This window comes from Halobacillus sp. Marseille-Q1614 (genome assembly GCF_902809865.1).
GTDB lineage: Bacteria > Bacillota > Bacilli > Bacillales > Halobacillaceae > Halobacillus_A.
This window is the reverse complement of sequence record NZ_CADDWH010000001.1, coordinates 115344-346029: the sequence shown is the minus strand read 5'-3', so window position 1 is coordinate 346029 and position 230686 is coordinate 115344. Positions and strand designations below refer to the sequence as shown.

Genomic DNA, 230686 nt, shown 5'->3' with positions numbered 1-230686 from the left:
CTATTTAGGTCTCGCCCTGAAAGACAAAAAAATGCTTCACCAGTCTCATCAGCGTTTCATTCAGGAAAATGGTGATCATTTCTTTGCCCTATTGCCTAAATATTACTTGAAACATCTCATATAAAAATTTTTTCTAGGAGGCTTTATATGAAAAAGCTGTTAGCCAGTATCCTGATCACATTGATAATGATGGCCTCTGCAATTAGTAGTTCTTCATCTATTCAAACATTGGACGACCCCGGCGACCCAGGGATGGGATTAATTGAACTTGCCGCGGATCCCGGCGATCCGGAAATGGGTGATGTTAAAAGGTTAGCAGATGACCCGGGTGACCCAGGGATGGGCTGAGAGTTATTGGAAAAGGAAAAGTTTTTTATTCAAACATGCAGGGTATATAAAGGAGTGTTAAGTCAATTAATACTAAGGAGTGAAAGGAATGCCTTTTACACGCGAATATACCAATGATGAAAACCTCATGGAAGCTGTCAAAAAGCTTCAGAATGAAGGGGTAAACAGTAAAGACATTTATGTACTAGCGCACGATGACGACCGCACAAATCGAATTGCAGAAAACGTAAACGCAAATACAATCGGATTCTCTGAACAGGATACAAAGAACTTTATCAGCAACATATTCAGTAAGAAAGGTGACGAGCTACGCACAAAGATTGAGGCAATGGGTTATTCAGAAGAAGAAGCGGCCGAATATGAAGAAGATTTAGATGAAGGAAAAGTACTTCTCATGGTCACAAACCATGGGCATGTCGAAAGTCTATTACCATAACAAAAAGCCTCCAAGTGGGAGGCTTTTTGTTATGCTTGTTCCAATTATGCTAAAGTACATTTGAAAAATACGAGTGATTCGTGTGTTCGTTTCAAAAAAGACAATAAAAAACCTTATCCAATAAATAGATAAGGTTTTTAAAGCTAATTTGGCTGAAACAGCACTTTCACGTAATTTTCTTTCCGGTTTATAATTCTGTCAAAAATCTCCGGTCCCTGCTCCAAATTGAGCTGATGAGATATCATCGGCTTTACGTTTAACTGCCCTGTATTCATATAGTGAACCGTTGATTCCCACTCTTTCCCGGGAAATGGAGAGGAGATCGCGTTCCAGGAACCTAAGATTCTTAATTCATTTCGAACGATTTTTTCAAAATAGTAGCGTTCAATCTGAATATCTGCGTAAGGTATCCCCATAAATACGACCTCGCCCCCTTTTTTAGGCAAGGCAAAAACCTGGGCTGATGTTATAGGAGAACCAGCAGATTCAACGGCTACATCAACACCTCGGCCCCCTGTAAGCTTCTTAATCTGCTCATCAGCTGATTGATCTTTTGAATTAATCAACTCGTCTGCACCTACTTCTTTAGCAACGGCCAGCTTTCTATCATGAATGTCAATCGCATATACGGTTTTGGCGCCAAATATCTTTGCCCATTGAATGGCCAGGAGGCCAATACTTCCACATCCGATAACCGCGACTTCATCTCCCGGATTCATATGGGTCCGATAAAATCCATGTGCGACGACGGACGAAGGCTCGATCAAGGCGGCAGTTTCATAATCAACATGATCAGGAAGCGGAATAATATTTTCTGCCGGAAGTTTGACAAGTTGTGCGTATGCTCCCGGATGGCGGGCCCCAATTACCGTAAGCTTTTCGCATCTGGCCAGTTCTCCTTTCTGGCAGCTTTCACATCTTCCACAATAATAAGCAGGGCAGCCAGCCACCCGATCCCCCACTTTTACATGTGTAACCTTAGACCCCACTTCTGCCACTTCTCCTGCAAATTCGTGACCAAAGGTCATTCCTTCTACATATGGTCCGAGTTTTTTATAACGTGAAAGATCGGATCCGCAGATACCGGCAGCCCTCACTTTTACAATAACGTCATTCTCATTCTCGATAACCGGCTCTGCCGTTTCTTCATAGCGGAGGTCTTGAGCAGCATATAAGTTCAATGCTTTCATAAGCCATCTCCTTTATCGGCTAGTTCGCTGATGTCCGCTTTTTACCGGATAATTTATAAATAGCTATTCCTACAATCAGCGTATTAAATATCATTTGGTGCTCGAAATAAAAGGTACCTATGCCGCGCATGGGTCCGAGCATAAAGTCCAGCATTGCGTCTACCATAGAATCCTCCTTTTCGCTTAATCCACGGGAGTGAGCAGCACCTTAATGGCTTTGCCGCTCTTTATTGCTTCATATGCTTCATCCCATTGATCAATCTTGTATTCATGTGTGACGAGAGCCTGGGCATCTACAAGTCCGTCATTCATTAGTTCCAGGGAAGGCTCCCAGTCTGCTGATTTTTGACTGCGGCTGCCCACCACTTGAATTTCTTTTTGTATAATTTTCTCTAGGTCAAACGCTACCTCCGGGGAAGCAAAAATTCCGACTTGGGTGTATTGGCCTTTCTTTCTTAATAGATCAAGCCCCTGCTTTGCTGCAGGCGGTGCTCCTGAACACTCAAAAACTAAATCTACTCCGTACCCGTCGGTTAAGCTCTGCACAAGCTCTTTTAGATCCTGTTCCTGCACATTAACGGCGTAGTCTATTCCGAGTTCTTCGGCCTTTTCTAAACGGATGCGGTCATTGGAAAGGCCGGTAATCACCACAGTAGCTCCTTTACTTTTAGCTACTTGTGCAGTGAAAAGTCCGATTGGTCCCGGGCCGATCACAACAACGATGTCTCCTTCTTTAATCGTTGTTTTGGCCACTGCGTGATAGGTACATGCCAACGGCTCTGTCATAGCAGCCGAGCGATAGTCGACATGGTCCGGAAGGTGATGGACGCTTTCTTTGCGGGCAATTAAATATTTCGCAAAACCGCCGTCTTGTTGGGTGCCTAACCCTTTTCGATAATTACATAGGTTATAGTCACCGGACTGACAATATTCACATTCTCCACAAACATAGTACGTCGTTTCTGAAGTGACTCGATCTCCGGGCTTAAATTCGGTGACCCCTTCTCCTGTTTCCACAATTTCACCGGCAAATTCATGGCCTAAGGTAACAGGAGCTGCTACTTTATAATGACCTTCGTACGTATGAATATCAGATCCGCATATCCCGGCATATTTGACTTCAATTTTCACCTGATCGGGGCCGGGCTGAGGTATTGGCTTCTCCTGAATTTCCAAGTTCCCAAATCCGAGCTCTTTCTTAACAAGCGCTTTCATAATTGGCAGCTCCTTTACTAGTTAAATAATGCAAAAACTTTGTAGATCACCCAGTTGACTAAATTACCGCCCTGGTCGATACTCGAAATTCTTGCCGAGCCTTCCGGCATGTTGAAGTCCGCGTTTACAGCCATTTCTGTAAATATCGGGGCAACATCTGTAGCCAGGTATAAAGAGAGAGCAATCATGATGGTTCCTACAATGACTGAATGGACAATGTTTCCTTTTGCGCCGCCTACAATAAAGGCAACAATGAAAGGAATCGTCGCCAAATCACCGAAAGGTAGCAGTGCGTTTCCTGGCAGGATGACAGCCAGCACTACGGTAATCGGAACGAGGATGAGTGCGGTAGAGATAACGGCGGGGTGCCCCAGGGCTACAGCAGCATCAAGTCCGATATAGATCTCCCGGTCACCGAATTTCTTCGATAACCATTCACGAGCAGACTCTGAAACCGGCATTAGTCCCTCCATCAGGATTTTTACCATTCTCGGCATTAACACCATAACTGCCGCCATCGCCATTCCAATCTCGATGACATCGCCAGTACTGTATCCTGCCAGAATACCGATCGCTGCTCCTAAAAATAGCCCGATGAAGATGGATTCCCCAAAAATCCCGAATCGTTTTTGAATAGTGTCTGGATCAGCATTCCATTTATTAATAACAGGTACCTTCTGTAAAAGGTTGACTAAAAATATTCCCGGTGCATATGAGATTGTACTTCCAGTCGCAATTGAAACCCCTGGCAGTTCATAAAACTCACTGACCATTGGCGCTGTCCAGTCAGCTACCTTCAGACAGACAATCTGGAAAAGAACAGCAGCTATTAACCCTTGCACAATACTTCCTGAAACGGCATATACCATCGCTGCCATAAATGTGTAGTGCCAGTAGTTCCAGATATCCACATTCATTGTTTTCGTTGTTTTCGTAACGAGCATAATTACGTTTACGACAAGACCTAACGGAATAATGAAAGCAGCCACTACAGAGGCCCAGGCAATAGATGAAGTCGCCGGCCAGCCTACATCAATAACATTTAATTCTACTCCTAAGCGGTCCACCATTCCCTGGGCAGCAGGTCCTAAGTTATTTACAAGCAAATCTACTACTAAAAAGATCCCTACAAAAGCTACTCCGATCGTAAGGCCAGAGCGGAAGGCTTTTCCCGGCTTCTGCCCAAACAACAGTCCTAATAGGAAAATCGCTACAGGCAGGATTACCGTTGCCCCGAGGTCAAGGAATCCCTGGATAAAATCGACAAAACCTTGCATACTATTCGTCCTCCCCACTTAAAAGTTAATCAGCTTTATTTATTTTTTCAGCTCTTCCAGAATCTGCTGCTTCGTCTGGTCCGTTCCGATTCCTGTTAGAAAAGATCGGGCATTGATCACTGGGAAAGGATATTCCTTTTTCGTCATGGCTGTAGTTACAAGCAAATCAGCGGTATCTTCATAGCCGCCAACTTCAGAAATCTTAATTTGGACGAGATCCACTTTCAGATTATTTTCTTTAGCCATATCTTCAATAGCTCCATTTACGACTGTAGATGTAGCAATTCCTGCTCCACATGCAACTAATACTTGTTTCTTTTTCATTTAAAATTCCTCCTTAATATTTGAAAAGCTTAATTTTTCTTCTACCAGTTTTTTTATTTCCTGTTTGTCGTTTGCAGATGCCAGACTGTTCAGCGTTTCCTCATTTTGAAACAGCTGCATCAGTTTTTGCAGTAAAGACAATTGAGAATGGGCTTCATCCATTGCCAATAAGAAAATTACTTTAACTGCTGTCGTTTCACTTTCATCCCCCATGACTCCGAAATGAACAGGGTGCCGTAATACCGCGATACTTATCGTTTTCTGATTTACGTGCTCCACATCTGTATGCGGAATAGCCACAGATACACCCGCGGTCGGCAGGCCAGTCGCAAATTCTTTCTCGCGCTGCAGGATAGCCTCTGTAAATGTTTCTTTTACAAGCTTTTTCTCTACTAAATTTTGCCCCATTGCTGTCAGAGCTTCTTCTTTTGTCTTAACGTTTAAATCTAATAGAATCATAGATTCATTAAAATATAATTCACTCATTTTCTGTTCACCCCGTTTGTGTCTGTGACTATTGCTCATCCTTTGGAATAATCTGATAGAATATCGTGCATTTCAGAAACAGATCCAGTCTGGATTAAACGTTCTTGATCTCTTTCTGAACCTGCTAATTTCATAAGCTGCATCAATGCATGAATGTGCTGCTGCTTATCTACTGCAGCAATTACAAAAATTAAGTTTATAGTGTAATCTTCATTGAATGAAACACCCTTTTTTAACCGGAGAAGACTCATACCGACTTCATTTACCCCTTCATCAGGAGAGGCATGAGGGATGGCCATGTTTTTGCCGATAATGATATAAGGATCCCTTTCTTCCTGATGGACCATAGCTTCTACATATCTTTGTTCAATTTGTCCTTTATCCAGCAGCGGTCGGGCACTTTCTTGAACAGCCTTTTCCCATGAAGTCATGGAATGACGGATCGTAATATGGTTTGGGGTTATTAGTTCATTCAAATTAGCTTCCTGTCTGTTTACTTGTTGAGTTACTGAGGAATCTTCCTCTCGATGGATATATTTTTCAAGCTCCTTCGTTAACGCTCGTTCATCCTTAATAACAGAATGATTTTTTATAATCTCGATTAATTGAGGAACATGGATATCATCCACCATATAACCGTGCAGCTTCAGCATCACTTTCTTCCGTAAACGATACTTTTCTTCCTTATTTAAATAAGGTTTAGTTACAAATAAACTTTTTTCAGTCTCTAAGGTTGTTGAAGAGAATACGAGATTATAATCCAGCTTATAGTTCAGAAAATCCCGTACGGATAACGAATCGAGGAAGATAAATTCTGGAAACAACTCCCTCAATTCATTAAACATCAGTCTAGATACAGACACTCCTTGAGGACAGACAACGATCGCTTTTACCTTTTCGTCAATGCTGTCTCCCTGTCTAGTCATCCATCCGCCAATTAGAAAAGTAATAAATGTTAATTCACTTTCAGGGATTTTCTGACCAATTAATTCCTCAAGCGGTCCTGAAGACCTTTTGAGCAAGTGATGCAGTTCCTTAAATTTCTTACTCAACGAATCCTGCATGCCAATCACTTCTGTAAGCTGATATTTAATTCGATAATAGGCCGGCTTTAAATGCTGCAGAAGCTTACTCAAAAGCTGTTCTCTATCCTGCAGGTAGATACAGGCGCTTTTCTCAAATTGGCGGACCATTTGATCGACAGCCGGCAGCAAATTAGGAACAGCATCATTGTTCTCTAAATACTCTGACCAGTAAACGTTGGCTGTTAACAGGTGAAGCGTCATAAACAGCCGTTCCTGCTCGGGAATCTCTTTAGTTTCCTGAAAAAGTTCTTCTGTGGCCAAATATTCTTTCGTATCAGAAAGTTCTTCGTATTTAATGGAAGAGAATTCGACGAGACAGCCTCTATGAATCCTTCTTAAAACCAGCAGAAAAACGTAAGGCATGGTGCTTATCTTTTCATCTGTAAACTTAAGGTTCAGATTCTTTTCTACGTTTTCTATTTTTCCTACATACTGATTAATCTGCTCCTGCTTTAAATTCCCCAGCTTCTTTATCCAGTAGCTGCCGCCTGTCATCTGCGACAAATGATAGGTAACGTTGATCAGCAGCTTGCGAATTTGAAATTCCTGGCCTTCAAGAACATAGCCGGCTTTTCTTGTATAGCGAAAGGAAATGCCGTAATCGTTTAAGAAGGACTGAACTTTTTTAAGATCGCTGAGAACCGTATTTTTACTGACCTTAAGCTCACTCGTAAAATGATGAAGGGAAATCTCTTCTTCACTGCTCATAAGCATCATTAAAATAAAATAGATGCGCTGTTCTTCTGTCAGAAACTCAGCTTCTCGAATAAGCTCTGTTGCCTGATCCGTATTTAGAGCAGTAAAGACAGATTGGTCAATAATGAAATGGCCTTGTCTCGTACGTTCAATAACGGGAAGGTTTTTCTCCATGAGCCATTGGTTGATTTTATTGAAACTATAGCCAAGCTGCCGTCGGGTCAAAGAGTGCTTCTTCTCTAAGTCCATACTTGTAACTCTCGGATTAATGACCAATTCATCGAGAATAATTCTGCTCCGTTCGCTAAGCGTCAACTTGATCCCTCCTTCGTTTTTAATATTATCAATGAAATAAAATTTATGAATCCGCTTTCATCACAATCAGACGGACATTTAGTGTACATTATCGTGATTTACACTCCATTTCCCAATTCTCCATTCAATTGATTTCATTATCATATCAAATAAAAAAACCCTTACCTGCCTGTGGCAAGTAAGGGAATAGCTCTTAATCTTCATATGCGTTTAAAGCGTTCACGGAATGAGCTACTGCAGAACCAGCTTTTAAAGCAGTAGCTACAAAAATACTTTCCGCTATTTCTTCTTTAGATGCTCCCTGGCTTTTAGCCCCTTTTGTATGAATATCGATACAGTACGGGCAGCCGGTGGTGTGGGCAACAGCAACAGCGATCAGTTCTTTTTCTTTTGCTGCTAACACTCCTGATTTCATCGCTTTTTGATCGAAATCTATAAAACCTTGAAAAGAATCACCTGCTAAATCGGCAAATTCTTTGATTCGGTTAAAGTATTGCTTTTTATAAAGAACAGGATCCGTGTTCTCGTCATATGTATTAAGAGCGTTTCCCGCATGAGCGATAGCGGACCCTGCTTTTAATGCGGTAGCTACTAGAATGCTTTCCGACATTTCTTCTTTAGAAACCTCTTGTTTTTTTGCATTCTTTACGTGAACCTCTATACAGTATGGGCAGCCAGTTGTATGGGCTATGGCAATAGCCATGATTTCTTTTAACTTTGCAGTAAGTTTGCCCGAAGCAAGAGCTTTTTGATCAAATTCCACAAATGCTTTAAAGGCTTCCGGAGCTAAATCTCCTAATTCAGGGAGACGCTCAAAGTAAGATTTTTGGTAGAGAACTTCTTTACTCATTTACAAATCAATCCTTTCCTTATGTTATCTACCATTTTACATAATGTTCTATTAAGTACCAAGAATTGAATTTCAACCTGTTGGTACCTGGTACCAGCGAACTAGAAAAGTGTACCTGGTACCAAAATCAGTCTTTCCGGTACCAGGTACACTTCTATAATTTCTGAACGAGCTCCTCAGCGGAAGCTTTAATGTCTTCAAAGTCGTCTTTATACAAGCTGCCGCCTACACTTACAGCAACTGCTCCTTTCTCAAGCCATTCATTTAAGTTATCAGCACTGACTCCTCCGGATGGCATAATATTCGCTTGCGGCAATGGACCTTTAATTGCTTTAATTCCCGAAGGAGAGATGGTATTGCCAGGGAAAATTTTAATAACATCGGCTCCGGCTTCCATTGCTTCAACTACTTCATTTACCGTGTAGCAGCCAGGAATATAAGGGATTTGATAGCGATTGCAAAGTTTGGCTACATTTAAATTAAAGTTTGGTGCTACGATGAATCGGGCTCCCGCTAGTATTGCCATTCTAGCAGTAACCTCGTCTAACACGGTTCCAGCGCCAATGACCCAGTCACGTTCTTTGTCACCTGCAAGTTTTTCAATGAGCTGCGAAGCGTTTGGGACAGTATAAGTTATCTCCATAATTTTAATACCGCCGGCATAGGCTCCTTCAGTTATTTTTTCTGCTTCTTCGCTTGTTTCCCCACGAATTACAGCCACCAGCTTTTCGTCTTGCAAGGTTTGTAAAGTATGAAGTTTGTTCACGGAATTCGTCCTTTCTATCTCTCTATTAATTCTTTTTCACCTAGTAAAACCTGTACTTCTTCGTAGTATGGCAGCCCTTCGTTATCACCTTTGACTCCGACCACCATTGATCCGATCGTATTTGCGAAGTGAAGGATTTTTTCTAGCGGCCATTTTTGTAAAAATCCATAAAGGAAGCCTGCATTAAAGCCGTCTCCTGCTCCTACGGTGTCCACTACCTTTTTAGGAGGAACAGGGGGAGCTTTTAACTTTTCACCTTCATAATAACCAACGGATCCTTCACTTCCAAGCTTAATTGCTGTATAGGGAATACCCAGATTTTTGGTTTCCTCAATAATTTTATCCGGATCACTTTCTCCAATTAAAATATCCATTTCCTCTGCTCCCGCCAAAAGAATGTCAATATCAGGAAGGATTTTGGCCAGCGTTTCTCTTGCTTGTTCTTTGCTCCATAGTTTGAGGCGGATATTTGGATCAAAAGATACTTTAACGTCATGTTTTTTCGCCAGGGCAATAGCTTGTTCAATGATTGCTACGTTGCTTTCATCAATTGCCGGGAATATACCAGTGACATGGAGAATTTTTGCCTGTTTAATATAGTCTTCATTAAGGTCCTCTGGCCCCATAGGTAATGTGGGAGATTTCTCCCGATAGTAGAAGGTGCGCACACTTCCGTCTTCCATCATTTCTTTAAAGTAGACAGAAGTTGGATGCCCTTCTACAAATTCTACCTCGGAAACATCGACTCCTTCCCCCCGGGCGTAATTTCGAATCGTTTTTCCAAATTCGTCTTGTCCCAAACGGCTGATCCATCCGGTATTTAATCCTAAGCGTGAACAGCCGACCATCACGTTTAATTCCGCGCCGCCGACTTTCTTTTGAAACTGATTGGCAAATCTCATAGGGCCCGTTGAATTAGGTTCAAATGCGATCATTGCATCGCCTATCGTTATGATATCTTTCACTGTTACCTCTCCTTTACCTGATGATAAAAAATTAAGCCCCAAGAAGAGGCTTAATCATTACTTCATATCTTCCATATCCACATGATCCATATCGGTGAATGTATAATTCTCTCCAGCCATTGCCCAGATAAATGTGTAGTTGCTTGTCCCTACTCCGGAATGAATGGACCAAGGAGGGGATAGAACGACTTGCTGGTTTCTTACTACGATGTTTCTGGTGTTATTTGGTTCACCCATAAAGTGAAAGACCTTTGAGCTTTCGTCCATATCAAAATATAAGTAAGCTTCCATTCGACGATCGTGAACGTGAGGCGGCATTGTATTCCACATATTGTTTGGTGCCAGGAAGGTCATTCCCAGCATAAGCTGACAGCTTTTAAGTCCATCCTCATGAATATATTTACAAATCACACGATTATTGGATTCAGCATCAGACCCTAAATGAGTTTCCACTGTTTCTTCGCGCGTCAGCTTCTGAACTGGATACTCTTTGTGAGCGGTTGCAGAAACGAGGTAAAAAGAAGCAGGTGCTGAAGCATCTGCACTTTCTATTGTAACATTTTCTTTTCCTTTTCCTACATATAAACAATCCCTCTTATTCAGCTCGTAAGTTTCTCCATCAACAGTTACTTTGCCAGTCTGATCAGAAATATTAATAATTCCAATCTCTCTTCTTTCTAGAAAAAATTCTGTTTTTAAAGTTTCCGGATCATCCAATTTAAGCGGCGTTGAGGTAGGAATAGCTCCGCCGACAATTAAGCGGTCATAGTGAGAATAAACCATGTTCAGTTCCCCTCTGACAAAAAGGTTCTCAATCAGGAAATCTTCGCGGATTCTTTCATTATCATACTGATTAAAGTCTCTAGGATTCGTTGCATATCTTACTTGCATAAATACCACCCTTTATCGTTTTTTTAATTCATGCCTTTTAACCACTAAAATAATAACGTTGGTTATTAAACGGAATGACGTTCCATATTTTCATTGTATCAATAATTAAAAATATTTCAACATCTTTTATTGAGTTATTTAAAAAGCGGTTTATGTGGGAAAAGGAATTGACGTACAGCTAAAATGGAACTAACATTAAAATAAAGGAACAGCGTTCCATTATTTTAATGCAGTGTATAAGGAGTTGAAAAAGTGAAAAATAAAGATAATTCATCTCAATCCAACTCAGCCGTAGAACGAGCGTTAACAATCCTAGAGCTGATTGCTGCAAAAAGAAACCCGGTGAGCCTGGCGGAAATATCACAAGAGCTTGGTATAGCAAAAAGTACGTCCCATCGAATTATGGAGGCTCTTAAAAATAAAGGGTTTATTGAGCAAGTAGAAGATACAGAAAAGTACCAGGTCGGTTTAAAAGCCATTGAGGTTGGAGTGTCGAGTCTGACAAAGTGGAACCTGGTGGATATAGTGACTCCTTATTTAAGGCAGCTAGCTTTAGACTTAAACGAAACGGCCTTCTTAGCGGTTTATGACAAAGGAGAAGTTGTGTACTTATATAAAGCAGAAGCCAATCAATCTGTGAGAACGACAGCCGATCTCGGTACTCGCAAACCGATACATTCCACTGGGCTTGGAAAGGCCATCGTTTCCACTTTTCATTTGGAAGAAGTGGATCATGTTCTCACGGAAAAAGGAATGCCTAAATTTACGGAGAAAACAATAATTGATCCAAAGCAGTATATAGAGGAGCTAAGCAAAGTGAGGAAAAACGGCTATTCTATGGATGATGAGGAAGCTGAAGTTGGACTTACGTGTATCGCCGTTCCCATTTTCAACTATACGGGCAGGGCCATTGCAGCCATAAGTGTCGCCGGCCCCACAGAACGCATGATTAAAAATAAAGAAACGATTATAGAGTCCCTTAAAAAGGTTAATGGTTACGTTTCTAATCGGCTCGGGTTTGTGCCATCGATGAGACAGAATATGTAAAAAATCTCCCTGTTTTTATAACAGGGAGATTACTTGTAAAAGCTTTAAGCTCGATGGATGTCGCTGATGAACTTGTAACGGTCGGCACGATAAGAGGACTTCACTACTTCAAACGGTGTTCCATCTGCAAGATAGCTGTTACGTTCAATATGCAATATCGCTGAATCAGGCGTCATCTCTAATAGAACGGATTGGCTTTTATCTGCAATGGTTGCTTCTATTATTTGACTCGCTTTCCCAATGGGCTGTTTCAGAGTTTCTTCAACATATTCATAGATCGAGCCCTGGACGATTTGTTCATCTAACCCTGGAAGCAATGACTCAGGCAGAAATGAATTTTCGATCGCCATTGGCTTTCCATCCGCGTAGCGAATCCTCTGAATCTGAAAAATTGAATCATCTTGATTAATACCGAGCTTCCGTGCGATTTCTGGAGATGCACTTATTTTTTCGAATACCAGCAGCTTACTGCTTGCCGTCATGCCTCGTGCTTTCATATCTTCAGTAAAACTTGTTAAGCCTTGAAGCGGCTGCTCAATTTTTTTGTCCGCAACGAAGGTTCCTCTCCCCTTCTCTCTGTATAAAACCCCTTCATTAACCATGTTTGTGACAGCCTGCCTTACCGTCATTCGACTAACTTGGTAAGTTTCAGAAAGTTCACGTTCAGATGGAATCATATCAGAAGGGCTGTACTCTTCAGTTGATATCCTTCTCTTTATATCTTCTTCAATTTGGTAATACATTGGGAGTGGTGACTTCTTATCAATCATACATCATTTGCTCCTCTCAATAGCCTGCTCACGTTCAAAAGCAACCACGCCATTACATAAAGTCATAACCACCTGAAAATCCTCGTCAAGCACTACTAGGTCTGCATCTTTCCCAACCGCTATAGAACCTTTACGGTCATTAACTTTGAACTGTGCAGCTGCGTTACCTGATGTGATTTTCGCCAAGTCTTCGAGCGGTACATTTATATTGTTTTTCATATTACGGGCTGCTTCATCCATCGTCAGAATGCTTCCAGCCAGTGCGCCATCATTTAAGCGCGCTTCTTTCCCCTTAACTTTTACAGGCTGACCTCCTAATTCATACTCCCCTTCAGGCAGATGTTTTGCTCTCATCGAATCGGTAATAAGAATCGTTCGATCAGCTTTGATTTGCTGATAAGCCAGCTTAACGGCTTCAGGCCGTATATGGATGTGATCTACAATCATTTCTGTCATCAGCTGATCATTTAATAGGGCTGCTCCAACAATTCCCGGTTCTCGGTGATGGAACACGCTCATTTGGTTAAAAAGGTGGGTTATATGGCGAGCTCCATTATGTACTGCTTCTGAAACTTGATGAAAGGTCGCTTGACTGTGTCCGATTGACACAGTAACCCCTTGATTCGTTAGGTGCTGAATGAGGTCAAGGCCCCCTTCTTCCTCCGGAGCTAATGTAATCAGTTGAATAGTATTCCTACTTTCCTCCTGCCACTTATCAAACAGAGAAACAGACGGCTTACTGATATGCTCTTTCGGCTGCGCACCAGCTTTACTTCTGGAAATGAAAGGTCCCTCCAGATGAATCCCGAGAACTTGGGCTTGGCCATCAAAGGTTTGCTGCTTTATATACTCCCCTGCATTTTTTACTGCCTTCGTAATGTTCTCTTCAGACTGAGTCATCGTTGTTGCAAAAAAGCTTGTGGTCCCCTCCGAGGGCAGAGACTTTGCCATTCCTTCTATTGCTTCAAAGCTAGCGTCCATAACGTCCCAGCCAGCTGCCCCATGAATATGAACATCAATGAATCCGGGCATTAGCGTCCATTTTCCCCCTTTACCATTAATAGTTGTATCCGCTCCACCAATAAAATTAGGAGAAATCGCAGCTATCTTTCCGTTTTTCACAAGCAAAGATCCAGAAGAAAGAGTTCCAGACTCTGTAACAATAGTAAGATCCGTTAATTCAATTGTATCCGACATAATATCCTCCTTCAGCACTTTGAAAACACTTAACTTATTAGCACTTTATCATTACGGCATATAGTTGTCTATACCGATAATTTTACTATTTTACAATTGAACTTTGTTGATATTAATTGATAAATGGGCAGCCAGCTCGTTTTAAGAACGGCCTTGTTTTGCTCGTGACCTTACCCTTCATTATTGTTATTAGTGTTTTGCTGTCCTTCTTTCAACATTTTATAGAGATTAATGTGGCCTTGTATTAAACATATCTCCCACTATAATTCCTGTCTTATCTTTTAGGATATTTATATTGAATTAAGGCTTTTTTTATATAATAAATCTGGTCATTTCTTTAAAAAATAAGAAATGGTAATTTATAGACAATTTTAACGGTTTATGATTTTTTGTGTTAAAATTAGATACATCTATTGTTTTATTTAAATAATGATCGAAAGGAGGAACAGTGTGGCGAACCAATATAATTTAGCAATTTCTGAGTTTCGTTCATTAAAAAAAGCCTCTAAGAAGATGTTCGCATCGATAAGTAAGAGATTAAATGTACAAACGGCTTATGTAGTCAAACGAGGCAATAATGAAATGACTGTTTTGAGCTCTTATAATAAGAAAGAAGAAATCATTCCAGAAGGGTATTCTGTAGAATACGGGAAAACATACTGCCGGCTTATTATTTCCAGTGAAGACAGTGTTTTGAACTCGGTAAATTTATCGAAGGATGAGATAGCGAGAGAACTGGAAGTTACTGCCCAGCTGCAGGTAAAAGGATTTCTTGGAGTGACGCTTCGGGATATGAACGGCGAAGTGTTTGGCACTCTCTGCGTCATGGATAGAGAAGAGAAAGCATTCAAAAACGACGATATTGAATACTTACAATCTATGGCTGAAGTCTTATCTCATATCATTGAACTCGATCAAACTAAGTATAATATGGCATTTTTAAACGTTCCCATTATTCCCATAAGAAAAGGGGTATCCATTCTTTCAATACAAGGAATTATTGATGAATTCCGCGCAGAAAAGTTGTTAAAAACAGTCCTTCAATATGGAACAGATAATAAAATTTCCTTCTTTATTATTGACCTCTCCGGCTTAATTATTCTGGATGGTGACTTTCCGCCTTCTTTAATTAGTATTGTGCAATCCCTTCAACTTATGGGCATTGAAACCATTATGACAGGAATCACTCCTTCGATAGCCCAATATGAAGTAAATAACCATGCGTTAATTTCTTTAAAGGTGAAAACCGTGCATGATATACAAACGGCTTTAGAATATATCGGTTTTAATTTAGTGGAGAAATAAACATCCGCTTTTACATACCGAAACAGCCCATTCTTAAGAAAGGGCTGTTTTTTATGAGGATTTTACCCAGTAGGCCGCTTCACCTTCTGAGGGAGACGGCGGGAACTGATCTCCTTCATTTAAATTGATTTCTGTATTATCATCGGTGTTTTTTCCATTTTGGAGCTTGTCCACTTTATACTTTCCACTCTCTGGTGCTTTTTCACCTGTTTTATATTGCTTATTTGCCATTGAGAAACACCTCCGTTATACTGGTATCAGAAATTGTTTACAAAAGCACTCAATTTCTATCATTTTCTGTTTAGCGGTCGTAAATTAGGAACTGCGGTTAGAGTTAGAACCGATTCCTGAGTTGCGGCCGCCTTTTTGACCGATTTCTTCGAAGTGTTTTTGACTATATTCGTCACTAGTCGTCTCTCCGCCTTTTTGACCGATCTCTTCAAAGTGTTCCTCGTCGTATTTGCGTGCTGTTTTATTACCACCCTTACGTCCAGCTTCTTCCCTGCTCATGTTTCCTTGTTTGCTGTTGTTTTGATTACTATTAGCCATTTTCTACGCCTCCTTATAAGTAGTTGGTAATTGTCTGCTCCATAAAACACATTCCACGTATAACAGATCTAAAACCCTTTTTTTCCTGTAAAATAAATGTAATGTCTCCTTTACTTTACTCGACTTTTTAAGAGTGCGGATTGCTTCTTTAGCCACACTAACTTTGAACACAATATAGGAGGGTAAAAAGTATGGGCATTTTATCAGGAAATCAAGAAAAACAACCTCTTCATTATGGGGAAATATTCGGCATGTGGTCTTACATTAGTGTAGCTAAAGGCGACTATGCCGCTTATCAAACCTTTATTAACCATACAGGTGATAAAGAACTTAGACAGTTATTAGAAGAATTAACTCAAGGCATCAAACAAGAAACAGCAGAAATTGAAGATATATTAAAAGCAAATGGCATTGCTCTTCCTCCATCACCACCTGAGCGTCCAGTTGCAGAATTGGAAGAAATTCCAGTAGGTGCGCGATTTAACGACCCGGAAATCAGTGCTATGATTTCAGCTAATATCTCAGCTGGTCTTGTTGCATGTAGTCAGATAATTGGCCAATGTACTCGAGAAGATATTGCTATGCTTTTTGGCCAATATCATATGAATAAAGCACAGGTCGGTGCTAAATCTCTTCGATTAAATAAAGAAAAAGGCTGGTTAATTCCCCCTCCTCTTCACACGAAAGTTCCAGTACAAACAACCTAAACCTAAAAGAAGTCCTTCAATAACTAGAAGGGCTTCTTTATTTAGGAATACATGTCTCTTTTCCAATCGGACACAATAAGGATATGTCTCATATAAACTATATGGAGTGGATCCAAGTGGTTAAAAAAAATCAAAAATATACAGACTTTGCTAATGTGGAAACACAGCGCAGCTTTTTAGCTTCCGAAGAATTTCCGGAAGGTCCTTTTGGCGCTGCCAAAGGAAAAGAGGTTCCTGTTGAGAATAAAGATACGCCTTGGAAAGAAGGACAGCAGTATTACAGCAGCTCCGCGTTTGAAAACCGTAATCTGCACGAAGATTTGCCACGACAATTTCCAGGGGCGCATGTTCCGCATGATGATAAAAACCAAGAAAGCGAAGCCCCTTATGAGACGTCTCCAAATGAGAAAAACAGTCAGATGGAGTAAAAAAGTCGCTTCCTGTGTGGAAGCGACTGATTTTATAAGGGATTGATTGTGGAAATAAGCTGTAATTAATTATTTAAATGATTTTTTTTATTTTCCAATAAATATTGTTCAACCATCCAATGAATTAATTGTTCTTCTTCTTCTTTAAGCTCACGCCCCATCTTTATTTCGAAATCCTTCTTTAGATCTTCATAAAGTTTGCAGGCCTCCACAATCAATCCTCCTTCATTTTTCCATCATATGACAATTGTATCATTTTCTGCTTAGCGGGATAAGAGATATTATACACATTCGACAGATTGTCTCTTTTTATGCCTCAGCTTTTTTACCTATTATAAACGAAACCCTTTGCTATATCAATATAACTACTAACTTTTAACCTGCTTGGCTGTCCGGTTTAATGTTTCGAGTGGTTCAACTGCCGGGCCTTCTATGACTTCCCCTTCAGTCGTAAACCTTGAACCATGACAAGGGCAGTCCCATGAGTTTTCTGCTTCGTTCCATGCGACATCACACCCCATGTGAGTACAACTCGTATCGACAATAGTCACATGGCCAGAGTGGTCTTTATAGGCACCGGCTTTTTTTCCATTATAACTGACAACTGCCGCATCTCCCCTTTTAATACTTTCTAATTCGATGTCTTTTCTATTTAGTTTTCCTTTTAAAAACTCTTTGGCTACGTCTAAATTTTCTATAGTGAAGTTAGGAATGTCTTTAGCTGCATTAAATCTTGATGGTCTAAACAAATCCTCATATTTGTTAGGGACATGAGAGATCTGGTCGCTAATGACTTTGGCGGCTATTGTTCCATTTGTCATCCCCCATTTCGAGAATCCAGTAGCTACATATATATTTGAGTTTGTTTCCGTAACCGGGCCGATATAGGGGACCTGGTCTAACGTAGTGAGATCCTGGGAAGACCAGCGATAAGGAACATCAGTTACATCCCAGTGTTTTCTTGCAAAGGACAGGAGGTTCTCATAACAGCGTTCCGTTTCTTCCACCTGTCCGCTCGTGTGTCCTTCTCCCCCAATAAGCAGAAGCTGCTCTCCGTTTTCATCCACAGCGCTTCTTAACGATCGTTTAGGGCTGCCCGTACTCAGGTGCATTCCTTCTGGTATTGGATCATTCGTTTTTACGGCAATCGAATAGGAACGTTCAACGTGAAGACGGCCGAAGTATAGACCTTCTACATCATTAAACGGATAGTGGGAAGCCATAACCACGTGATTCGATTCTATCTTATGACCATCTCTTGTAGTAACAATTGGAATATCGCCTTTGTCGATATTTTCTACTCTCGTATTTTCATATATAGGAGTATTCTTCTCTTTTAGAAATTGGATAAGTCCCCGTAAATATTTTACTGGGTGAAACTGAGCCTGCCGGGTAATTACAGCTGCTGAGCTGACTGGGTAAGGTAAATGATTGTCATTAGTCCATCCTCCATTGACCCCCAGCTTTTGATAAGCTCCGGCTTCTTTCTTAATAAGTTTCTTATCCTTTATGGAATTAGCATAGAGAAAAGCATCTTGAAAAGAAAAATCACAGTCAATATTATGACTATTTCTAATTTGGTCGATCAACGCAAGCCCTTCTTCATTAGCTTCATAGTAGAGCTTCGCCTTTTCTTCTCCATGTGTCTTGATAAGTTCAGAGTAAATAAGATCATGCTGGGACGAAATTTTAGCTGTCGTATAGCCCGTAGTTCCTTCCACCAGCCTCCCTGCCTCCAGCAGCACGACATTATAGCCCTGTTTTACGAGCATATAAGCCGTTGTTATACCGGTTATGCCTCCCCCTACTACAGTTACGTCCGTTTTTATATCCTCATTTAACTTCGGAAAAGCATCTATCGTAAAATCTCTCCACATGGATCGTGGTTGTCTTGGCAGATTATTCATAAAGCTCGTTCCCTCCTTTTAAAGTAGTACTATCCTGTACCCCTATTAACCTTTCTTGAAAAGGATTCAGCCTATTATTCATCCCGTTACATTTCATTTTTTTAAAATAATGTTTAACCCGGCTGAAATACAGGAAAAACTTATTAAGATTACCTATTTTAAGAAGGTTTATAATAACTTCGATTCTTAAGACTAATGGCTGAATTCGATTCAGTCCTTTTCATACCAGAGTTTTTTATAACTAGACAAAAGGAGATAAACTTTAATGAGTAATATTAACTTTTATTTTAAAGCCACTTATGAAGAATCACGTGAAATTTTTCGCTCTCATTTACAAAAGATCCAGAAGAAATGGCCGCAGGCTGAGCTTTCAACTGAATCAATCGGCCAGGAGCAGGATAATACAATTGATATGATTTATGCGGATGCCCAGTCCACGAATCAACAGGTTCTCTTTTTTACATCCGGTGAACATGGAATTGAAGGTTACGCCGGAGCGGCTATGATTCATTTATTTGTGGAAGAGTATCTTGATCAGGTCGATCCGGAAACTACGGGTATCTGCTTTATTCACGCTTTAAACCCATGGGGGATGAGAAACTTCAGAAGGGTGAATGAGAATAACGTAGACCTCAACCGAAATTATCTTTATGACGCAGACTCCGTCCCAACTGACGTCAATATTAATTACGCCAAAGAAAGTGAGCTCTTCCTGCCAAAAGGAAAAATAAAGGATCTGGATAAGGAAAGAAAGAAACTTTATACAGAGTTAGGAAAAGCACTTGCCAAAGAAGGATATGGCGGATTAAAAGAAGCGAAAGGAATGGGACAGTTCCAGTTTCCACGAGGTGTTTATTTCGGAGGTAGTCGGGAAGAAGAAACCACTTCTTTCTTAAAGAGTGTCCAAAGGAAGTTACTGGAGAATTTCCAGCGTGTCATTCATATGGACTGGCACACGGCTCTTGGACCGACCAATGAAATAACTATGGTCGTTTCAGAAAACAATCCAAAGGACGTAAAGGAATTAGAATCTGAATATCACTTGAAAAATGTAAATAAATTCACTCCTAAAAAAGTAAAAGGAGATTCAACGAACCACTTTTACAAGCTTAAAAAAGAAGAATATCCAGATTCTTATCTTTTCACAGCTCTTTTTGAATTCGGTACATTCGGAACAACTAAAAAAGCCGAGCTGCGGGAATTCATGACGATTATTTTAGAGAACCATTTATATTGGGAGGGTACTGAAAAAGAAGAAGATAGACAGTGGATTCTAAATGAGTTCAAAGCGATGTTCTACCCCGATGAGAAAGAATGGAGACAATCCGTATTAAAAGAAGGACGTTTAGGTATTGAATCCGTATTAAAGACAGAGCGTATCCTGCCTCAGACTTCTACAAAATAATGATCAAAAAGAATCCTCGGGCTTTCAGCTAAAGGTCCGAGGATTTACTTATGCTTATGTCCAAGTTCTTCAGTACTTGTATCCATAATTAAATCTTTATACTTTTCATCTCCGCGGGCATTCCAGCCTTGGAAAAGATACTGCATGGCCACAGAGATTTCACCGAACTGGCCGCCAAGAATTTCCTGCAAGTGTTTGGCGAATAACGGATCTGGACGTTCAGGTTTAGCATGAAACTGAAGCTCTTTATTGTAGAAAACATTGAATTATTGTTATAAACGTTTAAAAATTTTAAAATTTACTAAACAAAGCCCTCTTGACCTTCATCAAGAGGGCTTTATATTCTTATGAGGAAGCTTTTACCCAATAGGCTGCTTCATTCTCAGATGGTGATGGTGGAAACTGATCGCCTTCATTTAGATTAATTTCCGTATTGTCACCGCTGGTGTTACCGTTCACCAGCTTGTCTACCTTATATGTTCCACTCTCAGGAGCTTTTTCGCCTGTTTTAAACTGTTTGTTAGCCATGATAGGCACCTCCGTTATATTAAATTAGAAATTTGTTTACAAAAATATTCAAGCTTTATCATTTTCTGTTGGTTCTATCTTTTTCTATTTATCGGCTGTTCTTAGGAATTACGATTATTTGAGTTAGAGTTAGAACCGTTTCCTGAAGAGTTGCGGCCGCCTTTTTGGCCGATCTTTTCATAATGTTCTTCGCCATACTTCTCACTTGTAGCTTCTCCGCCTTTTTGCCCAATTTCTTCAAAGTGTTTTTGATCATACTCTTTAGCGGTAGTTTCGCCGCCTTTTTGGCCGATGTTTTCAAAGTGTTCCTGGCTGTACTCCTGGCTGGTCGTTTCGCCGCCTTTTTGACCGATGTTTTCGAAGTGATCCTGGTCGTATTTCCGAGATGTTTCTTCTCCACCCTTTTGACCGATGTTTTCGAAGTGCTCTTGATCGTATTTACGGCTTGTTTTTTCTCCGCCTTTACGACCGGCTTCTTCTCTGCTCATTGTTCCTTGGTTACTATTATTGTTTTTGTTGTTGTTTTTAGCCATTTCGACTAACCTCCTCTGAATTTTTATTACATAAAGACAATTCACCAATCCACACAAAGATAAACCTGAATTTTGGTAATTTTCTACATGTAATACTATTTTAATAAAATAAATACTTCATTTACACTGCCATTACCTTCAGGCTTCCACTAAGACATAGATGTTATTGGATTCGATCCTTAAACCCTCGATGTGAAAGGATCATACAATTAAAATCCTTAAATAATCACTACATATCAGTATCTTCCAGAAGCCAAATATTGCTCTTAGATTAAGTCATAGTTCTATTTCATTATTTTTCTAATATTTAAAGGAATTTGACTGCCTTAAGTTGAAAGGGAAGTATATATACAAATTTTGGAGGAGGATGAAGAATAATGAAGAAAAAAGTACTATCAGTTGCATTAGCCACTACTTTACTGGCTTCAGGAGGTTCTTATTCCGCAATCAGTACCGTTCACGCAGGAGAAAATGGACCGAACGGCCCTAACTATGGGGGCAACGAAACGGTTAAAAATGAAAGACTGCATTCCTATGAAGAAATGGTAAAAGCCTTAGAAAAGGCTGATCAGCAATCCGAACGTCTGACGGTAGAAACGTTTGGAGAATCTGTAAAAGGCAGAGATTTATACTTAGCGAAATTTGGGACTAATGAAGACAATCCTACCGTTCTTTTCCTCACCCAGCAGCATGGAAATGAGACCCTAACGACAGAAGGAGCCCTAAAATTAATTCAGAAGCTTACGTCTAACGGAAAGAATATTAATGAAATTTTAGATAACGTGAACGTCTTAATCGTTCCACGCTTAAACGTTGATGGCGCAGAAGGAGACGTAAACTTTTCGTTAGAAGATTATGCCGCAGGAACACACACTAGGTACAATGCTAATGGTGTTGACCTTAACCGTGACCACGTAGATCGTCTGGAACCAGAAACGAAAGCCCTTCATGAAAATGTCCTGCAGGAATACCAGCCGGATTATATGATTGACCTTCACCACCAAGGAACTCAAACAACACTGGGGGATTCCGATGAATTAGTATCAGGTTCTATCCTTTATCCTACTAATGAAAATGTTGATGAAGAGGTTGTAGAGCGTTCGAAACAATTAGGGTCCATTGTATACAATGCCATTAGCGACAAAGGCTATGGGCTATTGTCCAAGTACGTGGGAGGCACAGCTGAAACCATCAGCCGAAACGGATTAGCTGTGGAATATGGAATCGCCACCCTTTTACTAGAGATGCGCGGAATGGCTGACCACGAACGTGATGATTATGTACTAGGACAAAAGAGTAACGGTTACTTAATTAACCAAGCTGTGACGGCTATGGAAGCCACACTTCAGTCTATTGCTGATGATTCCATTTCTTCCGCAGACACATCATTCTGGGATTCTTTGCCTGAAAGCGGTTATGCATCAGAATAAAAGATTAGAAGGGAGATTAGTGGAATGAAAAAGAAAGTATTCACATTACTGACTGCTCTAGCTCTCTCTACATCACTCGCCGCTCCGGCTGGTGCAGCAGGAAACCATCCAGGCACCCCTGATCAGCAAATCTACAACAGTTCAGGTTTTACAAACTACGAACAGTTAAGGATGAAACTTCAACAGCTTGAAAATTCAAGCCAGGGTCGTGTTGAAATAGAAGTCGTCGGCCAGTCCAACAACGGCAGAGATATCCATCAGGCACGTGTAGGAAACGGGGATAAAGTCATTCTAATTGAAAGTGAAATTCACGGGAATGAAAAAACAGGGACAGAAGCGATTCTTAATATCTTGTCTTACTTAGGTTCAAGCAACTCACCTGAAGCACAGAAGATTCGTGATGAAGTTACGTTAGTCACACTGCCTAAGATGAATCCGGATGCTTCTGAGCTTGATCGAAGAGGAAATGATATGACATGGCAGGAGGTTCTTGAGGATTTCCCTCAATTAGAAGAAGCGGCTGGTCCAACATGGAACTATTATTATGAGGGTAACAGACCTAACACCCAAGGAGACGATTATGCTTCACAGCCAGGATTTGATGTGAACAGAGACTTTAACCCTGACCTTAATTATGTCCCAGCATCTGAAGATATTCCTGGGAATTCTTCAGATCCAGGCTGGTACATCACTCCTGAAGCCCAGACAGTTCGAGATGTTTATAAAGACTTACAGGAGGAATTTGGTGAAGTAGACGTATTTGTCGACCTTCACCATCAGGGACTTTACTATGTCGAGGGAACGGCTGATCCTGTTACCCTTTCTTTATCCGCACAATTCGTTCCTGATCCGTCCAGCGAGGAAGGAGCTGAATACGCAGAGTACGCTGAAAACTATGACTACGACTTTTCTCGTCAGCTGAACGTTGCCGCTTATGAAGCTTTACAATCGATGGGCAGCTCTCCATTTGATAACATTACTTTATACAGCCAAGGTCTGGATTTACCTGGAACAGCTCTTGGTTCCTTTGCGCTAAACGGCAGTGGAACTGTATTATTTGAAGTTACCGGCCAAACTCAAAGCATGGGGCAAAAGAAAAAAGGGATGCTTGTAAAAGCAGTAGAAACGGGGTTAAATGCTATTATTGAAAGTGTAGCAGATGATTCTGTTAATCAGCTGGATGCAGATAAATACGAAGAAATACCTGAAACATCATATTCTCCAAGTTTATAAAGAAAGCGGCCGCATAAACGGCCGCTTTTTTACTTATTATAGTCCCACAGAAGCTTCCATTCACCTTTTTCCCGCACCGCAAACACTTCCTGTTGAATGTGAAAGGTGCCATACTTTCCTTTGAACGTCTGGCTCACTGTCGTCGAATAGGCAAGTTTAAAAGTGTGGCTGCCCTCTTCCATTGACCACTTTTTGACTTTATCCGTGCCTTCAAGAGAAAACGTAAAGGTCGTTACACCAAAGTGATTCATGAAAACGTGCGCACGATCTTGTAAATAATGACCCTTATCAAACTTTTCTTTCATTAATGGATGAAAAAGCTCCCATGACTCCGAAAACTCTCCCTCTTGCTCGTATTCATAAAAGTTTCCTACCGCCCGTCTTGCACTTTGAGAAGGCAGCATATATAGGGAAGCCAGTATAACCACTAAGGAGATAATAATGAGAATTATTATGAGAAATCCTTTTGTTTTGAACATAAGATCTCCCCTTAAGAAGCAAGCATTTTTATATCTGTATGCTTTTCCTAAATACATTAGGTATACCAGCTGAAACTTTTCATAAAAAAAGCCTTGTAGAGGGGTGCTCTACAAGGCTACATTTTTACTTAAGCTGTAACTTTCTTTTTCCGAAAAAGGAAGACAGCTCCTGTTCCCAGTAATAATCCTCCTATAAGAAGTCCGACTGGATAAGAGGTACTTGTATCTGCCAGCTCACCTCCATCTTCTCCCTGGGAAACTCCTAAGATCTTAAAGATATTTTTCGCTTGATCCGTATTGTCTATCATCCCTGCAAACATTTCAGATCCAGGTCCATAAGCATAAACAGGGACATCATCTCCCGTATGACCATCTGTCGTCCACCCCGTGAGGGAGCGTTGATCGAAAATTGATTCGATCGCATCGTCTACTGCCAGCACAAGGTCTTCTTCCTCCGTACCATCTGCCTGACCTTCTTCATAAGCTTCAGTTACTGACTGCAATTCTTCTGCTTCGATCTCGAAATCGATGTTATCATTTAGAGTACTCTCAATATCCTGGCCTTCTACTACTATCTGGTTCGCCATATAGTCAGGGGTTTTCTTTGCAGCTTTTATGACATCAGTGTTCCAGTTATACTCGCCATCTGCTCCAATCGATAATCCCCCCGTGCTGTGGTCAGCTGTGGCTACAACGAGTGTATGTTCATCTTGTTTGGCAAACTCAATCGCCGCTTCAAAGGCTCTTTCAAAGTCTTCCATCTCACTCATGGCCGCTACTACATCGTTATCGTGGCCTGCCCAGTCAATCTGGCTACCTTCCACCATTAGGAAAAAGCCTTCTTCATCCTTTTGCAGTACATCTAAAGCCGATGTAGTCATTTGCTTTAAGCTCGGCTGTTCTTCTGGACGATCAATGTATTTATCCATTCCTACCGGAGCAAACAAGCCTAAAAGCTGGTCATTTGTATTGCTCAACAGTTCGTCAGTTGTTTTCACATAATTGTACCCGTCTTTTTCAAATAACTCGGCAAGATTTCTATCTTCTCCTTCGAAGAAATCTGTTCCACCGCCAAGCAGAACATCGACTTTATGTTCTCCATCAATTAAATCGTCATAGTAATCGTCCGCGATCTCTTGATAGTTTTGTCTGGACACATCATGTGTTCCATAAGAAGCAGGTGTCGCATGGTTAACCTCTGACGTTGAAACTAACCCTGTTGCCATTCCTTTTCCCTTCGCTGCTTCAAGTACTGTTTTTGTATCTTCTTCCTCTAAGTCCTTAGCGATCGCTCCATTATAAGTCTTCACACCAGAAGACATAGCGGTAGCAGTGGCTGCAGAATCAGGAACATTTTCCTTTACATCGTCTTCTCCGCCATCGTAATACGGATCAGCTGAATATGTTGACTGCATGCCTACTAAGTATTTGTCAAACACGGTCTTTTCCATTTCCTGTGTATCGGGATTATCTTTCATGTAGCGGTGTGCCGTCGTATATGTAGCTCCCATCCCATCTCCAATCAGCATAATAACATTTTTAATTTCAGGTTTTTCTTCTTCTGCCTGAACGGAAGGTGCGGCTGCTCCTGCAGCTGTTCCAAATAATAGAGTTGCTAACAGTCCCATGGAACATACTTTCTTAACTCTTTTCTTTTTCATTTAATCCCTCCATTAATATATTTTTACATTTTCAGCCTATCACTGTTTGAATATTCAGCAAATAACATTAGTGCATAATTCTGGAAATGAATATATTATAGTGGTTCATTTGAACGAATTATGTTGGATATTGGATATTTTTATAAGTTAATGGAACTATTAGAGAAAACTCTTCTATTTAAAGAGCCCTGCAGACCTTTTCTCTACAGGGCTCATTTTTTGTTTCATCTTTAGAGGGATTAAACGTTTACCAGTCCCGGTTGAACCCGTGACACAATTTCCTTTCCGATTTCTATGGATGCCGTAGCTGCTGGTGATGGTGCGTTACATACATGGATCACCCGACGATTTTGGATGATTAGAAAGTCATCGATCAAATTGCCATCTGAATCTAAGGCCTGGGCGCGCACCCCTGATTTTCCGGGTGTAATATCCTCTTCCTTAATATCAGGGAAAAAACGCTGAGCATCTTTGACTAAGGCTTTCTTGCTGTATGAGCGGTACATTTCCTTTAAGCCCTCTGCTAAATTCCTTCTGGCCAGCTTTAAAAGCCCGCGGTGTGTTGGCGTTTCAAGAAAATCTTTCAGGAGGAAATCTGTTTTCCGATAACCTTCTCTTTTAAAACTAAGTACTGCGTTAGGACCGATGATTACCGACCCATCGATCATTCTCGTAAAATGAACGCCTAAAAACGGAAAATCCGGATTAGGTACTGGGTAGACGAGATTTTTTACGAGATGGCTCTTTTCAGCACTAAGTGTAAAGTAATTCCCCGCGAAAAGGAATGATCCGCATATCTGGTTTTATATTTGTCATCTCAGCCAGACGATCACTGTATAAACCTCCACAATTTATCAATTGACGGGTTTGGAGGACTCCTTGGGTGGTTAGTATCTCTACTTCATCTTCTTTTATGCGGATATCAAGCACTTCCGAATTTAACTTAAAAGTTCCTCCGGATGGACGAATTTTCGACGCAAAAACTTTGGCTGTCTGTTTATAATTTACGATTCCCGTACTTGGGACGCGGATCGCTTCCGTTCCTTGAACGTGAGGCTCTATTTCTCTTAGTTCTTCCCCAGAAATCTTTTCAACATCCAGTCCATTGGTTATCCCGCGATTGTACAAATTTTGAAGTAAGGGCCGTTCCTCATTACGAGTTGCCACTATGACTTTCCCGCAAACTTCATATTCGATCTCATGAGATTCACAAAACGGACCATCTGCTCATTTCCTTCCTTAGCCAACTTTGCTTTTAAACTGCCAGGTTTATAATAGACGCCCGAATGTATAACTCCGCTGTTTCTCGCTGTCTGATGAGTGGACAGTTCAGCTTCTTTTTCTATAATAACGATCTTTGCTTTCGGATACCGCCGGCTTAATTCCATGCCGACGGAAAGTCCGATGATGCCCCCTCCTATAATTGAATAATCATAAATCATGAAACATGACTCCCTTTAAAACAGATTGATCAGCTCTATCGTTCCTAAATAAGTAAATAGAAGAATACTTCCAATTAACACTGCATTCGTAATCCATCCGTTTCTAAATCCTTTGTCTACTCGTTTTGAATTAAGCAATGTCAGCAGTGTTATGGATAAAAACGGCATAAAAATGGCCCCAAGCGCCCCATAAGCTATAACAATTCCAACCGGCTTGTCTACAAATAGAAGAAGCATTGGCGGAAAGGTAAGCCATAATAGATACAGACGGTAAGCCGGGTCTTTCTCCGAAACAGGTGTTTCCATATTCTTTTTCCGAACCATGCGTATGAAATCAGCAAATAAATAAGGCACGCCATTCCATACACCAAGCAGAGAGGAGAACGCCGCAGCCCAGGCACCAATTAAAAATAACCAGCGAGCCGCTTCTCCAAATTCAGAACTGAACATGCTTCCAAGAGTGACTAAACCTTCTTCCCCATTAATTTCAATACCTGTTCCGTATAAAAATTCCGCTCCAATGACAAGCAGGGCAAGACAGAAAATAGAAGTTATGATATATCCCACAGATGTATCGAGCTTCATCATTGGGATCCATCCTTTTCCTCTCCAGTTCTTCTCACGAATCCAATAACCGTAAGAAGCCATAGTAATAGTGCCTCCTACCCCGCCCAGAAGACCAAGGACAAGAAGCATTGAGCCGCCACCTATTTGAGGTATTGTTCCTCCAAGAATATTTCCGATATCAGGTGTTAAAAGCAAAGCTGATCCGACAACGGTAATAAACATAACTCCAACTAATACAGTCATTATTTTTTCAAAAATTTCATAGCGTCCGATTAATACTAGGCACAGACCGGCAATTCCATGAATAATTGCCCATACCCACAGCGGCATAATGGGAAACATTGTGACCATCATAAGGGCAGAAGTGGTCATGGCCGCAGCTCCATAACTGAATCCCCATAAAACTGAATAAATTCCAAAATAACCAGTTGCCCATTTACCCATGGAATGCCATCCTTGAAGGATCGTTTTACCTGTGGCTAATTGCCAGCGGCCCATCCCTTCCGTTAAAAAGAACTTTAATATTGATCCTATAATGATAGCCCATATAAGTGTAAATCCAAAAGACACACCCGCCACAAGGGCGGCTACTAAATCTCCTGTACCAATCCCTGTAGCTGCGGTGACGAATCCTGGCCCGACGGTTTTTATTTTTTCTTTAAAGGTAATGGGCGGTGCCGGTGTTTCCGAGTTCTTTGTTAGAACCGGATTGTGCTGTTCGACTTCAATACTCATTTCGTAACCCTCCTATGAAAGCGTTTTAGATAAAGGACATAAAATATGTATAACTGCTATCCTACTCAAAAGTTTAGTATGAACTCCTTTCAGTAAATTTTTATAAAGAATAAAGTCCAATTAAGATTACTATAAGGATTAAATGCCATTCAACGAATTTTCTAAAAATTACAATATTTGAATTTATTGGTCTACTACTAATTAACTATTTAAAATCCCCTCACTGTTTATAACTACAATTAAATAAATAAATATTGTTATTTTTTCGTGTAGATAAACATACCAATAGGAGTCCTGATCACTTATGATAAAAGTAACTATACTTCTTTTAATGGAGGATTATTATGCTCGAGAAAAGTTTTATCAATCAATTGATACATATAGTCGGCGTAAAAGATGTACAAACCTCTAACGCCAGCAAGCTCGCTTATTCCTATGACGCCACACCTCAATTTCAAAGCATGCCGGACGCCATAGTTGCTCCTCATAATACAGAGGAAGTTTCCCAAATCGTACGGCTGTGCAATGAATATAAAGTTCCGATTGTGCCGAGAGGATCAGGAACGAACTTAAGTGCAGGGACGACTCCTTTAAATGGAGGCATTGTCCTTCTTTTTAAACACATGGATAAAATACTGGAAATTGATGAGGACAATCTGACAGTTACGACGCAGCCAGGGGTAAATACCCTAAAGCTGATTCAGACGGTGGAAGCGAAAGGACTATTTTATCCACCCGACCCAAGCTCCATGAAAATCTCTCAAATTGGAGGAAATATTAATGAGAATTCAGGCGGTTTACGCGGGCTTAAGTACGGAGTAACGAGAGATTATGTTATGGGTCTTGAGATCGTCCTCCCTAATGGAGAAATTATACGGACAGGCGGCAAGCTGGCAAAGGACGTAGCCGGCTATGACTTGACGCGGCTATTCGTAGGGTCTGAAGGCACTCTTGGAATCGTAACTGAGGCTACGCTAAAACTCGTACCTCTCCCAGACTCAAAGAAAACAATGCTCGCTCTCTATGAGGACTTAAACGCAGCAGCTGAGAGTGTCTCAAAAATTATCTCAAGCCGTATTATTCCTACCACCCTGGAGTTCCTGGATCAGCCGACCTTAGAGGTAGTAGAGGACTTTTCGAAAATCGGCCTTCCCACCCACGTTCAAGCGGTGCTGTTAATTGAACAAGATGGAGCTCATGATACGGTTGTAAGAGACATGGAAAAGATGCAGAAAATCTGCCAGGAAAACGGAGCCATTCAAGTCGATATTGCCGAAACGGAAATTGAAGCTGAAGCTCTGCGTACTGCACGACGGTCGGCCTTATCAGCATTGGCCCGGCTGCGACCGACGACGATTCTTGAGGATGCTACCGTTCCCCGGTCGGAAATCGCCAAAATGGTCCAGTCCATTAATGAAATTGCTGCAAAATTTGAAGTAGATATCTGCACCTTTGGCCACGCAGGAGATGGCAACCTCCACCCGACCTGCTTGACTGATGAAAGAAATAAAGAGGAAATCGAACGTGTGGAAGCTGCTTTTGAAGAAATTTTCAAGAAAGCGATTGAATTAGGAGGGACGATTACCGGCGAACATGGAGTTGGAGCTATGAAGTCAAATTATTTACACTTAAAAGTCGGTGAAGCTGGAATTGACGTAATGCAGAACATGAAGAAAGCATTTGACCCTAATAACATTATGAATCCTGGAAAAATCTTCGCTAAATCAAACCCTAATCGAGTGGTGGTGAGCAACTGATGAAGACAAAAGAGAAGCAAAACATTCAGAAAGAATTTAAAGAGAAAATGGACTATGATGAGCTGTTGAATTGTATGCGCTGCGGCTTCTGCCTTCCGAGCTGCCCAACTTATATAGAGTCAGGCTACGATGAAGTTCAGTCACCTAGAGGGAGAATTGCTCTTATGAAAGGTGTTGTTGATGGGGTTATCGAGCCTGATGAGGAAGTAAAGCGTTCTTTGGATTTATGTCTAGGCTGCCGTGCATGTGAACCTGTTTGCCCATCAGGAGTAAATTATGGTCATCTCCTTGAACAAGCCAGGGATATTATATATCAAAACCAGGACGTTTCGCTTCCTGCTAAAGTTCTTCGAAAAACTGCCTTTGAAGGTTTATTCCCCCACCAGAACCGGATGAGGACAATGACAGGCTTACTTAGTTTTTATCAACGATCCGGTATTCAAAAGGCTGTACGAAAATCAGGACTTTATAAAGTGCTTCCCGACTCATTAAGCTCGATGGAAATGATTCTGCCACAGGCACCAAAGAAAAAAGACATGAAAAACCGTCCGAGACACCTTAAGCCATTAACAAATCAAAAGAAAAAAGTAGCTTTCTTCTCTGGTTGTCTCATGGATACTCTCTTTCTATCAACAAATGACGCTACAACAAAGCTGCTTCAATATGCAGGGTGTGAAATCGTCGTCCCAGAAAGCCAGAATTGCTGCGGAGCCCTTCATGGTCACAGCGGCGAAAAAGATCAGGCCAAGCAGCTGGCGAAGAAAAACATTCAAGCTTTTGAAGAGGCAGAAGTCGACTATATCATTACAAATGCCGGCGGATGCGGAGCTTTTCTCGTAGACTATAAACATTTGCTCAAAGATGAAGACGAATGGAAAGAACGCGCGGAAAATCTATCAAATAAAGTTAAGGATATCACCAGCGTTTTGGTAGAGTTAGAATTTCATAAGCAGCCTTTAAAACTAGACACGCAAATTATTACCTATCAAGACTCCTGCCATTTAAAAAATGGCCAGCGGACATTTATGGAGCCTCGCTTACTTTTAGAATCGATTGAGGATGCTTCTTACGTCGAAATGGAAGATGCCGGCCGCTGCTGTGGGTCTGCGGGTATTTATAACCTTGTAGAAACAGAAATGTCGATGCAGATTCTTGATTATAAAATGGAGAAAACGATAGAAACGAAAGCGAAAACTATCGTTACAGCTAACCCTGGATGCCTGCTGCAAATGAAGCTTGGGATTGAAAAGGAAGGGGTATCTGAGGAAATGGAAGCTGTCCATATCGTAGATTTATTGTTAGAAGCTTATGAAAAAGCCCAGGTCCAGCCTGTTTAAGTTAATAAAAAAGGAAGTCCTGTTCGTTTTTCCCACAGGAGTCTGCTTTTTTTAACATAAAGGCTGAAAATTGAGAGGAAGCCCCAGCTTATTTAAGCGAGGGCTCCTTTTTTATGTACGATGGGAGTAGATCCCCATAAAGCAAAGGGCTAAATAAAATAAGGTAATCCCTTCAGCATCTCTCGGATCTATTCCAGTAGTATTCTTTAATTGGTTCAGGCGATAATGGAGCGTATTTACGTGTATATTCAGCTCTTGTGCTGTCTTAACAAGCGATTGATTTTGAGAAAAGTAGGACGTTAATGTTTCTAATAGTTCTGTTCTATCCTGAACATCCCGTAATACTCTGCCCAAGAATTCCTCTTTGGCTGATTCACTCACTTCTTCTAAAATAATATCAAGCATTAATTCTTCATACTGAACCATTTGCCTTCTTGTTTTAGATACTTTTAATGCTTTTTCAGCTTCAATATAAGTAGGTTTTAAATACTTTCGTGCTGCAAAATTACTCACACCGATCGCCAGGGTAAGGTCATATTTCCGATGAAAGGCCTCCTGCCATTGCTTCATTTCAGTCTTTAATATCTGCCTGTCTTTTTCACCATCTACTCTTTTTAATAGAAGAAACTGGCCTTCTCCCCAAGGAATAAACACATCTTCAGGACTTTTCGTAACTAATTGCCGATAAGCATCTTCCATATTAGCTTGAATACGAGTCTTGTTTGTTTTCACGTAAAAGAGAACGCAAAGATAAGGTGTACCGACAGAGATTCCTAACAACTCGCCCCGCTGAATAAAATCCTCATCCATTTCGTCTGCATATATCCATTCGTAAAAGTAAGATTCAAGCCCCCTCGATTCAGCAGCCTTTTGTTCGATATGATACTTTTCCCTGACCATCAGTTCAGTCATCTTCCTTAACAGATCCGCGTAAGGCTCCACACTCTCAGGGTCACCTGTAATACCAATCACGCCAATAACTTCACTTTCAAAAAAGATAGGAAGGTTAATTCCTGCTTTAACACTTAAAAAATACTGAGTCTCTTCTTCAGTAATATATTGTTTTTCTTTTGTCTGCAATACGCGGTGAGCCACTTCGTGAAAGCTGCCGACGCGATCAGGTTCTGTAGAAGCGATAATAAACGCATTTTCATCGAGGACAATGACGTGTTCTTTTAAAATGATTTGGACTTCCTGGATTATCTTATTGGCGAGTTCCGGGAGCAGCTTCAATGAAATCATCCTTTTAATGCGACAGTTTACCATCATTATATCACCGAAAGGGTATATAAAAAGGCGAGCAAGGAATACTCCTTTACTCGCCTTAAATCGTTATCTTGGATCTACATAGTCAGGAAAGTCTGTAATAATTCCATCAACACCTGCTTTCAGCAGATAATCAGCAGATGCTTGATCTCTGACTGTATACGGCTGGGTCTGCAGATCAAAAGAATGCAGACGATCAACAAACTCTTTGGTGATCATTGCTTTATTTGGATTAAAATATTCAGCATAAGAAGCAAACTCACTCAGCTGTTCATCCGTTACTTCTGTATTTCCGAGCAGCACGCCAAGCGGCATAGACGGTAGAAGTTCATGAACTTTTTGAACAGATTCATGGTTAAAAGATTGGACAATAATTTTATCATTCTCAGGTTTATCGAGGTTTCGAGCCTTTAATTCTTCAGCTACTTTTTCTTCAATTCCCGGGTATAGGGCCGGGGACTTCAGCTCAATCAATATCCCTATTTTCCCTCTATATTTATCGAGCACCTCCCCAAGGGTAGGAATTTTTTCTCCAGCAAATTCTTCACCAAACCAGCTTCCGGCATCTAATTTCTGGAGCTCTTCATATGTAAAGTCTCCAACATTTCCTGATCCATCTGTCGTACGATCCAATGTCGTGTCGTGGATGAGAACCAGTTCTCCATCTTTACTCATTTGCACATCAACTTCAAACATGTCAGCCTTCATTTCAACCGCTTTATCAAAAGCTGCGATCGTGTTCTCTGGGGCATAACCAGAAGCTCCCCTGTGAGCGATGTTCAACGTTTGTTTACGGTCTTTGTTCTTCACTTCGTCAGCATGCGCTGTACTTAAAGGTGCTGCAGCCACTCCGAAAAACATTAAACCAACTAAAAAGATAAAGATGTACCTATTCATAGCTTCCTCTCCTTTCGTATTTACCTGCTATACTAGAGAAGGAATATGAACTGGATATAAATAGCAGGTAAATTTATGTTACATTTTGGTAATTAACATCTCAATAGTTAAATAATACCAAATGTAATATTAATCATTACTTTAATGACTTCTGCGCTTTTTAGTGTTACGCTTAAGTAGAATAGAAGGAGGACAAGCAATGTCATCTTCAACCTTAACCGTTAAAAATAACCGTCTTACCCGGGAATTGACCATTAATCGTATGGCTATATACCAACAGTGCAAAGTAGTCGAAGCATACCAAGGAGATCAGAAATATTTTATCTTCTTTCATAAAGACCAGTATTTAACTTATGTCAGAACCAGAAAACCGAAAACTCACTCTTTTGTTGGAAAAGTTATGAAAAAAGGTCTGATTCTTAATAACCCTCACCCTTTAGTCAAAACCATTCTTTCAAATTACCCTCACCTCGAAAAGCTAAGCATTGATAACCTGTTTAAGAAACTTAAAAAGCAATACCCTCTCCAGGAAGCGGCTCTCATTTCCACTTATTTTGAATCCTTTATTAAAAAGGAAAAAATTATTGACTATATAAAAGAACTCTATTATATCCAGCGGCGAGACGGAAAACTATTTTCTTGTCATCAGCTTCTCCAGCTGCTCAAAGACTTCTCTCCGAATCACAGTCTGATTCAGACGTTTTCAGGCGACTTGCAAATTGCGAGTTATGAAACTCTTTATAAAAATAATGATGCTTCTTTGATCGATAAAGATCCTATTTACGCAGAGAAATATTTAACAAGCATCAGACCGTCCAAAAAATCTTTTCAAAAGCTTCTTTACTTATATGAAAAGCAGGATCGCAGAATAGATGTCATAGCCCTCTATTTAAAAAGAGTGATTCAAACAAAATCGGATGAAGTATACCAATCTTTACTGGCTGCGTTAGACAGCTATGATATCGATCTTGAGTACCTTGAGCTATATGAAGACTTGTATAAGCGAGGCCTTGCTGCAGATTCGTTTCTATATAATTTACTCGATTTATATATGGAAAACGAGAAGGTTGATAAGGCTTTAACATTAATTCACAAACACAACCTTACGGTTACCCCATTAAAACAGGAATATTTAGGGAGTCTGATTGAACAGCACAATTTTAGCAGCCACTCCTCAGATCCGGACCATTTAAGAGACTTATTCTTGCTGATCCTTGACTTTGCAAATGAACGAGTTTCACAGAAAATTCTTCATGAAGGCGTTGTCTCTTTACTGAAAAATAATAAACCTTCCTATGTTAGTGAATGGCTGAAGACATTTGAACATCGTTCCTTTACTCAGCCGTTAATCCAAAAGGTGAATGAGATGTGTGTAATGATTGAAGATCCTAACCAGCAAGGGAAGCTAGGCCAGCTCTATCACTATTTCCATCAGCCTCAGAAAGCCATTGACTGTATGAGCTGGGAAATGGAACTCCGAAATGAAGACCCGCAGCCTGTTCAGTGGCTCGCTAAGCTCTATGGAGAAATAGGAAATAAAGAAGAACAACAAGCGTACAAACAAATGTACATCCGCATGATGAAAGAATCATAAATAGAAAAAGCGCTGATCCTGGGATCAGCGCTTTTTTTCTGGTATCAGGTACCCGTTCTACCATTCCGCAATACTTTTATCTTTATGCCGCCATACCGGATTTCTCCAGTTATGGCCTTCTTTGGCACGTTTGCGTACATAATCTTCATCGATTTCAATTCCCAGCCCCGGTCCGCTCGGGAATTTCACATGGCCGTCTTTATAATCGAATACGCTTCTGTCTTTTACGTAATCAAGCAGATCATTTTCTTTATTATAATGGATGCCTAAACTCTGTTCCTGAATGAACGCGTTATAGGCGGTGGCATCTACATGCAGGCAGGAGGCCAGCGCAATTGGACCCAACGGACAGTGAGGAGCCAGCGCGACATCATAGGCTTCAGCCATAGAAGCAATTTTTTTCGTCTCTGTAATTCCGCCGGCATGAGATAAGTCGGGCTGAATGATGTCTACATAACCTTCCGCTAAAATTGATTTGAAATCCCACCTTGAATACATGCGCTCACCTGTAGCAATTGGGATATGCGTGTGTGCAGCAATGTCTCTTAATGCTTCTAGGTTCTCAGATAACACAGGTTCTTCAATAAACATCGGGCGGTAAGGCTCAAGTTCTTTTGCTAGAAATTTGGCCATTGGCTTATGTACTCTGCCGTGAAAGTCGATGCCAATCCCGACATCAGGCCCCACACTTTCTCTTACACTTGCTACCCGCTCAACGGCCTGATCGATTTTACTGTAGCTGTCAATATACTGAAGCTCTTCGGTTCCGTTCATTTTAACGGCTGTAAATCCAGTATCTACCGCTGCTTTAGCAGCTTTCCCTACTTCAGATGGACGATCCCCGCCAATCCATGAATAGACTTTAATGGAATCTCTGCATGCGCCGCCTAATAGCTGATAGATTGGGGCATTATAGTATTTACCTTTTATATCCCATAAGGCTTGGTCAATTCCGGCTAGAGCACTCATTAAAATCGGCCCTCCACGGTAAAACCCGGCGCGGTACATCATATTCCAGTGATCTTCTATGCGAAGAGGATCCTGCGAGATCAGCCCTTCCATTAGCTCTTCCACCGCTGCTTTCACGGTATGAGCTCTCCCTTCAATAACAGGCTCTCCCCAGCCGGTGATCCCTTCACTCGTTTCTATTTTTAAAAACAGCCACCTTGGCGGTACTTGAAAAAGTTCATAACTTAGGATTTTCATATTCGACGACTCCTTTTAATTCGAAAAATAGGCTTTGCCGATTTTTGCAGCACCATAGACAGAAGCCATTTCCACCTGTTCCTCGCTTGCCTCGATAATTTCTGCCTTAAGATTTAGATAAGATAGTAATTTTAAGAATACGCTTCTTAACGGATTAGACCCTCCGACTATGATCCATTCCACCTCTTCTTTCTCAAGCATCTCATCAAGAGCTTCCATATCGGAAGACAGAATAATTCCTGCATAGTAATTCGCTCTTTCGTTTTCACTTAATTCAGAGAAAAGCTGAAGCAAGCGGATATGAAATAAGCTCCTGGTCATTCCTTCTTGTATTGCCGCTTCATACCCTTTAATTAAATACTCAGGCAGTACTTTATCAACCAGCTTGGAACTCAAGGAATCCGAAATTATTGTCTGGTCTCTAACCGCCTTTAGCATCTCTCCCCCCAGGGTAGAGCAGCAGCTTAGAAGCTCTCCATTTTCATCAACTAGAACAAACTTAGTATGAGAACCAGGCAGAAGCATTAATCCTTTTCCTATTGGATTTACTTGCTGGAGCAAACCAAAGGTCTCCACTTCTTCTCCTCTCATAATGTCAAACTGATTGATGACAGTTAAATCTTCTTTGAGTAAACCACTCACCTTGTTCTTCATTCCCGGCACATACAGGCAAGGGATTTGGAAAAACTCTTCCGCATTTACTTGCTCAACTGAACCTAAGAAACCTTCCAATCGGGCAGGAGCTTCAATATGCGGAACTTCATATAGTCCTAGATTTGAAGTAATCATACCGGCTGCCACTATGTATTGAATATCCTCTGGAGATAGAGAATGTTTATCCAGTAATTCTTTTAACCCTTTGGATACCTCATTCTTTAATTTTTCATTACTTCCTTCGATTGCAGAGTTTCTAACGCCTGCCTCTAATTTAATAACATCAATTACGTTTACTTGTTTCTCCTCTACTAAACGGATTCGAGAGTTTGTTGTACCCGAATCGATTAAGATGATCATCCTGTCACCTCTTTTCGTTTACACTGTCTCTAATTTGAATAAACTTTTTAGCACGGGCTGTAATCTCTTCATAATTTCCATTCTTTATTAATTCAGGGTTTACGATCGCGCTTCCGATTCCTGCCGAGTGCCAGCCTTTTTCAAGGTAGCCTTCGACATTACCGAGAGAGACCCCTCCCACCGCCATTACTTTTATAAAAGGAAGCGGTCCTTTTAAATCCTTAGCAAAACTTTCTCCTACAGAACGCACTGGGAATACTTTAACTGTCTGGGCCCCATACTCATAAGCTTTTAAAGCTTCAGTTGGTGTATAAACTCCCGGAATAACTGGCACTCCATAACGGATGCCTGTTTCAATCGTTTCTTCACTTAAGGTAGGTGCCAGTAAAAAGTCGGCTCCTGCTGAAATCGCAGCGCGAGCACTTTCCCCGCCAAGCACAGTCCCTGCTCCAACTAATAAATCGGAGTATCTCTCTTTAATCGACTGAATGATTTCTAGGACGCCGGGCGTATTCATTGTTACTTCAAGAACACGTATCCCGCCTTCGTATAGACTCTCAACGAGTTTGTCTACGTGTTCACTGCTGTCTAAACGGACAATAGCAACAATTTTTTCTTTATTTATTTGATCTAGCGTTTTCATTTTTTCGCTCCTGTTCCTTATTAAGGAACACTGTTCCAAAGCTGATAAAAACAAAGTCCCTTGTAATTTATTTGAAATTATACGCAATTAAGAAAACGCTGTCAATTTAAGATCCTAGTTCTCTTGAAATCTCTTTAGAAACTCTTAAAACTTTATCAGCTAATTCTTCCAGTTTTTCATCATTTACTCTCATAAGCGGGCCCGCTACACTGATTCCTCCAACTACTTCTCCCTTTGAATTAAAAATAGGAGAAGCCGAACATCTAATTCCTTCTTCATGTTCTTCCAGATCAAAAGAAACACCTCGCTGTCTAATTTCCTCTAAGTGTTTTTTCATTTCTTGTTTATCTGTGATGGTGTTTTTTGTGAACTTTTTCAGAGGCTTTTCATCAAGTATTCGATGGATTTCCCCTTCTGAGAGAAAAGCTAATATTGCTTTTCCTACCCCTGTACAATGCATAGGTGCACGCTTTCCGATTTTAGAAAACATCCGTATTGTTGCATCTGACTCTGTTTTATCAATATAAACAATTTCCCCATGGTCCATTTGAACAAGGTGGACTGTTTCACCTGTATTTTCCGCCAGTTTATTTAGATAAGGAGCTGCTACTTTCCGAATATCAAGATGAGTGGAGACAGTTTCTCCAAATTCTATTAAACGAAGACCTAATAAATATCGTTCATTTTCATCATCCTGTTTTACAAATCCCTGTTTCAATAAGGAACTGAGCAGCCGGTGCACGGTACTTTTGGATACTTCCAGCCGATAGGATAACTCGGTTACACCTAACCCTTTTGGCTGTTCCTTTAAAATCTCTAATATATTTAATGCTCTATCAACAGATTGTACAGTTGTTGATTGTTTCTTTGCCATACTTTTAGACCTCCGGCTTTTTTGGAATACTCTATTGAATTAAGGAGATACGCCTCATGATACCGCTATCAGCCCATCCATCCTCCGTCGACAGTAATAATTTCCCCATGTATGTTTTCAGATGCTCTGGATGCCAGAAAAACAGCGGCTCCAATCATATCTTCCGGAGTCCCCCAGCGTCCCGCAGGAATTCTTTCAATAATCTGCCTGCTGCGAGCTTCATCACCCATTAAGGCGGTATTCATTTCTGTAGCCATGTAACCTGGTGCTATAGCATTTACATTCACATTTTTTGAAGCCCACTCATTTGCGAGAGACTTAGTAAATTGAGCTACTGCCCCTTTAGCGGCTGCATAGGCCGGTACAGTGTATCCACCTTGAAAAGACAGAAGAGATGCGAGGTTAATAATTTTTCCACTTCCCTGTTCAATCATCTTTTTTCCAACAAGCTGACAAAGGACAAAGACGGCTTTTTGATTAACCTGTATGACGAAATCCCAGTCCTCTTCGGAAAATTCAACTGCTGGTGAGCGGCGCTGAACTCCAGCATTATTCACCAGAACATCGATTTTCCCAAAACTTTCGATAATGGAGTCCACTAATTCAGGTAAACGGCGGGTCTCAGATAAGTCGAACGTAAATACTTCGCACTTCCTGCCTAAATCTCTAATGTTTTGGACCACTTCCGTCTCTTTTGCTGACTGCTGAACGATAGCAACATCTGCCCCCGCTTCTGCCAATCCATATGCCATTGCACCTCCTAATCCACGATTACCTCCAGTTACAACGGCTGTTTTGCCACAAAGATTAAAATAATTAATAAATATCACTCCTACTTAGATGATTAAAACTATATAATACCAATAAATAACTGTTTTGGAAACGCTATCTCTAACTATTGACGCTGCCCTACCTCACAAGTTATCTAAGTGATTCCCTCCTATTTGGAGAAGATGTTTAATAAGAATAGAATTTAAATCAGCTGCATTTCTCATCTACCTTTTCTGAGAACTCAATTTAACGATCAATACTTAAAGTTCCATAAATCGGGTAGGGTATTAAAAAGTCCATAAATAACTTTCTATTTTAGAAAGGAGATTACATATGACAAACCAGGCTTTCACAGCTATTAAAAGCGGATGGCTTCTGCTTCGCTCCATTGCTGTTGTTTCCTCGAGTGGAGCTACAATCGTATCTACCATTCTTCCTTTGCTTCTCTATTACTCTCTTTCTGCCAGTTACTTAATAGGATTGTTTCTCCTCCTCATATTCGCTTCCTTTTTAATTCACGGGGTTTTAACTCATTTGCTCAACGACTATGTCGACCACCTCTCTGGAACAGATGAGCATAGTCCAGCCCTTCTCTCCGGCGGAAGCCGTGTAATTCAGAATGGATTAATCACTGCAGAAACGATGTGGCTTTTAGGAAAAGGTCTGATTATAAGCCTGTTGCTCACAGACATAGCCCTTCTTTTGTTTGGTTATGATAAGCTGGCGATTTTACTTGGGATCGGCTTATGGGGAGCTATTTCGTATTCACTTCCCCCGCTGCAATTAAGCTATCGGCCATTTATAGGGGAGTGGCTTTCGGCGTTTCCTTCTGTCCTTTTCCTAGGATTAGCGGGAGCGTGGCTTTCTTTAAATGAAATCCCTGAATGGGCCTGGCAGAATGCGGTGATCAATGCGCTGTTTTGTATTGCCTGGGTAATGGTCCATCATATCCCTGATCGCGAAGCTGATAAACAAGCTGTCCCTCAAAAAAAGACTAGCGTTGTCTGGTCTGTCGATAAGTTCGGGCTTGCCTGCAGCCGGCTGCCTGCCTTGCTGTATTTTGGGATGACAGGACTCTGTGTGATTTGGCTCGGTATCGAGCGGATATGGGCAGGTATTGGATTGATAGCATTAGTGACAGGTCCGATCTTTTTAATTATTAAAATGGACGTCACCAATAATGAACAAGTTTCAATTTATGAAAAGATCATTTTAATGTTGGCTATTGTTAACGCCTTCTGGCTCGGAATCTTTATTTGAATATAAAAAAAGCAAAACACGGTCTGTGCTTTGCTTTTTTATGTTTCACTATTTATTTTACTTCCTTCAAAAGGCTATACGCATCTTCTCTAGTATCCGCCTTCAGAAGCTCATTTCTAAATTCTTCATCCATGAGTTTACGTGAAAGCATTTGCAAAATTTTCAAATGGTCTTCGCCTTCGCGTTCTTTAGGAACGGCTATCATAAAGATCAGCTTGGCACTTGTCCCATCAACGCTTTTCCAATCGACTCCTTCTGGTTTTCGCCCGAAGACTACAGCCGGCTGCTTCACAGCTTCCGATTTCCCATGTGGAATCGCGATATTCATTCCAAGTCCTGTAGTACCTTCTTTTTCTCGATTAAGAATAGCTTCTTTAAAAAGGCTCTGGGAATTAAGAACTCCATTTTGCTCTAATGTTTGTATTAGCTCCTCAATAACTTCATCACGTGTAGTTCCTGCAATGTTCGTGTCGATTAATTCAGGAGTGGTAATGTCCGTAAGCTTTGTTATTTCCTGAGGCGCTTCTTTACTAACTGGTTCTGTTTGCCCGGCAGGTTTCTTGGTTTCCATTACTTCTTCCCTTGCAGGCCCAGCTGGTGCTTCCTTTTTCAAAAAGTTCACCATAAAAGCAGTAACTACCATGCCGATAGCTGCAGCTACAAAAAACATCAGCACATTATCTACCGCGCCCAGTACAGCAACGATCGGCCCGCCGTGAGCAACGCGGTCACCAACACTGCTCAGCATAGCGATTACAGATCCAACGGCCGAACCTGCGACGATGCTCGGAATTACACGAAGCGGGTCCTGTGCGGCAAATGGAATGGCTCCTTCTGTAATTCCAAACAGTCCCATCGTGAAGGAAGCTTTTCCTGTTTCACGCTCAGCCTGCTGATATTTTTTCTTATTTATAAAAGTTGCAAGTCCCATTCCAAGCGGTGGAATACAGATCGCTACGGCTATAGCTCCCATAATTTCATAGTTTCCTTCCGCAATCATAGCAGCTCCAAATAAGAAAGCTACCTTATTAAATGGCCCCCCCATGTCTATAGCAATCATCGATCCTAAAATAACCGCCAGCAGTACGGCGCTCGATCCTTGCATTCCTTCTAACCACGCTGTTAATCCTTCAAAAATTCCCGCTACTGGGGCCCCAATAACAAAAATAAATAATAAGCCTACAATTAAAGTTCCAATAATCGGGATAAAAATAATTGGCATAACAGGCTGTACGACTTTTGGCACTTTTATTTTCTTAATTGCAAGCACGACATATCCTGCTAGAAAACCAGCAATTATGCCGCCAATAAATCCAGCTCCAGCTTCACTTCCATAAAAGCTTCCGTCCGCGGCAATGTATCCGCCGATTATCCCCGGTGCTAAACCAGGCCGGTCGGCAATACTATAAGCAATAAATCCTGCTAAAATTGGAACCATAAAACTAAATGAAGCAGCCCCTAAAGCTTCGATTTGCTTCCAGAAGGAATCTTCCGGAATGACGATTCCCCCTGGTGTATCATTTCCTCCGAGTGCCAGCGAAATGGCAATCAGCAGACCGCCAACAACGATAAATGGAATCATATATGACACACCGTTCATTAAGTGGCGGTAAACCGGATTTTCCTTTTCTTTCTTTTGCTGCTTTACTGTCTCCGATGATGGTGCACTCCCTGTATAAACGGATACATCTTTATCTATAATTCGCTGTATTAGACGTTTAGGCTCGCGTATGCCTTCTTGAACACCTACGACAAGCAGCGGCTTCCCTCCAAATCTTTCTTTTGAAACTTCTTTATCACTGGCAATAATAATCCCGTCTGCCTCTGCAATGTCTTTATCAGTCAGCGCATTTTCCACGCCAATGGAACCTTGTGTTTCAACTTTCATGTCAACGCCCATTTCATCAGCTGCTTTTTGCAAATTTTCTGCAGCCATATACGTATGAGCGATACCTACCGGACAGGCTGTAACCGCTAGTACTTTCACAACATTTTCCTCCCTCTCTTGTAACTGCTTTCATTGTACGATATTTTCTTCATAAAAAAATAATTCATTTTTACCGGAGCTGCGGTAAAAATGAATTATTGAAGAATTAACCGTTTTACTTGTGCAAAGTTTTCAGCATGCAAGATTTTCTCAACTTCATTAGGTGATTCACTGATTTTCGTAATCGTCTTCATAAGCGGCCGCAGTAAAGCACGATCTTCATTTGTGATCGCGAGCAAAAAGATAATCGAAACTTTTTCCGTCCCCCACTCCAATGGCTTGTCTAAAACGGCTATGGCTATAGCCGATTCTTTTACCTCATTTGGGTGAGCATGCGGAATAGCAATGCCTCCGCCGATAGCCGTAGAAGAAGAGCGCTCCCGTAAAATAGAACGGTGGGTGAATTTTTCAGATACCCTCCCGCGTTCTTCAAGCTTGCAGGCCAGTGTTTCAATCACTTTAAATCGATGTTCAGATTTTAAACGGAGTACAGTGAGATCCTCATCTAATAACGACCTGAAAATTTGAGTATTATTATTATTTTGTTCAACTGTTCTAAGCTTTTCTAGAAATTGGTCAAGCTGCCTCTTATCTTTCGCTTCCAGCAGCGGCGAAACTACAACAACTGGAACAGAAAGATTCTCAATATTTTTCGTGGAGATCACAAAGTCAATAGAATGAGTTTCAAGCGTAGAATGGACTTCACGCTCTCCAACACACCCGATAACCTCTATACCTTTGTACAGTTGCTCAAGCTTTGCTTCAAGCAAATGAGACATTCCTACTCCTAGCTCACATACAATAATCGCCTTTAAACGATCCTCTCTATTTTTTTGCAAGCGTTCCACCGCAGCTTGAAAATGCAGAACTAAGTAGGCTGCTTCATCTTCAGGTATTTTAAGTTCATACTCACGGCTCACGTCTTCAAGAGCAAGACCTACCATTCTAAACATATAAGGATACATCTTCTTGATTTCATTTAACATCGGATTTCTAATCGCCAGTTTATGGCGTATCCTGTGAATCGCTGAATTAAGGTGAATTCTTAATCCTTCCATAAGAATTGGATCACTGCTGAAATCTGTCATGATCATAATCTGCAGCTGTGTCGTCAGCTTACTAATTATGTCATTGAGTGATTCATCTTTTTCAGGAAGGAGCTGAGAATTTCTACGGCTCATTAAGTGCCACGTGAAATAAATCTTCTCCTCTTCAGGCAAAGTCACACGGAGAATTTCTTTTAAATAACCAAAAAATACCCAGCGGCCTTAAATTCTTCTGTTGTCCACTGATCAGTTGTTTTTATAGATATGGTGGATCTCTGTCTCGTTCGTTTGATCATTACCAGAGCATGTATAATCAGACTCTCTAGTTCGCCGGGGGCAAATTCAAGCAAAAAGCGATCCTGAAGTTTCTCTAAACCCTGTCTGACTATATCTACCTCATGTTCAGGAAATAACTGAAGGATATCACTTCTTGTATTTGATGCTAATTCAGGTAAGTGGGCAATAGCATTCCGCTTTGCTAATTCTCTACCAATCACTGTACTCCCCAGCCGCTGCTTAGAACAAATCTCAAGCTTAAAGTCTCCCAGCCAGCGATTGAGAACTTCTAAATCTTTTTTTATTTGAGGAATGGTTATAAAGTAAGCAGCTGCCAGATCTTGAAGGGTAAAGGGCTTTTCCTCAGAAAGCATTCTATACGCAATCTCTACTAAGCGTTCCTGATCATCTTTTCTTTCCGTCTGGAATAGCTCCTGGTATAATCGTGCTTTCTCAGCCTCTTCCACATACAGAGAGATGCCGACACCAGGCTTACGAACAAGCGAAGCCTGTGAATTTTTGTATAGATAATCTTCAACCACTTTCAAGTCATTCCGTAAAGTTTTCTCTGAGCATTCAAGCTGATCTGCCAGGTCTCGAACCTGCAATACTTCATTGTTATGGATGAGCATTTGATGAAATAATTTGGATTGTCTTTCATTCATAATAAACACCTTCTCAATGGATCTATGACTATTTTACCTAATCCCCCCTTATTTCACCAACTTGAGCCATAGTTAGATCTGGATCCCCAGCCTGCTCCTTCCCCCTTAGTTTCCTAAACTTTTTAAAATACCCAACATGCACACCCAGAAAAACTACAGCCACTCCCACCCCGTCCTTCACTAGATCATTGAAGGTAAATGACCTGCCAGGCACGTAATATTGATGGATTTCATCAATGAGGCCATACAGCATCGCAAATCCAGCTGCTAAACAGCTGAATAGTTCAGTTAACTTGTTGTTTACTTTTAATGCCCATATGAGCAAAATGTACAAAATGGCAAACTCAATGAAATGCATGCTTTCAAATAAAGTATTAACCGTCATGGAACCAGCCCCAGGAACGTTTTAATATCATTGATCGAATGACTGGACTGATACCAGATAAGCAACATATATACAACCGGCAAAACCGTAATAACTAATCTTGTCAACACTTTGCCTCTCCCTTCTACTAAACTATTGATTTACGAATCAGTATGGATGTAAAAGGGAGGCATTATACACATATTCCAGCAACCTAAAACAAATGGAATAATAGAACATGATAACTGTGATATAGTATAAATAAACTGTACTTTTTTACTAAACGCTTTTACCATAGAAGGAGAGTAAGCCATGGCCACAATTCGTGACATAGCGGAGAAATCAGGTTTTTCAATTGCCACTGTATCAAGGGTGCTAAATCACGATACAACTTTGTCGGTATCAGACCAAACCAAAGAACGGATATTCAAAGTCTCAGAGGAACTAAATTACCGTACGTTAAAAGAACGTTCGGCTAAAACAGAAAAAAAGAAATTCAGGCTGGGTATAACTTTATTTCATTCCGAAAAAGATGAAATTAATGATCCCTACTTTTTAGCGATTCGTTTAGGGATTGAAAAAGAGTGTATGTCCAAAAACATTGACTTAATAAAAGTGTACCGAAGAAATGACCATCTCGACTTATCATCTGTGAACCAAATAGACGGAATGATCGTGGTTGGACGAATCCCGCCAGAAGAAATAGACGAAATTAAGAAACTTACTAAATTTATTACTTTTGTTGATTATTCTCCGGACGAATCAGCCTATGACTCTGTCGTTATTGACTTTCAAAGAGCGATGCTCAATATTCTTAATCATCTAATGGAATTAAATCATCGTGAGATCGGGTTTATTGGAGGAGTGCTCCACATTCGCCCTGGAGAGACATTAATGGACTATCGTGAAAAAGCCTTTCGAGAGTATTTGAATTCCCGCAATATTTTAAATGAAGAATCTATCTTCATTGGACAATTCACTACCGAAGACGGCTACAAATTAATGAAAAAAGCTTTAGAGCAGCCGAAACTCCCAACTGCTTTTGTCATCGCAAGTGATTCAATGGCGATTGGGGCATTAAAAGCTCTCCATCAGCATAACGTCCGCGTACCAGAACAGGTTTCCCTTGTCGGCTTCAACGATATCGCCGCTTCTAATTACCTTCAGCCCTCTTTATCGACTGTAAAGGTATATACAGAGTTCATGGGTGAAACGGCAGTTGAGTTAATGATTGAACGGTTGAATACTAAACGAAGCATTCCAAAAAAAGTAGTAGTTCCCACGGAATTAATTAAAAGAGAAAGCACAGTAAAAATCCATTAAAAAAGACTTGGCTCAACTGCCAAGTCTTTTTTGGATTAATCTAATACTGTCAGTTTATAAATGGAAGAACGGTAATCTCCAAGCTTTTCTCCCTGCGGCTGAGTTGATCCTGAAAACTCATTTTCGAGCATTAGGCCGGCTCTCATCAGCTCATCTCCGTAGTAACTTCCATCAGTACCTTCAATCTTATATTCCTTATGTTCATTCAGTCCTTTTAACATAAGCCGCTTAAACCCTGGGTTCGGCTCTGCAAGAACCTTGTAGTAACCGACAAGGGCTTCCTTCTGATCACTTGAAACGACCATCCATGCTACAAAATTGCCTCCCTCATCAAACGGGCTGAGCAAACGGTAGAAAGTTCCGTGTTGAATCAGCTCACGATTCTGCTTATAAAAATGAACCTGCTGCTTCACTTCCTCTTTTTCCTTGGGTGTCATCTTCGTAATATCCAGCTCGTAGCCAAACATGCCAAAGAATGAAACATGGCCCCTCATTTCAAGGCCTGTTTTTCGATGCACCTGGTGGTTCGGTATATCTGATACGTGAGCCCCCATTGTACTCAATGGATAAGCCATCGATGTTCCGTACTGAATTTTTAATCGTTCTACAGCATCGGTATCATCGCTTGTCCACGTCTGAGGCGCATAGGAAAGCATTCCCGGATCAAACCGGGCACCGCCGCTTGCGCAGGACTCAAATAGGACATCAGGAAACTCAGAAGTTAATCGTTCATACAAATCATAAACTCCTAAAATATAGCGGTGGGCCACTTCACTTTGCCGTTCGGCAGGCAAAGCGAGGGAGCCGATTTCCGTCATATAACGGTTCATATCCCATTTCACATAAGACACAGGCGAATTCGCCAATACATCAGCCATTTGTTCGTATAAATTGTCGACAACTTCTTTTCTTGAAAAATCAAGCACATACTGGTTTCTTCCATGTGAATTAGTCCTTCCCTTAACATGAATAATCCAGTCTGGATGCTCTTTGTATAACTCACTTTCTTTATTAACCATTTCCGGTTCGAACCATAAACCGAATTTCATGCCAAGCTCGGTTATTTTCCGTGAGATGCCCTCTATGCCATCAGGCAGCTTCTCTTTATCCGCAAACCAGTCACCGAGTGATGTTGTATCATCATCCCGTTTACCAAACCATCCGTCGTCTAACACAAACAGCTCAATCCCAAGTTCTTTTGACTCTTTAGCAATATCCAGAAGCTTGTCTTCATTAAAATCAAAGTAGGTGGCTTCCCAGTTATTGATAAGGACAGGCCGCTTTTCATCCCTCCAAGGACCGCGCACTAAGCGTTCACGGTAGAGGTTATGATATTCCTGACTCATCCCGTTTAGCCCCTCATCCGAATAGACCATCACAACTTCAGGTGTCTGAAACTCTTCACCAGGTGCAAGCAGCCAGTTAAAGTCAAAAGGATTAATTCCCATCGATACTCTCGCTACATCATAATGATCTACTTCAACCTGGGCTAGAAAATTTCCGCTGTAAACGAAATTAAAGCCGTAGACTTCTCCCCGATGCTCATCCGCTGTTTTTCGCTTCAGCGCAAGAAACGGATTTTGCTGGGTGCTGCTCGTTCCCCTCGTACTCGTAATGCTTTGAATACCAGGTACAAGCTCTCTCGTTTTGACATGCCGTTCCCTCGACCAGGATCCGGAAAGCTGAACCATTTCAAAATCTGCGTCAAATAAGTCAATACTGGCGCTTAGGGCTCGGATTAACTCCAGCTTCTGCTTTCCCTTATTTAAAAATTTCGCACTTCTTGTGATGACGCTGCGGTTTTCATAAACGGTATACATTAACTCAATTTCTGCATCAATTAATGGATCCTTCAGTTTTATGATAAGCGTAGAAGCTTCGTCATTTTCTTCAGTATAAGTGGCAGGAAGCCCGTTTAATCCAGGCTTCCCTTGGAAAATTTCATGTGAAACATATTCAAACTGAGTCGTCCGGCTCCCGTCTTCCTGAAGAACTTGAAAGGCAGGCTCTCGGTAGTCGCTCGTCCCGTAGGATGGATATTCTTGTTTTAAGATATCCAGGGAAAATGTTAAATCCCCTTCAAAGACGTTTGACATACCAGCACGTGACTGCGTTCTAAATAAGTGCTGAAAGGAATCGCGATGTCGGATCGCTTTTCCATAATATAAATGTCCGAGCTGCTGATTCTTCATAACTGTAAAAATATAGCTGAGCCCTTCATTTTGTAAATGAAATTCTTTCGTTGTTTCGTTAAAATGTATTGGCATGTCTAAATCCTCCATAGAACAAATTCAGTGGTGCGAATATTATCCTTTTACTGCCCCTGATGAAAGACCGGCAATAAAGTATTTTTGTAAGAATAAGAACAAGACGGCCATTGGAATCATCGCAATAAACGCGGCGGCTGCTACAAGGCCGAGATTATGCTGGTTTTCTCCAAAGAAGCTGGCCATAGCAACTGTTAATGTTTGAACATCACTGCTTTGCAAGAAGAAAATCGCAAACTGATAATCGTTCCAGATAAATACACATGCAATAATCAGAACGGATGCTGTTACTGGCTTCAGCAGCGGGAAAACAACTCTGAAGAATATTCCTATTGTACTGGCACCGTCAATTTTTGCTGCTTCTTCAAGTTCCTTTGGAATCGTTGAGCGTATGAATCCTGCATACAGGAAAATTGTCAGCGGAATAAACGCAGCCACATTATTTAATACCGCAACAGTACGCGTGTTCAGCATACCCATATCAACAACCAGCTGATAAAGCGGTACTAGTGCTGTAAGCGGCGGGATAACCATAATCGAAATAAAAAACATCATTGCTGCTTTATTCAATTTAGTCGCACGACGTGCTAAAGGATAGGCTGCCATCGATCCAAAAAGAATAAGTAAAACAGCAGCGAAAAACGTAATAATGATCGAGTTAACAAAAGCCGGACCAAGATTGGCTTCCTGCCAGGCAATTGCGAAATTCTCCAGAGTGAAGTATTCAGGAAGTGACCAGCGGGAACTGAAATCTCCCCGTGTCTTTAATGCCGTAGTGATCAGGATATAAAAGGGAATGATATGGATGGCTGCCACCAGAACTGCCAGAGCTGTCAACATTGATTTCTTTGTTCCGCTCATTATGCTTCAATCTCCTTCCGTTTGAAGTACCATAGGGCGACTAAGCTTAAGATAAGAATGATGAATGCAATGAGTACACCTTGTGTTGCTGCATACCCGGCATCCTGCCTGCTGAAATACAAGTCATACATAAAGGTAGAGCTGGACTGTGATGCGTTACCAGGTCCTCCTCCAGTTAAAGCTACAATGACATCAAACAATTTCAAACCGCCAATAATGTTAAGGACGACGTTGATCGTGATGGAGGGCGCGAGCATCGGAAGCGTAATCTTCTTAAACTTCTGAAAAGAGGACGCACCGTCGATATCGGCCGCTTCATAAAAGTCTTTCGAGATCCCTTGAAGACCTGCCAGATAAATGATCATTGCAATACCAACGAACTGATACGTATTAACAAGGACAATAATGTATGGATTAATATTTGCATTTCCAAGCGCATTGATTGGGTCAAAACCAAAGAAGATCAACGCATCATTTAGTGCCCCGTTTTGAAACGCAAAGAACAGATAGAAAATATATCCCATGATTAACGGACTGATAATAACAGGAAGATAAACAATAGTTCGGGTCACTGTTCTAAATTTAATCGAATTGTTCAATAACAGTGCATAACCTAATCCAATCGCATTTTGCAGAATAGTACTTCCTATTCCATATAAAAGAGTGTTCCTGATCACCGTCCATGTTGTCGGATCTGAAAACATCCTCTGATATTGCTCCAGCCCAACAAAGTTCATTGTCTGAGAAAAACCGTTCCAATCGGTAAAAGAGATCCGAACCCCGTCGAGGAACGGGTAGACGATAAATACGGTTACAAACAACACAGCCGGCAGATACATCCACCATAATGATTTTTCCGTTTTCATTTTTCGTCTCTTCCCTCCAATTTCCCCTGATCTGCTTTTCAACTTCCCAACCAGTTCGCTCATACTCTGTGTCATCTCCTTAATAATAAAAAGAGTTTACTCCTTAATATAGAAGGGAGAGCATGCACTCTCCCTTTTCCATTAACAAGAATTATTCTTCTCTTAATCGGTCATATTCAGATTCCATCGTATCAGCCGCTTGCTCAGGTGTGCCGCCAGCCAGCAGCTCTTCAGTAGTTGTCGACATTACGTCCCACATGCCGCTTGGAAGGTAAACCCGGTCGAAGTAGCTGACAATCTCAGTACCTTCATATTTTTTAAGATCTTCAGAGAAATAAGTGTCCGCTTCCACGCCCTCAAGAGCTGAAGCCAGGTTTGTTCCTTCGGCAATACGCTGGGCATTATCAGGCTCAGCCATAAACTCGATGAACTGCTTTGCTTCTTCTTTCATCTTAGAATCTTTGAAAATAGCAAGAGTAAAGCGCTCTCCGCCAATCCAGACAGGCTCGTCCCCTTCATGTACAGTTGGAGTCGGCATCAGTCCAAGCTTAACTTCTGGGTTCACTTGAGTAGTATCGGGTCCGATAGAACCACCAGAAAACATGAAAGCAGCTTGTTCACCAGCCATAATTTCAGCTGACTGCGCATACTTAGCGGTTAAAACGTCCTGGTTTAAAAGATTTTCTTCCTGAAGCATAAGAAGCTGTTCTGGAAGCCACTCATATTGACTCCAGTCAAAAGATCCATCCAAAAACTCTTCTGTATAATCATTTTCTTCATCCGTGGCAAACATAGGCGTCATCATCTGGTCAACCATCTGACCTAATGGAAATCCATCTCCGCCGGCAACCCATAATGGAGCAACTTGTCCGCCACTTTCATCACGGACGGTTTTTAGAGCTTCTACGAACTCATCCCATGTCTGAGGTACTTCAATTCCATATTTCTCTAATACATTTTTATTATAGATGACACCATCCTGAGCCATGTTCACTGGATAAGTGTACACCTTACCGTCTTCGTCAGTTACGATATCTTTCATTGCCGGCTTCAGGTTTTCCACCCAGTCCATATCTCTTTGATCAAGTACATACTCACCATAACGGAGCTGAGACCAGCCGTGCGTATCAAATACATCCGGCAGATCATTCGCTGCCATCTGGACTCTCATTTGGTCTTCGTATCCCCCAGCTGGGAAACTGGCTTCAACATCAACTTCACTTTCTTCTTCAAATTCAGCAATTAATTCTTCAAAAGTATTTCTTTCCCCTTCACTGCTGGCAGTAAGAGCTACCGTCAGCTTACCTTCCTGAGCTCCGCTAACCTCTCCATCACTGCCGCCTTCACTTTCTGCACCGCCGCCTCCGCATGCTGCCAGCAAAGCTGCCATACCGATACCGCCAACTAACTTCATCAATGAGTTCTTCATTGTGTACCTCCTCGTTTTATTAAAAATAGTTTAAGACGAAAACCTGAACTGCCCTTTCATCATCCTTAGTAAAACATCACTAATAGTCCTGTGGATATTTTTACTAAAATTTTATCTTTGTTACTATGAATATATCAGATAGAGAAATCGCTTACAAGCCATTTTTTGAAATTTCTCATAGTTTTTTTACTGGTGAATTACTCTTTTATTTCTTGCATTAATAAGGGTTATAAAGGCCGATTAATGTTTTGTATTAAAAACAGAACTGTGTTAAATTAAATAATAAGTAAAATTTTAGTTAAAAGAGAGAAGAGGTGGGAAAATGGCCAGCTTAAAAGATGTGGCAAGAGAGGCCAATGTCTCAATCGCTACCGTTTCCAGAGTGCTGAGAGACGATAAAACCTTATCCGTCGCAGAGTCTACTCGGAAACGAGTCTTACATTCTGCGAAAAAGCTAAACTATCTATCTTTAACCGATAAGAAAAAATCTTCTATATTATCAAAAGATAAAAAGTCGATTGGCTTGATCGTCTTCTGTTCACGAGACTACGAATATGAGGATGAGTACTTCACAGGACTTAGAGTCGGCATCGAAGCCGAATGTGCCCATTTAAATTTAAATATCTCTACTGTTGTGCGGCAGGGCCAAAATTTATTAGAAGAAAGCAGCCTCAACGACCTTCACGGAGTTATCGTCGTTGGAAAAGTTTCACCTGAGACAGTCCGCGAAATCTATGAAAGATTTAATAGAGTCGTTTTTGTCGATGAATCACCGAACCCTGAGATCTTTGACAGCGTTACTTCAAATTTCTACGGGGCAACGAGTCAGTTAATGAAACACTTGATCTCGCTTGGACATAAAGAGATTGGATTTATTGGTGGAAAGGAAACGATTCACTCCACCTCTTCCCCGCTCGAGTTAGACGATATGGATAATGTAGAAAAGCTGCGTTTTCTTCCTTACAAGAAAATCATGAATAACCTCGGTTATTATGATGAAGAACATGTTTACTTCGGTGAATGGTCAACAGACACCGGGTATCAGCTGATGAAGCAGGCCATCAGCAAAGGGAATCTTCCTACGTCTTTTGTAATAGCCAGTGACCCACTCGCTATTGGAGCTATACGGGCACTGCACGAATCAGGTATTAATTGTCCAGATGATGTATCCATCGTAAGTTTTAACGATATTGAAATCGCGAAATTTATTAATCCATCACTCACTACTGCAAAAGTTTTTACTGAACAGATGGGGAAATCCGCTGTAAAACTATTAAAGGAACGAATGGAAGGCAGAGAAATAGCTGCAAAGATCATTCACCCGTGCCAAGTTGAGATTCGTGAATCATCTGGAATAGTCAGCCGTGAATCATTAACTGTCTAACTCACATAAATTTTTTTCTACTTAATTAAAAACGCTTTCAATAAAAATTCATAAAAACAGGAGGAATGTTCTATGTCAAGAATTACATTTATCGGTGCAGGAAGTACGATTTTCGCAAAAAATATCCTAGGTGACTGTATGTTTGTTCCTGCTTTAAATGGTTTTGAATTTGCACTGCATGACATTGATGAAAAGAGACTAAACGAATCAGAACAGATGCTGAGAAATCTAGCACAAAAATACAATCAGTCGATTAAGATTGTTTCTTTCTTAGACAGAAAGGAAGCATTAAAAGGAGCCAAATATGTGATTAACGCCATACAGGTGGGAGGCTATGAACCGAGTACCGTAATCGATTTTGATATCCCTAAAAAATACGGGCTTCAGCAGACAATCGGGGATACGATAGGAATTGGGGGTATTTTCCGCTCCCTTAGAACTATTCCTGTTATGAAGGCCATTGCGGACGATCTAGAAGAAATTTGTCCTGATGCCTGGCTGCTTAACTACACGAATCCAATGGCTGCTCTTACCGGGTACATGCTTCGCCATACGAATGTAAAAACCATCGGGCTCTGCCATAGTGTTCAGGTATGTACAAAGGATTTATTCGATGCTCTTGATATGGAGCATGAAGGAATCGAAGAAAGGATAGCCGGTATTAACCACATGGCTTGGCTTCTTGAGGTTAAAAGAGACGGACAGGATTTGTATCCGGAAATTAAACGACGGGCTAAAGAAAAACAGAAGGAAAAACATGAGGATATGGTTCGTTTTGAATTGATGGACAAATTCGGCTATTACATTACCGAATCTTCAGAGCATAATGCAGAGTATCATCCCTACTTTATCAAGAATGCTTATCCAGAATTGATTGACCGGTTTAATATTCCGCTTGATGAATATCCGCGGCGCTGTGTCAATCAGATTAAAGAATGGGAAGAAATGCGCGAGGAAATTGTCCATAATGCACAGCTTAGCCACGAGCGTTCTCACGAATACGGATCCCGCATTATCGAAGCGATGGAAACGAACATCCCGTTTAAGTTTGGGGGAAATGTATTAAATACGGGAAGCCTTATTTCCAACCTTCCCAAAAACGCTTGTGTAGAAGTTCCATGTGTGGCAGATCGCAATGGTATTCTTCCCGCTTACATCGGTGATCTTCCAGAACAGCTGGCTGCGTTAAACAGAACAAACATCAACACACAGTTACTGACGATTGAGGCCGCTGTAACAGGCAAAAAAGAGCACATTTACCAGGCAGCTCTTCTTGATCCTCACACGAGTGCAGAACTTTCCATGGATGATATAGTTTCTATGTGTGATGACCTTATTCAAGCTCACGGTGATTGGCTTCCTGAATTTAAATAATAGACTAAAGACGACGGAAATCGGCGCTCCCCTGCCCCTTCCGCCGTCTTTTTCTTTGCGCCAAAATAAGGTCATCTATACTAAGACAGGTTTCTATTGAATACTGTAAATATAGAATGTTTTTTTACAAAGGAGAGTTCCTATGAGGATTCACGTCGTGAAAAGCGGAGATACCTTATGGCAGATCGCCCAGGCCTATGGTGTAGACATAAATCAGATCATATATCTTAATCAGCCCCCGAGCCCGGATGTTTTAGTTATTGGGCAGTCGCTAGTTATTCCTGAACCAAGCCGTGAATATGTCGTTATGCCCGGTGATAATTTATGGGCAATTTCCCAAAGGTATGGAGTCACAATCAATGAACTGGCAGCGGCTAATAGTTTAACTGATCCTTCTCGCATTATGGCTGGCGAAATGCTGATCAATCCTTACAGTAGATACATGATTCAGCCAGGTGATACCTTATGGGAGGTCGCTGATCGTTTTGATGTCAGTACCGAAGAGCTTATAGTAGCCAACAATATTACTAACCCATCCTTGATTTACGCAGGGCAGATAATCCGTATTCCTTTCCCTGATCGACCGATTAAAGAAATAAATGCCTATACCACTCAAATTAATCCACAGGGAGCACAGGAGGTAACGGCATTCGGCCGAAACTTCACTTATTTATCTCCTTTTATGTATGCGATTAGAGAAGATGGAAGCATTACGGAAAGGCAGGATCAGCCCTTACTGCAAGCAGCGGAGTCTCAGAACATTGCTCCGCTCCTGACTTTAACTAATTTTAAAGAGGGCAGTTTTGATTCTGACCTGGCAGCTGCTGTTTTGCGGAATGAAAGTGTCCAGGAAACGTTAATTACGAACCTGCTGAACGAGATTCAATCCAAAGGATATCAAGGGATAAATATAGACTTTGAATATATTTATCCAGAAGACAAGGAAAACTATAATAATTTTCTTAGAAGGTTAACGGCTCAATTCCATCCTGCCGGCCTTCTTGTATCCACTGCGCTTGCCCCCAAAATCAAGGAGGATCAGACAGGTTTATTATATGAAGCGCACGACTATCGCGCACAGGGGGAAATCGTTGATTTCATTGTCCTCATGACTTACGAATGGGGCTGGGCTGGAGGGGAACCGTGGGCGATTGCTCCGATCAATAAAGTTCGTGAAGTTCTTGACTTTGCAGTAACCGTAATCCCGCGAGACAAAATAGTTATGGGCATCCCGCTGTACGGCCGAGACTGGAAAATCCCTTGGGTGCAGGGGACATTCGCCCGCACTGTAAGCCCTCAGGAAGCCGTATCACTTGCTGCTCGTTATGGAGTGCCCATTCAGTACGATGAAAAATACCAGTCCCCTTACTTTTTCTATACAGATGAAAGCGGACAGAAGCATGAAGTTTGGTTTGAAGATGCCCGCAGCATGCAGGAGAAATACGACACAATCAAAGCATACGATCTAAGAGGCGGCAGTTACTGGGTGCTGGGTAATCCTTTTCCGCAGAATTGGCCGGTGCTGCAGTCTAATTTTCAAATACGAAAGCTATGAATTTTAAAAAAGACCAGTTCCTCACTTAAGAGAAAGTACTGCTCTCCAAAAGTTAGAGTGAAAAAATAACTTTTGGAGTGCAGTACTGAACTGGTCTTTTAACTGTTATTTAATTATTACATACTCACTTTTTGGGCTTTGGCTTCTGCACGGCGGCGTTGCAAAATAGGTTCCGTATAACCATTAGGCTGTTTAGTACCTTCAAACACCAGCTCACAAGCTGCCTGAAAAGCAATTGATTTTTCGTAATCAGCTGACATTGGACGATAATCTGGGTCCTGACTGTTCTGTTCATCCACGACTTTCGCCATGTTTTTCATTGTCTGCTGTACTTGCTCTTTAGAGACAACACCATGGCGGATCCAGTTAGCGATATGCTGACTTGAAATTCTGAGAGTAGCGCGGTCTTCCATAAGGCCGATATTGTTGATGTCCGGAACTTTAGAGCAACCAATGCCAAAGTCGATCCAGCGGACAACATATCCTAAGATTCCTTGGGCATTGTTCTCAATCTCTCTCTGGATTTCTTCTTCACTCCACTTTGGATGAGAAGCAGCAGGGATTTGCAATATATCTTCGCGAAGGTCTCTAATTTGTTCCGCTAATTTGTTTTGCACGTCGCTTACGTTCAGACGGTGATAGTGAATGGCGTGAAGAATGGCAGCTGTTGGGGACGGAACCCAGGCCGTATTAGCTCCTGCTTTAAGCTGACTTCCTTTTTGTTCTATCATCGCCTGCATCATTTCAGGCATCGCCCACATCCCTTTTCCAATTTGAGCACGGCCTTGAAGTCCAGCTTTAAGACCAACGTTTACATTGGAAGCTTCATAAGATTGCAGCCAGACAGAGTTCTTCATTTCCTGTTTGCGAATCATAGGACCCGCTTCCATGGATGTATGAATCTCGTCCCCCGTCCGGTCCAGGAATCCTGTATTAATAAACACAATCCGTTCCTTTACCTCATGGATACAATTTTTCAAGTTTAGAGTAGTTCGGCGCTCTTCATCCATGACACCGATTTTTAATGTATTTCGTTCTAAGCCCAGCATATCTTCAATACGGTCAAACAGCTTATTTGCAAAAGCCGCCTCTTTTGAGCCATGCATTTTAGGTTTTACAATATAAATCGATCCCTCTGCAGAGTTTTGGACCGTTGAGTTACGCAGCAAGTCATGCTTGGCAATCAAACTTGTAAGCACTCCGTCCATAATACCCTCAGGAATTTCTTGTCCGTCACTATCTAAAATAGCATCTGTTGTCATTAAATGTCCGACATTACGCATGAACATTAGAGAGCGACCTTTCAGCTTAACCTCTTTGCCTTCTGGACTTATATATTCACGATCTGGGTTCAGCCGGCGAGTGACCGTTTGGCCATTTTTGTTAAAGGAAGCGCTGAGCTCTCCCTTCATTAAACCAAGCAGGTTGCTGTACACTAATTCTTTATCTTCTGAATCAACGGCAGCTACTGAATCTTCACAATCCATGATAGTTGTCGTAGCTGATTCAAGCACAACATCTTTTACACCAGCCTGATCAGTCTTTCCAATAGGATGGTTAAGATCGATTTGGATCTCAACGTGCAATCCATTGTTTTGGAGTAATATTGAGGAAGGGTCTTCCAGCAGACCCTGGTACCCAGTTAATTTACTAGAGTCCTGAAGACCAACTTGCTTCTCGTTAGCTAATGAGGCTAATAAGTCTCCCTCTCTAATTTCATATTTTATAACGTCTTTATGGGAGCCTTCTTCCAGAGGAGATACTTCATCGAGGAATTCTTTAGCGAACTCAATGACTTTCTCACCACGAATTGGGTTGTAAGTACTTCCAGCTTCTGCCCCGCCTTCATCACTGATGGCATCGGTTCCGTAAAGAGCATCATACAGGCTCCCCCATCTTGCGTTCGCTGCATTAAGGGCGTATCGCGCGTTATCTACAGGAACCACTAATTGCGGGCCAGCCTGATTAGCAATTTCAATATCAACATTTTCAGTTGTTACTTTATAGTCTTCAACATCTGGTTCTAAGTAGCCAATCTCCCGTAAAAAGGAAGTATATTCGTCTAAGTCCCGGGCTGCTTGATTTTCCTGATGCCACTGATCTAGCTTCTCCTGAATTTCATCTCTTTTTTCAAGCAACGATCTGTTTACAGGTGTTAAATCTTTTAACAAAAGCTCAAAATCATTCCAAAATTTTTCTTGATCTACTCCACTGCCAGGAAGAGCTTTTGTATTTAAGAATTCATAAAGATTATGGGCAACTTGAAGATTTCCAACTTTAATATAATCACGCATTTTTCTCTTCCTCCTCTATTTACTGGAATCTCGTAAAAAGGACTTCAATGATTCTTCCGCCAATATACACTCCTGCGACGCCAAGAACTCCGGCTAAAACAGGAGGGGCAGGTAAAGGAAGTTTAATTAATTTAAATACAACACCGATTACGATCCCTGCCAGCATTGCAAGGAGAGCTTCTTTTATCATAGATTACGACCTCCTGCCAAACCTGCTTCTAGTAGTTTAAACCGTTAGTTTATCAATAACTTTTTTCAAATTCGTTTCATAAGGTGATGAAATTACCCCTTTTTCAGTAATGATCCCTGTAATCAGCCCATTTGGGGTTATGTCAAAAGATGGATATAGCGCGTGGGTTCCCTCTGGTGCTGTCGGGATACCTTTAAAAGTAGTAACTTCAGTTGCATTACGCATTTCTACCTCGATATCCCTGCCGCTTCGAGTGTTGAAATCAATGGTATGGCTCGACGTCGCCGTATAGAAAGGTATGTTGTGCGCCTGCGCTGCAAGAGCGTGCATATAGGTTCCCACTTTATTTGCTAAGTCCCCGTTTGCCGCTACACGGTCAGATCCTACGACGATTTTGTCGATCATCCCTTCACTCATACAAAATCCTGACATATTGTCTGTAATTAAAGTATGAGGAATGCCGAACTTTTTCAGTTCTAAAGCTGTAATGCGGGCACCTTGTAAGTATGGACGTGTTTCACAAGTATAGACATGAATGTTCTTTCCTTGCTCATGGGCCGTTCTAATAACAGAAATAGCCCTGCCGCCATAACCTGCACCGCCAAAAGCACCTGAATGACAGTGCGTCATAACAGTATCCCCATCATTAATTAACTCTGCACCATAAGCTCCCAGCTGATATTCAAAATCAAGCTGGCGGTTAAGTATTTCTACAGCTTTTTTTTCCACCCTTGAAATAAGTTCGTCGCCAGATCCGACGGCTTCAGCCACCATTTCATCGACTGTCTTCATTAAGTTTACAGCTGTCGGCCTTGTACTTTTTAATAGTTCTCCAGCTTCTCTTACTTCCTTTGAACTCCCTTTTGAGTTCAAAGCTGCCAAAAAAATTCCGTAAGCGCCGCAAATTCCTATCGCACCAGAACCGCGGATCATCATGGAGGATATCGCTTCACCCAGCTGGCTTATTGTAGTAATCGTGCAGACCTCTTCTTCAAAAGGCAGCTTTGTTTGATCAATCAGCTTAATAGCACCGCCTTCAAACCAGATAGGCAGGGCAAGTTCTTTTTCTTTAAAATGATTAACCAGTTCCTCGATCGGTCTCATTTTCTCTCACTCCTTATCAATGGTTTTATTGAGTTACAGCGCTTTTTTCATTTACGCGAAGCTGAGAAAGAATGAAAGACTGCTTAGCTGTAGCTTCAGCAAGATCTACTACGTTATAAGCCGCTTCGAGCGTAGGTCCTACTGAGCACACACCATGATCTTTCATTAGTGTGATTTTAATATCTGGATATTTCATAAATACATCTGTTACATGCTGAGCCAGTTCTTTTGATCCAGACGGAGCTACATCAGCAACAGGTACATGGCCCAACAATTTTTGAGCAGTGACAGTTGGTAGTGGAAGCTCCATCCCCATACATGCATATCCAATTGAGTAGTTAGGGTGGCAGTGAACAACGGCGTTAACGTCCGGTCGTACTTTATAAATTCCTAAGTGAAAACCGATCTCTTTAGATGGCTTGCCCTGACCTTCAACGACTTCTCCGTCCATATTGACGATAAGTGCATCTTCCCGGCTTACTTCCCCAAGACTGATTCCGCTGCGCTTTATTAACACATAGTCGGTTCCTGGAATTCTGACACTGATATTTCCGCCTGTGGCCTGTGTATATCCTTTTTGATAAACCTTATGGGACACATATTGAAGTTCTTTTTTTAATAGCTCTAAACTCATCGTTACACCCTCCTAGTTATAAAAATGCTGGTAGAACTTTTCAACGGAACGTCTTTTTCTTTCTGCTAAGGCAAGAGCACCTTTGGCTCCGTTTCTTATTTTCTCTGCTTTCTCCTGGATTTGCTGGATAACTTGCTGTTCATCAAAAGCGAGTATTTTTTTATCTCGATACACCCAATCTCCCATGATCATTACAGAATCCACTGAGTCTCCATTTTCGTATAAAATCATTTGGGAAACCGAATCTTCCTCTGAAATAAATGTCTTTGAATTTTTGTCTAAAAAAACGAGGTCGGCGTCATATCCTTCTGCAATTTTCCCTCTCTTGCTCTCTGTTATTACTTCAGCTCCAGATACGGCCGCCATTTTAAATACGTCCTTTGGCTCCAGCCATTCCTGGTAGTTTCGATTATTCACGCGAGACATCATAAGAGCGAGCCGCATCATCTCAAAGGAATTATGGCTGATTCCGCAGTTTGATGCATCCGTGCCAAGGGCAATGGGGATTTGACGGGTTACGTACTGGCTGACCGGAGCAAAGCCGCTGCCTAACATCATATTGCTGGCCGGATTGTGAATAATGGTTACTTCTTTTTCTTTTAAAAGGTCAATTTCATTCTCATTCAGCCAGATGGCATGAGCGGCAGATAGTCTGCTGTTCAGTAACCCAGCTTCATCTAAGTGACCGACTAACCCTCGTTTAAAGGTGCGGTCTCCCATGTCTTTTTGAACCTTTGTTTCAGATAAATGGGTATGGACGTCTAGTCCATACTGATTACTAACCTCTCTACATAAAGCTAATGCTGCTTTGCTGCAGCGCTGAGGTGCATTGGGCCCAAGCATGATGCGGATTTTATCATTTTTTAAATGCCAATCCTTAACTAACCTGGTGAAAAAATCTCTTAATTCATCGATAGATCGGACCAGCTGATTTTCCTGAGGCAGCCCTAAGAACTCTTCATCAGATATATCCTGAATCATAGGCGCAAACGCCACATTTATTTTTGATTTTTCGTATGCTTTTAGAGCTGATTCAACCCGTAGAAGATGCGGAAAATGATCGATGCATCCAGTAATGCCGCTGCGAATCATATCGGCTGCTCCTAATAGAACGGCCAGATAGATATCTTCATCGTCGAGAGAATGACCATAAGCGATCGTATATAGTGACCAAATCTCTAATGGCAAGTTGCTAGTTGTACCTTTTAATAGATTGGAATACGAATGATAATGGGCATTTGTCATTCCCGGAATTATTAACTTCCCAGAAGCATCGATTGTTTCATCGGCAGTAACTATCTGCGCCGGCTCACCAGGAAAAATTTTTGCTATTTTCCCTTTTTCTATTAGAAGACTCCCAGTTAGCACTTCGTCTTCAGAATCTATCGCAGTGAATTGCGCATTCTTTATCAATAAAGACATTTGAAGCCTACACGCTGGCTTTTGTTGTGGACTTAGCCAGCTTTTCTTTTCTGGCGGCTAAAGCTCTTTCATAAGCTTCATGTGCGATGGAGGGTTTATCATCTGAGATAAGTTCGATCGTTTTAAGGAACAGGCTGCGAATCTTTTCCTGGTTGTCTTTTACGACATTTTTATGTGTATCCAGATCTGGTGGAACGTCCGTCGTTCCTGCTGCTAAATCTGTAGAGATGGTTACAACCGCATAAGCCAGACCTAGTTCACGAGCTAATATGGCTTCCGTTGCATTTGTCATCCCGACTACATCCATGCCCCACTGCTTGTACACATTGATTTCAAGCGATGTCTCATAACGCGGACCGTCGACACAGATGTAGTTTGCTTTTGCTGTAATGTCATAACCTAATTCTTTCGCAGCATCTAAAAAGCTTTGATTAAGATCCGGGCAGTACGGCTGCGTGATTTCTACAGAGTATTTTCCATAAGTAGTTACACGCTTTGTAGTGGCATCCATGAACTGATCTAATAAAGCTAAGGCTCCGACGGGAATCTCAGGGTTTAGTGAACCTACCGCACACATGGCCACTACGTGGTTAATGCCTAACTCTTTTAATGCCAGCATATTGGCACGATAGTTAATCTCGTGAGCCAAGCTGTCATGAGTTTTTCCATGACGAGGAAGGAAGTAGATTTCTTTTCCTGCATGCTCTCCGGCAAATACCGTAACTTCTCCATATTCTGTGGATACGACTTGTTCTTCCATACCGTCAACTAAATTATAAAAACCTGTGCCTCCAACAATACCTACTTTCATATCTTCATCCTCCTTGATATCCATTGAATTATTTAATAGGTTCTACTGAATTATTTAATAGAGATGGGTAGAAATATGGCTTTCCTGAATTTTTCTTAAGCTCGTCCCACTCGTGCAGGATTTTCGTAGCTTCTGTTGCCACAGCAATCGATTGCGTAACTCCTTCGCCTTTATAGGCAAACTCATCACGAACACGGTTGGCAACGGCTGTAAAAATAGCTCCGGCACGTAAGTTAAATAAGCTGCTAAGAGTGAGCACTGTCGCTGCTTCCATTTCGAAATTTAAAACGCCTGCCTTTTGCATATCATCCATAATTGTATTCATAAAGCTTTGGTTGTAGCTGTTAAATCCCGGACGTCCCTGTCCGCAGAAGAAGGAAGCAGATGTGTAGCCAATTCCCACATGATAAGTGACGCCTAATCGCTCAGCCGCTTCAATCAAAGCCATTACGACTTCCTGATTGGCGATTGCAGGGTATTTCACATCGACATATTGATCACTTGTTCCGTCATAGCGCACGGCTCCTGCACAGATGATAAGGTCGCCAGGATTAATCTTTTCCTGCATGGCGCCGCAAGTTCCTACGCGAATAAAGGTTTCAGCACCGATTTCCGCTAACTCTTCTAAAGCGCTTGCTGTAGAAGGTCCACCGGCTCCTGTAGAACAAGCTGAGATGTCTACACCACCGACTTTTCCAGTGTATGTAACATGCTCTCGGTATGTGGCGATGTGTTCTTTTTCATCCCACTGATCCGCCATCTGCCCGACACGTTCCGGGTCACCTGGCAATAATACGTATTTTGCTACATCCCCTGGTTTACAGCGAATATGATACTGGGATTGATCTTCTAATTCTGGACGATTGGCTTTGGACTTCCATTTAAGTTCTTGTAGCAACTTTGACATCCTCCTCGTTATTGGCTTTCATAGATTGTAAGACTGAATCGATAGTTAAATAGGTTTTATTAGGATTTAAAAAGGATAATCGATTAGCGAGTGATGTAATCTGTGGAGGCTGAAGTCCTGCTAGATCCATAATCCCTCTGTCAGCAAATACGACGTCTGCCCGGTCGTCAGCAATCTTTTCACTTTGATGCATGACAACGGTTCGGCAATTTAATTCACCAATCAGGTGCATATCGTGAGTGATCAATACAACGATATGACCATGTTTCTGGAACATCCGCACAAGATGAAGGATACGCTGGCATCCTTTATGATCCTGCCCTGTCGTCGGCTCATCCAGCACGATAACCTGGGGAGAGATCGCCATAATCGAAGCCATAGCCACTTCTTTTCGCTGGCTCGAATTAAGGTCAAATGGGTTTTCATCCAGCTGATCTTCCAGTTCAAAAAGCTCGATTGCTTGATTGACGCGTTCCTCAATCTCTTCTTCGGACATGTTTAAGTTCTTACAGCCATATTCAAGTTCCTGACTGACTTTCGGCAGGAAAGTTTGGTGGTTGGGGTTCTGGAAAACATATCCTACGAGGCTGGATAACTTGGCAATTCGCTCTTTTTTTGTATTTAAGCCACCGACTGTAATCTGACCTTTCGTAGGTTTTAACAGGCCGTTAAAGTGTTTAACGAGTGTAGTTTTTCCCGATCCATTACTTCCTAAAATAGCGACTACTTCATTGTCATAAATATCAAGACTGACATCCTTGACAGCAGTGACACCGCCCTTATAGACATGTGAAACATTTTTAACCGAAATATACGGCTCCATTACGTCCACCTCCTCAAAATAATTAAGCCTTACTGTAAGCGCTTTCTGTAATAGCAGCAGCTTCATCCAAGTTGGTCGACAGTTCGACGTCCTGCCCAAATTTTTTATTATATTTATGAAGAAATTCTGTAACTTGGGGGGCATGAAGGGTTAATTCATGCAGCTTTTCAATCCTTGCAAACACTTCATCCGACGGACCGAACATTTGAACTTCCCCATCACTGAGAACGAGCACCTTATCACAATATTCAGCGATTCTTTCTACTTCATGGTCAATAATGATGCCCGTCATGCCGTACTCCTTAAGGTTTTTTAAAACATCGTAAACTTCATTTTTCCCTTTAGGATCAAGCATGGAAGTAGGTTCATCCATAATCATGATCGTCGGCCGCATCGCTAGTACCGCCGCAATAGCGAGACGCTGCTGCTGGCCTCCTGATAACGCAAGAGGGCTGCGTTTTTCAAAACCTGTTAAGCCGACCTGCTTAAGTGCATCTTTAATACGTGCATCCATTTGCTCCCTGGGAACGCCCAGGTTTCCCATTCCAAACGCGACTTCTTCTTCAATGGTCATTTGACTCAACTGGTTTTCCGGTTCTTGAAACACAAACCCAACATGTTCAGACATTTTAGCGACATTACCTTCATGAACATTTATATCTTTTACGTATACCTGGCCTTCCAGCTCTCCTTGGATCACTTGAGGAACTAAGCCGTTTATACACATCGCCAAGGTAGATTTCCCAGCTCCTGTCGGCCCGATAATTCCAAGGATCTCTCCATAATCTACGGAAAAATTAATATCCTTTAACACGGCTTCATCAGTATCAGGATATTGAAAAGTAAGCCCGGAAACTTCAATAGCTTTTCGGTTTTTATGCATCTGCCATCCCTCCCATAAAAACTGAAATCCTTTTAATTACAAACTTGATAATCATAAAAGCAAATACGATCCACGTTCCGATCAGAGAATATGTCAGTAAAGCGTCTGTTGTTAAGTTGAAAGAACCACTTAGGAAAGCCATTAAATAAACCTCAAACGCTAGAAAGATCAGAATTCCGAATAGAAAACCGTAATCTCTAGAACCAATTTTCGTATCTCTTAGGCTTGTCTTCGTTCCTTCCCGGCTAAAGGCCCTGCACTCCAGAACGTAGGAAAGCTGGTGTACCTTCATAAAAGTGATAATAAACAGAGGAGCAAAGATAGGAATCAGGTTCTTCACTCGTTGAATAAGGCTGCCCTTTACGTCCAGACATCTCGCCTGCTGCGCTTCCATAACAATCTTTGCTTCGCGGGCAATGATCGGGATGATTTGAAAAGTTGACAGTAAAATGAAAGCAAAGGAGTGAGGGACCTTCCATTTTACAAGGGCTGAAGCCATGTCTGAAGGGTGGGTGCTCATGACGAACAGGACAGCAGCCGTACCAATGACTAAGATTCTAAATGACATAACACTTGCGTAAACCATCGATTCATACTTAAAGGTCAGACCGCCAAAAATTTCAAATACAGGCGTCTCGCCGATAGGGTTATATATTCCATGTACTGTCATGATGAGAACAGCAAACAAAAGCAGGAATTGCATTGATATTAAGTATGGCTTCACTAATTTAGCCGCCACTACTAGAGGAAACAGAGCAGCCAAAAATAGTAACTGAAGGGCAGGATCATTCAAAATGAATGAACTAAGGACGACAAAGGCCACAAAAATCATTTTCGTTCGTGGATCCAGCTTATGGATAAAGCTGTCTTTTGGCATGTATAAACTGTTCACGTGGTTTTTTCCTCCTTATAATCCCTTAATGTTTAAGGGGTACTTTTAATTGGACACTCTCTGTGTGGACTCGCGTTCAATTAACGTGGGCTGAAAAGTAATCGTTTCTTTAAAGTTCTTGCCTTTTCTTGAAATTTGAACAGCTAATTCTACTGTTTTTTCAGCCATATCTGTAATAGGAGTCCGAATCGTTGTCAGTGCAGGGAACACAATTTCAGCAAACTGTGAATCATCAAACCCAATAACGGAAAGGTCTTCAGGAATAGACAGATTCAACTCTCTAGCTGCTTTAAAGACACCGACGGCGATGGCATCATTCCCTGCAAATATAGCTGTTGGACGATCCTCTATAGACATTAATTCTTTTCCTTTGTTGTAGCCGCTGTTAATTTTGAATTCATCCAGTTTCGTATACTTTTTGTGCAGCTTAATCCCATGATCTTCTAAAGCTTGTTTATAACCTTTTAACCGTTCTTCAGTAGAATAGGAGTTTGGCTGACCACCGATATACCCAATTTTCTTATGACCAAGCTCTATAAGGTGTTTCGTTGCCTCATATCCACCTTCAAAGTTATCTACTAAGACCTCATCTATCTGTACGTTTTTCAACTGACTCCCCAGGCTGATAAAAGCAAGATCTGACCTTGCTTTCATGACTTCCTTAATATTTCTATCATTCATTTCCGGCGTAGAGAAAATTACCCCGTCTACTCCTTTTCTAATAAGGAAGTTCAGATATTCCGCTTCTTTATCCAAATCATTATCTGTATTGCAAAGGATGACGTTAAAACCAAATTTATGAGCATGATCCTCAATGGCTCTCGTTAATTCCCCGTAGAAAATGTTCTTAATATCCGGGATAATTAACCCAAAGGTGGACGTCTGCTTTTTAATCATGGCGGTCGCCACCATATTCTTTTGGAATTTAAGCTCTTCCACGGCTTTGTTTACTTTCTCTTTTACTTCTGAACTTGTATATCCGCTATTATTTAGCACTCGTGACACTGTAGATATGGAAACCTTCGCTTCTTTTGCTACGTCTTTAATCGTAACCATTGTTCTCACTTCCTCTTCTTTGTGGAAACGTTTCCTTCTCTTATTAAAAAAATATAAAATTTTAAGTAAGAGTCAGGTATTGCAAACCTTAATGAAAACGCTTTATAACCTGTTTTCATTATACTGGCTTTTTTTATACTATTGCAACACTTTTCTGAAAATAAGAAAAACTAATAGTTTTAAGTTTTTCCTTTTTCAAAGGAAACGTTTCCACAAAGTGGTAGAAAGAGATAAAATTATACTGGAGAGATGCTTTTCACTTTTACAACAGAGTTAGAAAGTGTTCCAATCCCTTCAACTGTACATTCAATCACATCGCCAATTTGTAAAAATTCTGCACCAACGGGGCTGCCTGTTAAGATAACGTCCCCTGGTTTGAGTGTCATAACATGGCTTAAATAAGAAATCATCCGTTCAATCGATACAATCATTAATCCCGTCTCACTGTCCTGCTTCTTAATTCCATTATGAACAGCTTGTATTCTAGCTTTAGATGGATCAAACTCTGTATCAATAACTGGACCTAATGGAGTAAATGTATTGAAGGATTTTCCAAGGGTCCAATGTCCATCTGAATGGAAATATTGAGGCGCTGTCACGTCATTACCAACCGTATAGCCAAAAATGTAATCTGCCACTTCTTCCTCATTAATATGAGAGGCTTCTTTTCCAATAACTACAGCAATCTCAGATTCAAACTTTACTTCATCCAGTGGCTCAGGGATTTTAATCTCTGTACCAGGACCAGTTACTGAAGCTAATGATTTAAAGAAAAACACAGGCATTTCAGGCGGGTTCTCTGGCAGATTTTCTTTTGCAGCTACAAAATTAGCGCCAATTCCAATCACTTGATTTGGCTCAATTGGTGCTAACAGCTGTACTTCCTCTTTTTTATAAGTTTTCCCTGTCAGCTCCCAGTAAGAAAAAATATCACCGGTGATTTCTTTAATAAAATCCGATGATAAAATTCCCTGCTTCGCTTCATCTCTATCACTTACTGTAAACCGAACAACCTTCATTAAGTGTCCTCCTTCATTCTATGCGAAAAATATAAAGGCCAAAGTTCCAAGAATAAACCTTGGCCAGAGTGTTTAAAATTGATTTCCAAAGAGACGTTCTATACAATAATTAGTAAGTCCTTAGGACATCATTCTTCAAATAAATCTATTTGTTGAATTGATGTTCTTTTTTATGCAGAGATTTTTTTATTTTTATTTGTTTTAGTATCTGTCATTCCGATTTTTTCACGGATTTCTTTAGCATTCGGCAGGAAGCGTACAGGGAAGGATCTTAAAATCACCCATACAATCCAGAGCGTTAATACTTTGTCCGCTACAGTACCAGGAATGTTAGCGATAAATGTAGCATTGAAGATTTCCTGACCTGAAGCAATTAATCCAGCTGTAAGGACATCCACCGTATGACCTGAGAATCCTCCAAAAGCGTAAACAGAGATTACAGTGGCCAACAGAGAAGATAATAACCCGATAACCGTACCGGCTGTAATAACTTTCCAAGTTTTCTTAAACCAGCCCTTCTTGAAGAAAAAGTAAGCCAAAAAGGCAACAAACATCCCGACGAGTGCAAAAGGCAAATAAGTCCAGCGAACAATTAGAGCAAGAACGACGTTTGTCATAAGAGCTGTTGCAGCTCCCCAGACCGGTCCAAGAACGACGGCATTTAATACTGTTCCAATGTTATTTAGAAACAAAGGCAGCTTCAGCATCTCAACAATCGAATTCGCAACCCAGTTTAATGCGATCCCCGCAGGAATCATAGCAATTATAAAACTTGAATACTTTTTCATCTTCGGTTTTTCCCTCCTAAGTATTAAAGTCTGTTACCAAGTCTCGTCCCATTCAAGCCTCCCATCCCTACGGTAATAATATAAAAACGTTTCCACACACCTTAAAAATTATATTTCGTTCTTATGTGAAAGCGTTTTCTTATAAAATTCATTATACATAAGCGGTTTTTTAATTTCAACAATATTTTGAAAATAATAATTTCCAATTTCGACAGGCTGCCCTAAATCTATCGACAAGACGTGTTTCCGGTGACTAGATTTTCTATGGTATATAGCTATAAAACGACAAAAAGACGCTTCTATTAAAAGCGTCTTTAGGAAAGAGTTTTTTCTCTCTGTACCTGGTACCTAAATTAATATGCGTTTCTCCTCTGCATTCTTGTGCGGAATATTGGTACAAGGAATGATAATAAACCGACTATAAGCAGAGTTAGAGATATCGGTTCGGTGATAAACACCATATAACTTCCGCCTGATGCTGTAAGTGCCTGGCGGAGGGACTGCTCCATCATTCCCCCTAATATAAAGGCTAATATAAAGGGAGCTGCCGGGAATGTGGTTAACCTCATGAGATAACCAATTACACCGAAGAACAGTAAGACGTAAAGGTGAAATACATTGAAGCTTACAGAGTAAACACCGATCATACTAAAAATAATGACTAATGAAATTAGCAGAGGTCTTGGAATTTTTAGCAGCTTTGAAATATAAGGAATTAACGGCAGATTTAACACCAGTAAAATGATATTACCAACATACATACTGGCAATAATTCCCCAGAAAATATCAGGATGATCCTGTACTAACAGCGGACCAGGCTGAATACCTAATACGAGAAATGCTCCCAGCATAACCGCTGTTGTTCCTGATCCCGGAATTCCGAGGCTTAACAATGGGACAAAGGCACCGCTTGTTGCCGCGTTATTCGCCGTTTCAGGAGCTGATAACCCTTTAATTGATCCCTTGCCAAATTCCTCTGGTTTCTTAGATATTTTCTTTTCGGTAATATAACCGATAAAAGAAGCAATCGTAGCGCCTGCTCCGGGGAGCACACCTAGAATAAATCCTAAGAAGGATTGACGTCCCATTGGCCCGCTCATTTCCTTTAAATCTTCCTTTTTTAATTTAATGCTTCCTACATCCCCTTTATCTGATAGAGATGTATCTTTTCGATTAATAATGAGAAAACACACTTCCGCCAACGCAAACAACCCAAGAGCAATGACGAGGAAATCAAACCCCTCTAATAAATTAGGATTGTTAAAAGTAAAACGGGGTGTTCCTGTCTGTCCATCAATCCCGACTGTTACAGCCATAAATCCAAGCGTTGCTGAAATAAGAGCTTTGATGGTAGATCCTTCTGATAGACTCGTTATCGCTGTTAACCCCATAAACATAAGAGCAAAGTATTCAGGCGGACCGAACGTAACAGCCACTTGGGCTAAGGCGGGGGCGAACAGCATCAATAACACGATAGAAACTGTTCCCCCTACAAAGGAGGAGACAGCTGCTATTGCTAAAGCCTTCCCTGCTTCTCCCCGTTGAGCCATAGGATAGCCGTCAAAGGCTGTAGCTACTGTGCCAGAAATACCTGGAGCATTTAATAAAATGGACGAGGTGGAACCTCCAAAAACAGCTCCATAATAAACACCGGCCATCATGACTAATGCTGATGCAGGTGCCATACCATAAGTGATCGGGATCATAATAGCAATCGCACTGATCGGGCCGAGCCCCGGCATCATTCCAATGAATGTTCCAATAAATACACCAATAAAAACAAATAATAATCCTTCTAAACTAAAGGCTACTTGAAAGCCTTGCATTAACCCATCTAATCCACCCATATACAATCCACACCTTTTAAAATGGTAGTATTCCTTGTGGCAGCTTGATTTGCAGCAAATAATTAAAGAGGTAATATAGAGACCCTGGAAAAACAATCGATACAATACAATTTGTTAACCATCGGCGATAGCCAAGAAACGTAGAACAAGCAAAAATAAATAGTGTTGTTATAATAAGAAAACCCAATATTTCAAAAAAGAAAATATAAACCAAGATCATGCCTGCTACCCCAAGCATCACCATAATTTCTTTTTTGGGTACAACTCTCTTAGCTTTTTGCTCCTCTGTTTCTGCGGATTTATCAAAATACAGAAAGAAAGCTAAGCCTAAAAGTAAAAACCCCAATATCTTAGGCACTAAGTCAGAGTCAACCGGCACATATGGATACTCTCTTAAGTTGAAGCTTAAATATAAATAACCAATGGAAAATACAGCCAGTCCTATACTCAGTTTTTGATTCATTGTCTTTATCATGTGTCATCACCTCTATTTCGTTTACTCCCCTAGTCCCATTTCATCAAGCAAACTTCCCAACTCTTTATTCTGTTCTTCCAAAAACCCTTTGTACTCTTCGCTGGTCAAGTACATCTCTTCCCAGCCATACTTTTCACGAATTTCTTTGAATGCTTCTGAATCACTCACCTCTTTAAAAGCTTCCTCATAGTATTTAACTTGTGATTCTGTCATATTTCCGGGTCCAAAAAAGCCCCTCCAGTTCACAAAGGTCGCATCTATTCCTTGCTCTTTCGCTGTTGCAAAGTCAGATAAAGTCTCACCTTCCAAACGTTCCTCTGCTGTAATCCCAAGCACTTTGATTTTTCCGGCTCGGACTTGTTCTACCGTTTCTGCAACACCAGTTGAAAGAACATCAGCATTTCCGTTTAAAATTTGTGTTAATGATCCTCCATCTTGAGAAGACACATATTTAATCTTTGTGATATCAACGCCAGCTTCCTTGGCGATCTTTACAAATTGCATATGGTCCATCGATCCTGGGGAAGATGTTCCCACCACTGTGATCTGGGAAGGGTCTTTTTTCATATCGTCAAAAAGTTCATTAAGATTGTCCCATTTGGCATCAGCCGAAACAGCGAAAGCCGCATAATCGGCAATCATATTTGCTAATGGAGTAAAATCCTCATACCCTAGCTGTGATTGACCATTTAACGGAATGAAAATTAAAGGCGGGGAGCCGATAAACAAGTGGTGCGGATTTTCTTTTTTGCTATCAATATAAGCCCACCCTACGGCTCCGCCTCCGCCTGGTTTATTAATCACGCCAATATCCTGATCAATCATGCCTTCTTCCTCCATAACCATCGCTACGCTTCGAGCCGTCGTATCCCAGCCGCCTCCAGCCCCACTTGGTGCTACTAACTCAATAGACCGCTGAGGCACAAATTCACCGTTGTCTGAGCTTGCTTGCTGATCCGAACAGGCAGACATAAAAAACAATAAAAAAAGTCCAGAGAGAAATAATCGTTTCATTATAGGTCCTCCTTTTTTGAAAATTATGAATTGTATACTTCCTATCGTAAGTGACTCAGACTTTAATGTAACCGTTTTCAAAATAAGCCGTATTAAAAAAATAAAATTAATTAACCACATAAAATTTATGAAATAAAAAAACAGCCCTTTAAGGCTGTTAGAGCTGGTAAAAATATTTTCTTTCCGGTCGGCCTACTTTTCCATACCTCATTTCAGCCGTCCCTTCCTTCGTTGAGATTAAGTACTCCAAATATCGCCTTGATGTAGTTTTCGAAGCTCCTAAATGAGCACTCGCTTCCTCTGCAGTCAACCCCTCTGTAGCATATTGTTTTAATAAATCTCGAACTTTTTTCAAGGTAAGCTGATCGATTCCTTTAGGAACAGAAGAAGTTCCCTGGGATTCCGTATCTTCTGTTTCTTTTCCAATTAATTGGTCAATCACTTTCTGGTCAAGGGTATCACTGCTGTTGATCAGCCTTTTTTTCTGATGATAAGCTTCGATCGTTTCGATAAACCGATTCATCGAGATGGGTTTAATGATATAATCGACCACGCCATAATTGAGTGCCTTGGCAATCATGTCTTTTTCGTTGGCCGCTGTAATCATAATAATATCCAGGGCCGGCTGAAGCTCTCTTAATTCATGAAGCAAATCCGTGCCCAGCCGATCAGGCATGTAGACATCTAATAATAAAAGGTCCGGTTTGTGCTCACTAACTGCTTTCAGAGCCTCTTCAGCATTCAATGCTTTTGCTGATACCTCGATATTGCCAATTTCTTTTAAAAACTTCTCATGTAATTGAGCGACACGAAAATCGTCTTCCGCCACGATAACCTTAATCATCACTCGTCACCTCTCTCTTTATGATTTATTTAAAAATACCGAAAATGTAGTGCCTTTCCTAATCTCTGTATCAATTTCAAAATCTCCGCCCATTTCTTCGACAATTTCACGCACGTTAGCCAAGCCATATCCTCTCTGTTCGCCCTGTTTTGTAGAGAACCCTTGGTCCAAGATATAAGGTAAAACTTCTTCTGGAATTCCCGGCCCATTATCGATTACTTCCAATACGATTTCTTCACCGACGTCTGTAGCCGAGAAAACGACGTTCTTTTCTTGATTATTAACGACCGCTTCAAAGGCGTTATCAATTAAATTCCCTAAAATAGTTACCAGCTTAGACCGATGAATACGCTCAGGAATAGCTCCCAATGAAGCATCTTCATCCACTTGAAAATTTATTTTTAATTCTGAGGCTTTGCTGATTTTCCCTAGTAAAATCGCTTCAACTGTTTCATCTTTGATTTGGTGGAGCCTATTGGACTGCGTTTGAGCTACTTGGAACTCGGACTCTATTAAATCTATCGCTTCCTGATAGTTTTTCAACTGTAAAAGACCAAGCAATACATACATTTTATTTGCAAATTCATGGGTTTGTGAGCGCAGACCTTCGGAATATCTTCTAATCTCTGATAAAGCATAAACCATCTCTCGAACTTCTGACTTATCACGGAAGCTGGAAACCACACCAACGACTTCCCCACTTTCAAAGACGGGAGTTCGTGTAACGATAACCGTTCGATCTTTTAAAAAAATCTCCTGATCCCGCTCTTCTTTTCCCGAGTGAAGGACACGTTCCACTTCCAGATCAGGAAAAATAGCATGAATCTCTTTTTCGGTAACTTTTCCCTTAAGATTTAATAGATTCCGAGCAGAGGCGTTGATCATCGTTACACGGCCATCCTTATTTATCGCCACAATCCCCTCTTTCACAGAAGATAATACCGCCTCACGCTCCTGATATAAAGAAGCTATCTGATATGGCTCAAGTCCCATCGTGTCTCTTTGAATACTCCTTGTCAGCATATAACCACCAAATCCTCCAACGATCAAAACGAAAAAGGAAATCCCCGTAATTTTCTCCAGCCTCCGGAAAAATGCTGTATAAATATCCTCCATTAAAAACCCAACCGAGACAACGCCGATCACTTCCTGGTTTGCGTTAAAAATCGGAGCCTTGCCCCGCAGCGAAGGCCCAAGTGTCCCCTCAGCCTGGGAAATATAGTATCTCTCCTTCTCTAGAGCCCGAACATTATCGCCGCCGACCATCTTCTCACCAATTTTGGAAGGGTCTGGGTGCGCATAGCGAATGCTTTCCGTATTCCCAATGACGACAAACTCCGCCCCTACCCGCTCCTGGATTTTTAAAGCAATCGGCTGAAGCTTCTGTGAGGGATTTTCTTCTTTAAAAGCCTCCTGAATTGAGGGCATATAGGATATGGTCGTCGCCGTCTGAAGCGCCTTTTCTCCCATCACATCCTCCGTTTGTTCAAACTCCCAATATGTAAAAATCCCAGACAGAAAAACGATAATTGAAACGATTAAAGTGAAAATGAGAACCTGAATTTTTGTTATAAGTGCAAAGTGAAATTTACCTTTCATCATTGTGGTCCTCTTATGTAAACACTGCATTTTATTAATAGTAACATATTGATTAGTTTTAGCTGCCTGGTACTTAAATCCACAAAAAAAGACTCGACACCAATGTCGAGTCTTACTACTTAAAACGGGTATTGGAAACTGGTATTTCCAGGCACCAGATACTTATAATTTCTCTTCACGTATCGGCTACTACTTCTGTATTTACTCATACTTCCGCAGCTCAAGCCGCCCGATATCTCTTAAGTGGACTTGTAGGTATTTCCATTATTATCATAAAAGCGGTACCAGGTACAGGGAATTTTCTGATGTGTACCTGGTACCGCTCATGTGGTTACTAAATAAATTACCACAGGGATTGTAAAGAGACTGACTACCGTTGTAGCTAGCGTCGCACTAGTTACCGTATGGGCATCTGTTTGATATTGAATTGCGTACATTGTTGTATTCGCGGCTGTAGGAGTAGCAGCCATAATAATCATAATTTGTTTCACTAATTCATCTACCGGCAGTCCCCAAACAATAAAAGTGGCTATAATTGGTGCGACTATTAGTTTTATAATGAGTGCAGCTGATACCTTATTTACATCTAGTACATCGAGCTTTATATTTGCCAGCTGCATTCCTAATGTAATCATGATAATTGGAATAGCGGCATCAGCAATTAAATTGACACCTTCTTGAATCGTTCCAAGCGGGATGTTGAAAATATTAAATACAATTCCGCCTAATGCACCGTAAACCATAGGCATACGCCGTATAGAACGTAGAGCCTCTGTTACTCCATCAGCAGAATCACTACCTTTTGCGGCATAATAAACACCAAGCGTACTCATCAATAATTGCTGCAGGACCATAAGCACAATAGCTGTTTCCATTCCAGCTGCGCCAAACAAGAATAGAACTAGCGGTGTGCCATAGTTACCATTGTTCGTAAAAGCACAAGCGAGGACAAGGGCACATCTTTCTTTTTCCGTGAATTTACGAATCTTTGAGAGTATAGTTACCAATAAAATAATGACTAAGCTTAGCCCTACCATATAGATAGCTATAAACATATAGGAGAAATTGATTTGTTCTTGATAAAATGTCCTAAATACAAGAAAAGGAACGAGAATATATAAAGCAAGCTTAGAGAAAGTCGCTGTATCAAATCGGAAAATTCGCTGTACTAAATATCCGACTCCAAATACGAAAAAGATAGGCAATAGTATCGTTATTAAATTCATGATTCTTCTCCTGTTAATTTTTCGATTATTAATAGAAAAGAAGGAAGTCCACTGACTCCCTTCCCAAATCCTTAAGTGTTAATGACGATAATCTTCTCTTCTGTCATTTCTTCAATGGCGTAACGCGGTCCTTCTTTACCAGTACCACTCTTCTTCACTCCGCCATATGGCATATGGTCGACTCTATATCCAGATGTATCATTAACCATTAACCCACCAACATGGATTTGATCCATTGCCTTCATGGTAAAACCCAGGTCATTTGTAAAAAGTCCTGCTTGTAACCCGTATTCTGAATCATTTACTTGAGCGATAACCTCATTCTCATCTTTATAAGTGTCTATGGCTATCACCGGTCCGAATACTTCTTGGCGACACACCTTCATATCTGGGTTTACATGAGTTAAGATGGTTGGGTGATAAAAGACTCCTTCACGAACTCCCCCGGTTTCTATTTGAGCCCCTAAGTCTGCGGCTTCCTGTACCCATTCTTCAATACGTATAGCTTCTTTCTCATCAATCATTGGCCCCATTTGAGTTTCCTCATCGAGAGGATCCCCCAACTTAATCTGTTCCGTTTCAAGTTTTACTCTATTAAGGAACTGATCATAAATATCTTCATGGACATAAACTCTCTGAACAGAAATACAAACTTGCCCGGCATTATTGAAGCTTTTTTGAGCTACAAGTTGTGCCGATTTATTTATATCAGCATCCTTATGGACAATAGTAGCCGAGTTATTTCCAAGTTCGAGAGCTACATTTCGTAAACCTGCTTGCTCTCTTATAAGCTGACCTACTTTAGGGCTTCCTGTAAAAGTAAACATAGCGATATCTTGGTTTGAGGTTAACCAAGGACCGACTTCTTCTCCTTTTCCTGTGAGGACGTTAAGACGGCCCTTTGGTAATCCTGCTTGTTCAAACAGACGTGTTAATAATAGGGCAGAAACCGGTGTTTGCTCAGCAGGCTTTAGAATTACGCTGTTTCCTGCGGCAATAGCAGGTCCAATTTTATGGCATACAAGGTTAAGAGGAACATTAAAAGGAGTAATAGCTGCTACAACTCCAACTGGGTAACGTCTCGTAAAAGCTTTTCGATTCTCTGATCCTGGAGAAGCTTCTACTGGGATTTCCTCTCCATGAATTCGCTTTGCCTCTTCAGCTGAAATCTCTAGAGTTAATGCAGAACGGCCGACTTCACCCCGAGCTTCTGAAATGGGTTTTCCAACCTCTTTGGCAATTACTTTTGCAAATTCCTCCTGATTATTTTTCAACAGCTGTGCGACACGTAGTAACACTTCATACCTTTCATACATGGAAAAAGGAGAGGAGAAAGCAGCTTTTGCACATTTTACTGCATGTGCCACATCCTCTTTTTCCGTAACAGCGGTTTCTGCAAATGCTTCTTGGGTATATTTATTTAAAACCTCATCTGTCTGAATTTTTTCACGCCAATCACCACCAATAAATAATCCAAAAGTGTAGTCTGTAAGAGTTTTACTCATAGGAACGTCCTCCTTATTCGTTATAACGTTACGACCTTTTCTCTCGCAATAAATTCATTTGCTCGTCCTGCACTGCCAAAAACATCAATTTTCTCTTTCACTTTTTCCTTCATCTTGATTCGCCCGGCTCCTAAAGAGTTAGCAAGGACAATATCTTCAGGATGTTCCTGCATATAAGACTTTAAGCCTTGCGTATAAGCTTGACGCAGCTCTGTATCTACATTAATCTTGGCAATTCCAAGTGAGATGGCACGCTGTACCTGTTCATCCGGAACATCTGATCCACCATGTAAAACTATTGGACGCTGAACAGCTTTAGATATTTCTTCTAAGCGTTCGAAACGAAGGTTTGGTGTTTGACGATAAATTCCGTGAGCTGTCCCAATCGATACAGCCAAATAATCGACTTCGGTTTCATTTACAAAGTCGACCGCTTCCTGAGTAGTCGTAATTAAGGCATCCTTTTCATCAACCGTGATATCGTCTTCTGTACCACCGATTTTCCCGATTTCACCTTCAGATCCAATACCTAAAGCACGGGCAGCTGCTGCCACCTGTTTTGTAATTTTTGTATTCTCGTGAAAGTATAAAGAAGATCCATCGAACATAACAGATTGAAATCCTAACTGGATAGCTTTCATTGTTTGTTCATATTGACGACTGTGATCCAGGTGGACACATACAGGAACAGTAAAGTCTTCAGCTAAGCTGTCGAGCATATCTTTCATTGGTTTTAAACCTAATGTTTGGATAACCTTTTGACCAATTTGTATCATTACTGGTGACTGTTTTTCCTCGGCTGCTTCTAAAATAGCTAGTATTGTTTCAGCATTATGAGCACTAAATGCTCCAATTCCATACCCATTGGTTCTAGCTTGCTCTAACATTGTCTTTCCATCAATAAATGCCATTCTTCATCTCTCCCTCTACTAACGTTTCAGCTCCAAACTATAATGATACTGATCATTACGATACTTCGTTTTTGTATATTCTATCGGCCGATCATTAACTCCATAGCTTAGTCTAGTCATTTCTAATAAAGCTTCCCCTGCACGAATACCTAAAGCATCTGCTTCATCGATAGTCGCATTTATTGCATTGATCTTTTCACTTGCCCGATTTAAATACACATTGTAATTTTCCAAGATCTCATAGTAACGTGCTTCATCAAGATCATGTTTTATCAAGATATCACCGATATCTTTTGGCCAGCAGGTTCTCTCAAGAGCAACTGGGATATCATCAGCAAACCGGATTCTTTCTATAAGTAAAATCGGCTGGTCATCTTTAATATCCAGCATTGTTTTTTCATGGTGAAGGTTTTCCTTAAACTCCGCACGTATTAAGCGGCTCCTGGGATTTTGTCCCCGCTCTAAAACTTCTTCAGCAAAGCCCTTCAATTGGGTTAAGTTCCCGCTTAATTTACGAGGTTTTACAATGGTACCGCGTCCTTGTTTCTTTTCTACCAATCCTTCTTGCACTAAAATAGAAACAGCTTGACGAATGGTAGTACGACTCACATCAAATTCCTTCATGAGTTCTTGCTCTGTAGGAATTAATTTGTCGGGTTCCCAGTCTCCATTTTGAATACGCTCAATAAATAGTTCTTTTAGCTGCAAATATAACGCTAAATCTTTATTTGGATTAACTTTAGAATTCACTGTATTCTACTCTCCTTTGCGTAATCGGAGGATAGGAATGGACACCCCCTAACAACGGAGACAGCCACTGATAATAGGCCTCTCGATTATCAATGAATGAGATAGGCATTAATCGTTCTTCCTCTGCAATTACGTTTTCTAGTTTTACAGGCTTAATGTTAATTGTATAATAATCTGCAGGTTTTCGCTCGATTGAAACCATACACTCATCATAACCTTCTTTTATAAAGTGCCCGCCGATACAGCCAACCTGATAGGCTTCATAAGCATCTACCTCTGAGACACTAGAGGCAGCTGACCGCTGGTTCATTCCTAGTAATTCAGCTCTTGTCGTAACATTTAGCTGTTGGGAAAGAAAATCGCCCACCTGTTTAGAAATCCCTCCAAGAATTGAACGTCCGTTAACCTGATTAAGCTCTATTTGAGCTCCCTTTTTCCACTGTACACCTTCACTTACAACTATAATGGCATAGCCGTGAGCGTGTACGGCATCTTGGACTGAAACAAGCAACTGATCACGGTCAAGAGGTTTCTCTGGTATGGCAACAAAATGAGGGCCTTCTTCCTTATGTTTTTTCAGAATTCCTGAGGCGGCTGCCAACCAGCCAGCATTTCGCCCCATCGTCTCAAGAACGCGAATTTGTTCGAAGTTCTTCATAGAGTATAAATCACGGCTCATATCTCTCGTCGTTTGGGCGATATATTTAGCGGCACTGGCAAACCCAGGGGCATGATCTGTAGCTCCCAAATCGTTATCCACTGTTTTAGGCAGCCCAATAACTTGAAGGTCGTACCCCTGATGTTTGGATTCTTGTTTCACTTTAAACAAAGCTTCCATTGTTCCGTTTCCACCTAGAAACACGAGAGTATCAATTTGATGTTTTTTTAGATTTTGTACTGCTCTTTGAATGGCTTGTTCATCAAATGTATATCGACCGGATCTTAAACAAGCTCCTGGGATATTTCGATTGGCAATTACCCAATTCAGCATAGCAGGATCACCAGGTATAAAGTTCTCTTCTACAAGCCCTTCATAGCCACTTTCAATAAAGGTAATTTCACAGGATCCTTTTATACTCTCTACACAGCCAGAAAGTGTTGCATTTAGAACAGCCGTCGGTCCGCCGGCTTGCCCAATCGCTACTTTTCTCATCTGACCCCCTCCCTTCAACCTTTCGTATAAACCACCGTTTCCAAGCCAAGCTGACGTCCGAGTTCAACCAGTTCTTCAGCAATATCCTCATATACTAGAGCATAATGAGGTTCAAATCCTTCTTCCATTAAGCTGTATAAAGTATCGTTGATTTCCGCTTCCAGCTGCACCTCAACCGAAGTGCCGTTAAATCGCTGTGGCGTATCTAAAGCATTTCCTCGCATAACTAACAGACGGTATCCATCCGGTGTATATCCGACACGAAACATGGTCACTTGTCCTGGTTTTAATCCGAATTCCATCGTGAAACCAAGCTTTCGATTAGGATGGACTCCCGGCCTGGCTCCTTGTTCAGGATGTGCAAGGGAATAGGCACCCGCGCCACAATGCCAAAACACAACAGAATTACTTGCTTCATTTACATGAACCATGTCACCAAGATAAGGAGCTTTTCCACCACTTAATTGCTGCAGAATAAACATAGATACAGAGCCATGGATATCGGACTCACAAGAGGATACAATTCCATCTTCGGTAAACTGGGACAGTGTTGAACAAGCCGCGGCTCCTAGTTCGTTAAAAAACTCTGGCCAGCAGCGAATAGCTAGCCCCGTTAGCTGCTCCCTCTCAATAACGGATTCTACATAACTCGTAAACTGAGCAAATCGCTGGACCGTTTTATCATTACGATTCAATCCGATCACCTGTTGTTCTGCTCTATCTGCAGTATGTTCCCACTCTTCCTTGGTAAGTTTCTTAGATTCTTCAAATGCTTTCATTAAATCAACGTTTTTAACCTCAACGCCTAGCTGCTTGTGTAGAAGTTCTTCATCTGTACCAGAGAAAAAGAAACCTGGGGGATGCTCTCCAATCACTCCAATCTTAAATTGCTTTAATTCATGAATAACCTTCTGAACTTTAAGGTATTTAACAAGCCGGCTGCGAATTTGTGCTTCTTCTGGATTACCAAACAAGAAAGAAAAAGGATGGTTTGCACATTTTAATACATGACTCGTACTGTTTCCTCCAGTCAATGAGTTGAGCCGGAGACGACCGTTTATGCTTGGCTCGCGAATCGACCAAACGATAACAGGAGCTTCAACTTTATTAATTAAAGCTTCTACAAATTCCCCATCGGCAAAAGTGACACTTTGATAAATCGTCGTCATAATATCTTGTTTTTTAATAGAATTTAAGAATTCATTCAACTCTTCTGGAGAAGTTAGTATTCCGCTCGGTTCAATAACTTCTACACCAAGGGCTTCCAGCATTTCTGAGCTTTTCTGTCTTTGTATCTCTCCTGCTTCTAAATCAAAAGTCTTCCTTCCGATTGGCACATACAATACACTCATTAACCGTTCCCACCTTTATCGTATATAACATACATTACTACCTTTAATAAAACATCGTTACCTTTATATTTTATAATGAATAATTAGCTTGTATGTCTCTAAACAATTGATTGTATGGAGATTTTTTACGATAAAATACAGGCGGCTCCCCTATTCTGGCTTCAACTTCAGCGTTTCCTCCACTGAATTGCTTTCCACTCCATAGATGGACCCACTCATCTTCAGGCAGGTAAGCCGTCCAAGTATCCATTCCTTCTTCATAAACAGGCGCTACCATGATATCCGAACCTAGCATGTATTGATATTGGATATCGTAAGCTTTCTCGTCTTCTTCGTATTCCATAAAAAGTGGACGCTGCACAGGGATGCCGTGTTCTGCATTTGTCTTCACCACGTCTTTTAAGTAAGGAGCAAGCTCCACATGAATATCCGTCATTCGGGCAAAACTTTTCATCGTCTCATCGTCTTCGTCATATTGAATGCAGTCACTGGGACGGTTTCCTTCATGGCTTCTCATAACAGGGGTAAAAGCAGCCAATTCTACCCAGCGTAATAAGAGTTCCTTTGAACGCTTATTGCCATGCAGGCTCGTATAACCGCCAATATCGCTATGATGCAGACCATTACCACAAAGTCCAACAGACAAAGCCGCTGGAATAACAGAAGCAATGCCATCATCCAGCTCCCAGTTCACACTTTGATCCCCTGCCCATAATAAGCGGCAATATTTTTGACTTCCTGTATATCCAGCACGCATGAAGTAAACAACACTGTCTAATTTGCCTGCCTCTTTCACAGCTTCATAGTTTACTTGTGCCCATAACATCGGCCAGGCGTTATGCATTAATTTGGCAGAAACCTGATTGTATAGTTTAGCGTCGGTCGGGAGATATTCTCCGAAATCGGCCATCCAGCCATCAAGACCAAAATCAATTAAGTTGGTTTGAATAACTTTCTTATACCAGTCGAAGGCCTTCGGATTAGTCAAATCTACGATCCCGCAGTTAAACTCCCCAAAATCAACGAGGTAAACATCACCCTCTTGATTGTGGACCAGATAGTCATTTTGAAAAGCTTCGTTATAGAGTTCACCGTCTAAGATGACATAAGGATTAATATAGCCCATAAATCGAATGCCTTTCTTTTTCCACTCCTTCAATTTTTCATCAAGTTGAGGATATTCCTTTTCATCCCATTTCCAATTCCAATTAAGACGTCTGCCAAACGAAGTTACTCGCTTTCCTTGCCAATCCTGAGCCCAGATCGCTCCTACTTTTATTCCACTATCTAAAGCACAATCCAGTTTTTCTTGTACCCTGTCGGTGCCCCCTTGCATTCCCAGCCATATACCGTCATATACCCATTCTGGAAGTTCAGGCTGGCGTCCTAATTGAGCAGTCAGTCGTGTAACCAATTCTTTATAGGTTTCACCGCTCTCAAACATAATAGCTGAGGGAACTTCCCACACATGAAGCTCATGAAAGCTATCTTTTCTAAAATCAAAATCTGCATAGGCCGTCGTTTCTACATGGCAAAAATATTTTCTTGTTGATAAGTAAGTCGGCTGAGGATAATTGGTATGATAATAATCGCCACCGGCTTTATCATGAAGGTCAGCCTGCCATGTTGTATATGTTGATTTGTTACGGCCAACACCTGGTTCAGATGTCCATAAAGGGAAGTGTTTTCCCCTCAGATTTAGATGAGACATTTGCTGCCCGCATCCATAAACCCTTTCTTTTTCTTCAGCATTTACTCTAATCCAAAAACGATTATATTGTTCTCGGTCTCCTGAAAAATTCAAGCGCAAATTATTATTTTCATAGGATAAGTGAATTGAGAGGCTTTGCATTTCTTCTTGAGAACGCTTTAGTAAAATGTGATAACTCTCTTCATTCTCCGTTACTTCGGCATATCTGAGTCCATAACGTTCTTCAATATAATCGTCAATATCATAGTTTCCGCGATACATCTCAATTTTCTCTTCTCCCCGTCCTACAAACACGCATGGAGAGTCCTGTGTATGCCGTAGTAAAACCCGGCCGTCCAATTCAATTTCAAATGTATTTTCCTGATATTGCACATGCAATCCCTGACTATTTCCAAGCAGAGTTTCCATAAATAATCCTCCTTGCAAGTATTTCGATTATTGGTTACCAGCTTTCTTTAAATGTTCTCCTACAACGTGGTCGTAGTTCTTTTCCCATTTTTTCATGGCAAGTACAAGCGCAAACCCTGTAACCACAATTAATGCTCCAGATGCTAACCAGAACCAATTTGAAACAATAGCGTCTGGATAAGCTAAACCAATTGGTGAGAAAACAATATAAGTAAATACGATTAAGCTTAATAAGAGAAGAGATGTTGGAATTGCATATTTCCAAGGAACCATACTAACCTTAGGGGCATGTTTGAATGCATAAGGTCTAGGGAGCGGCCGAATATAACCAACAGTCAGCATAATCCCTACTTCAATCACGAACAAAATGGCTGAAATGTGAATAAAGTTCATAGTGATCTCAATTCCAAACCATTGATTGAGCCCCCAGACAAGCATGTAATAGGTGACCACGTGGAAAATAACAGCAATTTTCGCACCTAGTGGCGGAACAAACTTAGAAGCAATACCTACGAGAACAATAGCTATGATCGGAATATTAAAGAATCCAGTAAACTTACGAATGATATCCCAAAGCCCTTCTGGTGCATTCATCAGCATAGGTGAAATAATGAAAGAAACAAGCGCTAAGAGTGTACCAAAATATTTACTGATTCTAATCAATTGTTCATCTGAAGCGTTCGGCTTGAATCCTGGTTTATAAACATCTAATGCAAACATAGTAGCTGCACTGTTTAACAACGAGTTAAAGCTGGAGAATACAGCACCGAGCAGCACGGCTAAAAAGAGACCAGAGAAAATAGCAGGCATTAGATTTGTAACCATTGTTGGATAAGCCAGGTCGACTGTTGTCAAATTACCTCCATACAAATGGAAAGCAATTACACCGGGAATCATCATTAAAATAGGAACGACTAACTTGTAAAAACCTGAAAATAAAACCCCTTTTTGACCTTCCGCTAAGTTTTTCGCACCAAGTGCACGCTGAATCACATATTGGTTAGTTCCCCAATAGAACATGTTCATGAAAATCATGCCGGTGAAGATAGCAGAGAAAGGAACAGAATCATCAGCAGATCCAATAGCGTTTAATTTTTCTGAATGGTCCGTCGCCATCGTTTTAAACCCTTCAAAGAAGTTACCGTCTCCTAAGGCTGCTAATCCTATGATTGGGATCATTAGACCTACCAGCAACAAACCGATTCCGTTTAATGTATCAGAAACCGCAACCGCTTTCAATCCACCGAAAATAGCATAGATTGCACCCACAATCCCGATAACCCAAATAACCAGCCAAACAGAAGATTCAAAAGATATCCCTAACAAACCTGGCACATCGAAAAGTTTCAATACAGCTAGCGCTCCAGAATACAAAACAGAAGGAATTGTGACAAAAGCGTAACCAAGCATGAACAGTATGACAATGTATCTTCTAACCCCATCATCAAATCGACTACTCAAGAATTCGGGTAGTGTGGAAAACGCTCCCCCTAAATATTTTGGCAGTAAGATCAAGGCCATGATAATAACCGCAATAGGAGCTGTTACCTCCCATGCCATGTTAGACAAGTTTGTCCGATAGGCTTGACCATTTAGGCCAATTAATTGTTCAGCTGATAAGTTTGTCAAAAGCAAACTCCCCGCAATAAAACCACCAGTAAGCCCGCGCCCCGCTAGAAAATAACCATCAGAATCATTGACTTGCCCCTTTGCTTTCCGATAAGAAATCCACCCTACGAGCCCCATAAAAAATGCACACGTGATTAACGTAAATAAGATACTATTCATAACCTTCCTCCTCCTTGGGAATTTGAATTCTTCTTATACTGAACAAATACGTTCGGACCCCTGATTCCTATATGAGCACCTTGTGACACAAACCTCTCATGCTCCTCATGAGCGAAAAGCCATTTATTTTTCATAAAAAGTAAAGGATCGTTCTTCTTCTCCTCATCTTGTAGAGGAATATTTGTACCTTTAGGTAAAATAACCACACATTTAAATCCAGCCTGAGTCACTTTACACGGGGCTAAGTGAAGAGTAGTCTGATACATCTCAATCGCCGTACCCTTTGGCACATAGAATGCTTTTAAGAAAGTAGTATCAAAAAAGTCTTCTTTTACTTCGGTTAGATGTCCTACTAAAAGAACCATATCTGTGATCGCTACATTGATCTCACTGCCTTTATGGTACTCCAGCCCACCTAAATTTGAATTGCTGCCATTACAATAACCAATTTGACAATCCATTCCTCCATAGTATTTCTGCTCAATCAGCGTCTTTACGTCCGCTTCTTCAAGCTCGGAGACAGAAGGAACATAACGGTTACCTCCCTCAGGAACAGGAAAGTTCTCCATTACCTTTGCCAGCCATTCCGATTGAAAATCCTCTAACACATTCCCATACCTTTGGAATGCCTGACCTCTTACATCATGTATCTCTAAGTGACGGTTTTCTGCTCTTAAATTCTCTAACATATGTACCTCCCCCTGTAAAAGGTATCTACCTTTAATTAAACATCATAACCTATCGTTGTTCTCTATTCTAATGGAAGCGCCTTCAAAATATCAAGAGGTTTTTTAAATTTTTAGATATTTATTTTTTCATAATGAAAAAAGCCTATAACAATGGACTTTTTGTACGTAACTGTTCCTTTCTGTTCGGTAACAGGTACCGATACTCTCCTTCCGCGTACCAGGTACCCACCCGGTATCAGGAACTTTTTTATTTTTATTACATTTTAACTTGTAATAAAACGTATTTATATGTAATAATAATGAGCAAGAAATGAAAACCCTTTCTAAAGCAAGGACACAGAAGAGGAGAGATGACGACTTGGTAGAAACTGTTTCAAGTTTAGAAATTAAAGACAGCCGAAGTATAGACTATCCACGACCTCAATTTAGGAGAGAGCATTGGCTCGACTTAAATGGGGAGTGGCAATTCGCTTTTGATGACGCAGAAGAAGGAGAAGAGAATGGATGGTACCAAAATGCAGGTGCTCTTCCAGATAAGATACTTGTTCCTTATGCCTATCAGAGCAAAAAATCAGGCATTCATACAAATGTTCATCATGATGTTGTTTGGTATAAACGTTCATTTTTCTGGGAGAAAGAAGTTCAAAAGGAATATATTCTTCATTTCGAGGCTTCCGACTATCACACAAAAGTATGGGTGAATGGACAGTATATTGGAGATCATCAAGGAGGACATACTCCATTTAGTTTTCCTATCTCCCGGGCAATGAAGGATGGCGAAAATACCATTGCAGTGAAAGTTGAAGACCGAAATAGCGTGGAACAGCCTGTTGGAAAACAATCATGGAAATCTGATAACTTTCTTTGCTGGTATTCCAGGACGACAGGAATTTGGCAGTCGGTTTGGATAGAAGAGCTTTCTCCATTGCATATTGAAGATATAAAAATGACTCCGAGGATTGAGGAGTCCAAGCTTAATGTAGATGCCCGTCTGCCTCGTCATAATGAAACCGTGTATTTAGAGGCTGAGGTCTCTTATAAGGGAGAGTGGATCAATACTGTGGGCAGCTGGATAAAGCCTAATCAAACATTGGCCAGTTTCGCCATCAACGTTGAATCGGATGAAGCTGATTTTCGTGTCTTTTATTGGACACCTGACAATCCTCAGCTCTATGACATTACCTTTACGCTGTATTCAGAATCGAAACAGATAGACCGTGTGCAAAGTTACTTTGGAATGAGAAATATAGAAGTCAAAAATGAAAATGTACTTCTTAATCGTGAGGCTTTTTATCAGAAATTAATTCTTGATCAGGGGTACTATCCTGATTCATTGATGACGGCTGACTATGAGCAAATGAAATCAGATTTAACAAAAATAAAAGATATGGGATTTAATGGAGTACGCAGACACCAGACAATTGCTGACCGACGGTATATGTACCTATGTGATGTATTAGGGCTAGTGATGTGGGCGGAAATGCCTAGTTTTTACCGCTTCTCAAACCAATCTATGGACTCCTTTCTTTCTGAATCTCGTCAAATGGTACTCAAACATTACAATCACCCTTCCGTCATCGTGTATACACTTATGAATGAGTCTTGGGGTGTGAATGAAATTTACCATAGTACGGAGCAGCAAAACTTTGTAAACGCTCTCTATTTCCAGACAAAAGCACTGGACTCTTCCCGCTTAGTCGTTGGCAACGATGGATGGGAACACACAATGACAGACATCCTAACAATCCATGACTATAATTCAGACTCAGCTGATTTAAAAGCTAGTTATTCCGATAAAAGCAACTACGTAAATGGAAGTCCATCAAAAACAAGCAGAAAACAAAATTTTGCAAGCAATTATACCTATACAGATCAGCCTATTATAATGAGTGAATTTGGCGGGATTGCATTTGGAGAAAAAACAAATGAACAGGACTGGGGATATGGGACCAGACCTCAGTCCGAAGAAGAAGTATTACAAAGATTTGAAGATCTTACAAAAACCGTGATGGAAATCGATTCGATGCAAGGTTTTTGCTATACCCAGCTTACAGATGTTGAGCAGGAAGTGAATGGTCTCTTAGATCATAACCATGAGGAAAAATTCGATCTCAAACGAATAAAGAGCATTCTGTCGACTAAAAGGTCAAATGGGTTTGTTTTCGAATAAAAAAGGAGGAGTTTACTATGGAACCAGTTAGAGATAATTCATCTGCAGAGGTACATGTGAAAGAAGATATTCGTTCAAAAGAAATTGCTTCGTATTTTGGTTATGGATTTGCCCAATGTATTAGCTTTGGGTTGTTAGGGTCCTATATATTATTCTTCTATACGGATATCCTGGGAATTTCTGCAGCCGCAGCCAGCATTATCTTTCTCATCGCTCGAACGTGGGATGCAATTAACGATCCTCTTATGGCTTCAATAATTGACACCCTTCACTCGAAAGATGGGAAATTTAGACCTTTCCTTAAATTTATGCCTTTCTTTATAGCGCTTTCTACCATTGCATGCTTCATCCCGCTCGATGGGATGAGTATGACAGCTAAACTAATTTACGCAGGCGGAACTTATATTTTATGGGGAATGGTCTATACAGCTTCCGATGTTCCTTTCTGGTCATTGTCCTCTGTGATGAGTCAGGATCCTCAGCAGCGAACTAAATTGATTACTTTTGCTAATATGGGGGTTTTTACAGGAATAGCCTTATCACCTACCATCTTTATCCCACTCACAGAATGGCTTGGGGGAGGAGATATGGGACAAGGGTACTTCTTAGCCACAGTCGTATTGATGGTATTTGCTGTACCTATTATGTTAAACGGTTTCAAAAATACTAAAGAACGTGTAAAACCACCGAAAACGAAAGTCAAGTTCTCAGATGGTGTACGAGCCATCAAAGCGAATAAACCAATGTTTGCTATATTAGTTGTGTTTTTCTGTAACGTATTTATGAACATTACCCAGGCTTTAAATATCTTCTTTTTCACTTACAATCTTGGCAGCGCTTCATTGATGTCGATATTTGGAATTATTAGCTTTGCAAGTTGTATTGGATTTTTCATTATCCCATCTTTAGCTAAAAGATTTAAAAAGAAACATATGCTTATGACGATCGTTGCAGCAGATGTCGTGGTGCGAATCATTTGGTTCTCTCTTGGATATTCAAGTGTTATCGTATCGTTCGTATTTATTGCGGTAACGATGATCCTTTATACGGCCACCGGTCCGCTGATCTCTTCCATGTTAGCAGAAACAATTGAATACACGGAATTAAAAACCGGAAAGAGAAATGAAGCTGTTATATTCTCCGGCCAGACGTTTACAGGAAAATTATCAGTGGCTATTGCCGGCGGTGGTACAGGGCTTATCCTTACAGCAGTTAACTATCAATCTAATCAAGCGCAAAGCGAATTCACCCTGGACATGCTCTTTTTCGTAATTGCCTTACTTCCAGCGGTTGGATCGATTATCCGCTTCATCATTATGTATTTCTACTCCTATACAGAAACGGAATACAAAGAAACACTTGCCAAAATTCATTTAAGAAAAGAAAACAATCAGGCACCCCTTGGTCATTAGAGGCTTAAGCGAAGGATCTTTCTATAATCCTTCGCTTGTCGCATTTTTATAGAAAAATTCCTCTGTTATAATAGAAGAAATTAGACGTATGGAGGCTCTCTTGTGAAAAAGCTACCCCTTACTTTTGAAAATATGCTGCCAATTAATAAAGCGCTAGCTAATCCAACACGTATACAGATACTCAAGTTATTAAGCGAAAAACCCCATAATGTCAATGAATTGTCTGAGAAACTAAATCTCCCATTCTCTACAACTGCTTCCCATATCAATAAGCTGGAGAAGGTAGATTTAATTTTAACTGAACTGGTTCCTGGCAGAGGCACCCAAAAAGTAAGCGCCATGAATTATGATCGTATCCAAATTGACTTATATAATTCAGAAGAAAAATCCACTGAACACGAAGTCATTCTTGAAATGGACATTGGTGAATATATTGACTGCCATGCTCTTCCTCATTGCGGGATTGTGAGTGAGATAGATTACATTGGCAACCAAGACGATCCACGCTCCTTTTACGAGCGGGACCGAAAGAAGGCTCAGCTGCTGTACTTTCGTGACGGTTACGTAGAATACCGTTTTCCTAACCGCATCCCATATGGTCATGAACCTAAAGAAATTGAGTTTAGTGTAGAGATATGCTCAGAAGCCCCTAACCATAAGCTTGACTGGCCCTCTGACATCACCACATGGGTGAACAATAGAGAAACCGGAACATGGACATCACCAGGAGATTTCGGAGGAGAAAGGGGATCCTTAACCCCTGACTGGTGGCGCACTAATTTAACACAATACGGACTCCTCAAACAATGGAAAATTACAAAAGAAGGATCTTATATAGATAATGAACAAATTTCATCAGTTAAAATAAATGACCTTCAACTTGATAAGCTTCCCTATATTGCCTTTCGTTTAGGAATTAAAGAAGAAGCGGTAAATAAAGGCGGGCTTAACATATTCGGACCGAAGTTCGGCAATCACGAACAAGGCATTGTGATGAAAATAAAAATTGAATAAGAATAAAAGGGATAGGCTTAGTGATGGCCATCCTTTTTTATTTCTTTAGTATCTGGTACCAATCTTTTCATATTCCGTGGTTTTCAAAGCTTTTCACCTTTCACTTATTGCCTTCATTACATTTGAAAAATGAAATGTTGATTATTCCATTGAACAACTCAGGTTAGTAAGTTTTTAGTTTCTATTAATAAGGAGACCCTTTCTATCATTGAATTACCTCTTTGAAATGTTAGTTTATTTCATTTGTGCTATGAATTTCGAGCGATCTTCCTTCACTTCCTCTTCATCAAATAAATGACAAGCTACCCAGTGATTGTCATCCACCTCTTGGTAAGCAGGCATCTGAATTTCACACCTCTCATGCACCTGAGGACACCTTAATTGAAAAGGGCAGCCTGAAGGAGGGTGGGAAGGATCGGGAACATCCCCTTTTAGAATAATTCTTTCTTTCTTTTTCGTTCGATCATACGAGGGGATGGCTGAAAGCAGTGATTTAGTATAGGGATGCAACGGGTTCTCAAATAACGATTCCGCACTCGCCATTTCCATCATTTTCCCTAAATACATAACTCCAATCCGATCGCTTAAGTGTTTTACGACATTCAAGTCATGTGAAATAAAGACATACGTTAACTTAAATTCTTCCTGCAAATCAATTAACAAATTTAATATTTGTGCCTGAATAGAAACATCAAGTGCAGAAACGGCTTCATCTAAAATGATCAGCTTCGGATTCATAATAAGGGCTCGCGCAATGCTGATCCGTTGACGCTGGCCTCCACTGAACTCATGGGGGTGCCGTGACACTTGTTCCTTCGATAAACCTACTCGTTCAGCTATATTATAGACTTTTACTAATGCTTCTTTCTTAGGATAAAGTTTATGAGTGAGTAATGGCTCCAGTAATAAGTTTTTTACTGTCATTCTTGGATTTAATGAACTAAAGGGATCCTGGAAAATCATTTGCATATCTTTACGATACTTCCTGAATTCTTTTTGTGAGTACCCTAAGATATTTTCACCTTTATAAAAAACCTCCCCCGCTGTAGGTTCTATTAAACGAAGGATTGACTTTCCCGTCGTTGATTTTCCACAGCCACTCTCTCCTACCAGCGAAAAGGTTTCCTGTTCATACACATCAAAACTGATCCCGTCTACAGCCCGTACATGATTTTTTGTTCTCTTAAAAATTCCTTCCTTAATTGGAAAGTAAGTTTTCATGTCCTTTACTCGGAGAATTTGCTGTTTGTTTGTTGTCACGGAATTCACCTCTTTCTGTATGCAGCCAGCATTTACTTACATGGTCTTTGGAAACCTCCGCATAATGGGGGGTCTCTAATCTGCATAATTCCATGGCGTGTGGACATCGTGAGGCAAACCGGCAGCCCTCCTTACTCATTTGCGCCGGTGTCGGTACATTCCCCGCTATCGAATAAAGTCTTTGGGAGCGATCCCCCAGTGTATGAATCGATTTTAATAATCCCTGGGTGTAGGGATGCTTAGGATCATTAAATAAATCATCGACCGTACTTTCTTCTACAACTTCACCGGCATACATAACAGCCACTCGCTCACATGTTTCATTAATTACACCGAGATCATGTGTAATCATTAGGATGGATGTATCATATTTTTCGGTAAGTTCGTTCATCAAATCTAATATCTGGGCTTGAATGGTAACATCAAGAGCCGTTGTAGGCTCATCGGCAATTAACAGTTTAGGTTTACAAATAAGCGCCATGGCAATAACTATACGCTGACGCATGCCACCGGACAATTCATGCGGGTAGCTTTTCATCATGGACTCAGGTCTTGGGATTCCTACATCTTTTAATATGTCTACAATCTTTTGATGCATTTCTTGTTTTGTATAATTAAAGTGGATTTTTAGTACCTCTATCATTTGATATTCGATCGTAAAAATTGGATCTAACGCTGTCATCGGTTCCTGAAAAATCATCGCGATTTCTTTCCCGCGGATTTCCCTGATTTCTTTCTTAGAAAGTTTGAGAAGATCTTTAGATTGTTCAAACAAGATTTCTCCATTACTTACAGCTAAAGAATCTGCCAGTAAATTAAGAATGGCCAGAGAAGTTAAGCTTTTTCCGCTGCCTGACTCTCCAACGATCCCATACTTTTGCTTTTTAGCAATCGATAAACTTAAACGATTGACAATGTTGTGATATGTTTTATCAATCTTCACGTCTATGGATAAATCTTTTATCAAAAGGATTGGGCTGTTCAACGTATTCCACTCCTTATAGACATGACCCGCTCATAGGCAGCTGGCTGAGAGTATGCAATTTTCCCCATGATGACCGGACGTTCAGCGCCAGTGGCTGCAGGAATTTGGTTTTCCTTTCCTTGGATCGTTTGATATCCCATTACAGCAAAAGCTAAAGCTTCTTTAAATGAACTTGAGATTCCGAAATCATCGATCGTTCTCACCTTCGTATGAGGCATTTTCTGCTGTAACCGATCGAGAAGGTAAAGATTAAAGCTCCCGCCGCCTCCAATGATAACCTCATCCAGCTTTATTCCATCTACCTCTATGAAATCCTGATATCCTTTTACAATGGACACTACTGTCCATTCACTGACCGTTGTAATTAGGTCTTCATCGGATACATGGCTGAATTCATTCATAAGCCTTGTTGTGAAAGATCTGCCAAACAGTTCCCTTCCTGTTGTTTTAGGAAGGGGAATTTGAAAATATTCATGATCCATAAGATGAGTGAGCACTTCTTCATTTACTTTGCCTTGTTTAGCTATTTTGCCTTCACAGTCAAAAGTTAATTTACCATTCGTTAGTGAATGAACGACTGCATCAATCACCATATTTCCGGGTCCCGTATCAAAAGATTTAACTTGTGATATATCACCATCAGATGGAATATATGTAACGTTTCCAATACCGCCAATATTTTGAACAGCTCTTGCTTTTCCGTCTCTGCTAAACAGCAGGTAATCCAGATACGATACTAGCGGCGCTCCCTGTCCCCCAACAGCCATATCAGCTGTTCTAAAATCCCCGACAACCGCAATTCCTGTTTCTTCAGAGAGTACAGAAAGGTCTCCAATTTGTAGAGTATTTTTTAATTCATATCGCTTCTTTCCTTCTATTGGCTGGTGAAAAATAGTTTGTCCATGGGAACTGATAAAATGAATGTCGTCTGCTTTTTTATTCGCTTTTTCCAGTAATTTGTGAACAACAGCCCCAAACTTTCTGCCAAGGTACATGTTCATAGCGGATACTTCTTCAATCATTGCCATTTCAGGATCACAAATTCTCATAATTGATTCATAAATCTCTTCATCATAACTTTCTGTTAATGACTCGATAATCCGAAAAGGAAATTTCGTCTCATCCTCATTCTTTTCAACCAGTACAGCATCAATTCCATCTAATGATGTACCTGACATGAGTCCAATTCCATATACCTTACTCATTCATACACCTCATTACTTTAATTTTGGATCTAAAATATCTCTGAGACTATCTCCGAATAAGTTAAAGCAAAAAATTGTCGCCACAATAGCTCCTGCAGGAAACAAAATCGTCCATGGTGCAAATTCCATTAAGGCTCTGCCATCATTGAGCATCACTCCCCATGATGGATTAGGCGGCTGAACCCCCAGGCCCAGAAAGCTTAAAGCCGCTTCTGTTAAAATAGCTCCTGACAAACCGAGTGTGACCTGTACAATAAAAGGAGCCATTATATTTGGGGTAATATGTTTTATGATGATTTTTATTGGAGATACTCCAATAGCTACCGCGTTGGAAATATACTCATTTTCTTTCACGCTTATGACGGTTCCGCGTACTACCCTCGTAAACACAGGCATAAATACAATCCCTATTGCAATCATTGTATTGGTGAGGCTGGGTCCTAAAACAGCTACAATGGTCAGTGCCAGAAGAATGTCAGGAAATGCGAAAAATACATCCATGATTCGCATAATAACCTGGTCGACTTTCCCCTGAAAAAAACCGCTGATTAAACCAAACACTAAACCAAGGCCTGCTCCAATCCCTACGGCTATCAGCCCGACCTGCAGAGAAACTTGAGCCCCATATACGATTCTGGAAAATATATCACGGCCAAACTCATCTGTCCCAAAGAGGAATTTCTGGCTTGGACCTTCCATTACATGAGCCTCAAACATCTGCTCAGGACTGTACGGAGCAATGACCGGAGCGAGTAAACCTATCAGTACCACCACACCAATCCCAATAAATCCGGCGAGCCCGACTCGATCCTTTCTTAACCGTTTTAAAAAACTCTTCATGACTGTTCACCTTCCTCCTGTTACCTATTTGTATTTGATTCTCGGATCGAGATAAGAATAGAGGACATCTACCAGTAAATTAATAAATACAAAAACAAAAGCAATGAACAAAACAGCCCCTTGGACAACGATAAAGTCCCTTTGATTAATCGCAGTTAATACAAGCTGGCCGAGCCCAGGGAGTGAAAATATTTGTTCAATGATGACCGTCCCCCCAAGCAGGGTTCCAACCTGAAGTCCTATTACCGTTAATATAGGAATCATGGCATTTCTTAACGCATGCTGGAAAATAACTAATCTCTCTTTAGCTCCTTTAGCCCTGATTGTCCTGATAAAATCCTGCCTGAGAATTTCTAAAACGGATGAACGGGTCATTCTCATAACGGCTCCCGCCATTGAGGTTCCCAGCACGATCGATGGAATAATCATGATCTCTAAGTTTTTTAGTGGGTTTTCAAAGAATCCTACATATTCTATTGGAGGACTGTAAGAAAAGGCTAAAGATAAAACGAGTATAATAATGATGGCAAGTGCAAAGTTAGGAATCGATACTCCAAGTAAAGAGATTAACCGAACCCCAAAGTCTGTCTTTGAGTTACGCTTAATTGCTGCAATCACTCCAAGCGGGATCGCAATGATCCACGAAATGATCGCGGAAAGAAGGGTAAGCTCGAAAGTTAACTTAAAGCGGTTTAATATATCAGGGAGCACTTCTTTACCTGTACGCATAGATTCACCGAAGTCCCCAGTAAGAACGCCGCCTATCCAATTTAAATATTGAACATAGAGAGGCAGATTAAGTCCAAAATCTTCCCGAAGCTGCTTAATTGATTCCGGAGTAGCGTTATTTCCAAGTATCGTCATCGCTAGATCACCCGGAACAATTCTCATAACAATAAAAATAAACACCGACACACCAAATAACACCGGAATAAGCATTAAAATTCTTCTCAATATATATGTAGTCATACTTTTTCCACCTTTAAATAAACAGTGAGTGCTGCCTATAAAGGCAGCACTTCAATTTTTTATTTTTTAGATACTTCATCAATATCTTCTGCATTATGAGGATAAGGTGTATAATTTTCCAGGCCGCTGTTAACAGCTACATAGTTTTTAGGAGAAACGAGGAACAAGTTCGGCGACAAATCGATGATCATTTTTTGTGCTTCTGTATATAATTCTTTGCGCTCTTCCTGATCAGTTGACTGTTTCGCTTCCTCTACAATTTGATCAAATTCTTCATTAGAGAAATTCCATACGTTAGCAGATCCTTCTGTGTGGAAGAAGTAATTCAGCGAACGATCCGGATCCGTTCCAGAACCGTTTCTTCCTATTAAAATATCAGCAGAAGTGTTCGACCAAGTATCAATGTATTCGCCCCACTCGATTTGATTAATAGAAGCTTTCACTCCGATTTCTTCCCATTGCTGCTGAAGAAGCTGTGCCGTATCTACCATGTCTGGATAAGTCGAAGCAGTTGTAATCGTAGTCTCAAACCCATCTTCATAACCCGCTTCTGCTAATAATTCTTTTGCTTTTTCAATATTTCTCTGATACAGCTCTTCTTCTTTAACATCAATTGGCCAATCCCCCATAGAAGGAGCTACAGGCCCTGATTGTTCAGCATCCCCATCCCAGGCAATCTCCGTAATCTTATTTCTATCTGTGGCAAGACTTAACGCTTGGCGCACCTTCTCATCATTAAAAGGTTCTTTATCCACGTTAAACCCAACATAGCTGTACTCTAATGACTGATAATCGATAACTTCTACATTTTCCTGGCCTTCAAGGAGGGAAGCAGATTTCGCTCCAACTGTCGTCAGATCAACTTCTCCTGTACGGATCGCTGACAAACGAGAAGCTTCTTCCTTCATCGTATAATAAGTAACTTCATCAAGCTTAGGAACACCATCTACGTAGTAATCTTCATTTTTCTCAAGAACGACTTTGCTGTCAGGCACCCATTCCACAAATTTAAAAGGACCTGTACCAACAGCGGTTTGCTGGATGTCTCCGCCATTTTCATCTACTAATTCTTCAGGAATAACAGCAGCACTGGAATTCGTCAAGTTATTAAGAAAAGCAGCTGATGGCTCAGATAGATTAAATTGAATCGTGTATTCATCTACCACTTCAATAGAATCTACTACACTAAAATAGGAAGCAATATGGGAAGCTGTACCCTCATCTAGTATTCTTTCAAAGCTGTATTTCACATCATCAGCAGTCATTTCACTTCCGTCATGAAATTTAGCTCCTTCAACTAAGTTGAATACATATGTCGTATCATCTGGCTGATCCCAGCTTACTGCCAGCTGTCCTTTAATCTCCATGTTTTCGTCAAACGTAACCAGCCCTTCATAGACTTTAGAATAGATTCGAACAGAGGAATGAGCAGGTGTCTTATGAGGATCCAGGCCCGCAGGCTCTTGATCATTGGCGATTTTCAATGTTTGTTCACCGCCGCCTTCGGATGATTCCCCCTCGTTTGCCCCGCTTTCTTCAGAACATGCTGCCAACACTACTGAAAGTACGATTACTGTCAGTAACAAACTAAATTTTTTCAGCATAAGATCTCTCCTTTTTTATGTAAGGTTGAATAATATGAATAACTCTTCTTCTAAATTCATTTAGGTTTTTGGGATTTTTGACATTCAAACGATTGGTGAGAAGTCCAACTGATAATTTTAACTTGGGATTTACCCAGATCATCGTCCCAGTAAAGCCTGTATGACCAGCTCCATTTCGTGAAAAGGGTTCAGACACCTGCCATCCTAACCCTCTTCCTGGTGCATGTTCATTCATGGAATCGCGGAGCAGATTTCGATCAATCATCTGGCTGGGGTGACGATTTAGAGCATAAAGCTCACCTAGAGCCACAAGGTCTTTTACATCTGAAAATAAACCTGCGTGACCGGACTCTCCACCAAAAAAATAATAAGCGTTTCCGTCATTTACTTCTCCCTTTATTGGATGGTTCACATTCCTCCATTTATTAAATGTTAGATGTCTGTCTGTAACCATTTGTTTCTCAATTTGGTTGCCAAACTCTGTAGCTGCGATTGTACGTCCAGGAATTGGCTGATAGTGTAAGGATTCTAGCTGCAAGGGGGAAGAGATTTGCTGATCGACTATCTCAGATAAACTTTTTTGATAATGAAGCTTGATCACTTCACCTAACAAGATAAAGTTTAAGTCACTGTAGACAACTTTTTGATCAGATTGGTGCAGTAGTTTTATATTGTTAAGTACGTTCCATATATTTTTCTCTGGGAGGTTAGTGTAAAAAGGGTACCAGCTGATTAAACCACTTGTATGTGTGAGTAATTCTTTGATGGTAACAGAGGCTAAGTTGTCATTGACATAAGTTGAAGGAAGGCAATTATCTAATGAAGTAAAAAGGGTAAGCTTTCTCTGTGAAACTAGTTGAAGTATTAACGTGGTGGTAATGATCTTAGTAACACTAGCTAAGTCAAATAAGGTATCCGTTCGGCATTTTTCATCATGGTCAACTCCGGTTCCCCCAAAGGCTTCATGGTAAATAGGTTCACCGTTTAAGGAAATACAGCAAGTTAACCCTGTGAAACACTGATCTTCAAAGTATTCTTTAAAAAGGTTTTGTAGTTGATCATTCAAATGCATCCCCCCTTAGTTTGTTTTTTTCCTAAGAACTTCTCTTGTTTCATCAAGCATCTGAACAGACTCTTCAAAGTTAATCGATGCTAAGGCAGTAAACAAAACATCCACAATATTAAGCTGTGCAATTCGCGATGCCGTAGCCCCGCTGCGAATATTTTTCTCGATCGGTGAAGCGAACAGGTTTATATCTGCATTCCGCTGAACCCAATTATCGCTATAACCTGTAATCGATATGGTTTGAGCCCCATGGTTTTGCGCTACTTTCATCGCATCGATAATTTCTACAGTCTCGCCTGAATATGAAATCGCTAAAACGACATCTTTATCCGTCAGGTGTACGGCTGACATCAGCTGGGAGTGACCATCTGTAAAAGATTCACACCACCTGTTAATTCGTTTGCATTTCTGTTCAAAATCAAGAGCTACAATTCCAGAAGCTCCTACGCCCATTACAGCAATTCTCCTAGCATCGTTTAATATCTTAACGGCTTTCTCCATTTGATTTTCATCAATTAATGAATGGGTTAATTTAATTGAACGCATATTGTTATTCGAAACGAGCTGAATAATTTCAGAAAGACTTGCATCTCGTGAGATATCTTCATATTTATCTTTGTATTCTTTCGCTCCATTCATAGAAGCAGATATACTCAGCTTCAGTTCGGTATAGCCTTTTAAATTCAGCTTCCGGCACATTCGAATAATTGTAGCTTCACTTGCAGAAGTAACTTCCGCAAGCTTAGCAATCGGCATATCTAGTACTTTAAATGGATTATTTAAAATGTAGCCAGCCGCCTTTTGTTCAGAGGGACGTAACCCGTCATAACACTGGCGCAGCTGTTCAAGTGTATTTAACATGACCATCATCCTTTATTAACACGAAGCAAAACTTCAAAAAAATATTACATTCGTGTAGTTAAGTTTCATGTTAGATGAAGGAAAAATAAAAGTCAACGAGGATTTTAAAATTTTCTGACTTTTTAAGGACAGCTCATAAAGAAAGCTCACCACTTGAAAGTGATGAGCTTTTTACGTATATTTTCCACGGCTCGTAAATCACAATGTAATAATTCCTCACCTTTGCTCTTATTCTATAGTTCCCCCAGCCTGCACATAGCGCGCATTAAATTCTTGTACAAATTGATTGGTAATGTCCTGATCATGAATAAACAGCATATTTTCATCGTTAATATTATTTCCATTGTTGCTCCAATTGGTGGAACCTACAATCGTGGTCGCGTCGCTCGAGGTATCTGCATCAATTAACATCGTTTTACTATGGAGCTTCCGGGACTCGCCATCCTTATAAACGGGGGCAGGGTTTGCCCATCTAATATTTGGATTTCCTTCACTTTCTTGTGTAGACGTGCGTCCAGTCATATCTACACTTGCAGACCACCACTGATTCCAAAAACTAGAATCGAAAACTCCCTTGATATCAAATCCAGTTAAAGTTCCTTTTCCATCTTCGTAAGAACCTTCATATTTATATTTTAATTCGTTTAATAAGCTTTGATCACTCCAGGCAAAAATTGAAAAGTAAGTATTTTGATCAGCCTCTTCTTTCACATAGTCGGCCATGTGTCCAATCGCAGCATCTCCAGAGGAAAAATACACCTCAACAGGTACGCCATTTATATTAACCTGATGCTCTGTGTTATCCGTTTTTCGTGTTGAAAAGTTTGATGCTTCTATGTCAGGTTTCCTCAGTGAACTTCCCCACATTTCATTAAATTCTGTCTCATAAATGTCAGCAAGCTCAGTCGAATTTATTTCTATCACATGCTGCTGATTACCATCAAGAACCCTATTCTCCTGGTTTTCTTCTGATCCATAAAGACCAGTCACGGTGAAATTCCAGCTACCGGTAAACACCCACTGGCCATCCACTAAGGCAAATTTATTATGCATTTGATTGCCGGGTGAATAATACGTTCCTTCTTCATCTTTCTGTTCTCCTTCAACAAAAAGCCGTCCGGTTTCTTCACTATTTCCTACTTCAACAGTGACTTCTGGGATATCTGATGCATCCTCTGGCAGACCGAGTTCAATGCGTGGTTCCGGATCTTCTACTGCCATCATCGGAGAATCAGATAAAATTTCCGCGTCATCTTCGGTACCGATCTCCCCATCAGCTCCGCGCAGGATTTTTTCCACATAGAGCCTCATTGTTTGATAACGCTTCTCATAATGAGGATCATCCGCATCTTTCGCATCAGCGATTATTCGAACTTCCACGCCATTTGCTGCTTGGTTGATTAATGTTTCAGCAATGCGCGGAAGATTAAGTTCATATGTAGCAAAATCAATTCGCTCTTCCGCCTGCTCTAAGCGTTGTATTAAACGATCCTCAAGGTTAACCGCTTGATTGGCTTCATTTCCACTGGTAGCATATTGGTGATCAACACACTTATTAAAATAAACATTAATGGCTCCTTCTTGTTCAGAAACGTTAGCTACACTTTCTGCACATGCTTGATCTTGTGCATCACTAGAGTTTTCTGCCTTTGGTGTGCCGAGTCCTTCTTCATAAATGGAGGTCGCATCTGCCCAATTAGTGGAGGTTGTCCCACTCTCTCCTGGATCTAACCGCTCCATTGTCGCTTTCTGATCATTATCACCTGCATGCCAATCATTTACCTCATCGACCAGACCTCCTGAATCATCCATAAGTTCAAGAGCTTCATTGCTATTTGCTAAAGCCCCCGTATAAATTTGGTCAGCTGAAACTTCTGAAACTGTGGAATCATCAGTTCTCTCTAACAAATAGTAACCACCAGCTGGAATTGATCCTGATAAACCGATATTTGGTGTGCCGTCTACAGCTTTCAATGTCCATCCAGATAAGTCGATTGATTCACCCGTCGTATTATGTATTTCAATCCACTCAGCATTATAACTATCTGTTGTCCCCATCCAAGCAACTTCATTGACAACAACATCCCCGCTGTTTGCAGCAAATGCTGTATTTTCCTTTGGACTTAATGGAAAAATCAACACTAGCACAATTATTAATAAACTTGCTTTAAACCTGCTCACATTACCCACTCCATTAGTTAATCTCTTATTAAACTCACTAGTAAGTGTAATAGATAATCATTAACGTTTTATTAAATTTTTCTAAAATAGTAGGAATGAACCAAGAGAACCCTTGTATAGCTACTGAGATTAATGAGCAATTATTCATCATGAACTGATCGCTCCATAAAAAAAGAGACTACCTAATAGACAGCCTCTTTCCGATATTTAAAAATAAACCGCTTCACCTGTTTCCGCCGACTTATAAATCGCTTCTAAAATCTCACTCACTACTAAAGCCTGCTCCGGCTTTACTACAGGTTTCTCATCTTTAAGCAAACTCTCAATCCATAATCTAGCTTCGCGGTCACTGTCACTTTCATCCGCACCATCGTAGAAAGCGACTCCCCCGGCATCCAGTTCTGGTTTTGTCGTATGAAGCTTGCCGTACTTCTCACCATTTAGGCGCAGACCGTCCTTCATATCTGCGCCGCCTTCTGTACCACACAGAGTACTTTTAGCTTCATCAATATCGAGCGTGTTTAAGGCCCAGCTCGATTCAAGAATGATCGTCGCACCATTTTTCATCGTAATGAACCCAAATGCAGAGTCTTCCACATTAAATTCTTCCGGGTCCCATGGTCCAAAAGCATTAGCTGCATCCTTTTTATCGGAAAGCTTGTGATACACGTTGCCGACGACGCTTTTCACTTCATAGTTATCCATGAGCCACAAAGTAAGATCAAGAGCGTGGGTTCCGATATCGATCAGCGGTCCGCCGCCTTGCTCTTCTTCGTTTAAAAATACCCCCCAAGTTGGAACGGCACGTCTGCGAATGGCGTGGGCTTTGGCAAAGTAGATTTCTCCAAGGTCCCCGTCTTCACACACTTTTTTCAAATACTGTGAGTCGCTGCGAAATCGGTTGTTATAGCCGATGGACAGGTGTTTCCCTGTCCGTTTGGCCGCTTCTACCATGTCGCGCGCTTCGACTGCGGTTTTAGCCATCGGTTTTTCACACATTACGTGCTTGCCTGATTCAAGGGCAGCAATACTGATTTCAGCATGCGACTTGTTCGGTGTACAGACGTGTACGACATCAAGGTCTTCTTTTAATAGTTCACGATAATCCGTAAATATCTTGGAGCCCTCACTGCCATATTCACCGGCTGCCTTTTCTGCCCGGTCTACTACTATGTCACAAAAGGCGGCCATTTCCACAGCTTCTACTTTCGATAGTGCCGGCATTTGTTTTCCATTTGCGATTCCTCCGCAGCCGATAATTCCTACTTTAAGTTTGGATTCTGCCATTTGTTCATCCTCCTACACTATTGTTTTCAAATATTGATAGCTTTCCTGGATGCTTGTTAATGGGTCCTTATCGAATTCTTCCTGCTCAACGGTGTACCATTCCACTTGCTGGGCTTTGCCGGCTCTGATAATTTTCTTAAAGTCCATCGCTCCGCTGCCGATTTCTACATTGCGCTTTTCTTCAAAATTGTTCATATCTTTAATATGTAGAATTTTAAGACGCTGTTTGTATTTTTCGATGAGATCGACGGATTTAATCCCGCAAATTTCAGCCCAATACGTATCTAATTCGAGGAAAAGGTTTTCTTCTCCTGTATGGTCAGCAAGAATATCCAAACCATATTCACCGTCATACTTTTCAAATTCAACGTGGTGGTTATGGTAGCCAAACAGCAAGCCTCTTTCCCTGCACTTTTCACCGATTCTATTAAATTGTTCTGCGGTTCGCTTATAAGCGTCCGCGCTGTTTCTATACGATTCCGGCAGACCGGGACAGATGATATACGGACTTTCAATGTTAAGGGAATACTCAATCATAGCTTCTAAATTTTGCTCAAGGTCTTCAATGGCAATATGGCTGCCTGCTGCATTTAATCCTAAATTGTTTAAAGCTTTTTTAAGATCCTGACTGGTTGTATTAAAATAGCCTGCAAATTCTACGCCATCATAACCAGCCTGAGCCACCTTTTCGAGCGTTCCGATAAAATCTTTCTCCGTATATTCCTTCAACGAATAAAGCTGCAAACCAATCTGTTCGATAGCTTCTCACTCCTTTTTTTCTTTTTTCTCTCGGTACCTGGTACCGATCTTCAAAACCATTACTTCAGCACGAACTGCATGCCTTTTTTGAAGTTCTTACTGAAGATGATAAACAGAATCAGGATCGGCAGGGTCAGCAGGACGGAGGCTGCGTACATTGGGCCAGGATATCCGCCGTATGGTCCAAACATTTGAGCGAGCAATACGTTTAGAGTCAGCATTTCCTCACTGTTAACAACGAGCATGTCCCATAAGAGCTCAACCCATCGTTCCATAAATACAAATAGGAAGATAATCGTCGTAATTGACTTCGACATCGGCAGAACGATTTTCCAAACGATCTTCCATTGACTTGCTCCATCAATTTTGGCCGCTTCGATCAGTTCGTTCGGCAGTCCTCTAAAGAAATTCGTATACATAAAGATCGCCCACAGGTTAACAGCTTTTGGCAAAATCATTGCCCAGTATGTGTCGTACATGCCAAAGTAGCGAATAATTAAAAATAACGGGATTAAAAGAATGACAGCCGGGTAGAACATTTGGAACAGAATCACGTTATTAATCAGGCGGTTTCCTTTAAATTTAAGCTTGGCTAAGGAAAAGCCGACGAGCAGTGCGGTCGCAATCATTAGGAAAGCAGACGTTGTACTTACGAAAATACTGTTAAAGAAGGCCCTAAGCCATGGTCTTGCATTCGCTCCTTCTCCTCCGAAAAACAGCCATTCATAGGATCGCAGCGTAAATTCAGTCGGAATAATTTTGCGGTCAACTTGATCCCAAACCGCGAACGATCCAATAACCATATAAATGTACGGAGCTACCATAACAATGAGCACACTGAAAGCAATAATATAGAGTAACGTTAATTTCAGCTTATTATTCCCAGCCATGTTTGGCACCCCATTTCTCTAGAATTTTACGGAAGACGAGGATCGATGCAAATGTAACTATAGAGTTAATGACAGCGATCGCTGTTCCATAACCGGCGTTCAATCTTTCAAAAGCCTGACTGTAAATTTCCAGCTGCCAGGTATGGGTCGCCAGGTCTGGTCCCCCGCCTGTTAGTACATACGGTTCGGTAAAAATCCCGAACATTAAGCCGACAGCTAAAATGGTAACTGTATAAAAAGAAGGATAAAGCATCGGAATGGTGACATGCCAAAACTTTCGAAATCCTACAGCTCCATCAATTTCAGCAGCTTCATAAACTTCTTTCGGTATACTTTCAAGTCCGGCAACAAATAACAACGCATAATAACCTGCGAATTTCCATGCCATCATAAGTGCAATAATTAAAGGCGCTAAAATGGAAGAACCCAGCCAGTCAATATCAAGACCGAATGAACTTCGCAGCCACACGTTAAATGGGCTGTTGTAAGATAGTACGCCATTTACGATAATTGCAGAGGCTACCCCTGAAGCTAAGTAAGGTAAGAAGAAAGCTACAGAAAATAAACCTTTAAACTTAGGAAGCGTATGGATGATCATCGCAAGAATTAAAGCCCCCCCCACGACAATCGGTACAAACATTCCTAAGAATTTATAAGTAACAAAGAAGGCCGCGCGTACACTTTCACTGAAAAACGCGTCGATAAAATTTTGTATCCCGACGAATTCGTAGTCAGGAGCAATTAAGTTCCAGTTAGTAAATGCTAAATACGTTGCCCACAGTAGCGGAAATAGAAAGAAAATGAGGGAATAGATAAGGTAAGGGCTGGCAAACAGCCAACCCAACCTTGCATTACTTTTTTCCATTTTATTTCAACACCCCGTTAATCGCGGCCTTGATATCCTCCCATGCTTTCTCGGCATCCTTCTCTCCGTTCACAACTGGATTTAAGCCTTCTGTTCCAATCAGCTCCTGGATCTCAGCCGTTTGCGGGCTGTCCATTGGCGGTACGGAATTCGGAATGTTGTCTGCATATTGTTTAAGCTCCGGATTTTCTTCTAAGAATGAAGTAAATGTTTCATTCGTTGCTAGATCATCACGTGCTGGCGGCAGATTCGTTGCTTCAAACCACTCTAAATCATTTTCTGCATCTGAGAATACCCATTTCACAAAGTCAAAAGCGGCCTGCTGCTGTTCTTTAGAGGCAGAAGCGTAAATGGATAGACCTTTCGTATCAGCAAACGTTGTAGACTCTTCTCCATCATGTACTGGAGGCATTGCTAACTCATAAGTTTCGCCCTGCTCCATTTCCGGGAATCTTTCATCCCAGTAAGAGAACGTCCAAGGACCAAGGTCCATCATAATGGAATCTCCTGACTCAAACGGATCTGTTGCTTCACGAGTTAACAGAAGTTCATTTTCACTTAAGTCCTGGAAAAATTTCAGCGTTTCTACACCAGCCTCATCATCGGCCGTGAATTCATTACCTTCAACGAAACCATTGCCTTCAGAAGCTGCGTTATAAAGCATGAAGAAATCAAACCAGCGGGCAGACCAAGTAGGTTTCACCAAATCCGCACGTGCCCAAAGGTGTTTTTCAGGATATTCTTCTTTTAGTTTTTTCCCTACTTCTAATACTTCATCGTAAGTCTTCGGTACTTCTTCAAAACCAAGTTCATTCAAGATATCGATTCTCCAGCCAAACAGCATCGCATTTGAGTAAATCGGCAATACAAACTGCTGGTCTTCAGTAAATGTCCATGTAGACATTGTTTCGGTCATTTGGCGTTCATCAATTAGTTCATCATAACCTTCAAATTCATTAAGCGGGACCACTGCGTTACTTTCCGCTAATTGAGCCGCAAAGCCACGGGAAATATTTTCAGAAATCGCCGGAGCATTTCCCGCTGCGATTGCGGATTGAATGCCCGCTTCAGAAGAAGGACTTTCCGGCATTGGCGATACGTTAATCTTTACATCTTCATTTTCTTCCATATACTGCTGAGCCATATTATCCCAGAACTGTTCCTGCGTCGGGTTCGGCGCTGCCCAGAATTCGAACTCCACCGTTCCATCTTCTGAACTCCCATCACCTGAACTTTCACCGGATTGACACCCGGCCACTACAAACAGACTCGCAAACATCAAAACAAATAAACGAAGGTTAAGCAGCTTTTTCATTCTTCCATTCCCCTCTCATTTTTTCTCTTCATTAATTATTAGATAAAAGGATTCGGCACGACGGCTTTATGAGCCTCAGCGTCACTGACGCCGACATAAAGTTCCGCCTCACCATTTTCTAAAAAGAGTAATCCTCCACTAAACAGCACATCAGCAAGGTCCGGCCGTTTCGCGGATCCTTCTGGAAAATCACGACGTGTGGCGATAATCTTCATATCCGTCAATTGATTAGAATCTATCTTGTACCGGCTGGTAATCGGGTAATAATGTCGATCTCCCTCTTCATCAAATTCAGCAATATGGCCAAGCACCCCAATATCTCCATTCTCGAGCAGATAAAGTTCATTCGCTCCTCCCCACTCCTCACCGGTAAAATGAGGTTCAATCAGTGGAGCTTGATCAATGGTTTCCACTGTAAGCTGTGATAAAGAATTCACTTTTGTAAACCCAATTTTACCCCGACCGCCTTTTTCACCTTGCGGGCGGGTGAAGACAGCAATTCTCCCGTCCTGAAGTTCAAGCAGGCGAATATCTTTCATTCCTTCTGGGCCTTCTGTCAAAGGCTCAAGCTGTCTAATACTGTTTCCTTTGTAAAAAACAGTCTTCCATGTCAGCTTACTTTCATCGTTTGGATCAGGTGTGACTTGTACTCCTCCAAAAACGAGCTGACCTCCGATTGTCGTAACGAATGGATCCTGGAGAGAGAATGTCGGGGTGTTTTCCCGCGGCACCCAATGCCCCTCTTGTTCAACAAAGAAAAACACATCTGAATACTCCGTGTCTCGTCCCTCCACACGTCCCGCAATGACACGTTCTCCTTCATCAATAAAAGGAGCTGTAATGTTGTAAACATCTCTGTCACCAACACCAGCGAATGTAAGCTTTTTCGCCTGTTTCACTCCTCCCTGCTTTTGATAATCCTTAAGCAATGATTGAACTGTATAGGTCATTCCACCGCCCCGCCTTCAGGCACTTTTAAGTAAGTCAGCTTCGCTAAAATGTCATCAATGCTCATATCAGCTGCGGCCATCGACGTATCAGCTACTCCATAATAAACGCGAACGTTACGATTTTGTAACGTGACGCCACACGTGAAAACTACTTGATTAAAAAAGCCGTTTACTTCATAATCAGCTTCTGGAACTAAAATTGGCTCGAAAGTTTTCGCCAGTACTTTAGAAGGATCATTTAAATCCAGAAGTAAAGCTCCTAAACAGTAACGGTCGTTTTTATCAGCAGCATGGTAGACTTCAAGCCAGCCTTCCTCTGTTTTAAAAGGAACGGCTCCGCCTCCAATTCGTCCGCTGTCCCATCCATCTTCACTCAAGCCGAGTAAGTGCTGGTGATTGCCCCAATGAATTAAATCCCTGGATTCGGCAATCCAGATTTCCGGACTTCCAATTCCTTTTGGAACCGGACGATGAAGCGTGTAATACTTTCCGTTAATTTTTTCAGGAAAAATCGCTGCGTCTTTATTTTCAGGATGAAGCATTAAACCATGACGTTCATATGTCTGAAAGTCCTCTGTAGTAATGAGGCCCACTCCAATGCCAAGCTGCGAAGCTGCGCTGTACTGGATGTAATATGTATCGTCGATCAGCGTCACACGCGGGTCTTCAACCCCCCAAGTTTCATGCTTAGTCTCTGGATAGATAAATGGTTCAGAATCAATCGTGAACTCCTCGCCATCTTTACTTCTAGCCAGACGAATATAAGAAAGCGAAGTTAAGTAAGCTGTCGCCCCATTCTCCTGATAGCGGATCGTCCGCGGGTCTGAAAAGTCATATTTTGAATCCTGCTTATTAAGTTCGATGATTTTCAAATTTCTATTTCCTGACGAAAAATCAATGATCGGCGCGTTTACGATATCTGGATTGTCCGAAATCGGCCGTTCTGCTACTCTTAATAAAAGAAGAGTTTCTCCTTGATACTCTGCCACACCAGCGTTAAACACTCCGATAACTTCATGATTGTCATGATAAGGAGTCACATCATCCGGTGTGATTAACGGGTTTGTTTTTAACCGTGTCACATTTATCACTTTTGTATTTCCTCCATTCTTTTTTGTAAGCCCTTTCAATTCTAATAAAAATAACATTACAAAATAATTTAAAATCTCGTTATTTGTCGAATTAGTAACCTTACAAATGATTATACAACTCTCATTTGTAATGTCAACAAATAATTTTATTGATCCCTTATATTACTAAATTATTGTGTTTACACTAACAATAAAGTATATTATTAAGTAACGTTACAAAAATGATTTTTATAGAGAGGTTGTTTTTCTTCATGGCAAAAAAAGTGACAATGCAAGACATTGCCAACCAGCTTAATATATCGAAGAATTCCGTTTCCCAAGCGTTAACAGGCAAGCCCGGAGTGAGTGAAGAATTAAGAAAGCAAGTTCAGAAGGTGGCTGAGGATCTCGGCTACCGTTATAACCGCTCTACTCAAACCCGCAGTCATACACGGAACCAAAGCGGAAACATCGCCTTAATTGCCTCCGATTTTGCTTTTTCGATGAGAAGTTTTTTTGGAGAAATTTACTTAACAATTGAAGAGGAAGTCAATAAACGAAACAAAAACCTGCTGATTCAGTCCATAAATCAACAGGCCAAAGAATCACTTACGCTTCCCTCTTTTATTAAAAACAGAGAAGTAGAGGGCGTTCTTATCCTCTCTCATATAAGCAATACCTACATTCAGAAGGTGCTTGATACAGGGATACCTACTGTGTTAATCGATCATCATCATCCTAATATTAAAGCCGACGCAATTTTAACAAATAACCGTTTCGGCGCTTATGCCGCCGTTCAGCATTTAATTGAACTGGGCCACCAAGAAATTGCGTTTATCGGAGACACCGAATTCTCCCCAAGCTATCAGGAGCGTCTGGAAGGTTTTTTACTCGCCCATAAAGAATTCGGTCTCGAAACGCAAAAAGAATATTTGTTTACAGACGCCCCTGAAGAAAGCAATATCATTAACCACTTTATTGGCCAGCTGGTAAAAAAGCCGACCGCCTGGTTTTGTGTAAATGACGGGCTCGGCTATCTTATAACGTCCGGCTTACAACAGCACGGTATTCAAGTTCCAGGTGAAGCCTCAGTGTGCAGCTTTGATAACGGACAGCTGTCTCAGCTTTCGACTCCATCGATTACTACTATGGATATCAGCTTTAAAGCCTTTGGACAGAATGCGGTAGAAAGGCTGTTTTGGCGAACAGAGAACCCAGATGAGCCCTATCAGGAGCTACTGCTCCCGGCTGAGCTGATCGTGCGGGAGTCAACACAGAAAATCTAAGGTAAACAGAAAGTAAAATATAGCACGAACCCCCTCACCCAGATCGGATGAGGGGGTTTTTCTTTTTTTCTCTAGGTACCTGGTACCCACTTTCTATCACTTTTCTTTCACAGATTGACGTTCGACGAACTCTGTTGCCAGATTGTATGTTTTTTCTACTTTTTCTCCGGCCAGCAATTGAAAGATTAAATGAACGGCAAGGGCGCCGGCTTCGTATTTCGGCTGTTTTACGGTTGTGAGAGGCGGGTGGACATATTCAGATAACTGAATATCATCAAATCCAATAACCGAGATATCTTCCGGAACCTTAATTTTTTTCTCAGAAAACGCTTGAAGCCCGCCAATCGCCATTTCATCGTTAGCAAAGAAAATAGCTTCCGGCAGATTCTGCTGGGCAATTAGCATTTTCGTCGCACGGTAGCCTCCTTCACGTGTGAATTCCCCTCCGATTTTCCAGCGTGATTGATAAGGTATGTCATGGTGTTCTAACGCTTTTAAGTACCCCTTGAATCGTTCCTCATTATCATGGGAATTCAAAGGTCCGCTCACATAAGCAATGGTGCGGTGACCTTTATTGATCATATATTCTGTTGCCTCATACCCGCCCTGCCAGTTATTAACCTCAACGTGGACAGCATACGGACTATCCACTTCACGATCGAGCACAATAACAGGGAAGTCTTCTCTTGCGGAAGATTTAATGAGCTCTGTTGTAATGTTTTGAGCCAGGACGATCGCTCCATCGACTCTCTTTTCCTTCAAAAATTTAGAAGCTGTTGACTTATCTCCTCCTACTGAACTGCAGGCAATGAGATCATAACCATTGGAAGCCGTTACTTCTTGAACTCCCTTGATCAGTTCAGAATAGTAAGGACCGGATAAATCACTTAAAATCAATGCGATTGTATTTGTTTTGGTACGCTTTAAATCAGACGCAAAACCACTTTTTTTATAGTTTAATTCCTGAGCTGCCTTTAATACCTTTTCAATGGTGGCGGAACTTACTTTGTCGATTCCGTTTAATGCGTAGGAGGCTGTGGAGACCGCCACTCCTGCTCTTTTTGCTACGTCTTTAATTGTCGCCATCTTTAACTCCTGCTCCCTTTTGTAACGAATACTTACATTTCATTGTACTTATTTTTAGGATGACATAACGAACTTATTTAATTCCTGACATTGTAAATCCTTCCACGATGTACTTCTGGAAGAAGGAAAAAATAATGATAATCGGAACGACCATAAATGCGGCACCGGCCATCTGCAGTGCGAAGTTATTGGCATACTGGCCTTGCAGTAAAGAAAGTCCGACAGATAAAGTATAAAGGCTTTCATCATTTGCAATGATTAGCGGCCATAGGAAGCTGTTCCATCCGGCGATAAAGGTAAGGATCCCCTGCACGGCAAATATCGGCTTCGCAATAGGTACGACAAGCTTGAAAAAGATATAAAATTCACCCGCACCATCCAATCGCGCTGCTTCGAGTAGATCGTCAGGCACTGTTGTCATGAACTGGCGGAATAAGAAAATGCTAAACGCTACCGCAAGCCCCGGAAGGACAATCCCTGTCATTGTATTCGTAAGTCCCATTTCGTTCAAAATCAAATAAACAGGGATCATTGTCACCTGACCTGGGATCATCATAGTCGCTAACACAAGATAAAACACCTTTTCCCTGCCTTTAAATTGATACTTGGCAAAACCATATCCGGCCATCGCATTAAATAATAGGCCGATAAATGAGAAGAAGACAATGATTAATGTGTTTCGTAAATAGACAGTGAAATTCATGTTTGTAAAAAGGTTGATGTAATTCTCAAGTGTAGGGTTTTCAGGAAAAATTGTTGGCGGGATGGCCAGCACTTCACTTTCCGGCTTAAATGAACTGGAAATCATCCATATAAAAGGAATTGAAACGACAATTCCACCCAGGATTAATAGCGTAAGCACGAGGTATTTTTCCATCTTATTCTTCTTTTTAGTTAAAGCCATCAGCTTCCACTCCTTTCCTTAATATTGTGTATCTGATTTTCTAAATTTGAATTGAATCATTGTGACGATAATAATCATGGCAAATAATATAAAGGACCCGGCAGCTGCATAGCCGAATTCACTAAATTGGAAACCTTCTTTATAAATAAACAGCGCTATGGAAATCGTCCCATCCAATGGTCCTCCATCTGTCATAACAAATGGTTCTTCGAAAAACTGCATCCAGCCGATCAGTGTTGTAATGGTGACAAAAAAGGTCGCGTACCTTAAAAGAGGGAGTGTCACATTAAAAAGCACCTGCAATCGATTGGCTCCATCCATTTCCGCTGCTTCATAATAAGATTTCGGAATCCCCTGCAAAGCCGCAAGGAAGATGATCATGTTAATCCCGATGCCTTTCCATACCGCTAAAAGGATGAGCGATAACTTAGCGATGGTCGGCTCTTCCAGCCACGGAATGTTATCTACCGTCAGTAAGGAAAGTAAATAGTTAAACAGGCCATATTCCGTGTTATAAAGGTAGCCCCAAATGACGGCCACAGCGATGATATTGGTTATGGACGGCATATAATACACCGCTCGAAACACGGTGAAAATTTTGTTGGTTCCATAGTTCAGCAGCAAAGCAATCGATAATGAAGATACGATCACAAGCGGCACACCGACTATGACATAAAACAATGTGTTATAGACCGATTTTAAAAATGTATCGTCTGTAAACAAATCCTTATAGTTTTCCAGTCCGATAAATGTAATTGAAGACCAATCCGCCAGCCCTTTTAAATTCATATCTGAAAAACTGATAACAAAGGCGACAAGGATCGGAATCAGACTGAAGACCGTCAGCAAAAGAACGGCCGGGGCAATGAATATATAAGGATGTCTATTTTGATATAAGTTTTTTAACTTGTTCATAATTACCCACCTATCCTCATCATCCGAGTAGTTGATATAACCCCTAAAAAATGATGATGGCGTGAAAGAAAATCCCTTCACCCCATCATCCTTTATTTATTCTTCAATAAGCTCATTGGCTTTTTGATTGAACTGTTCCAACTCTTCATCAATATCTGCCCCGCCTTCAACAATGCGCTCAATCGATCCTAAAAATTCTTGAGCAATACGTTCAAATTGAGGTGTCTGCAATCCAGGCTTTGTATCTTCAAGCTGTTTACCAAACGTTGCATACATTGGGTCTTCGGTCATAACATCCTCTTCCCATGCTTCTGTACGGGAAGGAAGGGTATTAGATTCTTCCAGCCATTCCATCTGAGTATCTACTTCTGTCAGATAAGAGATGTATTTTAAAGCACCCTCGACATTATCAGATGATTCGAAAATAGACAGGTTGGCACCGCCCATGCTGGAAGTATTCGTTTCTTTCTCAGGCATGACAGCTGTTGCCCATTTCCCTTCAATATCGGGAGCCTGATCATTAATAATATTGATCATCCACGGGCCGCTGAAGAACATTGGCTTCGTACCTTCTTTAAATCCTTGTACGATATCGACACCTTTCTGTTTCTGGCTGATTCCTTCCTCAAAATAGCTTGTGTAATACTCAATCGCTTCTTTGAATTCCGGCGACTCAAAATTCAGCTGTTTTTCTTCAAGGTTGGCTTCATAGCCATTCTGCCAGGCAAAAATAAATGGAGTGATCTGGTCGTTTCGGTCAATATCGAGTCCAAAAGAACCTTCCCCGCGGTCCGCTAAAGTGCTTGCCGCATCTTTAAGCTCGTCCCACGTTTTCGGAGCTTCTTCATACCCTGCTTCTTTTAACAAATCCGTCCGGTAGTAAAGCACTCGTGTATCTACATACCAAGGAATTCCTACAATTTGATCTTCATATTCCATAGTAGAAACGGAACCTTCAAAATAGTTTTCCTTTGCAAAAGACGGATAGTCTTCCGTGTATTCAGATAGATCAAGAAGTGCTCCAGCCTCCGCAAACTCAGGCACCCATGTTGTCCCCAGCTGGACAACGTCTGGTCCATTACCTGAAGCTACAGCTGTCAATAATTTATCGTGAGCTGTATCCCATGGAATCGCTTGAACATCAACTTTAAGATCCGGATTATCTTCTTCAAATCCTTTACTGAATTCCTTAAGCTTCTTTCCTTCTTCACCCATCGCCCACACGGTGACGGTTTCATTATCACCTTCACTTGAAGATGAATCATTTGAACAAGCTGCTAACATACCCGCTAATAACACGACGGCCAGAAAGGCAAACAATTTCGTTTTCATAATAAAACTCCCTCTTTTAAATTTTCGTTGAAACGTTTCGATAAATTTATTGTACTGAATATTGAATCCGCTTTCAACACATTTTTTTGAATTTACTTAATTTCCAATAAAACCAAGTATAAGTCAGGGTGAATTCTAGTTGACGAAATGAAGTACCACGCTTATACTTCTACCCATGAGATTATTGAAACGTTTCGAATAACCATACTAGGAGGAAGACAAAAATGACCGATCATCAATTAAAAGAATTACTAGATCAAATGACGCTGGAAGAAAAAACAGGACAGCTCGTTCAATTAGCTACACCTTTTTTTGAAGGCGCTTCCGATCGCGGACAAATTACGGGTCCAATGCAGGATATGGGGATTAGTGATGAAGATATAAAAAAAGCAGGTTCTGTATTAGGAGCTTCAGGAGCTTCTGAAATTAAAAACATTCAAAAAAAGCATTTGGAAAATCATCGGCTGAGTATTCCTCTTTTAATCATGTCCGACATCGTCCATGGCTTTAAAACCATTTTCCCTGTCCCCTTAGCGATCGGATGTTCATGGGATGTGGAACTTGCTGAACAAAGCTCAGCCATCGCAGCCAAAGAGGCAGCCGTTTCAGGGGTACATGTTTCCTTTGCACCTATGGTTGATTTGTCACGTGATCCACGGTGGGGACGTGTAATGGAATCAACAGGCGAAGATCCTTTTTTAAATAGTACGTTTGCCCGCGCCTTTGTTCGAGGGTTTCAAGGAAATTTAGAGAGCGACAACTATAAAGTAGCTGCCTGCGTCAAACACTTTGCAGCCTATGGGGCACCTGAAGGTGGAAGAGATTACAATACGGTCGACATGTCTGAATGGATGCTGCGTGAATCCTATCTGCCGGCGTATAAAGCAGCATTGGACGAAGGCTGTGAAATGGTAATGACGGCATTTAATATTTTAAACGGTATCCCTTCTACCGGAAACAAAGCATTAATGCGTGACCTTTTACGGGAAGAATGGGGATTTGACGGTGTGTTGATCTCCGATTGGGGTGCTGTCAAAGAACTGCTTCCTCACGGCGTCGCAGCCAATGAAAAAGAAGCAGCCGAGCAAGCTTTAAAAGCCGGAGTCGATATTGAAATGATGACCTCCTGCTACGTGAATCATATCAGTGAGCTGATTGAGGAAGGAAAGCTGACCGAAGATTTAGTAGACGAAGCCGTCTTAAGAATTCTTACATTGAAGAAAAAATTAGGATTATTTGAGAATCCATATCGTGACGCAGATGAAGAAGCAGAAAAAGAATTTATTCTATCTGCTGAGCACCGAGCGGCCGCCAGAAATCTTGCCTCAAAATCTATCGTTCTCTTGAAAAACGAAGACGTTCTGCCTCTGAAAAAAGAAAAAATCGCACTGATCGGCCCTTTTTCCAACAGTACCGATATTTTAGGTCCATGGTCTTGGGCAGGAGCTCCGGAAGATACCATTACACTAGATCAAGGCATGAAAAATCACGTGACTGAAGATCAGTTACTGATATCTAATGGTTGTGAGATTGAAACAGGAACAGAAGAACAGCTACAAGAAGCTGTTGAGAAAGCGAAGCAGGCGGATACGATCGTCCTCGCAATTGGCGAACATTCTGATATGAGCGGAGAAGCCGGATCTCGTGCGGAAATCACGATTCCTAAAGTCCAGGTTGATTTATTGAAAAAAATCAAAGCACTGGGTAAACCAGTAGTCGCTGTCTTATTTAATGGACGCCCGCTTGACGTAAAAGAAATTATCGAAAACGCAGACGCCGTCGTCGAAGCATGGTATCCGGGAACTGAAGGAGGAAACGCACTCGCTGATATTTTATTTGGAGAAGTTAATCCTTCAGCAAAGCTATCCATGTCATTCCCATATTCAATAGGACAAGTTCCTGTCTACTACAACAACTACAATACCGGTCGTCCAAAAGACGCTCCTGATGCTCAAGTACGATATGTCTCCCAGTACTTGGATAATCCAAACGAAGCCTTGTTCCCATTCGGATACGGCCTCAGCTACAGCAATTTTGAATATAGCGAACCTGTACTGTCATCTGAGACAATAACAAAAGAGGAGCCATTAAGGGTAAGGCTTAATGTAAAAAACACGAGCGATACAGCCGGTGAGGAAACCGTGCAGCTTTATGTAAGAGACCTTGTAGGACAAGTCGTACGCCCGCTGAAGGAATTGAAAGACTTTAAGAAAATCTATCTTGAAGCCCGAGAAACACGTCAAATAGAATTCACAATTAGTGAAGAGCAATTACGCTACCATCATGCGGATATGGAGTACAAGAGTGACGCTGGCGAATTTGAAGTGTTCGTCGGAGGAAACAGTCGAGATGTCCAATCGAAGAAATTTAATTTATCAGACTAATAGCAAAAAGCCTCACCCAGATAAGAAAGGTGAGGCTTTTTTTCTTTTTTCTCTGGGTACCTGGTACCGTTTAAAGCAGCTTCATTACTTCTTTTACGGAGTCCGCTGATTTGTCTAATGCTTGCTGTTCTTCTTTACTAAGCGGCAGTTCGATAATACTCTCTATTCCTTCTCCCCCTAAGATCGTGGGAACTCCTAAATAAATATCCTGATATCCATATTCTCCTTCCAAATACGCTATTGAAGGAAGAATACGCTTTTTATCTTTCACAATCGCTTCCATCATTTCGACGAGAGCAGCTGCTGGTGCATAGTAGGCGCTTCCTTTGCCCAAAAGGCTGACAATTTCCCCACCGCCCTTCCGTGTTCTTTCTACTATGGCATGTATCTTTTCTTCAGAGAGCAGTTTTTCTAGTGGAATTCCTCCTGCATAAGAATAACGGACGAGGGGAACCATCGTATCTCCGTGGCCGCCTAATACAAAGCCTGATACATCTTCTACAGAAACCCCCAGCTCCTGAGAAACGAAAGTGTTAAATCTTGCGGTATCGAGGACGCCGGACTGTCCAATTACACGGTTTTTCGGGAAGCCTGTAGTTTTATAACACACATAGGTCATTGCGTCCACGGGATTACTGAGAACTAAGATATAACTGTTGGGGGCGTATTTTTTTATGTTTTCAGCGACGTCTGCCATAATTTTTGCGTTAGTGGAAACGAGTTCATCACGACTCATACCTGGTTTCCTAGGAATGCCTGCTGTAATAATTACTAGGTTTGCATCAGCGATATCTTCGTAATTAGATGTTCCAGTAATAGTGGAATCTACTTTTTGAACAGGGGTAGATTCCAGCATGTCGAGCGCTTTTCCTTTCGTCGGCTTCTCCATGTCGGGGATGTCCACAAGAACGACATCGCCGAGCTCCTTTTGGGCGATCATGAGGGCGGCCGTAGTTCCAGTGAATCCTGCGCCAATTACGGCAAATTTATTTCGTTTAAAGGACATAGGGCACCTCCTTATTCAACATCTTGATTATCTTGTTCTTTTTTCTCAGTTGTCTTATTTACTTTTTTTCTAGCTGCCCGTTTGGGTGGTGTAGTTTTCACGCTTTCCTCCGGCCCTTTTTTCAACATTCCTCTTGTATCGTCATCAGGATGCGGAATCACATGAAAGCTCACTAGCTCACCGACCCGCTGTGCTGCTTCTTTTCCTGCATCCACTGCAGCTTGTACAGCACTTACGTCCCCTTCTACTAGTATCGTTACTAACGCGGCGTCAATTTTCTCTTGTTTGACGAGGCTTACATTCGAGGCTTTTACCATTGCGTCTGCTGCTTCAATAGAGCCGACCAGACCTCTCGTTTCTATCATTCCTAAAGCCTTAGCCATGCTTATCCTCCTTATCTACTTCAACTGAGTCAACAATTCCTATAATGACAGCATCTATGGGAATCTTATCCTCCCCTTGAAGGTGTGAACTTGCACTGCCTTTGGTGACCATGACTTTATCTCCAACACCTGCTCCAATTCGATCAACCGCCACAAACGTAGGAAGATCGACTTGTAAACCGAGCGAGTCAGGCTGGACGACTAAAAATTTCAATCCAGTTAATCCTTCTTCTTTTCGTGTGGCCCAGATATTTCCGACTACTTTTCCTACAATCATAATCCACCCCCTACGACCCTTTATTCTCAATGGAAATATTAAATTCTCGCGCCGCGTCTTTAGCTAATGGAGTAATGATTGTTTGGCTGGAAACACGAATCACCGGTTTCCCCCAATCCTCCACATCTTTCTGTGTCAGTAACTTGCCTGAAAACGTATAAGGAGATGAGGAAAAGTCAGATTCGTATTCTTCCCATTGCGTCAGCTTTACGCCAAAAGAATGAAGCTGTTTCACGTAACTTTCTATCATTTGTGCATATGGTGAATTTTTTTCATGAGCAAATAGAACCCATGAATCCTTTTTAGATAAAATAAAATGAACGCGGATTCCTTGTCTCATAAGATCAGAAAATAACTGACTTTCATCGGTGTCCGTTATGCCCAGAGCGCTTTTCACAAGTAAATCCTGATTTACACTTGGAAAAATTACGTGGTCGATGTTTTCAGGATATTCCCGCTCTTTAACATCTATCCAACGTACAGACCCGTGCTTTTCAATTTCTTTAAGAGCCCTATCATCCTTTTCGCAAGTGCGCACGACATAACGGAGCGGTTTTTTTTCAGATTGAAGTTCCTGAGAGCTTGAAATTTTATTTAATACCTCCAGAACGATTTCTTCGATCAGTCTCTTATTATCCATAGCGGGATTCCTGCTTAATTAATTTTCCGCTTTGTCCTGTTTTCACGCTTCCGGCATTTGCTTCATCTGTATCTATATGCATTTCTAATTGATACTTCTCAGAAACTCGGATGACGGTCTTTGAAAATTTAATCGGCCGGGGTCCGCTTTCTACCGCCACTTCAACAACTTCCCCATTTTGCACATTAAAGTGCTCAGCATCTTTAGGTGCCATGTGGATGTGAGCCTGGGCGATAATCAACCCTTCATCAAGGTGAAGACTTGCCTTTGGTCCGATGATCGTCACGGGACTTGAACTCTTAATATGACCTGACTGGCGGATTGGCGGCTTAGCTCCTATTTTAAAAGCATCGGTTTGGCTTATTTCTACTTGTGTAGCTGATCTCAGTGGACCGAGGATGCGGACATTAGAAATACTTCCACGTGGTCCAGCGATCATGACCGTTTCTTCACATGCAAACTGCCCAGGCTGTGAGAGGCTTTTCTTTTTCGTTAATTCATATCCTTTACCGAATAAAATGTCCAGTGATGGCTGATTTAAATGACAATGTCTGGCAGAGACCCCAATAGGGATCTCGCCGGTATTGTGAATTGTTCCTATTACTTCATCTACAATTCTCTCAATGTCTAATTGGTTCATATCTCTACCTCACTCCTCTGACTCCTTAACAAGCAAGCGAGAGTATTAATGATTTACGCTTCCTTTAAAGGCTTGTATCCATTTTCGGAAGAATGCTTTCGAGTTCATTATGAGGACGAGGGATAACGTGGACAGATTTTAATTCACCTACACGCTGAGCTGCTGCACTTCCAGATTCGGTTGCTGCTTTTACAGCTCCTACATCACCAGTTACTAAAATAGTTACAATACCTCCCCCTACATGTACTTTACCAACAAGATGAACGTTTGCTGCCTTAACCATTGCGTCTGCTGCCTCTACGGATGCTACTAAACCTTTCGTTTCAATCATTCCTAATGCGCCATTAAGTGCCATTTTAAATTCCTCCTATTTTTTTATGAGTATTTTTGTAGTACTTTCTGAACAACAGAAGAAACCATCTGCTGGTCAATTTGTTCTTTATCTACCTTTGCTAAAACTTGAGTAACAATTTTCGCGACTTCTTCCTTATTTCTATCAGCTGTTTGCTGTACTGGCTGACGGGCAGATGGCTGCGGAATTTCCACTTCTTTGATTCCGTAAGCCAGCCGCTTAATATTGAGAAGGTGTGTGGCTGTTATATTATCTGACGTGATGTTTCCTCCATAAGATCCACACCCTAACGTCATCGATGGTTTTAACCCTGTCGTTGCCCCGACTGCCCCGATACTAGAGAGAGTATTAACGAGCAGCCTGGAAACCGGCATTTTATGCCCGAATAATCGTGCAATTTTATCTTCATTCGTATGCAGGGATAAACTGTGGCCTCTTCCTCCAATATTCAATAATTCAATACAGCGGTCGACCGCTTCATTTTCATCCCGGACGGTATATAACGGAAATATAGGGGCCAGCTTTTCGATGGAAAAAGGTATATCCTTGCCTACTTGATCTTCTTCTGCAACTAACAGCCTTGTTTTGTTGGGGACTTCTATCCCTGCCATTTTGGCGATAGCAATCGCTGATCGGCCGACGATTTTCGGGTTAAGCTTTCCTTTTACCGGAGAAATTACATCCTCCATTTTCTTCTTATTTTCACCTTCTAAGAAAAAGGCTCCGTTGTTTTTCAGCTCTCTAACCGTCATTTCTTTAATATTTTGATCGACCACAATGGCTTGTTCTGTTGCACAAATGGTTCCATTATCGAAGGTCTTACTGTCGACGACTATTTTTACAGCTTTCTGGACGTTACATGTTTTTTCTAAATAAACAGGTACATTCCCTGGCCCGACCCCATAAGCAGGCTTTCCTGAACTATATGCTGCTTTTACAAGACCACCCCCTCCCGTAGCTAAAATGACATCAACATCACGGTGCTTCATCAATTCTGTAGTAGCGGGCATGGAGGGAATCGATATCCATCCAATTATTCCTTCTGGGGCTCCGGCTTCTATGGCGGCTTCTTTACAAATTTTTAAAGCTTCGATCGTACATTTTATAGCTGACGGGTGGGGACTGACGACGATGGCGTTTCTTGATTTTAATGAAATTAAGGTTTTAAAAAATGCGGTAGACGTAGGGTTTGTCGTTGGTATTATTCCTGCTACCACTCCAAATGGATAAGCGAACTCGAGAACTTTGTTTGCTTTATCTTCATGGATGATGCCGACGGTTTTTTCATCTTTGATGGATTCGTAAACATCACGCGAGCCCACTTCGTTTTTTATTTTCTTATGTTCCACAACGCCCATCCCAGTTTCCTCTACGGCCATTCTGGCTAGGTAAGCTGAGCTAGCAAATGCTGCGTCAGCTACATTTTTTACGATTTTATCTACTTGCTCCTGACTGAAACCTTCGAATTCTTTTTGTGCTTGTTTTGCGCGTTGAACAGCATCTCTCATTTCCTGCATAGATCTTAAGTCATTATCGAATTTCACCGTTTCACTCTCCTTTCTCTTTTGCCGTTATAATTTATTTGGGTTTCGTGCGATATCGACAACAGCTTCGCGAAAAGCATCAGCAGCTGCTGTACAGGAGGCTTGAGAGCCTGTTAACAGCCCTCCGCCAAAGTTGGTTTCGGTCGGTGGTCCATAAAAGGCGGCTAACTTCACATCTGAAGCTTTTAATGCAGCATCAATACCATAGGCCGATTCCAGAGGCGGTGCGATAAGATAAGCGAGGGCTTCCCCCTGCTCGATATTCGCTTCTTTTGATAAAAACGAACCCGTTCGGGAAACCACATGCGCATAAAGGCTGTGAGTTTTCTTATCATCAATGGCTTCAAAAAAAGCTTCCGACTCAACAACCTGCTCCACAGCAGCCATTCCGCTTTTTACCTCGTCGGGGTTAGGGCCTGCTAAAATCCCGATAAACTCTCCCGAGAGAGGCCCGGACGCGTGGTCTGCGCCGGCGTAAAAAGACCTGGCATATACTACCTCTACATCTGCCCGCTTCGTTGCTTCATCCAATGCTGTGACACCAACATCATCCATCGTGATTGTAAATAGGGCAAGGCTTCGATACCTTTGATTTAAGCTGAGCTGCTTAGCAAGCATTGGATCGACATTGGGAATAATTCGGGCAGCTAAAACTTCTGCATAAATAGGTTCTAGTTTCATCTTTTTCACCTACCCTTCCTTTTTAACAAGATCGACACCGCTTGCTTCATAATCTAAAATCTTTTCAATTACTCCTCCAAGATAGGCTCCAGCTTCCACAGGCGGAATTCCTCCTCTATGGATGTTGGACACTACTTGCCGCTGAGATTCAATCGTGCCATGCCGAGGTTTGTAACAAAGATAGGCGCTAAGCGATTCTGCACTGACCAGTCCAGGGCGTTCTCCAATGAGAAGCACAATAACATCAGGCTGCAAGTACTCTCCGACATCGTCCATGACAGCCACTCTTCCTTTTTCAATGAAGAAAGATGTTCCTACTTCCATCCCTAAACTATTTAATGACTGCTGCAAGGATAGATACACATCTTCTAAATTTTCATTAATAGCTTTAGAACTCAATCCGTCGGAAACAATGATTTGGACTAAAGGCTTATGCTTACATTTTTCTTTTATTGTGCGGACAGCCTCGTCGGACAGCTTCCTTCCATAGTCAGGCCGCCGTATATAGGTTTCCTGGTTTGTCACTTTCGTGTTTACAATAAATAAATCTAAATCGTTCAGCAGGCTTTCATCCACTTGACCGAATACTGCATCTACAGCCGCTGCATGGTCATAACGAAACTGCAGCCACGTATTTGTTTTTGGACGAACACCCGCTCTTCCTACTCCAATTCTTGCGGGGGTCTGACTAGTTAAATCTTTCAAGTCCTCTTCAGATGGAGGAGCCTTTTCTTGAGACTCGCCCTTCTTTTGAACTTTTTTTTTCTCAGCAGGCGATGGACGAATAAAGTTGGATATTTTCACTTTCCCTGAAACATCCGGCTGGTCTTTAAAGACCCCGTTGGCTTGCTCTACTCGTTTTTCTTTCGAGTTATGTCTCCATATTTTAATTGGCCTCTGTTCTTCTTTTTTTGATGTATTCTCATCGCTTAAACTTTCCATTACGAGATTAGTAATTTCTTCAATCATTTGCTTATCCATGTATGTCACCTCCTATTGATTAAAAATAGTGGGATTTCCAGCACGGGCGGTCAATCTTCCATTTTCTACGATCCCCATCTGCTCTAGCCATTTCTCAAATTCAGGGGATGCTCTCTTCCCGAAGGTTTCTCTTAAGGTAGCAATATCGTGGTAGCTCATAGACTGATAATTGAGCATACAATCATCTCCCATTGGAGTTGCGATGATGAAATTGACACCAGCAGTTGATAACAGAACACCGAGATCTTCCATATCATTTTGGTCAGCTTTCATATGGTTCGTATAACAAATATCGACGCCCATCGGGATCAGGTGCATTTTCCCCATGAAGTGATCTTCAAGACCTGCGCGTATAACTTGTTTCGTGTTGTACAAATACTCAGGTCCAATAAATCCTACGACTGTGTTGACGATAAATGGATCATAATGACGGGCAAACCCATAATTTCTTGATTCAAGGGTCAGCTGATCGATATCATGATGAGCTTCGGCAGACAGTTCAGATCCCTGCCCCGTTTCAAAATATAATCGCTGGGGGCCTGTACCGGTCCCTTTTATTTTGGAGAGCTGATTGGCTTCTTCAAGGATTGCAGCATCAATCCCGAATGAGTTATTGGCTTTTTCAGTACCAGCGATACTTTGAAAAATCATATCGGCCGGAGCTCCTTGCTCGATAGCTTTCATCTGTGCCGTTACATGACCAAGCACACAGTTTTGAGAAGGAATCTTCCATTCTTCGATAAACTCATGAGTCGCATGCAGCAGTCGTTTTACGCTTTCCACCGATTCTTCCACCGGATTGATTCCGATAACCGCATCACCAATACCGTAAGATAAACCCTCTTTTAATGAAGCGATCATGCCTTCTACCCGGTCTGTCGGATGATTCGGCTGCAGCCGTGAGGCCAGTGTTCCTTTATGGCCAATCGTAATATTGCATTTTGTTAAAACTTCTAATTTATTAGCTGCAAATACTAAATCAAGATTGGACATAATTTTTGTAACGGCTGCGATCATTTCACTGTTTAAGCCCCGGCTCAGCCGTTTCAAATCTTCGCCTGTTGTCTCACTCGATAAAATGTACTCTCTTAATTCTGAGACGGACCAATTTTTAATCGTAGAATAGATCCTCTCGTTGACATTGCTTTCAATAATCCTTGATACTTCATCTTCTTCTGGTGAGAGAAGCGGGTGATCTCTAATGTCTTTTAATAGAAGTTCACTTAACACTTCTTTTGCTGCAATTCGCTCCTGGACACTTTCTGCAACAATTCCTGCTAAACGGTCGCCCGACTTTTCTTCATTGGCCTTGGCCATAAGCAGCCGTAATGATGAAAATTGATAGGTTTTACCGAGATGGCTTGTCAATAGTTTCAAAGTCATACCCCCTAACTTTAGTGAAATGTTAAAGTTTTGATAATGACAGGGACGACGCCTGAATCCAGCATCCTTCCAATGTCTAAATAATCTCCATGCTCGACTTTAATTTGATCGATGCAGATGGACTGTTGACTGGGATGGCGCGCTTTAATCATCTGTCCCAGTGATTTGGCGAGATCTCTTTCTAATATGACGATAAGGGGATGCTGTCCTTCTTTTTGTGAATCCGCTTTCACAAGGCAGTCTGCTAATCTTTCCATATCCTTGAATCCGAGAAGGGGAATATTAGATAGATATAGAGCAAAATTCACGCCTTCTTGATTAGGATCAAACAATTCTATCGCATCTTCTATAAGCTGAGGGAAGCGTTCAAGAACGTTACTGTATTCTCCATCAAACTCAACCGTATAAACAGGCAGGCTGAGTAAAGGAAGCTGATCAGACTCCACTTGTATCGTCGCACCGCTGATTTCTGTCGTTTGTGTACCAGCTCCTAATACTGTTGCTCTTACGGTTTCAGATGGTTCCATCCATTCCAGTGTCTGCAGTTTGTCATGCTGAGAGAGTGATTGTGCGAGCAGTACGCCTATATCGTTATATAGCCCGTTACCTTTACAGTGCTCTGAATGATAAATGCATTCAGATACACCACCTGAGAACATGATGACATCTACAGGCTGTTCAAGCTCTAGGAGTTTACCGAGCAATAATGGTTCATCTGGAGTAAGGGTCCCAGAAACCAAAGAGTAGATGACATCAGCCATATAATCAGTGATAGTTGCTAATTGGTTTTCGTTGATCTCATCACCAGGATGGATGGATAGACCGAGGTTCTCGATTACCTTTTTCACCGGTTCAGCGATATATTGAACGTGTTGACCGGAAAATTCGATTAACTTCCCTCCAATATGCAATGTGCATGTCCCCAGTAATTTCGCGTTTCTATAGATGGCAATGTTTGCTGTTCCACCGCCAATATCAATATTAGCTATCGTTTTGCTCGACCTTTTTGAAAAATCATAGGCTCCTGAACCCTTGGCTGCGATAATGCTTTCCAGGTCAGGACCGGCAGTAGCTACAAGAAAATCACCGGCGTGTTCTGATAATTGATTAATCATTTCCTGAGCATTTGATTTAGTGGCTGTTTCTCCTGTGATAATCACCGCACCCGTTTGAATATCCTCTGGTCGTATTCCAGCTTCTTCATATTGATCGCGAACCAGTTTTTCGACTTCCTCCATATTGATTTCTGTTCCGGTTAATAAGGGGGTGCGGAAAATCGGGCTTTTGTAAATGATCTCTTTTTCTGTAATTTCGATACGGGGCATGTGAGTGCTTCCGGCTGTGTTTCTCAAAGAAAGTCTGCTTATGATTAATTTAGTGGTACTTGTCCCAATATCAATACCGGCACTAAGAATATTCTCTGTTTTTCTTTGATGCACAATCCTTTCCCCCTTTCGAAAATAAAAAGGCACCTCATATGAACTATCCATTGAAGATAGTTCATATAAGGCGCCTTTGCCCGAGTGTATGGATTTTTAAATAGTGCTTCTACTCAGAATAGTAAAATAATTATCGTTATTTGTAAAGGGATTCATTAAAGATGATATGTTCATCATCCGTTTGCTTCACATAACCTTTCATCTCACTGAGACTGTTACACATAACGAGATCTCTGATCATCTGTATTCCTTTATTTTCCTTAGCTGACGTAACAACAATCGGTCCTTTCGGTATCACTTTTTTAAGCTGTTTAATGGAATGCTTGATGTCAGCCTGCTCATCATCGGCTTTTGTAACAATTCCAATAGGTAATTTATTTAACCCCGTGCTGAATCCAGGAGGAAAGATCGTTTTCTTCCGAGTAGCATCCTGGATGAATAAAACATGCGTAACTTCTAAAGCAGTCGCCATGATATTTTTATAATACATAGGGTTTTCGGTATATTCACCTGGAGTATCTACAAGCCAATCTTCATAAGTGAGTGATTGTGTTTTTATCGCTTTCGGCTTGCGGCCTAATAATGCCAGCGCCAGTGTAGATTTACCAGCACCAATCGCTCCAACGAGCATTCCTCTATTCTTCTTAGACACACCATCCCCCCTTTTTAAGATTTTGTAATTTTCGAAGGGGTATAACCCAGCGTTTCTGATAAGAACCGATTCACTTCTTTCATCGACATTTCAACCTCTGAAACACTCCCAATCAGGACGAGGCTTCCCGTAAACCGATCTAAAAAACCAATCCCTACATGAGCTGCTTTTGTAGCATAATCACCGGCAATAATCACCGTTTCACTCGGAGTTAAGGTGAGAATACCTAAAGCCCCTGATTCTTCAATGCCCAACTTTTCAAACATATCTACATCCGGGTTAGCAATTAAATGACTCAGCGTCACTTGTTTTCCAGGAACAAATTCTTGAATAAACCTTTTCTTTTCTTCACTCAACTTCTACCCCTCCTCACCGGTTATTCGATTATTTTGCATCCCCGCTTGTTGCTACGACGTCACCTTCAAATTCTTCTTTTTCGATATACTCATCTTTTCCAATGACTCCATTTGCTCGATCTTCTCTTTCAAGTTCTCTCGCTTTTGGAACGGAAAGCCAGTAGGCAACACCAATTGCAATTACCCCGGCTGATAGCTTACCGGCTATGATCGGAAGGATTAAGGTTGGCTGGAAGTTCGCAGTAAATGATAGATGATCTCCCAGTAAGAACGCCGCACAAACAGCAAAAGCAATGTTAATAACTTTATCTTTAGGAGGCATAGAGCGGACAAGTTTAAACATTGCTAAAATATTCGCAATGGTTGCTACAAGCCCTGCACTTCCCACCGCACTTAAACCAAGCTTCTTACCAATGGACTCCAGCGGACGAGCCGCATATTTCTGCAGTAAATATACCATTGGAAAAGCACCAGCAAGCATAATTCCAATGTAACCGGCTGTTTCAAGTGCTCTAAACTGGTCATCCGCATCAGCCATAATTGGATCAAAGCCCCACCCGCCAAATACGAGAGAGAAAAACCCTGTAAAATACTCGACGATGGAGAAGACGAGTACTAATTTGATCCCTGCATCTAAAATTCTTCCAAACCACATAAATCCATTAATCATCATGTCGGGCAAGAAATATAAACCAGCCGCTAATACAACAACGAAAATAATAAGAGGTGTTAAATTAGCAAAAATGGCTAAGTAGTTCATAGCAAATTCATAAGTGGAATCCGCATTGGTGGATACGACTTCCCTTACATTGGCATTTGTCATCGTGATAATTACACTCGAGATCAAAACACCGATCGGAATAGTCAGCAGCCCTGACATAATCCCTAAAGCCATATACTTATGGTCTCGTTTATCTAGCATCGCCAATCCCATAGGAATCGAGAACACGATGGTCGCCCCTGCCATAAAGCCGACAATTAATGCCATGATCCAGGCTTCGTACGATTGCTGCAGCGCCTCAGCCAGCTGATAGCCTCCCATGTCAGAAGCAAGAATCGTCGTAGCGGCAATTGCAGGATCTGCCCCAATCTTTTCAAAAAATGGACCAAATACTTTATCAATGAACCACGATAAATAAGGGATCGAAGCCATAATACCGGCAGCAGGTACAAAAATGTGGCCAATTGCATGAAGACCTTCCATAAATTGGCCGCCAATTCCATCTTCGCTATTTTTAATAGAAGCAATCGCCCCGATAACAGCACAGGTCATAATAATGTAAATCACTATATTTCCGACTAAAACCATAAGATCTCCCACTCCTTTTTTAAAAAATAAAAATGCTAGAAGAACAGTGACGATTGAATCACTGCTCCTCTAGCACCTTTGCTAGCTTTATTTACTTGGTATTAGTAAGCTGACGTTCCGGCGAATATTTCCTCAAAACTTGCTGGGCCACTTTTTCCAGCGTCCATTGTTTGTTCATGCTGATCTTTCTCAACTTCTTGTAAGAGGTGTCTTCTGAATAGCCAAATTCCTCCATTAATAATCCTTTAGCTCTTTCCACCGTTTTACGTGCCTCGAGACGAGCATCCGCCTCTTTAACTTCTGATCTGTATCTTTCGGATACTTCTCCTTGATGAAGAGCAATTTCAACTGCGGGAATTAATCGGTTTTCCGCCACAGGTTTGACAATGTATCCTACTATATTCGCCTCTTTAGCTTTTTCGATAAATTCCTGCTGGCTGTAAGCTGTTAAGAGAAGTATTGGGATGTTAAACATTTTGGAAATTATTTTGCTGGCCTTTAATCCATTTAATTTCGGCATTTTAATATCCATGATTATGAGATCAGGTTTCAAACTTTCCGCCAGTTCAATCGCTTTCTCGCCATCCCCGGCTTCTCCTATTACTTCAAACCCAGCATCCTGCAGCATTAACGATATATCCATGCGAACAATCGATTCATCTTCTACTAGTAATATTTTCTTACTCATTTTACACCCTTCTTTCTTGAGGAAATGTAAGATAAGCCTCTGTGCCTTTATTCATTCCCTTTATTTGAAAAGTTCCTGATAAATCATGCTCGGCCATTCTTTTTACAATATCCAGTCCCAAGGATGCTTTATTCTCTTCTTTATAACCTATCCCATCGTCTTTGACGACAACTGTCATCTTCTCATCCCGCTGCTCAAATCCTATGCTGATCGTCCCTTTAACTCTATTTTCGAATGCATGATTGATACAATTTTGGATCAATTCATTAATAATGAGGGCAATCGATACTGCTCTTCCAGATTCAATGATTAAGCTGTCTCCCGCATATTCAATTGTTATTTTTTTACCAGAATAACCTGTCGTATAGACAAGCATATTGCCAATCTTCTCTGTAAGTTCGTAAATATCGACTTCATCAATACTGCTGTTAGATAAAATTACTTCATATACGGAAGCAATGCTCAAGATACGATTTAAGCTTTCCAGAAAGTAGACCTTACTCTCTTCCGGAATTCCCCGTCTCATTTGAAGTCTCAGCAGGCTGGCCACCGTCTGCAGATTATTTTTCACTCGGTGATGAATTTCCTGAATAGCTACAGACTTCATAATCAGTTCTTTCTCTTTTTCCCGAAGTTCCGTCAAATCCCTCATAATAATAAACATGCCGTTGTCTTTCTTGCTGTGAGGCAATGGAATCTTTTTGAGTTTGAATGTCTTATCATGGGATTCTAGTTCTTTTACGAGAAGCTCGCCAGGCTCTTCAACTATTTCTTCTAAAAGCGGCAGGCAAGCGGCTAAATTTTCACCATATTCACACGACATTCCTTCTAACTCATGGAGGAGATTGATAGCCGCGGGATTCGAATATAATAATTCGCCTTTCTCCCCGATATAGAACAAAGCTTCTTCCATTAATTCAGGAACAATCGGCTGACTGCCTGAATCATTCATGAGAAGACCGCTTAGTGTTTCGGTTGTTTTTGACAGCGCTTTCAATTCTTCCTGTTTTTCAACATGGTCACTAATGTCCTTCTCCATAATGAGTGTTCCAATAACTTTATCTTTATGATTAAAAATGGGTACGACGCTTTGCTCTACCTTTTTTCTTTCTTGTGTTATGGCACGATTGGAGCTCATCGTATTCCCTGTTCTTAAACAATACAACACAGCAGGTTCAAACGTTTGATAAGCAATATTTCCAGCGACTTGCTTTTCATAAATAGACTTTGCCGTTCGTGGAGCTGCTTCAGCAACAACGATGGCATGGTTCTCATCACGAAGTAGACAATCAATAAAAATATTGGCCTTTGATAAATCAGCCATCATTTGCATTGATTGACTAACTTCAATAATCTTCTCGATATCTTCCCCTTGTAGATTCGTATGTTCTTTACATAAAGAAGTAATCATTGAGCGATCAGTCATTTTCCCCATGACCTCCACATCAGGCGTGCTTTCTTGCTCTTTTTCATCGAAACTAATAGAATTATAGACTTCGATGTCAAAAAAGTCAATATTCTGAATGTTTAGTTTATTTGGGAAAATTTTACTCCGCTCGCTTTGTGCTTGAGCATTTTTTCTATAATTTCTGATAGGTAAGCACCCGCTTCCACTGGGGGAACTCCCCCTTCATGGATATTTGAAAACACGGTTCGATCTGCTTCAACACTGTCCTTATTAGGTTTGTAGATAATATACGCACTGATGCTTTTCGCCGTTGCCAATCCCGGTCTCTCTCCAATTAATGAAATTACTAAATCACAATCGACAATCGAAGCTACCTCATCCTGAAGCCAGACTCTGCTTTTCTTAACAAAAATTGGAGTGCCCATAGAGATATTTTTTGATTTTAACCCTTGAACTAAAGAATGATAAAGGTCGGGTACTGTATGTTCTACCCCAGTAGAGCTCAATCCATCGGAGACAATAATCTGTACCTGTTTCCCTTTTGAACCATTTTCCTCAAGCCACTCTGCTGATTCCTTATTCAGCTTTCGTCCAACATCCAAGTTCATTAAATACTCCTGCATGGATTGTGCTCGAGAATGAAGAATAGGCAGTCCCATATCCTTAAGAACAGATTCTTCTGCATCCTTAAAAACCGCATCCTGCGCAGCGGCGTGGTCTACCCGAAAATCCAGATAGTTTTTCGTTTTCATTCGTGTGCCTGCCCGTCCAATACCGATCCTGGCAGGTGTGATCTTCTGCACACTTTCAATCATGTCTGCATCGGCGGGGTTGTCTACAGTAACCTTTTTTGAAAATTGATACGTAAACTCTTTTTCTCTGTCGTATTTCTTATCTATATATGGAGTTTTCACCTTTTTTTGTTCCATTTCTTCGATCACACTTTTTACGATTTCTTCAATATTCATCTCCTGTTTACCCTCCCTTCATTAATTGAAGATCGATAAGTCGCCTGCTTTTTCTGTCAAACGTCCATTTTCCATAATTCCCATCTTTTCCAACCACTTCTCAAAATCAGCCAAAGGGCGTAAACCTAACATCTCACGTAAACTTGCATCATCATGATAACTCGTATCCTGATAGCTGAGCATGACATCATCACCGCCGGGAACCCCCATGTAAAAGTTTGCTCCTGCCACTGTTGTTAACATACCGGCAATTTCCTGATCATTCTGGTCCGCACTCATATGGTTTGTATAAGTAGGTGCAATCCCCATTGGTAAATTATGAAGTTTGCCCATGAACAAGTCTTCAAGGTCTGCCCTGATCATCTGCTTGCCGTCAAATAGCGTTTCAGGCCCAATAAATCCTGAAACATTGTTTACCATAAATGGATTCCAATGGCGCGCATACCCGTAAGTTCTCGCTTCCAAGGTCTGCATATCTACACCTAAATGACCGTCCAGCGACACCTCTGAGCCTTGACCTGTTTCAAAATAGAAAAAGTTAGGTCCGGCGGATGTCCCCTTCGCCTTCATTAATTCATAACCCTCATCTAAGATTTTCGACTGAACACCAAAGTCATCGTTCGCCACTTGAGTGCCTGCTAAGCTTTGAAAAAGAAGAGCGACAGGGGCCCCTTGCTTCATAGCCTGCATTTGAGTGGTAATGTGGGCAAGAACACAGTTTTGTGTAGGAATCTCCCATTGCTGCATGAACTCATGGCTCATTGTTAAAAGTTTAGCAACTGATTCAACAGCTTCGTTGTTAGGGTTAATCCCAATTACTGCATCACCAGCACCATAAGATAAACCTTCTTTAATAGAAGCTAAAATTCCATCAGGATTATCAACCGGGTGGTTCGGCTGACATCTGAATGCCAATCGTCCAGGTTCTCCAATCGTCGTATTACAGTGAGCTTGATGCTTCATCTTTTGTGAAGCTAACACCAAATCAATACTCGACATCAGCTTCGCCACCGCGGAGATCATCTCACTTGTTAACCCTCGGCTGAGTCTCTTAAGATCAGATGGACTCGTTGAGTGGGAAAGAATATATTCCCTTAGTTCACCAACCGTCCAATTTGCCACTTCTTTATAAATATAGGTACTCACATCCTCGTAGATGATCCGGCTTACTTCATCTGTATCGTAGGAAATGACAGGATTCTCATAGATATCTTTTAACTGAAGCTCACTTAATACATATTTTGCTGCCATTCTTTCTAACGAAGACTCTGTTCCAATCTTCGCCATGACATCTCCTGACTTCTCTTCGCTCGCCTTTGCTAATACATCTTTAATGGACTTGAAATGGTAAACTTCCTCAAACAGCTTGCAAGATAATTTCATAAAACCCTCCCCTTTTTATAAAATACAAAAGGCGCCTATGTAGTCAGCATAAAGCAGACTACATAGGCGCCTTCACCTTAAAATCATTTACTTTTAATCTAGTATAACAAAACCGTATCTGAAAATACAGAAAATTTTCGCGTTTTTTGTAGATGGATGTTTTTGGTACCATGTACCGGCGGTCTCCCCAGCGTACCAGGCACCTCCCTTAGCACCTGGTCATAATTTAATAAAGCAGGAATACTAGTGTTCTTGCTATCATTTCTGCAAATGGGATTGGGAGACCTTCTTCATTCAAGGATAGAGTTAAAGCCTCAGTTAAATCATTAGATGAATGGAGAGAAGAAGATATATTTTCCTTCACAGCATCGTAGCTCAAATAATTTCCAAGCGTTTCTTTTGCTTCCTCATCTATAGGCAGCTGCTGGGCAAATTCTTGGACGGAGCTGTTCCATTCCTTCTCTCCTGTCGCATTAAGATTCTTAAGCATCTGCTCTCCCACATCATCGGATGCTGACCTTTGAGTCTTGCTCATTTGTTCATTGAATGTTGGTTTGCTTGATAACTCTTCGTCCAGTCCAGTTACAAAATGAAGTTCAGTGATTCTATGTTCTTCAAGTTCTTTTACGAGCTCCCGCTCCTGCTGCTTGTCTTCAATAGCTGCAGACTCTTTATGCGCCTCAACACGTTCGAGCATAGGGCTGAAAGTTAACAGCATAAGACTGCATATAAAGAAGCTTGCCAATTTTTTCACATTCATCCTCTCCCTTCCTCCTTTATGGGTATCAAAATAACACAATCTGGTTGGAAGAGACATAGTACGAGATGAAGTTGAACAAAAAATACTATAATGCTTATTCCGAAATTCTCACCATATAGGCTGGATGAAACTATTGCTTGCCAGGCTGTAATTCCTTTTAGCTATTTAATTATTAGGTCCATTTACATTTACTTCACGCTATATAAATAAATCCTCCATGGTGAATCCTCAGTTTCAAAGGATTTCTCTAATGACAGCCCGATTTCTTCGTAGTTTTCAATTGGCAGCCCTGCGAGGACATATTCTCCTCCTAATCCTTTTAACGCCTGAGTATTTATTAATAGCTCTTCAATCGTTTTATCACTGCTCTTTTTAAACATATATTTTTTGCCTAGTTCACTGGAATAGACATAGGCCCTTCCGCCCCACGTGTCGTAGTAATTTTTTAATTTGGGGCTTTTCTCAAGTTCAGGAGCGATGACTTCCCGGAATTTATGTTTATACTCTAACGGATAGGTGTTGTTGTAAGTATCCAGGGTATAAAAACCGTTGTATTGTGGAATCGTTGGGTGCATAGCGACACTGACAACACGGTACTCGGAAGGATCTTCTCCGATATAGGCTTGAATCTGATCAAAAAGCTCTGTCGAATAAAACTCGTTAAACGTCGGGGTATTGAACTCGCCATACTTCGTTTCTTCCTTAAGTTGATAGACATTCCAGCATTGCATAACAATTAAAACGGCGGCGATCAGCTGGCTGCCTTTTACCTGCCTGGCTATAATGACAAGTGCCAGAGCAAAACATAAATACCACAGCATCGGGTCAAAAAAGTGAATACGGGCAAAGTTGAAGCTGTTAAACAGACCCATGTTGTCTTTAAGCAGCCTCAAGCCTTCCCAGTACCAAAAGGCATACCATAGAGAGAGAACCGGGATGGAGCTAAACATCAGTACAAGCCGGGTCGGATAGCCTCCCCGAAGCATTGCGATAAACAATGCGGCGATGATCACCAGTATGACGTAAGGCGTCTGAATTGCCTCATCATGGGTATGTCCGTACAAAAAATTCTTTTCGAACAGCTCAATCGTTTCGGAGATGTCTTTATGGCCGAGATCATTTTCCTCACGGTGCGATGTGAACGAGGAATCTATGAACATCGTGTAGATCAACAAATAATTTTTCACGACATAAAGCATGGTCATACCGGCAATTGCAATAAAAAAAGGGGCATTAAATTGTTTTTTCCGTATCCATTCCACCAGCCAGAGGGCTCCCATAATTCCGAGGAAGAAAATAAAGGTTAAGATGAAATTTGAGAAAAACGGAATAACGGCTAATGCCAGCCAAATATACCGTGGCGTTTGTTTTCCTTTTTTCCGAATGGTTAAAAACAGATAAAAAGCTAATGGCAGGCCAGCAACCGTCAATACACCGGACGGCCAAAACGGAAGCATGGCAAAAGAGAGTGAAACCCCCGCTGTGATCCATTTTCTTTTATTTTCTGGAATGACGAAACGGCTTAATAATAGATACATGCCAAAGAACGCGCCGATTCTCATAATCGTCTGGCTGATGATATAGGCACTCATTGGACCAAACCACACATGTAGCCATAGAACGCCGTCTAACGCAGAAGGGAGCGCACTTCTTGGCAGCCCGTTGATTACGTTAGGCAGAGTGGCGTCGGGGCCGGCAAAAATCTGTCCGCTTTCGGCGAGCATTTTATACCAAACGATGTTGGAATCGAGATTATCATGCACGCGAATGTGGGTATCCCCGCCCAACGCGTAATAGGGTAGTAAATATAGAAACAGGACCGCACATGAAAGTACGATCCATCTATGCTTGATAAAATATCTGAACGTATTTGACCACATGACGGACATCCTCTTCTGTAATTCCATAATATAAAGGCAGCCGGACAATTCGTTCGCTTTCCCGCGTTGTAAAATTGTCTTTTCCTATAAACGTACCAAACTGTTCTCCTGCATGGGAAGAGTGAAGCGGCACGTAATGCGGAACAGCCATTACATCATTTTCTTTTAAATAACCGATAAGATCGGCTCGTTCCTGCTCATCTCTGCATTTCAAATAAAACATATGGGCATTATGTTCGATTTGTTCCGGTATAAAGGGACCTTCTATTTCTGGGATCGCGGTAACTTCCTGCAGATCGTCCCTATATTGATTCCATCTTTCCATGCGATCTTTATTAATCTGATCAATATTTTTAAACTGCTGAAAAAGATAAGCCGAGTTAAGCTCGCTTAGGAGATAGGAGGAGCCGAGGTCGCGCCACGTATATTTATCAACCATTCCCCGGGAGAACTGGGCTCGGTTCGTTCCTTTTTCCTGAACCATTTCCGCCCTCTCAATCAATGGCTGGTGGTTGACGATCAGCGTCCCCCCTTCACCGCATGTGTAATTTTTCGTCTCATGAAAACTGAAGGTGCCTAAATGGCCGATTGTACCTAAAGGCTTTCCTTTATAAGTACTTGTTAACGCCTGGGCCGCATCTTCAATGACCCAAAGTCCATGCTCTTCAGCTATCCTCATAATCTCATCCATCTCGCATGACACTCCGGCATAATGAACGACAACAATCACTTTTGTTCGCGGAGTAATCGCCTGTTCAATTTGCTTAGGTGAGATATTGAGCGTTTTTTCTTCAATATCGACGAAGCGAATTTCAGCTCCTCTTAAAGCAAATGCATTGGCTGTTGAAACGAACGTGTATGAAGGCATTATGACTTCATCGCCCGGCCCTGCTTCTGTTAAAATAGCCGCCATTTCCAGAGCAGCAGTACATGACGGTGTCATAAAAGCACGTGTACAGTCTAATCGATCTTCAAGCCAGGCGGTGCATTTTTTATCGAATGGTCCATTTCCCGACAGCTTGGCATTGACTACAGCTTCTTTGATTAGTTCTTCTTCGCCCCCGACGACACAGGGGCGGTTAAATGGAATCATCAGATCACCTCATTACAATAATTCCTGCTACGATCAAGGAGATGCCCATAACCTTTTTAAATGTCATCGGTTCTCCAAAAAGAAAAACGGATAGTACAAAAACAAGCACAAATGACAGGCTCATAAACGGGTAGGCATAGCTGATATCAAACTTTGTCATCGCTGCCATCCAGAAAATAGATGCGACAAAAGCTGATAAGAAGCCGGATAATATAAATGGGTTAAGAAGCAGCTGCAGCAGAAAGATGAATTTATCTTTCCATAAAAGAGGCAGTCCTCCATATTGATCAATTTTCCATTTTAAAATTAACTGGCCGTATACGGTGAAAAAGATTGTTCCGAAAATATATACGTATCCCATACGTCACCCGCCCAGCCGATTGAGCTTGTGATAAACGTCTTTTGTTGTACGCAGGCGATATCCGAGGGAATAAAACAAATTGAGAGAAGCCACATTGGCTGCCGAAATAGATGTCGTTAGCTCCTCACTTCCTGATTCAATCAGTTGCTTTTGGCAGGCTGCGCTTAAAAACGGCCTCGCCAGCCCTTTTCCACGATATTTCCTGCTCATTCCAAGCAGGAGGACTTTATCCTTTTCAAACCCATAAAAACCGGCTGTTTCACCTTGAACATTTAATGCATAGACTTGCTCTTTCTCAATTAAATCCTTCGTCCAGTTCATGTACCTTTTATCCGCCTGTTCATTTGGAATATTAAAATCACGGTGAAACCGGCCATGATGGAAGGTTTTTTCAGCAATCTCCAAAACGGTGTTCAGGTTATATCTCTCTTCTATCGTGATACCTTCCTGATCGAAGTTTAATAGCTTTTCCGCTTTACAGACGGGTTCAATTAACGTATCCACATAGTAAAACCCGCTGTCTAACAGACGCTTTGGGTTTGAAAGCGGATCTATTTTTATCGTGTAATGGCCTTTACGCTCTTCGGTTTGCGCAAGCGCCTCTTCCTCCATACTGGTTACTTCAAATGTATCGATATGAAAATTCCGGACATCCCAGGGAGTGGGACGCAAATATTCCGTCACAAAATCATCTCCGATCCTTCGCCGCTTCCTTTTCATTTATCTGTTCGCGAATCAGGTAAAGCGGTCTTCCTTTGGCTTCATTGAAAACTTTTCCGATGTAGAGCCCGATAATTCCGAAGTTGAAAAACATCAGACCCGCGATGAAATACATACTCACCATCACACTTGTCCAGCCTTGAACATGCTCATCCATAAAGAAATATCTGAGAAACAGGTACATTCCATATAAAAATGAACCGAGCGATATAAAAAAGCCTATTTGAATCGATAATCGTAAAGGTTTGTTTGACTGGGCGATGATAGTATCTGTCGCTAAAGTGATCAGTTTTTTCAAATTATACGAGGACTTTCCCTCGCCTCGTTCTTTGTGCTCGACTACAATACTCGCTGTCTTGTACCCCATCCATTGAAGAAAAAGCGGATATAGACGGCTCTGCTCCCGCATCTGCCTGAAGCCTTTTATCACCTTTTTATGGGCAATACTGAAGTTCGCCACAGTGTGATCAGAAACATGGCCGGTAAAGTAGTCATATACACGGTAAAAAGCCTTTGAGGACATACGTTTCAACCAACTGTCCCGGCGCACGACTCTTTTGGCAAACACAACTTCATAGCCTTCCTGAGCCTTTTGAAAAAGCGCAGCGATTTCCTCAGGACGGTCTTGTAAGTCACAGTCCATAACGACGACCCAGTCTCCTGTCGTATGATCTAGACCTGCTGTAATCGCATAGTGCTGACCAAAGTTCCTCGCTAAATCAATGCCTCTGATCAGGGGATCCTCACCGGCTAATTCGGTGATCGTTTTCCAAGCATGATCAGGGCTTGAATCATTGACCAATAGGATTTCATAATCAGCTGGTATATCTGCAATCGTTGCTCGGACACGGTTACATAATTCACGTAAACAGGAGCGGCAGCCATAAATAGGTACAACGACTGAAATTACCGGCTTGGCTGTGCCCATTGCCTTACATACCAATTTACGGTTTCTTGTAATCCTTGCTCGATCGTAACTTCCGGCTGCCATCCCAATGAATTTCTCAATTTAGTATCATCTACCGCATATCTGCGATCATGTCCAAGACGGTCTTCTGTAAAGGTAATTAATTCTTTATAACTGTTAAGCTCTCCTTTTTCCTGCGGACAGGTTTGATCTAAAATCTCACAGATTTCACCAGCGAGCTCAATGTTTTTCAATTCATTTCCACCGCCGACATTGTAGCTTTCCATCGCTTGGCCGCCGTGGTAAATAAAGTCCAGTGCCCTGCAGTGGTCTTCAACATACAGCCAGTCTCTTATATTTTCTCCGTCTCCATAAATCGGGATCGGCTGCTGTTTAAGAGCGTTGGAAATTATCGTAGGAATCAATTTTTCCTCGTGCTGCCGCGGGCCATAGTTGTTTGAACTGCTCGAGATGACAATATTCATCCCGTATGTATGCCCGAAGCTTTTTACGAGTAAATTCGCCCCTGCTTTTGATGCACTGTATGGATTTCGCGGATCATAAGGGGTATGTTCATGGAACTTTCCATCAGTATCTAAGGAACCATACACTTCATCAGTTGAAATTTGATGAAATCGATTTTCTTTGAGCTTTCCGCGCATTTCCCAGTCGCGCTTTGCAGTCTGCAGCAGAACCTGAGTTCCTAAAACATTCGTTTCGATAAAAGAACGTGCATCTTCAATCGACCGGTCAACATGAGACTCGGCAGCGAAATTGATCACGCCATCAATCGGATAATCATTGAATAAGCGGTCCACAAAAGCAGCATCTGCAATATCGCCTTGAACGAATTGGTAGTTTTCATAGTGTTCGAGATTTGAAACGTTGGATAATGACCCGGCGTACGTTAATTTATCAACGTTCAAAAGCGCGGCATCCGGGTATTTTTTACAATAATAGTTTATAAAATTCGAACCGATAAAACCGGCTCCCCCTGTTACTAAAAGATATCGCTTATTCATACTTACTCACCTCTAACATCGGATGGCTGTCCATCTCATCCCAGTATTGTTCAATATGCTTTCTATTGGCAATATCTATTAAATATTGGCCATAGTCCGTTTTGGACATAAACTTTCCAATCTCCCGGAGCTCCTGCTTATCGATATTGCCCAGGTAGTAGGCAATCTCTTCAATACACGCGAGCTTGAAGCCTTGCCGCTGCTGAATATTTTTCACAAATTCAGACGCTTCAAATAGCGACTCGTGAGTGCCTGCATCCATCCAGGCAAACCCGCGCCCAAGAAGCTGAACATCAAGCTCGTCCATCGCTAAATACTGTTTATTCAGGTCGGTAATCTCAAGCTCTCCACGCCCTGAGGGAGAAAGCCGCTTCGCAATATCTACGGCGCGATGATCGTAAATATAAAGCCCGGTCACCGCAAAATCCGATTTAGGATCATTCGGTTTCTCTTCTAAGGAGACCACTTTTTTGTTTTCATCAAATTCTACAACTCCAAATCGTTCCGGATCTTTAACGCGATATCCAAATACCGTCGCATGCTTATGATCCTGAATGGCTTTACGAAGCAGTGTCGTAAATCCTTGGCCATAAAAAATGTTATCCCCGAGAATTAACGTGACGTCATCGCGGCCGATAAATTCTTCTCCAATTATGAGCGCTTCCGGTATGCCGTTTGGATTTTCCTGTACCTCATAGGTAATAGAAATTCCTAAAGACTCACCATTGCCCAGCAGTCCTTTAAATCGGCTCACATCATCAGGGGCACAGATAATTAAAATATCTTTAATCCCGCCCAGCATTAAAACAGATAAAGGATAGTAAATCATCGGCTTGTCAAACACCGCCAGCAAATGCTTGTTTACACTGAGTGTACTTGGTGACAGCCTCGATCCACTGCCTCCTGCTAAAATAATTCCTTTCATTCCCATCCCCCTCACCCTATTAATTTTCCACTATAATGCTTATTACCTTTTTTAACAGTTTTCACTCTTACTTTTTCGTTAACTTTTTATGACAGGGCTGTTACGGGTACCAGGTACATAGATTCAGACCTGCGGTACCTGGTAAAACTGCTCTCCTTTTGAGTACCAGGTACCGAAAAAAACAAAAAAAAAGAGAAGGACTTTTATCCCTCTTCCTTTCTTTCGGTTTCATTGATGTCGATGTTCGTAATCTTCAGTCCATCCTCCGTGTTAGTAAGCGTGTAGTCTTTCACTCGGACATAGTAAGTTTCTTTTCCATCCTGAGCAACAAATACAAACTCTTCATTCGTCTGCACATCATACGTATTCTCATCAGTCTGCTCTGCCTCTATTACCTCGTTAACTTGAAAAATGAACTCAAACCCCTGACCCTCAATTTCCATCAAGTAATCTTCCAGTTCAAGCGCTGCGTCACTGCCTTCATCTAAGAAAGTGGCGATATAACTATAGTCAGCTTCATGTAAGGCAGCTTCATAAGAATCTCTGAAGGCAAGAACGTATTGACCAGCCTCCTCGGCTGTAAATTTATCCACATCTACGGTCACTTCTTCAGTCACCTGCGGCTCTTCCAGAAATGCATCATCCTCATAATCAAAGTCATACTCATACGAGTCAAACCAAAAGGTGAGTGTCCCGCGATACACATAGTACTGGCTGATCTCTTCGCTTCGCTGTACTTCTCCATTCTCATCGGTCCATTCGGCATGCATCCAGACTTCTTCATCTTCTGGAAAAGGACCAAGCTCTTCGAATTCACTTAGTGATTTCCCTGTATTTTTTCCATTGATAAATAGAACGGCATCCGGCTTGTCGGTTTCAATTGTATAGATTTCATCTGGGAAATACAGAGAGACGTCTGATAGATGCTCAGCATTGGATTCAATAAACACCGTTTCTTCATAACCGATTTCACCAAACTCATTTTCGTAAAATCCTTGAAGCTCGTAAGCACCTGGATATGCTTTAAATACTACTTCCGTGTCCCCTTTCATCTCTGCTGATTTACCCCCCATTTCAAGGGTAGCCGGATTTAAATTTGTCACTGCTTTTATTTGCTGGGGCGTGGCATGAATTTCATAAGTATCATAGATACCAAGCAGGAACGGCTTCTTTTTCACTTGAAAAAATTCACTGCCGTCTTCATCTGTAACTGAAAAGTTTTCACCCTTTTTTCCATCCATTATGTCTTCTAATTGACCGCGAATTTCTTCCCATCCTTCCCCATCGATATATCCCAAATATTCGCTTTTAATTAATAACGCTTCTTTATCAAGCTTCACATGCGTGAAAAAGTGATCCGCATCGAATGTTGTCATCGCCCGATCCATCGCTTTTATGGTTTTCATCGGATCAATTTTAGAAGAAATGATCTGGTGAGCGCTGAATATCAAAATAACGGCCGCTGCCACAAACCAGATCGCTGTCTTCGTTCCTTTTTTCATAGGTTTCTTGGAGGCTCGAACTTGCCGCGAAGGCGGATGGTGGTCTGTCTGTTTAGCCCCGCAATTTATGCAGAAAGTGTTTCCGTTATTTAAAGAATGACCGCATGCTGTGCAGTACTCCAATAATTCTTCTCTCCTTTTTTAAAAATAGAAGCCGCTAAAGAACGAATCGATCTGATCGATTTTCTCAATCAGCATCCACTTCCAGAAGAAATAAGTAAGGAATGAAATAATGATACTCGTGCCAACCGCTCCATAAAAAGCGTAGGAACGAGACTGGCTGTTAAACCCATGATTGAAGATAAAAAGAACCGGGACGAAGTACAGTGCATAAGACAGCGACGCTCCAAGCAAAACCAAAGTAGCCGTGACCGTGCCGCTTAATGCAAACAATACAGCGATTAAGTTAACAAGGAAGAAAGGTGTTATCAACGCTCCATACTGTGCAACGATTTCCCGGTCATTGAGCGTCAGCTTCATAAGTTTAGAAACAATCATAATAGCAGCAAGACTGAGCACAACACCGACAAATGAATAAATAAATATCTTCGAACTCGTTTCAAAAAAAGGAAGCCTCTCTGGCTCTCCAAAGCCGAAAGTCATCACTTTAATAAGAGAGTTCGCAAGGAAATAGATACTTAAACTGAAAGCGAGCGTATAAAGCAGTAAAGTTGCCACCCCTTGGGCAAATCCTGATTCAGACACACGAAAAGCTTCGAGCGGCTGTTTTAAAAATAGAAGCGAATTATCCCAGTACATCTTCATCTTTCCGGCCGAATCTTTACTTCCCTGTTCCACCGTCACAAGAGCGGTTGATTGTGAAGCTACGACTTCACCAGACAACGCACTTCCGCAAACTCCACAAAAATTTCCTGATGACTGTTCGTTTTGACATTGTGGACACTTCATGAAACCATCCTTTCGATTTTGAGATCTAAGAGCACTCAATACAGCATGTATACGTGATTCAAACAGGCTTTAAGAACCACGATTTAGCTTTGAAGATAAAAATGTTGAAAGTGTTATAAATAAAAATTGGAAAACCTGACGAGCACAAAAAACCCCTTCACGTAAGGCAAAGGGGTTTAGAAGAATTAATGATCATTTTGTAAAAAGAAAGTTTCCAGTTCATTCAATAAATCATCTAATTCTTGTGAAATTTTAACGAGCTCAGGATCATTTGGATTTTTCATATAACATCCATACATTTTCTCTCTAAGGGATTCAATACCTTTTTCCAAATTTTCCAGGTGCGACATGCAAACTTCCTTTCCAACATTGGTAAATGTTTTAGAAATCGAAGTAGAGCAATGAAGCTCCTAAAAAAATTCACTAAAAATAGGAAACCCTTAAGTTTTTGCAAGCCTAGTTATTTTGATAACTAGAAACAGGGTTCCGATTAACTTGCGGGAAAAGTTGAGTTTTTGGTGAATGGATTCATTAACTCTACTTCGTCCTCTCCCTCCCTTCTTGCACAGTATTTTCACCTTAAAACTAAAAATCCTAATAGAGTACAAATCATTAGGATCCTTTTTCAGCAAGTTAACTACTCTTAAATACCCCCGTCAGCTTCTTTGAAACTTTTTCCTTTTGATGGCTGACAGGTACCGATCACCCCTCTTTTAAACTCTCAAAAAATCCGGCCAGAACCTGATTAAACTTCTCGGGTTCTTCTAAAAACAAACAGTGGCTGCTTTTTTCAAATGGAACCAACTTAGATCCAGGTATCCTCTCTTGAATATACTCACCAGCAGCTACAGGGAAGAATTTATCATCCCTTCCAAAGCAAATCAGTGCCGGTACATCTACATTACTTAGCGTTTCCCTGTAATCAACCGCCGTCTGGTTAAAAACAATTGTACTTGCAATGGAAGCTGGAACCTTCATCATTTCTTCTAAAATCCACTCGTGAACATCTGGATCTGGTTTATCCTTAAACATGCCGAAAATAAATTCACTGTTAAAACCGAGCTGATTTTCCTGAATCGCCTGCATGACACCTTTTATAGCGTCAAAATTAAACGCTCCATAATCCCAGCCATCCCACAGGTAATCAGAAGGCGACTGATCGACGACGGTCATCCCTTTAATGTTTTCAGTTCCAAACTGATTCACGTAGTCCCATACAACAAAAGCTCCCATCGACCAGCCGACAAGAATCACATTTTCTAATTTTAGTTTTTCAATTAACTGCTTCACATCACGGGCATACTGGGCCACCGTATGGCCATGCTCTACTTTACTAGACCGTCCATGGCCGCGCAGGTCGAAGTTGATCGTCCGATACCTTTCTTTAAAGTATGGAATCTGATAATGAAAGAAACGGCTGCTCATCATGACGCCATGAATAAAAATAACGGGCTGGCCCTCTCCCTCATCTTCGTAATAAAGCTTCGTTTGTGAATCAATTTCTAAAAACGCCACGAAAACCCCTCCCCTTTGCTGCAAAATCGATATCATTCAAATTTATGATGGATGGTTTTGTCCTATACTTTTTCTCTTTTTTCTCTGGGTACCAGGTACCGCTTTCTTTTTATTGCGTACCTGGTACCGAAGTTAAGACCTGGTCCTAATTATTCCAATAAAAAAGAGCCAGCGACTGGCTAGCTCTTAATTTTATAGGTGGTTAAGACGGATTGATATAGTATCTCTACTCCGTTCATTAGCGCCTCCTGATTGAACGTCATGTTCGGGTGGTGCAAGCCTGGACTTAAATCACACCCGATCCCAATCATCGTAGCTCTCAACGATGGGCGCTCAATCGTATAAAAGTGAAAATCATCTCCTCCCGGCGTAACCAGCGGAGGGTGAAGGTGATCTTTTCCAAGTGCCTTTGTAATAGCTGCACTCATAATGTCAATAGCTTCCTCATTAGTCCTCGCGGCTGCAATCGCATCAATATGAGTGGTTTCCACCACAACATTATAAAGGCTCCTTACACTCTCAAAAATCTTCTGCACCTGCCCTTCAATCTCATCCATCACTTCATTGGTCTGCGCCCTAAGATCGAGAGAAAAGGAAGCACTGCCTGGGATAATATTCGCGCTCTTTCCTCCTGCATGGAATTTCGTCATTTTTACAGAGTGCGGAATGGTCGGATCGACGTGAATTTTTCCAAGCTGCTGAACGATTTGGGATCCGATTTCAATCGCATTATGGTTAAGGTGGGGTCTCGCTCCATGAGCATCCTCCCCCTTAATTTCCACGTCATACATACGGACCGCTCCATGACTGATGACAGGGGAAGCATCTCCCATTTCCACTTCCTGCTTCGGCCGGAGGTGAATACCGTATAAATAATCGACTTCATCGATGACACCTTTATCGACCATTTTTAACGCTCCGGATCCTTTCTCTTCTGCTGGCTGAAAAATAAATTTCACCGCTATTTTCTCAGTAAGCTCAGGGACTTGATTCAGCTTCCACAGCAGCCCAAGAACCATCGCCATATGTGCATCATGCCCGCACGAATGATTGGCCTTAAATTCACCGTCGACCTGCTGCCATAGTGCGTCCATGTCAGCACGTACACCGACAACGGGGAGATCTCCATTAAAATTGCCGTACTCTCCAATCACTCCTGGGCAATCTTCAAATGTCGTAACTTTGCATCCGCTTTTTTCAAGAGTGTCTGCTAAATACTTCGTTGTTTCGATTTCTTCCCAGCTGATTTCGGCGTGGTTATGTAAGTACTGAAAGGTTTCAGTTACTCTCTGCCCGATGTGTTTTTCGATAAGTCTCACCAACCTCTAATGAGTTTTCTACTATTGTAACGTATTTTATAAAACTTCATAAGAAGGCGGCAGCCAGCGGCCTTTTTCTTCTTTATTAATCGAGTAGATTTCTCCGGTCTGTTCGATGCTTCTCTCCTCAATAAAATCACAGATGAAATCCGCTACTTGTTCAGATGTGCCAATGTCCCAATATGCGGCTTCTTCCTCAGATGCTGCTTTTTCTATAAACGGCCGGGTCATATCAGTTACAGCAGCAGGAGAGATGGCGTTCACTTGTATATTTTTTCTTTTCAACTCTTTAGCCATAGTCATTGTCATGCCAATCACAGCGGCTTTGGCGGCACTGTAATTCACCTGGCCGGGATTGCCGATCAGACCGGCGAGTGATGTCATATTAAGGATAACCCCCAGTACTTCTGCTTTCTTAAAATAGCGGGCAGCTTCCGTGCTGCAGACAAACGTGCTTTTTACGTGAGAATCGATCACATCGGTAAAGTCCTCTACGTTCATTTTGTAAGATATACGATCTCTCGTAATGCCGGCATTGTTGATGATCCCTGTTAAGCCGCCAAAACAATTGAGTGCTTTTTGCACGAGTTGATACCCGGCATCATCTTCTGTCACTGATTTCGCCAGACCTGCGGCTCGGCCGCCATGGCTCTTAATATCATCAACGATTTTAGCGACTTTTTCCTCATTCCTTCCGTTAACAATAACGGCTGCTCCTCTATTCGCTAACTCAATAGCAGTGCTCCTTCCGATCCCTCGAGTAGAACCTGTAACAATGATGATTTCATTTTTTAAAGTTCTCATAGAATCCTCCCCCATATTTAAAATGCTTCAAATAACGTGGCAAGTCCCATTCCTCCGCCAATTCCGAGAGTAGTGATGCCTCGTTTAAAAGATTTCCTGCGCATTTCCGCAATAAGCCTTGTAACTAATATCGCTCCTGATGCACCGTATGGGTGGCCTAAAGCTAATGCCCCGCCAGAGCGGTTGACTTTGTGATGAGGTATATCCAGATCTTTTAAGGAAGCCAACACCTGGGAGGCAAACGCTTCATTAAATTCAACATAATCGATGTCGCTCTCTTTCAAATTCTGTCGTTCCCACAGTTTTTTGACAGCAGGAACAGGCCCTATCCCAAGCAGGTTCGGATCAACTCCAGCCGATGTACTATCGACAAACCGAGCGATCGGATCAAGGCCGAGATCCTGACATTTTTCTAATGACATAAGCAGGACAGCTGCTGCTCCATCATTCATCGGGCAGGCATTACCTGCTGTGACAGAGCCTCCTTGTTTAAACACAGGATTTAGACAAGCTAATTTTTCAAGAGAGGTGCTGGGGCGTGGACATTCATCAGAATCGATCCCTTCAAGCGGAACAATCTCTTCTGTAAAAACCCCCTCTTCCTGCGCCTCGACCGCTTTTTGGTGACTATGATACGAGAATTCATCCTGCTCCGCACGTGAGATGGAATAGTGCTCGGCCACATTCTCTGCGGCTTCTCCCATTTCCGGATCACCGATCGAATCAGGAGAAAACCGGGCTCTTGTAAAAAATTCAGGGCCACACAGATCATGTATTGATGCTGGTTTTTTGATTTTCCATGGGGCGAGGCTTGTGCTTTCCACTCCTCCAGCTATATAAACATCTCCTGCTCCCGCCTGGATCATTCGCGCCGCCATATTGATGGCCTCTAACCCTGAACCGCACTGCCTGTCCACCGTTACACCCGGAATCGTAATCGGCAGTCCAGCTGTCAGCAGTGACAGACGCGCCATGTTTCCTCCCGGACCGACGACATTTCCTAAAATGACATCATCAATTTCATTAGGATCGAAATCATCGGTCAAACATTGAAGAAGCGGCTTCATTAAATTTTCCGGAGGGAGATGAGCCAGATTTCCTCCCACCTTGCCAATGGGTGTTCGCTTCGCTTTTACGATAACAACATCCTTCATCTAATCCCTCCTTGAAGGTATAACCAGTTCTTTTCGGGCAATTTTCCCACTGCTCGTATAAGGGAATTCATCTAATTCCACCCATTCTTTCGGGCACTTATATTTAGGAATCTTGCTGATCAGAAGATTTTTCAGATCTTCGAAGTTCAGAGAATTGCCTTTATTCACCTTTACAAAAGCAACGACTTTCTCCCCCCAATAGTCATCTTCTATTCCTTTTACGACAGCTTCCTGAATCGCTGGGTGGGTGAGGATCACTTGTTCCACTTCTTCCGGGTAAATGTTTAAGCCGCCGCTGATAATCATATTTTGCTTGCGGCCCTTTAAAATAATCTGCCCTTCTTCATCTATAAAAGCGAGATCACCCACTGTAGCCCATTCCCCGTGAAATACTTGCTTCGTTTCTTCCGGACGATTTAAATAGCCGTCAAATACCCATGGACTTTTCACATAAAGCTGACCGACTTCGCCGTGTTCAGCTGGTTCGCCGTCTTCTCTAAGGATTGAAATTTCAACCTCAGGAAAAGGAGTTCCTATTGATTCTTTATCTATAGTAGTTTCATGAATAAGACGATAACTGACGAAGCTTAGTTCAGAAGCTCCGTAGAATTCATAAAGGGAAGCCTGTGGAAAAAGTTGGAGTGCTTCTTTTTTAGAGGATGTGGGCCATTTTGCTCCTGAAGAAATCATTGTTGTTAAGGAACTTAGATTTTGCACTCCCTTAACCCTTTTCACCGCTTCAAACATCGTAGGAACGATATACATGACTGCGATTTCTTCCTTATTAATAAGCTGCAAAGCCTCTTCAGCGTCAAACGAAGGCTGTAAATGTAACGAAGCTCCAATATGTAAAGCCTGCACGGCAGCATATAAGAAATGTGAATGGACGAGAGGGCCTGGGCAGAGAATCTGTTGGGAAGCATCTATGGAAAAAACGTCACGCCCCCGTGAAAAACAATTAGCCCAGGAAGCATGACTTCTTACAAAGCCTTTTGGCTGACCTGTCGTTCCCGAAGTGTACCCAATATAAAAAGGGTCTTTATCAGATAGCGGGCCAGCAGCTCCTCTTTCTGATGAGTGCTTAAACAAATCATCGACCAAAACCGCACCTTGCAGCCCCTCAAGCCTTTGAACAAAGGAATGATCATAGATAATGAGATCAGGCTGTGCATCATCGATCACATTTTCCAACTGGGAGTCACTCCATTTTGGGTCAAATGGAAGAGCGATGTCCCCGCTTTGACTGATGGCGATAAATACCTCCAGCCACGTCGGTCCATTGGCTAGCATAAACCCAATCTTTCTTCCTTTACCATTCGGGTATATCGATTGAATCTTTTCCTGAAGAAGTCGGCTGAATTGATAGAATGATTCATAGGTTATGGACTCGTCTCCTGATTTTATCGCTATTCGATTAGGATAATTCTCTGCTGTTTCTCTAATTCTCTCTCCGATATACGCCATAAGTACTCCCTCTTCCTATCTGCTTTTGAAAAAAAGGCCTGCCTTGATTCAGGCAAGCCTAGGCAACACTTGAATGCCTTTTTATATTTTTCTCTTTCTCTATGATTGGATAGACTCGATTGATTTGTCGGGCAAGCAAGGAAGCCGCTACAACTTTTACTAAGTCACCAGGGATGAAAACAAACGCTGCCCACATTGCACTCGTCCAAGGGGTCTGAGTCATAATAGATAAATACGTGACTCCAAATGCATATACAAGCACAACCCCGCCCAGCAAGTTAAATAAAAAATATAGTCCTAGATTTAGTTTTTTCCAAAAACGTTCTACTAAAAATCCAATGAGAAAAGCTGCAATTGGCCATGCCATAATATAACCGCCGGACGGGCCAAATAATACACCAAGTCCGCCTCTTCCACCTGAAAGCAGCGGAGCACCAAAGGTTACAAGTAAAACAAAGAGTAATAGACTCAATCCCCCTCGTTTTGCACCCAGGATTGAACCGGCCAGCATTACTCCAAGAGTCTGGGCCGTAATTGGCACTGGAGTAAATGGTGTAACAATTGGCGGCAATAGTCCGAGAGCCCCTATGATTGCTGCAAATAAAGAAGCGTAAACCATCGTTCGTAAATTCATCGATTGCACCTACTTTTTCCTATTATGTATGAGTGAAGATTACCCTATTTCACCGAACTATGTCAACCTTTTATACAAACGGTTTACCTTAGTAATTTATAGAAAATTATATTTTCGAAGCGATTACTTTTCAACACAGTCACGTCATATAAATAGGAAAAAGGAGAAGGTTATAATGACTGAAGAAAACCGGATCAAAAAGGGAAAACCTTGCCTTAAGTGGACAATCACTTCTTTGTTATGGCTGCTGACAATTGGGACAGCCTGGGGGATTGGGAAGGAGATGTAATTGAGCTAACATCATCCGCTACTTTTACACCTGTTGAATAAAAAAGGGAGACAGATTTCATCTGTCTCCCTTAATAAAACAACTTAGGGTCTGGAAAGTTTTTCTTAGGTTCTTCTTTTTTATCGCCCGCTCTACCAAAATCGTCAAAATCCCCTACCAGAGAAGTACAATCATTTGGAAACTCATAGGGGATAAACTGCTGGTAATCCTCCGGAAAAATTCCTGCGTCCCTATAATCGTTTACTGGGTGATCAACTTTCTTATGACGTGCATCCCGCTCGTTTTTCAAATATTGGACAATTCTATGACCGATATAACGGCCGAGTCTGATTCCTTCCTCGTTATCTGAAGGAAAGTGAACACCGCCATACAAGCGGCTGACCGCATCATCTTCAGCGATTTTCTTTAGCTTTTTTGCTTCTTTAGGGAAAAAGTAGCTTAGTACCACTTCACTGCAGCCTGACATTGTGGCGTGTCCGGATGGATAGGTTGGAAATCGCGGCGTACATAATAAAGTTTTCATTTCCTGGTCATACTGATCGGGCCGAGCAACGTCCCATCTATACTTCAGATCCCAAACTAACATCATCGTATCATTCACCGCCGCTTGAACGACGGCTAAAATTCGTGCCGCATAGGTCGGACTTACGTTATACGTATCAAGCAATCGGTCGATTACAGGCGTCCACTGCTTAGTCGGTACACCCGTTCCATAATATACCCCGATTTTCTTTTGCTCCTCCGTCAAATGTTTTAATGTGTACTTGACTTCTTTCAGCTCGCGCTCAAAATCTATTTTATCCGGGTGAACAATTGGAAGATCCATTTTACGTCCATCCGGTCCATAATAACTGCCTTCCCTATCTTTTCGTAAATACATAAGCGGCCATGATCCGGCGCTTGGAGTTACGGCATTTGCAGGCGGATGCTCTTCGCCGGCATACGGAGTTTCCGACCAGCGCAGATAACCTTCATCCATTTTCCATCATCTCCCAAAGTTATTTACATATTGTATGAGTGTGAGGAAGTGATGGGAGCTTGGCCACATTATAATTATTTCCAGTAAGTTTAAGCCTTATATTCGGCGTATGAGGCTTGTATTAAGAACCCAAACCCAAAATTTTAAAAAAGCTGCCTTATGGACAGCTTTTTTGGTTTAGCTTTGAATATCACGTTTGTTGTAACCGATAAAACCGATGACCATTAGGACAAGAGCCGCCAATGAAAGTACAATTAAATCCGACCACGCCACTTCCTCAATAGGAAGCTCCGGGATATGGCCAAAGGGAGACAGCTTAGTCACCCACTCCTCGAACTGAAAGAGCCCTCCTAAATAGACAACAATAAAAGAATAGATCAAGTACAACCAGGCGATCCCGGTGTAACGCTGCGCCCAGCCTAATAACAGCACACAAATGGCAATCATCAGCCATAATGCTGGCAGATAGACAATAGCTGAAGTGTAAAAAGTGCTGAAGGCTGGAGCTTCCTCCATCACGGACAGTCCCGCAGAACCAAGGCCGATTGCAGCAAGCGACAGCATGATGAATCCAACAACAATCGAAATGACCAAATAGCTGATCAGAAGTTTAGTTCTTGAAACTGCTCGCCCTAATACGTGTTCAACACGACCTTTATTTTCTTCTCCTTTTAGCTTTAATACTGCCATCATTGGTGGAATCGTGCTGATCATCGCCAGCACAGCCATCAGCATAGTGAGAAATTGTTCAGTCAACGATACCCCTTCAATCGGTGTCAGCAGCTGCTGCATCATATCGTTATTAGCAAAAAACGATTCCAAGTCTCCCAGGACTGAACCATAAGAAGCTCCAAGTACGAGCATGCCGAATGCCCAGGAAATCAGCGCAGTCCGCTGAAGCCTTACAGCTAGACCAGCCGGGCTGAGCAATAGGGCGGAGGCCTGTTTGCGTCCAGGCTTGGATGGTAAAAACCCAGCATCCACATCACGGATCATATTTAAATAAAAAGCCACACCTATCAATACAACAGCGAGACCCAGTATTAAAAATAGGGGCCCCCAGTAATTGTTAACAAAAGCTTCGGTACGAACCACCCATCCGAAAGGTGAGAGCCAGGACAGGGCCTCGCTGCTTACATCCCCGATGGCACGAACCATATACGCGATAAGCAGCACGGCCATGGACAGACCGATCGTTCCCCGCGGGTTTTCCGATAATTGGGCAAAAATGGCTGTGAGACCTGCGAAAAATATACCGGCTGCACTTAAGGTTAATCCATATATAAAGGAACCTTCAGTGTCAATACTCTCTACTCCCATTAACAATAGACCTGCCCCAATTAGCAGCCCCATAAGAATATTAGCTATAGAGATCACAGATAATGCTGCGGTTAAGCTGGACAGTCTTCCTGATGGCAGTGCACGGATAAGCTCTAGCCTGCCGTCTTCTTCTTCAGCTCTTGTATGTCTTGTAACCAGTAAAATGTTCATAATGCCTACGACCAATGCCGTCAGTAATAACATTTGATGAGCGAGCATAGCTCCTACCGTATAATTATCAATGCCATATCCAGGTCCGACCATCGCCGTCATAGCAGGGTTCAACATCGTCTCCGCCATAGCCTGCCTCTGGGCCTGTGTTGAATACAAAGTAGAAAAAGAGTTAACAACAAGCAGCGTAGAACCAATAAACGCGAACAGCCAGATAGGCAGTCTTACACGATCCTGTCTTAAGACGAGTCGCGACAGCACGCCCGTTTTAGCATATAATTGCCGGTTCATTACTTTCCACCTCCCACTCCTGTTCCTTCATAATGCCTCATAAATAGATCTTCTAATGTCGGTGGAGCACTTTCAATTTTCGTAATACCAAACCTGCTTATATAAGCAATTACTTCAGCCAATTTTTCTGAATCGACGTGGAAGGAATAGGTCCCTTCGGATTCCTCTACGTTATGAACGCCTTTTTGCTCGTTAAGCTCAGAGATAGGCTGCTTCGTCTTTACATGCAGAGAGCTGCGAGTTAAGTGACGCATTTCTGACAGTGATCCTGTTTCGATGACCTTCCCTTGGCGGATAATGCCAACACGGTCACATAACTTCTCAACTTCAGATAAAATGTGACTGGACAATAAGACGCTTTTTCCTTCTTTTTTTACATCCATGACACATTCCTGGAAAACCCGTTCCATCAACGGGTCCAGCCCTGAAGTCGGTTCATCAAGGATATAGAGGTCAGCATCTGATGAGAACGCAGACACTAACGCTACTTTCTGCCGATTTCCTTTAGAATAGGTGCGGCACTTTTTCGAAGGGTCAAGAGCAAATTTACGAATGAGTTCTGCTTTACGATCATTTCGTTGACCGCCGCGCAGCTTTATAAAAAGATCAATTACTTCCCCACCGGTTAAATTCGGCCACAAGTTCACATCCCCAGGGACGTAAGCAATCCGCTTATGAATTTCAACAGCATCATCCCAGGCATCTTTACCAAAGATCTTAGCTTCACCCTCGGTCGCTTTTAAAATCCCAAGCAAAATGCGAAGTGTTGTCGACTTTCCTGCTCCATTAGGTCCAATAAAGCCAAAGACTTCTCCTTCATTTACTTGAATGTCCACCCCATCAAGTGCTTTTACTTTCCCATAATGCTTGGTAAGATTGATCGTTTGTAATACAGTCATTTCACTGCCTCCCTTACGAATAAAAGGTCTTCTTTAGAACCTCTAAATATTCATGAAACTCTTCCCACATTGGATCAAAATTCATTGTTGCCAGATTCTGACCCTGCAGGCGCTGTTTCAATTCATTCTGATACCCATCGATGGACCAGCGGATCAAGTTAAAGGCTTTTTCTACGTCGATGTCCTGGCGGAATAAGGAGTAGTCAATATTGTCATAAATGATGGAATACCCCTTCTTCTGTACTTTTTCCACTCGTTCTTTAAGCTTCTCCGGCAGATCGTCTTCATGTAAAACAAGGAAAGTCCCTGTAAACCGAAACAGTGCCGGATGCTCTAAATACGTTTCCATTTTGATTTGTGAGGCCTGCTTAAATCGCTCAATAAAATCCTTTTCGGTTGTATCAATACGTTGAAAGTATTCTCTTGTAATTACGTCTAAGCTATATTCCATTAAATATTCGTATAACGCCTTTTTATTTTTAAAGTAGTAAAAAAGCATCCCTTTTCCAATACCGGCATCTTTAACAATTGCATTCGTAGAGGCTTGATCGTACCCCTTCTCAGCAAATTCTCGAAAAGCTGCATCCAATATTTTTTGGCGTTTCTCTTCATCTAAGCTCTCGAACTTCTTACTAATGAGGGTTCCTCCTTTCCACCAGGGTAATTAGACCACCCTGGTCAATTTCATTGTATTCCTTTCGACCATCCCGGTCAACTTAATTTTTCCAAATCAGATATTAAACGCTCCCAGAAACAAATAATATTGTTTCACAAACAATAGTGTATGACATATACTATAAGTATAGTATGCGACGTACAGTATAAACAGGAAGGTGAGGGAATGAGTCAACTACTGAATTCGTTATTAACCGAGCAGAGACGAGGCAACTTGACACTGGCTGTTTTAAGCCAGCTGCGAACGCCGCAATATGGGTATTCACTTGTCCGCCTTTTAGAGGAGTCAGGGATTTTCATTGAACAGAGCACCCTCTATCCATTGCTTCGCCGATTAGAAAAACAGGAGCTCGTGACAAGCTGCTGGGATACAACGGAGTCCCGTCCCCGCAAATATTATGTATTGAGTGACTATGGAGAAGAAGTTTTTCAGCAGTTAAAATCAGAATGGCTGAAAGTGACAAAAGAATTATTCCGTTTACTGGAGGAGGAGAACGATGAATTTAATTGAAGTATATCTTCAAGAAGTAGAGCGGCGGCTTCCGGAAAGAAATCGTGAGGATATATTACTTGAGATCAGGTCTACCATTGAAGATATGCTGCCGGATGGTTATACGGAGGAAGATGTAAAAGAAGTGCTTAAGAAGATGGGTAATCCGATTTTGCTCGCGGGCGGGTACAGAGACAGGCCGATGCATTTAATTGGCCCGCGCTATTATGATATGTATATTTCTCTCATTAAAATGATTTTGCCGATTGCCGCAGTGATTTCATTAATAAGCCTGGTTTCTGAGTTTTTCCTGACTCCTGCTGAAGGAAATTCATTTATCGATATCATTCTTACATTCATCGGTAAAGGCGTCTCTAGAATCATCGAGGTCGGTATCCAAGTATTCTTCTGGATGACTTTGACCTTTTCGGTGATTGAACGAGTAGATAAAGAAAATGATCAGCAGCCGCTGACCTCAGACGGGAAGAAGTGGACACCTGATCAATTGAAGAAAGTTTCTTATGTCCCTAAGAAGAGAGCCATATCACTCGCGGAAGTGTTCGGGACCCTCCTATGGACAGCAATTTGGGCTACTGTTTATTTCAATGCAGGGCGCCTTTTAGGGATTTACGAGAATCAAGGAAACGGATTAACATTTGTTGCGCCTTCCCTGAACCAGGACGTTCTCAATTCTTTCTGGCCTCCCATAATTATTGTGATTGGTTTGGAAATCGGGCTGGCCCTTTTTAAGATGGTTCAAAGGCAGTGGACAAAACAGTTAGCATGGTACAACTTGATTCAGGAAGTAATGGGGGCCCTTGTTTTTGTATTTATCATTACAACCAGTGGTTTATTTAATCCGGAATTTGTAAGCTATACGGCCGACTTATTTAATGTAACGGCCGAACAGGTTCAAACAAGGGTGATCTGGGGAAGCAGCGCAATTTTTATATTTTTTGCTGCTTTGAATAGTTTCGATGGCTTCCGTAAATACAAACGAGGAACAAAGAAAGTTTAGCTTTCTATATCTCGATTTATTGAAACTTAAGATAAGGGAATCTATGACACACCTGCGGAAAGGGAATGTAATAGATTCCCTGTACCCGTTTAACAATTGGAAGGATGGCGGAAACAATCCAGCGTATGGTCATTGATCAGACCTACCGCCTGCATGTAAGAATAACAAATCGTAGGACCGACAAACTTAAAGCCGTCTTTCTTCAACTGTTTGCTCATCGAATCACTCAACTCATTGGATACAGGAACTTCCTCTATCGTTTTCCACTCATTAACAATGGGTTCATGACCGACAAACTCCCATATGTAATTGGAGAAAGATCCATACTCTGCTTGAATCTTTAAGAAAGCTTTTGCATTTGAAACAACACTTTTCACCTTCAGCCGATTTCGTATGATGCCCTCGAATTCTAATAGAGTTTGAATTTTTTCATCTGTGTAACGAACAATCTTTTCTGGATCAAACTGATCAAAGGCTATTCGGTAATTTTCTCTTTTTTTTAAGATCGTCCACCAGCTTAGACCAGCCTGAGCGCCTTCAAGGCAAAGCATTTCAAATAAAACCTGGTCATCATAAACCGGGACTCCCCACTCTTTATCGTGATACTCAAGGTATAATGGTTCATCTGTTACCCATGCACATCTATTCATCTTCTGCCCTCCCTTTATATGTTAATCATATCATTACTAAACAAAAAAACAGCCACCTCACTCGATGGCTGACTTATTAATGAAAATCTACATTAATTCTGTTTTTAGTATCTCTCGTTAATTTAGGCATTCTCACTTCCAGCACACCATTTTTATAAGTGGCTTTAACGCCTTCATGGGAAACAGGACATGGGAGAGAAACCGCACGGTGAAAACTGCCCGTGTAACATTCTTTTCTATACATGTTTTCTTCTTTCGTTTCGTTCGTCTTGTTCACGGAACCACTGATGCTTAATGTATTGTTTTCGAGATCGATGTTGACATTTTCCTTCTTTTCAAGCCCTGGGATGTCACAGGCCGCAATGACTTCGTTTTCTGTCTCATGTACATCCACACGAATCCCGCCAAAATTACGTTCATTGTCAAAGTTCATTGGAAAATCAGAAAAAATCCGCTCAAACTCTCTTCGCATATTGGACAGCTGCCGGAATGGGTATTCGGTACTAATGCCATCATTCAGCCTCCTTTAAATGATTTCACCGTTATTATTTCTAAGCAGTGGCATAATATACGCATTAGACTTTTTCAGAGTGTACTTAAAATTGGTCGATATTCAAAAAGAAAACGATATTTTTATAAAAAACCCCTTGAGCTTTACGTTGCGTAAAGCCTTATGATTATAAATGTCAGGAGGGTTAAAGATGGAATATACCGTAAGCCAATTAGCGCAAATGTCGGGTGTGAGCGGCCGAACACTTCGATATTATGATCAAATCGGGCTGTTAAAACCGGCAAGGATCAATTCTTCTGGTTACCGCATTTACGGTCAGAAAGAAGTGGATCTGCTGCAACAAATCCTGTTCTACCGGGAACTGGAGGTTAGTTTGGAGGATATCACCGAGATGATCCACCAGCCGGATTTTGATCCAACCAATGCCCTGAAAAATCATTACAATAAACTAATAGAGAAACGGGCCCGCCTGGACAAAATTATTTCAACTGTCGAGAAGACAATTGAAACCCGACAAGGAGGGATTGCGATGTCAGACAAAGAGAAGTTTGAAGGCTTTAAGGAAAAAATGATAGATGAAAACGAGAAGAAATATGGGAAAGAAATTCGGGAAAAGTATGGTGATGAGACAGTGGACGCAAGTATCGCCAAACTTATGGGGATTTCCGAAGCAGATTATCAAGCCATGACAAAGCTTGGGGATGAAATTATCACGTTACTTGAAAAAGCCTATAAAACAGGAGATCCGGCATCTGAGGAAGCTCAGGAACTTGCAGCAAAGCATAAGGATTGGCTGATGTATTCATGGTCCTCTTATTCAAAAGAAGCCCACTTGGGACTTGCTGAAATGTATGTGGCAGATGAGCGCTTTACGGAGTACTACGATCAGCATGTTAAAGGCGGGACAGAATTCCTGCGGGATGCCATCGTAATCTATACAAAAAAGAATAAAGCTTAAAGAAAAGAGACTATCTAGAGGTTAGATAGTCTCTTCTTTTTTAGTGGCTATGGTTTTTAAGAACCTTATGGATGGTCTGTAGAAGACCGTAATAGTCGGGTTTTACAATGACTTCCGCAACGTTATAATTCCAGGAAGTCTTAATTATGTCTTCATCATGATGATGAAGAATGAGGATGATGGCTGTTTCCCTTATGATACTGTTTAAAAAACCCATCATGGAAAAGCATGATTCATCCAAAAGAATGAGATTTATTTGGTGATCGTATATTATATTATTTAGATTGCAACGGTCTATATAGTCACAACGAACGAAAATGTTATTATCATCTAGAAGATTTAGTAAATCATTGTTCTCCTTGTAACTTTCCGCAATAAATAATATGCGCGGTTCCATTATAATCCTCCTTTTTATCCCTAAGAAAAACTGCAGTATTTAAACGTCATCGTCAGGATGTCAAAGTGAAAATGGAGGATTACATGGACAACCAAGTAATCACAATGGCATGTACTTTGCCCTTATCCTCATGGTAACAGAGATGGAAGATTAATCATACCAATTAAACGGGCTGAAACTAATGGATAATAATAGAACTCCAGAATAAAGGCTGCATTCGGGGAGCCTGCTTCGCTTTTAACCTAGCTCGTGACCACACTGTGGCATCTCAACTGCCGTTATTTATATTCTTAATAATATCAATAAATCCACAGCGCCAACTAAAAAAAGCCATGCAGAGCCGTACTCTGCATGGCTCTCCATATTTTAAAAGTATAGATATCCTGTTCCTTTGCCAGAATTAAGGTGGATCTTTTTCATCACTTTCTCATAAGGAAGCTCCTTAGTAAATTCTCCGCTCCCATCAGCTTTTACTTTATAAGTTTGATCTCCGGCCTTGATCTTAATGTGTTCATTCTTTACGGCTTTTCCATTCATGTCCGTAACTTTACCTTTAATCACAACGGTACTCCCATTTAATTCATACTCTGAATTAATCACGTGACGCTTCTTTACTTCTTTTAACTCATCTACTACCAGGTTATTACTGACGCTGTCGCGTACTACACTGAAGGTCTTACCTTTTAATGTTTCGTAAGTGGCACTGGTACGAACAGGATAAAGCGTAATTTGATCGACATCTGCCGGGCTGTCACCTTTATTTAATAAACGGAAAGAGCGGTCGCCTTCAGTAATTTGAACTGTACCTGTATAGTTGATATTTACATCCTCTTTCTCATCTTGTAAATCAAGAGATAATACTTGACCGCCGCCAAAATTCATTTTAATCTGGCTGGCTTCCTCACTGCTTCTAGCGCTCACATAAACATGATAGGCTCCTGTCTGCACTTCTTCTGGTAAAATGATTTCTTTTTCATCCCCAGCTGGCATTTCAATGTACTGGCCTTGAGAAAAATCAGTTCCACCAGCTCTTAATTCAGGTGTATTCGCTTTATAAAGATTTACATCGGCTAAAGCAACATAACCCTTGTTATACCATTGATTTTCTGAATCGACGCTAAACTTAATTCTTAAATCCATAGTGCCCTCGGGTATAGGAGCCACTGGGGTCGTCTTAATTGCACTGCTGCCTGAATACCAGTGACGGTAATGATAGTTCATGCCCTGCACTTCAGAAATCACCGTACTTTCCCCATTTTCATCAAGGGCAAGCACCTCTGCCTGAAGCTGAGTTTCGAACTCTAAACGTGTGGCGAATTCTAAATTAACGAAATCACCCACTTCTGGAGAACCGGCTTCACTTTTTACCGGAATATCTTTGTATAAATAAGAATCATCATATAATCTTGTATTATTGGCCCCATCGCCTTTTATAAATAGAGCATTTTGGCCGAACCAATCCTCATATATTTCCGCTTCCTGATCACGTGATTCTTCAGGAATTACATCTTCTTTTACTGCATCCTCATTCGTCTCATCCAGGGCTGGATCGGTGGAATCTTTAAAAACGACTGCTTTCATTGGGTCTGATAATGAAGCGTTACTAAGATCATATAACTCATCTGGCTTTTCCACATATTGATCTTCTATTTCAATGATAGAAGCACTCTCTTTTTCTATTTCTTTAGAAAATAAAGCTTTCTTACTCTCATCATGCTTTAAAATTCTTGCAAGAGCTCGAATCGCCTCTACATTAGATTCCGCTCCAGAGTTCACGTTCACCTTATTTTCATCAATTGCATCAAAGGCTGCACCATACTCCTGGTTGAACATCGGCTGATCTTTGTCGTTATTTCCATGCCACCATTGGCCAGCCACGCCTGCCATAAATGCATACTTATCTTTGCCTGTAACTTCATATAGTTTAATATAATTATCTACATAAGAGGCTGTCCCATAATTAATCTGAGGATATTTGATGTTATTAGGCTGCATGGAAAAAGCTCTGCCGGAAATAACCAGGTCACTTAAGAAACTGTCAGCCGCAAGCTCTGCTGCATCGATCCAGTTTTCATTTCCTAATGCTTCACCAGCCAAAGCCATCGCAGCCACTTGCTGACTTCCCCACTCACTCCAAGTATCTAAGCGATCTCCATAGGTACTCATAAACCCGCCATAAGGGTATTCAATGAAATCCCCAAATTGCGAAGCATATAAAGCTTCACCAAGCATTTGAATATTTTCTTTTACTCTTTCATCAGGTGATACATCGTAATGCTTCGTTAGTGCATCAAGCGCAATCGTTGATACCCAATTATCCCCTAAATCCCAGGCTGGATAATCCACGGCGCTTTTCTCTTCATATGTACCATACAAAGGTTTTATCCTTTCATAAATGCGCTGACTGGATAAATCCATGTGTTGTTTAACTTTTCCAGCGAATTCAGGGTCCTCTTCCAGTAAAATTTCATAGGCATAACTCATCGCCGTATACCCGCGGGTTCCCCAGTAACTAAAATCTTTAGATGAAGAATGCGAATCTCTTTTATAAATATCACCATTTTCATCAACAGCTACAAAATTTCTAAAGTCCCCATCTGACTCTTGCATCCACATAACAAATTCTAAGCCTTTTTTAATTTGCTCTATACTATGCTGATCTTTGTATAATTTGTAATGTTCTACATAGGCCGTTACCGCACGGGCCACATCATCCAGTGCAGCAATTCCCTCTTGAGGGTCCCCCACATAATGATACCCTTCACTAATATCATCAGGATTGTCAGGCTCCGCATAAAGCCTCGTAATTAACATATCGATGCCCTCCACTGTGACATCCTGGTTCAGCCAATTCAAGTGATCCAGATTTAAATAAAATTCATCTTCTGCTTTAAGAGCAAACTTCTTAAAGTAAGAAATGTCTTTAAGTGTGAGCTCATGATCATCATCTAAATCAAAAATAGGATTATACTCATTTCGATCAACCGCTTTTTCCAGCTTCTTTAAATCCGCTTTATTTAATTTCCCATTGCCGTCCAAATCATAACCAGCTTCTTCAGCTTTTGCACCTGTTGGCAGGAGTAAAAAGGCAGCTAAACTAACCATTAATAATATGGTGAACCATTTTTTCATTTATTTCCCTCCAGTATTTTTTTAGCCCAGCTAACTACTACACCTCCTATACGTATGGTTTAAATAATAAAAGAGGGAAGCTTTTATCCCCTCTGCTATCCTTATTTATGTAAGCCCTTACAAAAAACTTCAAAAAAACTTATAATATATTAATTATCTTACATTACAAAATATAATTTGTAATGTTAAATAACACTCATTACAGAATAAGAGTAATTATATAATCATTATACATAGTTGTTTTATAGAGTCAATGATACTTTCTCAATAATAACCTTTAAGGTCGTTGTTTTGTAACGTTACAAAACAACGACCTTAAAAAACCCACTTAAAAACCTACTGCTTTAAGCGGGTGCTTTAGTCATTTTTTAATTGTAAAAGTCTGTGATTGATTTACTTTAATAGACAGCTCTATTCGTTCTCTATTCATATCCAAGTCTTCCAGTTTATCTTCATTTAAGTTTGTAAGAACAGCCTCTTTTAATCCTTCAATTTTAAATCCTGCTTCCACCTCTTCTTCTTTTGCATTATACACTCTCATCACAAGGGAATCTTCCCATTCTGATTTCTTTAAAGTACTTAATACAGCCGAATCGTCCGTTTCTTTTAAAAGTTGATATTCTACTGGAGTAATCACATCAGACTTGTTAAGCTTCATCGCATTATAAGGAATCTTATTGTAAGTGTGAACAGGTGTTAAAAAGTCTTTCGCTGCCCTTGCTGAATTGGCTTTCAATGTACTTCCTTTATGGAGGTACAAGGCAAAATCCACTGTAAGCTTTCCAATCATTTGAGAATCGGGCGTTGGCAGCTTAATTCCTGAAGGCCTGCCAGGTCTTCTAAGCATTTCCGCTTTCCCTAAATGGCCGATACTCCTAAATAAAGTGATAGCGATTGTATTATAGGAATCGCCTGTAATCTCATATTCTCTTGTACTGTTTGTCAGTACACTGACACCATACTCTTCGTTCGATAACCCGATATAACTTAACATCGGATAAATGGCATCTGGACGTTCGCTCCAGTTCTCTTCCTGCCATACATCCATGGCGGGGTCAACTACACTTCTTTTAATATGGCCAAATTGATTATCGGCAATTGAAAAGCTTGAACTTAAGTCAGTTGGGATGTAGGCGCGCAGCCGATGATCTCTTGCTTGATTATCAAGTTCACAGGAAACCTCAATCATAGGTTTATGATTAGGTATGTGGATGTTCAGACCTACGTCAACACGGCTGTTTTTCTTGCCAACCTTTCTGTCCTCTAAATTCGCAGGAACTTTTAAGCTGTATTCAATGTCAATTTCGGCAGCATATTTGTTTTGCACGGCCTTAATATCAGCTTCGACCTCATCACTGAAAATCAGCTCTTCCTCTTCAAGTGGGGAGAAGTCATATTCATCCCCGTCATCTCCGCCATTCTCCAGCAGAAGCACTTGATCAAACGACTTTCCTAATTGCTTATCATAGATGTTTAACGTTCCATTCTGATTGACTGATACTTCATAGTACTCTGTTTCTACTCTATCTTTTTGCCTTCTTTCCTCCACCGATTTCTCGTCATTCTCTTTGACAAAAAAGGTGGTGTAGCCTATCGGCGGCAATGTTTCTTTCAGCTGAATTTGATACTTAATAAAAGGTTCATAGTTTCCGTAGTGAACAATTTGGCGGTCAATCAGTCCAGGGTCAATTTCTTCCTTGTGAAGAATCTCATAATCTAACGCCTTGCCTCGAGCATCTTCCAAAGAAAAGCCTTTATATTTTGAAATAATCTCTGTGGTTACAACTTCCTCGCGCTCATATGGCAAGAAGTTAAATAACGTTAATCGGTCAGTATCTTCTTCAGTATCGACCGCATCAACAATTTGTCTTTTATAAAATTCAATCAGCTGATCGGTTTTTTCTTCAGCTAGGAATAACCTGTTAGCGATCTCTCTATGAACTTTATCTGAACAACAGCAGCCAATACTGTCATGGGCGTGGTTTTTCATGATTTCTTTCCATATTAATTCTATTAACCCATGGTGATATTCAAAACCGAGATCATAAGCCATGGAAGCCAGCGGCTCCAACACATTAGTAATTTTATTTTCGACTCTTGTGTTGGCAGCTTTAATGTCCATACGGGTCGAGTAAATGCTTCGGTGTACTCGCATGTATTTACCGTCTAAAAATTCACCTTCCAAAGTGGCCAGATCATTTTGTTTTTCAATTTCTGCAAATATGTTTTCATACTTGCTTAAGAAAAACTCACGGTCAGGGTATAACTGCTTCAGCTTCCCCATGACTTCAAAGATATCTTTTTGGATCGGCATTTGATCGTGACCGTTGGGAAGCACTAAATGCTCAGTGGTTGCCCCGCGATCTAATACAGGAAAGTACTTTTCCATTCGCTGCTTTAACGCTTTTTCTTCCTGCGGCAGGTACTTCCCAATTGCGTATCCTAATGGCAGGAGCTGAACGAGCACCTTCGAACCATCAGCTGTTTCCCAGTAGAATTCCGTTTTATCGGTACCGTGACGTTCAGACGTCCCCCGCCAGAAAATTGTATATTTTATATCAAATCCGTTAAAAATATGGGGCATTTGCGCGGATTGTCCAAAAGAGTCAGGAAGATATCCGATCATCATCGGCTGGCCGAATTCCTTGCTGTCTTTAATCCCATAAAGCAGATTACGAACAATCGATTCACTGCCAACGACCATTTCGTCTGTCTGTGTATACCATGGGCCGATAATCAGCTTGCCTTGCTGGACAAGTTTCTTCACCCGATCCTTAGCTTCCGGTTTCACCGCAAAGTAATCTTCTAAAATAGAGGTTTGACCATCTAAGACATAGTAAGGATAGTCAGGATCCGTTTCCAAACGGTCCATAATCTCTTCCATATTATTAACGAGTAAAATTCTAGATTCTTCAGTTGAAAAATACCATTCCCGATCCCAGTGCATATGCGGAACGACGTGGACTTGCTTCATAAAATAATCCCTTCCTTTACTACGCAGTCTTCCATTGCTTTTCTTCTTCTGTTTCTAATTTTGTTTTTTGTTTTTTAAGTTTATGTTTACGAGTTATAATTAATAGAATCATGGATATAAAAGCTCCAAGCAGAGCTGCTCCAAACCAGACACTTGCAGCCAGGAACAGGGGTTGTCCTTCCAGCAAGGCTAATGAAAAGATTCCGGCACCAGGCACATTCAATCCAATGCCAAAGTAAGCCACAATCCCGCCAGTCACAGCAGATCCTGCGATCAATGATGGAATCACGCGGAGCGGATCATTGATCATAAACGGAATTGCACCTTCAGTAATTCCTGCTAAACCAAGCAGCCATGTCTGCTTTCCTACTTCCTGCTCAGGTTTTGTAAAGTATTTCTTCCCGATAATTGTGGCGCCGGTTACGCCAAAAGCAGATACCATTTTTACGGATGCAAAAGCAGCATAAGGCATTATATTCCCACTGGCCATGGCACCAATACAGAAAGTGTAAGCCGCTTTGTTTACAGGTCCTCCAAGGTCAAAGGAAACCATTGCTCCTAATATCACACCTAATAAAATGGCATTCCCTCCGGACAAGCCTTCGAGCCAGCTAATCAGGCCGTTATTTAGAAAGGCTAACGGTTCTCCAATAACAAAGAGCATAATCGCTCCAACCGATAAGGTACCGGCGACTGGATATAACCAGAAGCTGACGAATCCAGAGAATGTTCCAGAAGTTTGTACATGCTTCTTTAAAAACTTAATAATATAACCAGCTAAGAAACCACCAAGCATTCCGCCAAGGAAACCACTGCCGATTAAGTTAGCGGCAATCCCTGCAGCAAAACCTGGTCCAAGTGCAGGCTTATCACCTATGGAGTAAGCCATGTATGCGGATAGAATCGGAATCATTAACGTTCCGAGCATATTACCGCCTAACTGACGGAACAACCACAGCCATGAGCCCTCCTGGTCATACACTTCCTGTAATCCAAAGGCTTGCGCTACTAATACAGCAAATGCCAGCGTCATACCGCCTGCGACAATAACAGGAATGATATAAGAAATCCCTGTCATAATGGAATCTTTGATTTCTGCTTTAAATGATTTCTCTTCAGGTTCATCTTCTTCTGGATAATCCTCTACATCCTGCTCAGATGGCTTCTTTGCTTTTTGAATCGCTTCTCCTACAATCCCTTTTGCATTTTTAAGCGGAGCCGCTACACTAGTAGTTACTTTTGGCAGTTCAGCAAACCTGCCTGGATCTTTAACCGCTACATCAGCAGCAAAAATAACTGCTTCTGCACGCCGAATATCTTTTTTTAAATGGCGGTCTTCAATCCCATTTGCACCTTGTTTTTCAACCTTTACTTCTGCATTTAATTCTTTACCAGCTCGAACTAAAGCTTCGGCAGCCATGTACGTATGAGCGATACCTGCCGGGCAGGCCGTCACGGCGAGAATTAGTTTGTCTGCCTGAGGGGCTGCAGTTTCTTCCTCTTCTTCATAATCAAGAGCATAGTAAAACTGTTCACTTGTTTGTGCAGCCATCAATCTTTGTTTATAGGCCGGGTCTGCCATTCGTGTCATTAATTCAGATAAAAGGCTTAAGTGTGTAGAGCCTGCTTCATTATCAGGGATAGCCAAAAGCATAACGAGTTCCACTCGATTGTTCTCATCCACACTCTCCCAATCGGCAATTGGCTTCCTTAGAGTGGCAACTGCAAACGCGGCTTCCTTAACCGCAGATGACTTGCCGTGAGGAATAGCGAGCCCTCCCTCAAGCCCCGTCGGAGATAGGGATTCTCTTTCCATCACGGCTTGATAAAACTCATCAGCCGAATGGAGTTTTCCTTCTTTATAAAGCTGGTCAACTAAATAACGAACTACTTCTTCTTTTGAAGAAAACATTTGATCTGTATGGATTAACTGCTTAGATGTTAAACTTTTTAATAACAAAACTTTCTCCTCCCCTCAAATCATCATCTCATTTGCAAAAAGCTTATCACACAACTGGTAAGCGCTTTCTTTTCTTTGTAAAAGTACACGGACTAATAAAAAGAAACCACTTATTTGTGTATTTATACACATCAAGTGGTTTCCCAAAATATATTTGAAAACTGCTGAAGCGCCAGCATCACAGGAGTTTTATCAGAAATGTTGTAGTTCTCAAGCATCCGCTTTGGAGAGTAAAAGAAAAAACGGTAATCCGCCATCTTTTCTAACGTGTTGCTTGAGAAATGAGTCAGTGAGATGATCGTAATTCCTTTCTCCTTTGCCAATCGAGCAATTTCCAAAATCTGCTCAGTTTCCCCTGACATACTGATTAGAAACAAAACATCCTGATTTTTCGCATGGTTAATGGCATAAACCGCATCATGCCGATGAAGGAAAAACTCTGAATTCATTCCGCCAATTTTAAAATGAGTGGACATAATCTCACAAAAAGGAGCGGTATCGCCGACACCAAACAAATACACATGACCAGACTGCTTTATCTTTTTCGCCATACTCACAAGCAATTCTTCATCTAATAACTCAAGCGTCTTTTTTATATTGTAGATTTCAGTCTCCGGTTGTTCCTCCTTTATGACCTCTTCCTTCAGGCTGTTTTTTAACTGTGAAAAGCCATCATATCCTAATTTCCTTGAGAGCCGTGTAATTGTATTTGGAACCGTATATAAATTTTTTGCTAAGGTTTGAATTGAGGTTTCAACAACGGTCGATTTATTGGCTAAAATGTATTCAATAATCTGGTCGTCTGTGTCATTAAGCTTATATTCATATTTATGGGCTCTATCTTTAATATTCATCTATTCACCTCTTCAAAGGCTTATTATAACATTTCTTTCTTATCGGGAATCGGCAATTAATAGAAGTGAATTGATATAGTGGGAAGTTATTCAAATTTCCCGGGAAATAACACTTAAAATAAGTCATCATGTCGAAACTATTATATTTTACAGATATTTCATAAAATTTCGTTTCTTTTTTATATATAATCTATTAATCTATACAGAGAACCCAATATGGAAAGGAGCGCATTTGGTATGAAAAAGAAGTTCTCAGTATTGATGACTGCTTTAATCATTGGCATGCTTACTCTTGCAAGCAGTGTTTCTGCAAACCCCGTTACATACCACCCGTCAGCTGTCCACAAATCGGGAGCCATCGCTTATCAACACATGAAGCATCTCGCTTATGAGATTGGTCCTAGAGTGGCTGGGACAGAAAATGAAAGAAAGGCCGAGCAATACATTCAAGGTCAGTTTGAACGAATCGGACTAGAGACAGATGTTCAGGAGTTTACCTATGGAAATTCAAAGTCCTCTTCTAACCTGGTCTCTTATAAAAAAGGTAAATCGAACAAGCAGATTATTGTGGGGGCACACTATGATTCGGTATCCGTTGGCCGGGGCGTGGATGATAATGCCTCAGGCGTTGGCGTCCTTTTAGAAACAGCCGAAGTGTTAAAGCATATCAAAACACCTTATTCGATTGTCTTTATAGCATTTGGTGCGGAAGAAGCCGGGCTGCAGGGCTCAAAATACTATGCGGATCAGATGTCAGAAGAAGAGATTGCCAACACAGTGGGCATGATTAATTTGGACAGCCTTGCTGTGGGCGATCAGATGTATGTGTATGGCGGAGCTGAAGAGGAAGGCTTTATTCGTGATCAGGCGTTAGCGATTGCGGAGAAGAAAAAGTTGGATGTGGAAACCAATCCAGGCTTAAATCCTGACTACCCTGCCGGTACGACAGGCGACTGGAGTGATCATGCCCCATTTAAAACAAAAGGCATTCCTTATGGATATTTAGAAGCAACAAACTGGGAAATCGGCTACTTGGATGGCTATGATCAGACGGTAGAGCATGGCGGCATTTGGCATACGAGCAACGATAATCTTGAGTTTATTGAGGGAGAATATCCCGGAAGAGTGCAGGCGCATTTATCTACGTTCAGCACGCTGTTGACGGATCTATTAAAATTTATGAATAAAACAGATACGTCTAAATAAAATAAAGTCAGGCATTTTCAATGCCTGACTTTATTATTTTTTATTCTAAAAGGAAAATCCCATCTGACACAGGTCGCTCTCCCGCTGGATCTGATGGAAGATTGACGATTTGATTATCTGCCACCATTGTAGTTGATCCCCCGCCATCAAGGTTCATACCTTCGATTGCTCCTAGAGATCGAAGCACCTCGGCACTTTCATAGAAACTCAGGCCTATACTCTTCTCTGGATTACGGCCATCGACAGTTACCAGAAGGATGTTGCCATTTTCTTTAATCCCGGCAAGTGATCTTGGATGGCGATATTGGGCAAAGTGATAATAAAAGTCTTTGCTCCAGCGAAACCCTTCTTCCTGTGCTTGAATATTAATCGTGCTATTCTCAAGAAGCTGAGGGCCGCCGCTGGTCAAGTCTAGAGTAGCAGGAGTATCTATTTGACGACCATCAGCGTATACTTTTTCATTAATTGTTAGCGTATCCCCTATAGTAGCCTCTTCCTCCAGCCATTTCGCCTGCTCTCCTGTCGCAGAAATTACGTTTCCTTTTTCCGGTATCTGGTGACCAAGCTGAGAATAAGTTTCTATCACCTTGCCAGATTCATCTATTACCACTTCATATCCTTTTCCTTGAGGAGTAGTGTCTCCGAAAAAGTGATTGTATTGGATGATTTCTGATTCATCGGTACAGGTTACGTCATGTTTTGGAAGATTCGCAGGTTCATCGCCGACTCCGCCACAGCTTCGTATTAACCCGGGCTTACGATTAATCCCATCAATTACTTCCGTTGTTCCATCCTCTAGCTGCAAGCTTAATGCGGTCGATACTTCAGCCATTTCTGCCTGGTTTTCGGAAAGCAGTAAACTCGTTCGCTCTCCAATCGCTTCGCTTACTAAATGGCCATCGACGATATAAGCCCCTGCTGGATCTCCAGGTGTTCCATCTCTTGATCCAACGACAAAATATCCGCCATTCATTCCAGCGATCGCATTTTTCCTGCGGGCCATCGACAACACCGTTTCACGCTCCTGAATTTTATCGTTTGCGAGAACATTCGTTAGTTCACCTTTAAATTGATCAGGATCGATTTCGATCACATCAAGCTTCCAAGGGCCAGTAGTTTTAGTGGTTCCATCGTACTCGGAGTATGCGACACTAGCCCCTTGATAACCATCAGCTTTCACTTGAGCAGCTAAATCGTCAGCTTGCTGTTTTTGTTTAAATTTCCCCGTCCGCACAACATACCCAATTTTTTTATCAGTCACATCTGTCGATTTCTTATGTAGATTTTTTACTTGGTGAATCTCCGTTTGATAACCGTCATCTTTTAAATTGGCAGAAAGAGCCTCTGCCTCATCCCTTTCATCAAAAAAATCAATATCAACAGTATAATAGGCTTTATCTGATTTATAGCCCCGCGAAATTTCAGTGTGAGTAACCCCAGTCGTCAATTGTGTGACCGTTCGTGATTCCGGCAAATGATTTTTTCCGATAGAAAGACTTTCTTCATTTTTAGACGGCTGCGCTTTAACATCTTCATTAGTCAGTCCAGCTAAGAAAATGGCAGAAAACAACAGGAGGCTTACGATTAATTTTACCCTTAATAGATGTTTCATAGGAAATCCACCCTTCCACTTTATTTTGTTGTTAATGTACCAGTGCTATTAAAAACACTTCTTTTCTATTCCCTATCCAACCAAAATCCATACACAATTTTATAACAAAAATTCCTTATTGTGGAATTAACTAAGATTTGAAATAATGAACATTAAGATATTGAGCAGGAGGATAAAATCTATTGAGAAAAATCACTTTATCAAATGGTAAGACCGTGGAAGTAGAATGTTTAAGCTGCGCCTTAACGAGTGGCCTTATAAAGCCTGATGGAGGTGTGGTTGTAGAAACCGAATACTTCCATGCTCATCAGGATGTCGCCTACCCTATTAAGGGCTTAATGATTTTAGCTTCCAAAAGGCACATTAAAGGATTGGATGAATTAACTGAAGCTGAGAAATTGGATTACATTGAGGTGTTAACAAAGATAAGAGAAGCTCAAAGAAAAGTATTAGGGCTCGAACATGTTTATTATTTTTATAATGAAGATACTACTCACCATTTCCATACTTGGATGGTCCCAAGGTACGAATGGATGTACAAGTTCGGACGGTCTGTTGAATCAGTAAGACCATCCTTACTTCACGCCAGAAATCATATGAACGATCAAGAAAACATTAAGGAAGTGATGAATGCGCTCAGTTCCTTAAAAAAGGAATTAAATAAAAAGTCAGCTTCTGGCTGACTTTTTACTTCCTAATTCGTTTCGCTCCATAATACTTCGTTGCCCAATAATTATCCGCCTCAAGATAGGTCCCCGTCACACCGTCATCCGGCGTCACGTGAATCACCTGCCCTTTCCCTGCATAAATCGCCGGGTTTAAAAAATCGGCTTCAAAAAATACCACATCGCCCGGCTGAAGATCTTCCTTCTCGACATTCTCTCCCACTTCCCACTGTTCATCAACGTAACGAGGAAGCTCTATTCCTTCTGCGTCCTTAAAAACATATTGTATGAACCCCGCTGTATCAAAACCTGAGCGAGTCGTCCCACCGCTTTCATAAGGGACTTCTTGAATATAACGCGCTGCCTCCGCTACAAGTGGATGATCACTTGTAATCTTCAGATCAGTAAATCTTTTAATCCCCGTGAATTTCTCCTGCCAGTAAGCAGCACTGACATAAGAGGTTGTTACTTCCTGTGTTCTTGACGCGTGAATAAACTGGCCGCCTCCAATGTAAATCCCATTATGAGAAATCCCCTCACGATAAGTATCACTGAAAAATAGAACATCGCCAGGCTTGATATCTTCCATAGGTACTTCCTCCCCTGCTTCCCACTGCTGATCGGTTGTGCGAGGGAGATAAATGCCGCTTACCTTTTCAAATACGTATTGGATCAGTCCGGAGCAGTCAAAGCCATCCGGTGTTTCTCCTCCAAATACGTAAGGAACTCCTATATATTCCAGAGCTCCAGCGACAATATCGTTATCCTCCGCTATGGCCGGCGGCTCTGTGATTCTTCTCGCTTCTGTGAATGTTTCGCTCCAATAGCTGCTCCCTTCAAAAGAAGTGATCTCTACTCCGTTAGAAACCGTTGGATGAATCAGGCGGTCATCTTCCATATAAATCGCCGAATGAGACACTCCCTTCTCATCTTTACTGAAGAACAAAACATCGCCTTCCTGCAAGTCATCACGAGCTACTTCCTCCCCTAGTTCCACCTGGTGTTCAAGTGTGCGGGGCAGCATGAAACCGTACACTTCATTGAATACATATTGTATAAACCCCGAACTGTCAAAGCCTTGCTCGGGAAAAGCTCCTCCCCCCTAAGAGGTACACCGATATGCTGCTCAGCCTCTTTTACCACAGGATGGGGCTGAGTGAAATCAGTTTTCCAGAGCAAGATGCCAAAGAAAGAAATTATAGTAATAAGTACTATTGGGTACTTTAAACGTTTAAACAAATAAATATCCCCTTAACCTTGAATTACAATATCTTCATTGTATCAAACCGGGCCATAGAGATTGAGTTAAATCCTTTATTCTGGAATAATTAATGTGGAGGTGGATTTGATTGAAAACCTATTTTGTATTGTTCCTTGTTGTTTTATTCATGCATACGATGACGCTCGTGAATGTAACGGTTTATGATGGAGAATTAAACGGAATCGTTCTTTGGCTTTCCACTGTTTTGTTTCTTATAGCAGTCATCAGCTTTGCCACAGAACATCGGGCGAATAAAAGAACGAGAGGTTAACCTTCTGTGAATATATTTTTACACAGCAGACTACATAAAAATGATTAAATTAAAAGGGTAGCACCTGATCGACGGATACAGCCCTTTTTACATATTAATGTGATGAAACTCTGTCAAAGTTGCTGCCAGTAACGTCTGCAATATTTTCGATGGCCACTAGCGCATCAGGATCAATTTCTGCAACAACTGACCTTAGCGTCGATAATTCTATTCGTGTGACAATCGTATAAATAATCTTTTTAGGCTCATTTGTAAAAACACCCTGCCCTTGAATATACGTCATTCCTCGTCCCAGTTGTTTAATGAGAGAATCCGAAATTTCTTCAGGGACATTTGAAATAATAGTCACCGACTTCAGTTCTTCCATACCTTCTACTACAATATCGATCATTTTATAAGCTATATAATATGTAATAATGGAATACATCGCCGTTTCCCAGCTGAAAACTAAAAAGGCAGCAAGAATAAAGATAAAGACATTCACGATCATAATAAACTGTCCGACAGATACAGGACGTCTTTTGCTGACAAAAATCGCAATGATCTCCGTACCATCTAAAGAGCCTCCTGTACGAATAACCAGCCCAACCCCTGTACCGAGAATGACGGCTCCGATTACCGTTGCCAGAAATAAATCGTCGGTAGCCCTCTCAAAATGGTGAAAGTAAGCCGTACTGGCAGATAAGATGATAACTCCATATAAAGTATGTACCGTAAACTTCGGCCCAATTTTTCGATAACCGATATAAAGGAACGGCAGGTTTAAGATAAGGAGGAAGATACTCATCTGCAGGCCGGTCAATTCGGCTGCAATGATAGAAAGACCAATGACTCCTCCATCTAAAATATTGTTCGGAACTAGGAAAAATTCAAGACCAGCTGCCGCAATAATTGCACCAATAGTGATCATGATGATTTGCTTCGTTTCGTTCAATACACGTTTTTTCTTACTTATTGCCAATGAATATCAAGCCCTTCTCATAGAAATAGATGATAGAAAAATAACTTTCTTATTATAATACTATACTTGAGAGGTGCTCGCTTTCCGAGGACGAACACTTTACATACTTATTTTAAAATCTAACAGACTAATTATCCATATTTTGCAAAATTTATCGATATTTGTCTAACGATTTTTACAGGGGATTTGATTATTTTGTAGAATTTCCTAAATATAGGCCATCGTAGAGTGCCAATATAAAAGGAAGGTGAAATGGTATGTCCAACGTTAATATCTTCAAGAACATTCTATTCAAATGGATGCCATACAAAGAGCAGTTTATGTGTGAAAAGAAGCTGGCCAAAGTGATCAAGAGATTAAAGGTAGACGACTTTATTTTCAATTGGGACCGCAACAGCTGTTTTATAGAATTCGAGTACCAAGAAGATACTTACAGATTGGAGCATTCTGTAGATAAAGCGAAGGAAAAAGGAATTATCTTAAGGAACGGACTGGATTGTTTAACGGAACTTACTCAATCTCTCGAAGACTTGTGCCAAATTATTGATCGAGGCACTTATAAATTCGACACGTGGATTGCAGGGATGAGGCAGTCCGAAGCCAATCGAGACGAAGAGCCTGATTTCCATGAAGAGTTCCATATTAAATATAAGTCTTCCGGAAAGCACAGTCCTGCCCGTTATGAAGATGAGGAGTATAACCCGCTCCTTCGTGACTACGACCGCGAAAATAGATATCACGAGCATGAGAAGATTCTGCAGCAATCTCACCGTGAATAGATTTATAACTAGAAGCTTGTAGAGAAACCTTTTCTCTACAAGCTTTTTTCGTTAGATGCTTTATGAGCTTTTTTAGGGAACTACCTGAAACCCTCAAACTTATTGAAACTTAATTCCCAACCGATCGTAAGTAATAGGCAGAAGTAGAGAAGGAGGGAATTTTGATGAAATCCATTACAAAAAAACGAACCAAAGCGCTGATGATTGATTTTGCCATTTCTACGGCAGTAACGGCTGGTGTTGAATTCCTGCTGCGTAAGAAAATCAAGAATGAAGCGTTTCATGCTTTGGTGACGCCAACTGCTGTTATGTGGAGTCTTGAATACGCCCAAATGCGTCAATGCGGTCAGACGATTGGCTACAAAACAATGGGACTGGCTCTTGAAAATGAAGAAGGTTCAGAGCTGAGTTCAAGCCAAATCATAAAGCGAATGGCATATCGGGATACTGTGAGCACTTTTGATTACCTAAAAAACCGAAAGTCGTTTGAAGGCGAAGATGGATCCGTCCTTCCCCACGATCGTTATTCAGGAACGGCAGTGAGAGAGCCCTAATAACCACAAAAAAATAACGCCTTTGGCATCCACCAAATGGCGTTTCTTTTTCACTTCATCACGTTCCACAAAAAGTTCGGTAGGGACGATCGCAGGCTGGCGGCAGCTTCGTGTATTCCTCATGCTTAGAAGAATACGCATACGGTTCTGCCAGAACTTCAAGCAGCCGCTCCATCACGCTGTAATCTCTATCCTTCACGGCTGCCTCAAGAGCACCTTCAACAAGATGATTTCTTGGAATTACGGCAGGGTTTGATTGCTTCATTCGTTCATAGGAAGAGGTTTTCAATGCTTCCTGCCTGTCGAGGCGTGCCTGCCACTGATTATACCAATTCTTGAATTCAGGTGTATCATTCATTGGCGTATCTTCAGGCTTATCCATCGATAACGCACGGAAGGTGTTGGTAAAATCAGCTTCATGCTTTTTCATTATGCTTAAAAGATCATCGATTAATGGTTCATCCTGAGCGGCTTCATTTTGGAAACCGAGCTTTTTCCTCATGCCTTCAAGCCAGTGGCTCCGGTACAGCTCTTCATATTTTGAGTGAGCGTTCTGAGCGAGTTCCACCGCTTGCTCCTGATTTTCATGAAACAGCGGCAGCAGCGTTTCTCCAAACCGCGCGAGATTCCACTGACCAATCGGCGGCTGGTTTTGATAAGCGTAGCGACCTTGGACATCAATCGAGCTGAATACAGTTGCCGGGTTATATTCGTTCATAAAAGCACATGGCCCATAATCGATGGTTTCGCCGCTGATCGTCATATTATCCGTATTCATCACACCATGGATGAAGCCGACGAGCTGCCATTTGGCAATTAATGCAGCCTGTCGATCGATCACTTCTTCAAATAACTTCACATAACGATCTTCTTTTTCTTGAAGTTCTGGGTAGTGACGTTTGATCGCATAATCAGCCAGAGTTTTAATTGCCTCTTCGCCTCCCCATTGAGCCGCATACTCAAACGTCCCAATCCTAAGGTGACTTGGTGCAACACGAGTTAAGACGGCTCCAGGGAGTTCGTTTTCACGGAGCACAGACTCGCCGGTTGTCACGACAGCAAGGCTGCGATTCGTTGGAATGCCAAGCGCATGGATGGATTCACTAATAATATATTCGCGCAGCATTGGTCCAAGTGTTGCCCGGCCATCACCCCCGCGTGAGAACGGGGTACGTCCTGAGCCTTTAAGCTGAATATCAAACCGTTCACCTGAAGGCGTCATCTGCTCACCCAGCAGCACAGCCCGGCCGTCGCCCAGCATTGTAAAATTCCCGAACTGATGTCCTGCATAAGCCTGGGCAATTGGAAAAGCCCCTTCAGGAATTTCGTTACCAGCAAAAACATCTGCGCCTTCCCGGCTTTCCAGCTTCTTTGAATCTAACCCTAATGATTCGGCTAAAGACTTATTAAATAAGACGAGCTCCGGTTCAATTACAGGGTCCGGTTCGACCTTTTCAAAAAATGGATCAGGCAGACGTGCATAACTGTTATTAAAATTCCATCCTGCTTCGTTAGATTGTATCATTATATCTCCTTCGTTTCATTTGTCATATGTCCATCTAATCATAGTCTCTGCAAAAAGCAAAAAATCATAGGTCTCCTATGATTTTCTTTTAAAATTCTTTTTACTGTTAATTACCCGATATAACCAGAGATATAACTTTACAAAAAAGCCGGCAGGTGACGCTGCGTTACTTAATATAGTAAAAGTATTTCTTTGAATTAAAGGAGATCGAGTATGGAGAACAAGCCGCTTTGGAAACAAACCGATCCATGGACATGGAAAACCTTTATAAGCCTGCTTTTATTAGAATTTTTATTCGTCATGATTGTAGTAAAATACGGAATACAGGAACTATTAGAGCAGTGGTTCGACAACTCCTTGTACTCTGGAACTTTAACTGGCATTGTTATCGCGATGGTCCTGATTACCGGTGTGTATTTTATAGCCTTAAGGCCGAAGCAGCTAAAGTGGAATGAAGTCGGAGTCCGTGCTTTTCCAGCTAAGGACTGGAGACGCATCCTTCTTTGGACATTGCTGCTAATGATTGGCGGCTTTGCGGTTTTAACATTCATCAGCTATTTTGGGCACACCTCGGAAAACAGCAAAACCGAAAGCCTTCAGCAGAACTTAAGCCTAATGACATTGTTAATTGGGCTAATCAGTGCAGCGGTTATTTCCCCGATTTACGAAGAGATTTTTTACCGCGGCTTTCTCTACCGCTGGCTTCGCACACGCGTCGGCATGACGTGGGGCATTTTAATAAGCTCTTTAATATTTACAGCTGCTCATTATCCGACGACAAATACAATGCCTATTAACTTCATGGACGGGGTTGTGTTCGCATGGGCCTACGAACGTACGAACTCTATCTGGCCGGGAGTAATAGTCCATGGATTAGTCAACGGGATTTCGATTTTACTGGTCGTAGGTTAGGAAGATCTAGGAATCGCTGGTGATCTGGATAAAACTGATTTGGCTTTGATTTAAGAAACGGATCGGAGCTTTACTCGTACCTAAGCCGCTGTCAATGTAAAGCATCTGATCTTGACCGGTTTTGAATGTTCCTTTATCGAGATTTGGAAAAAGTTTCTGTTCGGGAGCCACCACCGCCCCAATTAAAGGAATCCTTACTTGTCCGCCGTGTGTATGTCCGCTTAAGACCAAATCAGCCGGTAAACCGCTGTACTTTTTCGTAATGCTCGGTGAATGGGACAGCAGGATCGTATAACGTTCCTGGTCTATCCCGTCAAAAGCTTTATCCGTATTTTCATGATCTGTAGAGCAGTCACCAACCCCTATTAAATGAAGCTTGACCTCATTTTTAGTTACTATCGTATGCTGATTATCTAAAATGGTAACTTTTCGCACCTTGAGGCCATCGAAAAATTCTTGGATACGGGGATTATCCCACTCATGATTCCCAGAAACAAAATAAACAGATTCATGGACTGAGGTTAGTTTCTCAACGAAAGAAAATACCCGTTCAAACTGCTTTGTCCCTCTACTGATAAGATCACCAGTCATTACGATGATGTCCGGATTTAATTTCTCTGCCGTGTATAACAGCTTTTGGTTGTTCTCTCCAAACTCTTTATTGTGCAGGTCACTTATCTGCAAAATGGTGATTTTAGACCCTTTCGGCAGTTTATTACTGAGAAAGTGGACGCTGTTCACTTTAAAAACATTCGTATCAAAAATGGCCTTTATTGAAGCAAAAATTATTGGTATAAAAGTAAAGAAAACAAGCCGCTTTTTCATTGTGCATTGCCCGTGGTATTCATTAAAATTACTCCTTTTTTGAATCTTTTTATCCCCTTAATACGTATATCATAATGAAAGCAAAACCATTTTAGTGAGGTGAATGCTGATGTTCTTTAGAATCTTTCATAAAGCTAACCTCCCCGCCAGAATCGCTCTAGTAGTCGGGTCTGTCGCTCTATTAATCGCTGGAATTATACAACTTGTTCTATAAACTCTGCCAGGCTCATGCCTGGATTTTTTCTGCTCTGTGATAATAATAGCTTTTATTTTGGCAAATGACCATACACTATGGTTTCGATTCTTTCCTCAATAAAAAATTGCACATAAAAGAGGTTATCTTTAAAGATAACCTTTTGAATGAATTATTCAGCTTCCATTGCATCAGCTTTTGTTTCATGAACCGTACCAAACGGATGCTCAGGCGGTGCATAAATAGTGTAAAGCTTCAGCGGTTCATCTCCAGTATTTGTCAAGTTATGCCATTTCCCAGCAGGAACCATGATAGCATAGTCATCATACACAGGAGCTTCAAAATCTAATTGATCTTTACTGTCCCCCATCTGCACCAATCCTTCTCCCTCTTCTATACGTAAAAATTGATCAACGTCTGGGTGGACTTCTAAACCGATATCATCTCCAACATCTATGCTCATTACTGTTACCTGAAGATGATCTCCTGTCCATATAGCTGTTCTGAACGTAGTATTTTGCTTAGAAGCTTCTTCAATATCCACAACAAACGGCTGTGTCCCATAATCATCCAGATCAATGCGTTCTTCATTTGATGACAATTTAGTTAAGCGCTCGACTTGATCAACCTCATCATTGCAAGCTCTCATGAACACTTCACGAATAGGTAAATGCTGCGTAAGTTCGTAACCTTCGCGATATTCTTCATAATTATGAACGCCTGCTTCATATGCCTTCTGTAATCCTTCACTGTAACTATTAAATGTGATTGGCTGCAGGTCATACATCGGCGGATTACCGGTAAGTGTGACATACAGGTCCGTAAAATGCTTTAAGTGTCCTTCTTCCTCTTCTAACGTACGGAGAAGTTCACTCTTATGCTTTTGATTTGGCGCAAAAGCAGCTAATCGGCTGTAAAAATCAACAGCCGACGCTTTCCCTTCGATACTAGTGAGCACAGCGTTTAGCACTTGCTGATGATCTTGGTGGTTTCCTTGGCCTCCGTTAAACATTGGGTTGTTTCCATAAGGATTTGGATACATATTAGGGTAATTGAACATCTGCCTCATTCCCTTCAAAAATTATAAATTCATCCTATACTTTATGATTGGGGAATGTACTTATGCAGCTGATATTGTAAAAACCTCCCATTCTCCTTCAGGAAGCTCACCGTACGCCCAAGGAAAACGATTCGTTTCCCGGAGGCCTTTGCACTTTCCTTCGAAAGAAAAGCCGGTCGCCCGAAATCATGAGGTTTCTCTACAAACTGACAGGCATCTATGAAAAATAGATGCCTGTCTTCACTCTTCGTTGAAATGAACTATATAGGTGTTCCAGTGATTTAGTTTATGCTTTGCTGCGGCGGATTCCAAATACAGCCAGCAGAACTGCTGCCATGCTTGCAAATGCAATCGCCCATGCGTTCATTCCGCCTTGGTCACTCATCCCGCCCATACCTGTTTTCGGCATTTCAGATGGCATATTGGAAGCGAACATATCCGGATTTTGAGCGACGATCGCTCCAGATAGTCCTTCACCTACGCCATACATGTGGGCATAAGCTTCACGAAGCTGGTTATAAGCAGTTTCAAAGTCACCTTCTAAATAGCTGTTAAATGATCCAGTCAGCTGGTCTACGTGCATTTGCAGACCTTCTGCTGTCTGTTCAGCTTCCAGACCGCCTTCAGTCGCTGTATCTAAGAACTCTGAGAATGTCGTACGATATTGATCAAGATTATTTAAGGCTTCTTCTTTTGCCGCTTCATCGCCAGCGCCTGTTGCTTCCACATAATCAACGAAATACCCGATATGCTCTGACCACATTTCTTCAAATTGAGATCCTGCTTCTTCACCGTAAACAGAAGCGATGGCTGCTGTCAGATCTTCAGTATTATTGCTCAGCGCACCTGCTGCATTTTCAAAGTCTTCGGCACCATCGCCCCCTTTTTGCATCGCAAGAACAGCCAGTGCTGCATGCTCAGAAAGCAAGTGGTTTAAGTCAGCACGCAAGTCTGCCGCTGGTGTATCAGGGTTCGTATTTTCAAAATTCTCTGGGAACTGATCTGTGATTGCTACAGACAAGTTTTCCCCTACTCCGTACATATGGTCAATACTTGTACGCAGATTCTGGTAGGCTTCGTCAAAATTGCCTTCTTCATAGTTATCAAACGCGCCAACAAGCTGATCGACGTGCATTTGCAGTCCTTCAGCTAAGGCAGAAGCGTCAAGGCGCTCACTGTAGCTGTTTCTAAGAATGCAGAGAAATCATCCCGATAATTTTCAAGATTGCTTAAGGCTTCTTCACGTCCGGCTTCATCGTCTTCGGCCGTTGCAGTTACGTAATCAACAAAAAATCCAATATGTTCAGACCACATCGACTCAAATTGAGCACCCGCTTCTTCTCCATAAACGGACGTGATCGCTGCCGTTAAATCTTGTGTATTTCCTTCAAGCGCTGCGGCTGCTTCTTCAAAATCCTCCGCCCCTTCAATCCCTTTTTGCATTGTAACTACGGCCAGGTAGGCGTGCTCGGAAAGGGACTGATCAAGTGCTGCCCTTAAATCGGCTGCTGGTGTAGAGACACTTACTTCCTGCTTATGATTTCCATGATCATTTGCGAATGCCGGGGTCGCTGTCGGTAAAATCAAAGCTGCGGACATCGGTACTACAACCAAAGATTTCTTCCAGTTCATTTGTTTTTTCATTTTCCAACCACTCCTCTTAAAATTAATTTCACTAAGCTAACGTGAGGAGTTTTGTTTTGGATCACAAAAAAACAAAAAAATTTTCAAAAAATTGCTTAATCTCTTTTCTATCAACAAAAAAAGAGGCTGATTTTTTTATCAGCCTCTTCATTTCCTTACAATTCTGCCTGCAGGACAATCTCTCCTTGAGGGAGCTGGTTATTCGCATGAGGTTCTTTTGTAATCGCAATCGCATCCCATGATTTCAGATTCTCGTCATCTACACGGTAGGTGACTGCACCGTTACCTTCCTGGTTGGTTGTAAAAGTTCCGGCCGGCTCAGGTTTTTCTCCTTCGATCAGCCATACTTGATACACTTGATCTCCTTCTAACTGATTTAAGTTATTTACCTGAATAAGCAGTTCAGCTCCTGCCTCTCGATCGACCATAGTAGCCATTCCCTGACCTTCTTCTCCTGTGGATGCAAGCTGGGCCTGCATCAGCGGTGACACCGTCCCACCGCGATCCTCAAGTTCAGTAAGGGCCGCCTGGAGATCTGACAGCGTCGTTTCAAGTTCATCGTTTTGAGAAGACAGCTGCTGCAGCTGCAGTCCTGCGAATATATTTCCTCCGATGGAAAGCAGCAGCCCTGCTGCAAGTGCTCCAGCCCAGACCTTCCAGCGCGCAGGCTTAGGAGCTATGACTCGAGCTTCCTCTTGCTCCGGCTTTTCTTCCTCTTCCTCAAATACACGATCAAGCACTCGCTCCTTCATGCCGGAAGGGGGGACTGTTTCTTTCATATAAGAAGGGAATTCTCCCATAATCTCTTCCAGTTCCTGAAGTTCCTCCTGACAGTCGGGACACTCCCGCAAATGCTCTTCAAATTCTTTTCTCTCTTTTTCCATCAGCTGATCGTTTAAATAATCAATCACTTTCCCGCATTGTTTCTCATTCATCGGTGGTCCCCCCTTTCTCTTCCAGGTGCTCACGAAGCTTCTTTAAGGCGAGCCGAACACGCCCTTTGACCGTTCCAAGCGGTATATCACATTTTTCGGCAATCTCCCTCTGGGATAAACCTTGAAAATAAAACAGACAAATTATCCGCTGCTGTTGATCGGGAAGTGTATCTATCGCCTTTCTCAAGCGGTCGCGCTCTTCTTCATCCTGGATTACCTCTTCGACAACAGGCATATTTTCATTTAATGAATCCCGGCTGTCCCATTCCACTTCCTGTACTTTCTTTTTTCGCATCAAGTCTATGGAAGCGTTCCTCGTAATTGTCAAAAGCCAGCTCGAAAATTTGCCGCGCTCACTCACGTACTGGCCCGCTCCCTTTCCTTTCCACAGTTTTATAAATACATCCTGCATCACTTCTTCTGCGGCCTGCTGATCCTTTAATAGACGATGAGCGAAAGAATATAATAATTTTTCATATCGATTATATAGTAATTCCAGTGCTTCTCTATCTTTGTTGCATATTTGTTCGTATAGTTCAAGGTCCGTCAATCTGCTCATTCAGGATTCCCCTTTTTATGCCATTGGTATTCCTTAGTATATCTATAAAAAGGAAATCTTTCACGTATTTATAGAGCATACGTACAGGAACAGCTTTTGGATGTGTTTTTTCTTAAAATAGGATAAAAGAATTATACAGCAAAAATAAAAACGGAAGACCTCCTATAAGGCCCTCAGCTGCAGCAGTTAAACCGCGGGCGTGCCAAACGTTCTCTCATAAGTCTGCTTAATCTCTTTCACGGGATTCATCAAAAACGGTTCGCGGGTCACGATTTCCTCCCTTATCAGTTCTTTGTAATAGACCAATACTTTCCTTCGGCGCTTATTGGACTTTATAGCGAAACAGTAACTAGAAACGTTTTTCTACTTACGATTTGGGGAAAAATATAATCAAAGAAATTTTAGTAGACTGAAGTATTTACATAGAATTTTATAAATATAGAATTTTATAAATATTAAAATAATATTTGAGAAGAAGATAGGATGCTTCTTCTTATAAAAAGGATGTTTCGCAATATGGAAATTAGAGAACAGCAAACGAAGCTTGCTAATAATTTTGGTAAACTGCTGCGGGATAAATTCAGCAAAGGTCCACAAGCGATCCACGTTACCATCTGCCCGCCGTATGTTATTTATTTAAGTGGTTTCGTATCTGCAACAGAGCAGGTTCTCTTAGAACAAGAACAGGATATTACAGTTAAAACAACTCGGGAGTATGTAATGAAATCTCTCGAACCCGAAATACGCGGACAAATAAAAGCTATTACAGATTTAGATATTCAGCAGATATATTATGATTGGAATCTCGCCAATCAAACGGGAGTAATTGTCGGTGTCAGCTACGAGACCCCCGCACCATCAGAGGCTTATCGCGGCAAAGAGGAAGTCCACAAGGAAATTATCCGCATCAGTGAAGAAGCGGAGAAAGTTCCGGACCATGTGGAGTCTTACAGGCTGAGCAACCGATCATTAGTGGTCATTCGTGAAGGAATTCTAGTCCCTATTGAAAAGCAGCTGGTCGCCCTGGGCTTTGATGAAAAGCTCCGTGTTGCAAAGAGGCAGCTGGAGGGTGAAATGCTGCTGAACAGCACTCAATTTTCAAGGATTCTTGATGCCACGGTTCAGGATGTTTTTGTAGACTGGGATTTCGCCCGTGATAACAGCGTGATTTCATTTGTATTAAAACCGAATAATTAGGCAGTAGTGAACTGGATAAATTTGTGCCGGACATAAGCCGAAAAGGACAGGAGATCCCTGTTCTTTTCGGCTTTTTCTATTTTCATAGAATAGATAGTAAGACTCTCGTGCACACTGTAGATAAAGTGCACATTATGACTATCCATTCAGGTTTCTATCTTATTTGAAAGGGTTTTTTCACATGATTAATAGATTTGAAATGAAGCTCTTCCATAAGGAACTGAAGCGTTTAGAGAAAGATTATGAAAGAGCAGAGGATATCGATATAAAAGAGATGATTTTAAGCCATATCGAGCTGATGAAGACGGCCATGGCCAAAGCGAAAGTTGAGAATTAATCCGTTCTCCCCCACACTCTTTTGTGCTTCTTCGAAAGATTTAACTCATCATCAGGGTTTTAGTTCGATCGCAATACTGATAGAATAATAGGCATAATAAAGAAGTGGGTGTTTAACTATGAAAGAAAATGAAGTAGAACTGCTAAAATTAATAGAAAAAAATGCGAATCTTGAAGTAGAGAAAATTGCGAAATTAATGGGTAAAAGTATAGAAGAAATCCGTGAATTAATTGATGAGCTTGAAAAAAAGAAAGCGATCCTCGGCTATTCCACGCTGATTGACTGGGCGCAGGTTCTAGACAAGGAAGACGTTACGGCAATGGTTGATGTAAAAGTAACCCCTGCGCGCGGTGTCGGTTTTGATAAAGTAGCCGAGCGTATCTATCGTTTTCCAGAGGTGAATTCCGTTTATCTGATGTCCGGCTCCTATGATTTATCCGTTTCTGTAAAAGGTAAAACGATGATGGACATTGGGAATTTCATTTCTGAAAAACTTTCAACGCTTGATTCCGTCATCTCTACAACGACACATTTTGTTTTGAAGAAGTATAAACACGATGGCATCATTCTGCATGATGATGAGGACGATGATAAGAGAATTGTGGTATCACCATGAACCAAAACCAAACCTCGTATATATCCAAGCAAGTAGCAGACTTAAAGCCATCGGGCATCCGCCGCTTTTTTGATCTCGCTGCCCAAATGGACGATGTAATTTCCCTTGGGGTCGGCGAGCCGGATTTTGTGACGCCCTGGAATTTTATCGAACAGAGCTTTCACGCTTTAGAACAAGGATACACTTCTTATACGGAAAATGCCGGCATGCTTGAGCTGCGAGAAGAGATAAGTAAATACCTCAAAAACTATCATCTGACGTATGACCCGGCGGAACAGTTAATTGTAACTGTTGGCGCAAGTCAGGCGATTGACCTTGCGCTAAGGGCAGTTGTGGAACCTGGTGATGAAGTAATCGTAGTTGAGCCAAGCTTTGTCGCTTATGTACCGACCGTCAGCCTGGCCGGAGGAAAACCTGTAACGATTCAGTCTAAGCCGGAAAATGAATTTAAGCTGACACCTGAGCAAATCGAAGAGGCGGTTACACCAAAAACAAAAGCGATCATCTTATGCAACCCCAATAACCCGACAGGCACTTTTCTAGCACACGAAGAATTAGAACAGATCGCCGAAGTTATTGAAAAGCATAACCTGCTCGTTCTATCAGATGAAATCTATGCAGAGCTTACGTACGATGAAACGTATACGAGTTTCCCTGCGATTGGACGAATGAAAGATCGTACGATTTTGATCAGCGGGTTCTCAAAAGCGTTTGCCATGACTGGGTGGCGGTTAGGCTATGCAGCCGGGCCGCCCGAGATCATCGCCGCAATGGTAAAAATCCACCAGTACACCATGATGTGCGCTCCTACGATAGCACAGCATGCAGCACTAGAAGCAATGAAGAACGGAAGACAGAGTGTACAGGATATGTTTGAGAGCTATAAACAAAGAAGGAACTTTATCGTAAGCAGCCTGAACGAAATTGGACTTACGTGTCCAAATCCGGGCGGAGCATTTTACGCCTTCCCATCCATTAAGGCAACTGGATTAAGTTCAGCCGAATTCGCAGAAGAGCTGCTAAAGGAAGAACATGTAGCTGTTGTCCCAGGTGAGGTGTTTGGGGCAAGCGGAGAAGGCTACATCCGCTGTTCGTATGCAACTTCGCTGAAACAGCTTGATGAAGCAATGGAACGTATGAAACGATTTGTTGAGAAACGGATTTAAAAAGTAGATTATAAAAATTCACGGATAAGTGAAAGCATCATCAATAGGAAATTCCTAGTTCAAGGAATTTCCTGTTTTTTTTACTCTAAGCCAGCAGGCAAGTTTGTGGAAATATAGAGAAAAACACAATGGGAAGTTACACTCGAAAATCTTCCCCTAGTTAAACTCTTCAGTCTCAGAAACCTGCCTATTAGTCACCGTTCCCTGATGAAAAAACAGCTTCCACCTTCCTTTTTGGAACTTCCAAATAGAGCTGCGGAGAGAGTTTCGCTTTTTTGTTTTATTATGTATGTAATAAGTTGTTAAAACTACATCCCTGGCGAGAGGGTGAATTTCAAAATCATACAACTTTAATTCATCAAGCGTTACACCAGCGTTTATACAATCATTTTTATTAATAATTTTTCCTGAACTCCCGAATTCAAAAAATTCATCTGCAAGTATTTTATCCAGTTCCTCAGAAGACCTCCGAACTTCGAGATTTAAATGACTTTCCTCTAATTTTTTTAATTGTTCTTTAAAGTTGTTATCCATCCATTCAGCTCCTTGTTTTGAAAAGCATGATCTACTTAAGAATAACTGCCATGTACTTTTACAGGAAAAATTTATTTAGCGTTTAGGTAATAAATCAGATTATCTGTCCATTCGCCAAACTCATGGATAAATCCTTTTCTTATACATTCAAACTCCATTCCAACACTTTCTGCTAACTTAATGGAGGGAGAATTATCTAAATTGATATGGGCTTCAATACGGTGGAATTTTAAATCGTTTAATGCAATATTTATTGCTTCTTTCACTGCTTCTTTTCCGTAGCCTTTCTTCCAATACTGGTTATGTATGGTGTAACCGATCCTGCCCCATTGAAATTCGCCTCTATATAATGTGGAAAAGTCGATCATTCCAAGATGAGTATTATCTTTTTTTCTAAAAACACCAAAGATATGAGCCGTGTCTGACACCGCTAATTCTTGATGTTTTTCTACTAGATTTGCAAACCATTCTTCCGTACATTCCTTCATATTCACTTTTCCTTTATCATACCTGTGTTGGGAAGGAAAACGGCTTTCAAATTCAGTCAGCCAATTCTTATAATCCGATTTCTTTAATGGCCTTATTACTAACCTTTCTGTTTCTGAACAAATTGTAAACTCTTCCAATGAAGCACCTCTTTTAAATTACTTAAAACCTTATTTTGTTTAAGCTGCTATCTGTTTATAGTCACCCTTAACCAGCATTCTCCGCTTCTTGCCTGACTCTTTCTAAAAACTCAAAGACAACTTTATTATTCCCCTTCTTGTTTGCCAGTTTCATCATCGCTCGACCGACAAAATTAATACCCTTGTTTTCTCCTTCATAAATAAATTTGGTTTCATGATCATCCATTTTGATTAATGTGAAGGACAGGGTGATCTCAAAAGCCTTACCGATGATGAAGTTTATTTTCTTGTGTTTCTTGTCTTCTAAGTTATTATAAGCCAATGTATGGACAATGTAGGTTTCTAACCTTTTTCCTTCTCGATATGTCTGTTTATGCTTAGCGCCAGCTTCCTCTTCACTTTTCTCAATTAACTCTTGTTCCTCTACTTTGGGCATAATCTTCTTTATATTTTTATCACGGAATAACTCCCAGACTTCCTCAATGTTCGCATCAATCATCGTTTCTTCTCTCCAAGTAATCATTCAATTTCTCCTTTGCCAGATAAAAGAAAGTCATCGATTTCTTCCATCTTTAATATTAGATCCTCTATCTGTTTGTTTATTTTGGTTCTTTTTTGCTTTAGTAACTTTTCCAGATTTTCAAATGATTCATCTTCCATAACAGCAATCATTTCCTGAATCGTAAAACCTAAACTCCTTAGCTTCACTAATAGAATGGCCAAAAAGTAACTTCCATCATCGTAATAACGATAACCGTTGTCAGGGTGGATGCAGGCAGGTTCCAGTAGTTTAACTTCAGCATAATATCTTAAAGTTTCTTTGCTTAACCCCGTTATCTCAGAAAACTTGCTAATTTTATACACACCTTGATCCTCCTGCCTCCATAATAAACCGTGGGCTGCACCCCAGAGTCAATAAAAAATAATGAAAATTTATTAACTGCTCATTATTATTCTTCTCGCAAATCTGACCATAATCCTTTCAATTACTCTACTTTTTATAAAATAAAAAGCGATATTTCACAACTTAACTCTATTCTCCATACAAAAAAGGTTCCCCAAAGGAAACCTTTCGAATTTTTTATAGCGTATCTTAATTTGCTATTGAACTCGGTAACTTATAAGGTCCCAAATCTAACTGACACCTGTTTCCAGCTTATTCTGATCGAGTAATTGAACTTCAAGTGTATGGGTATGCTCTAACTCCAGAATCACTAATTCATTATCCTTATCTTTCAACAAAGGGCCTGGCAGATAGATTCTTTGCTGCGGACCAGCTGTATTCCAGTACCTGCCTAAGTTAAAGCCATTAATGAAAATATTCCCTTTGGTAAAGCCTGTACTGTCAATAAACGTATCATGTAACCCTTCGGCATCGAATGTTCCACGGAAGAACTTCGGATATCTAACATCTTTGCCCGCCAAGAAGTTATCAGGCAGCCAATCCAATTCAATCGCGTACATTTCCCAATTAAAAAAGTACTGCTCGCCCAGCCAGATGTTACTTGTAATTCCTTTTCTGTCTGCCAGGTGTTCTCCATAATTGGCTCTTCCCATATTTTCCACCAATATTTCTAACGTGTTGCTTTCATTTGGGAAATTTAGCGTAACCTTTCTCAATTCATCATTCTTATAAATAGTAGAAACATGTTTTCCGTTAATATAAATATAGGCCCTGTCGTGGATGTCATCGATTTTCATGCTTAAACCGCCTTTTCTGTTTACCTCTGTCCGGTACAGCGTATAGCCATACGATTGATCGATCTTTTCTATGGGCAGCGGCCTGATATGCTTCACCCTACGGCTTATTTTGTTTAATACATCAAATAAACTGACCGATTCGTCCATGCTTACTGTGCCGTAACTTTTCGTGGAAATCTTGCTTTCATAGTCTTGCGGGACTTCGACATAATCGCTTAATGTTCGTTTAACGGCACGGTATTTCTCAGTGATTTCTCCACTTTCTGTTAGCAAACTATCATAGTCATAGCTGGTAATCGTGGGATAATAGATATCGTAATGGTTGGCGCCATTCATGAAGCCAAAGTTGGTTCCTCCGTGAAACATATAAAAATTCACAGAGCTTTTTTTCTCCATCAGTTCTTTAAATACGTAAACTGCCTCTTCGGCGTCTCTTGTATGGTGTTTGCCCGTCCAATAGTCGAACCAGCCAATCCAGAATTCAGCGACCATTTTGGGCGAACCCGGCTTAAATTTCTCTAACTGCTGAAAAGCACTCTCAACCTTAGAACCGAAGTTTAAAGTCGTCGTAACGTCCGGCAGGGAACCCTGATTAATGAATTCAGGGCCATCTGAAGTAAAAAGAAATGTATAAAGCCCATGCTTTTCATATTGCTTTTTGAAAAACTTCAAGTATTTCTGGTCGTTCCCATAGGCTCCGTATTCATTTTCAATTTGCATCGCTATTATGGGTCCGCCGTTTTGATATAGATACGGACGGAATTTAGGAAGTAAAACATCGTAGTATTCTTCAATATGGTGTAAGTAAGCTGGATCACTGCTGCGCAGGACGATGTCTTCTTTTAATAACCAGGCAGGAAGACCGCCCATCTCCCATTCCGCACAAATATAAGGAGACGGCCTGATAATCACATATAGTTCCAACTGATGCGCCAATCTAATAAATTGTTCAATATCGGCCATTCCTGAAAAATGAAAATCGCCCTTCTTCGGTTCGTGAAAATTCCAAGGAATATAGGTTTCCACCGTGTTTAACCCTAAAGCTTTCAATTTCTGGAGTCTGTCTTCCCAATATTCAGGCACGTTGCGAAAGTAATGGATGGCCCCAGACAAAATTTGAAAAGACTCGTTATCTAAATAGAACTCGCCATTTTTAGATTCTAACATCGTTTAACTCCCTTTTTAATATAGAAAAGCCAAAAGGTGATAACTCGACTTTTCCAGATAGCGATGCTCCATCAATCATGCTGATAAACTCTCCCTTCGGCAATTTGACTGCCTGCTTGTCCTCGCCAAAGTTCATCAGAAAAATATAATCATGATTCCCATCTGTACGGGTTTGAGCCGATATTCCCACGGGCAGCTTGCTTTCGAGTGATTTTTTAACACCGATATCTTTGATGAGTTTAGAGTAAAATTCATCATGAAAGGGCTGCTTATTGCGAGATGCCACATAATAGGCTTTCCCCTGACCGAGCTGATTTACCGTCAGAGCAGGGCGACCGGCATAAAAATCATCCTGATAGGAAGCTAAGACTTCGGCACCTTCTGCATGAATTAAGTCACATAACTCATAAGCCATATACTCTCCGCTAATTCCTAAATCATTTTCTCCGAATTTAATAGAATTCGTCTGTCCGTCATACAGTCCGTCGATTTCTTCAGACCAGATGCCCATTGTGTGACGAAGAGGACCAGGGAATCCTCCTAAGAAGGTTAAATCATTTTCATTTACGATGCCGGACCAATAAGTGGTTACAAATGTGCCGCCTTGTTTCACAAACTCTTCTATTCTTTCTCCCACTCCCGGCCTCACCATATACAGCATGGGGGCAGCGACAAGTTTGTATTTAGATAAATCACTGTCCATATCGATGACATCAACAGGAACTCCTTGTTTCCAGAAGGCCTGATAATGCACGGCTACTGTTTTCTCATACTTGACTCCCTGATTGCGGGGACCTTGAGCATCTTTGACAGCCCATCTATTTTCCGTATCAAAAATAAGAGCCACTTCGGCATCGACTGAGGTTCCAACGACAGCGTCTAATTGATTAAGAGTTTCGCCCACTTTTGCAACGTCATTAAACACCCGGGTATGTTCGTTTCCGACATGATCGACAACCGCTCCATGGAACTTTTCACTAGATCCTCTGCTCTTTCTCCACTGAAAATATTGAACAGAGTCTGACCCGTGCGCCACTGCCTGCATGGAAGACAGCAAATGCATGCCGGGCCTCTTCAGTTTGCTGATTGGCTGCCAATTGGTCAGGCTCGGCGTGCTTTCCATCAATAAAAATGGCTGGCCGCCCTTGATGGAACGAAACATGTCATGATTCATCGCCACCCAAGCCGCTTGATTTACATCGCCCTCATTATCATGCCACGTCGGGTAGGAATCCCAGCAGACGAAATCCAGTGCTTCAGAGAACTTCGCGTAATTTAACCCTTCAAACGCCTCCATAAAGTTAGTTGTAGCCGGCAAGTCAGGGTTCACAGATTTCAGCGGTTTAACCTCATGTTTATAAAAATCAAGCGTCTGATCGGTCACAAATCGCTTCCAATCTAGATTTAGACCATGTACCATCTTCTCTCCGTGTGGTGCTGGTGATTCAATTTGCGGCCAGGACGTATACGTATGGCTCCAAAACGTCGTCCACCAGCTATGATTTAAGTTATCCAACGTCTCATATTTATCTTTCAGCCATTTACGGAAGGCCTCCTGGCAATAATTACAGTGGCATTCCCCGCCATATTCATTGGAGATATGCCACCCGATTACCGCTGGATGAGTGGAATACCTATCCGCCAGTTTACTGTTCATAATCGAAACTTTTTCGCGGTAAACAGGAGAGGTATAACAATGGTTGTGTCTTAGACCATGCAGATTTCTTACCCGGTTTGGCCCGACCCGCAGGACTTCCTCATACTCTTCAGACATCCATGCAGGACGCGCTCCAGTGGGTGTGGCTAAAAACACATAGATGTCATTCTCCGCTAACTTCCCGAGTACATGGTCCAGCCAATCAAAGTTAAATACACCTTCCTCCGGCTCAAGTTTTGCCCAGGAAAAGATGCCGACAGACATAACGTTACATTTAGCCAGCTTCATTAACCGAAGATCTTCTTCAAATATCCCTGGATACTCTGCCCATTGTTCCGGGTTATAATCAGCACCATGAAGCATTTTGGGAATTTTATTACTGACTGGTTTATATTTTTTCGTCATATAATCACCTTTCTTCTACTTAATCAAGTGGAAAACTAAATAAAATTCCCCCTGTCTCCCTTCTAGGCAAAACAAGGGGATGATCATGTACTTTATTGTTTTTCTAAGACAAAGTGGTCGAGGTAACCCGAGTAAGATCCACTCGTTTCCGCATCAAAATTAATTTCTAAGTTTCCGTTTCTAACTTCAATATTTTCAATCGAATACTTTCTCCAAATCATTTTACCTCCAGGAACGTCCATCGTTTCTACCTTAGTGCTGAGCTCCTTTCCTTGGGTAATTGCAGAAAGCTGCATGTCTGTCTCATCAGTGGTTTGGTTTTCTCCTCTGGCATAAAGAGAAAGCTTGTATTGACCATCAGGGAGTTTCTTAACCTTTTGTCTTAAATTCAACTTTTCTCCCGGCTCAAGGGAAAACTTAAGCGAGTGATCGCCGGCATAAGCTTCTGTTACAAAATCATCAGGTGTAATGACTTCAGCTTCCGCTGCTTTGCTCTTCAGTTTCCATCCACGCAAGTTGCCGGTTTCAAATCCGCCATTAGCGAGCAGCTCATCACTATAATCGTAAACGGCCTTATAGCTTGAACTTACGATTGGACTGTAATCCAAGATCGTTCGTTCTGAGCCCCACTGGCCAGACACGTAATTGTAGCCCGATCGTTTCGACGCGGCCTGAATATTAACGTTTTGAGAAATTTGGATCGGACCGGCATATACACGGATCGAATCATAGTCTTTAATATACGGAGCTCCTGCTAGTTCTTTCGTTGATCCGCTGCCGCTGATCGGATTGGCGCCATCGATCGTAAAGTAAATCCCTGCATTCGGAGTCTCTGTATCAAGCTCAATATAGCTCCCACCCTTTACAACATGCCTCGTCGAATAAGAGTATCCATCACCATCTGCAACGTTTACCTCACGGCCATCAGGCAGGCTGAACGTTGGCGCTTTGGCAGCCGATGACGCATTTTCTCTTACAATGACATGAGCAAAGGCATTATTTTCTTTACCGGCAACACTTCCAAACACGATGTATTCTCCAGGAACATTTACATTAACTTCCGCCACGTTTTCCTCGTTCCATTCCACCGGCTGTTTCGTGATCGAACGCTTGCTATCTCCCATCATTCCGTTGTTTTTGACAGCTATAATCTCTTCCGGCATCTGAAGGCTGTTACCCTTATTTAAAACGACTTGGGTTTCCCAGCCGTACGCATACTCTTCCGCATCATCAGGTACCATCTGGCCGCCTCTTACCAGATTAAAAGTTTGAAGCGAAGGAAGCGCATAGCCATTGATATCAAATAAGCCGGCTACTTCCCATCCTGTTCCATATGGAGTCGCCCATCCTGTTGTGTTACCCGGCAGCCAGGCTGGTTCCCAATAAAAAGCCCCCAGGCCTTTTTCATTCTTAATATTTGCTGCCACATTAATAACCTCGCGAAGAGCCGTAGCTTGTCCTTGAATAGAAGCTGCCAATCCAACAGTACTGACATCGCCATGCTTAAAATTTTGTGGTGTGTCGTCACCGGCATCTTCCTGGATCGTCCAAGGGTAGGCTGTTTCAGCGATGAATGCATACTTCCCGTATTTCTCGGTGATGTTATTGAGATTATTTAACACTTCATCGTATGTTCCATGCCATGATAGATAGTAAGATGCACCAATGGCATCATAGTCGACATCATTTTTTTCCATAGCTGAAGCAAAACTGTTATAGAGCCATGTATTGTTGCCGTTAGCAAGATGGAAAGAAACCATTGCTTTGTTCTCTGGATCATCTGCATGAGGATCTGTGCTGCGTACAGCTGCGGCACCGGCTTTAAAAATGTCTACGGCCACAGGATTCATGTATCCTTCAGAGGTAAGGTTGAACTTCTGATCTAAAATATCGCTATTTGTCTCGTTGCCGATACCAACCATGTTCGGATACACGCTTTCAGCCTTCATTTTCTCTAAAGACTCTGTCGTAAAGTCTCCCACTGCATCCACTAGTTCCTCGCCTTCTAAATCCGACCATTCTTTTGGTTTAATCTGCTGGCCGGGATGTGCCCAAAAATCGCTGTAATGGAAGGTGACAAACAGGTTCATGCCTCTTTCCTTGGCCTGCTTGGCAAGAGCAATGGTGGAATCCAGATTACTGTTTCCACCGCCATAAGGGTTGCCGAATTTATCATATGGATCGTTCCATACTCTCAATCGAACCCAGTTCACACCATTTTCCTCTAACACATCAAATAGGTGTGATTCTTGACCATCTAAATTATAAAACTTCTTACCCTCTTCCATAATCTGGTGCAATGAAGAAACATCTGCACCCATCATAAAGTCAGGTCTATTGTTGTTTTGAAGTTCATGTACGGGTTCTACTATTGGTGCGGGCCCTCCAGAAACTGTTACTTTCCTAGTGACCTGATAATCTTTTCCATTATCATCCGTTGCATTTAATGTAAGAGCAGCCTGTCCTGTTCCTACGGCATCGATTCTTCCAGTATGCGAATCTACATCGACAACATGATCATTGCTTACTTCCCAGGAGTAATCTTCAATCGAAGTTCCATTAGCTGAGAATTGCAATACAGTGAAATCCCCAGGAACCATCGATAAGTCTCCACCCTTGATTTCAACTGAAGATTTTTCAGCTGATACAGGAGGAACTATTGAAAAAAGCATTAGAACGATTAAAAACAAGCTAAGTAATTTTCCTGATTTCATACACGATCTCCTCTCTTAAATTATGATATTGCCTTGAATGCACGGTCACCTCCCTATTAAACAATCTAAATAAAACTACCCGTCCCCTATAGAGGACAAGGGAACAGGTAGTTTTGCAGGCATGTCTTTACTTCTCCCAGATTGCGGGCATGGCTTAATAAAAGTTAGGTTCAATATCCAGCCCAAACTGGAAGATACCGCTTTTCAGACGGTACTTTTCCAAAACATCCGGTCCGCAGCTTGAAAAACCAAGGCCATGCTGTTTGTGATCGATGAGGAGCGTAATGAAATCTTGCTTCACTAAGTCATATGTGTGCTGTGCTTTTTCCAGATTTTCAGGTGTGTAATACTGGGCGTTAAAATCAAAGACAGGCTCACCATTAAATTTAAGGCCGATTCCTGATTCGTTGGTAACTTGAGCCCACTGTACTTCATGCCTGCTGCCGTTTTCCTGCGGATAAACATATGGGGTATAGAAATCCTCTGCTTTTTTCGTCCAGACTCCTACCCTATTTGCCTGTTTGCTATCGACGTACGCTTCTCCCGGTCCCAGTCCGTACCACTTTACACGATCAAAATCAGCGGGAACTTCCATTCTCAAACCGATTCTAGGAAAAGTCTGAGGAAGTCGGCCATAAGGTTCACCTTTCACGTCAATCTCGAGCTTTCCACTGAAATCGATCGTATAAGTATAAGTAGCCGTAATTCCCCAATTTAAGACGGGCGGGGCTACACGTGCATCTACTATGATTTCCACTTCTTGTGATCCATGCTTTTGATAATGTACGGAATTTATACGTTCCTGCAGCAAATGGAGTCCATATTTTTTCCACCCTTTACTGGAGGAAATATCCTTCCAGTGAGCTTGGGCCCACAGATCATTATCGATCGGCGCACGCCATAAATTGAGCGCCGGCCCTGTTTTAATTAGATCAATTCCTTGATACTTATAGCCGGAGAGCCTTCCAGACACTTTATCCATTTGAACTTCAAAATCTTCTCCAATCACCTCAAGCTTCTGTTTGGAATCTTTGACTTCAAGAGGCTGTCCCTGGCGAGCAACCTTCTCTCTTTCTTTCTTTGGAACGGGCAGTTCGAATTGAGCCCATGCGACAGTATGTCCCGTTTGGGCCCATCCCGTATGATTTGCCAGTGTGAATTCAAGGTTTAACAAGCAGTCGTTTTCAGATTTAGGAAGCAATTCATACGGCAAAACCACTTCCTGACTTGTACGAGCTTTTATATCGCTGACTGAAAAAGTTCCACTTGCGATAACTTCTTCTCCTGACATAATCGTCCAAGCGGCGTGTAGATGATCCAGTGAAAGAAAGTCATAGCGGTTGGTTACTTTGACTTTTCCTTTTTCCAAATCTACGGATTCTACCAAGACAGGTTCGATAACTTTTTTGTATTCAATAAGCGCCGGAGAAGGTGTACGATCGGCCATAACGAGACCGTCAATGACGAAGTTGGAATCGTTTGGTTCTTCTCCGAAATCTCCGCCGTAAGCAAAATACTCTTCTGCGTCTTCAGTCATCTGGCGAATTCCATGATCAAGCCATTCCCACACAAAGCCGCCTTGCAAACGGTCGTATTTATAGAAGGTATCCCAGTATTCCTTCAAACCGCCAGGTCCATTCCCCATGGCGTGAGCGTATTCACACAAAATGTGAGGCTTTATTAAATCGTTACGCTGACCTAATGCATCCATAACTTCTACTGCAGTATACATTGTCGTAAATACATCAGAGCTTTCTGGATCTCGTTTTGGATCATAATTGCTTTCAGATCTTGTGATCGCGCGGCATTCTCCTTCATAGTGAATGAGCCTCGTATCATCATATTTTTTCGCCCAGTCAGCCATCGCGGTATGGTTTTGGCCAAAGCCCGATTCATTTCCGAGGGACCACATGATAATGGAAGGATGATTTTTGTCGCGGCATACCATCCGCTTCATCCTGTCCATGTACGCTTCTTCCCACTCTGGATCATCACTCAGCTGATCCCAGTTGCCGATTACTTCAAATCCATGAGTTTCCAGATCTGCCTCGTCTATTACATATAAGCCATAGCGGTCACATAAGTCATAAAAACGCGGGTCATTTGGATAGTGGGCCGTCCTTACTGCATTGATGTTGTGCTGTTTCATCAGCTTGACGTCGGCCTCCATCCATTCCAATGGCACAGCACGTCCTAAATCAGGATGATGATCGTGGCGGTTGACGCCTTTGAGCTTAATGGCTGCCCCGTTTACAAAAAACAGTCCATCCTTCAACTCTATTGATCGAAAGCCGACCTGCGTAGGAATAACTTCTGCAACATTCCCTGCTTCCTGTAAGGAAATTAGCAGCTTATACAAATAAGGATTTTCAGCCGACCAATTACTTGGATTTTTAATAGAAAAAGTCTGGATTACGGTTTCTGTGCTGTTCGCTTCAATCGAAACAGCCGGGCTTTCCTCTTCATTCATTACCTGCTGATCGTCTGCATCGAGCAAGTGATACTGCAGTTTATAATCAGAAACAGCCTGATGGCTGCTGTTTTCTATAATGGTTTCTACATGGAGCGTTGCATACTCGTAATTCTCATCAAAACTTGTTTTTACAAAAAAGTCCTCGAGATGCACCTTAGGAACAGCCAGTAAATAAACATCTCGGAAAATACCGCTCAGCCACCACATATCCTGATCTTCAATATAGGATCCATCTGACCATTGATACACCTGGACAGCTAACTGATTCTTCCCTTCCTTCAGGTAAGAGGTGAGATCAAATTCTGCTGGAACACGGCTTCCCTGGCTGTAGCCGACTTCCTGGCCGTTTACCCATAAGTAAAACGCGCTGTCTACACCTTCAAACCTCACCATCACCTGCTGATCCACCCAGTCTTGTGAAATCCAAAAATCCCTCACGTAAGAGCCGGTTGGATTTTCGCTTGGCACATATGGCGGGTCTACCGGAAATGGATAGACGACGTTCGTATAAGCGGGCTTGCCATATCCGTGCATCTGCCAGGAGGATGGAACATATAAATCATCCCAGTCGGTTGTGTCAAAACCTTTCTCATAAAAGGCTTCCGGTGCAAGACTTGGACTTTCCGCATAGTGAAACTTCCACTTTCCATTTAGCAGTTTAAAAGATGATGAATTTTTCCGATCGAATGTTAAGGCACCCGATTGATCTGCAAATGGAATGAAATGAGCGCGTTCTTTTTTTCGGTTTCTGTGAAGTACTTGTATGTTTTCCCAATCGTTTCTGTTCTGTGACAATGCTCCTGCCTCCTTTTTATCCTTTGACTGATCCCATCATGCCGGCTACAAAATGCTTCTGCATCACGAAGAAAACGATAGCCGTAGGCAGAGTGGCGATCACAATCGCGGTCATTATGACTCCATAGTCCGGTGAATAGCCCGCCCCCAGGTTTGAAATAAGCAGCGGAATCGTTTGGTTCTCTGGTGATTGAAGAACAACCAATGGCCATAAATAGTTATTCCAGCTATTCATAAACGCAATTATCGCAGCTGCGGCATAAGTTGTTTTCATCGTTGGCAAATAAATACGGAAAAAGATTCCTAATTCACTTAAGCCATCAATTCTTCCCGCTTCCACCAGCTCTTTTGCGAACATCTTCGTATTCTGACGGAAGAAAAAGATGAAGAACGCAGTGATGACTGTCGGCAGGATCGCTGCAGCTAATGTATCAATCCCAAGGAACGGGATAGTCGATGAAACACCTCCAAACAATCGATACAACGGAATCATAATTGCTGCAAATGGAATCATCATAGATAACAGCAGTATGTTGAAAATCCTATCTTTTCCAGGAGTGCGGTAAATTTCAAAACCATATCCGGCAAGAGATCCGATTAATAAAGTTAGAAAAGTCGTAATGACGGCGATAATGGTTGAATTCACGAGTGCCGTCACAATATCGACGGATCCAAATAAGACTTTAAAGTTCTCGAATAAGTGAGTGCCGGGCAGTAACCGCCCCTGAGTCACATCAACGGACTTATTTGTCATACTGACGAGCATCCATAAGAACGGAAAAATGGACACAAGAGCCGCAACGCTTAAAAAGGTGTATGTAGCTATTCGTTTTAATTTTCTCACTTGTCATCACCTGCCACTTTAAATTGGATCAAGGATAAGATAACGATCAGAATTACAATCACGTAGGATACTGTTGCTGCATATCCAAAGTCAGGGCTGTACTCAAAGGAAAGGTTGTAAATGTACATGGAAATGGAAAGCGTGGCATTCCCTGGCCCACCGTTTGTTATGTTCATGATTTCATCAAAAATTTGCAGCGTTCCGATCGTAGAGATTATCGAAGTAAATAAGATAATGGGTTTTAGCATTGGGACGGTAATATAGAAAAATTGCTGAGAGCTTGAAGCTCCGTCCATTTTCGCAGCTTCATACATGGACTTGTCTACATTCTGTAATGCCGATAAGTAGAAGATCATATTGTACCCTGTCCATCTCCAGGTGATCGCTGCAATGATTGTGATTTTTGCAAGAATTGGATCGGACAGCCAATTAAGCGGTTGAGAAATCAATGACATATCAAGAAGAAACTGATTGATTAAGCCATCTACCCCAAACAGATATTTAAAGATAACGGCATATGCTACAAGGGAGGTTACACATGGTAAAAAGATAGCTATCCGGAAGAACCCTTTGAATTTCAGCGTGGCATCGTTCAATAAAACAGAAAAGAATAATGCAAGAACAATCATAATGGGAACTTGAACGAGCAGGTAAATAAAGGTGTTCGTCAGGGCAGCAATGAAGGTCGGATCATTAAATAGCCTGATATAGTTATCTAACCCTACATACTCCAAGTTGGCTCCCATCCCTGACTGAAAGGAAAGGAGCAGTGCTCTGATCATCGGATAGAAATAAAATAAACAGATCCCAAGTGCAGCGATAAGAATAAATATCCATCCGATATAATTCTTTTTCAGCCGGCTTTTGGCTGATTTTTTGTTCATGGTATAAGACATACTTGCTCTTTCGGTCAACTTATTCATCTTTCTCCTCCTTACACATAAGACAATCCCGGCTTTAAAGAAAAAGGATTCTTTGAAAGTACGAGCAGCTTTCGCAGAATCCCTTTTTAAAAACCTATTTAGCCGTGAATCTCTTATTAGAGATGGGAAGGCATTATCCTTCTCGAAAAATTACTTCAATTGCGATTCAGCTTGTGCCTGGGCATCTGCTAATGCATCATCTAAGCTTTTCCCTTTTAAGTAGTTTTGCATTTCCGCTGCCAAAATATCTTCAATCGCATAGGTATGCAAACCATAGTTTACGCTAGGGATCTCTTCCATCCACGTAGAGTAGTCAGAAATAACCTTTTGTCCACTGAAAAATTCGTCTTCTTTCTGATAAGCTTCTCCGTCTGAAGCTGGTGTGTAAGTACCGATCGCACCGACTTCTTGGACGAGCTCCTGATAGAATTCGTTGCTTGCGCCAAATGTTTCACCAAGAAATTCGGCTGCTTTTTCTTTACCAGGAATGTTTAACACATAGAAGGAGCTTCCTCCCTGGTTTGACGCATTAACGGCACCTTCCATATCAAGGCGTGGAATTGGAGCTACTTCCCAATTACCAGCCTGAGATTCTTCCGCCTGAATACTGGCTCCAATCCAGTTACCGCTTGGAACAGTTGCCACATCGCCGCTGTTGAAAGAAGCAATGAACTGGCTCCAGTCAGAGTTAGCTTTTACAAAATCTGCTTCAATCATAGCTTTATAGTTTTCAAAAGCTTTTCTTAAAGGTTCGTTATCTACAAGGTTTACCGTGCTTCCATCATCTTCAACGTACCAGGAACCTGCACTTTGAATCATGACACGAATAATACCTAAGTCATTTGGATCAAGGGAAATCATATCTTTGCCTGTTTTCTCTTTTACATCTTTACCGATTTCAATATACTTTTCCCAAGTGATACCGCTAAGGTCTTCCTTCGTGTACCCAGCTTCTTCAAGATAGTCGGTACGGTAGAAAAGTCCCGTTACGCCTGTATCAAATGGCAGTCCATACTGGTTTCCATCAAGACTTGTAGGTTCAATTTTGTAGTTAGCGAAATCATCCGTATTAATATAGTCGTTAATTGGATAGAAAGCATCTGGATATGACTGCAGGAAGCTTTGTGCTCTCTGGTCTTCAATTAATACAATATTAGGCATCCCCTTCATACTTCCGGAGCTAAGCCCAGTATTTAATTTTGAAACAATATCATCCTGTGCATTTTCAATAATTTCGAGGTTAATGTCACCATCATAATTTTCTTTCGCAAGATTCAGGGCCGCAATGTTAAAATACGGATCCCATGCCCAAGCTGTAATTTGATCCGGCTCTTCACCGTCTCCAGAATCCCCGCTTGCATCATCAGAAGAACAAGCTGCCAGCATCAGGACTGTTATCATGGCCACCACGAGAAGCCATCCCTTTTTAAACTGTAAATCCTTCATTCATGAATCCCCCCTCTTTTATGTAAGCGTTATCATTACCGCTTGATCAAATCATACCATCCATAAAAAAAAGACCGTTAGAACGATCTTTAGATATTTATTTAAATATCTTTAGAAGTTTTCCCCGCGAAGAAAGCCTTTTTTTGTATTATTTTTAGATTTGGTAATTTCTTTAGAACTTTCGTCTAATAGAGGCAAGATAATTTTTACTTTTGTCCCTTTTTTCAATTCGCTCGATACTTCCACTCCATAGTCAGAACCAAATAACAGTTGAATTCTCTCATGGACATTCCTAACACCAATGCCGCTGAAAAGCTGTCTCTTCCCTCTATGACTGTGCATTTTGTCTATCCTCATGCCATCACCCGTGTCGATAACCTCACAAATAAGCTTATTATCTCTTTGGGCAATCATGATTTGAATAAACCCTTGCTTCTTATCGGTGAAAGCATGGAAAAACGCATTTTCTATAAATGGCTGGATTACAAGCTTAGGCAAGTGATAGTGTAAACAATCCGGAGAGATAAGGGTATTTACTTTAATTCGATCTCCATATCTTGTTTGATTAATTAAAACATAGTTTTTTATGTTAGCCACTTCTTGTTCAACGGTAATGGTCTCGTCCACATTACCAAGTGCATTCTGTAATAGTGGAATCAGCGCATCAATGGTCTCAAAAGCTTCTTCTTTTTTATTCTCTTTGACGAGGAATTTGACGGACGTTAACGTGTTATAAAGGAAGTGTGGATTAATCTGGTGCTGCAGGGCTTCAAGTTCAGACTTTCTCTGCTTTCGCTGAGCCTTAAGTAAATCATCAACATGATCCTGTAATTCACTGAGCATATAGTTAAAGGCATGAGCCAATTTCCTTGCTTCATAGCCGCCACTCTCTTCGACAGGTTTATTAAAATCGTACTTTGCCATATCAGAAATTTCCTTAACTAGTCGGCGCAGCGGGGTTGTGATTCTTCTCGATATAATAAGTACAACTGCAACCGCGAGCACTACAATACCTATACTTATCAGGACAATTTCTTTAGTATCCACCAAGTTTTCTAAAACCAGTTCTTTATCCACAAGGTTTACAAGATACATATCAAGTGCGGGCAGATCAGCCGTCAGCAGCATATAATCTTTATCGAAAACGTGTACATTCTGATATTCCAGCCTGTTTTCTTCTGTTTCTTTGGCAGCTTCCAACAAGTCAGGTGCATGCTGTCCAATTAATTTCTCGTCGTTACTAGAAATAATCCTGCCGTTTCCATTCATGACGAGTACACTGTTCCCTTCGCTCGTGTAGCCATCATAAAACTCCCTGAGATCGCGTTCACGAATGGGGATATATAAATAACCATAAACGTTTTCCGTGGACCTCTCCGTAAGCGCCTTTGTCGCGACGATCATAGGCCGGCCGTCAGTAAACTCCCCATCTGAAACAAATTGATACATAATCTCATTAGGATTCGCCTCTGTGGTTTGCGTGATCTGATGGTCGATAAGCGTATCAGCCGAAACCGACCAATTGATATATTTCATATTAAATAACCGTCTGTTTTTACCCAAAATAATCATGTTGGCGTCATTTGGATTACTAGAAAAAATCCTTTCCATTTGCTCCTCGATGGTATAAAAGGTATTGGACGTTTCAAGTGAGCTTACATTCTCTTTTGTTAATAACCGCTTAATCGTCCCGTTGTTCTGCACGTTGATGGTCGTAAACACAACCGAATAGCTGTAAGATTCAAACTGCTGCCTAATTTGGTTAAGTACTTTTGTGTTCGTAATGCTGAAAGTTTCAATAAATAGATTATTAGACATGCGAATGGTGCTAAACGTAACGAGCACAGTAACGGTAATGATGCTAATAACCATGACAAGAAACATTTTAATAAATAAACTATTGATTTGAATGGCTCGTAAAATTTTTTTCATAGTCAGTCCTCAAATCATTGATGAACTTTTCTTTCGATAACGGCCCGGTGACAGTCCTTCGATCCGCTTAAATACTTTACAGAAATAACTGGGTTCTCCATAACCCACCATCTCACTTACCTGGCTGACAGAAGCTGAGCTGGATGCGAGAATATGCTTTGCCTTCTCTATTCTCACTTGATTCAAATAATCACTAAACCCGATATGAAGATGAGAACTAAAATAACTGGATAAATAAGAAGGATTAAAGTGAAAATGTTCAGCTAAAGTGGTTAAAGATAGAGGTTCTGTATAGTGATCTTCGATGTATTGCAGCAAATGCTGGATATTAGGAGAATCATTCTTATTATCATGTACCTTGATTATTTTTTGAACAGATTCCAGAAAATCTTTAAATCGGCTGACTGCCTGTCCAGCCTCCTGGGCTTCATTTATATCCGTAAAATATTCATATTTTGCTGTCTCCAAATCTTCTACATCATATTTCATATTGCCCAGCAGAACGATCACATTAAAAATGATATTTTCCAGCCACGATTTAAATTCAAATATATCTTTCGTATAGTTGTGAGTTAATAATTCGATATGCTCCTCTAAAGAATGAATGGCAACATCGAACTTTTTCTGCTTAAAAATTTCAATAAACTGACTTAAATTAAAAGGTTTGTATTCGATGACCTCAGGTAAAGAATCATAGAACAATACAGGTTCTTCTGTCAGATAAAATAGGTAATCTATCATCTTTAAGAGATTATTTTCGTACACGCTTTTTATCTCATCAATGGTTTGAAACGGAACGCTCATCACCATAGAAGTGCTTGACTGGCGATACTGCTCATTTAATTGAGCAAGGCTTTGTTTAATGGAAGGAAGCTGATCGGCTTCAAAATTATAAAGCACCACTTCGGTACCGCTTACATTTAAAGGAATTAGCCAGGATTTAAATGACCCAAACTGCTGGCTTAATTGTTCAGAGACTGCAGCGTAGGTTAAGGCTTCTCTCTTTTTATGAAAAAGGGCGGCCAGACAGTATTGCTCATAGGGCAATCCTTCCATAAGCCTCTCTTCTTCACTTGTTAAAGCATAACCGTGTACACACTTTTGTAAAACTTCCTCGATGGCAACTTCACTAGGCTTCCTTTTATCAGATAGGGAAGGAGCCGGAACGATCTTCCGCAAGGTTTTAATTAATTCTTCCCCATTTAGTTGAGGCTTAAGAATATAGTCCGCGACACCGCTTTGAAACGTAGATCGAACGTAATCAAAATTCTCAAAACTGCTTAATACGATTATTTCAATACTTGGATACTTCTTTTTTACCTGTTTTACTAATTCGATTCCATCCACATCAGGCATCACAACATCCGTCATAATAATATGCGGCTGCAGTTCCTCAATTAATTGCAGTGCTTCTCTCCCATTGGAAGCTTCCCCGACGATTTGAAAACCTTCCTCTTCCCAATTAATATAATTGATAATCCCCTGTCTGATCAGCATTTCATCATCGACCACTAAAACCCCGTACAGACTACTCACAACAATCTCCCCCTTTAGAAATCGTATAGCCTTTTGATAAACTGCCGGCATCCAGCATAGTAACTTGGCGTACTTAGTTCGTAAACGGGCATAATAACATCTCTATTTTTGTTACAAATCATCTCGAGTTTCTAATCATTTTAATATAAAACCTATAGTAAAAATACTAATTTTTATTTATATTCTGTTTTTGATCCATCCAGGTTTTTCAAATGCTTTATTTTTAATTATTCCAAAGGGCTTTGTTTTGCTCAACCTTAGTTCAAAAAAACCATCCCTTATAGCGGAATGGTTTAATAATATTTCTATATAATTTTTAAAGGTGACTAGGCTTTAATCGGCCATTAAACGCTCTGCTTCCACTCTTTTTTAAGAAGACTGTAAAGAACCGTATCGAGATAATGATCGTAGAGAAACTCGTCTTCCCTTACAACCCCTTCTTTCTTCATCCCGATTCGCTCAGGAATGCTTCGGCTCTTGTAATTTTCTACGCCGCAGTGGATTTCCACACGGTTTAGATCGTATTCTGAAAAAGCGCAATCGATTAAAGCGTTGACCGTTTTCGTCATAATGCCATGCCCCTGGTAATTCTCAGCCAGCCAATAGCCGATGCTCGTTTTTCGATTGGACCAGTCGATTCCATGAAATCCGACCATGCCGGCTAGTTTTCCATTGTAGAGAATGCCCGCTTGAAAGCCATCATTGGAAGCGAACTGTTTTAACCACATTTCGATGATAGGTTCATAGTCTGTTTCCTGATTCATGTTGTCAACCCATGGCAGCCACTCTCTTAAGTATGTACGGTACTGGTCGACCAAAGTAAACAGCTCTTTCGCGTCTTTCTTTTCCAGCAGCTTTAAGGAAATCTCCTGATCTACTTTTAATGTGAACATGGGAACACTCCTCTCTTAAACGTGGTTTATTGCTGAGCAAATTCCTTTTTAATTCAGTAAAGCCTGATAAAAAAGGTTACGGCTGGTCCGATTACTAAGAAACCGAATAACAAAGCAATGATCTTCATAGCGGGTGAAAGCCCTTTTGTTTTTTCTAGTTTATCAAGTCGTTCATTCATCTTTTTTAGCTCTTCTAGGATTTCTCTATTTAATTCCTCGGACACCTTGATCCTCCTAAGCTTTTTATGGCAATTAAGGTAAAAACGCTGAGTCTCCTAATGGGGAGGTAAACTCGGTTCTATCAAAAATATGCACCTTTTCTTCGCCCCCGCTAATTTCAGCAGTTTTTCCGCCATCAGAATACAGTTTGGCAATGTTTTTATAATGACTATCTATTTACTACGTTCGACCTTCCTACTGGTTTCACCTTCCCATACTTATTCGACAAAAAAGCACCCTCCCCATCTGGGAACAGTGCTTAAACATCAATGAATCGTCTGTCTCTATAAAAGTCTTACATAGGAGTCATAATGTCTTCGAACTTTCCACGAGGAGCTATGTTTTTTGTTAGTGTTTAATATTTTTGCCAAAAGCTCTGCGGAACGGACATCGTAAAGGACCTTATCTTTATTTTTTAAAGTATCCTTTAAAGTTACAGTACTGCCATTTGATTCCCTCACAATTACATAGATCGTTACCCACTCCTAATATGATACTAATGTTCATTATAATATACTTTTATAAAATTACATATATTTTCAATAAAATCCATGAAAAAACATTTTCCGACATATCAGTTACTTTCCTTCCACTCTCTTCGTAGAATTCCCATTTTCACAACGTCATAATACTCTCTGTTACGGGCTTCTTTTATTCCAGCCTCTTCCTTCATCCCTATTTATTCTTCGACTTCACGAGTTTCCTGATCAAGTGAACATGCCTAATCTATGTAAGTTCGCTACGTCAAAAAGGTAATCAATCCCTCCCACGAGATTCTTCTTTTGTCTTTTTCTCTTCTGAACTATAGGGACCGTTTTTCCATTTCTTTGGCTCCTGCTCTTCTTCTTCAAGGACCCAATTATATAGTTCATCTATATCTTGTTCAGATGCTTCTGTTAAGACCATTCTATCACCGGTAATTTCGACCAAATTTATAAACCCTCTCTATAGTTTTAGAAAATTGTTAACTTGCTGCATATGGTGTAAATCGTGTTCTGCGAGCCCTTTAAGATATTGATAAAGGGTTACTTCCTTATCACCAATCCTGAATGGCCGATCCCATAAACCGCTTTCAATATTTTCTAAGCTTTTTATTAAACGGTTCTGATTTCCACAAATCTATCGATAGTAATAAGTTGATCACTCCTTCTTCCTTCCATGGCGGCTTTTTCATTCAAGGCCTGCGCCTCTGGAGCTTTTGGCAGGGGACGATCCGTAAAAAGATAAGGAATCCGATCTTTTAGTATAAATTCATCCCAGGGAATGAAATGACTGATGATCTCAGCACTACACCACTTATTTTCTTGTATCGGATGGAACCATTCTTCTTTTGAGATATCTCTCAGCGACTGAACCCATTGAATCATATCTACATGGTGATTAATTATTTTTTCTTTTACTTCGTTTATAGGAACCACTTCTTTCTTTAGTTACTTTGATTAATTTAACATGCCAAACCTGCTATCGTTTGAATGAATAAGTTTGTTCTACTCTCATAGTAAACTAGAATTCAATTTTCACCAATCTTGTAAGATTAAGTTTTCTAGTAAGAAGCTGTGGTTAAAAATCACTTTCTACTGATCCTTCTTTTAATATTCAGCTAATAAACATTATAAAAAGACATCATTTAAGAATGACGTCTTTTAACCTGCTTCTACCGTATAGGAGTGATCATTGGATGCTTATTCGTCTTTAAGAAGCGGGGCGATTATATCTATACGATTCGTCCATACCACACCATTATATTCTTCAGGGAGTCGTTCCAAATCTTCTCTGTGATCAAACCCTTCTGACCAGGATCCGTCCCCGGCTACCAGAATGACCCGGGTATCTACTCGATTCATCCGCTCTACGAACTTTCCGGGCCACCCCCACATCCACGGAGCAAACTTTTCAGGCAGATGGATCTGAGTATCCTGGCATTCAGAAGGAACGGTGCCTGTCCATCCTGCAGCTGCATAATTCAGCAGGCAGCTCTTTAAAATTTGCTTTGACATGACTCGAAGATCCGGGAGATGCTCTCTTAATGTTTGAACCGGCTGATCGCCTCCGTATACAGAAATACGCTGCAGTCGATCCTCAGGCTGTTCTTTTAGATAGCCGGCTAATACTTTCCCTTCTTTTGTATCATCGCTTTTGATATGAAGGAGAAATTCTTTTTCAGGGAAATGGTTGAGCACTTCATCAAGGGATGGCATAAAACCAACCCCTTTTCCGCGAAAAGGATACGTCTTCCCATTATCTGCTGTGTAACCATAGCCTATATCGAGCTGCTTTAACTCCTCCATCGTGTACTCTCTAGTTACTCCTGTTCCATCAGTTCGACAGTTCAGTGTCCAATCATGAAAGACGGCGAATTTCCCATCTGTAGTCGGGTGAATATCAAGCTCCACAATATCCGCTCCCGCTTCAAAAGCTGCTTCCATAGATGGAATCGTATTCTCCAGGTATGGATGTTCAGGTTCATGAATTCTTTCAGCCGTACACGTATCCCCTATAATTCCTTCCATAGGAAATGTCTGCCCCATCCCTCTATGGGCTAACAGCAGCGGCTCCTCTTCTTGGCTTTCCACAAAAAGATTACTGTTATTTAAGAACATAAACATAAAAAGTCCTAATAGCAGCAATCCAGCTGCTTTTAGTAGTTTTTTAAACTTCATAATTCCTCTGCCTTTCATACTCGTCTTGCTGGGTGACTAGTGTTGTATTAGACTAAACGTTGACTATCGCAATCATACATAGGGACTAATCAGCTTATACTTACAGGGGAAGCAATATTTCTATTAATCTTTTAACTTTATTCACTTAAAGAAAGAATGAAAGCACTGTTCAGGGAACGGCGGATATTAAAAAAGGGGGGAAATGATGTTCAATAATTGGAGAAATACGTTGTATTTTTTGCTTCTGGGAATCATTGCCTTTTTTACAGGGGAGATTGTAACGTTTATTATGTTAGGGTTTATATTAATTAGCTTAACTAATATCCACACAACACTCCAGAGGATTTATCTTCAAAATCAAAAAAACAGTTCGTCAACAAATGATAACTATTAATGATTTTTAAAAAACCGGCCATTCTTTCCTATTAATAAATGGCCGGTTTGCTTGTCTTATAGTCCCATAATGTTGTAACCGGAGTCTACATATACAATTTCACCTGTAACTCCGCGGGAAAGATTGCTGAGCATGGCTAGTGTCATGTCACCGACTTCTTCCTGGGTTACGTTTCTCTTAAGTGGTGAATTCTCTTCGATCTGATGAAGAACCTTGTTGAAGGATGGAATTCCTTTAGCTGCAAGCGTACGAATCGCGCCAGCCGAAATTGCATTTACACGGATGTTGTCTTCGCCTAAATCATTGGCTAAGTATTTAACAGAAGCCTCAAGGGATGCTTTTGCTACACCCATCACATCATATCCAGAAACTACTCGTTCAGCTCCAAGATAAGACATAGCAATGATAGATCCGCCTTCCTTCATAAGCGGCTTCGCTTCTTTAGCGACAGCGATCAGCGAGTACGCACTTGTGTCCTGCGCAAAGGCGAATCCATCTCTAGACGTATTCACAAAACCGCCTTTTAAGTCTTCCTGATGGGCGAAAGCAATTGAATGAACGACTCCGTGGATAGTCTGCACTTCATCTTTAATTTTTGAAAAAGCTCCTTTAATGCTTTCGTCACTGTTCACATCACATTCAACAACAAGTTTAGCATCAATGCCCGTTTCTTTTAAAAGCTTTTCCAATTTTCCAAAGGAACGTTCTTTACGATATGTGAAAATGAGATTCGCTCCAGCTTTGTGAAGAGATTTTGCTACTCCCCACGCGAGGCTTCGCTGGTTGGCTACGCCCATAATTACGATATTTTTATCTTTTACTTGAAGTAAGTCTTCCATGATTGTCCTCCTAAAAATATTCCTTTTTCCTTGTAACAGCTAATATTAAGACCTCATGCTATTTTAAATGATTTCGCACCTAAATGCCAAGTGCACAAGAAAGGAAGTTGTTTAGGAAGGACATTTCTTTCTTATGACAGGGTATTAATTTGCCAAAGGACGCCGAATTTATCAGTGACTTGTCCGTAAGCAGAACTCCAGAACGTCTGCTGCAGCTCCATATTAACTGTGCCGCCTTCTTTTAGTTTGTCAAAAACTTCTTTCGTTTTTTCATGATCGTTTGTTTGAATCGCAATACTAACTTGTGAACCTAATTGGTAAGGCTGGCCTGGAAATGTATCTGAAAGCATGAGATCTGAACCTCCCACTTTCAGTTGAGCATTCATTACACGGTCCTTTATTTCCTCGGGAAGCGGATTTTCCGGATCTGAAGGCATTTCTCCAAAGGTTTGCACACTCAATACTTCTGCATCTAAGGCTTCTTTATAAAATTTCAAAGCTTCCTGGCCTCTACCATCTAAAACTAAGTATGGGTGAATCCCTGCTATCATTGATACTCCTCCTTTTACAGAACAAACGTTCCCTTATATTATATTCCTTCCCCTCAGTAATTGCAAGAATATTCTGATTGGTTTTTTAGACAGTTACCCAATTTAAAGCAGGCATTCACCTAATCCCTTCATTTATCTATCCTATAGTATCGGCCAGGAGGGATAAGATGAAGTTATACAGTTCATTGGATGAAGATATTAAGCAGCTGAGCGGATGGAAGATGGACGCTTTAAAAAAGTTCAGCCGCAAGATGATGGATAAAAAGCACAAATTCCCGTGCATCCCCGCAACTCAGGCTCATGCTCTAAATCACTTAAGGTATGGTTTTGTTGGCAGCTTTTTAAATAACAGCACGTCAAAAGATGTGGCTCAACTGTTAAAAGCCTTTACTCAAAACTCAAGAGATTACGGAAGCTACGCGACCTTAATCGTCTTTTTTGATACGCCAAAAGTTATAAAAGAAACCTGCTCAGTAGAGGACTTTGAGACAGCTTTCTGGAGTCAGATAAGGCAGTTAACCGAGCATGATGAAATGAATTGGCCCGCCCACATTCCGATCGATCCTTATAACAATGGATGGGAGTTTTGCTTTCACGGGGAGCCATATTTTATGTACTGCGCTACTCCCAGCCACGAACGAAGAGACAGCCGCTCCTTCCCCTACTTTATGATGGCGATTACGCCGCGATGGGTGCTGCGGGAATTTTATTCAAATGAAAAACATGCTGGCAAAATTAAAAATAAAATACGAGAACGGATGATCGAATATGACTGCGCAGACCCTCACCCAGATTTAAAAAAATACGGAGATGATGACAACTATGAATGGCGCCAGTATTTCCTGCGTGATGATGATACTGCGATTTCCCACTGTCCATTTCATCAGATGCTGAACGAGCGACTGAAAAAGTAGGCATTCTTCTTTTTCAGTCTGCATGTACGAATTTAGCCGTTAAGATCGCCGGTCAAGTTCCCACATCAAGCTCAAAAAAGCTCCTTCGTCATAAACCTACTGTTCGGATCCTCTTTGTAATCCGAAAAAGGCGTACAATACTCAAATCCGAAGCTCTCATATAGTTTTCTCGCAGGTTGGAAAGCTTCCATCGAGCCTGTTTCCAGGCTGATCCGCTTGTATTCACGCTGTTTAGCGACATGAATAATATGCTGAAGAAGCTTCCGGCCGATTCCTTTTCTTAAATGGGACGAGGAAGTACGCATTGACTTTATTTCTCCATGCTTGGAATTAAGCTCTTTCATCGCAATAAAGCCAACCAGCTCCCCCTCTTCCCATGCGCTCCAAAAGGTAATTTCCGGCTTTCGTAATCCTTTAGTATCCAAGGCATGCTTACTTTCTGGAGGGGAATGGCTCCGCATACTTTCGAGATGCTCCTTCAACAGTTCCGCTACTTCAGATCCAGTTAAATCGTCTACAACAATGTTCAATATAAAAACCTCTCTCGATTTATTTCATTTATAATGGAGCCAAGACTCGTTTAAACTTACCAAAACCATCGCTTGTTTTTGGGCTCACTTCCTCCTTTTTTATAAAATTAAATTCTACAAGACTGGCCGGATTTCCTCTCAAACTGGAAAACCAATAATAGGCAGGCAAATAACAAAGGCGCTGGATGTCGCTCTTTTAAACATATATATCCACAGCTTGGAATTTTATAATTTCCTAGACAATAAAAAAAAGCGCCCCTCTTTGGGGACACCTTGTGGATAGCCGTTTTGCGAGTGGATGTGCTATTTTCGCGCGTATTTCTAAAATTTCGAGAGTAACAGCGCCGCCCTCCGCTCCTATGCTCCTTTTTTATAGGCATAAAAATTGAAGCTTGAGTATTGTTTAAGGTCCTTCCACTTCTGGTCAAAAACGTGATGCCATTCCCGAGCCATTTTTTTGTCGCGTATTATCAGGACGACTTCATCATTTCTCTGTTCAGCGGAATGCGTCCAATTGTAGGAGCCTGCTGAAACGACCTGCTTATCTGAGATCATGAATTTTAGATGCATGTTCCCATCATAATTGTTTACTTTTACAGGAACGCCACAATCGATGAGTTTTTTCATATTGGCTCTTTGCATTTCTTCGACTGATTTTTTTCGATCCGAAATGACCCGCACTCTGACGCCTCTTTCTGTCGCCTGGCACAAATGGCTGACGAAGTCCTGCTCGGTCAATAAAAAGATGGCTACGTCGAGCGTTTCGTTAGTATCATCAATGATTTTGAAAAGTTCATTTTTTATGGAGTGACTTGTTCTTGAAAAGTGATAGCTGAGAGTTGGAGATTTTTTTGCTTTTCTTTTATAAAAAAAACAAGCTGCTGACACCGCTGCAATCGTTACACCCGCACTTATGATAATTTCCATAGAATGCTCCCTAAGCTTGTGACTTATGAGAGGGATCAACCTCTCCTCATTATACTAATCTATGAAGATCGGCAGGCAATCATGAATTCGTATAAATCATTACAAAGTGAAGAACCGCTGGAACTGAGCCTGGATTGATGTACCCGTGTTCCTGGTCTGCATTAAATTGAATCGAATCATACTTGTCCAGTTCATATACTTCCCGTTGAACTCTAACGTTTACACGGCCTTCCATTACCGTTACATATTCGATGACGCCGTCCTGATGGGCATCAGCTTTATATTCGCTGTTTGGTTTTAAAAAAGCCCGATGTGTTTCCAGCGAGCCATACCCTGAAGTAGAAAACATCGGCTCCAGGGCAAGGGATTTATCCGTGCTCATAATTTTGTTTCCTTCATTCTTCCTAGAGATCTGCACTTCTCTTTTTTCTACAAGTAAAGAGGAAATCGGGATGTTTAATCCATTAGCGATTTTCCAAATAATCGTCAGTGACGGATTTGCTTCGCCTCTTTCAATTTTTCCAAGCGTCAGTTTACTAACCTCTGTTAATTCAGTAAGCTGCTGCAGACTGATCCCTCTTTCATTTCGAATCCTTCTGAGAGTTAAACCCACCTGTTTTGAAAGTAATTCAGGGGATTCCCAAGTGCTTTTTTTATCCATATTTAAAAACCTCACTATAAAAATGTAGTTTTAAACGGTATATTATAATATACTTAAAAATAAATATAATATACATTTGTTATAAGAAAGGAGCTGCTTCATGAAAGAGCTGTCTCTTGGAATTTTATCTTCCATGTTCTTTGCTGTTACTTTTATTTTGAATCGTTCGATGGAAATATCAGGAGGAAGCTGGATGTGGAGCTCTTCGTTGAGATTCCTTTTTATGGTTCCTTTTTTACTATTGATTGTACTCGTTAGGAAGAAATTAAAACAGGTATTTATTGAAATAAAAAATAATCCTGCCCCTTGGCTCTTATGGAGTTTTGTCGGCTTTGTTCTGTTTTATGCTCCTCTTACCTATGCGGCTGCCTATGGACCAGGCTGGCTGGTGGCCGGAACGTGGCAGTTCACGATTGTGGGAGGACTATTACTCGCTCCCTTGTTTACTCACACCGTCGTTAGATCAAAAGGCCCTGTTCAGCAAAGGCATCGTATTGAGACCCGGGCATTAGCCATCTCTTCTATTATTTTACTAGGTGTCCTCTTAATCCAACAACAAAAAGCGAGCGAATTATCTTTGCTTGAAATAACATTCGGGATCTTACCTGTCATTATTGCAGCATTTGCTTATCCTCTTGGAAATCGTAAAATGATGGAATTATGCGACGGCAGGCTTGATACCTTCCAGCGAGTATTAGGGATGACTCTCGCCAGCCTGCCTTTCTGGCTGATTATTAGCAGTATTGCTTTTGTTACAAACGGACCGCCAAGTGCCAGTCAAATGACTCAATCATTGGTCGTTGCTCTATGTTCTGGTGTTATCGCAACAACCATATTTTTTATTGCCACAAACAGCGTGAGAAACCATCAAGGAAAACTCGCAGCTGTTGAAGCTACGCAGTCTACTCAAATACTCTTTGTTATCGCTGGGGAAGTGCTGCTTTTAAAAAGTCCGCTGCCAACCAATATAGCTTCTATTGGTGTCCTTTTTATTATTATTGGAATCATCATTCATACAGTGAATATGAAAAAAATGAATGCCAAGGCTCTTCCGAGTACTTCAGCGGCTGTCATTAAGAATGGATGATATTTAAAAAGCGTGCCGCTGTAATCACACGGCAAGTTTTTTTCGTTTTGCAAAAACATGGTATTCGGTGAAGTCTGACACAACAATCTTTTTTATTTTTAAAGGAATTAAATGGAGGTTTGATTCGTTCTTATTTAGGTAAAAGTCATTTCACAGGAGACAAAAACTGACAATCATTTTTCATTAAAAGGAGAAATACCATGCTGACGAAACAAAGTCCTTACCTTCTTACTAAAGAAGAGATCGAACAAGGCGACAATCTGCCACAATGGCTGAAAGAAGAGTTTAAGACATTCAGCAAGATAGTAACCGATAAAACTTTTCCATGTTTCTTTGGCAGAACCGGCCACCTGAGGGGTGAGCTGCGGTACGCCTATATTGAGCACGATAATTGGGATCATCTCCCTGATGCTGTCGAGAGTTTCTTACAGCTTTTTGAGGATCCAGATGCGAAACGACACGGGTTATTTATCTTTGTAGAGCCTGAAGAGGAAGAGCAGTGTTTAGAATTTTATCGTTCACAGTTCTGGGACATCCTTCAGTATCTGCATGGGAATGATCGGTTCCCTTGGCCCAAAAAGGCTCCAAGAGATCCAGATCATTTTCTGTGGGACTTTCACTTTGCGGGTGAACCGATTTTCGCATTTGGGAATGCGCCTGCCTATAAGCAGCGGAAGACGCGGAATCTCGGCAACAGCTTGATCTTAGGATTCCAGCCCCGTAAGATTTTCCAAGGACTTGAAGGCACCGAAAAAGGCGGCATCATGTCCCGTGAAAAGGTTCGTGAACGTGTAGAAAAATGGGATGGGCTGCCGAAGCACCCAGATATCAGCCACTTCGGAGACCCGGATCATAACGAATGGAAGCAGTCGTTTATTGGAGATGACATTAAGCCGATTGAAGGAAAATGTCCATTCCATCATAAAGGTTAAGTAAAGAGGACAATCACACATTGTCCTCTTTTTCTTATCCTAAATATTTTACTTGAAGTTCTTTTTCAACTATACCCTCGTCCATATAAACTTTATACGCTTTCGCCTCAGGCCTTGAGCTTACTATATTGGATAGTTTGTCCTCTTTATAATGGAGAGCTGCTCCATCAGCGACAGCAAGTCCAGGTTTTATATCACCAGATTTGATCAGCTTTGTATATGCAGGCCGCCTCTCTGCTTCACCATCATAATGGGGGCAGTTGCTGCCTTTTAGAAAACCTAAGCATGTTAAAGGCTCGAGGTAATCCCCATAGGAATCGGTCAGACCCTCTTCAAACCAGCAAATCGAGCCTGCGCTTATGCCGGCTAAGATGATCCCTTGCTGCCAGGCTTTTTTCAATATATAATCTAATCCCCATTCCTTCCACAAAGCTAATAAATTCTTTGTATTTCCACCGCCTACATAGATGATGTCCTTTTCTAGAATAAAGCTTTCGAAGTCACGGGTTGGCGGCTTAAATAAGGATAAATGGGAAGTTTCACATTCTTGTTTTTCAAAAAAATTATAGAATCTTTTGATGAAATCTGGAGAGTCTCCGCTCGCAGTTGGAATAAAGCATATCTTTGGTTTAGGGTTGGTCGACTGATTCAATATATATTGATCCAGCAATGGATTCTCTGGTTCCATTAAGAACCCTCCGCCTCCAAGAGCGATAATTTGCCTCATGGACTTTCTTCCCTTCTAATTGTATCTTCCTCTCTCGTAACGATTGTGCCATAAGAAGTTTTATTATAACCCTTTGACTTCGTTCCCTCTGCCTAATAATCCCATTGTTCCTTATCCTCATTCCTGTTAATATTATCTCTATTGTAAAATATAGAGTTACATCTAGAAAGGACATAATTATGAAAAAGAAAATACCATTTTCAACGTATGCCATCATTGGCACCATGCTGTTCGGGCTGTTTTTCGGTGCCGGGAACTTAATCTTTCCTATTCAGCTTGGACAGATGGCTGGAACAAACTTCTGGCCGGCTTTAACCGGCTTTCTGGTAACAGCCGTTGGACTGCCGCTTATGGGGATTCTGGCGATCGCCTTATCAGGAAGCAGCGGACTGCGTGATTTAGCGGGTCGTGTTCATCCTCTATTTGGACTGACATTTGCTGTGGCCCTCTACTTAACGATCGGACCGTTTTTCGCAATTCCGCGTACAGCGACAGTACCGTTTGAGGTCGGATTTCAGCCGTTTTTGGCTTCTGACCATATCGCGTTATGGCTGGGGATTTTTACTTTTATTTATTTTGCGATCGTCTATTATTTTTCACTGAACTCTGCCAAAATTATGGACTACATCGGAAAGTACTTAACACCGACATTTTTAGGATTCTTATTTATTTTAGTTATTGTAACGCTTGTCCAGCCGATGGGCAGCTTTAGTGAACCAGTCGGCGAGTACGCACAGCTCGCCTTTATGACAGGATTTACAGAGGGCTACAACACGATGGATGCTCTAGGATCGCTCGCTTTAGGGATTGTCGTAATTCAGGCGATCAAAAGCCAGGGCATTACGGATACGAAGGAAATTGCAAAGGCCACGTGGAAATCAGGTATTTTTGCATTGGGACTGATGATGCTGATTTACGGTCTGATCACCTATATGGGAGCCTCAAGTGTTGCGGCTATTGGAAGCTATACTAACGGCGGTCTGATTTTCGCAGGGGTTGCTCAGCATTATTTTGGTGCTTTTGGCGCGATATTGCTTGCGATTATTATCGTACTCGCTTGTTTAAAAACCAGCATTGGGCTGATTATGGCATGCAGTGAGTTTTTCCATAGTATTCTTCCAAAAGTAAGCTATCGGACGTTTGTGCTCCTCTTATGCCTTGTCTCGTTTGCGGTTGCTAACTTCGGCTTAAACAATATCATTCAATTTGCTGTACCAGTATTAATGTTTCAATATCCACTGGCTATTGTTCTTATTGTCTTAGGCCTCACTTCTTCGCTATTTTCGCATAAGCGAAGCGTGTACGCTGTGTCCATGTTTTTAACGTTATTCGTCAGTATCGTCGATGGCTACAGCGCCTTAGCCGAAAGCCTTCCGGGCGTGACGGTTGCATCCATTGAGTCTGTAAGAGAGTTTTATGTTCATTATTTACCTTTTTATGACATTGGACTTGGCTGGATATTACCAGCTTTAGCGGGAGGCGTGATCGGCTGCTTCTGGCCGGCACGAGATCGTTCCAATCCTCAATACGTGACAGCAGAAAATGAAGTTTAACAAATAAAATCCCCATACTAGGTGGTGACCCCTAAAAGTTAAAGTAAAAAAACTAACTTTTGGGGTGCAGTACCTATTTATGGGGATTTCTTATGTTTATCACTTACCTCAGCACTGCGCGATTCTGGCGGTATTCTTTTCTCGAAGGTGCTGTTTCATAGAGCCTTTTTTCATGTTCTTCCTTATGGCAGGTCTCCTGGCTCAGGTTCATCAACATACTGCCCTTCTCATTTATTGAACAATGGTTCTTCTATATGTCCTCCCCTTTACAGTGGCAGGACCACGCTGGATTTTCACCAAACTTCCCTTTTTTCAGCTTCTGTATGAAGCCACCATAGGCGTATTCAGTTGAATTCCATTTCTCTTAAATAATAGATTCAGCTGTCAATTCTATACTTAGCCTCTTCTGCCTTAGATAAAAACGGACGATCGTTGTTCCAGCTTACTTGAACCGGCAGTCCGAAAAACTCGGTAAGCGTCTCGCTGTTCATCATCTCGTTCGTATCTCCCGAATGAAAAACTTGTCCTTCTTTCAGCAGTAAGGTTTTATGGAAAACCGGCAGGATCTCCTCTACATGATGAGTAACGAAGATCATCGTCGGGGCGTCCGGCTTTTGTGCCAGGGCTTCGATGGATTCAAGCAATTTTTCACGGGCAATAAAATCAAGGCCGTTTGTCGGCTCATCAAGGATCAGCAGGGAAGGCTCAGCCATTAAGGCCCGGGCGATCAGCACACGCTGCCTTTCTCCTTGTGATAAGGTTTCATAATTTCGGTTGGCATATTCGATGCAGCCAAGGTCCTCAAGCAGGGAAATGGCTTGCTCCCTCATTGCCTCGGTAGGCTTTTCATAAAGGCCGATCGAAGCAAAAGCGCCGCTTAGAACGACTTCAAAGGCATTATCGCCACGGTGGATCTTCTGCTGAATCGCTGACGAAACAAAGCCGATCTGCTGGCGGAGTCGTTCAGCCAGATACGTCTTTCCAAACTGCATATTTAACACGTTGATTTCTCCCTTGGTCGGGAAGGTATAGGCATTGAGCAGATTTAAGATAAGCGTTTTTCCAGATCCATTTAAACCGAGCAGTACCCAGTGCTCTCCTTTTTCAATCTGCCAGTTGATATCGTTTAGTATCCACCTGTCCCCGCGTCTTAATGAGACGTTTTCCATTTTTAACACCATAGGCACGGCTCTCCTCTCTCATTTTTCCAAATGTCATATTAATTTCTATTTATCATAACATGGACTTCTTTTTCTTAAGATTACGGTACTCCTTACAAGCGAATTTGGAAGAAATACTGGGGAAAAAGCATTTCCTAAGGCTTATTAAAAGAGCGATGATCCCCCATCGCTCTTTTAAATCCCTACCCTCTTCTTTCAAGCATCAGAAAGGGCTTTTTAAAGAATTTTATATTTTGACTGGCTAAGAAGACGCCCGTAAAAATAATGAGAAGTCCAGCCACTAAGTTTTTAGTCACTGGTTCATCAAGAAGGAAACTCCCCCAAAACAGTGCAGAAACAGGCACTAAATAAGTAACTGTGCTTGCATACTCCGGACCTCCATTGTTGATCAAGTAATAAAGTAAAAGATGTGCAATTCCCGACCCAAAACATCCTAAGCCGATTAACGAAATTACGAGATTCATATCAACCGACGATAAAATCGTTCCATAGAAACCAGGTCTGCTCACAGCTGTGAGAACTGCCCCTGCTGCAGCTCCTATATAAAGAGAAATGGTGGTTAAAATAACGATATTAAAGCCTTTTAAGTATCGTTTTGTAAATTGAGAGCCAAACCCATAGCAGGCGGTGGCCAGCACCATTGTTCCTATTCCTATGAAATCCTCAGAAAACAGCGCGGCCACATCAAAATTCATAAGTATGAGAATTCCAATAAACCCGAGGATAATTCCTGCCCACTGCTTTTTGCGAAGAATTACAGAAAAGATAAAGAATCCAATTAATCCTGTCATTATGGGTGTTGAAGCATTAAGGACAGCCGCTGTATTACTCGTGATTTCCGTCTGGCTAAGAGCGATAAGCCCCCATGGCAGTGCGGCATTCACAACACCTAACGTAATTAAGGACTTCCATGGCAAGGGGGAATTAATTTGTTTCATTTTTATAATAAATAAAGGGGTCAGGATGACGGCCCCTGCTAAACAGCGAAGGAAAACCGTTCCCCACACACCGGCGGGTCCTATTAAATTCTCTATAAATACAAAGGAAAGTCCCCATATTAAACTCAAACCTACTAATGCACTTAACAATCGCAATGCTCATCCCGCCTCTCATCGTTTTTTTTAAAAACGATAGCTATGAAGTTATAAATCTATTAATTTTTGGTAACACTCATTTTAAAGGATATCATTAAAAAAGAGGTGCTAGATATGCAATTTGAAGCAAAGTGTAAAAAATGTATCATGAGCAGCATTCCAAAGTTCATAGCCGAAGCAGCAGATGAAGAGTCGTTTAGAAAAGCCCTTAATGCCCCGCATCATTGCTTTTTCACTGAAGGAAATACTTATACCTTTAAAGTAACAGATAATCAAATGTGGGAAAGCATCAACAACTTCTCAGAAAAACATCTTTTCAATGCCGCGAAGAACTTCGACTGGATAGCCGACCATTTTGAGCTGAAAACACTGACTAAAATATAGAAAGAGCGATGATCCGTATCGCTCTTTTTGTATGGTTGGTTATTTAATTTTACTTTTGCCCCATAAATGAAGTGCAAAGAACAAAGGCTTAAAGCGCCCTGGTAGACACGAAACGCATAAGCAAAACGGCCGGAGGAAGGTGGCCTTCCCTTCCGCAGGGCGGATTGCTTATGACGCGAGTGTCTGGGTGCTGGAGCTGGATGTCGATCTTTTAAACATATATATCCACAGCTTGGAATTTTATAATTTCCTAGACAACAAAAAAGCAGCCTTTTACAGCTGCTTTATTAATAGAAAGTTATTGTTTTAAATCTGGATTTTCTTTTTTCGCTTCTTTTACTTTCGGCTTGCGGTAGCCTCCCGCAATATCTGCCTGCTTAAATTCTTTTGCGTAAACGACTTCCTGCGCATCAGATAATTCGATCCCATTTCCTTTGATCGGCTGATACTGCTGCTTGCCTGTCATAGTGCTCATCCTTTCTGTGGAATTGGGTTATACTGTATTTCTTCCCATCCCACAGCTTCATCAAACATGATTTTATACAGAAGGGCTACCCCAGAGCAATCCATTGGTAATGGCATAAATCATGACTTCTTCCTGGTCACTAAGAATGCAATTCCAGCCACAGCAAGCAAACCAACAGCAATTACCGGCAGCAGCCATGAGCTTTGAGAGGACTCTTCCTCTTGTGAACTGTCAATGGCTTCCTCACCGGTTTCTTGATTAGATTCTTCTGCTTGTTCTTCGGCCTGTTCTTCTGCCAGCTCTTCGGATTCAGCCGCTTCCTCTTCTTCAGTACCCTCATATGTGTAAGTAATCTCTTCTTCCATCACATGGCCATCTTCCCCGACAATGCTGTAAAACAACTGGATGTCCCCACTCTCTAGTTCTTCAGGCAGCGTGACCTCCATCACATTGTCAGGAGAATGTGTGATTTCCTCAATCGTCGTTTTATTTCCGGAAGCATCAGTTACGGTAATCGTATTTAGATCTTGGACAGAAGAATCAAATGTTAAGGTAACTACTGGATCTTTCGCTGTAACGGTCTCACCGGTTTCTGGATTGGAACTTTCCAAATAGGTATGAGCGCCGACTTTAATTGGAAAAGCCAATATAATCAAAAGAAAAAGAAAGTAACTATATTTCATATTAAACTCCTCTCGATAGTAAATGGTTATTGCTAAGACTTTTTCACCTTAACACTTACAGTTATACCAGAGGAAATATCCACTCGCTATGCTGAATGATTACAATTCAGCTGTTGTTCAGGTTCATTCAATAAGGCTGCTCCATCCTTATCTGTCAATCCCGTAATTCCTGTCGTTCCTCCAGCCCTCTTTCGCGTACCTCCTGGCGAATTTCCAGGCCTTTCTCCCGGGCTTCCTGCCTCATATCGAGGAATTCATCCCGTATATGCTGCCTCATGTTGATAGCACGTTTTGAAATCATACTGCGGACAGCAATCGTGTCGGCATCTTCCATCGTTTCTTCCATATATTCCGTCAGTTCCCTTTGGCGCTGCTCTTCTTCGTTGTTCAATTCAACGGCTTCCTGGGAATATTCATTCGATAAATCAACGTATTCCATCATTTGATCATAATTTGCTTCTACATTCTCTGAGGACCATTCAAACCATTCATCAATCAGAACAGCTCTTTCTTCTCTAAACGTCTCGCGAAAATCCTGCGCGGTGTCTGCCCCTAAATACTCCCCTTCTCCTGCCTGTGCAATGGCTTCAAGAGCCTTGCGCTCAGAATCCGCAATATCAAAGCCAATAATGTTTACTAGAGCACCGATATCTGAGGAATGTAAAGCTTTTGCCGCTTCTACAGGATCTCCGCCACACGTTTCTTCTCCATCACTCACAACGTAGACTACATTTTGAACGTCATCCCCACTTATCCCCTCTAAATCAGCGGCTGCTTCTTCGATAGCAAGCCCAATCGGCGTATAGCCTGTCGGCGAAAACTGATCTAACGCTTCATTAAATTGATTCTCGTTGTAGGACCCTAAAGCATACACTTCTTCTGTCGTCGAGCAGGATTCTTCTTTTCCATCCTGCTGATTCGTTCCCGCATGGCCGTAAACTCTAAGAGAAACTTTCGCATTCTCCGGCAGATCCTCTGCGAACTCCGTAATGGCTTCTTTCGCTAGGTCCATCTTCACTTCACCGTCTATTTGGCCTGCCATACTCCCACTGGCATCGAGTAAAATCTGCACGTTCAGTTCTGGCAAAGGTGCTTCTGCACCGCCCCCGCTCTCACCATCTGGCGTTGCTGTTACTTCATCGAATTCTACGACTACTGTATCCAGAAACTCCTGATATTCCCGGTAATCTACTGCGGTCAAAGATACAATTCCGTAAAAATATTCTTCCGGCTCTAACCCATCCGGCCATTTGTCGATTTGGGCATGTACCGCTTCCTCATCATATTCATCCGCTGGATATTGACCAGGCCCTGCCTTCATGCCTTCATCCAGGCTATCGTGTCTTTTGGATCTATTTTAAATGGTTCAGATCCAAGAGAAGCCGTTTCCTGACTTTCCTCCTCAGCCTCCTCCTCTTTCCGTGGCTCTTCGTCTTTATCAGATGAGGTATCATTGCTCTCGCTGCATGCGGCTAAAAGGAGAAAACTCCCCAACAACCATATGTAAAGATAATTTTTCATGGGTATCCCCACTCCTCCCTTTCCCCTTATATTTAAACACCATTTTTTGTTGGGACCAGTCTGTATTCCCAACCTGAGTGGCATTCTCTTAATACATAAAAAATTTGTTCCTCATCTGTTGTAATGCTGCTGCACTGCTGCCCGTAGTTAAGGACTGTAAACTCCTCATTTTGTTCAGCTTCATAATAGGTATAGTCCGGTTTTACTTCAATCCACTTCTGATCGGCATTTTCGTCATACCGCGATTTCAGCTCGTAGATCATCGCTCCTTCTGATCCAGGATCATCTTTGTCTGTATAGTATTTGACGACCCTGATTTTTTCTTCTTGATTAGCCTCCGCACTATCAATAAAACTTTCCAGCAAGTCTAAGTTTTGATTTACCCCCTGACGTTCAATTATATCGGCTTCCTTAGTTGACAATTCTTCAATAGGCTTCTTTTCGATTTCTTCTACTTGTACTTCCGTATTGCTATTGGTTCCAATGCAACCCGCCAAAAAAATAATGATAACTAACAGAAATTTCTTCAGCTCGATTTCCTTCTTTCTCTCCTATTTTATTAATACCAATTATTTCAAAACGATGTAAATAACTCAATCGTTATTTTAAGTAAATCATTAATTCCAGCCGTTTCCCGAAGCCCTTTGCACTTACCCTTCGAAAGAACCGTCGGTCGTCTAAAAAGCATGAGTTTTTTCTACAAGCTCATGGTCCCTTTACGGTGAGGGAATTTTTTTATTATATGATATTAAAGCAAACGAAAAAGACGCTCATCTCCTAAAGATAAGCGTCCCAGTCATTCTAATGATTTGTTCCTTCCTGAGCCAGATCCCTGCCTGATAGGAACCAGCCGCCCGCTGCGATTGACAGAAGGACAGTCCAGAACGTAACGGTCCAAGCCGTACCGTGGGCAAAATGCACATCTAACACGCCGACTTCTTTATGAGAAAGGGTGATGACAGCAAGTTTGACTCCAACCCAGGCAACAATCATATAAGCTGTCGTTTCTAAGCTTGGACGAGTTTCAAGAAGTTTCACAAACCATGTGGCCGCAAATTTAATCAATACCAGCCCCGCAATTCCGGCTGTTACCACAATGATAAATTTACCTCCATCCATGCCTCCAAAGTTCGGCAGCGGAGAATTTGGAAGAGCGATTGCTAAGGCAACAGCGGCAAGAATCGAGTCAATGGCAAATACTAAATCAGCTAACCCAATTTTAACAACTGTAGGCCAGAAACCTTTCCCCCTTTGTTTTCCTGAGGATTCTTCCATTTCATCTGATGATTTACCAAGGATATTTTTCAAACCTAAATAAATGAGATAAATAGCTCCGATCGCCTGAACCTGCCACACGTTGGCAATAAAAGAAATCGCGAATAGAGTACCAAATCTAAATATAAATGCACCTAAAATCCCATAATTAATTGCACGTTTCTTTTGATCTTCCGGCAAGTGCTTTGCGATAACTGCCAATACAAGTGCATTGTCGGCAGACAGCAAACCTTCCAGGCCAATCAGGATTAATAAAGTCCAGCCATATTCAATCCATATAGAATCCAAAACAGTTTTTCTCCTTTCAAAAAATAAAATAGAGGTCTTTACCAATTTCACACGGTAAAGACCTCTAAAAATATAGACCTTTACCGTAATGGTAAAGGTCTTGCTAGCAACGTTATGCCGCCAGTATTGCCGAGAGTGTTGAACTCTGGGATGACGACAATACTGTTAAAGCTACTCCCCTTTTTAACTACTCGAAATATATCAAAGCTTCATATAAAAGGCAACTTTCCTCTTTTAACCAATTCTTATATCAAAGAATAAAAACCTTCCATTATAATAGGTAAGAGGACCTTTTCTGATAGTAAAAAGAGAGCAAACATGACTCAAACACCCTTAATTTAGTAAAAAAGAACCCTTTTGTTATTCTCCTTACATGAGGCTGTAAAATAGAAATATAACCGCAAGAATAATTCCACATAACAGAATGGACAGCAGACACGCAAATAAACACCCTTTTGCAAAATTCCCCTCATGATACTGCATTTAGCCACCTATTGGATTAACTCAACGTTGATTACACTCTCGCCAGAATTGATGGCTTTCATTACGGCCCGGCCCACATTCTCCGCTTCTGCGTAGGCTCCCACCTGACGGCCGTTTACTTTTACTCTGTAAATAGCTGCTTTGGATTTATTTTTAGATTTGTCGGCATCAAGATAAGAAGCAACGGCATCAGCCAGGGCTTCAGCATTCGTTTGAAGAAAAGTTTCATCCCGCAGCAGCTTATTATCCTGCTGGTTGACGATGAACCCAAGTTCGACGAGCACGGACGCCCCTTTAAACTCCCGAATGACGGCAAAATTTTCTTTTTTCCTGCCACGGTCCTTTCGTCCTTTCTCCGTCCATAGTTCAGCAAGGGCAGGATGAAGCTTTTGCTGTAAGGCGTACGATTTTGTGGTTTTACCATCAGTCGTGTAAATGTACGATTCAAAACCATTCGCTGCACGGGAAGACGCACTGTTTACATGGACGGAGACAAAACAATCTGCGTTCCACTGATTGGCTTTCTTCGTACGATCTGTAAGCGAAATGAATGAGTCAGCAGGACGCGTAAGCCGGCAGTCGATACCAGCATAATGTTCAGCTATATACTTCTGAACACGCCGGCAAATATCAAGAACGATATCCTTTTCTTTTATTCCCGAGCCAGTGGCCCCCGGGTCTTTTCCTCCGTGACCTGGGTCTAAGGCAAAGATTTTCTTGGACATAACCTGCACCCTTTCTTATATATTTAATACAAAAAATACACCCTTCGAATTTATAATCGAAAGAAGTGCAGCGGCAGGTGACACAAAAGTTAACTCTTATATGATTATATGTCTTTACAGCCGCCCTCTTACAAATGAAGGCTGTAAATTTGATTGGGTTAAAAGTATAGGTCCTATTAACATTACATGGGCTTCCTTTTTAAAATCCATTAAAGTTCCGATTGTTGAAGGAATACTTTGTTGGCTTAATAAGTTAAATTTATAAGGAAAGGCCCCCTCCCCAAGAATGCCCCAGAATATAAAATGGGCTGCTCGCCATCTCTTCTATAACAGGAAAAATCCTTTTGACAAGGGAAGAAAACCTATACCCTTCCTCATATTTTAACGGCTCCGTTTCTCCATGACCGGGAAGATCTAAAATAATGAGGTGAAAATCATTTTTAAAGTAATCAATCAGTCCGAGAAAACTCCGGGAATCACCCGTCATCCCATGAAGGTCAGGAAGATTTTTGTCACCGGCTTCATATCCGTGAAAAGTACAGCCATCCGATGTTTTATAGAACTCTTTCACCTGAATTCCTCCTTTTTAGGGCTTGCGAAAGAGTTTCCTCTGTTTCATATAATCCCTGGCCTTCGTTTTATTCTTTTGTTTAGAAATATATTCTGTCTCATTTTTCTCTCTATAATAATTATGGAAGTGTTCTTCTGAAAGAATCGCTTCTAAAATGGCTTCTTGAACTGCGCAGGCCGGCTCATTTGTGTGGGTACAGTTAGAAAACTTACACCTTTTGAATAGTTCAAAAATATCTTCAAACCCGTGATCTCTGTTTTCTTTCATATTCAACTCCCTGACCATTCACCAATAAGAATCTCAAACAGTTTCGATGACTTTTCTTCATTCAGCTGAACATATTTATTTTCATACACTAATTCTATTGTCTCAAGGCTTGGACCGATCCATAGTTCATACGTTAGTCCTGAAACTTTACTTTCTTCATGAAAGTAAAATCTAAAATCCGCAGGCTGGTTCATACTTACGACTGCATTTTCCCACTTCATGTCTTTTATCTCATCCCTTACCTGATCGACTTGATCCACGGTATCTATTTTTCTTAGATCAATATATTGATCAGTTTCTCCGATTCGTTCTTGGACGATAATTTCATTCCCCTTATTTTCGATATCGTTTGAACAAGCCGTAAGTATACTTCCGAGGACTAGAGTTAAAATTAACCAATCCTTCACTTCATAGCCCCTCCTATTCATATTCGGATGATGAGAATTACTTCACTTCCTATAAACTGGTATATAAAACAAGTTCGAGATTTATTACTAATCCCCTTCTGATCCCGTAAACATCTCTAAATTCACTTTTCCTTTTCCAAGAAAACGTTTACAATAAATTTAATTAATAAGAAGGAGGCTATTTACATGAGAAATATCACGATCAAAACCGTACAAACATATAAGGGTGGTACGCCTTCTTAACGTTTAACGGTCGTCCCCCTTATATGTGTTCATTTAAATAACACAATAAAGGGGTAAACTATGCAATTTCCAGTTAATAAATTTCTTTCGTATTATAAGCCGTACCTGAGAATTTTCCTTACCGTATTAGCTTGTGCTATGATCGTTTCCTCACTAACTTTGGTATTTCCGTTACTTGTCCGCTACGTTACCAAGGACGTTCTTGAAGGCAGCCTATCCACTGCACTACATGATGTCTTTTGGATTGGCGGTCTGATGTTACTGTTAGTGATCGTACAAAATATCGGGAACTATTTTGTAGATTACAAGGGACATGAAATTGGAGCCCGCATGGAAAGTGATTTACGAAGTGAATTGTTTTCCCATATGCAGAAGCTTCCTTTCAGCTTTTATGATAAGCAAAAAACAGGTCAGCTTATGACTCGAATCACCAACGACTTATTGCTGCTGTCTGAACTCTATCACCATGGACCGGAAGATTACGTCAAGTATCTCGTACGTTTTGTTGGAGCATTCGTTATTTTATTTTTTATCAATGCTCCTCTGACCGTTGCCGTCTTCTGCTTCCTGCCCATCCTTGGGATCTTTTCTTTGTATTTTAATAAGAAATTGAACCGGGCATTAACGAACAATAAAGAACGGATTGGTGATGTGAACGCACAGGTCGAAGATAGTCTGGCCGGCATACGTGTCGTTAAATCCTTTGCTAATGAGGCATTAGAAATCGAAAAATTCAATCGAGAGAATGACCGCTTCCTTAAAAGCCGAAAGGGAACGTATAAGGCTGAAGCTTATTTTTTTAATGGTATGGAAACGTTCATTCAATTAATTACGATTACAGTGATCATCTTTGGCGCTGTGCAAATTGTTAATGCGTCGCTGGACTTAGCCGACCTGATTACTTTTCTGTTATACATTGGTTTCATGGTCGAACCGATGCAGCGTCTCACTCACATTAGTATGCAGTTTCAGGAAGGGATTACGGGGTTTCAGCGGTTTATGGAAATCATGAATACGAAACCAGCGATTGACAACAAACCAAGCGCAAAAAGGCTGCCAGCTATTAAAGGACATATTGAATTTAAAAATGTTACTTTTGGTTACGAAGACTACTTGGGTCACGTTTTTGAGGATTTGTCTCTGCAGATTCAGCCTGGAGAATATGTGGCACTCGTCGGTCCATCCGGTGCAGGGAAAACGACTCTCTGCTCTCTGATTCCTCGTTTTTATGAAGCAGTTGAGGGTGAAATATTGCTGGATGGTAAAAATATTCGTGATATTGACCTAGCCTATCTAAGAAGCAGCATTGGCTTTGTCCACCAGGATATTTACCTTTTTTCAGGGACTGTCATGGAAAATATCCGATATGGCAGCCCAAAGGCCAGCGATGAGGAAGTCATTGCAGCAGCTAAACAAGCAAATGCGGATGATTTCATTACTAGCTTGCCACAAGGGTATCACTCTGAAATTGGGCAGCGTGGTGTAAGACTGTCAGGAGGTCAGAAACAGCGCCTAAGTATTGCCCGCGTTTTCCTCAAAAACCCGCCTGTCCTCATTCTCGATGAAGCGACCAGTGCACTAGACAACGAAAGTGAAAGCATTGTGAAGGAATCTCTGGAGTTATTAGCCAAAGGCCGTACAACTTTAGTGATTGCCCATAGATTATCAACAATTCGAAATGCCGAAAGAATTATCGTCCTATCAGATGGAAAAATCACAGAGCAGGGTACGCATGAGCAGCTGCTTGAAAAAGAGGGGAACTATTCCCATTTGTATTCGAAGCAATTTGAATTACAAGTTTAATAGAAAAGGCTCTCACTTTGATTAAGTGGGAGCCTTCTTTATTCTCGTTATCATAGGGAAGCGATATGCTTAAATGATCTTCGTTATATCCTTCCACCCATAAACACATTCGCTCAGTACTTTGCCAGAAACCTCTAGGTGGTTTTCCACGTATCCACCTGAAGATTGGCTATGGATTCAGCCTCTTCTACAGCTGCTCGTCGTATCTTCATGCTCGCCTGCTTCTCTCCGCTAGTTGGCCGTCCAGTACTGTTTGCAGCTGAATTAAATCGTCGATAACCTTGTCTGCCTGAGCGAGTTCATCCTCCACAGCGAAGTCAAAATTACAGCCTACCGCCATTAAGTGATTGGTTTTTGCCGCATGAATATCGGATAATCGATCCCCTACGACAACCGCATTTTCCTTTTCATACTTCACCAAAATACTTTTCACTAAATCTCCTTTATCCAACGTAGGGATGGACTGAATACTGAACGTCTCCTTCACCCATTGGTCCAAGCTGTAATAAGTAACGATGGCCTCAAGGTATTGGGGCAGCCCGTTGCTGGCAATGAAAATGGAATAACCCTTCTCCTTTAGGCTATTCAACATTTCTATTGCATGCGGATATAACTCGCCATTACCCTTATTAATATTTGCAATCAATTGATCGAGGAAATATTCATCGGCTTCATGCCTTATTTCTTCGGAGTGATCAGGTAGTAAGCTCTTCCACACCGTAACTAGAGGTACTCCCATGATTTCTCTGTACTTTTCAATCGGGGTTTCCCCTTCCCATTGGCCGTTGGATCTTAAGTGATTAAATGTATCTTCTAGTGATATTTCGAGAATGGTATTGGTTTGAAAAAGTGTTCCATCCATATCAAAAATAACGGTTCTGCTCATAGAATCTCTCCTTAATTTCTTCTTAAAGATTGTGAATCTCCTTTGATCTCATGTTGGGTAACTTCAATCTCTATGACAGAGCGACTTCCACTCCTGATGTTCGTTACCTCTCCTGTTAATCGAAAAGCATATGTATCCCTGTTTTCATTAAAAAGTTCAACCTACGATGAATATTCCAAGAATGATAATCGCCCCAATCAATATAAGACTATATGAAATGTTCGGCACTCAATACAATGCTGGTACGAGTTTTAAAAAAGAACTGTTTCTTATTTTGCAGTAGAAGCTACACCCTCTGTTACTTAATCGTTATCCATTAATTCTAAACTGTTTAAAACGATTTCTTAAATCTTCGGCAATTTCCGATGGGTGCTTG

Annotated in this window: 218 protein-coding genes, 3 pseudogenes and 1 riboswitch (2 of these 222 only partly in view); of the genes and pseudogenes, 42 read left to right on the top strand and 179 right to left on the bottom strand. The window is 41.4% G+C overall.

All coding sequences use genetic code 11. The annotated features are described in order from the left end of the window. The 3 genes from HUS26_RS01685 to HUS26_RS01675 form a co-directional block, all read left to right on the top strand. On the top strand, positions 1–124 hold the final stretch of the coding sequence (locus HUS26_RS01685; protein ID WP_173915507.1) for an AimR family lysis-lysogeny pheromone receptor. The gene continues 899 nt to the left of window position 1, outside the view; the window shows 124 of its 1023 coding nt (coding positions 900–1023); the start codon falls outside the window, past its left edge; its stop codon occupies positions 122–124. A gap of 23 nt (positions 125–147) precedes the next feature. Beyond that, entirely contained in the window at positions 148–348 is a 201-nt protein-coding gene (locus tag HUS26_RS01680) for a hypothetical protein (RefSeq protein WP_173915506.1), read from the top strand. A gap of 88 nt (positions 349–436) precedes the next feature. Continuing rightward, a complete protein-coding gene (locus tag HUS26_RS01675) occupies positions 437–784 on the top strand; it encodes a general stress protein (protein WP_173915505.1) in 348 nt (115 codons plus the stop codon). 143 nt (positions 785–927) lie between these two features. Here HUS26_RS01675 and HUS26_RS01670 read toward each other — a convergent pair whose 3' ends face one another. The 11 genes from HUS26_RS01670 to kduI all read right to left on the bottom strand — a co-directional run bounded on the left by HUS26_RS01670 (position 928) and on the right by kduI (position 10844). Beyond that, positions 928–1974, bottom strand: a complete 1047-nt coding sequence (locus HUS26_RS01670; RefSeq protein WP_173915504.1) for a galactitol-1-phosphate 5-dehydrogenase — start codon at positions 1972–1974, stop codon at positions 928–930. A 19-nt stretch (positions 1975–1993) separates the two neighbouring features. After that, on the bottom strand, positions 1994–2140 hold the full coding sequence (locus HUS26_RS01665) for a hypothetical protein (RefSeq protein WP_173915503.1): 147 nt from the start codon (positions 2138–2140) through the stop codon (positions 1994–1996). Positions 2141–2157: 17 nt separating this feature from the next. Then, the gene (locus HUS26_RS01660; RefSeq protein ID WP_173915502.1) at positions 2158–3189 is read right to left on the bottom strand and encodes a zinc-binding dehydrogenase; all 1032 of its coding nucleotides are present in this window, start codon (positions 3187–3189) and stop codon (positions 2158–2160) included. Positions 3190–3206: 17 nt separating this feature from the next. Continuing rightward, positions 3207–4466: a galactitol-specific PTS transporter subunit IIC gene (locus HUS26_RS01655; protein ID WP_173915501.1), complete on the bottom strand. Its 1260-nt coding sequence runs from the start codon at positions 4464–4466 to the stop codon at positions 3207–3209. Between the two features lie 39 nt (positions 4467–4505). Continuing rightward, entirely contained in the window at positions 4506–4790 is a 285-nt protein-coding gene (locus HUS26_RS01650) for a PTS sugar transporter subunit IIB (protein ID WP_082233249.1), read from the bottom strand. After that, positions 4791–5276, bottom strand: a complete 486-nt coding sequence (locus HUS26_RS01645; protein ID WP_173915500.1) for a PTS sugar transporter subunit IIA — start codon at positions 5274–5276, stop codon at positions 4791–4793. Positions 5277–5311: 35 nt separating this feature from the next. Further along, entirely contained in the window at positions 5312–7372 is a 2061-nt protein-coding gene (locus tag HUS26_RS01640) for a BglG family transcription antiterminator (protein ID WP_173915499.1), read from the bottom strand. 193 nt (positions 7373–7565) lie between these two features. Then, the gene (locus HUS26_RS01635; RefSeq protein WP_173915498.1) at positions 7566–8222 is read right to left on the bottom strand and encodes a carboxymuconolactone decarboxylase family protein; all 657 of its coding nucleotides are present in this window, start codon (positions 8220–8222) and stop codon (positions 7566–7568) included. Positions 8223–8376: 154 nt separating this feature from the next. Next, positions 8377–8988 (bottom strand): bifunctional 2-keto-4-hydroxyglutarate aldolase/2-keto-3-deoxy-6-phosphogluconate aldolase, encoded by a 612-nt coding sequence (locus tag HUS26_RS01630; protein ID WP_173915497.1) that lies wholly within the window; start codon positions 8986–8988, stop codon positions 8377–8379. A gap of 14 nt (positions 8989–9002) precedes the next feature. Next, a complete protein-coding gene (locus HUS26_RS01625; RefSeq protein WP_173915496.1) occupies positions 9003–9953 on the bottom strand; it encodes a sugar kinase in 951 nt (316 codons plus the stop codon). A gap of 57 nt (positions 9954–10010) precedes the next feature. After that, on the bottom strand, positions 10011–10844 hold the full coding sequence (kduI, locus tag HUS26_RS01620; RefSeq protein ID WP_173915495.1) for a 5-dehydro-4-deoxy-D-glucuronate isomerase: 834 nt from the start codon (positions 10842–10844) through the stop codon (positions 10011–10013). 252 nt (positions 10845–11096) lie between these two features. Here kduI and HUS26_RS01615 point away from each other — a divergent pair, with 252 nt between their 5' ends. Then, positions 11097–11891: an IclR family transcriptional regulator gene (locus HUS26_RS01615; protein WP_173915494.1), complete on the top strand. Its 795-nt coding sequence runs from the start codon at positions 11097–11099 to the stop codon at positions 11889–11891. Between the two features lie 44 nt (positions 11892–11935). Here the strand turns inward: HUS26_RS01615 and HUS26_RS01610 are convergent, their stop codons facing one another. Continuing rightward, positions 11936–12661, bottom strand: coding sequence for a GntR family transcriptional regulator (locus HUS26_RS01610; RefSeq protein ID WP_173915493.1), 726 nt, complete (start codon positions 12659–12661; stop codon positions 11936–11938). A gap of 3 nt (positions 12662–12664) precedes the next feature. Beyond that, a complete protein-coding gene (nagA, locus tag HUS26_RS01605) occupies positions 12665–13858 on the bottom strand; it encodes an N-acetylglucosamine-6-phosphate deacetylase (protein WP_173915492.1) in 1194 nt (397 codons plus the stop codon). Positions 13859–14308: 450 nt separating this feature from the next. On the opposite strand from nagA, the gene HUS26_RS01600 reads away from it, so the two are divergent. Beyond that, positions 14309–15163 carry a GAF domain-containing protein gene (locus HUS26_RS01600; protein WP_254434115.1) on the top strand — a complete coding sequence of 285 codons (855 nt, stop codon included), beginning with the start codon at positions 14309–14311 and terminating at the stop codon, positions 15161–15163. Positions 15164–15214: 51 nt separating this feature from the next. On the opposite strand, the gene HUS26_RS01595 is transcribed toward HUS26_RS01600, so the two are convergent. Together HUS26_RS01595 and HUS26_RS01590 are read right to left on the bottom strand one after the other, a co-directional pair. Further along, positions 15215–15394: a YjzC family protein gene (locus tag HUS26_RS01595; RefSeq protein WP_173915490.1), complete on the bottom strand. Its 180-nt coding sequence runs from the start codon at positions 15392–15394 to the stop codon at positions 15215–15217. A gap of 84 nt (positions 15395–15478) precedes the next feature. Next, positions 15479–15712, bottom strand: a complete 234-nt coding sequence (locus HUS26_RS01590; protein WP_173915489.1) for a hypothetical protein — start codon at positions 15710–15712, stop codon at positions 15479–15481. 191 nt (positions 15713–15903) lie between these two features. On the opposite strand from HUS26_RS01590, the gene HUS26_RS01585 reads away from it, so the two are divergent. After that, a complete protein-coding gene (locus tag HUS26_RS01585; protein WP_173915488.1) occupies positions 15904–16419 on the top strand; it encodes a DUF3231 family protein in 516 nt (171 codons plus the stop codon). A gap of 101 nt (positions 16420–16520) precedes the next feature. Further along, positions 16521–16847 carry a hypothetical protein gene (locus HUS26_RS01580; RefSeq protein WP_173918709.1) on the top strand — a complete coding sequence of 109 codons (327 nt, stop codon included), beginning with the start codon at positions 16521–16523 and terminating at the stop codon, positions 16845–16847. Between the two features lie 65 nt (positions 16848–16912). On the opposite strand, the gene HUS26_RS01575 is transcribed toward HUS26_RS01580, so the two are convergent. Together HUS26_RS01575 and HUS26_RS01570 are read right to left on the bottom strand one after the other, a co-directional pair. Then, entirely contained in the window at positions 16913–17059 is a 147-nt protein-coding gene (locus tag HUS26_RS01575) for a hypothetical protein (protein ID WP_173915487.1), read from the bottom strand. A 156-nt stretch (positions 17060–17215) separates the two neighbouring features. Further along, positions 17216–18754, bottom strand: coding sequence for an FAD-dependent oxidoreductase (locus HUS26_RS01570; protein ID WP_173915486.1), 1539 nt, complete (start codon positions 18752–18754; stop codon positions 17216–17218). Between the two features lie 265 nt (positions 18755–19019). Here HUS26_RS01570 and HUS26_RS01565 point away from each other — a divergent pair, with 265 nt between their 5' ends. Beyond that, positions 19020–20159: a M14 family metallopeptidase gene (locus HUS26_RS01565; protein WP_173915485.1), complete on the top strand. Its 1140-nt coding sequence runs from the start codon at positions 19020–19022 to the stop codon at positions 20157–20159. A gap of 56 nt (positions 20160–20215) precedes the next feature. Here HUS26_RS01565 and HUS26_RS01560 read toward each other — a convergent pair. The 3 genes and pseudogenes from HUS26_RS01560 to HUS26_RS01550 all read right to left on the bottom strand — a co-directional run. Beyond that, positions 20216–20413, bottom strand: a pseudogene (locus HUS26_RS01560) (manganese catalase family protein); the annotation flags it as partial. Positions 20414–20504: 91 nt separating this feature from the next. Next, positions 20505–20687: a YjzC family protein gene (locus HUS26_RS01555; protein ID WP_173915484.1), complete on the bottom strand. Its 183-nt coding sequence runs from the start codon at positions 20685–20687 to the stop codon at positions 20505–20507. A gap of 101 nt (positions 20688–20788) precedes the next feature. Beyond that, positions 20789–21220 carry a glucose starvation-inducible protein B gene (locus HUS26_RS01550; RefSeq protein WP_173915483.1) on the bottom strand — a complete coding sequence of 144 codons (432 nt, stop codon included), beginning with the start codon at positions 21218–21220 and terminating at the stop codon, positions 20789–20791. Between the two features lie 377 nt (positions 21221–21597). Between HUS26_RS01550 and HUS26_RS01545 the strand changes: the two genes are divergently transcribed. Then, a complete protein-coding gene (locus tag HUS26_RS01545) occupies positions 21598–22650 on the top strand; it encodes a M14 family zinc carboxypeptidase (RefSeq protein WP_173915482.1) in 1053 nt (350 codons plus the stop codon). A gap of 24 nt (positions 22651–22674) precedes the next feature. After that, entirely contained in the window at positions 22675–23883 is a 1209-nt protein-coding gene (locus HUS26_RS01540; RefSeq protein ID WP_173915481.1) for a M14 family zinc carboxypeptidase, read from the top strand. Between the two features lie 29 nt (positions 23884–23912). Here HUS26_RS01540 and HUS26_RS01535 read toward each other — a convergent pair whose 3' ends face one another. The 4 genes and pseudogenes from HUS26_RS01535 to HUS26_RS01520 all read right to left on the bottom strand — a co-directional run bounded on the left by HUS26_RS01535 (position 23913) and on the right by HUS26_RS01520 (position 28767). Further along, positions 23913–24362 (bottom strand): hypothetical protein, encoded by a 450-nt coding sequence (locus tag HUS26_RS01535; RefSeq protein ID WP_173915480.1) that lies wholly within the window; start codon positions 24360–24362, stop codon positions 23913–23915. A 128-nt stretch (positions 24363–24490) separates the two neighbouring features. Further along, positions 24491–26023, bottom strand: coding sequence for an alkaline phosphatase (locus tag HUS26_RS01530; RefSeq protein ID WP_173915479.1), 1533 nt, complete (start codon positions 26021–26023; stop codon positions 24491–24493). Between the two features lie 239 nt (positions 26024–26262). Beyond that, positions 26263–27462, bottom strand: a pseudogene (gene lhgO / locus HUS26_RS01525) (L-2-hydroxyglutarate oxidase). Positions 27463–27480: 18 nt separating this feature from the next. Beyond that, positions 27481–28767 (bottom strand): Nramp family divalent metal transporter, encoded by a 1287-nt coding sequence (locus tag HUS26_RS01520; RefSeq protein ID WP_173915478.1) that lies wholly within the window; start codon positions 28765–28767, stop codon positions 27481–27483. 344 nt (positions 28768–29111) lie between these two features. Here HUS26_RS01520 and glcD point away from each other — a divergent pair, with 344 nt between their 5' ends. Further along, the gene (gene glcD / locus HUS26_RS01515) at positions 29112–30524 is read left to right on the top strand and encodes a glycolate oxidase subunit GlcD (protein WP_173915477.1); all 1413 of its coding nucleotides are present in this window, start codon (positions 29112–29114) and stop codon (positions 30522–30524) included. Continuing rightward, positions 30524–31861, top strand: coding sequence for a (Fe-S)-binding protein (locus HUS26_RS01510; protein WP_173915476.1), 1338 nt, complete (start codon positions 30524–30526; stop codon positions 31859–31861). Before glcD ends, HUS26_RS01510 begins: the two co-directional genes overlap by 1 nt. Positions 31862–31972: 111 nt before the next feature. On the opposite strand, the gene HUS26_RS01505 is transcribed toward HUS26_RS01510, so the two are convergent. Beyond that, entirely contained in the window at positions 31973–33094 is a 1122-nt protein-coding gene (locus HUS26_RS01505; RefSeq protein ID WP_173915475.1) for a sugar diacid recognition domain-containing protein, read from the bottom strand. Positions 33095–33193: 99 nt separating this feature from the next. Beyond that, positions 33194–34024 (bottom strand): glycerophosphodiester phosphodiesterase, encoded by an 831-nt coding sequence (locus tag HUS26_RS01500; RefSeq protein ID WP_173915474.1) that lies wholly within the window; start codon positions 34022–34024, stop codon positions 33194–33196. A 199-nt stretch (positions 34025–34223) separates the two neighbouring features. Here HUS26_RS01500 and HUS26_RS01495 point away from each other — a divergent pair, with 199 nt between their 5' ends. Further along, entirely contained in the window at positions 34224–35618 is a 1395-nt protein-coding gene (locus tag HUS26_RS01495; protein ID WP_173915473.1) for a hypothetical protein, read from the top strand. 57 nt (positions 35619–35675) lie between these two features. Here HUS26_RS01495 and dgoD read toward each other — a convergent pair whose 3' ends face one another. The 5 genes from dgoD to kduD form a co-directional block, all read right to left on the bottom strand. After that, entirely contained in the window at positions 35676–36824 is a 1149-nt protein-coding gene (gene dgoD, locus HUS26_RS01490) for a galactonate dehydratase (protein ID WP_173915472.1), read from the bottom strand. 15 nt (positions 36825–36839) lie between these two features. Next, positions 36840–37838, bottom strand: a complete 999-nt coding sequence (locus HUS26_RS01485; RefSeq protein WP_173915471.1) for a 2-dehydro-3-deoxygalactonokinase — start codon at positions 37836–37838, stop codon at positions 36840–36842. Positions 37839–37842: 4 nt separating this feature from the next. Beyond that, on the bottom strand, positions 37843–38481 hold the full coding sequence (locus tag HUS26_RS01480; protein ID WP_173915470.1) for a bifunctional 4-hydroxy-2-oxoglutarate aldolase/2-dehydro-3-deoxy-phosphogluconate aldolase: 639 nt from the start codon (positions 38479–38481) through the stop codon (positions 37843–37845). 106 nt (positions 38482–38587) lie between these two features. Then, positions 38588–39355 carry an IclR family transcriptional regulator gene (locus HUS26_RS01475; RefSeq protein WP_173915469.1) on the bottom strand — a complete coding sequence of 256 codons (768 nt, stop codon included), beginning with the start codon at positions 39353–39355 and terminating at the stop codon, positions 38588–38590. 68 nt (positions 39356–39423) lie between these two features. Next, positions 39424–40182 carry a 2-dehydro-3-deoxy-D-gluconate 5-dehydrogenase KduD gene (kduD, locus tag HUS26_RS01470; protein ID WP_173918708.1) on the bottom strand — a complete coding sequence of 253 codons (759 nt, stop codon included), beginning with the start codon at positions 40180–40182 and terminating at the stop codon, positions 39424–39426. 277 nt (positions 40183–40459) lie between these two features. Here kduD and HUS26_RS01465 point away from each other — a divergent pair, with 277 nt between their 5' ends. Next, positions 40460–41386: a prenyltransferase gene (locus HUS26_RS01465; protein WP_173915468.1), complete on the top strand. Its 927-nt coding sequence runs from the start codon at positions 40460–40462 to the stop codon at positions 41384–41386. Between the two features lie 52 nt (positions 41387–41438). Here HUS26_RS01465 and HUS26_RS01460 read toward each other — a convergent pair whose 3' ends face one another. The 4 genes from HUS26_RS01460 to HUS26_RS01445 all read right to left on the bottom strand — a co-directional run bounded on the left by HUS26_RS01460 (position 41439) and on the right by HUS26_RS01445 (position 45745). Further along, a complete protein-coding gene (locus tag HUS26_RS01460) occupies positions 41439–43373 on the bottom strand; it encodes a PTS fructose transporter subunit IIABC (protein ID WP_173915467.1) in 1935 nt (644 codons plus the stop codon). Between the two features lie 95 nt (positions 43374–43468). Then, a complete protein-coding gene (locus HUS26_RS01455) occupies positions 43469–44554 on the bottom strand; it encodes a transcription antiterminator (protein ID WP_173915466.1) in 1086 nt (361 codons plus the stop codon). 59 nt (positions 44555–44613) lie between these two features. Beyond that, positions 44614–45360, bottom strand: a complete 747-nt coding sequence (locus tag HUS26_RS01450; RefSeq protein WP_173915465.1) for an HTH domain-containing protein — start codon at positions 45358–45360, stop codon at positions 44614–44616. A 37-nt stretch (positions 45361–45397) separates the two neighbouring features. Further along, a complete protein-coding gene (locus tag HUS26_RS01445) occupies positions 45398–45745 on the bottom strand; it encodes a VanZ family protein (RefSeq protein ID WP_173915464.1) in 348 nt (115 codons plus the stop codon). Between the two features lie 291 nt (positions 45746–46036). Between HUS26_RS01445 and HUS26_RS01440 the strand changes: the two genes are divergently transcribed. Continuing rightward, positions 46037–47047, top strand: a complete 1011-nt coding sequence (locus HUS26_RS01440) for a LacI family DNA-binding transcriptional regulator (protein WP_173915463.1) — start codon at positions 46037–46039, stop codon at positions 47045–47047. Positions 47048–47082: 35 nt separating this feature from the next. Here HUS26_RS01440 and HUS26_RS01435 read toward each other — a convergent pair whose 3' ends face one another. From HUS26_RS01435 to HUS26_RS01420, 4 genes are all read right to left on the bottom strand, one after another. Continuing rightward, entirely contained in the window at positions 47083–49314 is a 2232-nt protein-coding gene (locus HUS26_RS01435; RefSeq protein WP_173915462.1) for an alpha-galactosidase, read from the bottom strand. A 39-nt stretch (positions 49315–49353) separates the two neighbouring features. Then, complete coding sequence (locus HUS26_RS01430; RefSeq protein WP_173915461.1) at positions 49354–50175, bottom strand: carbohydrate ABC transporter permease; 822 nt, start codon at positions 50173–50175, stop codon at positions 49354–49356. Beyond that, positions 50175–51104, bottom strand: coding sequence for a carbohydrate ABC transporter permease (locus tag HUS26_RS01425; RefSeq protein ID WP_173915460.1), 930 nt, complete (start codon positions 51102–51104; stop codon positions 50175–50177). The genes HUS26_RS01430 and HUS26_RS01425 overlap by 1 nt, the downstream gene beginning before the upstream one ends. A gap of 88 nt (positions 51105–51192) precedes the next feature. After that, a complete protein-coding gene (locus HUS26_RS01420; protein ID WP_173915459.1) occupies positions 51193–52470 on the bottom strand; it encodes an ABC transporter substrate-binding protein in 1278 nt (425 codons plus the stop codon). Between the two features lie 322 nt (positions 52471–52792). On the opposite strand from HUS26_RS01420, the gene HUS26_RS01415 reads away from it, so the two are divergent. The 3 genes from HUS26_RS01415 (at position 52793) to HUS26_RS01405 (ending at position 56783) form a co-directional block, all read left to right on the top strand. Next, positions 52793–53854, top strand: coding sequence for a LacI family DNA-binding transcriptional regulator (locus HUS26_RS01415; protein ID WP_173915458.1), 1062 nt, complete (start codon positions 52793–52795; stop codon positions 53852–53854). A 72-nt stretch (positions 53855–53926) separates the two neighbouring features. Next, a complete protein-coding gene (locus HUS26_RS01410) occupies positions 53927–55228 on the top strand; it encodes an alpha-glucosidase/alpha-galactosidase (RefSeq protein ID WP_173915457.1) in 1302 nt (433 codons plus the stop codon). A gap of 142 nt (positions 55229–55370) precedes the next feature. Continuing rightward, on the top strand, positions 55371–56783 hold the full coding sequence (locus HUS26_RS01405; RefSeq protein WP_173915456.1) for a LysM peptidoglycan-binding domain-containing protein: 1413 nt from the start codon (positions 55371–55373) through the stop codon (positions 56781–56783). A gap of 116 nt (positions 56784–56899) precedes the next feature. On the opposite strand, the gene HUS26_RS01400 is transcribed toward HUS26_RS01405, so the two are convergent. From HUS26_RS01400 to HUS26_RS01270, 27 genes are all read right to left on the bottom strand, one after another. Then, positions 56900–59077 carry a malate synthase G gene (locus HUS26_RS01400; RefSeq protein ID WP_173915455.1) on the bottom strand — a complete coding sequence of 726 codons (2178 nt, stop codon included), beginning with the start codon at positions 59075–59077 and terminating at the stop codon, positions 56900–56902. Between the two features lie 19 nt (positions 59078–59096). Then, a complete protein-coding gene (locus HUS26_RS01395; protein WP_371809526.1) occupies positions 59097–59267 on the bottom strand; it encodes a DUF1427 family protein in 171 nt (56 codons plus the stop codon). Positions 59268–59303: 36 nt separating this feature from the next. After that, positions 59304–60371, bottom strand: coding sequence for an S-methyl-5-thioribose-1-phosphate isomerase (gene mtnA, locus HUS26_RS01390; RefSeq protein WP_173915454.1), 1068 nt, complete (start codon positions 60369–60371; stop codon positions 59304–59306). A 25-nt stretch (positions 60372–60396) separates the two neighbouring features. Further along, complete coding sequence (locus HUS26_RS01385) at positions 60397–61005, bottom strand: class II aldolase/adducin family protein (RefSeq protein WP_173915453.1); 609 nt, start codon at positions 61003–61005, stop codon at positions 60397–60399. 12 nt (positions 61006–61017) lie between these two features. Continuing rightward, positions 61018–62427, bottom strand: a complete 1410-nt coding sequence (locus HUS26_RS01380; protein WP_173915452.1) for an amidohydrolase family protein — start codon at positions 62425–62427, stop codon at positions 61018–61020. 7 nt (positions 62428–62434) lie between these two features. Then, on the bottom strand, positions 62435–63238 hold the full coding sequence (locus HUS26_RS01375; protein WP_173915451.1) for an MTAP family purine nucleoside phosphorylase: 804 nt from the start codon (positions 63236–63238) through the stop codon (positions 62435–62437). A 28-nt stretch (positions 63239–63266) separates the two neighbouring features. Then, the gene (locus HUS26_RS01370) at positions 63267–64136 is read right to left on the bottom strand and encodes a nucleoside phosphorylase (RefSeq protein WP_217424722.1); all 870 of its coding nucleotides are present in this window, start codon (positions 64134–64136) and stop codon (positions 63267–63269) included. Beyond that, entirely contained in the window at positions 64120–64968 is an 849-nt protein-coding gene (locus HUS26_RS01365; protein WP_173915449.1) for an energy-coupling factor ABC transporter ATP-binding protein, read from the bottom strand. The genes HUS26_RS01370 and HUS26_RS01365 overlap by 17 nt, the downstream gene beginning before the upstream one ends. 22 nt (positions 64969–64990) lie before the next feature. Continuing rightward, positions 64991–65851: an energy-coupling factor ABC transporter ATP-binding protein gene (locus HUS26_RS01360; RefSeq protein WP_173915448.1), complete on the bottom strand. Its 861-nt coding sequence runs from the start codon at positions 65849–65851 to the stop codon at positions 64991–64993. Further along, positions 65844–66743 carry an energy-coupling factor transporter transmembrane protein EcfT gene (locus tag HUS26_RS01355; protein WP_173915447.1) on the bottom strand — a complete coding sequence of 300 codons (900 nt, stop codon included), beginning with the start codon at positions 66741–66743 and terminating at the stop codon, positions 65844–65846. Before HUS26_RS01355 ends, HUS26_RS01360 begins: the two co-directional genes overlap by 8 nt. Positions 66744–66788: 45 nt before the next feature. Beyond that, entirely contained in the window at positions 66789–67799 is a 1011-nt protein-coding gene (locus tag HUS26_RS01350; RefSeq protein ID WP_173915446.1) for a LacI family DNA-binding transcriptional regulator, read from the bottom strand. 236 nt (positions 67800–68035) lie between these two features. Then, entirely contained in the window at positions 68036–68818 is a 783-nt protein-coding gene (locus HUS26_RS01345; protein WP_173915445.1) for a fumarylacetoacetate hydrolase family protein, read from the bottom strand. A gap of 170 nt (positions 68819–68988) precedes the next feature. Further along, positions 68989–69606: a hypothetical protein gene (locus HUS26_RS01340; protein ID WP_173915444.1), complete on the bottom strand. Its 618-nt coding sequence runs from the start codon at positions 69604–69606 to the stop codon at positions 68989–68991. 353 nt (positions 69607–69959) lie between these two features. After that, positions 69960–71453 (bottom strand): tripartite tricarboxylate transporter permease, encoded by a 1494-nt coding sequence (locus HUS26_RS01335; RefSeq protein ID WP_173915443.1) that lies wholly within the window; start codon positions 71451–71453, stop codon positions 69960–69962. A gap of 16 nt (positions 71454–71469) precedes the next feature. Further along, positions 71470–71928: a tripartite tricarboxylate transporter TctB family protein gene (locus HUS26_RS01330; RefSeq protein WP_173915442.1), complete on the bottom strand. Its 459-nt coding sequence runs from the start codon at positions 71926–71928 to the stop codon at positions 71470–71472. Positions 71929–71949: 21 nt separating this feature from the next. Beyond that, positions 71950–72942 carry a tripartite tricarboxylate transporter substrate binding protein gene (locus HUS26_RS01325; protein ID WP_173915441.1) on the bottom strand — a complete coding sequence of 331 codons (993 nt, stop codon included), beginning with the start codon at positions 72940–72942 and terminating at the stop codon, positions 71950–71952. Positions 72943–73099: 157 nt separating this feature from the next. Continuing rightward, on the bottom strand, positions 73100–73786 hold the full coding sequence (locus HUS26_RS01320) for a response regulator (RefSeq protein ID WP_173915440.1): 687 nt from the start codon (positions 73784–73786) through the stop codon (positions 73100–73102). A gap of 18 nt (positions 73787–73804) precedes the next feature. Next, positions 73805–75388: a sensor histidine kinase gene (locus tag HUS26_RS01315; RefSeq protein ID WP_254434112.1), complete on the bottom strand. Its 1584-nt coding sequence runs from the start codon at positions 75386–75388 to the stop codon at positions 73805–73807. A 320-nt stretch (positions 75389–75708) separates the two neighbouring features. Further along, positions 75709–76611, bottom strand: a complete 903-nt coding sequence (locus HUS26_RS01310; protein ID WP_173915439.1) for an AEC family transporter — start codon at positions 76609–76611, stop codon at positions 75709–75711. A 71-nt stretch (positions 76612–76682) separates the two neighbouring features. Beyond that, positions 76683–78116, bottom strand: a complete 1434-nt coding sequence (locus HUS26_RS01305) for an aldehyde dehydrogenase family protein (RefSeq protein ID WP_173915438.1) — start codon at positions 78114–78116, stop codon at positions 76683–76685. A 20-nt stretch (positions 78117–78136) separates the two neighbouring features. Then, the gene (locus tag HUS26_RS01300) at positions 78137–79027 is read right to left on the bottom strand and encodes a class II fructose-bisphosphate aldolase (protein ID WP_173915437.1); all 891 of its coding nucleotides are present in this window, start codon (positions 79025–79027) and stop codon (positions 78137–78139) included. A gap of 18 nt (positions 79028–79045) precedes the next feature. Beyond that, a complete protein-coding gene (locus tag HUS26_RS01295; RefSeq protein WP_173915436.1) occupies positions 79046–79777 on the bottom strand; it encodes a GntR family transcriptional regulator in 732 nt (243 codons plus the stop codon). Beyond that, positions 79767–80930, bottom strand: a complete 1164-nt coding sequence (locus HUS26_RS01290) for a diphosphate--fructose-6-phosphate 1-phosphotransferase (RefSeq protein ID WP_173915435.1) — start codon at positions 80928–80930, stop codon at positions 79767–79769. The genes HUS26_RS01295 and HUS26_RS01290 overlap by 11 nt, the downstream gene beginning before the upstream one ends. Positions 80931–80944: 14 nt before the next feature. Continuing rightward, positions 80945–82282 (bottom strand): L-fucose/L-arabinose isomerase family protein, encoded by a 1338-nt coding sequence (locus HUS26_RS01285; protein ID WP_173915434.1) that lies wholly within the window; start codon positions 82280–82282, stop codon positions 80945–80947. A gap of 70 nt (positions 82283–82352) precedes the next feature. Next, on the bottom strand, positions 82353–84401 hold the full coding sequence (locus HUS26_RS01280; protein ID WP_173915433.1) for an alpha-glucosidase: 2049 nt from the start codon (positions 84399–84401) through the stop codon (positions 82353–82355). Positions 84402–84428: 27 nt separating this feature from the next. Next, positions 84429–86189 (bottom strand): solute:sodium symporter family transporter, encoded by a 1761-nt coding sequence (locus HUS26_RS01275; RefSeq protein WP_173915432.1) that lies wholly within the window; start codon positions 86187–86189, stop codon positions 84429–84431. After that, entirely contained in the window at positions 86186–86878 is a 693-nt protein-coding gene (locus tag HUS26_RS01270; protein WP_173915431.1) for a DUF4867 family protein, read from the bottom strand. Before HUS26_RS01270 ends, HUS26_RS01275 begins: the two co-directional genes overlap by 4 nt. 358 nt (positions 86879–87236) lie before the next feature. Between HUS26_RS01270 and HUS26_RS01265 the strand changes: the two genes are divergently transcribed. The 3 genes from HUS26_RS01265 to HUS26_RS01255 all read left to right on the top strand — a co-directional run bounded on the left by HUS26_RS01265 (position 87237) and on the right by HUS26_RS01255 (position 91474). After that, positions 87237–89048 carry a glycoside hydrolase family 2 protein gene (locus HUS26_RS01265; protein WP_173915430.1) on the top strand — a complete coding sequence of 604 codons (1812 nt, stop codon included), beginning with the start codon at positions 87237–87239 and terminating at the stop codon, positions 89046–89048. Positions 89049–89065: 17 nt separating this feature from the next. Continuing rightward, positions 89066–90460 carry an MFS transporter gene (locus tag HUS26_RS01260; RefSeq protein WP_173915429.1) on the top strand — a complete coding sequence of 465 codons (1395 nt, stop codon included), beginning with the start codon at positions 89066–89068 and terminating at the stop codon, positions 90458–90460. 102 nt (positions 90461–90562) lie between these two features. Next, positions 90563–91474, top strand: a complete 912-nt coding sequence (locus HUS26_RS01255; protein WP_173915428.1) for a transcriptional regulator — start codon at positions 90563–90565, stop codon at positions 91472–91474. A 234-nt stretch (positions 91475–91708) separates the two neighbouring features. Here HUS26_RS01255 and HUS26_RS01250 read toward each other — a convergent pair whose 3' ends face one another. The 16 genes from HUS26_RS01250 to HUS26_RS01175 form a co-directional block, all read right to left on the bottom strand. Continuing rightward, positions 91709–92695, bottom strand: coding sequence for an ABC transporter ATP-binding protein (locus HUS26_RS01250; RefSeq protein WP_173918705.1), 987 nt, complete (start codon positions 92693–92695; stop codon positions 91709–91711). Then, positions 92673–93719, bottom strand: a complete 1047-nt coding sequence (locus HUS26_RS01245) for an ABC transporter ATP-binding protein (protein ID WP_173915427.1) — start codon at positions 93717–93719, stop codon at positions 92673–92675. The genes HUS26_RS01250 and HUS26_RS01245 overlap by 23 nt, the downstream gene beginning before the upstream one ends. Beyond that, positions 93716–94924, bottom strand: coding sequence for an anhydro-N-acetylmuramic acid kinase (locus HUS26_RS01240; protein ID WP_173915426.1), 1209 nt, complete (start codon positions 94922–94924; stop codon positions 93716–93718). The genes HUS26_RS01245 and HUS26_RS01240 overlap by 4 nt, the downstream gene beginning before the upstream one ends. Before the next feature lie 12 nt (positions 94925–94936). Beyond that, positions 94937–95764 carry an ABC transporter permease gene (locus HUS26_RS01235; RefSeq protein WP_173915425.1) on the bottom strand — a complete coding sequence of 276 codons (828 nt, stop codon included), beginning with the start codon at positions 95762–95764 and terminating at the stop codon, positions 94937–94939. A gap of 24 nt (positions 95765–95788) precedes the next feature. Further along, positions 95789–96733, bottom strand: a complete 945-nt coding sequence (locus HUS26_RS01230) for an ABC transporter permease (RefSeq protein WP_173915424.1) — start codon at positions 96731–96733, stop codon at positions 95789–95791. A gap of 59 nt (positions 96734–96792) precedes the next feature. After that, positions 96793–98337: an ABC transporter substrate-binding protein gene (locus HUS26_RS01225; protein ID WP_173915423.1), complete on the bottom strand. Its 1545-nt coding sequence runs from the start codon at positions 98335–98337 to the stop codon at positions 96793–96795. Continuing rightward, positions 98321–99403: a serine hydrolase gene (locus HUS26_RS01220; RefSeq protein ID WP_173915422.1), complete on the bottom strand. Its 1083-nt coding sequence runs from the start codon at positions 99401–99403 to the stop codon at positions 98321–98323. The genes HUS26_RS01225 and HUS26_RS01220 overlap by 17 nt, the downstream gene beginning before the upstream one ends. 12 nt (positions 99404–99415) lie before the next feature. Further along, on the bottom strand, positions 99416–100264 hold the full coding sequence (locus tag HUS26_RS01215; protein WP_173915421.1) for a MurR/RpiR family transcriptional regulator: 849 nt from the start codon (positions 100262–100264) through the stop codon (positions 99416–99418). Positions 100265–100492: 228 nt separating this feature from the next. Continuing rightward, complete coding sequence (locus HUS26_RS01210) at positions 100493–102445, bottom strand: phospholipase D-like domain-containing protein (protein ID WP_254434111.1); 1953 nt, start codon at positions 102443–102445, stop codon at positions 100493–100495. 207 nt (positions 102446–102652) lie between these two features. Beyond that, positions 102653–103732 carry a Gfo/Idh/MocA family protein gene (locus tag HUS26_RS01205; protein ID WP_173915419.1) on the bottom strand — a complete coding sequence of 360 codons (1080 nt, stop codon included), beginning with the start codon at positions 103730–103732 and terminating at the stop codon, positions 102653–102655. A gap of 12 nt (positions 103733–103744) precedes the next feature. Then, positions 103745–104461 (bottom strand): sugar phosphate isomerase/epimerase, encoded by a 717-nt coding sequence (locus HUS26_RS01200; RefSeq protein WP_217424721.1) that lies wholly within the window; start codon positions 104459–104461, stop codon positions 103745–103747. Positions 104462–104550: 89 nt separating this feature from the next. Continuing rightward, on the bottom strand, positions 104551–105381 hold the full coding sequence (locus HUS26_RS01195; RefSeq protein WP_173915418.1) for a carbohydrate ABC transporter permease: 831 nt from the start codon (positions 105379–105381) through the stop codon (positions 104551–104553). After that, a complete protein-coding gene (locus HUS26_RS01190) occupies positions 105368–106246 on the bottom strand; it encodes a carbohydrate ABC transporter permease (protein ID WP_173915417.1) in 879 nt (292 codons plus the stop codon). Before HUS26_RS01190 ends, HUS26_RS01195 begins: the two co-directional genes overlap by 14 nt. 1 nt (position 106247) lies before the next feature. Then, on the bottom strand, positions 106248–107561 hold the full coding sequence (locus tag HUS26_RS01185; RefSeq protein WP_173915416.1) for an extracellular solute-binding protein: 1314 nt from the start codon (positions 107559–107561) through the stop codon (positions 106248–106250). Positions 107562–107599: 38 nt separating this feature from the next. Beyond that, positions 107600–108511: a DUF1861 family protein gene (locus HUS26_RS01180; RefSeq protein WP_173915415.1), complete on the bottom strand. Its 912-nt coding sequence runs from the start codon at positions 108509–108511 to the stop codon at positions 107600–107602. Further along, positions 108508–109599 (bottom strand): glycoside hydrolase family 130 protein, encoded by a 1092-nt coding sequence (locus HUS26_RS01175; RefSeq protein ID WP_254434257.1) that lies wholly within the window; start codon positions 109597–109599, stop codon positions 108508–108510. Before HUS26_RS01175 ends, HUS26_RS01180 begins: the two co-directional genes overlap by 4 nt. Positions 109600–109853: 254 nt before the next feature. Between HUS26_RS01175 and HUS26_RS01170 the strand changes: the two genes are divergently transcribed. Then, the gene (locus HUS26_RS01170) at positions 109854–110867 is read left to right on the top strand and encodes a substrate-binding domain-containing protein (protein WP_173915413.1); all 1014 of its coding nucleotides are present in this window, start codon (positions 109854–109856) and stop codon (positions 110865–110867) included. 96 nt (positions 110868–110963) lie between these two features. Here HUS26_RS01170 and HUS26_RS01165 read toward each other — a convergent pair whose 3' ends face one another. From HUS26_RS01165 to HUS26_RS01150, 4 genes are all read right to left on the bottom strand, one after another. Beyond that, positions 110964–111953 carry a LacI family DNA-binding transcriptional regulator gene (locus HUS26_RS01165; protein ID WP_173915412.1) on the bottom strand — a complete coding sequence of 330 codons (990 nt, stop codon included), beginning with the start codon at positions 111951–111953 and terminating at the stop codon, positions 110964–110966. A gap of 73 nt (positions 111954–112026) precedes the next feature. After that, the gene (locus HUS26_RS01160; RefSeq protein WP_173915411.1) at positions 112027–112857 is read right to left on the bottom strand and encodes a carbohydrate ABC transporter permease; all 831 of its coding nucleotides are present in this window, start codon (positions 112855–112857) and stop codon (positions 112027–112029) included. Between the two features lie 18 nt (positions 112858–112875). Continuing rightward, positions 112876–113772 carry a carbohydrate ABC transporter permease gene (locus tag HUS26_RS01155; RefSeq protein ID WP_173915410.1) on the bottom strand — a complete coding sequence of 299 codons (897 nt, stop codon included), beginning with the start codon at positions 113770–113772 and terminating at the stop codon, positions 112876–112878. Between the two features lie 96 nt (positions 113773–113868). Further along, positions 113869–115104 (bottom strand): sugar ABC transporter substrate-binding protein, encoded by a 1236-nt coding sequence (locus HUS26_RS01150; RefSeq protein ID WP_173915409.1) that lies wholly within the window; start codon positions 115102–115104, stop codon positions 113869–113871. 224 nt (positions 115105–115328) lie between these two features. Between HUS26_RS01150 and bglX the strand changes: the two genes are divergently transcribed. Beyond that, positions 115329–117488, top strand: a complete 2160-nt coding sequence (gene bglX, locus HUS26_RS01145) for a beta-glucosidase BglX (RefSeq protein WP_173915408.1) — start codon at positions 115329–115331, stop codon at positions 117486–117488. 70 nt (positions 117489–117558) lie between these two features. Here the strand turns inward: bglX and mdh are convergent, their stop codons facing one another. From mdh to HUS26_RS00950, 39 genes are all read right to left on the bottom strand, one after another. Further along, on the bottom strand, positions 117559–118494 hold the full coding sequence (gene mdh / locus HUS26_RS01140) for a malate dehydrogenase (RefSeq protein ID WP_173915407.1): 936 nt from the start codon (positions 118492–118494) through the stop codon (positions 117559–117561). A gap of 11 nt (positions 118495–118505) precedes the next feature. Next, the gene (locus HUS26_RS01135) at positions 118506–118877 is read right to left on the bottom strand and encodes a BMC domain-containing protein (protein WP_173915406.1); all 372 of its coding nucleotides are present in this window, start codon (positions 118875–118877) and stop codon (positions 118506–118508) included. Beyond that, positions 118870–119154 carry a EutN/CcmL family microcompartment protein gene (locus tag HUS26_RS01130; protein WP_173915405.1) on the bottom strand — a complete coding sequence of 95 codons (285 nt, stop codon included), beginning with the start codon at positions 119152–119154 and terminating at the stop codon, positions 118870–118872. The genes HUS26_RS01135 and HUS26_RS01130 overlap by 8 nt, the downstream gene beginning before the upstream one ends. Positions 119155–119164: 10 nt before the next feature. Beyond that, positions 119165–119794, bottom strand: coding sequence for a hypothetical protein (locus tag HUS26_RS01125; protein ID WP_173915404.1), 630 nt, complete (start codon positions 119792–119794; stop codon positions 119165–119167). Continuing rightward, positions 119787–120434, bottom strand: a complete 648-nt coding sequence (gene pduL / locus HUS26_RS01120; protein WP_173915403.1) for a phosphate propanoyltransferase — start codon at positions 120432–120434, stop codon at positions 119787–119789. Before pduL ends, HUS26_RS01125 begins: the two co-directional genes overlap by 8 nt. Positions 120435–120498: 64 nt before the next feature. Next, positions 120499–120789: a BMC domain-containing protein gene (locus HUS26_RS01115; protein WP_173915402.1), complete on the bottom strand. Its 291-nt coding sequence runs from the start codon at positions 120787–120789 to the stop codon at positions 120499–120501. A 20-nt stretch (positions 120790–120809) separates the two neighbouring features. Then, positions 120810–122330 (bottom strand): acetaldehyde dehydrogenase (acetylating), encoded by a 1521-nt coding sequence (locus HUS26_RS01110; protein WP_173915401.1) that lies wholly within the window; start codon positions 122328–122330, stop codon positions 120810–120812. A gap of 27 nt (positions 122331–122357) precedes the next feature. Beyond that, complete coding sequence (eutL, locus tag HUS26_RS01105) at positions 122358–123011, bottom strand: ethanolamine utilization microcompartment protein EutL (RefSeq protein WP_173915400.1); 654 nt, start codon at positions 123009–123011, stop codon at positions 122358–122360. Between the two features lie 9 nt (positions 123012–123020). Beyond that, positions 123021–123992, bottom strand: a complete 972-nt coding sequence (gene eutC, locus HUS26_RS01100) for an ethanolamine ammonia-lyase subunit EutC (protein ID WP_173915399.1) — start codon at positions 123990–123992, stop codon at positions 123021–123023. A gap of 12 nt (positions 123993–124004) precedes the next feature. Next, complete coding sequence (locus HUS26_RS01095) at positions 124005–125369, bottom strand: ethanolamine ammonia-lyase subunit EutB (protein WP_173915398.1); 1365 nt, start codon at positions 125367–125369, stop codon at positions 124005–124007. A gap of 17 nt (positions 125370–125386) precedes the next feature. Continuing rightward, positions 125387–126814: an ethanolamine ammonia-lyase reactivating factor EutA gene (locus HUS26_RS01090; protein ID WP_254434110.1), complete on the bottom strand. Its 1428-nt coding sequence runs from the start codon at positions 126812–126814 to the stop codon at positions 125387–125389. Between the two features lie 136 nt (positions 126815–126950). Further along, the gene (locus HUS26_RS01085; RefSeq protein WP_173915396.1) at positions 126951–127466 is read right to left on the bottom strand and encodes a EutP/PduV family microcompartment system protein; all 516 of its coding nucleotides are present in this window, start codon (positions 127464–127466) and stop codon (positions 126951–126953) included. A 14-nt stretch (positions 127467–127480) separates the two neighbouring features. Beyond that, the gene (gene eutS / locus HUS26_RS01080; RefSeq protein WP_173915395.1) at positions 127481–127822 is read right to left on the bottom strand and encodes an ethanolamine utilization microcompartment protein EutS; all 342 of its coding nucleotides are present in this window, start codon (positions 127820–127822) and stop codon (positions 127481–127483) included. Between the two features lie 28 nt (positions 127823–127850). Beyond that, the gene (gene eutH / locus HUS26_RS01075; RefSeq protein WP_173915394.1) at positions 127851–129131 is read right to left on the bottom strand and encodes an ethanolamine utilization protein EutH; all 1281 of its coding nucleotides are present in this window, start codon (positions 129129–129131) and stop codon (positions 127851–127853) included. A 91-nt stretch (positions 129132–129222) separates the two neighbouring features. Beyond that, positions 129223–129819, bottom strand: a complete 597-nt coding sequence (locus tag HUS26_RS01070; RefSeq protein ID WP_173915393.1) for an ANTAR domain-containing response regulator — start codon at positions 129817–129819, stop codon at positions 129223–129225. 1 nt (position 129820) lies between these two features. After that, positions 129821–131245 carry a sensor histidine kinase gene (locus HUS26_RS01065; RefSeq protein WP_173915392.1) on the bottom strand — a complete coding sequence of 475 codons (1425 nt, stop codon included), beginning with the start codon at positions 131243–131245 and terminating at the stop codon, positions 129821–129823. A 101-nt stretch (positions 131246–131346) separates the two neighbouring features. Further along, a complete protein-coding gene (eutC, locus tag HUS26_RS01060; RefSeq protein WP_173915391.1) occupies positions 131347–132195 on the bottom strand; it encodes an ethanolamine ammonia-lyase subunit EutC in 849 nt (282 codons plus the stop codon). 21 nt (positions 132196–132216) lie between these two features. Beyond that, positions 132217–133578: an ethanolamine ammonia-lyase subunit EutB gene (locus HUS26_RS01055; protein WP_173915390.1), complete on the bottom strand. Its 1362-nt coding sequence runs from the start codon at positions 133576–133578 to the stop codon at positions 132217–132219. Between the two features lie 226 nt (positions 133579–133804). Continuing rightward, the gene (locus HUS26_RS01050) at positions 133805–134338 is read right to left on the bottom strand and encodes a hypothetical protein (RefSeq protein WP_173915389.1); all 534 of its coding nucleotides are present in this window, start codon (positions 134336–134338) and stop codon (positions 133805–133807) included. Between the two features lie 188 nt (positions 134339–134526). After that, positions 134527–136218: a DUF6044 family protein gene (locus HUS26_RS01045; protein WP_254434109.1), complete on the bottom strand. Its 1692-nt coding sequence runs from the start codon at positions 136216–136218 to the stop codon at positions 134527–134529. Then, complete coding sequence (rffA, locus tag HUS26_RS01040) at positions 136181–137311, bottom strand: dTDP-4-amino-4,6-dideoxygalactose transaminase (RefSeq protein WP_173915387.1); 1131 nt, start codon at positions 137309–137311, stop codon at positions 136181–136183. Before rffA ends, HUS26_RS01045 begins: the two co-directional genes overlap by 38 nt. A 4-nt stretch (positions 137312–137315) precedes the next feature. Continuing rightward, entirely contained in the window at positions 137316–137672 is a 357-nt protein-coding gene (locus HUS26_RS01035; RefSeq protein ID WP_173915386.1) for an EamA family transporter, read from the bottom strand. Positions 137673–137675: 3 nt separating this feature from the next. Then, positions 137676–138356, bottom strand: coding sequence for a GNAT family N-acetyltransferase (locus tag HUS26_RS01030; protein ID WP_254434108.1), 681 nt, complete (start codon positions 138354–138356; stop codon positions 137676–137678). Between the two features lie 4 nt (positions 138357–138360). Then, positions 138361–139320 carry a glycosyltransferase family 2 protein gene (locus HUS26_RS01025; protein WP_173915384.1) on the bottom strand — a complete coding sequence of 320 codons (960 nt, stop codon included), beginning with the start codon at positions 139318–139320 and terminating at the stop codon, positions 138361–138363. Then, the gene (gene rfbB, locus HUS26_RS01020) at positions 139299–140321 is read right to left on the bottom strand and encodes a dTDP-glucose 4,6-dehydratase (RefSeq protein WP_173915383.1); all 1023 of its coding nucleotides are present in this window, start codon (positions 140319–140321) and stop codon (positions 139299–139301) included. The genes HUS26_RS01025 and rfbB overlap by 22 nt, the downstream gene beginning before the upstream one ends. Beyond that, on the bottom strand, positions 140314–141246 hold the full coding sequence (rfbA, locus tag HUS26_RS01015; RefSeq protein WP_173915382.1) for a glucose-1-phosphate thymidylyltransferase RfbA: 933 nt from the start codon (positions 141244–141246) through the stop codon (positions 140314–140316). Before rfbA ends, rfbB begins: the two co-directional genes overlap by 8 nt. Before the next feature lie 203 nt (positions 141247–141449). Further along, entirely contained in the window at positions 141450–142871 is a 1422-nt protein-coding gene (locus HUS26_RS01010; protein WP_173915381.1) for a hypothetical protein, read from the bottom strand. Between the two features lie 18 nt (positions 142872–142889). Next, positions 142890–143657: a zinc ribbon domain-containing protein gene (locus tag HUS26_RS01005; RefSeq protein ID WP_173915380.1), complete on the bottom strand. Its 768-nt coding sequence runs from the start codon at positions 143655–143657 to the stop codon at positions 142890–142892. 185 nt (positions 143658–143842) lie between these two features. Beyond that, positions 143843–144007: an aspartyl-phosphate phosphatase Spo0E family protein gene (locus HUS26_RS01000; protein WP_173915379.1), complete on the bottom strand. Its 165-nt coding sequence runs from the start codon at positions 144005–144007 to the stop codon at positions 143843–143845. Between the two features lie 352 nt (positions 144008–144359). Further along, complete coding sequence (locus HUS26_RS00995) at positions 144360–145172, bottom strand: alpha/beta fold hydrolase (protein WP_173915378.1); 813 nt, start codon at positions 145170–145172, stop codon at positions 144360–144362. A gap of 179 nt (positions 145173–145351) precedes the next feature. Beyond that, positions 145352–146491: a M20 peptidase aminoacylase family protein gene (locus tag HUS26_RS00990; RefSeq protein WP_371809525.1), complete on the bottom strand. Its 1140-nt coding sequence runs from the start codon at positions 146489–146491 to the stop codon at positions 145352–145354. 36 nt (positions 146492–146527) lie between these two features. Continuing rightward, entirely contained in the window at positions 146528–147295 is a 768-nt protein-coding gene (locus HUS26_RS00985) for an SDR family NAD(P)-dependent oxidoreductase (protein WP_173915377.1), read from the bottom strand. 17 nt (positions 147296–147312) lie between these two features. Then, positions 147313–148449, bottom strand: coding sequence for a thiolase family protein (locus tag HUS26_RS00980; protein ID WP_173915376.1), 1137 nt, complete (start codon positions 148447–148449; stop codon positions 147313–147315). Continuing rightward, positions 148450–149913 (bottom strand): AMP-binding protein, encoded by a 1464-nt coding sequence (locus HUS26_RS00975; RefSeq protein ID WP_173915375.1) that lies wholly within the window; start codon positions 149911–149913, stop codon positions 148450–148452. A 58-nt stretch (positions 149914–149971) separates the two neighbouring features. Next, complete coding sequence (locus tag HUS26_RS00970; RefSeq protein WP_173915374.1) at positions 149972–150547, bottom strand: biotin transporter BioY; 576 nt, start codon at positions 150545–150547, stop codon at positions 149972–149974. A gap of 359 nt (positions 150548–150906) precedes the next feature. Then, on the bottom strand, positions 150907–151815 hold the full coding sequence (locus HUS26_RS00965; protein ID WP_173915373.1) for a vanadium-dependent haloperoxidase: 909 nt from the start codon (positions 151813–151815) through the stop codon (positions 150907–150909). Between the two features lie 177 nt (positions 151816–151992). Beyond that, positions 151993–153597: an ABC transporter permease gene (locus HUS26_RS00960; RefSeq protein WP_173915372.1), complete on the bottom strand. Its 1605-nt coding sequence runs from the start codon at positions 153595–153597 to the stop codon at positions 151993–151995. Further along, a complete protein-coding gene (locus tag HUS26_RS00955; RefSeq protein ID WP_173915371.1) occupies positions 153597–154496 on the bottom strand; it encodes an ABC transporter ATP-binding protein in 900 nt (299 codons plus the stop codon). The genes HUS26_RS00960 and HUS26_RS00955 overlap by 1 nt, the downstream gene beginning before the upstream one ends. A 13-nt stretch (positions 154497–154509) precedes the next feature. Beyond that, positions 154510–155085, bottom strand: coding sequence for a TetR/AcrR family transcriptional regulator (locus HUS26_RS00950; protein ID WP_371809524.1), 576 nt, complete (start codon positions 155083–155085; stop codon positions 154510–154512). Between the two features lie 252 nt (positions 155086–155337). Between HUS26_RS00950 and HUS26_RS00945 the strand changes: the two genes are divergently transcribed. Continuing rightward, positions 155338–155682: a PadR family transcriptional regulator gene (locus HUS26_RS00945; RefSeq protein ID WP_173915370.1), complete on the top strand. Its 345-nt coding sequence runs from the start codon at positions 155338–155340 to the stop codon at positions 155680–155682. Continuing rightward, entirely contained in the window at positions 155669–156679 is a 1011-nt protein-coding gene (locus HUS26_RS00940; protein WP_173915369.1) for a hypothetical protein, read from the top strand. Before HUS26_RS00945 ends, HUS26_RS00940 begins: the two co-directional genes overlap by 14 nt. An 89-nt stretch (positions 156680–156768) precedes the next feature. Here HUS26_RS00940 and HUS26_RS00935 read toward each other — a convergent pair whose 3' ends face one another. Beyond that, positions 156769–157329: a DNA-3-methyladenine glycosylase I gene (locus HUS26_RS00935; RefSeq protein ID WP_173915368.1), complete on the bottom strand. Its 561-nt coding sequence runs from the start codon at positions 157327–157329 to the stop codon at positions 156769–156771. Between the two features lie 76 nt (positions 157330–157405). Beyond that, complete coding sequence (locus tag HUS26_RS00930) at positions 157406–157801, bottom strand: Hsp20/alpha crystallin family protein (RefSeq protein WP_173915367.1); 396 nt, start codon at positions 157799–157801, stop codon at positions 157406–157408. 229 nt (positions 157802–158030) lie between these two features. Between HUS26_RS00930 and HUS26_RS00925 the strand changes: the two genes are divergently transcribed. Continuing rightward, positions 158031–158798 carry a MerR family transcriptional regulator gene (locus HUS26_RS00925; protein WP_173915366.1) on the top strand — a complete coding sequence of 256 codons (768 nt, stop codon included), beginning with the start codon at positions 158031–158033 and terminating at the stop codon, positions 158796–158798. Positions 158799–158838: 40 nt separating this feature from the next. Here HUS26_RS00925 and HUS26_RS00920 read toward each other — a convergent pair whose 3' ends face one another. The 5 genes from HUS26_RS00920 to HUS26_RS00900 form a co-directional block, all read right to left on the bottom strand. Next, positions 158839–159195 carry a hypothetical protein gene (locus HUS26_RS00920; protein ID WP_173915365.1) on the bottom strand — a complete coding sequence of 119 codons (357 nt, stop codon included), beginning with the start codon at positions 159193–159195 and terminating at the stop codon, positions 158839–158841. Positions 159196–159561: 366 nt separating this feature from the next. Then, positions 159562–162327 (bottom strand): hypothetical protein, encoded by a 2766-nt coding sequence (locus tag HUS26_RS00915; RefSeq protein WP_173915364.1) that lies wholly within the window; start codon positions 162325–162327, stop codon positions 159562–159564. 361 nt (positions 162328–162688) lie between these two features. After that, complete coding sequence (gene mngB, locus HUS26_RS00910; RefSeq protein ID WP_173915363.1) at positions 162689–165301, bottom strand: mannosylglycerate hydrolase; 2613 nt, start codon at positions 165299–165301, stop codon at positions 162689–162691. A gap of 19 nt (positions 165302–165320) precedes the next feature. After that, the gene (gene mngA / locus HUS26_RS00905) at positions 165321–167261 is read right to left on the bottom strand and encodes a PTS 2-O-a-mannosyl-D-glycerate transporter subunit IIABC (protein ID WP_173915362.1); all 1941 of its coding nucleotides are present in this window, start codon (positions 167259–167261) and stop codon (positions 165321–165323) included. Positions 167262–167392: 131 nt separating this feature from the next. After that, positions 167393–168115: a MurR/RpiR family transcriptional regulator gene (locus HUS26_RS00900; RefSeq protein ID WP_173915361.1), complete on the bottom strand. Its 723-nt coding sequence runs from the start codon at positions 168113–168115 to the stop codon at positions 167393–167395. A 237-nt stretch (positions 168116–168352) separates the two neighbouring features. Between HUS26_RS00900 and HUS26_RS00895 the strand changes: the two genes are divergently transcribed. Beyond that, positions 168353–169321, top strand: a complete 969-nt coding sequence (locus HUS26_RS00895; protein WP_173915360.1) for a M20/M25/M40 family metallo-hydrolase — start codon at positions 168353–168355, stop codon at positions 169319–169321. Between the two features lie 40 nt (positions 169322–169361). Here the strand turns inward: HUS26_RS00895 and HUS26_RS00890 are convergent, their stop codons facing one another. Continuing rightward, complete coding sequence (locus tag HUS26_RS00890; RefSeq protein ID WP_173915359.1) at positions 169362–170933, bottom strand: phosphodiester glycosidase family protein; 1572 nt, start codon at positions 170931–170933, stop codon at positions 169362–169364. A 182-nt stretch (positions 170934–171115) separates the two neighbouring features. On the opposite strand from HUS26_RS00890, the gene HUS26_RS00885 reads away from it, so the two are divergent. Beyond that, positions 171116–171616 carry an HIT family protein gene (locus HUS26_RS00885; protein WP_173915358.1) on the top strand — a complete coding sequence of 167 codons (501 nt, stop codon included), beginning with the start codon at positions 171116–171118 and terminating at the stop codon, positions 171614–171616. Positions 171617–171620: 4 nt separating this feature from the next. Here HUS26_RS00885 and HUS26_RS00880 read toward each other — a convergent pair whose 3' ends face one another. Continuing rightward, complete coding sequence (locus HUS26_RS00880) at positions 171621–172622, bottom strand: C40 family peptidase (protein ID WP_254434107.1); 1002 nt, start codon at positions 172620–172622, stop codon at positions 171621–171623. A 325-nt stretch (positions 172623–172947) separates the two neighbouring features. Between HUS26_RS00880 and HUS26_RS00875 the strand changes: the two genes are divergently transcribed. After that, positions 172948–173130, top strand: a complete 183-nt coding sequence (locus HUS26_RS00875) for a hypothetical protein (protein WP_173915357.1) — start codon at positions 172948–172950, stop codon at positions 173128–173130. Positions 173131–173224: 94 nt separating this feature from the next. Here HUS26_RS00875 and HUS26_RS00870 read toward each other — a convergent pair whose 3' ends face one another. Further along, entirely contained in the window at positions 173225–174091 is an 867-nt protein-coding gene (locus HUS26_RS00870) for a YitT family protein (RefSeq protein ID WP_254434106.1), read from the bottom strand. Between the two features lie 257 nt (positions 174092–174348). Here HUS26_RS00870 and HUS26_RS00865 point away from each other — a divergent pair, with 257 nt between their 5' ends. Then, positions 174349–174870 carry a hypothetical protein gene (locus HUS26_RS00865; protein ID WP_173915356.1) on the top strand — a complete coding sequence of 174 codons (522 nt, stop codon included), beginning with the start codon at positions 174349–174351 and terminating at the stop codon, positions 174868–174870. 164 nt (positions 174871–175034) lie between these two features. Continuing rightward, positions 175035–175424: an RDD family protein gene (locus tag HUS26_RS00860; protein ID WP_173915355.1), complete on the top strand. Its 390-nt coding sequence runs from the start codon at positions 175035–175037 to the stop codon at positions 175422–175424. Positions 175425–175482: 58 nt separating this feature from the next. On the opposite strand, the gene HUS26_RS00855 is transcribed toward HUS26_RS00860, so the two are convergent. After that, positions 175483–176949 (bottom strand): YdiU family protein, encoded by a 1467-nt coding sequence (locus HUS26_RS00855; protein WP_173915354.1) that lies wholly within the window; start codon positions 176947–176949, stop codon positions 175483–175485. A gap of 213 nt (positions 176950–177162) precedes the next feature. Between HUS26_RS00855 and HUS26_RS00850 the strand changes: the two genes are divergently transcribed. Next, positions 177163–177861 (top strand): CPBP family intramembrane glutamic endopeptidase, encoded by a 699-nt coding sequence (locus tag HUS26_RS00850; protein ID WP_173915353.1) that lies wholly within the window; start codon positions 177163–177165, stop codon positions 177859–177861. Between the two features lie 6 nt (positions 177862–177867). Here HUS26_RS00850 and HUS26_RS00845 read toward each other — a convergent pair whose 3' ends face one another. The 5 genes and pseudogenes from HUS26_RS00845 to HUS26_RS00825 all read right to left on the bottom strand — a co-directional run bounded on the left by HUS26_RS00845 (position 177868) and on the right by HUS26_RS00825 (position 183077). Further along, positions 177868–178686, bottom strand: a complete 819-nt coding sequence (locus HUS26_RS00845) for a metallophosphoesterase (protein WP_173915352.1) — start codon at positions 178684–178686, stop codon at positions 177868–177870. Between the two features lie 365 nt (positions 178687–179051). Continuing rightward, a complete protein-coding gene (locus HUS26_RS00840; RefSeq protein WP_254434105.1) occupies positions 179052–179939 on the bottom strand; it encodes a cupin domain-containing protein in 888 nt (295 codons plus the stop codon). A gap of 286 nt (positions 179940–180225) precedes the next feature. Next, positions 180226–181571, bottom strand: a pseudogene (locus HUS26_RS00835) (copper amine oxidase). Between the two features lie 167 nt (positions 181572–181738). Further along, positions 181739–182518: an anti-sigma factor gene (locus tag HUS26_RS00830; RefSeq protein WP_173915351.1), complete on the bottom strand. Its 780-nt coding sequence runs from the start codon at positions 182516–182518 to the stop codon at positions 181739–181741. Next, positions 182511–183077 carry an RNA polymerase sigma factor gene (locus HUS26_RS00825; protein ID WP_173915350.1) on the bottom strand — a complete coding sequence of 189 codons (567 nt, stop codon included), beginning with the start codon at positions 183075–183077 and terminating at the stop codon, positions 182511–182513. The genes HUS26_RS00830 and HUS26_RS00825 overlap by 8 nt, the downstream gene beginning before the upstream one ends. Positions 183078–183593: 516 nt before the next feature. Here HUS26_RS00825 and HUS26_RS00820 point away from each other — a divergent pair. The 4 genes from HUS26_RS00820 (at position 183594) to HUS26_RS00805 (ending at position 186393) form a co-directional block, all read left to right on the top strand. Continuing rightward, the gene (locus HUS26_RS00820) at positions 183594–184274 is read left to right on the top strand and encodes a Na-translocating system protein MpsC family protein (RefSeq protein ID WP_173915349.1); all 681 of its coding nucleotides are present in this window, start codon (positions 183594–183596) and stop codon (positions 184272–184274) included. A 181-nt stretch (positions 184275–184455) separates the two neighbouring features. Further along, positions 184456–184611: a hypothetical protein gene (locus tag HUS26_RS00815; protein WP_173915348.1), complete on the top strand. Its 156-nt coding sequence runs from the start codon at positions 184456–184458 to the stop codon at positions 184609–184611. Positions 184612–184729: 118 nt separating this feature from the next. Next, the gene (locus HUS26_RS00810; RefSeq protein ID WP_173915347.1) at positions 184730–185227 is read left to right on the top strand and encodes an Lrp/AsnC family transcriptional regulator; all 498 of its coding nucleotides are present in this window, start codon (positions 184730–184732) and stop codon (positions 185225–185227) included. Then, positions 185224–186393: an aminotransferase gene (locus HUS26_RS00805; RefSeq protein WP_173915346.1), complete on the top strand. Its 1170-nt coding sequence runs from the start codon at positions 185224–185226 to the stop codon at positions 186391–186393. Before HUS26_RS00810 ends, HUS26_RS00805 begins: the two co-directional genes overlap by 4 nt. Before the next feature lie 156 nt (positions 186394–186549). On the opposite strand, the gene HUS26_RS00800 is transcribed toward HUS26_RS00805, so the two are convergent. From HUS26_RS00800 to HUS26_RS00705, 20 genes are all read right to left on the bottom strand, one after another. Further along, positions 186550–186927, bottom strand: coding sequence for a DUF4440 domain-containing protein (locus HUS26_RS00800; protein ID WP_173915345.1), 378 nt, complete (start codon positions 186925–186927; stop codon positions 186550–186552). Between the two features lie 71 nt (positions 186928–186998). Next, on the bottom strand, positions 186999–187553 hold the full coding sequence (locus HUS26_RS00795; RefSeq protein WP_173915344.1) for a GNAT family N-acetyltransferase: 555 nt from the start codon (positions 187551–187553) through the stop codon (positions 186999–187001). 67 nt (positions 187554–187620) lie between these two features. After that, the gene (locus HUS26_RS00790; RefSeq protein WP_173915343.1) at positions 187621–188076 is read right to left on the bottom strand and encodes an SRPBCC family protein; all 456 of its coding nucleotides are present in this window, start codon (positions 188074–188076) and stop codon (positions 187621–187623) included. Then, entirely contained in the window at positions 188073–188417 is a 345-nt protein-coding gene (locus tag HUS26_RS00785) for a MerR family transcriptional regulator (protein WP_173915342.1), read from the bottom strand. The genes HUS26_RS00790 and HUS26_RS00785 overlap by 4 nt, the downstream gene beginning before the upstream one ends. Positions 188418–188687: 270 nt before the next feature. Further along, entirely contained in the window at positions 188688–190421 is a 1734-nt protein-coding gene (locus HUS26_RS00780; protein ID WP_173915341.1) for a glycoside hydrolase family 35 protein, read from the bottom strand. Continuing rightward, positions 190408–192483 carry a beta-galactosidase gene (locus HUS26_RS00775; protein WP_173915340.1) on the bottom strand — a complete coding sequence of 692 codons (2076 nt, stop codon included), beginning with the start codon at positions 192481–192483 and terminating at the stop codon, positions 190408–190410. Before HUS26_RS00775 ends, HUS26_RS00780 begins: the two co-directional genes overlap by 14 nt. A 92-nt stretch (positions 192484–192575) precedes the next feature. Then, positions 192576–195197, bottom strand: a complete 2622-nt coding sequence (locus tag HUS26_RS00770; protein WP_173915339.1) for a glycosyl hydrolase 53 family protein — start codon at positions 195195–195197, stop codon at positions 192576–192578. Positions 195198–195351: 154 nt separating this feature from the next. Beyond that, positions 195352–198465 carry a beta-galactosidase subunit alpha gene (ebgA, locus tag HUS26_RS00765; protein WP_173915338.1) on the bottom strand — a complete coding sequence of 1038 codons (3114 nt, stop codon included), beginning with the start codon at positions 198463–198465 and terminating at the stop codon, positions 195352–195354. 16 nt (positions 198466–198481) lie between these two features. Continuing rightward, entirely contained in the window at positions 198482–199309 is an 828-nt protein-coding gene (locus tag HUS26_RS00760) for a carbohydrate ABC transporter permease (protein ID WP_173915337.1), read from the bottom strand. After that, positions 199306–200193, bottom strand: coding sequence for a carbohydrate ABC transporter permease (locus tag HUS26_RS00755; RefSeq protein WP_173918699.1), 888 nt, complete (start codon positions 200191–200193; stop codon positions 199306–199308). Before HUS26_RS00755 ends, HUS26_RS00760 begins: the two co-directional genes overlap by 4 nt. Positions 200194–200382: 189 nt before the next feature. Then, positions 200383–201678: an ABC transporter substrate-binding protein gene (locus HUS26_RS00750; RefSeq protein ID WP_173915336.1), complete on the bottom strand. Its 1296-nt coding sequence runs from the start codon at positions 201676–201678 to the stop codon at positions 200383–200385. Between the two features lie 111 nt (positions 201679–201789). After that, on the bottom strand, positions 201790–203610 hold the full coding sequence (locus HUS26_RS00745) for a sensor histidine kinase (RefSeq protein WP_173915335.1): 1821 nt from the start codon (positions 203608–203610) through the stop codon (positions 201790–201792). Positions 203611–203619: 9 nt separating this feature from the next. Then, positions 203620–205146, bottom strand: coding sequence for a response regulator transcription factor (locus HUS26_RS00740; protein WP_173915334.1), 1527 nt, complete (start codon positions 205144–205146; stop codon positions 203620–203622). Between the two features lie 344 nt (positions 205147–205490). Next, positions 205491–206039, bottom strand: a complete 549-nt coding sequence (locus HUS26_RS00735; protein WP_173915333.1) for a GNAT family N-acetyltransferase — start codon at positions 206037–206039, stop codon at positions 205491–205493. 53 nt (positions 206040–206092) lie between these two features. Then, a complete protein-coding gene (locus HUS26_RS00730) occupies positions 206093–206263 on the bottom strand; it encodes a hypothetical protein (protein ID WP_173915332.1) in 171 nt (56 codons plus the stop codon). Between the two features lie 751 nt (positions 206264–207014). Beyond that, positions 207015–207188 carry a hypothetical protein gene (locus HUS26_RS20190; RefSeq protein WP_371809522.1) on the bottom strand — a complete coding sequence of 58 codons (174 nt, stop codon included), beginning with the start codon at positions 207186–207188 and terminating at the stop codon, positions 207015–207017. A 164-nt stretch (positions 207189–207352) separates the two neighbouring features. Further along, positions 207353–207676 (bottom strand): hypothetical protein, encoded by a 324-nt coding sequence (locus HUS26_RS00720; protein WP_173915331.1) that lies wholly within the window; start codon positions 207674–207676, stop codon positions 207353–207355. 264 nt (positions 207677–207940) lie between these two features. Further along, on the bottom strand, positions 207941–208921 hold the full coding sequence (locus HUS26_RS00715; protein ID WP_371809611.1) for a glycerophosphodiester phosphodiesterase family protein: 981 nt from the start codon (positions 208919–208921) through the stop codon (positions 207941–207943). 447 nt (positions 208922–209368) lie between these two features. Next, the gene (fabI, locus tag HUS26_RS00710; protein ID WP_173915329.1) at positions 209369–210151 is read right to left on the bottom strand and encodes an enoyl-ACP reductase FabI; all 783 of its coding nucleotides are present in this window, start codon (positions 210149–210151) and stop codon (positions 209369–209371) included. A gap of 131 nt (positions 210152–210282) precedes the next feature. Beyond that, the gene (locus HUS26_RS00705) at positions 210283–210702 is read right to left on the bottom strand and encodes a VOC family protein (RefSeq protein WP_173915328.1); all 420 of its coding nucleotides are present in this window, start codon (positions 210700–210702) and stop codon (positions 210283–210285) included. Positions 210703–210869: 167 nt separating this feature from the next. On the opposite strand from HUS26_RS00705, the gene HUS26_RS00700 reads away from it, so the two are divergent. Next, positions 210870–211616, top strand: a complete 747-nt coding sequence (locus HUS26_RS00700) for a YqcI/YcgG family protein (RefSeq protein ID WP_173915327.1) — start codon at positions 210870–210872, stop codon at positions 211614–211616. Positions 211617–211687: 71 nt separating this feature from the next. Here the strand turns inward: HUS26_RS00700 and HUS26_RS00695 are convergent, their stop codons facing one another. From HUS26_RS00695 to HUS26_RS00685, 3 genes are all read right to left on the bottom strand, one after another. Continuing rightward, complete coding sequence (locus tag HUS26_RS00695) at positions 211688–212146, bottom strand: GNAT family N-acetyltransferase (protein ID WP_173915326.1); 459 nt, start codon at positions 212144–212146, stop codon at positions 211688–211690. Positions 212147–212503: 357 nt separating this feature from the next. Further along, entirely contained in the window at positions 212504–213073 is a 570-nt protein-coding gene (locus HUS26_RS00690; protein ID WP_173915325.1) for a phospholipase D-like domain-containing protein, read from the bottom strand. A 79-nt stretch (positions 213074–213152) separates the two neighbouring features. Further along, entirely contained in the window at positions 213153–213734 is a 582-nt protein-coding gene (locus tag HUS26_RS00685) for a helix-turn-helix domain-containing protein (RefSeq protein ID WP_173915324.1), read from the bottom strand. 100 nt (positions 213735–213834) lie between these two features. Between HUS26_RS00685 and HUS26_RS00680 the strand changes: the two genes are divergently transcribed. Together HUS26_RS00680 and HUS26_RS00675 are read left to right on the top strand one after the other, a co-directional pair. Further along, a complete protein-coding gene (locus HUS26_RS00680; protein ID WP_173915323.1) occupies positions 213835–214821 on the top strand; it encodes a multidrug resistance efflux transporter family protein in 987 nt (328 codons plus the stop codon). A gap of 200 nt (positions 214822–215021) precedes the next feature. Continuing rightward, on the top strand, positions 215022–215753 hold the full coding sequence (locus HUS26_RS00675; RefSeq protein ID WP_173915322.1) for a YqcI/YcgG family protein: 732 nt from the start codon (positions 215022–215024) through the stop codon (positions 215751–215753). 34 nt (positions 215754–215787) lie between these two features. Here HUS26_RS00675 and HUS26_RS00670 read toward each other — a convergent pair whose 3' ends face one another. Continuing rightward, a complete protein-coding gene (locus HUS26_RS00670; RefSeq protein ID WP_173915321.1) occupies positions 215788–216480 on the bottom strand; it encodes a peptidase E in 693 nt (230 codons plus the stop codon). 179 nt (positions 216481–216659) lie between these two features. Here HUS26_RS00670 and brnQ point away from each other — a divergent pair, with 179 nt between their 5' ends. Then, a complete protein-coding gene (brnQ, locus tag HUS26_RS00665) occupies positions 216660–218033 on the top strand; it encodes a branched-chain amino acid transport system II carrier protein (RefSeq protein ID WP_173915320.1) in 1374 nt (457 codons plus the stop codon). Between the two features lie 168 nt (positions 218034–218201). Beyond that, a riboswitch (cobalamin riboswitch) is annotated at positions 218202–218385 on the bottom strand. Between the two features lie 25 nt (positions 218386–218410). On the opposite strand, the gene HUS26_RS00660 is transcribed toward brnQ, so the two are convergent. Together HUS26_RS00660 and HUS26_RS00655 are read right to left on the bottom strand one after the other, a co-directional pair. Continuing rightward, on the bottom strand, positions 218411–219214 hold the full coding sequence (locus HUS26_RS00660) for an ABC transporter ATP-binding protein (protein WP_173915319.1): 804 nt from the start codon (positions 219212–219214) through the stop codon (positions 218411–218413). A 182-nt stretch (positions 219215–219396) separates the two neighbouring features. Then, positions 219397–220308, bottom strand: coding sequence for a DMT family transporter (locus HUS26_RS00655; RefSeq protein WP_173915318.1), 912 nt, complete (start codon positions 220306–220308; stop codon positions 219397–219399). A gap of 114 nt (positions 220309–220422) precedes the next feature. Between HUS26_RS00655 and HUS26_RS00650 the strand changes: the two genes are divergently transcribed. Continuing rightward, positions 220423–220692 (top strand): hypothetical protein, encoded by a 270-nt coding sequence (locus HUS26_RS00650; protein ID WP_173915317.1) that lies wholly within the window; start codon positions 220423–220425, stop codon positions 220690–220692. A 298-nt stretch (positions 220693–220990) separates the two neighbouring features. Here the strand turns inward: HUS26_RS00650 and HUS26_RS00645 are convergent, their stop codons facing one another. The 10 genes from HUS26_RS00645 to HUS26_RS00600 all read right to left on the bottom strand — a co-directional run bounded on the left by HUS26_RS00645 (position 220991) and on the right by HUS26_RS00600 (position 227378). Beyond that, positions 220991–221158, bottom strand: coding sequence for a YfhE family protein (locus tag HUS26_RS00645; RefSeq protein WP_173915316.1), 168 nt, complete (start codon positions 221156–221158; stop codon positions 220991–220993). Positions 221159–221277: 119 nt separating this feature from the next. Then, positions 221278–221841, bottom strand: a complete 564-nt coding sequence (locus HUS26_RS00640) for a copper resistance CopC family protein (protein WP_173915315.1) — start codon at positions 221839–221841, stop codon at positions 221278–221280. A 154-nt stretch (positions 221842–221995) separates the two neighbouring features. Then, entirely contained in the window at positions 221996–223162 is a 1167-nt protein-coding gene (locus HUS26_RS00635; protein ID WP_173915314.1) for a VWA domain-containing protein, read from the bottom strand. Then, positions 223159–223362: a hypothetical protein gene (locus HUS26_RS00630; RefSeq protein ID WP_173915313.1), complete on the bottom strand. Its 204-nt coding sequence runs from the start codon at positions 223360–223362 to the stop codon at positions 223159–223161. Before HUS26_RS00630 ends, HUS26_RS00635 begins: the two co-directional genes overlap by 4 nt. 32 nt (positions 223363–223394) lie before the next feature. Beyond that, the gene (locus HUS26_RS00625) at positions 223395–223859 is read right to left on the bottom strand and encodes a DUF4362 domain-containing protein (protein WP_173915312.1); all 465 of its coding nucleotides are present in this window, start codon (positions 223857–223859) and stop codon (positions 223395–223397) included. Between the two features lie 304 nt (positions 223860–224163). Continuing rightward, positions 224164–224925, bottom strand: coding sequence for a TerC family protein (locus HUS26_RS00620; RefSeq protein WP_173915311.1), 762 nt, complete (start codon positions 224923–224925; stop codon positions 224164–224166). A 491-nt stretch (positions 224926–225416) separates the two neighbouring features. Next, complete coding sequence (locus tag HUS26_RS00615) at positions 225417–226133, bottom strand: N-acetylmuramoyl-L-alanine amidase (RefSeq protein WP_173915310.1); 717 nt, start codon at positions 226131–226133, stop codon at positions 225417–225419. 259 nt (positions 226134–226392) lie between these two features. Beyond that, the gene (locus HUS26_RS00610) at positions 226393–226704 is read right to left on the bottom strand and encodes an alpha/beta fold hydrolase (protein ID WP_173915309.1); all 312 of its coding nucleotides are present in this window, start codon (positions 226702–226704) and stop codon (positions 226393–226395) included. A 15-nt stretch (positions 226705–226719) separates the two neighbouring features. Continuing rightward, positions 226720–226971, bottom strand: coding sequence for a hypothetical protein (locus HUS26_RS00605; RefSeq protein ID WP_254434103.1), 252 nt, complete (start codon positions 226969–226971; stop codon positions 226720–226722). 2 nt (positions 226972–226973) lie between these two features. Continuing rightward, on the bottom strand, positions 226974–227378 hold the full coding sequence (locus tag HUS26_RS00600) for a hypothetical protein (RefSeq protein ID WP_173915307.1): 405 nt from the start codon (positions 227376–227378) through the stop codon (positions 226974–226976). A 303-nt stretch (positions 227379–227681) separates the two neighbouring features. Between HUS26_RS00600 and HUS26_RS00595 the strand changes: the two genes are divergently transcribed. Then, entirely contained in the window at positions 227682–229424 is a 1743-nt protein-coding gene (locus tag HUS26_RS00595) for an ABC transporter ATP-binding protein (RefSeq protein WP_173915306.1), read from the top strand. Between the two features lie 208 nt (positions 229425–229632). Here HUS26_RS00595 and HUS26_RS00590 read toward each other — a convergent pair whose 3' ends face one another. Next, positions 229633–230310: an HAD hydrolase-like protein gene (locus tag HUS26_RS00590; RefSeq protein ID WP_173915305.1), complete on the bottom strand. Its 678-nt coding sequence runs from the start codon at positions 230308–230310 to the stop codon at positions 229633–229635. 309 nt (positions 230311–230619) lie between these two features. After that, positions 230620–230686 carry the final stretch of an AAA family ATPase gene (locus HUS26_RS00585; protein WP_173915304.1) on the bottom strand. 452 nt of this gene lie beyond the right edge of the window, so the window shows 67 of its 519 coding nt (coding positions 453–519); the start codon falls outside the window, past its right edge — the gene reads right to left on this strand; it ends in the stop codon at positions 230620–230622.

What these genes read in the sequence shown, in the direction of transcription:
- HUS26_RS01680 (WP_173915506.1), top strand. Translation starts at nt 148, where the DNA reads ATGAAAAAGCTGTTAGCCAGTATCCTGATCACATTGATAATGATGGCC.
- HUS26_RS01675 (WP_173915505.1), top strand. Translation starts at nt 437, where the DNA reads ATGCCTTTTACACGCGAATATACCAATGATGAAAACCTCATGGAAGCT.
- HUS26_RS01670 (WP_173915504.1), bottom strand. Translation starts at nt 1,974, where the DNA reads ATGAAAGCATTGAACTTATATGCTGCTCAAGACCTCCGCTATGAAGAA.
- HUS26_RS01665 (WP_173915503.1), bottom strand. Translation starts at nt 2,140, where the DNA reads ATGGTAGACGCAATGCTGGACTTTATGCTCGGACCCATGCGCGGCATA.
- HUS26_RS01660 (WP_173915502.1), bottom strand. Translation starts at nt 3,189, where the DNA reads ATGAAAGCGCTTGTTAAGAAAGAGCTCGGATTTGGGAACTTGGAAATT.
- HUS26_RS01655 (WP_173915501.1), bottom strand. Translation starts at nt 4,466, where the DNA reads ATGCAAGGTTTTGTCGATTTTATCCAGGGATTCCTTGACCTCGGGGCA.
- HUS26_RS01650 (WP_082233249.1), bottom strand. Translation starts at nt 4,790, where the DNA reads ATGAAAAAGAAACAAGTATTAGTTGCATGTGGAGCAGGAATTGCTACA.
- HUS26_RS01645 (WP_173915500.1), bottom strand. Translation starts at nt 5,276, where the DNA reads ATGAGTGAATTATATTTTAATGAATCTATGATTCTATTAGATTTAAAC.
- HUS26_RS01635 (WP_173915498.1), bottom strand. Translation starts at nt 8,222, where the DNA reads ATGAGTAAAGAAGTTCTCTACCAAAAATCTTACTTTGAGCGTCTCCCT.
- kduI (WP_173915495.1), bottom strand. Translation starts at nt 10,844, where the DNA reads ATGCAAGTAAGATATGCAACGAATCCTAGAGACTTTAATCAGTATGAT.
- HUS26_RS01610 (WP_173915493.1), bottom strand. Translation starts at nt 12,661, where the DNA reads ATGATTGATAAGAAGTCACCACTCCCAATGTATTACCAAATTGAAGAA.
- nagA (WP_173915492.1), bottom strand. Translation starts at nt 13,858, where the DNA reads ATGTCGGATACAATTGAATTAACGGATCTTACTATTGTTACAGAGTCT.
- HUS26_RS01595 (WP_173915490.1), bottom strand. Translation starts at nt 15,394, where the DNA reads ATGGCAAATAAGCAATATAAAACAGGTGAAAAAGCACCAGAGAGTGGA.
- HUS26_RS01590 (WP_173915489.1), bottom strand. Translation starts at nt 15,712, where the DNA reads ATGGCTAATAGTAATCAAAACAACAGCAAACAAGGAAACATGAGCAGG.
- HUS26_RS01585 (WP_173915488.1), top strand. Translation starts at nt 15,904, where the DNA reads ATGGGCATTTTATCAGGAAATCAAGAAAAACAACCTCTTCATTATGGG.
- HUS26_RS01580 (WP_173918709.1), top strand. Translation starts at nt 16,521, where the DNA reads ATGGAGTGGATCCAAGTGGTTAAAAAAAATCAAAAATATACAGACTTT.
- HUS26_RS01570 (WP_173915486.1), bottom strand. Translation starts at nt 18,754, where the DNA reads ATGAATAATCTGCCAAGACAACCACGATCCATGTGGAGAGATTTTACG.
- HUS26_RS01565 (WP_173915485.1), top strand. Translation starts at nt 19,020, where the DNA reads ATGAGTAATATTAACTTTTATTTTAAAGCCACTTATGAAGAATCACGT.
- HUS26_RS01555 (WP_173915484.1), bottom strand. Translation starts at nt 20,687, where the DNA reads ATGGCTAACAAACAGTTTAAAACAGGCGAAAAAGCTCCTGAGAGTGGA.
- HUS26_RS01550 (WP_173915483.1), bottom strand. Translation starts at nt 21,220, where the DNA reads ATGGCTAAAAACAACAACAAAAACAATAATAGTAACCAAGGAACAATG.
- HUS26_RS01545 (WP_173915482.1), top strand. Translation starts at nt 21,598, where the DNA reads ATGAAGAAAAAAGTACTATCAGTTGCATTAGCCACTACTTTACTGGCT.
- HUS26_RS01540 (WP_173915481.1), top strand. Translation starts at nt 22,675, where the DNA reads ATGAAAAAGAAAGTATTCACATTACTGACTGCTCTAGCTCTCTCTACA.
- HUS26_RS01535 (WP_173915480.1), bottom strand. Translation starts at nt 24,362, where the DNA reads ATGTTCAAAACAAAAGGATTTCTCATAATAATTCTCATTATTATCTCC.
- HUS26_RS01530 (WP_173915479.1), bottom strand. Translation starts at nt 26,023, where the DNA reads ATGAAAAAGAAAAGAGTTAAGAAAGTATGTTCCATGGGACTGTTAGCA.
- HUS26_RS01520 (WP_173915478.1), bottom strand. Translation starts at nt 28,767, where the DNA reads ATGAGTATTGAAGTCGAACAGCACAATCCGGTTCTAACAAAGAACTCG.
- glcD (WP_173915477.1), top strand. Translation starts at nt 29,112, where the DNA reads ATGCTCGAGAAAAGTTTTATCAATCAATTGATACATATAGTCGGCGTA.
- HUS26_RS01510 (WP_173915476.1), top strand. Translation starts at nt 30,524, where the DNA reads ATGAAGACAAAAGAGAAGCAAAACATTCAGAAAGAATTTAAAGAGAAA.
- HUS26_RS01500 (WP_173915474.1), bottom strand. Translation starts at nt 34,024, where the DNA reads ATGAATAGGTACATCTTTATCTTTTTAGTTGGTTTAATGTTTTTCGGA.
- HUS26_RS01495 (WP_173915473.1), top strand. Translation starts at nt 34,224, where the DNA reads ATGTCATCTTCAACCTTAACCGTTAAAAATAACCGTCTTACCCGGGAA.
- dgoD (WP_173915472.1), bottom strand. Translation starts at nt 36,824, where the DNA reads ATGAAAATCCTAAGTTATGAACTTTTTCAAGTACCGCCAAGGTGGCTG.
- HUS26_RS01485 (WP_173915471.1), bottom strand. Translation starts at nt 37,838, where the DNA reads ATGATCATCTTAATCGATTCGGGTACAACAAACTCTCGAATCCGTTTA.
- HUS26_RS01480 (WP_173915470.1), bottom strand. Translation starts at nt 38,481, where the DNA reads ATGAAAACGCTAGATCAAATAAATAAAGAAAAAATTGTTGCTATTGTC.
- HUS26_RS01475 (WP_173915469.1), bottom strand. Translation starts at nt 39,355, where the DNA reads ATGGCAAAGAAACAATCAACAACTGTACAATCTGTTGATAGAGCATTA.
- HUS26_RS01465 (WP_173915468.1), top strand. Translation starts at nt 40,460, where the DNA reads ATGACAAACCAGGCTTTCACAGCTATTAAAAGCGGATGGCTTCTGCTT.
- HUS26_RS01455 (WP_173915466.1), bottom strand. Translation starts at nt 44,554, where the DNA reads ATGAGCCGTAGAAATTCTCAGCTCCTTCCTGAAAAAGATGAATCACTC.
- HUS26_RS01450 (WP_173915465.1), bottom strand. Translation starts at nt 45,360, where the DNA reads ATGAATGAAAGACAATCCAAATTATTTCATCAAATGCTCATCCATAAC.
- HUS26_RS01445 (WP_173915464.1), bottom strand. Translation starts at nt 45,745, where the DNA reads ATGACGGTTAATACTTTATTTGAAAGCATGCATTTCATTGAGTTTGCC.
- HUS26_RS01440 (WP_173915463.1), top strand. Translation starts at nt 46,037, where the DNA reads ATGGCCACAATTCGTGACATAGCGGAGAAATCAGGTTTTTCAATTGCC.
- HUS26_RS01435 (WP_173915462.1), bottom strand. Translation starts at nt 49,314, where the DNA reads ATGCCAATACATTTTAACGAAACAACGAAAGAATTTCATTTACAAAAT.
- HUS26_RS01430 (WP_173915461.1), bottom strand. Translation starts at nt 50,175, where the DNA reads ATGAGCGGAACAAAGAAATCAATGTTGACAGCTCTGGCAGTTCTGGTG.
- HUS26_RS01425 (WP_173915460.1), bottom strand. Translation starts at nt 51,104, where the DNA reads ATGAGCGAACTGGTTGGGAAGTTGAAAAGCAGATCAGGGGAAATTGGA.
- HUS26_RS01420 (WP_173915459.1), bottom strand. Translation starts at nt 52,470, where the DNA reads ATGAAGAACTCATTGATGAAGTTAGTTGGCGGTATCGGTATGGCAGCT.
- HUS26_RS01415 (WP_173915458.1), top strand. Translation starts at nt 52,793, where the DNA reads ATGGCCAGCTTAAAAGATGTGGCAAGAGAGGCCAATGTCTCAATCGCT.
- HUS26_RS01410 (WP_173915457.1), top strand. Translation starts at nt 53,927, where the DNA reads ATGTCAAGAATTACATTTATCGGTGCAGGAAGTACGATTTTCGCAAAA.
- HUS26_RS01405 (WP_173915456.1), top strand. Translation starts at nt 55,371, where the DNA reads ATGAGGATTCACGTCGTGAAAAGCGGAGATACCTTATGGCAGATCGCC.
- HUS26_RS01400 (WP_173915455.1), bottom strand. Translation starts at nt 59,077, where the DNA reads ATGCGTGATTATATTAAAGTTGGAAATCTTCAAGTTGCCCATAATCTT.
- HUS26_RS01395 (WP_371809526.1), bottom strand. Translation starts at nt 59,267, where the DNA reads ATGATAAAAGAAGCTCTCCTTGCAATGCTGGCAGGGATCGTAATCGGT.
- mtnA (WP_173915454.1), bottom strand. Translation starts at nt 60,371, where the DNA reads ATGAGACCGATCGAGGAACTGGTTAATCATTTTAAAGAAAAAGAACTT.
- HUS26_RS01385 (WP_173915453.1), bottom strand. Translation starts at nt 61,005, where the DNA reads ATGAGTTTAGAGCTATTAAAAAAAGAACTTCAATATGTGTCCCATAAG.
- HUS26_RS01380 (WP_173915452.1), bottom strand. Translation starts at nt 62,427, where the DNA reads ATGTCTTTATTGATAAAGAATGCGCAATTCACTGCGATAGATTCTGAA.
- HUS26_RS01375 (WP_173915451.1), bottom strand. Translation starts at nt 63,238, where the DNA reads ATGAAAGTAGGTATTGTTGGAGGCACAGGTTTTTATAATTTAGTTGAC.
- HUS26_RS01365 (WP_173915449.1), bottom strand. Translation starts at nt 64,968, where the DNA reads ATGGAGCCGTATATTTCGGTTAAAAATGTTTCACATGTCTATAAGGGC.
- HUS26_RS01360 (WP_173915448.1), bottom strand. Translation starts at nt 65,851, where the DNA reads ATGCATAAAAACCGAAAAGCTATTGAAGTTTCCGGGCTTACTTTTCAA.
- HUS26_RS01350 (WP_173915446.1), bottom strand. Translation starts at nt 67,799, where the DNA reads ATGGTTACGATTAAAGACGTAGCAAAAGAAGCGAAGGTTTCCATATCT.
- HUS26_RS01345 (WP_173915445.1), bottom strand. Translation starts at nt 68,818, where the DNA reads ATGAAGGTTGTTCGGTTTACAGTAAGTGATAGAGATGAAGCGAAGCAG.
- HUS26_RS01340 (WP_173915444.1), bottom strand. Translation starts at nt 69,606, where the DNA reads ATGAAAAAGTATTCAAGTTTTATAATTGCTATGATTCCTGCGGGGATC.
- HUS26_RS01335 (WP_173915443.1), bottom strand. Translation starts at nt 71,453, where the DNA reads ATGGGTGGATTAGATGGGTTAATGCAAGGCTTTCAAGTAGCCTTTAGT.
- HUS26_RS01330 (WP_173915442.1), bottom strand. Translation starts at nt 71,928, where the DNA reads ATGATAAAGACAATGAATCAAAAACTGAGTATAGGACTGGCTGTATTT.
- HUS26_RS01325 (WP_173915441.1), bottom strand. Translation starts at nt 72,942, where the DNA reads ATGAAACGATTATTTCTCTCTGGACTTTTTTTATTGTTTTTTATGTCT.
- HUS26_RS01320 (WP_173915440.1), bottom strand. Translation starts at nt 73,786, where the DNA reads ATGATTAAGGTTATCGTGGCGGAAGACGATTTTCGTGTCGCTCAATTA.
- HUS26_RS01315 (WP_254434112.1), bottom strand. Translation starts at nt 75,388, where the DNA reads ATGATGAAAGGTAAATTTCACTTTGCACTTATAACAAAAATTCAGGTT.
- HUS26_RS01310 (WP_173915439.1), bottom strand. Translation starts at nt 76,611, where the DNA reads ATGAATTTAATAACGATACTATTGCCTATCTTTTTCGTATTTGGAGTC.
- HUS26_RS01305 (WP_173915438.1), bottom strand. Translation starts at nt 78,116, where the DNA reads ATGAGTAAAACTCTTACAGACTACACTTTTGGATTATTTATTGGTGGT.
- HUS26_RS01300 (WP_173915437.1), bottom strand. Translation starts at nt 79,027, where the DNA reads ATGGCATTTATTGATGGAAAGACAATGTTAGAGCAAGCTAGAACCAAT.
- HUS26_RS01290 (WP_173915435.1), bottom strand. Translation starts at nt 80,930, where the DNA reads ATGAGAAAAGTAGCGATTGGGCAAGCCGGCGGACCGACGGCTGTTCTA.
- HUS26_RS01285 (WP_173915434.1), bottom strand. Translation starts at nt 82,282, where the DNA reads ATGAGTGTATTGTATGTGCCAATCGGAAGGAAGACTTTTGATTTAGAA.
- HUS26_RS01280 (WP_173915433.1), bottom strand. Translation starts at nt 84,401, where the DNA reads ATGGAAACTCTGCTTGGAAATAGTCAGGGATTGCATGTGCAATATCAG.
- HUS26_RS01275 (WP_173915432.1), bottom strand. Translation starts at nt 86,189, where the DNA reads ATGAATAGTATCTTATTTACGTTAATCACGTGTGCATTTTTTATGGGG.
- HUS26_RS01270 (WP_173915431.1), bottom strand. Translation starts at nt 86,878, where the DNA reads ATGTTAGAGAATTTAAGAGCAGAAAACCGTCACTTAGAGATACATGAT.
- HUS26_RS01260 (WP_173915429.1), top strand. Translation starts at nt 89,066, where the DNA reads ATGGAACCAGTTAGAGATAATTCATCTGCAGAGGTACATGTGAAAGAA.
- HUS26_RS01250 (WP_173918705.1), bottom strand. Translation starts at nt 92,695, where the DNA reads ATGAAAACTTACTTTCCAATTAAGGAAGGAATTTTTAAGAGAACAAAA.
- HUS26_RS01240 (WP_173915426.1), bottom strand. Translation starts at nt 94,924, where the DNA reads ATGAGTAAGGTATATGGAATTGGACTCATGTCAGGTACATCATTAGAT.
- HUS26_RS01235 (WP_173915425.1), bottom strand. Translation starts at nt 95,764, where the DNA reads ATGAAGAGTTTTTTAAAACGGTTAAGAAAGGATCGAGTCGGGCTCGCC.
- HUS26_RS01230 (WP_173915424.1), bottom strand. Translation starts at nt 96,733, where the DNA reads ATGACTACATATATATTGAGAAGAATTTTAATGCTTATTCCGGTGTTA.
- HUS26_RS01225 (WP_173915423.1), bottom strand. Translation starts at nt 98,337, where the DNA reads ATGCTGAAAAAATTTAGTTTGTTACTGACAGTAATCGTACTTTCAGTA.
- HUS26_RS01215 (WP_173915421.1), bottom strand. Translation starts at nt 100,264, where the DNA reads ATGTTAAATACACTTGAACAGCTGCGCCAGTGTTATGACGGGTTACGT.
- HUS26_RS01205 (WP_173915419.1), bottom strand. Translation starts at nt 103,732, where the DNA reads ATGGCAGAATCCAAACTTAAAGTAGGAATTATCGGCTGCGGAGGAATC.
- HUS26_RS01195 (WP_173915418.1), bottom strand. Translation starts at nt 105,381, where the DNA reads ATGGCTGGGAATAATAAGCTGAAATTAACGTTACTCTATATTATTGCT.
- HUS26_RS01190 (WP_173915417.1), bottom strand. Translation starts at nt 106,246, where the DNA reads ATGGAAAAAAGTAATGCAAGGTTGGGTTGGCTGTTTGCCAGCCCTTAC.
- HUS26_RS01185 (WP_173915416.1), bottom strand. Translation starts at nt 107,561, where the DNA reads ATGAAAAAGCTGCTTAACCTTCGTTTATTTGTTTTGATGTTTGCGAGT.
- HUS26_RS01180 (WP_173915415.1), bottom strand. Translation starts at nt 108,511, where the DNA reads ATGACCTATACAGTTCAATCATTGCTTAAGGATTATCAAAAGCAGGGA.
- HUS26_RS01170 (WP_173915413.1), top strand. Translation starts at nt 109,854, where the DNA reads ATGGCAAAAAAAGTGACAATGCAAGACATTGCCAACCAGCTTAATATA.
- HUS26_RS01165 (WP_173915412.1), bottom strand. Translation starts at nt 111,953, where the DNA reads ATGGCGACAATTAAAGACGTAGCAAAAAGAGCAGGAGTGGCGGTCTCC.
- HUS26_RS01160 (WP_173915411.1), bottom strand. Translation starts at nt 112,857, where the DNA reads ATGGCTTTAACTAAAAAGAAGAATAAGATGGAAAAATACCTCGTGCTT.
- HUS26_RS01155 (WP_173915410.1), bottom strand. Translation starts at nt 113,772, where the DNA reads ATGAACAAGTTAAAAAACTTATATCAAAATAGACATCCTTATATATTC.
- HUS26_RS01150 (WP_173915409.1), bottom strand. Translation starts at nt 115,104, where the DNA reads ATGAAAACGAAATTGTTTGCCTTTCTGGCCGTCGTGTTATTAGCGGGT.
- bglX (WP_173915408.1), top strand. Translation starts at nt 115,329, where the DNA reads ATGACCGATCATCAATTAAAAGAATTACTAGATCAAATGACGCTGGAA.
- mdh (WP_173915407.1), bottom strand. Translation starts at nt 118,494, where the DNA reads ATGTCCTTTAAACGAAATAAATTTGCCGTAATTGGCGCAGGATTCACT.
- HUS26_RS01135 (WP_173915406.1), bottom strand. Translation starts at nt 118,877, where the DNA reads ATGGCTAAGGCTTTAGGAATGATAGAAACGAGAGGTCTGGTCGGCTCT.
- HUS26_RS01130 (WP_173915405.1), bottom strand. Translation starts at nt 119,154, where the DNA reads ATGATTGTAGGAAAAGTAGTCGGAAATATCTGGGCCACACGAAAAGAA.
- HUS26_RS01125 (WP_173915404.1), bottom strand. Translation starts at nt 119,794, where the DNA reads ATGGATAATAAGAGACTGATCGAAGAAATCGTTCTGGAGGTATTAAAT.
- pduL (WP_173915403.1), bottom strand. Translation starts at nt 120,434, where the DNA reads ATGAACCAATTAGACATTGAGAGAATTGTAGATGAAGTAATAGGAACA.
- HUS26_RS01115 (WP_173915402.1), bottom strand. Translation starts at nt 120,789, where the DNA reads ATGGCACTTAATGGCGCATTAGGAATGATTGAAACGAAAGGTTTAGTA.
- eutL (WP_173915400.1), bottom strand. Translation starts at nt 123,011, where the DNA reads ATGAAACTAGAACCTATTTATGCAGAAGTTTTAGCTGCCCGAATTATT.
- eutC (WP_173915399.1), bottom strand. Translation starts at nt 123,992, where the DNA reads ATGGATAAGCAAATGATTGAAGAAATTACTAATCTCGTAATGGAAAGT.
- eutH (WP_173915394.1), bottom strand. Translation starts at nt 129,131, where the DNA reads ATGGTTTTAGTCGGAAATATAGTGATTTACATTATTATGACCTGTGCT.
- HUS26_RS01070 (WP_173915393.1), bottom strand. Translation starts at nt 129,819, where the DNA reads ATGAGTAAGAAAATATTACTAGTAGAAGATGAATCGATTGTTCGCATG.
- HUS26_RS01065 (WP_173915392.1), bottom strand. Translation starts at nt 131,245, where the DNA reads ATGACTGATCGCTCAATGATTACTTCTTTATGTAAAGAACATACGAAT.
- eutC (WP_173915391.1), bottom strand. Translation starts at nt 132,195, where the DNA reads ATGAATATTGAAGAAATCGTAAAAAGTGTGATCGAAGAAATGGAACAA.
- HUS26_RS01055 (WP_173915390.1), bottom strand. Translation starts at nt 133,578, where the DNA reads ATGAAATTATCTTGCAAGCTGTTTGAGGAAGTTTACCATTTCAAGTCC.
- HUS26_RS01050 (WP_173915389.1), bottom strand. Translation starts at nt 134,338, where the DNA reads ATGAATGTGAAAAAATTGGCAAGCTTCTTTATATGCAGTCTTATGCTG.
- HUS26_RS01045 (WP_254434109.1), bottom strand. Translation starts at nt 136,218, where the DNA reads ATGTGGTCAAATACGTTCAGATATTTTATCAAGCATAGATGGATCGTA.
- rffA (WP_173915387.1), bottom strand. Translation starts at nt 137,311, where the DNA reads ATGATTCCATTTAACCGCCCCTGTGTCGTCGGGGGCGAAGAAGAACTA.
- HUS26_RS01035 (WP_173915386.1), bottom strand. Translation starts at nt 137,672, where the DNA reads ATGGGATACGTATATATTTTCGGAACAATCTTTTTCACCGTATACGGC.
- HUS26_RS01025 (WP_173915384.1), bottom strand. Translation starts at nt 139,320, where the DNA reads ATGGGCACAGCCAAGCCGGTAATTTCAGTCGTTGTACCTATTTATGGC.
- rfbB (WP_173915383.1), bottom strand. Translation starts at nt 140,321, where the DNA reads ATGAATAAGCGATATCTTTTAGTAACAGGGGGAGCCGGTTTTATCGGT.
- rfbA (WP_173915382.1), bottom strand. Translation starts at nt 141,246, where the DNA reads ATGAAAGGAATTATTTTAGCAGGAGGCAGTGGATCGAGGCTGTCACCA.
- HUS26_RS01005 (WP_173915380.1), bottom strand. Translation starts at nt 143,657, where the DNA reads ATGAAGTGTCCACAATGTCAAAACGAACAGTCATCAGGAAATTTTTGT.
- HUS26_RS01000 (WP_173915379.1), bottom strand. Translation starts at nt 144,007, where the DNA reads ATGTCGCACCTGGAAAATTTGGAAAAAGGTATTGAATCCCTTAGAGAG.
- HUS26_RS00985 (WP_173915377.1), bottom strand. Translation starts at nt 147,295, where the DNA reads ATGAGAACTTTAAAAAATGAAATCATCATTGTTACAGGTTCTACTCGA.
- HUS26_RS00980 (WP_173915376.1), bottom strand. Translation starts at nt 148,449, where the DNA reads ATGAAGGATGTTGTTATCGTAAAAGCGAAGCGAACACCCATTGGCAAG.
- HUS26_RS00975 (WP_173915375.1), bottom strand. Translation starts at nt 149,913, where the DNA reads ATGGCGTATATCGGAGAGAGAATTAGAGAAACAGCAGAGAATTATCCT.
- HUS26_RS00970 (WP_173915374.1), bottom strand. Translation starts at nt 150,547, where the DNA reads ATGAATTTACGAACGATGGTTTACGCTTCTTTATTTGCAGCAATCATA.
- HUS26_RS00965 (WP_173915373.1), bottom strand. Translation starts at nt 151,815, where the DNA reads ATGGATGAAGGTTATCTGCGCTGGTCGGAAACTCCGTATGCCGGCGAA.
- HUS26_RS00960 (WP_173915372.1), bottom strand. Translation starts at nt 153,597, where the DNA reads ATGAACCGGCAATTATATGCTAAAACGGGCGTGCTGTCGCGACTCGTC.
- HUS26_RS00955 (WP_173915371.1), bottom strand. Translation starts at nt 154,496, where the DNA reads ATGACTGTATTACAAACGATCAATCTTACCAAGCATTATGGGAAAGTA.
- HUS26_RS00945 (WP_173915370.1), top strand. Translation starts at nt 155,338, where the DNA reads ATGAGTCAACTACTGAATTCGTTATTAACCGAGCAGAGACGAGGCAAC.
- HUS26_RS00940 (WP_173915369.1), top strand. Translation starts at nt 155,669, where the DNA reads ATGAATTTAATTGAAGTATATCTTCAAGAAGTAGAGCGGCGGCTTCCG.
- HUS26_RS00935 (WP_173915368.1), bottom strand. Translation starts at nt 157,329, where the DNA reads ATGAATAGATGTGCATGGGTAACAGATGAACCATTATACCTTGAGTAT.
- HUS26_RS00930 (WP_173915367.1), bottom strand. Translation starts at nt 157,801, where the DNA reads ATGCGAAGAGAGTTTGAGCGGATTTTTTCTGATTTTCCAATGAACTTT.
- HUS26_RS00925 (WP_173915366.1), top strand. Translation starts at nt 158,031, where the DNA reads ATGGAATATACCGTAAGCCAATTAGCGCAAATGTCGGGTGTGAGCGGC.
- HUS26_RS00920 (WP_173915365.1), bottom strand. Translation starts at nt 159,195, where the DNA reads ATGGAACCGCGCATATTATTTATTGCGGAAAGTTACAAGGAGAACAAT.
- HUS26_RS00915 (WP_173915364.1), bottom strand. Translation starts at nt 162,327, where the DNA reads ATGAAAAAATGGTTCACCATATTATTAATGGTTAGTTTAGCTGCCTTT.
- mngB (WP_173915363.1), bottom strand. Translation starts at nt 165,301, where the DNA reads ATGAAGCAAGTCCACGTCGTTCCGCATATGCACTGGGATCGGGAATGG.
- HUS26_RS00900 (WP_173915361.1), bottom strand. Translation starts at nt 168,115, where the DNA reads ATGAATATTAAAGATAGAGCCCATAAATATGAATATAAGCTTAATGAC.
- HUS26_RS00895 (WP_173915360.1), top strand. Translation starts at nt 168,353, where the DNA reads ATGAAAAAGAAGTTCTCAGTATTGATGACTGCTTTAATCATTGGCATG.
- HUS26_RS00890 (WP_173915359.1), bottom strand. Translation starts at nt 170,933, where the DNA reads ATGAAACATCTATTAAGGGTAAAATTAATCGTAAGCCTCCTGTTGTTT.
- HUS26_RS00880 (WP_254434107.1), bottom strand. Translation starts at nt 172,622, where the DNA reads ATGCTGCCCCGCACACTTGAACACCAGGTGGAACTAGGGGAGGAAGTA.
- HUS26_RS00865 (WP_173915356.1), top strand. Translation starts at nt 174,349, where the DNA reads ATGTCCAACGTTAATATCTTCAAGAACATTCTATTCAAATGGATGCCA.
- HUS26_RS00860 (WP_173915355.1), top strand. Translation starts at nt 175,035, where the DNA reads ATGAAATCCATTACAAAAAAACGAACCAAAGCGCTGATGATTGATTTT.
- HUS26_RS00855 (WP_173915354.1), bottom strand. Translation starts at nt 176,949, where the DNA reads ATGATACAATCTAACGAAGCAGGATGGAATTTTAATAACAGTTATGCA.
- HUS26_RS00850 (WP_173915353.1), top strand. Translation starts at nt 177,163, where the DNA reads ATGGAGAACAAGCCGCTTTGGAAACAAACCGATCCATGGACATGGAAA.
- HUS26_RS00845 (WP_173915352.1), bottom strand. Translation starts at nt 178,686, where the DNA reads ATGAAAAAGCGGCTTGTTTTCTTTACTTTTATACCAATAATTTTTGCT.
- HUS26_RS00840 (WP_254434105.1), bottom strand. Translation starts at nt 179,939, where the DNA reads ATGTTCAATTACCCTAATATGTATCCAAATCCTTATGGAAACAACCCA.
- HUS26_RS00830 (WP_173915351.1), bottom strand. Translation starts at nt 182,518, where the DNA reads ATGAATGAGAAACAATGCGGGAAAGTGATTGATTATTTAAACGATCAG.
- HUS26_RS00825 (WP_173915350.1), bottom strand. Translation starts at nt 183,077, where the DNA reads ATGAGCAGATTGACGGACCTTGAACTATACGAACAAATATGCAACAAA.
- HUS26_RS00820 (WP_173915349.1), top strand. Translation starts at nt 183,594, where the DNA reads ATGGAAATTAGAGAACAGCAAACGAAGCTTGCTAATAATTTTGGTAAA.
- HUS26_RS00815 (WP_173915348.1), top strand. Translation starts at nt 184,456, where the DNA reads ATGATTAATAGATTTGAAATGAAGCTCTTCCATAAGGAACTGAAGCGT.
- HUS26_RS00810 (WP_173915347.1), top strand. Translation starts at nt 184,730, where the DNA reads ATGAAAGAAAATGAAGTAGAACTGCTAAAATTAATAGAAAAAAATGCG.
- HUS26_RS00805 (WP_173915346.1), top strand. Translation starts at nt 185,224, where the DNA reads ATGAACCAAAACCAAACCTCGTATATATCCAAGCAAGTAGCAGACTTA.
- HUS26_RS00800 (WP_173915345.1), bottom strand. Translation starts at nt 186,927, where the DNA reads ATGGATAACAACTTTAAAGAACAATTAAAAAAATTAGAGGAAAGTCAT.
- HUS26_RS00790 (WP_173915343.1), bottom strand. Translation starts at nt 188,076, where the DNA reads ATGATTACTTGGAGAGAAGAAACGATGATTGATGCGAACATTGAGGAA.
- HUS26_RS00780 (WP_173915341.1), bottom strand. Translation starts at nt 190,421, where the DNA reads ATGTTAGAATCTAAAAATGGCGAGTTCTATTTAGATAACGAGTCTTTT.
- HUS26_RS00775 (WP_173915340.1), bottom strand. Translation starts at nt 192,483, where the DNA reads ATGACGAAAAAATATAAACCAGTCAGTAATAAAATTCCCAAAATGCTT.
- HUS26_RS00770 (WP_173915339.1), bottom strand. Translation starts at nt 195,197, where the DNA reads ATGAAATCAGGAAAATTACTTAGCTTGTTTTTAATCGTTCTAATGCTT.
- HUS26_RS00755 (WP_173918699.1), bottom strand. Translation starts at nt 200,193, where the DNA reads ATGAACAAAAAATCAGCCAAAAGCCGGCTGAAAAAGAATTATATCGGA.
- HUS26_RS00750 (WP_173915336.1), bottom strand. Translation starts at nt 201,678, where the DNA reads ATGAAGGATTTACAGTTTAAAAAGGGATGGCTTCTCGTGGTGGCCATG.
- HUS26_RS00745 (WP_173915335.1), bottom strand. Translation starts at nt 203,610, where the DNA reads ATGAAAAAAATTTTACGAGCCATTCAAATCAATAGTTTATTTATTAAA.
- HUS26_RS00735 (WP_173915333.1), bottom strand. Translation starts at nt 206,039, where the DNA reads ATGTTCACATTAAAAGTAGATCAGGAGATTTCCTTAAAGCTGCTGGAA.
- fabI (WP_173915329.1), bottom strand. Translation starts at nt 210,151, where the DNA reads ATGGAAGACTTACTTCAAGTAAAAGATAAAAATATCGTAATTATGGGC.
- HUS26_RS00705 (WP_173915328.1), bottom strand. Translation starts at nt 210,702, where the DNA reads ATGATAGCAGGGATTCACCCATACTTAGTTTTAGATGGTAGAGGCCAG.
- HUS26_RS00700 (WP_173915327.1), top strand. Translation starts at nt 210,870, where the DNA reads ATGAAGTTATACAGTTCATTGGATGAAGATATTAAGCAGCTGAGCGGA.
- HUS26_RS00690 (WP_173915325.1), bottom strand. Translation starts at nt 213,073, where the DNA reads ATGGAAATTATCATAAGTGCGGGTGTAACGATTGCAGCGGTGTCAGCA.
- HUS26_RS00685 (WP_173915324.1), bottom strand. Translation starts at nt 213,734, where the DNA reads ATGGATAAAAAAAGCACTTGGGAATCCCCTGAATTACTTTCAAAACAG.
- HUS26_RS00680 (WP_173915323.1), top strand. Translation starts at nt 213,835, where the DNA reads ATGAAAGAGCTGTCTCTTGGAATTTTATCTTCCATGTTCTTTGCTGTT.
- HUS26_RS00675 (WP_173915322.1), top strand. Translation starts at nt 215,022, where the DNA reads ATGCTGACGAAACAAAGTCCTTACCTTCTTACTAAAGAAGAGATCGAA.
- HUS26_RS00670 (WP_173915321.1), bottom strand. Translation starts at nt 216,480, where the DNA reads ATGAGGCAAATTATCGCTCTTGGAGGCGGAGGGTTCTTAATGGAACCA.
- brnQ (WP_173915320.1), top strand. Translation starts at nt 216,660, where the DNA reads ATGAAAAAGAAAATACCATTTTCAACGTATGCCATCATTGGCACCATG.
- HUS26_RS00660 (WP_173915319.1), bottom strand. Translation starts at nt 219,214, where the DNA reads ATGGTGTTAAAAATGGAAAACGTCTCATTAAGACGCGGGGACAGGTGG.
- HUS26_RS00650 (WP_173915317.1), top strand. Translation starts at nt 220,423, where the DNA reads ATGCAATTTGAAGCAAAGTGTAAAAAATGTATCATGAGCAGCATTCCA.
- HUS26_RS00645 (WP_173915316.1), bottom strand. Translation starts at nt 221,158, where the DNA reads ATGACAGGCAAGCAGCAGTATCAGCCGATCAAAGGAAATGGGATCGAA.
- HUS26_RS00640 (WP_173915315.1), bottom strand. Translation starts at nt 221,841, where the DNA reads ATGAAATATAGTTACTTTCTTTTTCTTTTGATTATATTGGCTTTTCCA.
- HUS26_RS00635 (WP_173915314.1), bottom strand. Translation starts at nt 223,162, where the DNA reads ATGAAGGCAGGGCCTGGTCAATATCCAGCGGATGAATATGATGAGGAA.
- HUS26_RS00630 (WP_173915313.1), bottom strand. Translation starts at nt 223,362, where the DNA reads ATGAAAAATTATCTTTACATATGGTTGTTGGGGAGTTTTCTCCTTTTA.
- HUS26_RS00615 (WP_173915310.1), bottom strand. Translation starts at nt 226,133, where the DNA reads ATGTCCAAGAAAATCTTTGCCTTAGACCCAGGTCACGGAGGAAAAGAC.
- HUS26_RS00605 (WP_254434103.1), bottom strand. Translation starts at nt 226,971, where the DNA reads ATGAAAGAAAACAGAGATCACGGGTTTGAAGATATTTTTGAACTATTC.
- HUS26_RS00595 (WP_173915306.1), top strand. Translation starts at nt 227,682, where the DNA reads ATGCAATTTCCAGTTAATAAATTTCTTTCGTATTATAAGCCGTACCTG.
- HUS26_RS00590 (WP_173915305.1), bottom strand. Translation starts at nt 230,310, where the DNA reads ATGAGCAGAACCGTTATTTTTGATATGGATGGAACACTTTTTCAAACC.